The organism is Wolbachia endosymbiont (group A) of Rhinocyllus conicus (assembly GCF_947250775.1).
In the GTDB taxonomy this organism is placed as follows: Bacteria; Pseudomonadota; Alphaproteobacteria; order Rickettsiales; family Anaplasmataceae; genus Wolbachia.
Genome location: NZ_OX366349.1, coordinates 115,343 through 346,028 on the forward strand (window position 1 = coordinate 115,343; position 230,686 = coordinate 346,028).

The following is a 230,686-nucleotide window of genomic DNA, read 5'->3' on the forward strand; positions in this document are numbered from 1 at the left end:
GGGATTTCTTTTGCCTTTTTTTCTGCTTAGTAAATTTCTTAAACATTTGAGATAAGGTGAGTTGCATTTAAAAGCAGCTAAATTGCAGTGTTTAAGGCTTAAAAAACGCCAATGTTTTTAAATAGATATTAATCGGGGCTTCTTTTGCCTTTTTTTTATTTGGTAAATTTCTTAATATTTGTGGCTAAACGACAATCGTCATCCCGCTACTTGTTAGCGGCTAAGAGATACCGCGGCGGTATGGCGGTGTAGATGATGGTTAAGTAATTCGTCATCCCGCTGCTTGTTAGCGGGATCTAGAGATACCGTGACGGTATGACGAGGGAGAACAGTTAGCGGCTGAGATACCGCGAATGAATCGCGGTATGACGTAGGACTGCTGTCATTCCAGTGCTCCTTTTTTTGTCATCCCAGTGCGTGACACTGGGATGGCTTTGTTGCATAGCAACCGAAAAAATCTGGTGGCTACTGACAAAATTCATTATAAATAACCATTTAACTGTTGAAGAAAAAATATGCCACAGAAAATGAAAGTCAGTAACCAAAACGAATATAACAAATTCCTTGAAAAAAGGGGAAATATTTTTCGTTACATCGATGAAGCTATCGAAAATTGGTATGAAAATAGTCCAAAAATGCAGGGCGGCAACTATATTTACAGTGATAAAGTCGTAATTTTGGTGCATATAATTGTCAATCTTTTTAGAATTGGGTTAAGACAAACGGTGGGGTTTATAAAAGGATATCTGCAACAAATAGGAAAAAATTTGGCAGTTATCAGCTATTCACAAGCATCAAGAAGGTTTAAAAAACTTAATATTAAGATAAATGATTGCAGGGTTGATAAAAGCAACATGGAAAATATTGAAATTATCATAGATAGCACAAGTATCAGCATTTACAGTAACACTCCTGGCCACAGTAAGGAAAACAGTGCAGATAGAAAGTACCGAAGCTACGAGCAAGTAAGAAAGTTACATGTTATGTTAAGTGTGAATAGTAAAAAAGCTATAGCTGCAAGATACAGTAATGGCGTCTACTCTGACCACTATGGAGCTTGCGATTTGCTTGAAGAAGTTAATTTTCAGCACAAAATAAAAGCATTATATGCAGATAGGGCATACGATAGGCACAAACTTTATAAATTGTGTAAGAAATACGATATAAAGACAAAAGTTCTACCAAAAAAGGATGCAGCAGAACATTCAAAAATAGATTATATGTCTGACAGGAATGCTGCTATTAGGTTAATAAAATTATATGGACAAGATGGTGTAAAAGAGTGGAAAAAGGAAGCAATTTATGGAAAGAGATCTTACATAGAAGGATTTTTCTCAAGGTTGAAGCAAGTATTTGGATTTAGCTTTAGGAATAAATCTGAAGTAAATCGTGAAAAAGAATTACTAATTAAGTGCTATTTGCTCAACAAATTCACTGATATTGGTATGGCTAAATTTGAAATCATTACATAAATTTGTCGTAAACCATCACTGCTTAAGGTGCTATGCAACAAAGCCCACTGGGATCTAGCCTTTATTATTTGGTTGAAATTAAGTCTTCTGGATCCCAATGGGCTTTGTTGCATCGCTACTTATGAAAGGCTAACTATAGCTAGGATTATAAGCAACCTATTGAAAATCTTGTTTTTTTGCAATCAATCTGATCAAATTTAAGAATAGTAATTTATTATTTATATTAATAAACTTAATTCTATTGAAAATAGCTAAAGCATTGAAATTCTTGAATTTTAGCCGGATTAGTGAGTGGTAGTGAAATTTCTTTTACTCAAATTTAGGTATTCACTGACCGTTCTTGTTATAAATACCAGAATAATAAGCTACTGATATTCTCCATCTTTTTTATCTTTAATCCATCATAGCTAGCGATGCAACAAAGCCATCCCAGTGTCACGCACTGGGATGACAGCTAGCCTGACAACCGTCATTCCGCTACGTGTTAGCGGAATCTATGCTAAGAGATACCGCGGCGGTATGACGGTTCGCGGTGGTATAGTAACTCGTCATCCCGCTACTTGTTAGCGGCTAAGAGATACCGCGGCGGTATGACGGTGTAGATGATGGTTAAGTAATTCGTCATCCCGCTGCTTGTTAGCGGGATCTATGCCGAGATACCGCGAATGAATCGCGGTATGACGGTTCGCGGTGGTATAGTAACTCGTCATCCCGCTACTTGTTAGCGGGATCTATGCTAAAAGATACCGCGAATGAATCGCGGTATGACGGTTCGCGGTGGTATAATTACCCCGCCAACAATGTTGCAAAAAACGTAAAATTAGAGAAAAGCATTTCTCGAAAACTTCTATGTCCAAAAACAAGAGTGCCATTTATTTATAGTGCCAACAATCAATTAACCATCAGTTTCAATGAATGATATGAACATATTATTTCAAGGAAAGTTCATGGGAAATAAGAGATTAGCTATACGGATTAGCTGTAGCTATGAAACTAACCGGTTGGCAGAAAAGTATTTGTTAGATGCTTATGAAAAAGCCGTGTCAAAGCAAGTAAGCCAAAAAAATTTAAAACATAAAAATGGGATTCAAGGAGGATCAAATGGTAACAGTGAGTTTATATGCAAGAGTTTCTTCGGGGAAACAAGCACAAGAAAATACAATAGCAAGTCAAGTTGCAGCTTTAGAGAAGCAAATTAGTACGGATGGATACAAATTATTAAGTGAGTATAAATTTATTGATAATGGCTACAGTGGATCTAATCTAGTCCGTCCTGATCTAGAAAAGTTACGTGATAAAGTAACAGAAGGTAAAATTGATAGAATTTACATTCATTCACCTGATCGCTTATCTAGAAAATATGCATATCAAATGGTATTACTTGAAGAATTTGAGAAAGCAGGAGCAGAAACGGTTTTCTTAAATTATGAGATTAACGATAATCCAGAATCTCAATTGCTGTTACAAATGCAAGGTATGATAGCAGAATATGAACGAGCGAAAATTATGGAACGAAGTCGTCGCGGAAAGATTTATGCAGCTAATAAAGGTTGTGTAAGCGTAATGGGAGGAGCTCCTTATGGTTATCGTTATATAGATAAATATATGGGAGGAGGACAAGCTTTATTTGAAATAAACGAAGAAGAAGCTAATGTTGTTAGGAAAGTATTTTTGTGGATAGGAAGAGAAAGGACAAGTATTGGGGAAGTGTGTCGTCGGCTAAACACTATGTCTATTATAACACGAACAGGAAAAAAGTACTGGGATAGAAGTGTGATTTGGGGTATGTTAAAAAATCCTGCTTACAAAGGACAAGCGGCTTTTGGTAAAACAAAAGTAGGTATAAAGTTACAACATATCAGACCACAGAAACATTCTTGTGAACAACCGAAAGATAATTACTCTACCTATTCTGTTGAAAAAGCAAATTGGATTTATGTTAAAGTGCCAAATATAGTGGACGAAGATGTATTTGATATAGTTCAAGAACAATTAGCTGAGAATAGAAAAATAGCAAGGACAAGAGAAAGAGGAGCAAAATATTTACTACAAGGTTTAATCGTATGTAAGCGTTGTCGTTATGCATATTACGGAAGTCCTGTAAGAAATAAGCGAGGAGAAAAAATTGATCATTATGCTTATTATCGTTGTATTGGTAGAGATTCTTACCGTTTTGGTGGTAATAAAATTTGTGATAATAAACACATTCGTACAGATGCATTAGAAACAGCCGTTTGGGAAGAGGTTAAGCATTTATTGAAAAATCCAAATAGGGTTTTAGAAGAATACAGGCGTAGACTTTCAGAGCTTAAAAAATCATCATGGGATCAAAAAAGCGATTTACTAGAGAAACAAGAAAATAAATTAAAACGTGGTATTGCTAGACTTATTGATAGTTATGCTCAAGAATATATTAATCAAGAAGAATTTGAACCACGAATTAAAGCAATGAAACAAAGTTTAAAAACAATTGAAGAGGAGAAGAAAAGGATATTCGATCAAAAGAAATTAAAACAGGAATTAACTTTGGTTGTAACCAATTTAGAAGACTTTTCTTCCAATATTACATCAAACCTTGATAACGCAGACTGGCTAACTAAACGTGATATTATTAGAACGTTAGTCAAGAGAATTGAAATTAACCTTGAGGACGTAAATGTGGTATTTCGTGTAAAAGAGCTACCAAACTCTCCTGGAAATAATCGAGAAGAAAAGAAAAATTTGCAACATTGTTGGCGGGGTAATCTCACCGTTGCTAGCTTGTGTTGCATTACACGGATTAGAGCAACATGTCAAAAAAGCATTAACAAACGAACTCTTTCAATGCATGAAAAGAAAATATGGTAGGATATCGCATAGAAACGCGCAAAAGTCTATTAGTGTAATTTTCTACTGTGATGATTTTGTCATCATACATGAAAACGAAGAGATTATTCTTAAAGCAAAAATTTTAGTTGAAGAATGGTTAGAAACCATTGGACTAAAATTAAAGCCCTCTAAAACAAGAGTTTCTCATACATTAAGAACCATTGACGAAACAAAACCAGGATTTGATTTTCTTGGATTTTCAATAAGACAATATCCAATAAAAGAAAGTAAGAAAGGTTACAAGTTATTAATCAAACCAAGTCGTAATTCTATAAAACAGCATACACTAGCTATTAAACATAAACTCAGAGAAATGCGTGGAGCACCACAAGAACGGGTGATAAAGGATCTCAATCCAATAAACAGAGGATGGAGTCAATATTACTCCTCGGTAGTTTCATGTAAAATCTTTAGCTCATTGGATAATATTATGCATAGAAAACTCTGGAAGTGGGCAGTTTTTAGGCACCCAAACAAAGGGAGATGCTGGATAAAAAGAAAGTACTTTAAGAAGTATAATAACGAAAACTGGCGCTTTATGACAAGTAACAAGGTACGTCTTACTATACACAGCGATCATGTTATTAAACGACATATCAAAGTGCAAAAAACCAGATCCCCATATGATGGTGATTGGGTATATTGGGGTAAACGTCTGAGAAAAATACCAGATAAGCCACTAGGAGTAATAAAATTATTGAGGTTGCAACAAAGTAAATGCGATAATTGTAGACTATGGTTTAAAAGTGATGATACAATAGAAATACATCACAAAGACCGGAATAGACGAAACAATATGATCACAAACTTATCTTTGTTACATGGACATTGTCACGATGAATTACACAGGAGGTGTGCATGAAAAGCACCAAATTAGAGAGAAGCCGTATGAGGCGCAAAGTCTCACGTACGGTTTTGCAGTCGAGTGAGGAAGGGCGACCTTCTTCACTTAGACAACAATACGCAGAAGAAACAACAGAAGAGGACTTAAAAGAGATAGCAGAAAAAGCGCCAATAATAAAGCTAGCATATGATGAATTAGACAAGTTTCGTTGGAACGAAAAAGATTTAGTAGCTTACGAAGAAAGAATAATGGATCTACGGAAAGAAGAAGCCATTCTTGAATACAGACTTGATCTTGCTGAAGAGAAAGGTATACAAAAAGGTATAGAGAAAGGAAAAATTGAAGTCGCAAAAGCAATGCTGGCTAATAATGTTGATGTCAACACTATTGTCAAGTTTACAGGCCTTTCTATTAGTGAGATTGAAGAATTAAGTGGAAATCTGTGAACGGTTACGGATTGATTGGATTACCACAAAAAAACTCCTTTCTTTCTCTCCATTTTTTCTGGGTAAGGTCATGGTGCTGGTACAGGTCCTATAGCTGACCCAAGCAACACGTCATACCGCGATTCATTCGCGGTATCTCGGCATAGATTCCGCTAACAAGTAGTGGAATGACGAATTTTTGTTTTTCAAATTATCGGTAAACCTAATCCACTTTAGCTATAGATCTGGCATGTCTTATAGCTTAAGATATTAAAATTGTATAGACTGAAGTACGTTGAAAGTCAATTACAAACTTCTCAAAGAATTACATAAGAAGTATATTGACTATATGAGCTAAAAATGTTAGTATTATAATTATTAATTTTAAGTGGGAGTAAATATTATGGGCTATACAAGGACACAACTAAAACAGGTAATGCAAGCAGAAAGGGACCTGGTAAAAAAAAATTTTAAATTAAACCCAGTAGCGGTGATATTAGGAGGGATAGCAATCCTAGGAGTAGCAGTAGGCATCTCGGCTGTTATAGGGGCTCTTGCAGGTTTGGCTCTAAGTGCTATTAGCTTACCACCTCTTATTGCAGGTGGAATTATTGGTTCTGCTATACTGTTAGTATCCATTATAAACAAGGCTTGTTGTGGTTTCCAAATAACCACTGAAACGGACATGTCCGAAGAACATAAACGAGTTTTGAGAGAATATAATAATAGCACTGAGTGTAAAGTTAAGAATTATGTAAATATTATTACTAATATTGGTGTTTTTTTTGGAATTGGAGCAGGTTTAGTTGCTCTTGGTTTCACATCACCTGCAGCTATAGGTGCTTTAACCTTTATAGCAGGTGCAGTTGCTTGTATTCCTTTAACATTATTGACTGATAAAGTAATTGAGTGCTTTTTTCCAGAAGGAAGTAAGCAGCCAGGTAGCTCGTTTGATGGTGTGAAAGCTGATGGTGCTGATAAAGGTTGTAATCCTTGTCCTACTAATTAGTCAGTTCTTTCCATCCAAGAATCATTTTATTGGCTTGCCTCAATTTTTCAACAGAAGGCAAGTCTTCTGTGCTGAGTGGTAGGCGGACAGTTTGATGTTCTATAAGACCAATATCATGCAAAAGTGCTTTAGTGGGTATTGGGTTGCTGGCAATAAATAGAGCTTTGCAAGCTTGTTGCCAGATATCTGTTGAACTTTTCATGTCATTTCCTGTCATTTGAGGAGTTGTTTTTTTTCTAGTTACGTGCTGGAATGACAGTAGGCATTGCTTAACATATTCATGTGCTACATGTGGCCAAACATTGGAAGCAACGGAAACCAGACCAGCTACGCCATAAGCGGCCATATCGGATATCATATTATCATCTCCGCAAAAGACCTCAATATTTGGAGCAACTTTCTTATACTGAGCTAAAGTATCAACGGTGCCACTTGAATCTTTGATAGCCCAAAGTTTTTCATGGTCAGATAAGTTATGTACAGTTTCAGGATGAAGATTTATTCCCGCTCTTGATGGAATATTGTAAAGCATAGCCGGTACATGTGCTTTTTCAAGCAGCTTTTCAAACCATAAAGTTTGCCCCATGATTCCAGGCTTTGCATAAATGGGAGTTGTCATTAGATAGCCGTGAATAGGCATACCCTTGCAAAAATCAAGCCATTCAAGAGTTTGATATAGATTCACTCCTGGTACACCAATTATAATTTTCGTATTTAATTTTAGCTTACATACAAATTCAACTAATGTACGCTTTTCAGAATCAGTAAGCGATAGGCCTTCACCTGTGCTACCCAGTAACACTACGCCATTTTCAGCTTCAGCTTGTATTGTAAGTAAACGCTGCAAACTGCGGTAATCTATGTCATCCCCATTGCAATTAAAAGGAGTAACACAAGCAGTCCATAAAAATGTAAATTTCAATTTAAATTGTTAAAATGGTATTTCATCGTCGATTAGTTCATCTTTTATATCGTTGTCAAAACTTTCGTGCTTATTTTTTTGTTCTGTTTCATTTTGCTTGTATTCACTTGGCTTGTAATCGGAATTTGGTCGCGAATCCAAGAGAGTAAGAGCGCTATTAAAATTATATAGAACCACCTCTGTTGTGTATCTTTCACTACCGTTTTGGTCAGTCCATTTTCTAGTTCTCAAAGAACCTTCAACATAAACTTTACTGCCTTTGCGTGCAAAATCTTTGACGATTTTTACTAATCCTTCACTAAAAATTACAATATTATGCCATTCTGTCTTTTCAGAGCGCATACCGGAAAGTTTGTCAGTCCAACTTTCAGACGTGGCTATTGAAAAACTTGCCATCTCTTTTCCATTTTGTGTAGTCCTAATTTCAGGATCTTTTCCTAAATTACCAACTAATATGACTTTGTTTATGGTACCACCAGACATAATTATGCTCTAAATAAATCCCTTTATTATCTTATGTGAAAGTACTATTGTCAAATTTAATTAAAAGTGCGCTTGGAGGGATTCGAACCCACGGCCTTTGCCTCCGGAGGGCAACGCTCTATCCAACTGAGCTACAAGCGCATATATAGCTACCCACCCGCGGTATCTATGTTGAGATCCCGCTAACGAGCAGCGGGATGACGGTTTTTCAAATTGTCGGTAAACCTAAGCCACTTTGGCTATATACTAAATTATTTAATAGATAAGCTATCCAAGTCAAATTTTTGTTTTGGATAAAGCGTAAACATAACACTCCCATGTCCAAGATATACATTTTGAGAATCATTCGCATGCTTTTTTATTGCTTTTTGATCTACGGCCCATACAAAAGTCACACAATTTTCAGTGACTGAGTGCACCTTTAAGTCCTTAGTATTTATAAACAGCTTTCCATTTACCCATATTTTCCATGTATCGGAAGAAAGATATAAAATTGAGTCTAAACTCACTACCTTACAGTTGAAATTATCTGATACCTCCTCTTTTGCAGCTCTTGAAGACCGTAAATTGAACTTTTCCATTTCATTGACCATTCTATTAACTGGCTCTTCATCAAAAAAAATGCTTTTTACGTTACTATATTGTGACAAAACGTCAAAGTCACTTTCCACTGCTTCTCTTATTATATCGTCCCGATCTGTATAGCTTAGTTTTTGATTGTTAATAAAGAAACACTCTTTTGCACGCAAATTTGCTATATCAATAAAATCATCGATTTCTTGATTGCCAACTTTAAGAATACTTTCAAAATATCTTTTTTCTATCATCATTCCATACTGAGAATGATGACAAACCATTTCATCATCACCTTGTTTTTCTATATATACGCATAAATTTCCACTATTTAATCCTAATATTTTATGCTCAATAAAATCTTCATTGCCAATATATTGTCGGCAAGAATACTCCTTACAATTTCTATGCTTTCTATGATATCTTCACAACTGCAATATGCATTAACATTGGAAATGAGTAGCGTAAAAATAAAAAACAGCTTTATGTTCATCACCTTATCTACTTAATATAGTATACCAATCAAAGACTATATTAACTCTCACTATCTCTATCATATTACCATTCAAAATTTGATTCATAGTTGCAGCATCAATATTTCTCTGCTTGTTTAAAATAAGAGATTTGATCATAACATAACCGGGCAGATTTGGAATAGACTGTAGAAATAAAAAAATATGCTTATCGCTGATTGAACTTAAATTTAGGACCACTTCACTTTTTATTACTTTTGTGCGTTCACTTTTGTTGTGGAGCTCAACTTCTTCGGGTATAGAAATTGATATTTCAGGTTCTAATATATAGTACTTTTTATATAACCTGCTAAGCTCGAAATTTAAATTTGCAATGTATCTGCTACTGTGTAAATTTGAAGAAGAAATTTTTTTCCATAAATCTAGGTTTTTATTTAGAACAACTTCCTTTTTTTGAATTCCAGTAATCTGTAAATTAATAGAACGTATTTTATCAATCGCAATTTGGTTTTTATTATAAACCTTTTCGTTATAGATAACAACATATGTTAATAACCCTATTAATCCAACAGATAATAACAAACACGATATAAACTGAATTGTAGCTTTTCTTTTTAATTGAGAGATAGTCATTAATCTACATTGCCTCTCCTATTTCAACATCAATAGATAGATTTTGCCCTTTAGCAGCAGGTAAGTTAGAAATATTAATGTCATAGGTACGAAAATTATCGTTTAAATTTTTTCGTAGTTTCTCGTATTGATAGGAAATATTTTTACCGGATCGAAAATTAAACCTTAAAGTTGTGGTAATATAACTTTTTGCCTCATTATAATTCCATTCAAATGATCGAAGCTCTATACCTGGTACTTTTAACTTTTCTACATACTTAACTTGTGTAAGAGGAGAGTATTCTATTTTTGATAAAATATTATTGATATTAATAAAATCATAAATTTCATCTATTTTTTTTACATTATAGCTTTGGCTAAGTTTTGTTAATTGGTTATTTAAGGTGCTCTGCTTTGCGGATAAATTATCAGCGACACTGAAGTTTGAATACAAATTTAGCAAACAAAGGGCGTTAATTACAACTAAAACCAAAGCGAAGTATAGAAAAATTTGAGGAGAGTTTAAATAAAGATAATTGAATAGATAAAATTCTTTAGTTTCCTTTGTATTAAAAATAGCTGCTAATTTATTCTTAAAGCTGTGAAACAAAATTATGGTATCGCAAAAGTTATCTTTTTCACTTATAGCTAGTTCTGCTCCTAATAGTTTGCCTAACTCATATGGAGTTAATATGTTCACACTGTTCTCTGAAAAATTTATGACTGATAAACTAGCTTTAATATCTTCTGACACTATGATGCAAAGGTCGATAGGGTTATTTTTTTCAAACCCAAACTTAGTTAAGGATCGAATAGTATCTTGCACTTCCTGATATATTCCACCAGCAATAATTCCTGGTAAATTATCATTAGTAAATGGTACTAAACGCGTAAATATCATTTTATTCTCTTTAAGAACCACTTGTCTATAGCCTCCCGTTTTAGTTGCAGCAACTATAATTTTCCAATTATTAGGATCTTTATGTAGAATCTTTTTTGTTATATTACTTATTTCTATAGGAAACATTAATATTCCCTTAAAGTTGGAGCCTATCTCAATAAACACATTCAACCAATATTCTACTAAATGCTTTGCTTTTGATGAAACAAGAAGATAGCACCAGTTTTGATTGAATTTGTTTGGCTTCTCAACCAAAAAAACTGAACTTATGTCATTATTACGAGAAAAATGCTCCATCTTTGTTTTTGCTGATAGATAGGCACTAATCTTGTTTGCCCTTGTAATAAACTGTAGCGAGTAATTTTGATCTGCATGATTAAGCACCAGGTATAAAGGTGCTTTTTTGTCTGATGAAAGACATGAAATTAAATCGGAAACTGCTTTATCGTTTTTGCCCTTAACAAAATACCTTTTATTTAAAGTATTATTTTTAAAATATAGTAACATTATGCCTTCTTCTCCAATAGAAAGCATAAACTTACTTTTGGATTTTGAACTAAACATATTAACAAAGCATATACTTATCTAGAATTAAAAAGGCAATTTATTGAAATTCATTAAACGTTAGAGGGAAATATTGTTATAAATTTTCGCAGCAACATTATTTATATTATAATTTTTTTATAAAATCACTACTAATATTAAGCTATTTAATTAATAAATTAAGAAAACTCATTAATTAGAAATATACACTATCTGCCGATTAACTTTAATTAATAGGAGTTATTAATCTATTTACTATTCTTGTAATATTATTTCTAATGGTAAACATTTCTAGTAATACTGGAACAGTTGTTATTTCAGATACAGAATTTAGTGTAAGTAAACTAACCATTTGCTGAAGAGCGCTCATCTTCTTTGGTATTTGATGATGGAGCAACTAATTTGCTCAAAATCTCATCTTTTGGTCCCATAGCGTAAATGACACCATCTGACATGAGGATCACCTTATCAACTACGGACAATAACGGTAGCTTGTGAGTGATGATAACAGTAGTAGTATTTTGCTTTCTTGCAATGCCAATTGCATTAATTAAGCATGCCTCTCCATTGCTATCTAAGTTAGCGTTTGGTTCATCAAGTACTAAAAGTTTTGTGTGACCATAAAAAGCTCTGGCAAGTCCAAGAAGCTGTTTTTGGCCGCCAGAGAGCGTTACTCCTCCAGGACCTCCTATTGTTGTATCATATCCATTTGGTAAGCTTAGTATTAGTTCATGTATTCCTGCAATTTTTGCTGCTTTGATTATTTCTTCAGGATTTGGATCTGGTCTCATGCGAGCAATATTAGCTTTGACACTAGTGTTAAATAACTCAATATCTTGAGGTAAGTAGCCAACATAATTACCAAAATTTTCTCGATTCCAAGTATATACATCAGCGCCATCTAGTCTGACTACACCAGATATTGGCTTCCATACACCAACAGTTAATTTTGCGATAGTGGATTTACCAGAAGCACTTGCACCAATCACACCTACTACGTCCCCTGGTTCTATAATAAATGATATTCCTTTTACTGTTGGCTTATTGCTTCCATAAGGAGTAAAAAATACTCTATCAAATTCCAATTTTCCTTCAGGTTCTGGTAGAGCCATCGTTTGCTCTCTTTTTGGCGATGTTAATATAAGTCTTTGTAGCCTTCCATATGACATTCTAGCCTGATTTAAAAACTTCCAAGTATGAACCGCAGCGTCAAATGGTGCTAATACTCTACCCATTAAAATTGAAGCAGCGATGATGCTACCAGCAGTTTTATGAGCTGTAATTGCAAGTAATGCACCTGTTCCAATTACTGATATTTGCAGAGTTGAGCGCAAAAACTTAGTGATTCCAGTAATTACATTAGAGCGATTTTGTGCTTTAATTTGCATTGCTCGATTCTGATCATTTCGTTTACACCAATCAGAGACTATGAATTCTGACATGCCCATAGCTTCAACTACTTCTGCATTTCTTGTTGCAACATCTATAGCATTGATATTCCGTATAGTTTCTTCGTTGGTTTCTTGTAATATTCGTTTAGTGGCAAGTTCATTCCATATTGCCATAGAGACTAATATAATGATTCCAGCAATAGCTATAAACCCCGTGGAGGTGTGTATCATGAAAATCACAACAAGGTAAATTAACGACCATGGAGTATCAAACAGTGAGAATATACCATTTCCTGTAATGAAATTTTTTATTACCCCGAGATCTCGTATTGCTTCACCACTTGAAGTTGAGCTCTGCACTGACGTTAGCCTGATTGACCTTACTATCAGATCTGGTGTTGCAGTTTTATCGATCCAATCACCTATTTTTGCCATGGCTAAATATCGACAAGTTTCAAGCATTGCAGAACATGCAAATGCAGATAAAGTGATAATTGTCAGCATAGTTAGTGTTGATACACTTTCGCTTGATATCACCCGATCAAGCACTTGAGAGGTATAAAGTGGTAGAAATAACATTAATAAATTGATTCCCGCACTAAACCAAAAGATAAACCAAAATGCACTTTTGCATTTTTCTAGGCAAATATATAGAGTACTTTGCTTCAATTCTTTTTTTATTGATGGCGTAATTTCCACAATCTTCCTCTTAATTTAATTACATGCACCATATACAATTTTTATTACAAAAATATTAATAACGGCAGTTAGCTTACTTTAAGTGAATAAAATATTAATATATGTAAATAGGAAATATAAACAATGGTAAAAAGAAGTATAGTTAATATTTCCTTCATTGCCTATAGCTAAGGTTTTCCCTACGTCATACCGCGATTCATTCGCGGTATCTCGGCATAGATTCCGCTAACGAGTAGCGGAATGACGAGGTATAAACCATCGTCATGCAGCCGCAAACCGTCATACCGCGATTTATTCGCGGTATCTCATCCGCTAACAAGCAGCGGAATGACAGCAATCCTACGTCATACCGCCACGGCGCTAACAAGAGATCCCGCTAACACGTAGCGGGATGACGGTTGTCAGGGTAGCTGTCATCCCTTGTGGAAATTGTTCTCAAATCACAATGTTCGTACAGCTATAGATTCATTCGCGGCGTAGATTCCGCTAACACGTAGCGGAATGACGGTTTTTCAAATCGTCGGTAAACCTAAGTCACTTTAGCTATAATTCAGAATTGAGAGTTTTTAATAACTTTCTAACTCCCACTTAGGTCTTGGTGCAAAATTAAGTGGATCTATATAATTCTTCTGTAACCTTTCAATTCCTGCCCATCCAACCATTACTGCATTGTCTGTACATAGATTATTAGGGGGGAAAAATATGTTTAAGTTTATGTGTTCTTTCAGTTTTTCTCTCAAAAAATTATTTGCTGCAACTCCGCCGGTAATCACAAAGTCATTGATTTTGATATTTAAAGATTCGGCCATAATAATCGCATTACTAACCCTGTCCAGCAGTATGTCACTAATACACTCTTGAAACGAAGCACACACATCACACACATCTTGCTCGCTCATTTCGAGTTTCTGCACTAAGTTTTTTACTGCTGTCTTGATTCCAGAAAACGAAAAGTTACATCCAGAACGTTTTATCATCGCCCTTGGCAGTTTAAATCTTGCACCATTGCCTTTTTTAGCTAACTTTTCAATTAATGGCCCTCCGGGATAGCTTAAACCCAGCATCTTAGCAACTTTATCAAATGCTTCTCCTAACGAGTCATCAAGTGTCTCCCCGAGTTTAATATATTTACCTACATCCTGTGCAATTAAAAATTGACAGTGACCACCTGATATTAATAGAACTAAAAACGGAAATTTCACCTCATGCAGTAACCTAATAACTAATGCATGCGCTTCTAAGTGATTCACTGCAATGAACGGTTTTTGTGCTACATGTGCAATTGCTTTAGCCATCATTGTACCAACTATTAATCCACCTATGAGTCCTGGTCCTGATGTTGCTGCAATTGCATTGAGATCACAAAAGTTAAGGTTAGATTTTTCCACGGCGCTTTTTATTAGACCACTTAAATGCTCCATATGAGCACGTGACGCTATTTCAGGGATCACCCCACCGCGTTTTTTGTGTTCTGCTTGGGAGAGAATTTCGTGAGCAAGGACTTGCTTGTCACTATTTACAATCGCTACTGCAGTTTCATCGCAGCTTGTTTCAACAGCTAAAATGGTTTTCATGTATATTCGAGCACTTTATTATAAAAACTATACCTTGAAACGCTGTAGAAGTTAACTGCAAAGTTAACTTCTATAGCTAAAAGATTTACCGACAACCGTCATTCCGCTGCTTGTTAGCTGATGAGATACCGCGAATGAATCTACGATCGTATGAACATTGCGCTATTGAGATGGAGCACTTTCTTGTTATTCCAGGTCTCCTCTCTCGTCATCCCAGTGCGTGACACTGGGATGGCTTTGTTGCATAGCACCTTAAGCAGTGATGGTTTACGACAAATTTATGTAATGATTTCAAATTTAGCCATACCAATATCAGTGAATTTGTTGAGCAAATAGCACTTAATTAGTAATTCTTTTTCACGATTTACTTCAGATTTATTCCTAAAGCTAAATCCAAATACTTGCTTCAACCTTGAGAAAAATCCTTCTATGTAAGATCTCTTTCCATAAATTGCTTCCTTTTTCCACTCTTTTACACCATCTTGTCCATATAATTTTATTAACCTAATAGCAGCATTCCTGTCAGACATATAATCTATTTTTGAATGTTCTGCTGCATCCTTTTTTGGTAGAACTTTTGTCTTTATATCGTATTTCTTACACAATTTATAAAGTTTGTGCCTATCGTATGCCCTATCTGCATATAATGCTTTTATTTTGTGCTGAAAATTAACTTCTTCAAGCAAATCGCAAGCTCCATAGTGGTCAGAGTAGACGCCATTACTGTATCTTGCAGCTATAGCTTTTTTACTATTCACACTTAACATAACATGTAACTTTCTTACTTGCTCGTAGCTTCGGTACTTTCTATCTGCACTGTTTTCCTTACTGTGGCCAGGAGTGTTACTGTAAATGCTGATACTTGTGCTATCTATGATAATTTCAATATTTTCCATGTTGCTTTTATCAACCCTGCAATCATTTATCTTAATATTAAGTTTTTTAAACCTTCTTGATGCTTGTGAATAGCTGATAACTGCCAAATTTTTTCCTATTTGTTGCAGATATCCTTTTATAAACCCCACCGTTTGTCTTAACCCAATTCTAAAAAGATTGACAATTATATGCACCAAAATTACGACTTTATCACTGTAAATATAGTTGCCGCCCTGCATTTTTGGACTATTTTCATACCAATTTTCGATAGCTTCATCGATGTAACGAAAAATATTTCCCCTTTTTTCAAGGAATTTGTTATATTCGTTTTGGTTACTGACTTTCATTTTCTGTGGCATATTTTTTCTTCAACAGTTAAATGGTTATTTATAATGAATTTTGTCAGTAGCCACCAGATTTTTTCGGTTGCTATGCAACAAAGCCCACTGGGATCTCACTTAGTAATTTCGTAATATAAATCATACCAATTTGGGTTTTTTCTTGCAACTAAATTGATTTTCCATTCCCTTCTCCAACTTTTTAGAAGTTTTTCTCTATTAAGAGCCGAATCTACGTCTTGAAATTCTTCAAAATAAACTAATTTTTGTACATTATATTTCGACGTAAAACCGGGAATAACCTTGTTCTTATGCTCCCAAATTCGTTTAATTAAATTCGACGTAACACCTATATATAGAGCCTTATTGTGTCTACTTGCAAGTATATAAATATAATAGTTTTTCATAAAATTTAGATCCCAGTGTCACGCACTGGGATGACAGGAAGAGGAGACTGAGATGACAGGAAGAGGAGACTGAGATGACAAATGTGAGTGCTGACGTAACAAATGTAAATGCTTGAATGACATCAATAATTATATACATTTTATCACTAAACTAGACGTTCGTACAGTCGTGGAATGAATTGCGGTATGACGTAGGAAAACCTGCACTATAAGCTAATCATCATCTCCAAATATGGAGCTAATTTTTTTGCCCCCAGGAGAAAATTTATTAGTCCAACTGCTTTGCACTTTGGTTACGTCTTTAGTGGCGGTTTTATTGCTGTATTCCTTGATTTCCTTATCTATTCTATCCATCATTTGTGGATCCAGGCAGCTCTTTTTCCATTGATCAGTAGCAAGGAACACTTTGTTTAAATCTTGAGTGCGAATTAAGTATTCTTTATCCTTAGGATAAACCTCTTGTGCCCAAGCAAATAGCTCAAAATAGCGTGCAAACAATTCAGATGCGCGTGACTTTGCAGTTTGATAAGCTTGTATCTCCTTAAATATAACTTGGCTAATAATTTTCTGCACAAGAACATTTGCTTGCCTTAAATTCTGCTCAATATCCTGGTAAACCTTATGGAGAAATTCCTGCTCTAGGCTCAAGTTAAGCTCATTTTCAACCATATGTGAAAGTTCATGCACTATAATGTATGGATTTGACCTTCTCAGCACAATAACATACCTATTTACACCGGAAGACCTGATTGTCTTACACACCCCTTCTTCCATATCCACTAATCCCTCTTGGTATATTTCAAACGAAAGCTTATTTTGCTTTATTAGTGATAAAGTGAGGTTTAATGTGTTTCTAAACTTCTCAAATTGATAGAGATACTCAATATATCGTATTGCATTTTCACTGCTTCCTACTTTAGTCGCTTGTTTGATTAAATTCCTGATTAGCATGCCTTATTATTAAAGGAATTTTTTTTTATACTCAAGAGCTATAAAGTGTTTTTTAGGAAATCTCATTGCATAGCTAAAGTAATTCAGGTTTACTGACAACCGTCATACCGCTAACACGTAGCGGGATGACGAGATGCCACCGCGAACCGTCATACCGTCACGAACCGTCATACCGCGATTCATTCGCGGTATCTCTTAGCATAGATCCCGCTAACACGTAGCGGGATGACGATTGTCGATGAACCTAAGTTACTTTAGCTACAAACATTAAGAAATTTACCAAATAAAAAAAAGGCAAAAGAAGCCCTGGTCATTATCTATTTTCAGTATTTGGCGTTTTTTAAGTCTTAAACACTGCAATTTAGCTGCTTTTAAGTGCAACTAACCTTAGCTAAAATGTTTAAGAAATTTACTAAGCAGAAAAAAAGGCAAAAGAAACCCCGCGTTAGCTAGTTGTCACTCTCTAATCCTGCAAATTGGCGTACTATACTGTCTTAAACGACTTATAAGCGCGTTTCAGCTTGTGTAGGTAAAAACCTAGAAATATTGTGAAGACATAAGGTGCACATAGTGCGAAAAATTAAAAATAAGACGCCAACTACGTTGTTTTCTTGCTGTTTAATCTGCACAGATGAAGATAACTGAATACCTTCAGTACCATGATAAGAGGGCTGGCGGAGTTTGTCAAGGAATTTTTAGGGCCTAGCGTCACACGCTGCCATGTGGTATACAAATTTCCTTCGAATTACAACGTACGTGCACTCTATATGCACTTAATACTCTCTTATCAAAATCTCAAGAATCTGCACTATATTTAATGCTGCGCCTTTGCGCAGGTTATCAGCCACTATCCACATATTTAATCCGTGTTCAACAGTATTGTCTCTTCTAATACGCGATACATATACAGCATTCTCCTGTACAACATCAATTTGAGTGATGTATTCACCGTCTTCACGCCTGTTGTACACTAAAACTCCACTATCTTCGGCTTCACTTAGCACTTCACGAGCTTGTTCTTCAGTGATATGTTGATCAAATTCTACATTTACTGCCATAGCGTGACCGATAAAGACGGGTACTCTTACACAAGTTGCAGTAACTTTTATATCTTCCTCTAAAATTTTTTTTGTCTCCTCTTGCATTTTCCATTCCTCTTCTGTAGAACCATTCTCCATGAATTTCCCTACATGGGGAATGCAATTAAACGCTATTTGCTTGGGGAAGATCTCGGGCTTTTTAGTCTCATTCATGAAGATTTTTTTTGTCTGGTCATAGAGTTCATCCATTGCTGCTTTGCCTGCGCCAGAAGTTGATTGATAAGTTGAAGCAACGATTCTCTTTATTTTTGCTTTCTGGTGTAATAGATGTAGTACTAGCAGCATCTGTATTGTAGTACAGTTTGGGTTGGATATTATGTTGTGGTTTTTATATTCCATAATTTTTTCTTTATTAATCTCCGGAATAATGAGTGGCACACCTTCTTTCATTCTAAAATGGGAACTGTTATCTATCACGATGCACCCAGCCTCAATTGCAGTCGGTACGTGTTTCTCAGAAACATGAGATCCAGCACAGAAAATGGCTACATTAGTTCCAACGAAGTCATAATTCTCAAGGCACAAGACAGTTAATTCTTCATTACCGAAACTCACCTTCTTCCCTTCTGATTTTTTCGACGCAAGTGCAATAACAGAATCTATTGCCTCATCTTGAAACTCAGCAAGCGTGCTTAATACCTCACGCCCTACTCTTCCGGTTGCTCCAATAACAGCAATTTTGTATCCCATATAGATGAACCTCTAACTTTAAAGTTCTATTATATTTTTACTGACAAAATTTACAATTGTTTTAATATTTTTACCTTGCAATTAATTGTAATTTAGCTATTATTATGCAATATTAGTAATATTACATAATAAAGTGAAAGATGAATAAAGAATACAATGAAACTAAGGTTAAACCTGCAATGTCTACACCTCAAGAGCCTGAAAGAACCAATGGATTAAAGGCTCAAAATGTTCTTTCGAAAAAAAGAAAGCCTGCAATAAATTTTGATGATAAAAAATATGGTGTAAGAAACCTTAAAATAGACCAACAGTTCCTAAATAAAAGACAAGAATCTTCAAAGCTAAGAGATTTCTTAAGATCAATACCAATAATAGGGAGATTTTTAGCAAGGATTTTCACACCTGAAAAAATAGAAATCATCAGTAACCCTATATATGACAACATGGAAGCATATGAAAAATCGCAAGCAGGTCACTCCAGTAAGATAAAAGATGAGACTAGTGTAGATGATGAACAAGCAAAAGTAGATAGTAAACTTAAGAAGGGTAATGTTGAACAAGTGGACAATAAGAAAAGTCGTTAAACTCTATTTTATTGTGCAGGAGCTCTGCAGTACCAAAATAAATAAATGGGTATGCCACTTGCGGTGAATAAGCTTGCGATCAGCAAGGTATTCACAGAAGTTTCAAATATTACCCAGCAGCAAAAGGTTGTTGCTATACTGCCAATTAAAAATTTGTAATAGTTTTTCTCCTTTATAATAACCTTGAGAAAAGCAAGACTGCATGCAAGGTAAACAAATAAAAATGAAACTACAGAAAAGTCGATAATTGATGTGATCTGTTTAGCAAAATTGTTGCTTGAAGTGAGAATTAGTAGAACTGAAGTGCCAACGGAGCTGATTGTTATGCCCCAGAAAGGAGAACCGTGCTTGTTTCTTTTAGCAAAGAACTGTGGCATCAGTTTATCTTCTGCAAGGCCAAGGGCCACTTGTCCACTAGCTAGTACCCAAGCATTTAAACTGCCAACACAAACAATAAAAGCAACAATAGAAATGATCAAATGCCAATTACCAGGAAACATAATTTTTATTGCGTCAACATACGGCGCTTTTGAATTAACTAGATCATTGCCGTTTATCAATCCCATGATTGCAAGGCTATTAATGAAATATATAACTGCAACAGAGATTGTGCCAAGCACTATGGCTCTTGGTATAGTCTTGGCTGGATCGTTGACTGATCCTGCAGGTGCTGTTGCTGATTCAAGTCCAATAAAACACCATAGAGTGAGTAGTGTAGAGCGAGCAAGGACTTGAGACATCGTGAGGGTTGATATTTCCTCACTTATGATAAAATTATTCCTATCAAAGAAAAACAACGCTGTTACTGGTATAGCAAGCAGTGCGGTAATTTTGACAGTCATCAATAAAAGCTCAACACATCCAGCAGCAGTGACACCTCTTAAATTTATTAGTGTAATGATCGTAAATAATAGTATTTCTAAAAATAAGCGTATATTTTGAATATCTCCATGAAAAAGCGAAGTAAGATAGCCAATACTTGCAACGATTACTGCTGTCGTGCTAACCCATGAGATCACCCAATACGTCCAACCAACAAAGAAAGCTGCAGCAGGGCCAAAAGCATGCTTTACATAAACGTGAGGACCACCCGTTTCTGGAAATTTTGCGCAGAGTAAGGCAAAAACCAAAGCAAGAGATATAGCACCAAGCCCTGATATCACCCAGCTTATAAGGCTATAAGCGCCATATGGAGCAAGGCTAATTGGAAGCATAAAAATTCCAGAGCCAATTTGACTACTAATCACTAAGGCAAAAATAGCCCAAAAACCTATTTTATTTGACACAATAATTTTTATCTAAATAGACTAACGATATAACTGAAGCTCAGAAATTTCAATCGATCTTTATAAAAACTTGCATTTTTCTCAATTTATTTCTAAAATAGATTATGTTAACAGATTATTAAGAGGGGGTTATGAATCCAGGGTTAAAAGCATTTTTGGTTGTTTGTGGTTTTATTTTACTCTTATGTGGTTCTATTTTATTCTTATTTTTTACTTATTACTATTTAAGTCTTCTCGTCAACTATATCCTTGACCCGATTCTAGTTCGCCCTTGTAAGGACTTAATTAGTAATTTTTATACCTATTTATCTACAAGCACCTCTAGCCCTGCACTAGCATTTTTGGCTACAGGTTTTATTGTTATCGCTGCATTTATTTGTCTGAATAAAGTGCTCCTTCCTTTGCAAGAAAAAATCATAAACAACTATAATTCCTTTAAAAACGACAACATTGATAGTAATAGCAAGTTATTTGAGGTTTATAAAGATCCAACAATAAAATTAAAGGACAAAATCTTATTCTTCAATATACACTTGATATATTACCTACAGCTTCCGTTTTTGTACGTTGCATCAAAGGTATCAGCTCTACGTGGGTTTCTTATATTTAATTTTGGTTTATTATTGTTAAATTATGCACTGCTAATTCCAGTAGCACTCCTCGAGTTAATAAAGTATCCATTGATAAAGCTCTTCTCACCTTTGGGTTTGAATGTAAAGCAGCTAAGCTTTTTGTTTAATGTAAGTGACGTGGGCACTAGTAGTCAAAGTGTTCACACGAGTAGTTTTGAACATAGTATTCTCCAATGCGCTCAAGAGTTAAAACAGAAATTTGGAGCTCAACCAAATGTACTGGATAAAGAATTTGAGGATTACATAAATGGTTCAGATGAGTTGACAAGGGATCAAAAAGAGCAATTAAAACTTTATCTTAACTTTAATAACTCTAACAGAGCGGCTTGGCAAGAATCAAGAACTAGCCTTACTCTCACGCAAGCTGCAAATTTAGTTTTGACTGCAGCTAAGGATCAAAAGTCAGATATAGATTTTCTAAAGTGCATGTTACTGATACGTTTCAAAGAGGGAAATGGTAAGTGCAATCTAGGAATGTTCAATCGTATTATTTATTCACTCAGTTGTCTTGAAGCTAAAAATAACTTTACAGTTGAGGTAAACGCTCAAGTGTATGAGAGAATGCCAAGCATTACAGAAAAATTCCTGAGAAGCTGTAACAATAAAAAAATTACAGTTTTAAAGGACAATTTTGATAATTTTTATTCTGATGGTGATATGGATCCTCAAATAAAAAGCAACATCAGTAAACTGATAGAAGAAGCAAAACAATCTGTCTTTAATGAATTATATGTGGATTATTACAATAGGTATGGGCAAGATGTTGGAAGAGGCCCTATAAAGCATAAATTAAAAGAGTTAATTACAAGCGATGATGTAAAAGAAGCAATAAGCGCTGTTATAGATGGTATAGAAATTCCTCCAGTACTACCTACTTATCTTGAAAGAGTAAAAGCATTTTTTGGAGGTCATGCAAGGTCTTCTGCTGCTTAGTAGTGCTATAGCAGAAAACTTTTTTATTTTAACTAAAAAAATTACTTCTGCATATTCAAAGCCTTATTATAATGACAATTAGAGATATTTAGAGAGCTCAAAATCTATCTCCGTCTGCAGACTTTTCATCTAAATTTCAGTTAAAAATGTGGCGTATCTTCTTCAGCGTGTATACATTACTTAATCTCTGCCCAATGTACGTTGCATTTTTTCTGAATCTTGTTCATATGGGGGATTCTATGTTTAAAATTCCAGACACTTGACTTTAGCTAAAAACCATCTGGCGCCTATGGTTTTTTATAGTTTTGTCTTCCCTTTTCTGAATGGTTTGCAAGCTGCTGTAGCTAACCAAGAAAGGTTTCCCTACGTCATACCGCCGCGGTATCTCTTAGCCGCTAACAAGCAGTGGGATGACGAAGTTATCGTCATGCCACCGCGAACCGTCATATCGCCGCAGACCGTCATACCGCCGCGGTATCTCTTAGCATAGATCCCGCTAACAAGTAGCGGGATGACGAAGTTATCGTCATGCCACCGCGAACCGTCATATCGCCGCAGACCGTCATACCGCCGCGGTATCTCTTAGCCGCTAACAAGCAGCGGGATGACGAAGTTATCGTCATGCCACCGCGAACCGTCACACTGCCGCGGTATCTCACATAGATCCCGCTAACAAGCAGCGGGATGACAGCAATCCTACGTCATACCGCGATTCATTCGCGGTATCTCTTAGCATAGATCCCGCTAACACGTAGCGGGATGACGATTCTTCAAATCGTCAAGGTGTCATCCGAGTAGCTTGACTACTTGGATCCAGAAAACTTAACTTTAAATAAGTGGCTGCATAATAAAGACTAGATTCCAGACGGCTTTGTTGCATCGCTACTTATGAAAGGCTAACTATAGCTAGGATTATAAGCAACCTATTGAAAATCTTGTTTTTTTGCAATCAATCTGATCAAATTTAAGAATAGTAATTTATTATTTATATTAATAAACTTAATTCTATTGAAAATAGCTAAAGCATTGAAATTCTTGAATTTTAGCCGGATTAGTGAGTGGTAGTGAAATTTCTTTTACTCAAATTTAGGTATTCACTGACCGTTCTTGTTATAAATACCAGAATAATAAGCTACTGATATTCTCCATCTTTTTTATCTTTAATCCATCATAGCTAGCGATGCAACAAAGCCATTCCAGACTGGAATGACACCCTACTTAACCGTCATACCGCGATTCATTCGCGGTATCTCTTAGCATAGATCCCGCTAACACGTAGCGGGATGACGGTTGTCGTTTAGTTACAAACATTAAGAAATTTACCAAATAAAAAAAAGGCAAAAGAAGCCCTGGTCATTGTCTATTTTCAGTATTGGCGTTTTTTAAGTCTTAAACACTGCAATTTAGCTGCTTTTAAACGCAACTCACCTTAGTTTAAATGTTTAAGAAATTTACTAAGCAGAAAAAAAGGCAAAAGAAATCCCGTGTTAGCTAGTTGTCACTCTCTAATCCTGCAAATCGGCGTTCTATACTGTCTTAAACGACTTATAAGCGCGTTTCAGCTTGTGTAGGTAAAAACCCAGAAATGTTGTGAAGACATAAGGTGCACATAGTGCAAAAAATTAAAAATAAGACGCCAACCACGTTGTTTTTTTGCTGTTTAATCTGCACAGATGAAGATAACTGAATACCTTCAGTCTCATGATAAGGGGGCTGGCGGAGCTTGTCAAGGAAGTTTTTTCGTTTCTGTGAGCTACCTGGATAAGAAGTCTATTGATTTCATTAGAGCCAAAACTCTTGGGACCTAGGTGATAATTCTATCTAAAAGGATGCCAAAAAAGAGAAGCAACCCTACGTAGGAATTATTTTTAAATATGGACATGCATTGACTGGGATCGTCAGGATTGAAATTTTTGTATTGGCGGTGAAATATGAACCCTACAGCAAGTAGAGCAATATAAAAGATGTTATTTAATGATGATAAGATACCAGCATATAGCCACGTCATAAGAGATATTAAATAAAATCTTTTCAACCAAGATTTTGTTGTATCACCAAAATATAATGCGGTAGATTTCATTCCGAGTTTTTCATCATCTTTTTTATCTTGATGAGCGTATATGGTGTCATAGCTAAGTGTCCAAAAGACGCATCCTATATAAAACAGCAAGGATTCTATACTGATCTGGTTTATTATTGCTGCTGAGCCCATGAGCGATCCCATATTGAAGGTAAACCCTAAGAACAATTGTGGCCACCAAACATACCGCTTTAATAAAGGGTAAGTAGCTATCATACACATTGAGATTATTCCAAGTATGAGTGTGGTTTTATTAGTTAACAATAAAATTACCAAGGCGATAGATAGTAGCAGTGAGAGTAAAACCAAAGCCTGCTTTATGTTTAATGCACCACTTGCAAGTGGCCTATATTTTGTTCGTTCAACGTGCGCATCTATTTCCCTATCGAAAATGTCATTGATTATGCACCCTGCAGGTCTCATTAAAAATGCACCTATAGTAAATAAAACAAGGAGAAAAAGAGCCTGATACGATAGAGAAGTTGAGGCTAAAAGAATACCGCTCAAACTGGGAAATAGCACAAGCCACAAACCTGTTAAACTGTGCAGTCTCATTAATGAAAAGTAACGGTTGAAATACATTAATTAAGTGTGATTATGTAATATTTTGCTTACATTAACAAAATTATCGAACGCTAAATCAGGCTTGAAAACTAACTCAGGTATAAATCGCAAATCAACATAACACAATATAGATTTACGTATTGACCATGCAGATTGGTTCATTTCATTAACAACAGTGTTAATATCACAATTATCCTCAGAAGGATCTCCAGTGCGTGATGCTGAAATCCATGTACTTTTTTCTGAATCTGAGTAGTCAGCTACTTGGATATTCAATGAAGATAACACAATATATACATCTGCTTTTTTCAAATCTTTACTTAATTTTACGTCAGATACCGCTACATTTTTATTGAACACCTTACCTTCCATTAGGACTCTTGATATTGCTCTATGCAATACCGATGCTATTTTTAGGTTTCTAATTTCCTTTTTCATATCCATCTACTATAACACCCTTTCTTCTTGCACTAATTGATAAGCTTCCAAAATATCTCCAACTTTAATATCGATATTACCCTCTAGTGATACTCCGCATTCAAAGTTTACACCTACTTCTTTAACATCATCTTTAAATCTACGTAGTGCTTTTAACTTTCCTTCATGCACCAATTTGCCACCACGCACTACCTTAATTAAAGAATCTTTTCTTATGACTCCATCACTTACGTAACATCCAATGATATTACCAGCTTTAGATACGTTAAATATTTGCCTCACAGATGCAGAACCAACACGAACCTCTCGTGTAACAGGCTTTAACATTTTAGTTAAATACATTCTCATGTCGTCAATGAGCTCGTATATTATGTTATAAGTATGTATTTCTACACCTTTTTGTTTTGCCAAGTCCCTTATTTTTGAGTCCACTTTTACATTAAAAGCTAAAATTACTGCACTTGATGCTTCTGCAAGCAGCACATCTGAATCTGTTATCCCTCCTACTGCTTTGTGTAGGATATTTAATTTCACTTGGTCTTTACCGAGTTTATCAATTGAACTTGATATTGCTTCAATAGAACCAGTTACATCGCACTTTAAAACTACAGATAGTTCTTCTGTTTCACTGTTATTACGACTGAATATATCTAAATTATTGTCGTCTAAATCTTCTTTCTTTTTCTTGATCAACTCTAGCCTGCATTCAACAATTTCACGCGCCTGCTTTTCAGAATTTACAACAACAAATTTATCTCCAGCATTTGGCACACCATTTAGACCAGTAATTTCAATTGGAGCGGAGGGTAGTGCTGCTTTTTCTCTTTGACCAAGGTGATTAACCATACTACGTACTTTGCTGTATGTTGTACCAACTACCAATATATCACCAACCTTTAACGTTCCTTCCTCAACTATCAATGTAGCTGATATTCCTTTCGCTTTATCTATTTTGGATTCTATTACCCATCCAAGTGCTCGACAATCTTCTATTGCTTCTAGCTTCATTAATTCAGCGATTAACAAAATCGCCTCTTCTAGTTTATCTAAATTAGTTTTCTTTTTTGCTGATACTGGCACAATCATAATATCACCACCAAGCTCTTCAGGGATGAGATCATATTGAGGCAAACTATTAATTATTTTTTCTACATCACCAGGTTCAGATTTATCAATTTTATTAATAGCAACTATAATAGAAACATTTGCTGCTTTTGCATGATTTATTGCTTCAACTGTTTGTTTCATGATTCCATCGTCAGCTGCAACTACTATTACAACTATATTAGTAATATTGGCACCACATGCACGCATCGCAGTGAACGCTTCATGTCCTGGTGTATCAATGAAAGTAATTTTTTGCTTATCTTTTGTCGTTATTTGATAAGCACCTATGTGTTGAGTTATGCCACCTGACTCTCTTTCTGCAACATTAGATTCACGAAATGCATCGAGCAATGAGGTTTTACCATGATCCACGTGGCCCATAAAAGTGACGATTGGTGGTTTAAGTTTTTTAAGCAGGCTTTCTCTGCCTTCTATAAAAAATAAATCCTTTTCTCTGTTGGTATCGCTCACTCGTTTAGCCGTATGATTAAATTTTTCCACTATTTCAGATGCTATATCTGGATCCACCAGATCATCTACTCTATAACTCTCACCGACTTCTTCTTTGAACATTTTTAGCACACTCTTGCTATCTTCTGCCATACGAACAGATAACTCCCTGATAGTTATTTTGTCTGGTATAATAACTTCTCTTGATATATTTTTACCCTTAGTAAACTTTGACTTTCTACTTCTTATACCAAATCTTTGCTTAAATACAGGGGGTTGTTCAGTTTTTTCATCTATTGCCTGTGCAATTACCAGTTTAGAATGCTTAGAATATATATCTTTGTTGACTTTAGAAGACTTTTTATCGTCGCTCTCATAGTCAATATTATCTTCTCTTAGTTCAACTAAGTGAGTATTACTTAAAACTTTCTTATTTATTTCTTTAGATAAAGTGTCCGCTTCATTTTTCTCGTCAATCTCTTTATTGCTGTCTTCTTTTGCTGTTTTCTCTTTTTCTTCTCTCTGATTTCTTTCTTTCAGCAAAGCAGCATTCTGCACAGCATTAATGCGGAAAATTTGTTCTTTCTCTGTTAAAGAACCTAATTTACTCTCGTCAAATAAATTATGTTCTTCTGCATCATGAGATTTTTTTCTTCTTTTTTTTACTATTGTAGCTCCAGTACTTGGGCTAGCTGAAGAGTTTAAATTGAGGTCTAATTTAAGCTTGCTTAAGCCTTGGAGCGTTAATTTTTTATTACTGATATCTTCATTATTCATATTATTTTATTATATTAACCCAAGCTTTTTACGTGCTTCTATGATTATTGAGTCTACTGTATCTTTTAGATTTTCTTTACTATCAGCTGAGGAAGAGAGTATGCTGCAAAACTCATAACTTGATAAATCTGCTATGTCCTCTAAAGTCTTAATATCATGTTTACTAAGAGCAATTTTATTGTCTATTGATAAAGTTAAATTGATTACATCATCTTCCATACCTAGACTTTTTAGCTCTTCTATTTTTCTATCATTTTCTGCTTTCAGGTGCTTGTTTGCTCTGTTATGAAGTTCGTTTGCAATATCCTCATTAAAGCCCTCTATTGAAGAAAGCTCTTTAATTGAAGCGTTGGATATATCTTCTACGCTTGAAAAACCTTCTGTTACCAATAGCTGACCCATAATCTCTTCTAAGTTTAAAGCTTCAGCAAATAAAGCTGAACATTGACTAAGTTCTTTACTTCGCCTTTCTGATTCTTGCTGAGTGCTTAATATCTCAATTTTCCATCCAACAAGCTCTGAAGCTAATCTTACATTCTGGCCCTTTTTTCCTATAGCTAAACTCAATTGATCTTCAGCAACTATTAACTCTATGCAATTTTCATTTTCATCAATAATAACCTTCGATACTTCTGCAGGAGTAATGGCTTTAATAACAAATTGACCCAAGTCTGAGGAGTAATTTATAACGTCAATTTTTTCACCATTTAATTCGTGTATAATAGTTTTTATTCTATCTCCCTTAACTCCAACACAAGCACCTACTGGATCAATGTTCTTGTCAGGAGAGAAAACAGCAACCTTAGACCTTGAGCCGGCGTCTCTAGCTATACCTTTAATTGTTACTAACCCGTCAGCAATTTCTGGTATTTCTTGATTTAATAATGCCTCTAAAAAGCCTTCATGAGTCCTAGAAAGAATAATTTGACGTCCATCATCAGAGCGCTTAACGGTCTGTATGTAAGTTTTAACCTTATCGCCTTCACGAAATGATTCACCACCGGTCAAATTTCGCAATGGAAGATATGCCCTAGTGCCATTTATGTCTATAATAAGATCTGAATATTCTACTTGTTTAACAATACCATACCTTATTTCTCCCACCTTATCTTTAAATTCCTCATATTGCTTTTTTGACTCTTCATCTTTAATTATTTGAGCAATCTTTTGCTGGGCAATCCTTGCTGAAGCAAGATCAGTGTTAAGAGAGAGCAATTCACTAACAGTATCTCCAACTTTTGCATCTCCTTTTATTAATTTAGCTTGTGTCAGCGTAATTGATTCATACTCAGTGTTCTCTTCTTCATTTGATTCGTCATCAATAACTTTTAGTTTTCTGTATGAAGTAACTTTGCCTGTATTTCTATCTATATTAACTACAATTTTACTTTTGCTACCACATTTTTGATAAGCCACTGCTTCTATAGCACTTTCTAGTGCCTTTATTACAACATTAAAATCTAAACCTTTTTGAAGTGAAAGTTCTCCTGCTGTTTTTATTACATCAAGGCTTCCAACTATGTTATTCTTGTTACTTTTCTGCTTAACACTGCTTTTACGATTAGCAATCATAATAAATAAATCCAATGTAATTAGTTATAATTATAGCTTCAACGGGCAAAGAACGCCATCCTAAATGTTAAATGATTGCTAATTTAAGTCAAGTTTTTTCATGTCTTTGTATGACAAGCAACGCCGGAGTAAAGAATAAAGTTAAGACCGTTGCAGCCAATATTCCACTTGCTATGGTTGTTGAAATGTCAACCCACCACTGGCTTGATGGAGCATCATATGTGATTTGTAGCGTAAAAAAATTGATATTTAACCTGGTAATCATCGGTATTAAACCAAGAACTGTGGTTGCAACGGTAAGCAATATTGGCCTAATGCGAGAAATTGCAGCGTTTATTACACATCGCTTGATGTCATTTTTGTGTACCTTAATTTGGTGATGAAAGGCATCAAGCAATAGTATGTTATTATTCACTATAATTCCTGCCAAAGCAATTATCCCCACTCCACACATAACAACTACGAAAACTTGTTGGATAAGAAAGAAAACAAAAAACACACATGTTGTGGATAAAAACACTGCTGTCATTACGATAAATGTATGGTATACATTATTAAACTGTGTCACTAATACCAATATCATTAGTGTAATTGCTAATATAAAAGCCTTTAACAAAAATGTTCCTGATTTTTGTTGATCTTCTTTGTCGCCTTTAAAATCAATTTTTACTCCCTTGTCCCAATCCTGGGCAATAGAATTCTGAATAAACTTTACTCTTTCATTAACAAGATAGCCAGTATCCACATCAGCGGAAATTGTCACTGTACGTAATCCATCAATCCTATTTAGTTTGTTTACCTTTTTTTCGGGAGCATATTTTACTATGTTGCTCATAGGATGCGGGCCATTAACTGTATTGATAAAAAGATTATCTATAGTCTTCATGTTGCGGTCCCTTCTGGGGAAACGGAGTACAATATCGATTTCTTCATCCGTGTTATTTGGTCTATATTTTCCAATCAACACTCCATTTGTAACCATCTTTATAAAATCGCCAATGGTTGCAACACTTACTCCAGAACTTGTAGCCTTACTCTTATTAACACTCATATTCCACTCTATTTCAGGTGCTGATCTGCTATCTTGAATATTTATAAACCCGGATGAAGGTTGGTCCACAATTTTTAGAATTTTCTCTGCTGCTAAATTCAGATTGGATGCACTTCCGCTGAGGTTAATTTGTATTGGCTTGTCAGCCGACGGTCCTGACTTTTCCTCTTGAACATTAATTATTATTCCTTTCATGTCTTGCACACTGCTCCTTATATCGTTTAATATGTGCTTAGCTTTGCGCCTGAAGCGCCAATCCATAAGTTCTAGTTGAATTCTGGCGATAACGTTGTCTGAAAATGCTCCTGATCTAGCATAAGAAACATGAATTTCTTTTTCAACGCTCAAAATGCGTTCTTCCACTTCTTTGAGTATCAGATCTCGTTCTTTGGCTGATAAGCTTTCTTTTGCTTTAACACTGATTAAAATATTATCTGAATCCACTTTCGGAAAAAACTTCACTCCAGGACCAAAGGTAAAGTACAGCACACTAAATGAAAACAGGACGAATACAGTAGCACATATGAATTTTTTAGGATGATCTAAAACCTTCTCTAGCATGCGTATGTAAGCTCTTATTATAGGCCCAGCATTTTTTATCTCACCACTTTCTATAGCACTCATTTTTTTTATTTCTTTTTTTGAAGTTATTGAAGGCTTACCAAATATTGCACCAAGTGTTGGTATAAAAACCAAAGCCATAATGAGCGATCCAGTCAAAGTTAGAATTATTGTAATTGGTATGTACTGCATGAATTTACCAACAGTATCAGGCCAGAATAATAGAGGAAAAAACACTGCTAATTTAGTTAACGTCGATGATAGAACCGGATAAAACATATCACGAACTGAAGTGTGAAAGGCTTCTACTTTGTCCATTCCGCAGATCATCTTTCTATCGGCATATTCGCTGATCACAATTGCATCATCAACCAGCATGCCAACAGCCATGATTAAACTGAAGAGCACAACGATATTTAAGGTTATGCCCATAAAGTAAAGAGCTATTATCCCAATGAGAAAGGAACCGGGTATCGAGAGTGCCACAAGAATAGCAATCCTTGTTCCCATAGAAAGCATCATTATGATCAATATTAACAACACAGCGAATATTATGCCGTTTTCCAAGTCATCAAGCACATCGCGGACGTTTTTTGACTGGTCATTTAAGTACACCACTTTTAAATTTTCAGGTAATTGATCTTTTGCCTTATCCATTAAGTATTTTACTTGATTTACTGTGTCTATTATGTTTTTTCCGTTACGTTTTGAAATTTCTAGCACGACACTAGGTAATCCATTAATGCGAGCAAACCCTTGGTGATCCTCAAACCTAGGGTATACTTTTGCTATATCTTTGATTCTCAAAACTGCATCGCCTTGAGATCTAATAGGAATATTCATAATATCTTCTATATCTTTTAATAACCCTGATATTTTAATCGAATATTTACCGGTATCATTTTCCAGTGACCCAGCTCCCACTAGTCTATTATTGCTTGATATAGCTTGGAATATTTCGTTTGATTGAATGTTATATTTTGTTAGAACTGTGGGCTCAATTATAACTTCCACTGTTTCTTTACGCATACCTGCCACTTCAACTTTGAGAACATTTGGCAGAGATTCTATTTCTTTCTTTAGCTTGCGTGCTATTTCAGTTAAGGCTCTTTCTGGCAAATTACCAATTAAGCCGACATTGAGTATCGGAAATAAGCTCAAGTTTATTTCATTGATTATCGGAGATTCCGCTTCAACAGGTAACTTCGATTTTATGTTTGAAAGCTTTGAACGGACATTATCGAGCACTTCTTTATTATCATACTCTGTTCCAAATTCGAGTATCATGTGAGCACCATCATTAGTTGCAAAAGCTCTCAATTCTCTTACACCTTCGATGGATCTTAGTTCATTTTCTATAGGCAGCACTAATAGCTTTTCACTATCTTGAGCAGAAATCCCAGGAAGTCCAACAAACACGCTGATTATAGGAATCTGTATATCAGGGTTACTTTCCCTTGGCATTTTTACATAAACGTATGAACCGAAGATAAAAATTACTATAAGTAATAATACCACCGCCCTGTTTCGCTCTATGAGTAAGCTCTGCATGTTGAATGTTAACTAAATATGTGTGTTTGTACAATATTATAGTCGAGATACGTTGCATATTAATTAATCCTTGTATAGCTTTAAAACTTTACGCAAATAATTAAAATTTTCGCAAAATTGCAAGTATAAGAAAATTTCTGTATAATAATTCTAGAACAGTATTTGAGAGGTTATTATGGTGGCAATTTTAAATGTAACAAAAGGCAAGAGAAAAGTTATTGTGTCTGGATTAGCTGGAGCTTTATCAGCTTTAATATTTTTAACAGCAATCCACATTGCCGCAAAGATAGCCATTATCGTTTCTGCTGCTGCAGTTACTTACTTATTACTTTTGCTGATTCATAAAATAAGAACTAAAAAAGAACAGCCTGCTGAAATTACTGGTGTTTCAGGAGATAAAGTTTCAGAAGATGAAGGGTATAGCAGTGTTGATGAAGGTGAAGAAAAAGATACCGTAAAAGAACCAAAAAGAACTGAAACTGAGCTAGCAGAAGAATTAAAAAATAAAAGAGCACAAGAAGAAATGAAAAATGGACTACCTGAACATATGGATTTCAAAGGTAATTCACTTTCTAAAAGCGCTGATACTAAAGATAGTCATTCCGTTTCTAGTGCTACAAATATTGTTATGGAACCTTTACCTAAACACATGGATGCGCTTGGTAATCCACTTCCTGAAAGACCAAGTGCAAATATTAGTATAGAATCTAAACCTGAGAGAAAACTATCTCCTGCAGAGTGGCTATTACAGCATGGGGTAAATAATGATGTGAGGGAAGTGCTAGAACGGCCAGCAAAGGGGTTTAACGGGTTAGGGTTTAACATGTAGTTGTTGTATTAAGCTCTCCATCTTATATTGAGAATCAGATGCAATGCCGTAGACCCTATTTGGCGGAGCAATTTTGTTCTCTATACCAAAAACTATACCTTCAATTATTGCTGTGAGTACTTTTTCAAGGTTACAGTCTGCTCCAGGAACACGGTGCTCTAGGCGGCATCTTTTGGAATCGTTGCCAAAATAGGGAATTCTTATCGCAGCAGTTCTGTTATTTACTCCCCAACTAATCGTAGTTGGAGTGTGAATATCCGGGTACTGAAATCTTAAATATGAATCATCATTTGGAGCAAAAAACAACATATGTTTTTTCATCATTGCACATAATCCGCCAATACTATGAATCAAATAATCACTATACTTTTGCTCATTGATATAAAATAAGTTATCGTTATTTGAATTCACGAGATTAACATGCACATTTAATGCACTGCCTGCTCTATCCAAATAAGGCTTTGCTTTAAAAGAAACGTTCCCACCAAGTTTTTGTACTACTTCAGTAAGTAATTGTTTTGCTAACTCAAAATGCTTAATTAAATTGTCGGAGTTCGTATAACAACCACTTTTTATCTCATATTGATGTGTAGAATTCTCCTTCTCGCAAGAAAATTCAAGAAATGCTATTTTATTTTTGATGCTATTCAGAAATAAATATTCTTTTTCTATTCCTTCAATGTAAAACTCTAGTTCAATACCGAATACAGCATGACAACTCAAATTACTTAATATAATCATAAATTTGCTTCAGTAAATCTATATTAGGTTAGCTATATTTATATGAATACTTTACTTATTTGCCAGTAAATTTAACATCTTATTTATACATAATGTATTACTATTTTTAATAGCATGCTTCTAATCCTCGATACAAGCGACATTTACAAATTTTTCATTTTTTTGAAATAAAAATGATCAATTTTAGTGTTTTTATACCCTTTACAACTCATCAAAAAATCACCATAATTTTTAGTATGTATTAAGTAGTATTAGCTTTTCATTTTGCAGTAAGCTATTGATTATCTTATATTTTTCTAATTGTTGCTTTTTTCTTGGTATGGTATATGAACTTAACTAGCCCTAGGGTTTCTACTATGTTTTTTGATCAGATTATTACAGTAACGGATCACAATGTTACTTGGGAAAAAATCCAAAATTGTCTTTATAATCTTTATGGAGAAGCAACATATAACAGCTGGCTGAGTTCGCTAAAATTTGTCAGTAGCAGAAATGGGGAAGTTCTTTTATCCGTGTCAACAAGGTTTATAAAAGAGTGGATTACAGTTCATTACATGAAAAAAATATTATCATTATGGCAAAGCGAAGATAAAAGCATACGTTCTATTGATATTCAAGTAATTGAGGAAAGGAATTCAAATTTTAATGTTATACTAAAAAACAGAGAGGAAAGTAATCATAATCTTGGTTCGCCGCTGGATCCAAGGTTCACCTTTGATAATTTTGTAGTGGGAAAGCCAAATGAATTAGCATTTACGGCGGCAAAGCGTGTGGCAGAATCTATAGATCCAATATTAGGCAGCAATCCTTTGTTTCTATATGGTGGAGTGGGACTTGGTAAAACACATCTAATGCATGCTATAGCTTGGCACATAGTCAATTCCCCATCAGAAAAAAGAAAAGTAGTATATTTATCAGCAGAGAAATTCATGTACCAATATATTACAGCGCTGCGAAGCAAAGATATTATGTTATTTAAAGAGCAATTTAGATCAGTAGATGTATTGATGGTAGATGATGTGCAATTTATCAGTGGTAAAGATAGTACACAAGAAGAATTTTTTCACACTTTCAATGCATTGATAGACCAAAATAAGCAATTGGTTATATCAGCTGATAGGTCTCCTAGTGATCTTGATGGAGTGGAAGAAAGAATAAGATCACGACTCGGTTGGGGGTTGGTGGCAGATATTAATGAAACAACTTTTGAATTAAGGCTTGGTATATTGCAGGCAAAAGTGGAGCAGATGAATATGTATGTTCCGAAAGATGTCCTAGAGTTTTTAGCAAGGAACATAAAATCTAATATAAGAGAATTAGAAGGAGCATTAAATAAGGTTACCCATACCTCATTAATTGGAAGAAGTATGACGGTAGAATCAGCTAGTGAAACCCTAATCGATCTTCTTAGGTCAAATCATAGGTCAATCACAATAGAAGAAATACAAAAGAAAGTAGCTGAATTTTTCAATATAAAGGTTGCAGATATGCAATCCAATAGAAGACTTCGCAGTCTTGCAAGGCCAAGACAAATAGCTATGTATTTTGCCAAAAAATTTACGCAAAAAAGCCTACCAGATATTGGGAGAAACTTTGGTGGCAGAGACCATGCTACCGTTATACATGCAGTAAAACAAGTAGAAAATTTTATAAAGACCGACTCAAAATTTGCTGATGAAATCAATCGATTAAAAAAAATGTTTAAGTAGCGTTGTTAAAATAGCTAATAACAAGTCCTAAAATGAATCGACTATAGTTTTAATCCGTTTAAGTTTAAAATCTTCTGTTAGCTTCGCAGAATACATTTCCTTATTGTGTTGATTATAGAAGGTAAATTTGTGATCATCTAAGTTTAGTATTGCAAAGCCAAAACCGAAAAAGTTTCTAACCTCGTGTGCTAAGTAGTTTCTACCATTTGAATAGTCAAATTCTACATTTTGATAAACAGGCTCTTGATCTTGAGCGTGTAATAATGCACCACCGTTTCCAACTATAATCTGGTCTGGAACATTATCCATTAATAAAATCTGGGCTATATGAATGTGGCCAGAAACTATGGTAGTGACATTGCTTGGAAATTTATCTCCAAAAGCTTCAATTTGTGTAAGATTACCATGGCTTTTTAATGTCAAAAATTCTTTTTTTGGAGATCTCCAAAGCGGTTTATGAGTTAAAAACCACGTGGGCTTATCTTGTATCAATTTATCAAATTGCCTTTCAAAAGCATCAATTGTGCTTTGGGTTGTAAAAATATCCTCACCGGATGAAGAGTCGAAGATAAAAAATTTCATCGATCCAGCATCTAAGGACCAACTAGAAACAAGATTTTCACATTTTTCAGGCGAAAAAGGGTATGAATCTAGATATCTGAGCCATCCTTCATAAGCTCTATCACAACTCTCATGGTTTCCACGAACAAAAAGGAAAGGGAATTGTAATGAAATATCCTTTGCAGGCTCAAACCAATCAGCGTACCAAGCTTTTTTATTATATCCATAAATATCGCCACACTTTTTTGTATTTCTACATTTTGTTTGTCTATAATGATAATCACCAACATGGATAATTAAATCTGGTTTATGAAGGGCGATTGAATCTAAATTTTTTTTTAAAGGCCAGCTATCTACCGAATTACATTCCTGCTGAAATAACATATTTATTCTACAACCCGTGTCACCAATAAAAGCAATTTTATTAACCTTTTCTGGTAATATAGGAACTCGTAGATCCTCAATACTAATGTTTTTGGCACTTGTTTGTACTGTCAGTTCACAAACTGTTTCGTTATGATCACCATTGTTAATTGAGCTGCGATTCAGCATTTCTATTTCCTCGCCATCGACATAAACAATGGGACACATGTCATTGTCTGTAATTGCACGTATGCTTAATTTATTTTCTGGGATAACTTGAGACCATGTGTATAATATTTGTGCATGGACAGAATGAAAGCTGGTTATAAGAGATAGAGCTAAAAAAATAAAGATATTAGCTACATTCATTTGTATAAAAACCTAAGTTAAAAATTAGTAGTAAGGTTGTCTTAAATGATTAAAATTTATAATCACAAAATTCATAATCAAATTATACAAGTAATTTCTAAATTATTCTAGTATCAGATTGACACTCTAGATGAAAAATTCTAAAATGATTAAATAATTTAAAATAATTATATAAAAACTAGAATATAGTGCGGCCGTGGTGGAATTGGTAGACACGCAGCGTTGAGGTCGCTGTGGCTCATAAGGCCTTGGAAGTTCAAGTCTTCTCGGCCGCACCAGTTTTTTCATAGCTGCTTAATATGGGTAAAAATGTTTATAGGAAATCAGAGTAGCAATAAGGTAGAAAGAGCTATCAGCGAAATCAGGCGCGGCCGGCCAATTGTAATATATGATAAAAGTAATTACCTATTGTTCGCTGCTGCTGAGGCTTTAGAAAGAGATTTATTTAATCAATACAAGCTTATATCAAGTAATGTATATGTTACTTTAACTTCAAGTAAGGTAAAATACATATCTCAGAATAAAGAACATAACAGCAAACGTCTGTTGGTGAATAATTTTGATGAACTGCTCCATTTAATAAACTGTTCAAAGGAAGATTGCATAAGAGAGTTGCAATGCTCAAAGACAATAGATGAATGTGCTATTGCCTTGCTTAAGTTCTCAGAATTATTGCCATACGCGTTAGTGGCTGATATGACTTTTGAGAATAACCATGAAATGCGAAATTGGTGCGAGAAAAATGACGTTATTGCACTGGACACGTCATTCATAAATAATTTTCAAGAAAATCAGGATGTATATGAAGTGTGCAAAACATCATTATTTTTAAAACAGACTCAAGAAGTAAATATCATATCTTATAGAACAGAAAGTGGTGGAAGAGAACATCATGCAATTATCATTGGCAATCCAGATAAAGATGGCGAACCATTAGTAAGAATTCATTCTTCGTGCTATACGGGTGACTTGTTAGATAGCTTATCATGCGATTGCAGAAGTCAGTTACATCAAGCAATTCAAATGATAGCTGACTCTGGAAGTGGTATTATATTGTATTTGATGCAAGATGGAAGAGGCATTGGTTTAACTAATAAGTTAAGAGCGTACAGTGTGCAAAGAGGACATAATCTTGATACTGTTGATGCAAACAGAATATTAGGTTTTGAAGATGATGAAAGGAGTTTTGCTGTTGCAGCTAAAATGCTTAATAAATTGAACATTAACAAAATCCAATTACTTACAAACAATGATAGGAAATTGTCAGAATTGGAAAGTAGTGGTATAGGAGTTACAAAGTGTCTGCCACTTATTGTGGAACGTAATAAATATAACGATTCATATATGGAGACAAAGTTTGGTAAGCTAGGCCATAGATTAAGAGTTTTTTAGCTTTTTTGTTGTAACTACTTTGTTAATTTGCTATGTTTATTAACATAAGTTAAGATTTTTAGGAATACTAAAATGCTAAGATTTTTTAAGCGAGAAAAAAATACTGAATCCTTAGATAAGGATATAGATTGGAATTCAAACCGCTACAGCACAGTTATTGCTCAAAGGAATATTCTACTTTTATTTGCATTAATATTATTAGCAACGATCTCTATCAGCATATTAGTCATATTTAAAATTAGCACAAGTAGCACTATTGAGCCATTTGTTATAGAAATTGACAAGAAATCAGGAATAGTGCAATTGGTTGATCCTGTCACAGTAAAACAATATTCTGCAAATGAAGCGCTAAACGATTATTTTATTTCAGAGTATATAAAAGCAAGGGAGGTTTTTGATCCATATCATTATAACTATAACTATTATACAAAGGTGAGGTTGTTTTCCTCACCTAATGTGTATAATGAATTTAGAAATTATGTAGGATCACAGAATATGGATGATCTTTTTAATTTGTACTCAGATACCAAAAGTGAATTTAAAATTCGCTCAATTCAAAAATTGGGTAACGATGCTCTTCAGGTGAGGTTTTTTGTGGAATTTATACGGAAAGATGGAAGTTCCACAAGAAAAAATAAGATAGTTATTATGTCATATAGATATGCATCGCTTGAAATGGATGATCAGCAAAGATATATTAACCCATTAGGATTTCAAGTTATTTCATATAGAGTAGATGATGAATATGTATAGGATATTATTAGTTTTAGCTTTACTTGTAAGTGGCAATTTAAACGCATCCATTAATTATAATGAGCCTATTTCTGTAGATAGTAGAATAAAGACTTTTGTGTATAGCCCTAATGAAGTATTTACGGTGGTTTTTAGTCAGGGTTACTATTCTTATATTGAATTTGCGGAAGGAGAAAAAGTTAAAAATATCGCTGTTGGTGATGCATCAAGTTGGAAAATTAATCCTTATGACAATAAATTGCTTATCATGCCATTTGAAGTTAGTAGTCGCACTAACATGATTATTACAACAACTAAAAAAAGAAATTACATTTTTGATTTAATCTCAAGGCCAAACTACGATAAATACCCAGATACTGATGCTAAGAAAGTGGGTCACGATTATTCTGCTGAAAAGGATATATCTTACGTAGTACGTTTTTATTATCCTCAAGAAGAAGGTGAATTTGATGTTGATTTAGATGAGGTTTCTTTACCTACTCAAATGCAATATACTACAGACAAGCCAGAAAAAATAATACAAGAAAATGATACGAAGTACAATTATACATATATTGATGAAGGTGGTAATGCGGATATAGTTCCGATTGAGCTATTTGATGATGGTTATTTAACCTATTTAAAATTTAGAAATAATAATAAAATACCTCAGATTTTTGTAGAAGAGGAGGATAAACCTTGTAAAAGGCTGTTATTTGATGATTATGTTATAATAAAAGGAGTACATAAAAAGCTATTTATGCGTTATGAAGATGGTGAAGTTGAAATTATAAATAGGTCACTTTAGCTGTGGTATATGCAATATGAATAAAGAAAGGCGTAACAATTCAGAAGATGAATCAGAAATAGAGAACAAGGTAGTAACAGTTGGCTCTAATCAAGGTCATAGGGCATTGATGGTCATTATTTTAGTGCTTCTGGTTGGTGGAGTGTATTATCTCTATTTTAGTCCTTCTCATAAAGAGGGTTCAGAAGTTATTAAAAAAGAGGAAACAAAGCAAAATGTTCAAGAATTGAAGGGAAAGTTGGAACAAGTTCCAGATAATGTAATGGTTCCTGAAAGAATAATAACTGATCCCTTACCACCCTTACCTCCTCTTCCTACACTACCAATCATACCAGAAATAAAACAAATTAGAAAAGAAGAAGAGAAACCAAAAGAAACTCCTGTGTCAAATATACCTATTTTGCCAAAGCAAAATTTTCCTTCTAGTAATGTTATGGGCAATTTACCTACCTCGTTTCCTACAATAGGGGGTAGCGGTTATCCTAGAGACAGACGTAGTGCACAAATGTTAACAATTTCAAGTGATGGTGGAGAGAATAAGGCTGCTGATGCTATTTTATCTGACACTTCAGCACAATCGAGCAAAGCTACCAGAGTAGGAAAGCTTGGTTTAATGGTTACTCAAGGTAAAATTATTGATGCTGTTCTTGAAACTGCAATAAACTCTGATCTGCAAGGAATGCTGCGTGCTATGGTGAGTAGAGATGTTTATGCAGAAACTGGTGATACAGTTTTAATACCTAAAGGCTCAAGATTGATAGGTAGTTATTCATTTGACTCGAATGTTGCAAGAGCTCGTGTAAATATAAACTGGAGTAGGGTCATTCTTCCTCATGGAATAGATATTGCTATCTCATCACTTGGTACGGATGAACTTGGCAGAGCAGGAATAGCTGGAATAGTTGATAATAAAATAGTAAGTGCATTATTCTCTTCAGTGGCACTTGCTGGTGTTTCAATTGGTTCGGCTGTTATAGGGCAAAAGGCCTCTAATCTTATTGATACGCTAACTGCTATGGATGCGGTGAGATCCATCACTGCAACTGAAATAGATATCTCTTCTCTCAAAGGGGCTATTGTTGAGAGATTGGAGGATGCTATAAAAACTGAAGTTGGGAGGGTAGGAGACGAAAAATGGAAATTGGGTCTTAGGGCTATTGAAAAAATTCGGAATGCTAAAAGTGATCAGGATTTACTGAGAATAATAAAGGAAGAAATAGTAAGTGTGATAAAAAGTTCTGGAGCTAGTGGAGTTGATGCAATTACTAGTGACAATATCGGTATAACTTTAGACGATGTACGTCAACTGTTGAGGCAAACTCAGAAAAGAAGCAAGTCTGTTTATGATAAAGCAATCGGGAAATCAATCGAGGATTTTTCTAAAGATATGCGGGATATAGTAGGCAGATACACAGATAAAAAACCAACTATTTATGTTGATCAAGGCACCGCGTTGAAAGTATTTGTTAACCAAGATATAGTATTTCCTCCACAGGCAATATTAAATCAATGAAATGAATTATGCTGCACTTGATACATATTTGGAGCCATTACAAGGCATATTTCAAGAAGAAGGCGTAAATGAAATATCAATAAATAAGCCAAAGGAAGTATGGATTGAAAATCGCGGTGAAATAAGGTGTGAAAAATTAGAAGTATTCGATCTTAACCATTTGAAATCTCTTGGCAGACTGATTGCTCAAGCTACAGAACAAAAACTTAGCGAAGAAGCACCTTTACTTTCGGCAACATTACCAAATGGTTATCGTATACAGATAGTATTTCCACCAGCATGTGAACCTGATAAAGTAGTCATGTCGATTCGTAAGCCTTCTAGCATGCAATTAGCACTCGATGATTACGAAAAAATGGGGGCTTTTTCTGAAACTGTTACAGAAGCAGCTGATAATCCAGTTGACCGTCATTTGGATTTACTGTTAAGGCAAAAAAAAATAAAAGAGTTTTTAGAATACGCTGTAATAAGTAAGAAAAATATTATAATTAGCGGTGGAACTTCCACTGGTAAGACTACTTTTACTAATGCTACTTTGCGTGCTATTCCAACTGAGGAAAGAATTATTACTGTTGAGGATGCAAGGGAAATCGTTTTGAACGATCATCCAAATAGAGTGCATCTGATTGCCTCCAAAGGAGGGCAGGGCAGAGCAAAAGTAACCACTCAAGATTTGATAGAGGCGTGCTTACGTTTAAGGCCAGACAGAATAATAGTTGGTGAGCTCCGTGGAGCGGAAGCTTTTAGTTTTCTTAGGGCGATAAATACTGGTCACCCTGGATCAATATCAACCCTTCATGCGGATAGTCCAACAATGGCCCTTGAGCAAATAAAATTGATGGTTATGCAGGCAAATCTTGGCATTCCTCCAGACCAAATTATACCATACATTAGAAATGTGATTGATATTGTTATTCAGCTAAAAAGAACCGGTGGGGGCAAAAGAAGCATTTCTGAGATATTATTTACTAGATCTGCAAGCGAAAATGCTTAAATTTATACATAAGTTAAAAAAGAGTAGTTTATGAGTAATGGAAATCACCTACGTAATATTCTCATAGGAGGTGTAGTAGCTTTTAGCGTACTTGAGTTTTGCTTCTATCTATCTGGTATATTGTTCTTTCTATTAGTTGACGGTCCGGATGCTGTGGATTTTAAGGCAATTAATCCTAGTTTGACGCCTTTCCCTCAAGCTCTTTGGCCAACGATTTTTGATCATATACAATATTGTTGGCACCACCCAGAGTTATATAGCCTTGAGCTCAAATTTAAATTAATTCTATCTTCTACAATGCCTATTGTTGTTTTAATGATTATCTTATGGAATTTAAGAGAAAGGATAATTGAGTGGCGACCATTTAAAAAGAAAGAATCACTTCATGGAGACTCGCAGTGGGCATCAGAGAAAGACATACGAAAAGCAGGATTAAGAAGCAAAAAGGGATTATTGCTTGGTAAAGATAAAAGAGGATACTTTATTGCTGATGGGTTTCAGCATGCATTGTTATTTGCACCTACAGGTTCTGGTAAGGGTGTTGGCTTTGTAATTCCTAATTTATTATTTTGGACTGACTCGGTAATTGTACACGACATAAAATTAGAAAACTATGAAATAACAAGTGGTTGGCGAGAACAACAAGGACAAAAAGTATACGTATGGAATCCAGCGCAGCCAGATGGAATAAGTCACTGTTACAATCCATTACAATGGATTAGTAAAAAACCTGGGCAGATGGTTGACGATGTGCAAAAAATAGCTAACCTCATCATGCCTGAACAAGACTTTTGGCAAAATGAAGCAAGAAGCTTATTTGTTGGAGTGGTATTATACTTACTTGCTGCACCAGAGAAAGTTAAATCTTTTGGTGAAGTTGTGCGTACGATGCGTAGTGATGACGTAGTTTATAATCTTGCTGTTGCTCTTGATACAATGGGTAAAATACTACACCCTGTAGCATATATGAATATTGCAGCTTTTTTACAAAAAGCTGATAAAGAAAGGTCGGGTGTTGTATCAACTATGAACTCATCGCTTGAATTGTGGGCAAACCCATTGATTGATACTGCAACTGCGTCAAGTGATTTTAATATTTTAGATTTTAAAAAGAAGAAAACTACAGTTTATGTTGGTTTAACTCCTGACAACTTGACTAGGCTCAGGCCTTTAATGCAGGTTTTTTACCAACAGGCAACTGAGTTTTTATGTAGAAAATTGCCATCGGATGACGAGCCTTATGGCGTATTGTTTTTAATGGATGAGTTTCCTACACTTGGAAAAATGGAGCAATTTCAAACAGGTATTGCATATTTTCGTGGTTATCGAGTTAGGTTATTCTTAATTGTTCAAGATACTGAGCAGCTCAAAGGAATATACGAAGAAGCAGGAATGAACTCCTTTTTGTCAAACTCGACTTACAGAATAACTTTTGCAGCCAATAATATTGAAACAGCTAATTTAATATCGCAACTTATAGGAAACAAAACTGTACAACAAGAATCGTTGAATAAGCCTAAATTTTTAGATTTAAATCCTGCTTCAAGGTCGTTGCATATCTCTGAAACACAGAGGGCATTGCTATTGCCTCAAGAAGTTATTATGTTGCCACGCGACGATCAGATAATTTTAATAGAGTCAACTTACCCAATTAAATCAAAGAAAATTTTGTACTATAGTGATAGCACCTTCACAAAAAGACTGCTCAAGCAAACTCGTGTGCCTACACAAGAACCATATGACCCAAACAAAGTTCTTTCTGCTGCTGCGAGCAAAGATAAGGTTAATAACGAGGGGAATAATGCTCTTGAGGGGCCTAATTCAGTTGATTATCCTGCTGAAACTAAAACAGAGGATGCAGTGTATGATGAATCAGATGAATTTGCAGACGAAGATATTGATGATGAAGATATTGACGATAAGTTTGAAGATGATGATGACGGGTTTGATGACGAGAGGAGCGATGATGGGTTTGATGACGAAGAAGAGGAGGATGAATTTGAAGATGAGGATATTGACGATAAATTAAAAAATGATCAAAAATAAAGGTTAACTTTGCCTATTTTTAGCTCAGAAAAGTGCAAGTTATGCAAATAATTAGGTTTTTCATATTAAGCCATTTTTAATTAATTAGTATTAGATTAGCTATTTTAACTAGGGGAGTAGTAATGATTAGTAAAAAAACATTAGCGGTTACAGCACTTGCTTTGCTGTTGTCACAACAATCTTTTGCAAGTGAAACAGAAGGGTTTTACTTTGGCAGTGGGTATTACGGTCAATATTTAAATTACATGGGTGAGTTGAAAGCAAAAATTGGAGATACTGCTGCTACATCTGCCAATAAGGTATCTGTAAATGACAGGGATGCTCAGAATACAGAAGGTCAATTACTAAGTAAGTATAAAGGAGATTATAACCCGCCTTTTGCTGCAAATGTAGCATTTGGTTACACAGGAGAATTGGGTAATAACAGCTACAGAGTTGAATTAGAAGGAATGTATTCTTCCGTAAAAGTGGATAATATTGATTTAACAAGTGGCCAGATGACAATATCCTACACAAAGGATAAAAATGACCCAAAAGAGAGTTATGGAGCAATAGTCAATCATGACCAGATAGAAAACGCGTCTTTAATGGCAAATGTTTATCATCATTGGAAAAGTGACCGTTTCTCTTTTTCTCCTTACGTTGGTATTGGAATCGGTGCAACAAGAATGAAAATGTTTGAAAAACCGTCAATAAGACCTGCAGGTCAATTAAAAGCTGGCCTTGATTATCGCATAAACGAAGATGTAAATATGCATATTGGATATAGAGGTTTTGGTGCTATTGGTAGCAGTGAGTTCAAACTAGAAACCTCAAAGTGGGATGGCTTTGTTGCATCGCTAGCTATGATGGATTAAAGATAAAAAAGATGGAGAATATCAGTAGCTTATTATTCTGGTATTTATAACAAGAACGGTCAGTGAATACCTAAATTTGAGTAAAAGAAATTTCACTACCACTCACTAATCCGGCTAAAATTCAAGAATTTCAATGCTTTAGCTATTTTCAATAGAATTAAGTTTATTAATATAAATAATAAATTACTATTCTTAAATTTGATCAGATTGATTGCAAAAAAACAAGATTTTCAATAGGTTGCTTATAATCCTAGCTATAGTTAGCCTTTCATAAGTAGCGATGCAACAAAGCCAAGTGGGATCCCAATTTTAATAATGGCGCAGGTAAGCCAAAAGGTAAAATGGTTGAACAAACAGGTGATAATCAAGTATCTACTACCATACAGAATGGCTTTTTTCATACACACGGCATAGAGGCTGGCCTTACTTTCCACTTTGCCAGCAAAGCTTAAACATGTTGCCCTTTTAAAAAATGCATAAAACCGTTCCTGTCATCCTATGGCTTGACCATAGGATCTAGTTAAATATAGATCCCAGTGGGCTTTGTTGCATAGCAACCGAAAAAATCTGGTGGCTACTGACAAAATTCATTATAAATAACCATTTAACTGTTGAAGAAAAAATATGCCACAGAAAATGAAAGTCAGTAACCAAAACGAATATAACAAATTCCTTGAAAAAAGGGGAAATATTTTTCGTTACATCGATGAAGCTATCGAAAATTGGTATGAAAATAGTCCAAAAATGCAGGGCGGCAACTATATTTACAGTGATAAAGTCGTAATTTTGGTGCATATAATTGTCAATCTTTTTAGAATTGGGTTAAGACAAACGGTGGGGTTTATAAAAGGATATCTGCAACAAATAGGAAAAAATTTGGCAGTTATCAGCTATTCACAAGCATCAAGAAGGTTTAAAAAACTTAATATTAAGATAAATGATTGCAGGGTTGATAAAAGCAACATGGAAAATATTGAAATTATCATAGATAGCACAAGTATCAGCATTTACAGTAACACTCCTGGCCACAGTAAGGAAAACAGTGCAGATAGAAAGTACCGAAGCTACGAGCAAGTAAGAAAGTTACATGTTATGTTAAGTGTGAATAGTAAAAAAGCTATAGCTGCAAGATACAGTAATGGCGTCTACTCTGACCACTATGGAGCTTGCGATTTGCTTGAAGAAGTTAATTTTCAGCACAAAATAAAAGCATTATATGCAGATAGGGCATACGATAGGCACAAACTTTATAAATTGTGTAAGAAATACGATATAAAGACAAAAGTTCTACCAAAAAAGGATGCAGCAGAACATTCAAAAATAGATTATATGTCTGACAGGAATGCTGCTATTAGGTTAATAAAATTATATGGACAAGATGGTGTAAAAGAGCGGAAAAAGGAAGCAATTTATGGAAAGAGATCTTACATAGAAGGATTTTTCTCAAGGTTGAAGCAAGTATTTGGATTTAGCTTTAGGAATAAATCTGAAGTAAATCGTGAAAAAGAATTACTAATTAAGTGCTATTTGCTCAACAAATTCACTGATATTGGTATGGCTAAATTTGAAATCATTACATAAATTTGTCGTAAACCATCACTGCTTAAGGTGCTATGCAACAAAGCCATCCCAGTGTCACGCACTGGGATGACGAGGTAGAGGGTATTGGGATGACGAGGTAGAGGGTACTGGGATGACGAGGTAGAGGGTACTGGGATGACGAGGTAGAGGGTACTGGGATGACGAGGTAGAGGGTACTGGAATGACATAGGATAATATGGGATGAAGGAGATAATACAAGAAAACATTAGCTATGTTTTTTGCACAACAATGCACCTCTTCATTCCTGCCAAATCATGTACATATTCCTGAAAAGCTAATTTGTATGAGGGTATTATTTTGTCAATATCATTTTGATCTTCACCTATCTCCAATATTGCAAACCCATTTTTTTTAAGGCACTTTTTCAATATTGGAAAAATACTCAAGTAACAGTTTAAACCATCAATTCCACCATCAAGAGCAATTCTTGGTTCCTTTTGCACTTCGGCTTGCAGGTCTTTCAATTTGCTTCTTTTAATATATGGAGGATTACTGATTATAAGATCGAATGAACCTCTGCACTCTGTCCATGAGCTTGGAAATATTTTGGCTCTGCTGAGAAGATTATGTTTCTTTGTGTTCTGATAGGCAACTTTGTATGCTTCCAAGCTTTTTTCAAAACCGATACCAACGGCATATTCATACTCACTAAGTACGGATATCAATAAACAACCTGTGCCTGTACCAAAATCTGCAATTTTTAGTCTCTGCTTTTTATTTGGGTAATATTTTAACACTGTTGAGATTAATGTTTCACTATCTGGTCTTGGATCCAAAACATGCTGGTTAACTATAAAATTTTTACTCCAGAATTCACGATTACCTATTATTTGCGATATTGGATATCTTTCCGCTCTTTTTTTTGTTAATTTCCAAAATAAAAGTTCTTTCTCCATCGGCACTTGATCAGCATGGTTCATAATTATGAATGATCTTTCCACTCCAAGTACGTGCTGCATGATGATTTCACAATCTAAATGTGGTGATTCAACTTTATGTGACGATAATAACTCCGATCCTTCTTGAATTAAAGTGCTGATTGTTTTCATTATTCTAAAAATGTGTTCCTTTCAGCCAAGAATAGCAATTCCAATTTAGGGTAGCTGCACTAAATCCAAGTGTCAAGCATGGGTTCTTGCATAACCTAAACAGAAAAAAGGTATTATTTTAGTATAAGCTATAAATATTTAAGAAATTTACCAAATGAAAAAAAAGGCAAAAGAAGCCCTAGTCATTGTCTATTTTCAGTATTGGCGTTTTTTAAGTCTTAAACACTGCAATTTAGCTGCTTTTAAATGCAACTCACCTTAGTTTAAATGTTTAAGAAATTTACTAAGCAGAAAAAAAGGCAAAAGAAATCCCGTGTTAGCTAGTTGTCACTCTCTAATCCTGCAAATTGGCGTACTATACTGTCTTAAACGACTTATAAGCGCGTTTCAGCTTATATAGGTAAAAACCCAGAAATGTTGTGAAGACATAAGGTGCACATAGTGCAAAAAATTAAAAATAAGACGCCAACTACGTTGTTTTCTTGCTGTTTAATCTGCACAGATGAAGATAACTGAATACCTTCAGTTTCATGATAAGGGGGCTGGCGAAGGGTGTCAAGTAAGTTTTTTCGTTTCTATTTCCAATAAAAGTTTGTATGCAATAACACAGAAGCATATGCTGCTATTCCTTCATTTCTTCCAAGAGAACCTAATTTTTCTGCAGTGGTTGCTTTGACATTTACGAATTCATCATCAATCTCTAATGCTTTTGATATGAATTTCTTCATTTCTACTTTGTAAGGCGATATTTTAGGCTCCTCACAAACTATAGTAATATCTAAATTAGACACGCTGTACCCTTTTTCCTTTGCTTTTTTAGCAGCAAAGTCAAGAAAGTGAGATGAATTGCAATCTTTCCATTCAGAGGAACTAGGAGGAAAGTGCTCTCCTATGTCGCCACATCCCAGTGCTCCGAGTATTGCATCAACGATTGCATGTATTGCAACATCACCATCAGAGTGCGCTTCTATTGCCATGTTGTGTTCAATTTTCACACCGCAAATTTTTATAAAGCTCTCAGCACCATTTTGAACTTTAATGAACTTATGTATATCATAACCAGTTCCGACACGAAATTTTGGCTCTTCAAAGAGAAGCTTTGCCATATTGATATCCTCTTTTGTGGTTAACTTAAAATTGCTTTTCTCACCTTTAATAATCGCAACATGTTTTTTGTGCTCTACCATTAGTGATGAATCGTCAGTAAATTCTTTGTCTGATTGATGGCACGATAATAATTCTTTGAAATTAAAAATTTGAGGAGTTTGTATGGCTCTGAGTTTTCCTCTTGAAATCGTAGATTCAACGAAATTATTACCCACCAATGACATAGTGTCTTCGACTTCTATTGCTGGTACTACTCCTGTATATTGATCATTAATCATGGACTGAGCCAAGTTATCTATCAGAACATCTGACACAAAAGGCCTACAAGCATCGTGTATAACTACAAAATCTGGGTTAATTTTTTGTAAGCTTTCAAGCCCTAGTTTAACTGAATTTTGCCTGTTTTCTCCTCCATATATTGGACTTAGTAATTTAGTATCTACACCTCCTGTCATCCAAGTAGCTTGACTACTTGGATCCATACTTTCTTTTTTTCTAGATTCCAGCGTCACGCGCTGGAAGGAGTGTACTGCTGATTTTTCACTTAAATAATGGTTGGATAAGAGATCCATTGCTTCCCTATAAAAACTTTCATGGTCTCTATTAATTGCTATTCTTATGTAATCTATATATTGGTTAGCCAGAAATCTTTTAATTGCATGAAATAAAACAGATTTACCTGCAAGTTTTGTATACTGCTTAGGAATTGTGTTACTGCATCTACTGCCTACTCCTGCTGCAACTATTAATGCTGCTATTTTGTATTTCTTAAGTCTGTTAGTGTGCATATTTATCATTTTCAGCGTAAGTGTATAGTAACAAGTTATTTACAGTTTTAAAAAAAGAGTGTATTATCTTATAAGATATAATACGATGCTAGAATGCACATTACTAAGTGTAATAAAGAAAATGAGATACACCTTATATTCTTTCATGGAATAGGGGATAATCATAAAAATGCTCAACAATGCTTACAGCATTTATGTGGCAGAAATAGGCTAAAAGCTATTGCTCATACACATAAATATCCGGCTATATTCCAAAACTACATAACTTATGCTGCAGTTAGCTTTTTGTTCCTCGTGGCATCTGTATCAGCGCCCATTGCAATATTACTACTTATAAGCCCCATAACAGCTGGAGTAGTTGGTTTAGCAAGCTTAGCTGCTCTAACTTGCATTTTTTTATCCGTAATGCTTATTATTATTCCCTTTATAAATAGAGATCAAAGTTTGCTTAAGCCCTCGATAGAAGAAATCAATGAATTAATGGACAAGGGTGTGAGGCCTGAAAACATTATACTTTTTGGCCATTCCTTTGGAGGAGCAGTTGCATCGGCAGTTTTGAAGCACTTTGCAGACAAAAACGTTAAACTTGGAAGTGTTATTTTTACTAGCACTTTCAGCTCTTTTCATACAGCAATAGGGCATTTTCCGATCCCTCAAGCAAAAATTTTAAGTATGTTGCCCTCATCCATTTTTAAAAAATTGCTAAAGGCTTTAGATCTAGATTTTGATTTAGTGAACGATATACGAAAGTTGCGAGATGAGGGAAAATTGAATATGCCAATAATAGTTATTAATAGCAAAAGAGATTACTTAATACCACAACCTGCACAATTGGCGCACGCAATAGAAAATGATGTATTGCTACGTGGAAAATTGATCAAGATTGTTAATTCGAAAAGGTATGAAGATGATCCACATAACGGAGTTTTATCTAGTCAAGAATTGGGTGAAAATTTGATTGACCTAATACTTAATAAAATTGATAAAACAATGAATAGATAGTATTTACAATAAACTGTATATTTTTCAGTAAATTGACTATGCTAAACGCATGCAAAAACGTCATATAACTATTTGTTTTATACTCCTTTTTATAATAGGGATGTTATTCCTGATGCGTCCTATGATTTTTCCATGTTTAATGTCTATTGTTATTGCATATTTGTTTAATCCGCTAGTAGTCAAGTTTGAAAAGTATAGAATACCGCGTTCATGTTCTGTAATTTTTATAATACTTGTTTTATTAATAGCTTTTATACTAGTTATAACATTTGTTTTACCTATTATATATGTTCAAATTACTTCAATATTAAATTTCTTAGTGAGTAAAGTGCCTTCATTAAAACTTAAAGTAATCCCCTCTGTATTAGAATTTCTTAATATAAAAATCGAGGATAGCTTATTTGATCACTTATCTAAAAATCTAGCAGAAAATTACAGCGACTATGTATCTTATTTCATAAATGCTCTTGATATTGCTAGTAACTTTATAATCCAAGTGTTAAGTTCAAGCTTTAGCTTGATTCACACGGTATCATTAATGGTGATTACTCCTGTAGTGTTTTTCTATATATTACGTGATTGGCCTTTAATTATAGAAAAAGCTAATAAATTAATTCCTGTTTCTTATAGAGAAAAAGTTGCAAATTATTTTTCCAAAGTGGATTTCATCATATCTAATTATCTAAAGGGGCAGGTAAATGTATGTATTGTCATGATGGTCTTTTACTCTGTGAGCCTGAGCATAATCGGATTGAAACACTCTATTGTTATTGGAATTTTATCAGGAATATTAACGTTCATACCTTACGTAGGACCATTATTATATACCATTATTGGGTTTTTGAGCGCTATTACTCAATTTAGTGAATGGTTTGAAAGTGCTGCCGTTTTGCTATTATTTGGTGTTGGACAATTAATAGATTCAAACATATTAGTTCCTTTATTAATAGGAAAAAAAGTTCATATACATCCAACTGTAATTATTCTGGGAATTACTATATGCGCTTCATATTTTGGATTTACAGGTATATTACTTTTTATTCCAATAATAGCAATGTTCAATGTATCAGTAGAATATGCAATCAATAAATATTTTAAAAGTGAGCTTTATAAAAACGGCTAACAGACCTTTTGCATAATCAATTTATGGTAAGAGGAGAAATGAGCCCAGAATACCTGAGATATTTGAGGAGCGTAAGTAAATTTCTGCGCAAAAATTACTACCAGAAAGAGGTTACGTAAGAGGTTTAATGTGCAATTAAATTTATTTAACAACAATCAAGCTGATTATAGTCGGCAAAATTACATCATCTTAGATGAAAATAAGCACATATATAATTCAGTAATTGAGGATTTATCTTGGAAATCTCTCATTCTTTTTGGACCTAAAAGCTCTGGTAAAACTCATCTTGCTCATATTTGGCAGTCAATAAACGATGCAATTTTTATCAATGTGAATAACTTTGTAAGCGAGATTAGGTATAGCGATGCTTTTATTTTAGAAGACGTACAAAACATTAAAGATGAAGAAATGTTATTACATTGTTACAATTACATGAAAGAAAATGATAAGAAGCTGCTAATCACTTCTTCAATTTCACCAAAAAAACTTAACTTCAAACTAAGAGATTTAAGTTCTCGAATATTATCAACTATCAGCGTAAAAATTTTGCCTGCAAGCGAAGAATTATTAAGAATCATGCTAATAAAACGATTTTCAGATAAACAGTTAAAAATTGATTTAAAAGTGATTAATTATATTTTAGCAAGAATAGAACGTTCTTTCTATAGCATTGATAAAATTATAGAGAAGATAGATAATGAATCTATAGGGTCAAATGTGACCGTTCCTTTTATTAGCACTTTATTTAAAAAAGATGCCATTTGATTTCTTCTTTTGTAAAGGTATATATTAAAAATTTATTAACACCCATAACACTAACGTAATTGAAATCTCTATCTGTCCATGTTAGAATTATAATAAATGTTATGTTATAATAAATATAGATAGATACAGCTAAGAAGTATTCTATATTTATAGTAGAGCTCACTTTATAAGGTGTTTTTTATAGATTTGACGTTATAATTTAACTATGATAAGAGTAAGATTAAATTTAAAAAAAAGGTTAAAGCAAAGGTTTGTGATGTTCACTCTATTGATAAATGCCTTATTTGTCTCATATTTTCTCATAAGACACATAGGAAACACTTCCAATCAAATTATAGCCAAAGAAATAAATATAGGAGCTGATAATGAAAAATAAACAGTCGCAAAATAAAAAAGAAAATCTTTACATAACATATTACATAGATGCTTTGGCTTCAGAGAGGTCCGCTACACAAAATACTCTGGAAAGTTATCGTTCGGATTTACACCAGTTTGAAGAATTTTTATTAGAAAGCGGCACTACCTTGGTTGGCGTAAACAAAACCAATATTAAAGATTATGTGAAATATCTATGTACACAAAAAAAATATAAAAGTAGCTCTATATCAAGAAAAATATCCGCTATGAAAAATTTCTATAAGTGTCTATTTAATGACGGAATAATAGATTTTAATCCAGCACCGGCTAATGATGCTGAATTAAAGAATCCAAAAGTTTCTCGTCCTTTGCCTAAGTATTTAAGTGTCGAAGAAATATTTTTGCTAATGGACGCAGTGAGAAAATCAGCAAGCGAATCGAATAAAGAGATAAGCAGTAAAAGGCTATGTGCGATTTTAGATATCCTTTACTCTTCTGGAATGCGTGTTTCTGAACTAATTGATATGAAGTTATGTGAAGTGTCACATTTAATAAACAGTAATAACAAAGAATGCTATATAATAATAAAAGGAAAAAGTGGTAGAGAGAGGCAAATTCTTTTTAATGAACAAGCATTGCAGAGCCTTAGAAATTATTTATCAGTTCGTGACAATCTGATCCCTAACGAAAAGGAATCCGATTGGCTATTCCCAGGTGATAAACCTAATAAACCAATTACAAGGCAGAGGGTCGGTCAATTAATGAAGGAGTTAGCAAGAAAATGCAATATTGATGAAAATAAGATCTCTCCACACGTGATTAGGCATTCTTTTGCTACCCATCTACTGGATAGCGGAGCAAATATTGTGTTGATACAGAAAGTTCTTGGCCATACTAACCTTTCTACAACACAAATATATACTCATATTGCTAACGAAAAGTTAAAGGACAAATTAGCTGATTCGCATCCTATTACTCAGATGATCAATAATTAAACTTATTGCTTTTAATTTGTAGTAAAGTTAAATTCAAATAAGTTTATGTGAGTTTGTGATTTCAAGTTTATTGTTTAATTTCTTCCTTATATTATGGGAAGTATTCTATACTTTAATTGCTCTCCCTGTAATTTTCTTTCCTGAGTATGTAATAACCATTTTCCTCGTCTGTTCGGTGAGAGTTGTATTATTCATGCTGCGTTTATTATGTGGCATTAAATATGAAGTGAGGGGAATGGAAAACATTCCTAAGCAACCTTTTATCATTGCATCTAAACACCAATCTCCATTTGAAACATTTATTTTTATACTACTATTTAGAAAAGCGGTTTTTATTTTAAAACGTGAATTGAAATGGATTCCATTCATTGGTTTACATCTTATAGCGCTGAAAATGATTTTTATTAACCGTTCAGATGGTATCAGTTCTATACGCCATATAATTAAACTAGCAAAAATGCGTATAAAAGAAAATAGAAGCATAATAATATTTCCTGAAGGTACAAGAACGACTATAAACCAAAATATAAAATATCAACCAGGTATTGCTGCTTTATATAGCGTATTATCTGTTCCTGTGTTACCGGTTGCTTTAAACACTGGTTTGTTTTGGCCAAAAAGCATACTTTCTCTGAGAAAGAATCCCGGAAAGGCAGTAATAGAAATATTGCCCCCAATATATCCTGGGTTAAACAAAAATGAATTCTTGCAAAGTTTAGAAAAAATTATTGAAGAGAGAAGCAGTAGATTAACCATAGAAAAAACTGATATTGCAAATTAACAAAAAAACTTTATAATTAAAAAAAAAGTACAGTATTTTAGGTATTAATATATGGCAAATCATAAGAGTGCTAAAAAAATGATAAAGGTAATAGCAAAGCGCACTTTAATAAATAAGATGCGGAAAAGTAAAACTCGCACCGCTATTAGAAAATTGGTTGATATAATCAAGTCTGGCGACAAAGAAAATGTTGTTCTGGCATTTCGGAATGCTGAATCTAATTTACACAAGTGTGTGAATAAAGGTGTTATTCATAGGAATACTGCTGCGCGTAAAATAAGTCGCTTAAATGCAAAAGTAAAAGCATTGATGACCGCTTAATACGGTTAATGTAAAGTTAACTGTATTAATATATACTCTTCAGTTTGTATATTCTGTATAAAATTTAAGTAGCTTAAGTGATGGATAAAAAAGTGCTATTAGAACTAAGTAATGGATTAAAAATTGAGCTACCCATATTAAGTGGAACAATAGGTCCTGACGTGTTAAATATCAAGGATTTATATAAGACGACAGGATTATTCACTTATGATCCGGGGTTTGTTTCCACAGCTTCATGTTCTTCTTCGATTACATTTATTGATGGAGATGAAGGAGTTCTTAAATATAGGGGACATGATATAGCTGATTTGGCAGAGAATAATAGTTTTACTGCTGTGATTTATTTATTACTCTATGGTGAACTACCCAGTTCAGAGCAACACAAAAAATTTCTTCTCAAAATACAAGAATCATCCAAAGTATCAGAGCAAGTTACAAATGTAATCAAAGCATTTCCAAAAACTGCTCACCCTATGTCGATTTTAGTTGCATGTTTTGCAAATTTGTCAGCATCTTACCATGAAACACATGGCAACAATGTCAATGGTGAAGATTTAGATTTTGGAATTTCTGCAATAGCACAAGTTCCTGCAATTGTTGCAATGATTTATAGGCATATCAACAATCAGGAATTCATAAATGCTAACAATGAATTAAGTTACAGTGAAAATTTCTTAAAGATGATATTTGGCGATGCTGTTGATAATGATAAAAGCGCCCTTTTTGCAAAAGCTCTGGATAAAATATTTACTCTCCATGCTGATCATGAACAGAATGCTTCTACGGCGGCTGTCAGATTGGTGGGATCGGCTGGCTCTAATCTGTTTGCAAGCCTCTCTGCAGGAGTTGCTACACTTTGGGGACCAGCACATGGTGGAGCTAATGAAGCAGTTATAAATATGCTAAAAGAGATAGAGCAAAGTGAAGATATAGATAAATTCATCGAAAAAGCTAAAGATGATAAAGATCCATTTAAATTGATGGGATTTGGACATCGTGTTTATAAAAATTATGATCCGCGCGCGCGGATATTGAAAGACGCTTGTCATGAGGTTCTAAGTAAACTAGAACAAAATAATGAATTGCTCAAAATTGCAAAAAAACTTGAAGAAATAGCTTTAAAGGATGAATATTTTATCGTGCGTAAGTTATATCCAAATGTTGATTTTTACTCAGGTATAATAATGAATGCTATCGATATTCCCTCAAATATGTTCACGCCTATTTTTGCACTTGCAAGAACCACTGGTTGGGTTACTCAGTGGTATGAAATGATAAATGATAAAGAAACTAAGATCTGTAGACCAAGGCAACTCTATTTTGGTAAATAAATTTATTTTCACTTCATTAGACTTCTTGTATAACCCAAGCTAAGTAGAAAAAAGGTATAGCTAACACGTCATACCGTGATTTATTCACGGTATCTCTAGATCCCGCTAACAAGTAGCGGGATGACGAGATGCCACCGCGAACCGTCATACTGCCGCAGACCGTCATACCGCGAATGAATCGCGGTATCTCATCCGCTAACACGTAGCAGGATGACGAGGTTATCGTCATACCGCCGCGAACCGTCATACCGCCGCGGTATCTCACCCGCTAACACGTAGCGGGATGACGAGTTACTATACCACCGCGAACCGTCATACCGCGATTCATTCGCGGTATCTTTTAGCATAGATCCCGCTAATAAGTAGCGGGATGACGAGTTACTACCCCGCCAACAATGTTGCAAAAAACGTAAAATTAGAGAAAAGCATTTCTCGAAAACTTCTATGTCCAAAAACAAGAGTGCCATTTATTTATAGTGCCAACAATCAATTAACCATCAGTTTCAATGAATGATATGAACATATTATTTCAAGGAAAGTTCATGGGAAATAAGAGATTAGCTATACGGATTAGCTGTAGCTATGAAACTAACCGGTTGGCAGAAAAGTATTTGTTAGATGCTTATGAAAAAGCCGTGTCAAAGCAAGTAAGCCAAAAAAATTTAAAACATAAAAATGGGATTCAAGGAGGATCAAATGGTAACAGTGAGTTTATATGCAAGAGTTTCTTCGGGGAAACAAGCACAAGAAAATACAATAGCAAGTCAAGTTGCAGCTTTAGAGAAGCAAATTAGTACGGATGGATACAAATTATTAAGTGAGTATAAATTTATTGATAATGGCTACAGTGGATCTAATCTAGTCCGTCCTGATCTAGAAAAGTTACGTGATAAAGTAACAGAAGGTAAAATTGATAGAATTTACATTCATTCACCTGATCGCTTATCTAGAAAATATGCATATCAAATGGTATTACTTGAAGAATTTGAGAAAGCAGGAGCAGAAACGGTTTTCTTAAATTATGAGATTAACGATAATCCAGAATCTCAATTGCTGTTACAAATGCAAGGTATGATAGCAGAATATGAACGAGCGAAAATTATGGAACGAAGTCGTCGCGGAAAGATTTATGCAGCTAATAAAGGTTGTGTAAGCGTAATGGGAGGAGCTCCTTATGGTTATCGTTATATAGATAAATATATGGGAGGAGGACAAGCTTTATTTGAAATAAACGAAGAAGAAGCTAATGTTGTTAGGAAAGTATTTTTGTGGATAGGAAGAGAAAGGACAAGTATTGGGGAAGTGTGTCGTCGGCTAAACACTATGTCTATTATAACACGAACAGGAAAAAAGTACTGGGATAGAAGTGTGATTTGGGGTATGTTAAAAAATCCTGCTTACAAAGGACAAGCGGCTTTTGGTAAAACAAAAGTAGGTATAAAGTTACAACATATCAGACCACAGAAACATTCTTGTGAACAACCGAAAGATAATTACTCTACCTATTCTGTTGAAAAAGCAAATTGGATTTATGTTAAAGTGCCAAATATAGTGGACGAAGATGTATTTGATATAGTTCAAGAACAATTAGCTGAGAATAGAAAAATAGCAAGGACAAGAGAAAGAGGAGCAAAATATTTACTACAAGGTTTAATCGTATGTAAGCGTTGTCGTTATGCATATTACGGAAGTCCTGTAAGAAATAAGCGAGGAGAAAAAATTGATCATTATGCTTATTATCGTTGTATTGGTAGAGATTCTTACCGTTTTGGTGGTAATAAAATTTGTGATAATAAACACATTCGTACAGATGCATTAGAAACAGCCGTTTGGGAAGAGGTTAAGCATTTATTGAAAAATCCAAATAGGGTTTTAGAAGAATACAGGCGTAGACTTTCAGAGCTTAAAAAATCATCATGGGATCAAAAAAGCGATTTACTAGAGAAACAAGAAAATAAATTAAAACGTGGTATTGCTAGACTTATTGATAGTTATGCTCAAGAATATATTAATCAAGAAGAATTTGAACCACGAATTAAAGCAATGAAACAAAGTTTAAAAACAATTGAAGAGGAGAAGAAAAGGATATTCGATCAAAAGAAATTAAAACAGGAATTAACTTTGGTTGTAACCAATTTAGAAGACTTTTCTTCCAATATTACATCAAACCTTGATAACGCAGACTGGCTAACTAAACGTGATATTATTAGAACGTTAGTCAAGAGAATTGAAATTAACCTTGAGGACGTAAATGTGGTATTTCGTGTAAAAGAGCTACCAAACTCTCCTGGAAATAATCGAGAAGAAAAGAAAAATTTGCAACATTGTTGGCGGGGTAATCTCACCGTTGCTAGCTTGTGTTGCATTACACGGATTAGAGCAACATGTCAAAAAAGCATTAACAAACGAACTCTTTCAATGCATGAAAAGAAAATATGGTAGGATATCGCATAGAAACGCGCAAAAGTCTATTAGTGTAATTTTCTACTGTGATGATTTTGTCATCATACATGAAAACGAAGAGATTATTCTTAAAGCAAAAATTTTAGTTGAAGAATGGTTAGAAACCATTGGACTAAAATTAAAGCCCTCTAAAACAAGAGTTTCTCATACATTAAGAACCATTGACGAAACAAAACCAGGATTTGATTTTCTTGGATTTTCAATAAGACAATATCCAATAAAAGAAAGTAAGAAAGGTTACAAGTTATTAATCAAACCAAGTCGTAATTCTATAAAACAGCATACACTAGCTATTAAACATAAACTCAGAGAAATGCGTGGAGCACCACAAGAACGGGTGATAAAGGATCTCAATCCAATAAACAGAGGATGGAGTCAATATTACTCCTCGGTAGTTTCATGTAAAATCTTTAGCTCATTGGATAATATTATGCATAGAAAACTCTGGAAGTGGGCAGTTTTTAGGCACCCAAACAAAGGGAGATGCTGGATAAAAAGAAAGTACTTTAAGAAGTATAATAACGAAAACTGGCGCTTTATGACAAGTAACAAGGTACGTCTTACTATACACAGCGATCATGTTATTAAACGACATATCAAAGTGCAAAAAACCAGATCCCCATATGATGGTGATTGGGTATATTGGGGTAAACGTCTGAGAAAAATACCAGATAAGCCACTAGGAGTAATAAAATTATTGAGGTTGCAACAAAGTAAATGCGATAATTGTAGACTATGGTTTAAAAGTGATGATACAATAGAAATACATCACAAAGACCGGAATAGACGAAACAATATGATCACAAACTTATCTTTGTTACATGGACATTGTCACGATGAATTACACAGGAGGTGTGCATGAAAAGCACCAAATTAGAGAGAAGCCGTATGAGGCGCAAAGTCTCACGTACGGTTTTGCAGTCGAGTGAGGAAGGGCGACCTTCTTCACTTAGACAACAATATGCAGATGAGACTAGTGAAGAAGAGCTGGAAAAAATAATAGGTAGTGATGTAATAATTAAAAAGGCCTATGAAGAGCTAAATAGATTCAACTGGTCTGAAAAAGAATTTATTGCCTATGAACAAGAGATCAAGCGTATTCTTGATGAACAGGCTGTCCTCGCTCAAAAACTCGATGATGCTAAACAAGAAGGTAGACAAGAAGGCATCCAAATCGGTCATGAAAAAGGCAGAAAAGAGGGTGAAAAGCAAGCTAAAATAGCAGTTGCAAAGAATCTACTTAAAGCAGGGGTTTCTATTGATATTATAGCTCAAACTACTGGTCTTACAGTTAACGAAGTCAAAGACTTAAGCTAATTCTATCTTTGGGTGTATAGATGAACATCTTTATACTAGATGAAAACCCAGCAATTGCGGCTCAAATGTTATGTGATAAGCATATAGTAAAAATGCCATTAGAAACTGCTCAATTATTGAGTAATGTTTTTTCAACAGCATTGAAAGTGCCAAATCCTTTTGTCAGTATCATAAATCAGAATATAGAAGTCCCATATAAACTGACTCACAACAATCATCCTTGTTCTTTGTGGGCTAGGCAATCGAAAGGGAATTTTTGTTGGTTGATAGAGTACGGAAGAGAATTATGTAAAGAGTACACTTGGCGATACAAAAGAAAGCATAAATCAGAGGAAGTAATAAATTGGTGTGATAGTAATAAGGATTTACTCATTTTTCGATCAACTGATATGCAAGCTTTTATACAAGCACTGCCGGATCAGTATAAATGCAGCAGTTCTGTGGAAGCTTATAGGAGATATTATCTCAAGGAAAAGATGAGATTTGCTAAGTGGGAAAATGGCAGAGGAGCACCAGGTTGGATAATCTGCTACGTAATACCACAGCTAATACAGCTCATAAATAGAGAAGCCATCCAAATCGGACATGAAAAAGGCATCCTAATCGGCGAAGAAAAAGCTAAAATAGCAGTGGCAAAAAATTCACTTAAGGCCGTTGTCTCTATAGATGTTATAGCTGAAATCACCGGACTTTCCCTTGACGAAATCAAACAGACTTTCTGATCAATCAACATTAGTTAGAGAAACAGTAGGAGCAAGTAGCCACAAAAAATGCAAACACCTGCTCCTTCCGTCACTCAGGCTCTATCTGATCAATTCAGTAGAATTAGTTGTAATTGATACGTTATTTAAATTGGTTCTAGGACCAGATAGAGCTACAGCTTTATTAGTACTTACTGATGAAGGATCAACATTTGCTTTGTCCAGTAAAGGCATCATTTCTTTCTGCAACATTTGCTCGATTTTACCTTTAAAAGACATTGAGAATTTCTCCTTTTGCTCTAATGCTGGACAAGCTTTTTCTGCATATGAGTACAGCATACCTGAGATTTCATGATAGTTTCCCGCTATGACTTTCTTAAGTACACTTAATTGTACTTCTTGAAAATTAATTTTTAATTGTTGTACCGATATACCACAACGAAAAGCTGCTTGTTTTAGTTCTGCTTCAAACTTATCTACGATATTTAATGAATAGCCTTGTGCCTCTTGTAAAGAAATCTGTTTATCTGCTGAAGAAGTATACATTTGTCTTTTACCTCTCTTGGCCAGCAACATATCAGCTAATAGTATTCTTCCATTTATATCAGATTGTGCTGAAATGCTTCTAATGTCTGGCACCACTTTAGTTTTATCGTCAATTCCTTTTACAAATTCTTTATTTACTAAAGGCGCTGATAATAGAGTCTGCTTGTTGGAAACGCTTTGAAAAGATAATCGACTCATTATGTTTACAAACCAACCTCGGATCTGGAACAAAAGTGGTTTTAAATAAGGTTGATTGATAGAACGACGGCTACGGTTCCCATTCTCTACTTCCATCGAAGAGTTTGCTACTTGAATTGTTTTGTAGTTTCTTTCCTCTACCAAATGATACATACGAACTTTTTAATATAATAATTTCACTGTACGCTAAAACCAGCTATATTAGCCTATTTTTACAAAATTTATATATGAACTAATTTACCTAGATTTGTTGTAAAATTTTCCATTTTTATTTTTACAGCCCTATTTTTACACAACGCATTCTCACAAATATACGTAGTTTTTTATGATTTTAGGAGGTAATACCAATTCCCACTATACAAAGAACAGATAGAAGATAATGGAAAAAAAGCTATACTAAAGTAAGTGAAATAGCGAGGTTTAAATGGCATTAAGGTCAAAACTATTAGACGAAAAAGTTGTAAATTTGGCGAAAGAAATGTTAAAAAAGGTCAGAAATAATGCATATGTTTCAAAAAAGTTACAAGCGGTAATAGCAGGAAAAGAAAGTAGTATAAGCGCTGTAGCAAGAATATGTAAAATTTCAAGGACTGCTTTGACTGAATGGATAAAGCATCTAAAATTTGGTAGAGTAGAAAAACTATTTGCCCCGTCTCAGCGGCGAAGAAAAAGCAAATTAAACAAAAATCAACGTAAGCAAATTGAAATATGGGTAGAAAAAAATCCAAATATTACTATTAAGGAAGTGCGAATAAAAATCTCAGAGGAATTTGACCTAAACATCGGTAAATCAACAGTGCACCGTGAGATACAAAGGATGAAATTTTCTTACATAACACCAAGGCCAATGCACCATAAACAAGATAAAAACAAGCAAGAAGAGTTTAAAAAATACTTCAATAAAATAGTCAATTCCCACCCTGAAAAGGAGGTATTTTTTTGATGAATCACGATTTGGAACTCATTCAAAAATCGGACACGGATGGTTCAAAAAAGGGATCAGAACGCAGGTTAAAATAAAAATCGGTAGACAAAATTTCTATATCTACAGTGCGGTAAATCCAAGAAGTGGTAAGGAAATTAGCCTACTTGCTCCATATGTAAACACTGATTGTATGAATATATTTCTGGAGCAGATGTCGAAAGATTTAGGCACGAAAGAAGCCTTTCTTGTAATGGATTGTGCAAGTTGGCATAGATCAAAAAGTTTGAAATTTCAGGAAAACATTACCATTATATACTTGCCTCCTTATTCACCTGAACTGAATCCTGTTGAGAGGTTGTGGCAATATATCAAACACAATACTTTACGCAACAGAGTCTACGATACCATAGGCTTACTTGAAGATGTTGTGTGTAATTTTATTGTCAGTATTTCCAGCACTACTATTAAACGAGTTTGTAATGTTTCTTATTTGTTCGATTAGTAATGGAATTTGGTATAACACGGGGTTTCTTTTGCCTTTTTTTCTGCTTAGTAAATTTCTTAAACATTTGAACTAAGGTGAGCTGCACTTAAAAGCAGCTAAATTGCAGTGTTTAAGACTTAAAAAAACGCCAATACAGAAAATAGACAATGACCAGGGCCTCTTTTGCCTTTTTTTTCGTTTGGTAAATTTCTTAATGTTTGTAGTTAAAAGAGCCCAAGAGAGGTGTCATCCCGCTGCTTGTTAGCGGGATCTATGTTAAGAGATACCGCGAATGAATCGCGGTATGACGGTTAAGTATCCCGCTACGTGTTAGCGGCTAAGAGATACCGCGGCGGTATGACGATACCCCTAGTTCATATCTTCGCAGCGTATGATAGTTTATGCCTGTTTTGCCTACTAAATCTTTCAGAGTATATTTTCTTTTTAACCTCCAGCTTCTTACTTTTTGTGCTATTTGATACCTTATCGAGATATTTGCCATAAATATTATACAAGTTAATACTACCAAATAAAGATATACAAAATGTTTGCATTTTAGTTGAATATTTCTTCACAATTGTGTATAATTATTAATGCTTTTTATCTTACTTTCTCATGGCTCTTTCTAAGTTTCTCGATCCAAAATTAGATTTAACATTTAAGAAAATCTTCGGTACTGAAAAAAATAAGAATATCCTTATCCATTTTTTGAATGATATCTTAGGCTTTACTGGAGTCAATGCTATTCAGGATGTTGAGTTCCTAAGCACCATTATGAATCCTGAGATTGCTTCTGATAAACAAAGCATCGTTGATGTCCTCTGTAAGGATTCTCTCGGAAATAGGTATATTGCGGAAATGCAGCTCGCTCGTGATAAAGGCTTCGAAAAACGTTCTCTAATTGCACATAAGTCAACAATAATTTTTATATAAACCAAAATAACATATTTCCTACATAATCTTTAATAATTTTACATACAAGAGCAGTGTGCTTCCATGGTTCTCTCCGCGGTCTGATATGACAACAAACTTGTCAAGCCGCACTATACTTGTTAGGTGGAAGTGGACGGCAACATGTGCCCAACGAAGTCTAGGCTTCAAGGTTTTTTCTTGCTTATCCCTTCCATCGGCATTACTACCTCGAGTAAAATTATTGTTTATGCTCCTCTTAATTGTAATAACAAAATTCTGTTTTATTGACCAACATCCTGTGCATAATTACAGCCAATTTTCTTGCTACTGCTACAATTGCTTTCTTCATCCCTTTTTTCCTTGCAAGTTTTAACCCCCAGCTTTTCAACTTAAAATTTTTCTTACTAACTGTAAGTAAGACTTGTGCAGCTTCATATAACATACTTCGACATTCCATGGGCCCCATTTTTGATATACTACCATGCCGATCAATTTCTCCAGAAGCATATTGTCTTGGTGTTAACCCCATATACGCTCCAACTGTACTAGATCTTTCAAATCTATTTGGGTTATCCACTGTTGCTTTATATGTCATTGCTACTATAGTACCAACACCTGGAGCAGTAGTTAATAATTTACAATCCTCATCTTTTTTGCCTTGTTCTAAGAGCATCTTGTCAAGTTTTTCCAATGACTTCTCTATTGCCTCTAAACTACAAACTAACGCTCCAATTGAAGCCTTACTTATTTCATCCAAATCTTTAATTGCTTTTTCTATTCTTAAAGACAAGCTTTCAAATTTTGACCCTTGACCGAGCTTTATCCCGTATATTTTTAATAACCCTCTTATTGTCCCAACAATCTGCTGGTAGCTGCATGTTAACTGTCTTCTACTTCCAAGTGCTATTTTAATTTGACAAGATTCATCCGATTTTACTAGTACTTCTTTATATAGCCCAGCCCTCATCATTTGAGCTATACCTCTTGCATCATTCTTATCGTTTTTATTGATTCTTGCAGACAAAGCTGCTGCCATATGTCTTGCATCTACACAAACTACTGGCAAGCCAAAACTCCTTAATTTTTTGCACATTGATATTGAAAGTTGTCCACTTTCTACTCCTATAGTTTCGTAATTTTTGCCTTGTTCAAGCAAGTACTCTGCTATTGCCTTGCTTTCGCTTGCAACAACTCCTTCTTTAACAATCTTTCCTTTCTCATCAACGATACTAATGAAAGTTTCTTTGAGTGAGACATCTAATCCGCTATAATATTTCATGAGACTACTCCTACTGTAAAAGTTTAAATTGTTTTTGAAGAACTTATTCTACTGAATTCGTTACTTCGTGTTAAAATAATGGAGTATGTCTCTCCATCATTCAACAGCAATTACAGTATGTGCCCAATATTACGCTGCTAAAGCCTATTCAAGACAAGCAGATAAAGGTGATCAATACCATGACCTTAAGGAAATTATCTTTATTGCTATAGCAGATTGTATACTGTTTCCTGATAAGTACGAGTACAAATCGAAGCATACTATTCGCGATGAAGATACTAATGAACATGATCTAAAAGATTTTTATTTTGTATTTATTGAATTGCCTAAATTTTCCAAAACTAAAGAAGATCAGCTTTCAAATATAGTTGAGAAGTGGGTGTATTTTTTTAAGTACGCTGACGAAACAGGTGAAGAAGAGTTGGAAAGGATAATAGGAAGTGATGTAATAATCAAAAAAGCGTATGAAGAGCTAAATAGGTTCAACTGGTCAGAAAAAGAATTTATAGCCTACGAACAAGAGGTCAAGCGTATTCGTGATGAACAGGCTGTCCTTGCTCAAAAACTCGATGATGCCAAAAAAGAAGGAAAGATTGAAGGAAAGATTGAAGTTGCAAAAGCGATGTTGACTAATAATGTTGATATTAGCACTATTGTCAAGTGTACAGGTCTTTCTGTCGATGAAGTTCAAGAATTAATTCAAGTTGAGGAAAAATAAACCCTACTATCATCTTTATATTGAGAAATTTAGTATGAAGGATCGTTAATCAAACACAAAAACTATAGTAAAAAAAATTAGTTATATAAAAGCCGATATAGACTTTTATTTAATTAACTTTTTCAGGAGAAGTATGCAAGCTATAACACTTAATAACCCAATAACAGTTGATGGAATTTCTGTCTCAGAACTTACCGTTAGACGTCCAAAAGTTAGAGATTATCTTGTATCTTGAAAAAAGCATCTGGTGTTTTAAGCTTAAGCATTAGGTGGAGAAGGGAATAACTTTGAAGATTATCTTAGATATAAAATCTGTTAGCAAGACAAGAGTTCCCTTCTCAAAAGTACAGGCTGGACGGTATCATAGAAAGACCTAAATGGTTCTAATTCTGTATTCACAAGGTAAGCCTTACTTTTCATTTTTAATAGTAGTATATGGAGTTACATATGATCAACAACTTTTTAGGTATAGATGTTTCAAAAGAACACTTTGATGTTTCTCTCTCATTTATAAGTAAAAAAGGAAAACGTGAAACTAGAAAACGGAAGTTTAAAAACGATGATACAGGGTTTCAAGGTTTGCTGAACTTTCTACAAAAACATAATGTAGAAGAAGTAAAAGCTTGCATGGAATTCACGGGTTGTTATAGCGAGGCTTTAGCTGAATTTCTATACAATGCTGGACATTTTGTTAGTGTTGTAAACCCAGCTTGCATAAGATTTTATGCAAAAAGTAAGCTTACACGACAAAAAAATGATCAGATTGATGCAGAGATTATTGCAGATTATTGTCAAAAACAGGAACCTTCCCGTTGGATGCCACCATCTCCTAAAAAGAAAAAATTAAAACATCTTTATCGTTGCTCAGATGCGTTAAAAAATGAGTTAACATTAGTAAATAATCATTTAGAAAAAAAAGAGAGACTATCTGAAGAAGTTGTAAATGCTTGGGAAAGCCTTGCAATGCACATAGAACAATCAATAGAAACAATAAAAAACTCCATACGTGAACTATTAAAACAACACAAAGATTTGTTGGAGGACTTTCAACTCCTATTAACTATTCCAGGAATAGGAGAAGAATCAGCAATAGCTATTTTAGCTGAAATTCCTGATATAAAAGCCTTTATAAATGCCAGGCAATTGGCAGCATACGCTGGAACTATACCACGAAATATAACATCAGGCTCATCTGTACATGCCAAGCCCAGATTAAGTAAAACCGGTTTACAAACATTACGTAAGGCAATGTATTTTCCTGCTATAGTAGCTAAGAATCACAATCCTATTGTTATGACTTTTTGCGAAAAATTAAAAGAAAAAGGCAAGCATGCTATGTCTATAGTTGGTGCTGCAATGCGTAAGTTACTTCATATAGTCTTTGGTGTTTTAAGTTCAAGAAAGGCTTTTGACCCAGATCATATCAAGAACTACAGAGCTAGAAGGTTGAATAAAGGTTTAGTACTTTAAAATTAAAAAATGCTTCCAATCTATATTAATTACAAAAGACTTTAGAATTTTATTTTTTAGGAGTGTAAACTTATGCAAACAATAATACTCAATAATCCAATAACAGTTGATGGGGTTTCTGTTGCAGAGCTAACTATTAGGCGTCCAAAAGTTAGGGATTATTTGGCAATTGAACGCTTAAATGGTAGTGACTTGAGTAAGGAAATCACCCTAACTGCAAATTTAACATCGGTTACGAAGGAAACTGTAGAAGAGTTGGATATTGCAGACTATGCTAAAGTACAAGAAGTGCTAAAGGATTTTTTTTCACCGATTATACAAAAAACTTGAGATCGAAAGTACTTGCACTCAGCTCTGTCACGGGTGGTGGAATTGAGCAAATACTCAATATGGAGATGGATGAGTTTATTCTATGGTGTAAAGCAACAAAGGAAGTTAAATGTTAATCTTGAATTTTCTTGCTGATTAACAAAATGGTATCTGAAGTTTAAAATCAAAAAATGCTCTTATCGCATCTTATGTGGAATAGTACCTTACACAAATTTATTAAATGTTGTTGGTTAGTGTATAACGCTATACAGGATGTGGGTTGGAAGTATTTTTTGATTACGGTACAGTTTGAATAATTTTTTTATTGACTCACAAGACGGTATCTAGCTATTGAGAGACTTAATGGTAGTGATCTAAGTAAGGAAGTAACTTTGACTGCCAATTTGACATCAGTTGCAAAAGAAGCAATTGAAGAGTTAGATATTGCTGATTATGTGAAAATTCAAGAGGTATTAAAGGATTTTTTTTCACCGATTATCCAAAAAACTTGAGATTAGAAATACTAGTGCTTGGCTCTATCATAGGTGGTGGAGTTGAGCACATTCTTGATATGGAGATTAGTGAGTTTATTTTATGGAGCAAATTAGCTAGGAAGTTCAAATGTCAGTATTATCGATAAAAATAGGTGCGGTACTTGATGGCAGTTTTAATACTGTAATAAAAGGAAGTAGTAGTCAACTCTCTAATCTTGGTGAGAATATAAGAAAGCTTGATTCATCTTTAAAGTCAGTATCAAAGTTTAAACAGTTAGGTCATGATGTTTTGACCAGCAGGAGGTCGTGGAAGGGCTTTGAAGATCAAGTAAAATCTTTAGCTAAACAAATGAAAGCGGTGGAGAAACCAAGCAAAACTTTAAAAGCAGAGTTTGACAAGGCCAAAACCTCCGCAACAAAAGCAAAAGAAGCATACTTAAAAAAGAGAGATGCTTTACATTCATTTAATGAAGAAGTAAGAAAAAGTGGAAGAAATATTAAGTCATTAGTAAGTGACCAATATAAACTTGGCTCGTCCATTGAAGCGCTGAAAGGCAAGTATGGTAAGCTTGGGTCTGCAATACGTAGTCACCAAAGTTTTTTAGCAAGTAAAGCACATTTTAAGTCACAAATTATAGAAACTGTTGGACTAGGTCTTTCGCTTGCAGCACCAATCAAAGTTGCAATTGACTTTGAAAGTGCTATGGCTGATGTTACAAAAGTGGTAGATTTTAAAAAAGGAACGGATGAAGCAACTAAATTTGCAAAGAAGTTAAAAGAGATGTCACGTACTATACCATTATCAGCCGCAGAACTGGCACAAATAGCTGCAAGTGGTAGTCAACTTGGTATCAAGAAAGAAGATCTTTTTATGTTTACAGAAACAGTGGCAAAAATGTCTACAGCATTTGATATGTCTGCAGAGCAAGCAGGTGATTCTATAGCTAAACTCTCTAACGTTTATGGAATTGATGTTAGTAAAATGGAATACGTTGGTAATGTAATCAATCACTTATCAGATAACACTGCTGCCAAAGCAAAAGATATGGTTGAAGCTCTAGCAATAGTTGGTGGTACTGCAAAACAATTTGGTCTTGACATCAAGGAAACAAGTAGTTTAGTAAATGCCTTCGTTAGTTTAGGTAAACAACCAGCAAAAGCTGCAACTGCTATAAATGCTCTACTTAGTAAACTTCAGACTGCTGAAGAACAAGGAGGGGATTTTAAAGCAGCATTAGAGCAAATGGGCATAACTGCAGAAGAAATAGTACAAAGAATAAGCGAAAACGGCGAAGAAGCATTACTCTACTTTTTTCAAGCTCTAAAGAAAATGGATAACCAGGAACGTTCTACAATCCTTATGAAACTTTTCGGTCAGGAATATCAAGATGATATTGCATTATTAGCTGGAAGTTTTAACAAATACGAAAATGCTATAAGGTTACTAGCTGACACAGAAGAGTACAAGAGCTCGTTGCAGAAAGAATTTCAAAACCGTGTAGACACCACAGCCAGTAAATTACGACTTCTTCGCAACGCAATAGCTGAAGTTGGTATGAACCTGGGTTCAGTGATGCTGCCTACTTTAAAATCTATAGCTGAATTTTTACAAGAAAAAACTAGAAGCATAGCGTTATTTGCAGAAAAATATCCAACTTTAACCAAAGCAATCATGGGTACTGTAGCAGCCTTGATAAGTTTAAAAGTTGTAGCAGTGGGACTAGGATACGGATTTACATTGCTAGGAAGTACGATTTTTAGTCTGAAAGCAAACCTACTTGGAGTATTTTCATTTTTATCAGCTACAGTTTTTCCTGCAGTAGTAACAGGACTAAGAGCAGTAACACTCGCTATAATGAGTAACCCTATAGGACTTTTAATTACTGGACTTGTCACTGGCGCAGCACTTGTTATAACTAACTGGCAAAAGGTAAAAGACTTTTTCTCTAGCTTTTGGAAATCGATAATAAAACCCATAGAAGAAGCTTTTTCATGGATAGGTGAAAGTATATTTGGAAAAGTATTGGGAAATAGCCCACTGAAAGAGTTTGAAAAAAGAAAAACTGAAGTAAAAGCAGTGCACACTCCCCTAAAAAGTAATATTCTCAACAGTGGAAATCCTGTGCTAGGTAACAGTATAATTAAAGAATTTTCAAAGAGAAATAAAAATAGCTTCAGAGTCAAAAGCCTTATTGAGGAGACAGAGAGCGATAAGATATTTGCAAGGAGTAAGTTTGAAAATAAAGAACAAAATAAAACTCAGAACATCACTAATAATTACACTATCAGCATTAAAGCAGAACCTAACCAAGATGTTCGTAGTCTTGCAGATGAAGTAATAAAAAGGATAAGAGAAAAGTCACGTGATGTTTTATTTGATACGGTAGAGACATTTTATTGATGCTATCTCTTGGTCCGTATAAGTTTGCTTCCACAAGTTTAAAGTATAGCAGAGAAAATCGTTGGAGCACGATTGAGTGTATTGAAAATATGCCACTATTACAAAATATCGGTCAAGGTGTAGAAAATATAGATTTAGAAGGAATGATTTATCTGCATAATCTCAACGTGCTAAATCAATTAAAGAGTGTGAAAGAAACTGAAAAACCACATATTTTAGTAGATAGTTTAGGTAATATTTTAGGACAATTCGTAATTACTAGGTTAGAAGAAAAGCAGATGTATTTTTTACCTAATGGACTACCAAGAAAAGTTGAATTTAGTTTGAGTTTAAAAAGCTATAGATGACTATATACTATGTGAGTAAAGAAAATGAGATGTTAGATCTGATTTGCTGGAAACATTACGGATTTACTGATGGAGTAGTGGAATTAGTACTAGCAGAGAACTTGGGTTTGGCAGAATATGGAAGCTTTTTGCCCGCAGGATTAAAGATAAAGCTTCCTACCATTAAGAAAATAGTACAAAAGTCAAAATTAAAGGTCTGGGAATAAATGCAGCCAGATTTTATAATAGATAAATGTGAATCAATTAAAGATAGAGTTATATCATTGCACCTTACAGATGAATCAGGAATAATAGATGATGTAGTTGAAGTGTGTGTTGATTACAGGGATGAAGGCATAGATATTCCGAATGAATTGAACATAGCACTAGGTTATAAGGAAATTGGAATCTTTCCAATGGGTATATATACAGTCAACGAAGTGACTATACAGGGTCCACCTAAGACTCTACTAATCAAAGCTCATGCAACAAATTTAAGAATATCTTTGAAGGCAAAAGTATCAAAAGAATGGCGCAAAATTACCATAGAAAACTTAGTAAAAGAAATAGCCCAAAAACATGGATATGGATACAAAGTCGCTGAGGAATTTAAGAATGTATTGATACCCCATATTAATCAGGCAGATGAAAGTGATATAAGTCTGTTAACAAAGATCGCAACAGAGCGTGAAGCAATGGCAAAATTAGCTGGTGGGTATATATTGTTTATTTCAAAGAATATGGCAAAATCAGCCACAGGAAAAGCTTTAGGAACAACGACTATTAGACCTCAAGATACAATTAACTGGAAAGTGCATTTTACCGTACGTGATAAGTATAATTCAGTAGTGGCAAAATGGCATAGCTATGAAAAGGGTGAAACTATTAAAGAAACAGTTGGTAGCGGCGAGCCAAGTTATATTATGTTAGAAATGTACTCAAATGCAGAATCAGCACTAAGTGCAGCAAATGCTAAGTTAAAACAACTAAAGCGAAATAATGCAGTATTGGATATCACTATACCTGGTAATCCAGAGTTATTTGCAGAAGCTAAACTTAATCTTATAGCTTTTAATCAAGCGGTAGATGGTGAATGGATAGTTAACAGAGCGGAGCATACTTTAAATAGCTCAGGTTACCTTACTATGTTGTCAGCATCTTTGAGTAAGTAATGTTAATAAAAAATGAGTAAATGATCTATTTAATATTAAAAAGATGTTGAATATGGATAAATTGGGTCAAGATACAAAAAACAAGCTGCATTTTTGGTGGCTTATAACAGTAATAGTATGTATTATTGCTACCTATTCCTACATGAAGGCAAGAGCTGCAGATAATTATAAAACGATGTTACGCATTGCTTCTCAAAATTGTAACTTAGAGACTGTAAAATTCTTAGTAGAAAATCTATTAGATATTAATGTGCAGATCCCTAAATTAACAGCACTACATTATGCTGCAGAAGAGGGATGTGCAGAGGTTGTAAAATTCCTAGTAGAAAAAGGAGTTGATATAAATGCTACGAAATATGAAAGATGGACACCTTTACATGCAGCTACATATGAAGGCAAATTGGAGATAATTAGATTTTTATTAGACAAAGGTTCAGACCCTACCATTAGAGACACAGATGGAAAAAATCCAAGAGATGTAGCTGTATTAAGGTCAAGGCACAATAAAGATAAACCTTACAAGGAAATCATAAAGCTACTTGCTAAAGCAGAAGATCAATACGAATCAACAAAAAGTAATCACTAAAGCTGTAAGTTTTCTATAATCTGCATATAAATTTCCAAAACTATCCATAACAAGTTAATATTTTCACATGAAAAAGCAAAAAATCCCAATAGCGGTAATAATAACAATAGTTGTACAGACTGTAGGGTTAATCTGGTGGTTGGCAAAACTCGACCTACGTGTACATATCCATGATAAATTTGTAGAAAAAAACCAAGAACTAATCGAAATAGTCTATCGACTTGAAGAGAGAGTGAAAAATCTCACTGAAGAAGTCAACGAACTTGAAGCTATTCACAAACACAAATAAATTTTACAGTGACAAAGTACATTTTATCTGTAGATGGAGGTGGCATTAGAGGGATAATACCTGCCATTATTCTAGCAGAAATTGAATCTAGGACAAAAAAGCCAATTTCCCAGATTTTTGATTTAATGGCAGGAACCTCAACCGGTGGGATTATTGTTGCTGGACTTTGTAAAAGCAATAAACTTCAATACTCTGCCAATGATTTGGTTGAACTTTACCAAGAGTATGGAGCATATATCTTTCAATCATCATTTTGGAGAAAATCAATTGCTTCTTGGCTGAGTGGTTCTCAGTACTCATATAGAAATATGGAATTTATTCTCAACAAATACTTTGGTGAAAGTACTATGGCCGATGTTGCGAGTAATCTACTACTCACCAGTTATGACATTCACAATAGTTGTGAATTTTTCTTCAAAAGTTGGAAAGAAAAAAACATTAAGTTGAAAGATGCACTCAGAGCTACAACAGCTGCTCCAACGTACTTCACACCAAAACGTCTGAAAATTAGCCAAACAGAGAGAGTATTGATAGATGGTGGAGTGTTCGCAAATAATCCAGCGGCTTGTGCATATGCAAGTGGTAAGAGGTTATTTCCAAATGATGAGATTATACTGCTATCAATAGGCACTGGTGGAACAGATAGAAGTATAAAGTATGCTAACTCAAGGAAATTTGGCAAAATAGGGTGGATCAAGCCACTACTGAATGTGATGTTTGCCTCTGGATTGGATTGCGTTGATTATCAACTAGAACAAGTAATAGACGATAAATATATAAGGGGTAATCTCTCTTATTTTTTCTCCTCCCTCATACCTTATAGACCATGCTTCCTTTGCTCCACTTGCCTTAGACGATAATTTCATTCTGCTTACTGCTGCAATTGAAGGTAAAGCTTCTCCCCTAAACCCAAGGTGCTTGATTTCTATTAACTCACTATCGCTTAATTTTGAAGTGGCATGCCTCATAAATGCTAGTTCTAACTCGTCCTTTTCTATTCCATTTCCATCATCTGTCACAGTTATAAGGTTACGTCCACCACTTTCTATTTTGATCTCTATCTCTGAACTTCCAGCATCTATTGCATTTTCTACTAATTCCTTTACTACACTCGCTGGCCTTTCTATTACCTCTCCCGCTGCTATACGATTTATAGTTTTTGTGTCTAAAAGAATTATTGCCATATTTTCAACTCTCAGTCTGATCAGTTTAATATCAATTAAAATCAGATTGTCTATTAAATTCTATTCTAAGCCCTTTCATGAAGATCATTAGAATTATGTATAATTATTAATGCTTTTTAAGTGGATTTCCTATTGTTCTTTCTAAGTTCCTTGGTGCACGTAACGATTATTCTTTAAAAAGAATATTGGCTACTGAGAAGAATGAAGACATCTTCATCAGAAAAAAAAGGGGCAAAAACAGAGAAAATTGATGTAACTACTTAAGGAAGGTGTCTCTATTGCAGATGAGACACCTAATCTATCCATGATCAAATAAAAAAGTTATAAGCATACAGGTTGGATTACAGTATCTTTTTTAAGAAGAAGATTTATCTTGCTTAAAAACTTGTAGATACTATATTTTACACAAATTCTTCATGCGAGGCCTTTATGTTTACTAATAGAATATCTAATAATCTGGATCAGCTGCAATTTTTTGTAGAGTTTTTAAATGAAAATTATGAAATTCAGAAACATCTTAGTCTTACACCACTACATTTAGCAGCAGGAAATGGTCAGTTGGATTTAGTCAACACTTTAATTAGGAGAGGGTTTAGATATTAACTCAGAGATTAAGTACGATGCCTTTACGCCACTGTATTTTTCAATTGCAAAAAATCGCTTAGAGATGGTTAACTTTCTTATTGCTCATGGAGCAGATGTAAACCATAAGACCATTCTAGGCTTTACACCTTTAAGTTTTGCATCCCAGCAAGGATATTTAGATATAGTCAACACCTTGATTGCAAATGGAGCAGATCTTAGTACTAAAACAGATAAACTTAATACACCTTTACACCTAGCAGCAGAGAATGGTCATCTAGATATAGTAAATGTTTTTATTGAAAAGGGATTAGATGTTAATGCTGTAAATAATGATCGAGCAAGACCTTTGCATTCTGCAGTACAAAATGGTAACCTCGAAGTAGTTAAAGCTCTTATTTCACAAGGGTCTAATATTAACGCTGGATCTTCAGGCATAGGTAATCATAAAGTTGATGCAAACATTACACCCTTACATCTGGGAACACAAACTGGTAGGTTAGATATAGTTAAAGTTCTGCTTGAAGCGGGAGCAAACGTTAATGCAAAAACAGATGATAAGATTACACCTCTACATTTAGCGTCTCAAAATGGCTTTTTAGAGTTAGTAGACATTTTACTAAAAGCAAAATCTAATGTTAATGCTAAGGATTATGAGAATCTTACACCTCTACATTTAGCAGCAGAACGTAATCACTTTGGAGTAGTTAAGTCTCTTCTTCTCGTAAGGGGAATTGATGTTAATACTAAGGACCACGATAATTCCACAGCTTTACATATAGGATCTCAGAATGGTCACTTAGAAGTAGTGAAGCTACTAATAGAGAAAAAAGCCAATGTTAATGCTAAAAAAAACGAAGGTTTTACACCTTTGCATCTAGCAATTCAGCAAAGTCATTTCGAGGTGAGTGATTTTTTAATTAAAAATGGAGCAAACATTAACACCGTGGATGATCAGAATTGGACTCCTTTACATAATGCAGCATATAATGGTTTTTCTTTAAAAATAGTAGAGAGCTTAATTGCAAAAGGAGCAAATATAAATGCAAAGATGGATGATGGTAGAAGAGCTCTACATTTGGCAGCAGAACATAATCACTTGGAAATAATGAATTTCTTGATTGAAAATGGAGCAGATATTAATGCTCTAGATAACAGAAGTTGGACTCCTCTACATTGTGCAGCATATGATGGTAGTTTAGAAGTTGCTAAATCTTTGCTTGATAAAGGAGCAGACATTAATGCTAAAACAGTTAAAAGTACTACACCTCTACACTTTGCAGTAGACCATGATCATTTAGAGGTGGTTGAATTGCTCTTAGAAAAGGAAGCAGATATTAATGCTTTAGATCACACAAATTGGACTCCTTTACATTTTGCAGCAGAAAAAGGTTATGATCAGATAGCAACCGTTCTATTGAAACATGGTGCTGATGTAAATGTAAAAGAAAATCAAAATAAAGGCACAGCCCTACATCTTGCAGCTCAATATGGTCATTCTAAGGTAGTTAAAACTCTTATTATAAATGGAGCGGATGTTAATGCAAAAATGGATAAAAATGCTACGCCTTTACACTTAGGGGCACAAATTGGTAATTTAGGTATAGTTAGGTCTCTACTTATGAGCGGAGCATACTTTAATGCTAGAGCTGAAGGAGGTAGATATGTTTTACCATTACACTTTGCGGAAAGAAGAGGAAACCCAGAAGTTATAAAATTACTAAAATTGACTGAGAAGTTATTTAAGGCTATAGAAGATAATAATTATTTAGGAATTGAGAGTTCCATTAGAGATGGAGCAATCATTGATTCGAAAAACGTGGATGGAAGAACGCCATTACATTATGCTGTTAATAATGGGCACATAAAAGTTGTAAATATCTTGCTAGCAAATGGAGCTGACGCTACTAAAGTTACTAACAAAGGTAATACACCATTACACACTGCTGCTTCCAAAGGTCATAAAGAAATTATTGAAGCTTTGTTACAACGTGTAAGCCACAATAAATTGAGTGATTTTATTAATGCTAAAACAATAGTTAAAGGCACTACATCGTTGCATGTTGCTACTGAAAATAGCTTTTTCGAAGCTGTAAAATCTTTGTTGAAACATGGTGCAATTTATAACATCAAGAATAAAGAAGGTAAAGCACCACTTGATCTTTCTCGAGACCAAAATATTACTAACCTATTGAAATTAGTAGAAGAGCTGTTTGAGAATGCAAAAAATGGTAATGTTGAAATTATCAGTAAGCTGAAAGCAATAAAACCTGATGAGCGCGTAGCTGTAACAAATGCTCGTAATGATCAAGACAAGTCATTAGTCCAGGTTGCAGTAATCAATAAACACTCAAACCTTGCAAGTAGATTATTAGAAATATTAAAAAGTCCAGATCAGAGTTTACAAGATGTCAGCGTAGAAAATAGAGTAAAGAGTTTAAAGTTATAGCTCTCTTAAATGAAACTCTAATGAGGGTGCCAAGATCTAGAAAATATACAAAAATTACAGTGGGATTTACATCTTACTAATTATGAATTAACTTACTACCTAATCAATTCCTGAGTTATGTATGAGTAACATTTTGATAATATTAGCAGCAGGAAAGAGCAGTAGAATGAATTCTGAATATTCAAAAGCGTTGCACCAAGTGGGAAATCTTACTCTTTTAGAACATGTAATTTCTAATGCAAAATTGCTGAGTCTAAAAAGCTTATCAATTGTTGTTAACAACTCCCTTCTAAAAGATTTAGAAAAGTTTGATACCCTAAAAAGTATAATCGATCAATACAATATAAAACTAATAATTCAAGAAAATATTACAGGTACTGGCACTGCAGTTAAAATTGCTCTAGAAAATCTGGAGGAGTTATCTGATCAAGACATAGTTTTAATACAGTATGGAGACACTCCCTTTATATCTAGTGATACAGTTATGAAAATGACTGATTGTTTAAAGTATAATAATTTAGTTCTTCTTGGATTCAATAGTCAAGATGAACAATATGGAAGATTAGTAATTGATAATTACGGCAATGTTCAAAAAATCCTAAAAAATGGAGATAAAATGCTTCTTGCAAACTCTGGAATAATAGCTTCATATGCTAAAGATCTCTTTACCTTAGTAAAAGAAATAAAATTTAATAATTCGACCAATGAATATTGTCTTAATGATATAGTGCCCATTGCAGCAAACAATAACTTGAGTGTAGGTTATGTAGTTTCTGATGAAAGAGAAGCAATGGGAGTAAATAATAAGGAGGATTTGATTAAAGCCGAACACTATTTTCAAGAAAGAAGGCAGCCAACTTTTCTTTCATAACTACATTTTTTTATTACTAATTTAAGTTGACATTTATTTTATACTGGTTTTATAATACCTTTTGATTCTTACTTGTAAGATAATTGGTACGACAAATTTTCCTAGTTGTAGTGAGAGGGTATACATGGGGATATTAATAACAGGTGCTGCAGGTTTGATAGGGTCAACCTTGGTGAAAAAGTTAGAAAACCAGGGCCATGAAGTAATAAGCTGTGATATTAGGTTTCACAACAATCCACTCAGTTTTTTTTCAGAAGATATAGTACCACTACTTGCTCAGTGTACAGGAATCATTCATCTGGCTGCAATTTCTAGAGTTATACATGGTGAACTTTATCCTACACTGTGTCAAAAAATTAATGTTGATGGTACAATGCGGTTTTTAGGGTTATGTAAGTCACTTCCAAATAAACCATGGTTTATATATGCAAGTAGTAGGGAAGTCTATGGAGAGCAGAAGGAACTGCCAGTTACAGAATCTGCTAGTATCGATCCAATAAATAATTATGCAAAAGGTAAAGCATTTATTGAGGAACAAATAACAAGTTCAAAAGATTTTAATGTAGCAATATTACGCTTTTCAAATGTATACGGTGGTTTACTAGATCATAACAGTAGAGTAATTCCTGCACTCTGTATTAATGCATTAAGAGGTGATCCAATTAAAATAGAAGGTAAAGAATGTGTTTTTGATTTTACCTATTTGGATGATGTTATAGAGGGTATATGCTTAACTGTTAAATATTTACAAAGCGAAAAATCTTCTCTTCCTGCTATTCATCTTACTACTAATAGCCCATGTACTTTAGAAAACTTAGCAAAAACAATATTAAAAGTCACGAAAAGTGATTCTAGAATTGATTTTTATCCTCCAAGAAATTTTGATGTAACTAAGTTTCATGGTGATTTTACTAGAGCTAAAGAGCTACTTGGTTGGTCTCCAAAACATTCATTAGAAGTAGGATTAAGTAAATTTATAAAAAGTCTACAAAACAATACACAAGAATATCCTAACAATATAGATATGGTAATATATGAAAATATTAAAAGTTATTCATGGTTACCCTCCTTATTATAGTGCTGGTTCAGAGGTTTATAGCCAAACTCTTGCTCATGAACTAGCAAATAACAATGAGGTACAAGTATTTACTAGGTATGAAAATAGCTTTTTACCTGATTTTTATTACACTACAGTCCTAGATAGTAGTGACTCTCGAATCTTACTGCATTTAATTAATATACCCACAGCTAAATATCGTTACAAATTTATCAATGAAGAAGTAGATATACAATTTAAAAGAGTAATAGATAACTTTCAGCCAGATCTTATACATTTTGGTCATCTTAATCATCTATCAATTACTTTACCAGAAATTGCTTTTAAAGACAATATACCTACAATTTTTACGCTACATGACTTTTGGTTAATGTGTCCAAGAGGAAGGTTTATTCAACGCAATTCTGAAGATTTGTTACGGCTTTGTGATGGACAAAAGGATCAAAAATGTGCAACCCAATGTTACAAAGGATATTTTACAGGAGATAAAGAATTCCTGAATTTAGACATAAATTATTGGGAACAATGGGTTGCAACTAGAATGAAGCACACAAGGAAAATAATAGACTATATAGATTACTTTATTTCCCCATCGAAATTCTTGATGGATAAATTTACTCAGGATTTTTATGTTCCGATAAACAAAATTTCTTATCTTGATTATGGTTTTGATCTCAATCGTCTTAAGAATAGAAATAGAGCACAAGAAAAAGAGTTTATTTTCGGTTATATTGGTACTCATACTCCCGAAAAAGGTGTTAATCTATTATTGAAAGCTTTTTCTCACTTATCATCTAAAGCAAAACTTAGAATTTGGGGAGCAGCAAGAGAAGAAACTAAAGCTTTAAAAGCGATTGCCGATCAGTTTTCACCTGTTGTTAAAGAAAGAATAGAATGGATGGGAAGTTATGATAATAAGAATATAGTTACTGACGTATTTAATAAAGTCGATGCAATAGTCATTCCTTCAATTTGGGGTGAAAATTCACCGTTAGTAATACATGAAGCACAGCAACTTAGAATACCAGTTATAACAGCCGATTATGGTGGCATGGCAGAATATGTAAGAGATGGACTATTATTTAAGCACAGAGATGCAAGTAGTTTGTCAGAAAAAATGCAAGTCCTATCTACAAATCAGGAGTTATACAATAAACTTACCCAAAAAGGCTATCCTTATACTGAAAATGGAAATATACCTTCTATAAGTGAGCATACTGAAAAACTTAACAAGATTTACCGTAATGCTATTGAAAAGAAAGGCAAATCAGTAGCTGTTAAACCCGGTCCTTGGAGAATTACTTTTGATACTAATCCAGATTACTGCAATTTTGCTTGTATAATGTGCGAATGTTTTTCACCATACAGCAAAGTTAAAGAAGAAAAGAAAGCTAAAGGAATAAAACCTAAGATACTGTCGATAGAAACTATCAGAAAAGTAATTAAGGAAGCAGCTGGCACACCTTTAAGGGAAATCATTCCTTCTACTATGGGTGAGCCTTTAATGTATAAAAGCTTTGATGAAATAATCAATTTGTGCCATGAGTTCGGCCTTAAGCTTAACCTCACAACCAATGGTTCTTTTCCTATTAAAGGAGCTAGAAAATGGGCTGAACTATTGGTACCAATTTTATCTGATGTTAAGATTTCCTGGAATGGGGCAACTAAAGAAACTCATGAAAGAATCATGAAAGGTTCAAAATGGGAAGTAGTGACAGAAAATTTAAAAACTTTCCTTGAAGTTAGAGATAAATACTTTAGCGATACAGGTGAAAGGTGTACCGTTACTTTACAATTAACATTTTTGGAAAGTAATTTACATGAACTCTATGACATAGTTAAGATGGCCATAAAAAACGGCATAGATAGAGTTAAAGGACATCATCTTTGGGCACATTTTGAGGAAATTAAGGATCTATCTATGAGAAGAGATGAGTTAGCAATTAGTAGATGGAACACGGAGGTGAGAAGGTTATACGAACTTAGAGATAATATTCTATTGCCAAATGGTAAAAAGATAAAATTGGAAAATTTCACAATCCTTTCTCAAGAAGGTATTAAGGATTTGGCTCCAGGTGGTCAATGCCCATTTTTAGGTAAAGAAGCATGGATAAACAATGAAGGAAAGTTTAGTCCTTGCTGTGCTCCAGATGAACTCCGTAAGACATTAGGAAATTTTGGTAATGTTAATGAGGTTAAACTCGAGGAAATATGGCAGAGTAGTGAGTACCTAAGCTTACAAAAGAATTATTTAAATTACAAATTATGCAAAACATGCAACATGAGAAAACCTTTGATCAATTAATCAAAGATAATTTTAAATCTATTAAAATTTCACCGTGTGAGAGCTTTCACGAGTTGCTAGGAAATCCTTTATATGAAAATAGGTTTATAAAGGTTGGTAAATTTCATGAGCCCGGTCTTGCACCGGTTTATGATCAGACAGGTGCTTATCATATCAATGTAAGAGGAGAAGCAGTTTATCATAATAGATTTCTGAAAACTTTTGGATTCTACTTTAATAGAGCAGCCGTAGAAGATGATACAGGGTGTTACCATATTGATCCATCTGGATGTAGAGTATACAAACAGTCTTATCAATGGATTGGAAATTATCAGGAAGATGCTTGTGTAGTTAGAAGACATGATAAATGTTTTCATATTAATTTAAATGGCAACAGAATTTATCAGGAGGAATATGATTATGTTGGAGATTTTAAGGATGGTATCGCTGTAGTCTATAAGGATAGTAAAGCTACACATATTAATCATCATGGAAAGTTAGTACATAATAAATGGTATAAAAAACTTAATGTTTTTCATAAAGGGTATTCTATTGCAGAAGATCAACATGGTTGGTTTCATATAGATATTAATGGTGATCCTGTTTACCAGCAGAGATTTAAAATGGTAGAAGCATTTTATAATGGGATGGCAAAAGTTGAAACTTTTGAAGGTGTGTTAGGACAAATCGATATTACCGGAAATGTAAAGTTTAGTATTTTTGATTTAGGTAAAGAATCTCAAGTGCATAGGATTTCTGCAGAACTTTCAGCCTTTTGGAAAACTTACCTAACAAGCGTTGCTATTGAACTTGATTTGTTAAATATTTTACCTGCAACTACGCCAGTTTTATCTAAAAAGTTAAACATTATCGTACCAAATCTAGAAAGGCTGTTAAGGGCGTTGTGGGAAATAGGGTTTATTGATTACGATAAGGACAAGGACTTATGGCAACTATCATCAAAAGGTAAGTGTTTTAAGGGAATACCATTTTTGCCAAAAGCAGCAACGATGTGGGCAAGAGTTGCCGCTGAAAAGAATTGGTTAAATATTGCCGATATACTAAAACAGAAGTCAATCTCTTCATTTGAATCTTTTAAGGAAAGAGAAGCATCAGAAAATAAGAAAATAGCGTTTTACCAAGCATTGCTAGGATATTCTAGGTTTGATACTAAAGAGTTTAATTCTAGAATTAATATAGATGATGCTAAGAATATATTGCTATTTGGTGTACACTCTTTATTTCTTGCTTATTCTGATATACACAATAAAGGTTCTATAGGCCTATATAACGAACATAAAGTACCAAGACAGTTAGTAGAAAATTTAAAAGTCAAACTTATAACTCAGGAAGAACTATCAGTTACAAATTATGAATTAGGTGTCTTTTGCCGCTTTCTACAGCACTATGATGATGATAAAGTATTGTCTTATTTAAAATTGGTCAAAGGAATATCTCGTATTTTATTGATAGAAACTATTTTAGATTACCGCTCTCCAACTGGAGGCTCTGTAGATATTAATGTAATGGTTGAAACAGGAGGTAAACTAAGAACATTAAGCGATTGGGAAAAAATATTAAAACAAGTAAAAGGATTCAAAATTTTTGCTGTTGTGCCTTTAACAGATTACTTATCAGTCATTGATGTCAGGTATTAATCATATGGAAATACTACAAAAAAATGGTTTTTTTATTATCAAAAATCTGGTTCCTTTAAAGCTAATAACTCAGTCTTTAAGTGATATAACAAATAAGATATCAGAGCTATCCCAAGAACTAAGTGTTTCAACTTCTGACTACTTAAACTGTACCGGCAGATGGGGCACGTCATCTCAAGTAACTAGAATTATCTCTCAAGCATTAGATGAAATTATTAAAAATTACCTTGAAAAGTCACTTCAGTGTCAGATACTGCAGAAAAAATCAAATGTTATATGTAAAACTGCTGATTTAATAGATGCAGTTCCCTTCCACCAAGACATCTCCTATAGTTTCAATGATCCTTACCACTTTTCTGTTTGGTTAGCTTTGAATAATGTAAGTGAAACTTCAGGTGCACTGCAAATTATAGAAAACAGTCATAAATGGGAAATACAGCCTTTAGTTGATTTTTGGTACCCATATTTTTTTGATCAGTACTCAAACAATCGGGAAAATTACAAAATTAAGTCACTACCTATTTCAGCAGGAGATGGGATAGTTTTTGATTCACGGTTATGGCATGGTAGTGATAAGAATACAGATGCTAAAGATAGATTTGCTTATGTAACAAGGTGGATTGTAAAAGATCAAGATCTTCCCTATGTGCCAAAACCTCAGCCTTCAGTTTTTGGTATACTCAATTGTGGTGAGTTAACAGAATCTGTACTGAGAGAATGCTTGTCATTGTTTGGCTACCAGGAAAGTGTAAAAGCAAAAAACATGGAAGAACTTATCAAGAGCTGGTTAGCCTTTATTACAGACACAACTACAAATATTTCTGAGATCGACACTACTGAGGCTAAGCGAGATTTATATAAGCTACTTATTCTGAATCGAGCATCAGCACTACATGATGCTGGAGACATCTCAGGAAAAATATACAAAAATTTATGGTTTTCACTACTTGTATTTCTCAATAAAAAAGTCAACGTAGTGGAGCTAGCATTATAAATGAACAGAAGTAGAGTTGATAGCTTCAAATGTGTATTGATGTTCATCTTGAATATAGTATCTAAATTCAAACTTAATGTACTTATAATGTCTTTAGTTGCCCTGGTGGTAGCTGTTGATTTGTCTTTTAGAAAGTATTTAGTAAAAAATATTCTAGATACAGCTGTAAAATATCAGGAAGGTAATGTAATTGAGAATCTTTTATTACCTGTAAGCGCTTATCTTGGTATGGCATTACTTATCACTACTGCTTTTAGATTCTATGGCTATTTTGTTGACATTCGAATGTTTACCTTAATGCGTCAAAAGATAGCTGATATATCTTTTTGTAGACTACTCCAACAAGACCATTCCTATTATCAGAACAATTTATCTGGAAGCTTAGTACATAAGGTCAGTAGCTTAATGGATAGTGTGATAGAGTTAATAAGATTGCTTATAGATTGTTTTTTCGGTTACAGCATAGCATTAGTCTTAGCTATTTATACCTTATCATTAGTAAACATAAAATTTGCAATCGCTACATTCACTTGGGTAAGCATTTTTATTTTAGTATCGATTTTCAGCTTTCGTGTACTTACTGAACTAGCTGATAATTACTCTAAACAAAATTCACAAGTAATAGCTAGTATAGCAGATAGTATTTTAAATGTTATATCAGTAAGGCTATTTTCTCAGCAAGCACATGAGAGACACAAATTTTTTCAAATATGCAAGAAAAGAACTATTGCAGAGAGAAAATTACAATGGGCATACTTTTGTCTTTGGTTTATATATGGCTATTCATTTGATATACTCCAAGCAGTAAACTTGTACTTTTTAATTTATGACTATCAATTGAACAAGATCGCAATAGGAGATATAGCTCTTGTACTTGGAATTAATATATCGATTATAGAGTTTCTTAACCATCTAACTAGGAATCTTACGCAATTTTCTACTCATTTCGGCAAAGTTTCAGATGCATTGCCAATCTTAACTACCGTACCAGAAATTCAAGATAAGAAAAATGCTAAAGAATTAAATTTATTAAGTGGAAAAATAACGTTTAATAATGTTTCTTTTTCTTATGAAGGTCAGGAGTCATTATTTCAAGATTTCTCAGTTACCATTAATCCTTGCGAAAAAGTAGGTCTAGTTGGTTGTTCTGGAGGTGGTAAATCTACTTTTATAAACTTAATCCTAAGGCTATTTGATGTTAAAAAAGGTAATATACAGATTGATAATCAAATAGTATCAGAAGTTACACAGAGTTCTTTGAGGCAACAAATATCTGTAATACCTCAAGACCCATTGTTATTTCATGATACTATTTTAGCAAACATCATATATGGTAGACTTCAATCTACTATCGAAGAAATAATGAGAGCTGCAAAGCTGGCTGGTATTCACGATTTCATTATGACTCTACCAGATCAATATGGAACTACAGTCGGAGAAAAAGGCATCAAGCTATCTGGAGGAGAAAGACAAAGAATAATAATAGCCAGGGCATTTTTAAAAAACGCTCCAATATTATTTCTCGATGAACCAACTAGTCAGTTAGATTCTATAACAGAAAAAACAATTCAAATGAGTTTATTCAAATTGATGAAAAATAAAACTACGATTACTATAGCACACCGTATTTCTACACTTTTACACATGGACCGAATTCTAGTATTTAACAAAGGAAAAATTGTCCAAGATGGTAAACACGCTGAATTAGTTTCTAAGCAAGGTCTTTACAAGGAACTTTGGAATGCTCAAATTGGTTGTTTGAATGGCAAAAAATAAGATGGAAAAAATTATTGATCTGAGAAGTGACACTACAACTCTGCAGAGCTCCAACGTTATACATGCAATAAGTAATGCAACTGTTGGAGATTTTGCTTATGGTGAAGACAAAAGCTGTAATGACTTATCAGAATATTGCAAACAATTATTCAAAGTAGAAGAAGCATTATTTGCAACCAGCGGTATGCTTGCAAATAGATTAGCCATTGCCAGTCAAACAAGTCCTGGTGATGAACTAATAACTCATTATAATTATCACGTTAATTTTTTCGATAGCGCAGGCAATGCAAAAGTAAATAATATCGTATTTAATTGTATTAGAAATAATAGCGGAATCTTAGATGTTGATGAAGTAGAATATGCTATTAATTCTAAGCCGAGGTATAAAATTTTTGCTCAGGTGAGTCTTGTTTCTATAGAAAATAGTATAAATGGGTTTAATGGTAAAATTTATCCTTTTGAAAAACAAGTCGAGTTATATCACTTTTTAAAAGCTCACAATGTAAATCTTCATTTAGACGGTGCAAGAATATTGTAAGTTGAAAATGTGATATAAAAGAGGATAAGAGGGAAAGATAGCCCTACTCACTATAGGAATAGGACTATCATGGGCGTGTGCGACCGGAAGAATATTGGTACTACAACCGTTTAAATCAAGGTACACTAGCCCATCTCTCGATACGTTTGAATAGTTGCTTGGGACATATATATGCACCCGTTTACAATCTTAAATTAACTAAAACTATCGAGGTTTATTATGGTTACATCTTATCAAAATTTTATTGGCATTGACATCGGAAAATTTAAAAATGTCGTTGCAATTCACAAACAGAAGAACGCTGTCAAATTTGACAATGATTCTGATGGTTGGCAACAATTATTTCAAAAGTTTTCAGATATTCTACCTAATTCTTTAGTAACTTTGGAAAACACAGGAAAATATGAGCTTGGTTTGTCACATTTTCTTATTGACAAGAATATTGCAGTACATCGAGCTAATACTCGTAAAGTAAAAAGCTTTATCTTGTCTCACGGAACTGTAGCAAAGTCTGATAAATCAGATGCGAGGGCTCTTGCTCAATATGGATTTGAACGCCATAGAACTCTCTCTCTATTTGTACCTACATCAAAAGAACAATCAACCCTGGTTGCACTTTGTCAACGTCGTGATGACATTACGCAAATGAGAGCTCAGGAAAAGTGTAGACTGGAAGCTCCTGAAAATGATCATATAAAGAAAAGTTGTCAGAAGACCATTGAATTTTTCGATAGTCAAATAAACGAACTCAATGATACTATACAAAAAATTATTGATGGAAGCCATGAACTACAACAACGTCAAAAAATCCTTAAAACAGTTTCTGGAATAGGTAAAAAGTTATCACAAGATTTTCTGTGTTTAATGCCAGAGCTTGGTTACTTAAGTAGAAAAGAAGTAGCAAGTCTTGCCGGAGTTGCACCTCATCCTAGGGAAAGTGGTAAAACTGTTGGTTACCGAAGGATTATAGGAGGTAGAAGTAATGTTCGTTCAAAGCTCTTTACATCTGCCATGTCTGCTGCAAGGTCCAAATCTGCACTTGGCACCTTTTATTCCAAGCTTGTTGAAAGTGGTAAGAAGAAGATGGTAGCTATAACAGCTCTAATGCGTAAAATTATAGTAATTGCTAATGCAAGGCTTAAAGAGGCAATTAATTTGAATGTTTAAAAATTTACATAGCAGTAATTGAAATGAATATTGTGCGTCCACACAAACTTAAAGTGCTTGTTCACATAGCTTAAACGGAAATTGTTGCAGTAGCTGTTTGATATAGAATTCTGTTCCTATGACAAACGGGTTTTTATTATCTATATGGTTGGGTAAAGTTGCAAAATTATACAAATGAAAAATTAAAAAAAAACATAGTTGATATAAGGTTAGTGCAATTTGTTTTGTTATAATAATGCACGCCAAAACATACAACTAATAATGCAAGTACACCTGAGCCTATAAGCAATGATAACCCTATGTTATTAGTCAAAGGGTTTTGGTAAAATTTTTGTATATTATTAACACCGCCTTCCGCATACAGCAATAAAGGAAGTGCTATATTTGCAGCAACTACACCGGTCAGTAATGCAGTAAATAGTGGCCTATTGTTAATTACTGATTCTATTTTATTAGTTCTACTAATTACTTTTTCATCAATGTTAATGAAGTCGTTTTTAGCTTCCCAAGCATTAAATATAAAATTTGAATGAGTGTTGTTGTTATACTCTAATCTTACAGATTTTATAGCTTTATTTTCTGGCTGATGCTTTAACACCTCATCTAAAATTCCATCCGCATTTTTTTCTTGAGTTTTATGCTCTGCAGTATCTCTAAATTGCCTTATTGCAAAAAGTATTGGACTAATTGCAAGCAACGCAGCAAGTGCGATAACTGGTATAGTGATATATTTTGGGCTGTTTGTAAAAAATGCAATAAATTTTGCTTTATCTTGTAAATATACTAAAGCTGCAGATGTGCTGAGTATAATAGCAGTGGCAGTAAAAATTATAAAGCCCTTCTGCTGCATGGCATACTTTGCTCTTGGCCAGGATCTGTTTGCTTTCTTTTGTGAATTGATTAAGGAAGTTTTTGAATTCATTTCACCTGTACTATATTCTGTACTGAACTCTTCTTTTAGGTTTTCGAGAGTTTTATCAGAATCCCAAGGGTCACTAAATTCCGTTCCTTGTGAAACTGATCTTTTCATTCCATAGCTTATTCCACTACCCCAACTCTCTTTGGGAGTTTTATTACTCGGATTTATAACTGCATAAATAGGTTCTCCTGATCCACCGTGGACTGATTCTTCTGAAAGAGGTAAATTCAACTCTGCATAGGCATGTTCTTCTGATCCATTATCAGATGATCCTCCTAAACCTAAACTTGCTGTTGGTGATAGTGTATCTGAGGTAAAATTTTCTGCTCCTTCAAGCGATGCTTGTTTGGGAGTACTTGTCCTAAGTGCTGGTATTGGTGGAATTCCTGGCTTCGTCCCGTCATCTTTACCTATTGGTGTATAAGAAAGTGGTTTTACTGTATCTTGATCTTGTGTTCCTGGCATATTTACTCCAAAATTAATTACTATGTTGTGTTGATTACGCTATAGTTATTAAGATGTAGTAAATACCAGTTTACGGATAATTATTAGTATAGAAATTGCCTATCAAAGATTCTTTCATTGAGTGAGTCGTCTTTGTCAAAGAGCAAAGTTATTGTGTTCTCATGGTCTTTTTGTATTTTTATCTGTGATATATTATGAAACTCTTTGTAATCTGATACTACAAGCGCTGGACGATTTTTTGTGTCGTTAATGTCAATTTGTACGATCGTATCATTTGAGATTAGTGCTCCATTCCAATGCCTTGGGTAATAGCTATTTATGGAGGTCAGTGCAAGTAAGTTTGAATTGAGTGGTAAAATTGGACCGCCGGCAGAGAAGTTATATGCAGTGCTGCCTGTGGGAGTAGATAATATTACTCCATCCCCTCTAAATTTTTCTACTTTTAGTTTATCATTAATAGTAATATTCATCTCTACTATTTGGTTTGCTTTCCTAAAAACATATACTTCGTTTACCGCTATATAGTGGTATTTCTTGCCACTTGTGTCTGTTGCTTCCATTTTTAGTAAAGTTAACTGAGTTGAAGTTGCGTGCTCTATATGATCAATTAAATCTTCACTGCGGCTAAAGCATTTATTCATCAAAAACCCAACATTGCCAGTGTTTACTCCGTATACGTGTGTGTTTTTGTTTTCTATAACGTAATTATGCAAGGTGCGTAGCATAAAGCCATCACCGCCAACAACTATCAATAGATCGATTTCGGACTTATTTTCTTCTGTTATATTGATAAAATTAAGTTTCTTTAATAGTTTAGATACTTCCTGCGATTTTGGTGACTCAGAAGCGATATAGCCTATATTTTTGTATTTATGCATGCTTCACTCTGAAAAAGAAGCGAAAAACTAGAAAATATCCCCATATTTATCGTTAAACTTAGCTAATTTGCTAGTTTTACTTGCTGACCCGCTTGTCAAACTTCCAGTCCATGCAGGGTGAGTGAGAGGATCCCTATCAAGTTTTATCTTATCACCTTCCTTTCCATAAGTGGAACGAGTTTCAAACTCTTGACCATCTGTCATGACTATAGTAACCTTATGATAATCAATTTCTGCCATTGTTGCTTATAAACTTTTAGTCAGTTAATATTCTAGTGAACTTAATTCACTAAGTCAATCATTATTCTAAAATATTGACAAAAAATAAATAAAATGTTATACTTAATAAGGAATAAATAATAGTTATCATGATTTTTGCTTTCCCTGGTCAGGGCTCTCAGTTTGTAGGAATGGGAAAGAGCTTATATAGTGAGTTTTCCGTTGCAAGACAAGTATTTAATGAAGTGGATAGCATATTGGGTAGAAAGCTGTCTCATTTAATCTTCAACGGTCCTATTGAAGAATTAACCATTACAGAAAACGCTCAGCCAGCTATAATGGCAGTGTCAATCGCGACGCTACGTGTTATCGAGCATGTGTTTGGTGAATCTCTTTTTTCTGGTCATAATGTTAAATATGTTTGTGGGCATTCAGTCGGTGAATATACAGCGCTATGTGCTGCAGGGGCATTGACTCTTGAGTCTGCAATCAAGCTGCTGAAAGTTCGCAGCGAAGCAATGCATGAAGCTTCTTTGAAATGTGAAGGGGGAATGGTTGCGTTGCTTGGAGCAGAGATAAATGAAGTGGAAGATATATTGAAATCAGTTCAAATTGACGGAATTTGTGAAATTGCAAACGATAACGGTGGCGGACAAGTGGTTATAAGTGGTACTAGAGAGGGTCTTGAAATATTACCCGATTTGCTCAAGAACTTGAACATCAAGAGATTAGTTAAGTTACAGGTTAGTGGACCTTTTCACTCATCTCTTATGAAACCTGCTGATGAAAAAGTTTTGGAATTTTTGGAGGGTATTAAAATAACCCGTCCTATAGTTCCTTTGATATCAAATGTTACAGCTAAAGAGGAGAGTGATCCCAAAGTTATAAAAGCTTTACTTGCTAAACAAGTCATAAGCAGAGTGAAATGGAGAGAAATGGTTTTGTATATGGCAAGCCGTGGCATTAACAAATTTGTTGAAATTGGCCCTAATAAAGTTTTATCTAATTTAGTCAAAAGGATTGACCAATCTATCAGTACAAAAAGTATAGGTAATATTGGTGATATAGACAGCTTCTTTAATGAATCATTAGTACTAACAGCGAAAAATTTAAAAGTTGGGTTAAGTTAAAACACATCTATTTGCCAGCGCATGACGCTGCCTAGCTGGAATGACAGAGGGTAATGCAAGAAATCAACGAACTGCCTGTCATTTCATCCGGTTTCTTAATTCCAAGTAGCTGTAAAATAGTAGGGGCAATATCAGATAACCTTCCGTCTCTTAGTTTTAGATTATCGCAAGACACAATAAATGGCACTTTATTTAGAGTGTGCGCTGTATGAGGTGTATTATTTTCTTCATCGAACATACATTCCACATTACCATGGTCTGCAGTAACAATTAATGCAGTGTTGCTTGACTTTTTAACAGCACTCAGCACTTTCGCAAGACAATCATCTACAGCTAGCACAGCTTTCTCGGCTGCTTTTATATTACCTGTATGCCCTACCATATCAGGATTAGCGTAATTTACAACTATCAGTGCGAATTCTTGGGAGTGAATTTTTTCTACAAGCTTTTCTGTGAGCTTGAAGGCTGACATTTCGGGCTGCAAATCATAAGTTTGAACTTTTGGTGAGGGAATGAGTATTCTTTCTTCACCAGAGAAAGGTTCTTCTTTTCCACAATTGAAAAAGAAAGTCACATGAGCGTATTTTTCGGTTTCGGCGATGCGTAATTGTTGCAATTTATTGTCTTCTATTGTTTGTCCTAAAGTGTTAGCAAAAGATATAGGAGGAAAAATATAAGGAATTTTGAGATCTTCTTTATACTTCATCATACTTAGAATTGAAGAAAATGGTTTTCGTTTACGACCTTCTGTCGTACGAGTAGTTTGACCATAGATTCCAGCGTCACGCGCTGGAATGACACCTGATTGGTTTAGTAAAATACTTGCTAATTGTATCATTCGATCAGCACGAAAGTTAGCCAACAGCACTCCATCTTCTGGTTTTATACCTTGATAGTCACCTATTACTGCGGGCCTGACAAACTCATCAGTTATGTTATTTTGATAATTTTCATCAATCAACGATACTGCATTATCATGACGAGGTGCCTTTGCAAATGCGATAGCCTCATAAGCTTCAATTGTTCTCTCCCACCTGTTATCACGGTCCATAGCATAGTAACGCCCAGAAACAGTAGCAATTCTTATGTCATTTCCCTTTATACTCTTTATAAATTCTTGAATGCATTTTTTTCCTGAATTTGGTAATGTGTCTCTGCCATCTAAAAATGCATGTATCACCACTTTGATTCCATGCTGTGATATTTTATTTGCTAAAGTCGAAATATGCTTTTGATGCGAATGAACACCGCCATCTGACACTAATCCCATTATATGGCATACTCCGTTCTTACTTTTTAGATTACTAATAAAACTTTGTAGATTTACATTGTTTTCTATTGTTCCAATCTCTTGATTAATGCGCTGAAGGCTTTGCATTACTACTCTACCACTGCCAATATTCATATGGCCAACTTCTGAATTACCTATTTGACCACCAGGTAACCCAACATCAGTTCCACAGGCGGACAAACTGCATTTTGGATAATTAGAGCTAATATATTGCCAACAGGGTGGATTTGCGTTGCTAATAGCATTATATTTACTGCTTTCTACTCCATTTCCCCAGCCATCTAGTATACATAAAACAACTGATTTAATGCCCATATAAGATTAACACTAGAATTTCACAGAGAAGAGCTCCCCGGGCCGGATTCGAACCAGCGACCAATTGGTTAACAGCCAACTGCTCTACCACTGAGCTACCGAGGAATAAACCGTCTTTAATTTATCACGTTGAACGTTGATTGTAAACGTTTTTTGTATACTTTGTAAGAGCCTGTTCAAATTCACTTCGCTTTATTACTTCAACAGTTGCACCAATAATATCTTTTATTTGAGTTGCAAAATTCTCTCCTGTATAGCCCGCATCAACCAGTATATTTTTAACTCCAGAAAGGTTTTCTTTTGCATTGTTGACCATTCTCACAGCACTAGTTGTTCCTGCAGTTGCTACATAAATTGCATGTCTTGAGTATCAACTGCGATATGGCCCTGAGATTTTTTTACCAGCGTCATAGCCTTTTTCTTCAGCAGTATCTGCGTTCTTTACACTCTGAGCATCAATTATGTACAGGTTCTTAGCTATATTTCTAGCTGTAACTATAAATGTATGGATTTTTTATCGTGCCATGTTATAATTAACGTCTTGCTAAAAATTAAATATTGATGAATGAACTAAAAAAGTTAAGTATTACACAAATGCATGACGGGCTCAAAAAAAGGAGTTTTTCCGCTGTTGAACTCGTGGAGGCGCACATCAGTGCGGTTGAAAATGAGAAATTAAATGCATTTATAACAAAAACCCCAGAGATAGCAATGAAAGCTGCTAAAGCTGCAGATGAACATTTCTCTAGGCAAAAGGATGATTTAATCTCGCCGCTCATGGGTATACCAGTTGGCATCAAAGATCTATTCTGTACAAAAGGAATAAAAACAACAGCATGCTCAAAAATGCTGGAAAATTTCGTTCCGACTTACGAATCTACGGTGTCTGACTTGCTTTTAAAAAGTGGAGCAGCCATGCTCGGTAAGCTTAATATGGATGAATTTGCTATGGGTTCTGCGAACACAAACAGCTATTTTGGCCCTGTTGAAAATGTGTGGATTAGAAAAAGTGATGGGGAAAAAGTTGTTCCTGGTGGATCATCTGGTGGATCTGCAGCATCGGTTGCTGGATTTTTATGCGCTGGAGCGTTAGGAAGCGACACCGGTGGATCTGTACGCCAACCAGCAGCTTATTGTGGAGTAGTTGGAATAAAGCCAACTTATGGAAGATGCTCGCGTTTTGGTATGATTGCATTTGCGAGTTCTCTGGATCAAGCAGGAGTCATTACTCGTTCTGTCTCTGATTCAGCATTAATGCTGGAAGCAATTTGTGGCTATGATAAAAAAGATTCAATATCGAGCGAAAAGCCAGTGCCTAAATTTTCTAGCTTTATAAATGGTGATGTCAAGGGTAAGTGTATTGGTATACCAAAAGAATATAGGATGGATGGAATTTCAGAGGAAATAGTTCATAATTGGGAAAGAGTTGCTTCCTATTTAAAAGAAAATGGCGCTGAAGTTGTTGACATTACTCTGCCACATACTAAATATGCAATACCGGTCTATTATTTAATCTGTTCTGCTGAAACTTCATCCAATCTTGCTCGTTACGATGGTGTGCGTTATGGATTAAGGGTTGATGCTGATACCCTTGAAGAAATGTATTCACTAACAAGAGCAGAAGGTTTTGGTAAAGAGGTGAAAAGAAGAATTTTAATTGGCGCTTATGCGCTTTCTTCAGGTCATTATAATGAATATTACGAAAAAGCGCAGTGCATTAGAGCATTAATCAGAAATGATTTTATAAAAGCGTTTGAAAAAATAGATTACATACTTGTGCCATCTGCTCCAACAGAAGCTTTTGGCTTAAATGAAAAGCCAGATCCGCTAATTATGTGCATCAATGATGTGTTTACCGTGCCAGCAAGCCTTGCAGGATTGCCTGCTATTTCTGTTCCTGTTGGGCTTTCCAATGAGGGTTTACCACTTGCCTTGCAAGTGATTGGAAATTATTATGACGAAGCTGGAATATTAAATGTGGCAAGTTTGATAGAGCAAAATTGCGGCAGAACAATTAGACCTCTTGCATAATCTATTTTCTGATAGTAATTTTTGCATTAAAATTTGCTTATGCTCATCAACGTACTCTATGGCTCCATTTTTAGATGAATAGCAAAAACAGGGCATATTAATCTGTTTACAAAATTTTCGTGTAACAGTTCACACTTAATTAAACAGACTAAATTCTGTAATTTTGGGATGTTGAAAAATTTACCTTACGTTGTCATTCCAGCGCATAACGCATAACTGTACGAACATTGTGATTTGGGCCTACCAGAAGGGCAATGCCTCTTATCCAAGTACCCTCTTCTTGTCATTCCAGTGCTTGACACTGGAATGGCTTTGTTGCATAGCAACCGAAAAAATCTGGTGGCTACTGACAAAATTCATTATAAATAACCATTTAACTGTTGAAGAAAAAATATGCCACAGAAAATGAAAGTCAGTAACCAAAACGAATATAACAAATTCCTTGAAAAAAGGGGAAATATTTTTCGTTACATCGATGAAGCTATCGAAAATTGGTATGAAAATAGTCCAAAAATGCAGGGCGGCAACTATATTTACAGTGATAAAGTCGTAATTTTGGTGCATATAATTGTCAATCTTTTTAGAATTGGGTTAAGACAAACGGTGGGGTTTATAAAAGGATATCTGCAACAAATAGGAAAAAATTTGGCAGTTATCAGCTATTCACAAGCATCAAGAAGGTTTAAAAAACTTAATATTAAGATAAATGATTGCAGGGTTGATAAAAGCAACATGGAAAATATTGAAATTATCATAGATAGCACAAGTATCAGCATTTACAGTAACACTCCTGGCCACAGTAAGGAAAACAGTGCAGATAGAAAGTACCGAAGCTACGAGCAAGTAAGAAAGTTACATGTTATGTTAAGTGTGAATAGTAAAAAAGCTATAGCTGCAAGATACAGTAATGGCGTCTACTCTGACCACTATGGAGCTTGCGATTTGCTTGAAGAAGTTAATTTTCAGCACAAAATAAAAGCATTATATGCAGATAGGGCATACGATAGGCACAAACTTTATAAATTGTGTAAGAAATACGATATAAAGACAAAAGTTCTACCAAAAAAGGATGCAGCAGAACATTCAAAAATAGATTATATGTCTGACAGGAATGCTGCTATTAGGTTAATAAAATTATATGGACAAGATGGTGTAAAAGAGTGGAAAAAGGAAGCAATTTATGGAAAGAGATCTTACATAGAAGGATTTTTCTCAAGGTTGAAGCAAGTATTTGGATTTAGCTTTAGGAATAAATCTGAAGTAAATCGTGAAAAAGAATTACTAATTAAGTGCTATTTGCTCAACAAATTCACTGATATTGGTATGGCTAAATTTGAAATCATTACATAAATTTGTCGTAAACCATCACTGCTTAAGGTGCTATGCAACAAAGCCATTCCAGTGTCAGCTACTTTAATGACACCCTTTTTTGTCATCTAAGTACTAGCTATCCCTTCGATGGTGCCTTCCCTACTGACTGACCTTCCACACATTTCTCAACTTTTATATCATCAGTTAATCCTTTTGGTGGTTGAACATCACTTGCAGCACTAGCATTAGACTTACCACTAGTGCCTAATGAAGCTTGCTCTTGCCAATCACCAATTGGATAATTGTGTGCAGGAAAGCTATCCCGATTGATTTTTCTTGATTGCTTATCACCAAGTTTAAATTTTCCACCTCTTTTTCGCTGATCTTGTTTTGTCTCCTCCTTCTCCGGAGCTTTCGGTGGACACACCTCTTTCTTCGGTTCCTCAGGCTTCGCTTTTTTCTCTTCTTCCACTTTCACTTTTGTTTCTTTTACCTCGCGATTCTCATTAACCTCTTTAAATATAGGAGGCATTATAGGTTTTGGTAAAAGATCAAGTTCTGGTTTGCTCAGAGGAATTGGCCTTACAAATCCTGGTGAAACTTCAAAAAGGGAAACTGGCACTTTAGGTTTTTCTCTTTTATCTACCTTCATTTCTACGTTTTCACGAACTTCTTTATTTGCTTCTTCCTTTAATGATGTTTTTTCTGCTTTTTTATCTTCTTTTTCTGTAGATGCCTCTACTATAGCTGCTAGTTCGACTCCAAAAATCTCAGCAAAAGCTGTGATAGCCCATCCAACCAGGAACATCTGAAGTTTCAATTTTAGATCCGTCAAGGCTTGTAGACGTTCGAGCACCCTTGCAAGCTCCTCTTCTGATAACTCACCACTGCCCAATTTCTCCTGCAATTCTTTTATCTCTTTGTCCAACCTCTTGTCCCAACTCAAATCTAAATTACTTTTGAAGATCTTCTTGATTAACTCCTTAAGCTTATCACGCAAAAACTTAATTATCGCAGCAATCAGGTTTTTTTCCTTCTTCTCCTTGAGCATTTGGTAGATTTTCGGATCATCTACATCTACTTCAAAGAGGTTGAAGAGAGGTTCAAAGAAACTCCAGGAATCTCCCAGTGATTTTTCACAATCGAAGTAGCCCCCGTCACCATCTTCGATATGTAGCTCTGCTTGAGATGATATTTCATCGATACAACTAGAAGCCTGACGCTCACACTCGAGCCTTCTGAGCAAATCTTGTCTGTCAAGCTTCTCTATGGCTGCTTTCAGTTCATTTAACTTCTGCTCCGCAGAGAAATCTTGCTCCCTGATTTTTCCTTGGAAGATTGAGCTACCGTTTTCGTTATTATCTGAAAAATTTTCCATTATTTTTGTCCCCTCAATAAAATTACTGTCTTTATTGTTACCTGAAAAGCTTTCCATCATTTTTACTCCCTTCATAAAACTTAATAATTTAATTCTACAGTACTAAACATTTAAGAAGTGTTAACGTAAAGATGTCAATAAAATTATTTATATTTTTACACTATGTATATTATATCATACGCCATTTAACCTTTCAATAATATTTTTTATTCTTGCTGCTTTTTCAAGCTCTAGCATGCGCTTTCCTTCTTATTAATGTTCACTTTTGCCTCTACCACCACTTTTTCTTGTAAAGTATTTGATATAAGTTTTATTATACTCTTTGGTATAACATTGTGCAAAGTTATTATATTCAGAGTGTAATGATATAAAATTACCATCATCAAAGAGCAGCTATCAGAGCAACAGAGGCAGAGCAATACAAATAGTAAAAAACTCTCTAAACCTCGATCCGGAAACTTGAAAATGGAGGAAATGCTTATTCACTAAAGATGCTCCAAAACATCCAAGATCTTAACTCTTGACCAACACATTCCCAACAAAATTGTTCTCACGCTTGCTGGAAATGGTTATATTATTTAAGTTATTAGTAACATATATTGCTAAATTAACAATAATCCATTAAAAACTTTCATCAAAAATTATTTCAAAAAAATTTCTAAATGATGGTTGACAAGTTTTAATGATGGAATATCATGCTCAAAATGTAGTTGCTAGCATGGATAGGAAAGCGGTTTTTTCTATTCATTTCAAGAGGTAGCTATGTTGCGTGAGAAGGTGTTTCAGGGGTTTTGTCTTCCATTAGGGAGGGCGTTCTCTACGTGGTGTCCGAGCTTTTTCAAATTAGGCGTTGATGTTATTCAGAGATTTTCTTAATAGGGAAAGATGAGGCACAGTAATTAGCATAAGTTTTGTAGTAAAGACATGGGGTTTTATGGATTATGACGAACTAAAAGAAGCAGTTTTTTCTATCATTAAGGACGATGATCCTTACAAGGCATCTACCGTCTTAAACATCAAGATAAAAATTATTGTTTTTTATCATAGCATTTAAACAAATGATGATTTTTCTCATTACAGCAACTAAAGCGACTTTAGCGGCTTTGCCAGAGTCAACTAAACGCTGGTAAAATACTTTCATTTTTTTATTATGACGCATTGCAACCACAGCAGACATGTATAATGCTTTTCGGGCATAAAATCTGCCACCTATGACTTGGGCCTTGCTCACTTTCCTTCCGCTTTCACTAGTTTTTGGTGCAACTCCAACTAGACAAGCTATTTCCTTATTATCTAACCTACCAAGTTCAGATACCTCTATGAGTAGGATACTTGCGGTTTTCCGTCCAACACCTTTATAGCTAGTTAGCAGTTTGCTTTTTTCCTTCAAATCAGGTTTATTATATCTTCTATGTCTTGCCTAATTTGCTCTAATTGTTTTTTTGCAAATTCTATCTGTTTTTCTATATATTCCCTGGCTTTTCCTGTAACCTTATGCAAACGACACTTATTTGCGTATCGTTTAGATTGCGCTCAACTGCTCTTAGCTCTTTTAGTTCTTCTTGCTTTTGTGAAACTATGTATTCTATTACCTCGTCATTTTTTGTGATAAATTCAGCATATTTTTCTAGTAATTTTGCATCTAATTTATCTGTTTTTGCAAAGTGGTTGCAGGCTTTTGCAAATGCATATACCCGATTTGGGTGAGCTCTGTGAACAGCTATGTTATGTTCCCTTAACAACTTTATGACAAGTTTTTCATAACCACCTGTTTACACATAACCTAACAAATACGTTAACTATTTTTGACTTTATAAACTCAGATATAGCTGTCTCTACATTTTCTATACGCTGATGTTTATTGTTGATTGAGATATCAAGTGTTTCTTTTGAAACATCAATACCCATAAAAACTGTTCTAGCCATTTTTGTACCTATAAATATAATCAAATAATAATGCAAATGCTGTACAGGATTGTGATTCGATCTTTTAGATCCCCCTACCGTTCGTACTACATTTTTTCTAGCTAGGAGTGTACTAAGATCCCTACGATTTCTACCAATCAATCCAGTTAACAGTATCACTCCTTGCTCATTATAGCCTTGCGGCTTTGATTTAATATACAATCCACTTCGATCTTTAGCAGGGTATCCCCAGGAATTAATCGTCTGACAGACAAATGAACGTACCTCTGTGCCATCATCTTTCTTGATTCCAACCATGCTGATTACTTCATCAACAATTCCAGGAATTTCACTGGCAGTTTTAGCCCCTTCACATTGAGGCAGCCAGGTTGGACGATTGCAATCATCAAGATACTGACCTAAAGTGCCAACTATGATGATGTCTTTATCCCGAATATGTTGAAACTGATTGAGCCAAGCCATCATCTCCTGAGCAAGTGTGCCGTAAGCAGCTCTTTTATCTTCTCTTCCCGATCTATCAGAAAAAGCTTCAGGTTGCATCCTTGCCCATAAAAAGCATAAACGTGATGCAACAGTGATACTATCGATAAAAATGCAATGATATTTAAAAAACTCCGAAGAAAGATCTTTGTACTTGCCAGATACATGCTCATAGTGCCTTTGACTATATGCTTGATCAGACTTCAGTGCAGGATTTGGCCCACCAATAAGACAAGCTATATCTCTTGCCTCATTCCAAGTACGAACGCTGATTGAATCTCCTTTCCAGTCTTGCACGGCTAAAAGCCCTGCTTCAAAATCAAGACAGAGTGTTGTCGACTCATCGAGAGTTTTAAGTAGACTAGTTTTGCCGATTCCATAAGGTCCAAAGATTACCATTTTTACACCTGTTACTGTTTTTACTCTTTCTTCGTTACTTATTATTTTTAGAGTCATAATCTCCCCCTATGTTTTATATACCGGAATGGTTCTCTGTTGTCGGAGGTTCTAGAAAACTTTTTTTGTATGTCGTCTTATTCTTCTGAGAATGTCATAGACTGTTGTCCTTGCTATTCCACGTATTTCAGCTACTTCTGGAACACTGAAGATTTCTAGCTGTCTGCATAGAACTTGCCATTCTTGAGGTAGTGTTGAGACAATGTAATCAAGATCACTACGGTCTGCTATTTCATCTTCAAAACGGCACCTTTCATCAGCAATGTTATCTAAAATAGTATGATCTATGTATAATATACCTTGTTTGCCACCACGCTTTTCGCATGATTGCCTATACACTAAGTTAATGGCACGGCACTTAACGAGTTGTTTAACAAAAGCGACAAAACAACTTTTACTCTCGTCATATTGAATAATTGTTGGCCAAACAAGTAAAAAAAGTTCTTGTTCAATATCTTCAATACTTTCATCGGCAAAACATTTAAGGCGTTTAAGACATTTTGCATAATACTTTACGTACTTAACAACTATAGGATTAATTCCCGAGTAAGAGTTCTGCGATTTCATAATTTTTCTTGAATAATTAACTTCTTCAAGAGTGATCGTTTTCGGAGACTGATTGTAATTGCGGAGCAAAATTAAATAATTGCGATGCGATTTTTAACCTACTGATATTCTGTGCTTTTTTTCTGAGAATAATGGCGATAGCAATTTAAATAATGGTGATGGCGCACAACAAGCAGCAATTACGGTATAGAGCATATAGGGAGCATTTAAAGGTTTTGAACTATGAATTTCGGTTTAAGCAGTGAAGAATTAAAAGCAGAACTATTGTTGCAGATAAGATCGTGTCTTCCGTACTTACTACCTAATGGCACTTTTTGCAGAAATGAGTTTCAAGTAGGTGATATCTGGGGTAATAAAGGAAAAAGTTTAAGAGTAGAGCTAAGTGGCAGTAAAGCCGGGTTATGGAATGATTTCGCAACCGGGGACGGTGGTGACATTATCGATCTTTGGGCGGCTGTGCATAGAAAAAACGCCAGGACAGAGTTTCCTGAAGTAATGGCTTCTATAAGTGAATGGCTTGGCAAACAACACACTAGAGAAAAAAAGAGTATCAAAGATCTAGAACAGTACCTGACTTGTAGCTGGAATTATTACGATGAAAACAACCAAGTTATTGTTATAGTTTACCGATATGATCCACCTGAAGGAAAAGAATATCGTCCATTTGATGTTAAAACGTTGAATTATGCTTCACCAGAAATAAGGCCTCTATACAATATTCCAGGCATTTTGAAGTCTGATAAAGTTATTCTGGTTGAAGGAGAAAAATGTGCTGAAGTGCTGATAGAACAAGGGATTGCAGCTACAACAACAATGTCTGGAGCAAACGCACCAATTGATAAAACAGACTGGTCACCACTTAAAGGTAAGCATATTATCATTTGGCCAGATAATGATGAAGCAGGTAAAAAATATGCTAAAAATGTTGAAAAAAAGCTTTTAGAGATCGGAGTTGCATCACTTGCTGTTCTTGAGATTCCGCAAGGTAAACCTGAGAAATGGGATGCTGCTGATTGTGTAGAGAAAGGTATAGATGTCAAAGAGTTTTTAGCTTCAACTCTGTTACTTACTATTGATACTCCAGCTACTGATACTTCAAATATGAAAAGTTTAGAAAGATCCACAAAACAGCCACTTAACATTTTAGATTGGAGTGCAGAGCGCTTTGTAGGTCCGGTACCAGAGCAAAAGTTTCTTGTTGAAGGTCTATTTCCTTTAGGTGTTACTTCAATAATAGCAGCAATGGGAGATACCGGCAAAGGTATGCTTCTTCTTGACCTAGCGCTTAAGGTTGCAAGTGATACAGATCAAGTATGTGGTTTTGGTTCACTTGTTGTTGAACATGGATCAGTAGTGATTTTTTCAGCAGAAGATGATGCGGGTGAGATACACCGCCGCTTAGAACGACTCGACCCTAAGTGTGAAAGGTTGAAACATAAAGATAAATTATTTATTGTACCACTGCCAAACGTTAGAGGATCACTTACAATACTCAGAAATGTTCGTGGTAAAATCGTCGAAGTTTCTCCTGAATTCGAATCCGTAATGAAACAGCTCGAGGAAATTAAAGATCTGAAATTGATAGTATTTGATCCACTTGCTTCATTTATCCATGCAGATATAAATGCTGATCCTGCTGTAGGGGATTATCTAATGTGCTTATTATCTGATTTAGCATGTAGTACTGGAGCTTCGATAATTACTGCTCATCACATGAGAAAGCCAAAAGGAGAAAAACCAATATTAACTGCTGAACAAGCACGCGATGCAATTAGAGGTACCTCTGCTCTTGTTAATGGTGTTAGATGCTCATACGCTTTTTGGCCAATAGAAAATACAGCTAGGCTAGAAATCTTTAAAGCAGTAGGAGAAACACCAAGACAGAATGCTTTGTTTCATGGGGCAGTTGTGAAGGCCAATGGTTTAGCTGATCGCACTGTAAGAACTTACCTAAGAAATCAGGAAACAGGGCTACTAGAAGATATAACAATACAACTAACAGTTAAAAATGCTAGTGAAAAAGACCTTAAAATATGTCTTACTGATGCAATTACACGATCTGCTGTTGCAGTACACCCATTTACTCACACAGGAAGCACAGGAGTATATAAGCAACGGCATAGACTACCTGAAGTTTTTCACAGCATGGGAAGGGATAGACTAGAGCGTATGGTACAGGAACTTTTACAGGTAAAGCAGTTAGTTAAAGTGATGTCTACAGGTTCAAAAGAGGATAAGTGGCTTGACATTCCAACTGGACCATTTGCTAAGGGTAAAGGTGATTTTAATTTAGGTGCAGGAAAGTTTGAAATAGCTAACTCCTAAACTTTTGAAAATTGTGAGCTTTTTTGTCTCTAGAAAGTACAGCAAAAATGATTTCCGGACCTACCCAATTTCCAACGTTTCCGGAGAATTTACCAAGTTTTGGAAATGAGAGTGTATTGCAGCTAACCTATTGAAATTCGGCAACTTCCAGCTACTAAATATAAACAATGTTACGTTTCCATTTTAAAAAAATTTAGTCAATTTGGTAACACTCAAACCTGCCAGACTAGCTGCTTTCCAATTTCCGAAAACCTATATATTATATAATATATGTAAATAATACATACGTAGATATATAAAGTAATATAAATAAATATTAGAATAGAAAATATAAGTATATAAAACACATACTGCTAGTGTCATTAAAGCTAAAAAGGGGAAAAGAATGAAAGGAAAAGAAAAATGCCCGTAATTGCGTTTTAAAACGATTCTATGATCTGAGGATAGGAGTATACCACCCTGACCTAACTAACGCTTGTAACACCCTTTAAAAGGCAAATAAAAGGTATTCCTAATGATTCTATTGGTACAAATGAACTTACATGTAAGTTTGACGTCATTTTTATTCATTGTAAAGAAAAAATTTGTATGAAGGTCTTATTTAGAAAACTCACTTGATATTTTTCAGCTCATATACACCTCTTTCAAGCTATCTGGCAAAAGATAAACGCTCAGAAGAAACAATATAAAGCGATTCTATATTTTTACCTCTTCCTGATTTCTTTACTTTTATGAGATTTAGCCCTAAGCTTTTACACTTTTTTGATCAAGACTTTTCTTTTCTTCTATCAATTTATCAAAGTCTGACTTGTATGACTTGTCCTGTGTTTTTCTAAATATCTCATATTCTTTTGTAGCTAAGGTAATTGCTACTTCATGAGAGACTTTGCCATAACTCTGCAATATATCTTGCTCATTAAATTTTAAAAATGCATCAAGTTTCTCTTTCCAATCCTTCATATACATTATTTTACCTCTGGCAGCTTGAAACTCTGCATAATCTATATACATATTTACTATTCTGTTTAGCTGAGCAATTTCATTTTTATCTAAATAGTTTTTTGCTACTTGCGTGTCGGAAGGAAAGATTTTTCCCTTAGGTGCCTTACGCCAATTTGTTAAGCCCATATTAGGTTTACTTCCATCCACTCTATTTGCAATAATTTCTGCTGCTGTATTTCCAGTAATAGCAAAATGCAATTTATTCTGTACTACAGCAAAGAAATTTTTCGTTTCAGATGAACAACTTGCATAGTCTACTGAAGTTGCATAAATGTCTGTGATTTTCTGATAAGCCATACGCTCACTTGCACGAATTTCTCTAATTTCTTCAAGTAACTCATCAAAAAATCGAGTGTCAAATTTAGAGCCATTTTTAAATCTATTGCTATCAATCACAAAACCTTTGAAAATATACTTCTTTAGTTTATCAGTTGCCCATGTACGAAAAGCAGTACCACGCTCTGAATTAACACGATAACCAACTGATATCACAGCCTCTAAATTGTAGAAAACTACATCACGTTTTACCTCTCTTTCTCCCTCTTTTTGAACTATCGAGGATTCCTCGGTAGTTGAATTTTTGTCTAGTTCTTTACATAGATAAATGTTCTTTAGGTGCAATGAAATATTATCAATTGAACAGTCAAATAACTCTGCCATATGTTTCTGAGTAAGCCATAGATTTTCATTTTCAAATCTAACTTCAATACATACCTTTCCGTCATCTGTTTCATAGAACAAAATTTCATTATAATCTAGTGATTTGTTGTTCATATACTTCCTTAGCCATGTACTGCATATATAATACCTTCTGCTTTAAGTGACAAATTTTTAGACGCAGAGCCAGTCAATTGATACATAGAAAAAGTTGTATACAATATCTCTGTTCGTTTCCCTCTTACTACAACCTATAATAAAAATATAAAGTTATCCGATAAAGGAGGTGAAAACCAAAAGGTCCATAATTGCGTTTTAAAACGATTTTGTAACTCTGGGATAGCTTTAACGCTTGTAACACCCTTTAAAAGACAAATAAAAAGTGTTTCTAATGATTCCATTGGTGCAAATAAACTTACGAGTAAGTTTAGCGTCATTTTTATTCATTGTAAAGAAAAAATTTGTATGAAGGTCTTATTTATAAAACTCACTTGATGTTTTTGCAATAGCCAACTCATGTTACTTCTACCATAAGGAGGGTGACAAAATGTCCCTACCCTTTAAAACGCTTTAGGAGGTCCTTATAACACTATTTGTAATTTAGGTAGGAAAGAAATCCTTCTTTTTTAAATTAATGCGTGTAGACCCCTTTAAAACGCAAATAAAAGGCATCTTTAGTAATCTTACTGTTACAAAACAAACTTGCTTGCAAGTTTATCACGGTTTTTATGCTTTGTAAAGAAAAATTTGAAAAAATTGTAAAAACACAGCTATGTAGCCGACAATCAACTTTGCAATTTAAAATTATTTTAACTTTTTTTCAAATTCATCATAAAAAACCATGAGAAACACGGTAATACATTAGTATAGGGGCAATGAAACAGATTACCTTGTAGGATGATTCTTGGATTTCCGTTGTTGGTCAGCAAAAAACTATAAATTGCTAGTGTATTTTGAAGGAACCAAACGATATTTAGTGCTGCTCGTAGTCAATGTTTTGGTAATTTTATGATAAATGCAATAGATTGTTCAAGAGTAAAAGTGGGTTGGTTCACCTCCTGAAAAAGAATTCACAGTACAAAATTGGCTCTCTGTAGGGATATCTCAGTGGTGATTATGAAGTTGGTAAGTCCCTTCTCGTTCAGCAATTAATGACAGCAGTTGCTACCGGAAAACCTTGGCTCAGTATAGATGTTAAACAAGTTAAGACATATGCTTTATTTTGTGAGGACGAAAAAAAAGATCTTATACGCAAGCAATGTGCAATAAATGAGTTATACCAACTGAATCCTGATCTTGTCAACAATATTCGTTTATTATCTCGAGTAGGTGAAAATAATTCACTTATAGTTTTCAATGACAGCTATACAGGTCCCTTATTTTCACGATTTGCTTGAAGACATAAAATCTTTTCAACCAAAACTTGTGATATTGGATGCAGCTTCAGATTTATTTGGAGGAGATGAAAATATCTGTACTCACCGTAATGCAGCTTTGTTGTGCCAATATAGCAAGGACAGTAAATTGCGCTGTTTTGCTGTGTAAACACGATACAAATATAGATATGTGGCATAATAGGGCATTTTACTTATCTAGATCAGAAGAAGCAAGTGATGAACGTGTTCTACAGTTCAGAGAATTTAGTCATTTTTTGCGTTATCAAGATGGGGTCTTTGTAATTTAGGATGTCTATTTTAACACTCGACCTCGGCAAACAAACAGGTTGGGCTATTCTTACAGATGGAGTAATTCAAAGCGGAAGTGAGAGTTTTCATGGTAGCCGTTTCAGCGGAGGTGGCATGTGCTTTTTAAGTTTTAGTAATTGGCTTAATTCCTTGAAAGACATTTCTGTAGTGTATTTTGAAGAAGTAAGAAGACACCTTGGAACTGATGCTGCGCATTGTTATGGTGGTTTCTTTGCCGTTTTAGCTACTTGGTGTGAAAAGCATCATATACCTTATCAAGGTGTACCTGTCAAGACGATAAAACGTTTTATCACCGGTAAAGGCAATGCAAGTGTGGCAAAGTAGTGTTAACGGCAGGGGTTGATGTACAAAAAGATCGTTTAGAGGCAGAAATTGTAGCATGGGGAAGAAATCGAGAAAGTTGGTCAATAGACTACCAAGTATTTGAAGGAGATCCGGGAGGAGAAGAAGTATGGGGAAAACTTTCGGAGTTATTAAATCATCATTTTATCGGTGAAAATGGGCTTGAATACATGATAAGTATGATGGCGGTTGATGCTGGGTATGCAACACAAGAGGTATACAACTGGGTAAGGAGTCATCAAGGATCTGGGAGAGTAATGGCAGTGAAAGGAGCAAACAAAGCGCTAGTGCCACTTAGCAGCCCAAGTAGAGTAGATGTAACAGTTAGCGGACAAAAGCTAAAGAAAGGAATGAAGCTGTGGCCAGTTGGGGTATCGATATTAAAGTCAGAGCTTTTTCAGCTACTTAATGTTTTAAAAAACGGGCCGGGGTATTGTCATTTTCCAGAGTATCCACCTGAATATTTTAAGCAGCTAACCGCAGAGCAACTAATTACCAAAGTAGTAAAAGGGTATACCAAGCAAGAATGGCAAAAGATAAGAGATCGAAATGAAGTACTAGATTGCAGAGTTTATGCAAGAGCAGCATCGATAGCACTGGGAGTAGACAGATGGCCAGAGAGTAAATGGGAGAGTTTAGTAGGTGAAAAAACTAAAAAGCCTAAAAAGGTAAGAAAGAGTAGATGGCTGGGTGAGAAGAATGTACAGCAGTGAATATTTAGCCCAAGTTGAAGAAGCGATAAAGAAGCTGCAAAGCGGGGAAAGGGTTGTCTCAATTGCATATGGTGACCATGTAGTTCGGTACGGGGAAGTTCAAATAAAGGATTTATTGGAGCTCAGGCAACGAATCAAAGCAGAGTTAAAAGTTGCAGGTGTGAAGCCGAAGAGAAAGATTGTTATTGCAACGAATAAAGGGATCATATAATGATAAAAATCGTTGAAAGGAACACTATGACAAAAATTATAGGAAAAGAATATACAGAATTTTTAGAGCAGTTGAAAGATCGTATTGCAACAAGCCGTTATAAGGCAGCAAGAACAGTAAATAAGGAACTGCTACTGCTTTATCATTATATTGGAACGCGGATTCTAGAAAAACAAAAGAGTCAGAGTTGGGGATCTAAAGTAATTGAGCAGTTAAGTAGAGACTTAAAGGCTGAATTCCCGGAAATGAAAGGTTTTAGCACGAGAAACTTGAAATATATGCGTCAATTTGCAGTGGAGTATCAAGATATTGAATTTGTGCAACAACTTGTTGCCCAATTGCCGTGGGGACATAATGTATTTCTAATGGACTTAGTTCAGGACAAAGAAGCGAGGCTATTCTACATAAAAGAAGCTATTGAACATGGCTGGTCACGTAACATTATGGTGATGCAGATAGAGCTTGGTCTACATAAACGTCAAGGGAAAGCTATTACTAACTTGTTGTCTAAGTGAAGAAGGTCGCCCTTCCTCACTCGACTGCAAAACCGTACGTGAGACTTTGCGCCTCATACGGCTTCTCTCTAATTTGGTGCTTTTCATGCACACCTCCTGTGTAATTCATCGTGACAATGTCCATGTAACAAAGATAAGTTTGTGATCATATTGTTTCGTCTATTCCGGTCTTTGTGATGTATTTCTATTGTATCATCACTTTTAAACCATAGTCTACAATTATCGCATTTACTTTGTTGCAACCTCAATAATTTTATTACTCCTAGTGGCTTATCTGGTATTTTTCTCAGACGTTTACCCCAATATACCCAATCACCATCATATGGGGATCTGGTTTTTTGCACTTTGATATGTCATTTAATAACATGATCGCTGTGTATAGTAAGACGTACCTTGTTACTTGTCATAAAGCGCCAGTTTTCGTTATTATACTTCTTAAAGTACTTTCTTTTTATCCAGCATCTCCCTTTGTTTGGGTGCCTAAAAACTGCCCACTTCCAGAGTTTTCTATGCATAATATTATCCAATGAGCTAAAGATTTTACATGAAACTACCGAGGAGTAATATTGACTCCATCCTCTGTTTATTGGATTGAGATCCTTTATCACCCGTTCTTGTGGTGCTCCACGCATTTCTCTGAGTTTATGTTTAATAGCTAGTGTATGCTGTTTTATAGAATTACGACTTGGTTCGATTAATAACTTGTAACCTTTCTTACTTTCTTTTATTGGATATTGTCTTATTGAAAATCCAAGAAAATCAAATCCTGGTTTTGTTTCGTCAATGGTTCTTAATGTATGAGAAACTCTTGTTTTAGAGGGCTTTAATTTTAGTCCAATGGTTTCTAACCATTCTTCAACTAAAATTTTTGCTTTAAGAATAATCTCTTCGTTTTCATGTATGATGACAAAATCATCACAGTAGAAAATTACACTAATAGACTTTTGCGCGTTTCTATGCGATATCCTACCATATTTTCTTTTCATGCATTGAAAGAGTTCGTTTGTTAATGCTTTTTTGACATGTTGCTCTAATCCGTGTAATGCAACACAAGCTAGCAACGGTGAGATTACCCCGCCAACAATGTTGCAAAAAACGTAAAATTAGAGAAAAGCATTTCTCGAAAACTTCTATGTCCAAAAACAAGAGTGCCATTTATTTATAGTGCCAACAATCAATTAACCATCAGTTTCAATGAATGATATGAACATATTATTTCAAGGAAAGTTCATGGGAAATAAGAGATTAGCTATACGGATTAGCTGTAGCTATGAAACTAACCGGTTGGCAGAAAAGTATTTGTTAGATGCTTATGAAAAAGCCGTGTCAAAGCAAGTAAGCCAAAAAAATTTAAAACATAAAAATGGGATTCAAGGAGGATCAAATGGTAACAGTGAGTTTATATGCAAGAGTTTCTTCGGGGAAACAAGCACAAGAAAATACAATAGCAAGTCAAGTTGCAGCTTTAGAGAAGCAAATTAGTACGGATGGATACAAATTATTAAGTGAGTATAAATTTATTGATAATGGCTACAGTGGATCTAATCTAGTCCGTCCTGATCTAGAAAAGTTACGTGATAAAGTAACAGAAGGTAAAATTGATAGAATTTACATTCATTCACCTGATCGCTTATCTAGAAAATATGCATATCAAATGGTATTACTTGAAGAATTTGAGAAAGCAGGAGCAGAAACGGTTTTCTTAAATTATGAGATTAACGATAATCCAGAATCTCAATTGCTGTTACAAATGCAAGGTATGATAGCAGAATATGAACGAGCGAAAATTATGGAACGAAGTCGTCGCGGAAAGATTTATGCAGCTAATAAAGGTTGTGTAAGCGTAATGGGAGGAGCTCCTTATGGTTATCGTTATATAGATAAATATATGGGAGGAGGACAAGCTTTATTTGAAATAAACGAAGAAGAAGCTAATGTTGTTAGGAAAGTATTTTTGTGGATAGGAAGAGAAAGGACAAGTATTGGGGAAGTGTGTCGTCGGCTAAACACTATGTCTATTATAACACGAACAGGAAAAAAGTACTGGGATAGAAGTGTGATTTGGGGTATGTTAAAAAATCCTGCTTACAAAGGACAAGCGGCTTTTGGTAAAACAAAAGTAGGTATAAAGTTACAACATATCAGACCACAGAAACATTCTTGTGAACAACCGAAAGATAATTACTCTACCTATTCTGTTGAAAAAGCAAATTGGATTTATGTTAAAGTGCCAAATATAGTGGACGAAGATGTATTTGATATAGTTCAAGAACAATTAGCTGAGAATAGAAAAATAGCAAGGACAAGAGAAAGAGGAGCAAAATATTTACTACAAGGTTTAATCGTATGTAAGCGTTGTCGTTATGCATATTACGGAAGTCCTGTAAGAAATAAGCGAGGAGAAAAAATTGATCATTATGCTTATTATCGTTGTATTGGTAGAGATTCTTACCGTTTTGGTGGTAATAAAATTTGTGATAATAAACACATTCGTACAGATGCATTAGAAACAGCCGTTTGGGAAGAGGTTAAGCATTTATTGAAAAATCCAAATAGGGTTTTAGAAGAATACAGGCGTAGACTTTCAGAGCTTAAAAAATCATCATGGGATCAAAAAAGCGATTTACTAGAGAAACAAGAAAATAAATTAAAACGTGGTATTGCTAGACTTATTGATAGTTATGCTCAAGAATATATTAATCAAGAAGAATTTGAACCACGAATTAAAGCAATGAAACAAAGTTTAAAAACAATTGAAGAGGAGAAGAAAAGGATATTCGATCAAAAGAAATTAAAACAGGAATTAACTTTGGTTGTAACCAATTTAGAAGACTTTTCTTCCAATATTACATCAAACCTTGATAACGCAGACTGGCTAACTAAACGTGATATTATTAGAACGTTAGTCAAGAGAATTGAAATTAACCTTGAGGACGTAAATGTGGTATTTCGTGTAAAAGAGCTACCAAACTCTCCTGGAAATAATCGAGAAGAAAAGAAAAATTTGCAACATTGTTGGCGGGGTAATCCCGCTACGTGTTAGCGGGATCTATGTTAAGGTATGACGGTAAGTATTCCGCTACTTGTTAGCGCCGCGGCGGTATAGATCCCGCTACGTGTTAGCGGGATCTATGCTAAGAGATACCGCGAATGAATCGCGGTATGACGGTTCACGGTGGTATGACGATAAGCCTCGTCATCCCGCTACGTGTTAGCGGGATCTATGCTAAGAGATACCGCGAATGAATCGCGGTATGACGGTCTGCGGCGATATGACGGTTCGTGGCGGCATGACGATAAGCTCGTCATCCCGCTACGTGTTAGCGGGATCTATGCTAAGAGATACCGCGAATGAATCGCGGTATGACGGTTCACGGTGGTATGACGATAAGCCTCGTCATCCCGCTACGTGTTAGCGGGATCTATGTTAAGGTATGACGGTTAAGTATTCCGCTACTTGTTAGCGCCGCGGCGGTATAGATCCCGCTACGTGTTAGCGGCTAAGAGATACCGTGACGGTATGACGGTTCGCGGCGGCATGACGAGAAAGGGGCTACTCGGATGACAACAAAGGGCTACTTGGATGACACCCTCTTGGATGGAAGCCAGTGTCAGCTACTTTCATGACACCATTCTTTTTTCTGGATTCAAGTAGTCAGGGCACTGCCGTCTTGGATGGAAAGGCTGGATCCAAGTAGTCATACCAATGTCTCCTATTTGACTGGTCAACAATGAGAATTGGTATTAGTTTGGGTTATGCAAGAAGTCTATTCCTTCATAAGGAGAAATAGTTAAAGGAATTTACTCTATTTCTCCCTCTTTTTTTATTATTTTTAATCTATAGTTAACGTAAAAGAGATATGCAAAAACTCTATTGATCCATAGTCTGCAAATTATTAATAACACTTACTTTAAAGAACCTTACTTTACGCTGATCTTTGAGCGCTCTTTTGTGGTATTTTGTAAGAGTATAACTTGTGAAATCGTCTTCCCTATAGATTAAAGAGTTACACTGCTTTATATGTGATGCTATCCACTCTGCATAGTCCTGATGATCGGTTGCAATGAATATTTCCCCTGTTATAAGTATTTTTTTTGCTAATAAATTTAAAAATTCCGTATTAATTAATCGTCTTTTATTGTGACTTCTTTTTGGCCATGGATCTGGAAAGAGGATAAAGAATCTTTCAACACTGTTGTCAGGAAAATTTGCAATCAATTCTCTTGCATCTTCTGTCCATATTAAAATGTTTTTTATGTTTTGTATTTCTATGTTTGTTAGCAAGCGAGAAACCCCCTTTAAGTAGGGCTCACATCCTATAAATAATAGATCAGGTTCATTGAGCACCTGGTAAAGCATATTTTCACCGTTGCCAAAGCCTATTTCTACCCATATTCTTTTTCGTGAATTTACAATCTTCTCTATAGATTCCTTGCTGTTTTGAATAGAATATTTTTCCAATATTTCATCAACATCCGGTTTTAACCTGGACCTTCTGGAGAACGATCTAATCCACTTGCTATTCTTAAATAGCATATTCTTGATACATATATAATTTTCTCACTATATTTTATATAGCTTAAACAATTCTCGAAATGAATTAACGAAAAATTACTTGTCAATAATTATTAATATTATATAATATATGAGTTCTAATAAAGTTTAAATTAAAGGTCACATTGCATGAATAATAATGATCCAGTTGTAAATCTACCGGTTACTATCAGAAAGCTATCATCAAACAAGTTTATAGAAGAGATATGTCAAGGCCAATTTGAGGATCAAGATAATGCCTTGTTTGAAGATTCTTTTGTTAACAAAATTAAAGAAGGAGATGTGGTAGAAGGTGTAATTACAAGAATAAACCCTAACGACGTTGTGGTTGATATTGGTTTAAAGTCTGACGGGAGAATTCTGATCAAGGAACTCGGTTGTAATGATGAGATCATTATTGGCTCGAAAATTAGAGTTTATGTGGAAAGAATTGAAGATTATCATGGTAATGTTGTTCTTAGCCGTGAAAAAGCAATTAGAGACGAGAAATGGAATAAGTTGGAAGAAGATACAGTTACAAGAGCTGAAGTAAGCGGAGTTATTAAACGCTCAATTAAATGTGGTTTTATTGTTGATCTTGGTGACGGAATAAGCGCTTTTTTACCGCTGAGTCATGTGGATTTGAAGCAAGTAAAAGACGCGAAGCACCTTATTGAAACTGAACAAAAGTTCATCGTGCTTAAAATGGATAAGAAGCAAGGTAATATTGTAGTATCAAGAAAGCTGGTGTTAGAAAAATTGCACGCTGGTGAAAAAATTAAATTTTTAGAATCTTTAAATGAAGGCGATATAATAGAAGGAAAAATAAAAAGCATCACTCATTACGGTGTATTTGTCGGTATTCATGAATCAGATGTAGTGGGAGTTATAGATGGATTGCTACATATTACAGATATCTCTTGGAGTAGAGTGAGTCATCCATCTGCAGTTTTTGCTTGTGGCCAGACTATAAAAGTTAAAATTATAAAAATAGATAAGGAAAATGCTAAAATTTCCTTGGGTGTGAAGCAGCTAGAAGATAGCCCTTGGCAAGATGCAGAGTCAAAATATCCAGTTGATAGTGTGCATAAGGGTTATGTAACAAGCATAGAAGATTATGGATTGTTTGTTGAGCTTAGACCTGGAATTGAAGGTTTAGTGCACTCGTCAGAAATAACTTGGGTTAAGAGTAGTTTACCAGTTAGTAGTCTCGTAACAAGGGGACAAGAAGTATATGTAAAAATTCTCAGTATTGACATTGCTAAGAGTAGGATGAGTTTAAGCATGAAAAGGTGTGTAGACAACCCTTGGCAAGTATTTATCAAGAAATATCCTCCTGGTTCTATTGTTTCTGGTGAAGTGAAGAATAATACCGGCTCATATGTATCTGTCGCTTTCAATGATTCTGAAATAGATGAGAACGTAGAAGGGACAATATATGTGAAAGATTTAAGTTGGTCTAAAAATAGCTCAGATGAGATAAAGAAGTATAATGTAGGTGATAAAATAGAAGCAAAAGTAATAAGGGCTAACGTGAATCGGGCAAGAATTTATCTTGGAATAAAACAAATAGAGTATGATCCTCTTGAAGAACTGATAAAGAAAGTTAAGGTAGGCGATAAAATACAGGTTGTTGTAGGTAAGAGAGAAGATAATGGACTAGTCGTTGAAGTTGAGAACGATGTAACCCTTCTAATAGATCAAGAGCATTTACCGGAAAATAAAAAGTTCTCTATATCAGAAAAAATAGAAGTTGAAGTATTGGGTGTTGAAGAATATAACATAGTATTATCTGCTAAGTGATAAGGTTTACTTATTTTGGCTTCATATAAATGGCAACAAAGTCTGATATAATAGCGAGGGTAGCAAAAAGACATCCTTTTTTAGATAAGATTGTTATAGCAGCTATAGTTGATAGATTTTTTGGGATACTTTCAAGCACATTGAAGCATCATAATAGAGTTGAAATTAGGGGATTTGGTTCTTTTTCAGTTAGAAGTTATCACTTGAAAGAAACAAGCCATTTAATGTTACAGAAGTTTACAAAGAATCAATACTTTAAAACATATTTTCGTAGCAGTAAAAAATTATCTGATTTGATAAATGAATAAAAATTTATACCATAAATAAGATGAAAGTAGGGGTTTGAGTTTATACTGTACGATAGAAATTTTTAGCACCATATGCAAGTAGTAGAAATAGTTATACGTAATAACACATACAAAATATCTTGCGAAAGTGGGAAAAAGAGCCATTTATTACGTCTTGCTAATAGTTTTGACAAGCTAGTTGGTTCTGTATCTCAAAAAACTGGAGGTAAGGGTTCGGATGCATTAAATTTCTTACTTGCAGCGCTAATTCTTGAGGATAAAATTTTAGAATTAACAAAGCGGTTGGATGAAGCAAATCAAGAGCGCGAAAAGTATAGAAACGAGAAAAGAATAGAATATATTGAGGTACTAGATAAGGTAAATAAGATTATCACTAATCTTGAGTGCATAAAGGATTAGCTTCAATAAAGCAAGCAATTAAATTGACTATCTGACTATTTAAGCCAGGAGGGAGGTTTGTCTTACGAGTTATGTAACAATATAATTCGTAATCATCAAGATCAACTATTTTTTCGTATTCGATTAGTTCGCTCAAGGAAAATTTATCAAGATATTTCAATGCGAAATGCCCTAAAAGTATATCGGTTTCTTTGCAACCCCTATGCCAGCTTCTATACATCAATTTTCTTCTGAGTAGTGAGGTATCTGTCATTACAATTAAACTTTTTTTTAATTTAAAAGTTAAACTAAATACTTGTCAAGCGAGGCGTATTTTAATATACTTAAGATTTGGTTAAGATCTAAATATACAGGTGGAATTAATTTCTAATCTTATTCATCAATTTAGCGATGGAATATATTGTTTTTTGTCATTTGCCTTAATCATTTCTGTTATAGTGTTTGTGCATGAATATGGGCATTATGTTGTTGCCAAAGCATGCAAAGTTAAAGTTGAATCTTTTTCTATAGGTTTTGGTCCTGAAATTTTTGGTTTTAACGATAAGTCTGGAACTAGATGGAAACTAAGCGCTGTTCCATTGGGTGGTTATGTTAAAATGTTAGGGGATACTAATGCAGCGAGTGTCCCAGCTGATCAAAAAGAATTAACTGAAGAAGAAAAGTTGTATTCATTTCATACAAAACCGCGGTATAAAAAAGCAGCAGTGGTTTTTGCAGGACCTTTTGCAAATATGATACTTGCTGTTATAGCTTTTACAATATTTTTTAGCACGGCAGGTTATTACCGCACTCCACCGGTGATTAGGGATGTAATTGAAGGAAGTGCAGCCAAACAAGCTGGCCTATTACCAGGTGACACTATTACACAAATCAATGAACATAAAATAAAATACTTTGAAGATATTTCACGTGTGATAATGTCGAACCCCAAGACGAGAATGGAAATTAAATATAGCAGAAATAATGAGGAGCGTAGAACTAGCCTGACTCCATTGACAATTGAGAGTAGAGATGTTTTTGGCAACATAATAGAAAGAGAAACTATAGGGATTATTTCAGTCAATACATTAAAGCAGTCATCTTTTCTTGGGGCTGTGAGCTTATCAGTAAGTGAAACTTACCACACTATGTGCTTAACGATCAAAGCTATCTTTCAAATTATCGTTGGTAAGAGAAGTGCAAGTGAAATAGGTGGACCAATAAAAATTGCAAAATATTCAGGGCAATCAGCCAAAAAAGGATTTATTATGGTTGTGTATCTCATGGCAATTATTTCAGCTAATTTAGCTGCGATTAACTTGCTACCAATTTCGCTACTGGATGGTGGGCATTTATTTCGTTATATTATAGAAGCAGTTATACGTAGAGATTTAAGTTTGAAATATCAAAAATATGAGGCTACCTTTGGTGCTTTCATTTTGTTCTTGCTGATGGCAATTGCAATTTCGAATGATATTAGGAGTCTTTTTTAAAATAAATATGAAAAAGCTATTTTACATACTAATAGTAATTTTTATCTCCTTTCCCGCTCTACTTGTTGCTTTAGAAAATAAGGAAAAAGTACAGATAAAAGATATCAAATGCATTGGCAATGAGCGAGTAAGCAATCAAACAATAGGGTTTTATATAAAGTTAGAACCTGGTAGCTATGTAGACGACGATGATATAGATTCGATTATAAAAGGTTTATATAAAACAAAGTTGTTTGCTAGTGTTAACGCTTATATCGATGATAAAAAAAGTTTAGTAGTAAAAATTCAAGAAAATCCACTAATTAACAAGATAATATTAAAGGGTAATAAATTATTTAACAGCAAAGAGCTGCTAAATAATGTAATTCAATCAAAATCGCTAACTATTTTCACTGAAACAAAATTGCAAAACGATTTAATGAATTTAATCACTACTTATAGAAATAACGGTAAGGTTGGTGTTAACGTTGCATATGAGCTGAATAAGCTTGATAGTAATAGGGTCAATCTAATTTTTAAAATAAAAGAAGGTAAAACCTCTAAAATTAAGGATATAAGATTTATAGGTAACAAAAACTTTTCTGAAAACGAGCTAGAGCAAGCTATTAAAGTGCATAGTAATGACATATTTAGTAAGTTATTTAGAGCCATGTTTAAGGGCGGAACTCGTTATTCACCACAATATTTATTGATTAACACAGAATTGCTCGATCGTTTTTATTCGTCTAAGGGATATATTCAAAATAATATTCAACCGATTGTTGAGATTGATAATAACAATAAGATAGAATTGACTTTTTTGATTGACGAAGGACAGCAATATTTGTTTGGAAATAATGAGGTTAATATTGAAACTGAAATTCAGGATTTAAGCCTAAAAGAAGAAATATTGGACTTTATAACAGAGGAAAACGATAAGATATTTAATAGAGTTAAAATTAATAATACAGTAGAAAAAATAAACAAGTATTTAAATGAGAAAGGATATATATTTGCAAAAGTTAATCCAGAGTATGCACAACGTGACAATGTTGTAGATGTGACCTACAGAGTGCTGCCGGGTAAAAAGATTTATATAAATCAAATTACAATTGATGGTAACGATCGCACTTTAGATAAAGTGATCAGAAGTAAGCTAAGTGTAGCAGAAGGTGATGCGTACAATATATCTGAGATTCAAAAATCACGTAAAAAACTAATGAGTAGTGATTTTTTTGAAACAGTAAAAGTAAATAGTTACGCAGTTAATGACAATGCAGTAAATCTTGACTTAAATGTTAAAGAAAAAAGAACTGCTTCATTATCTTTAGCAGGAGGTATGTCCTTTCCTGGTGGAGCATTTGTAAAAACTGATTTCACAGATCGTAATTTATTTGGTAGTGGTAAAGAGCTCTCTTTTGCTCTTGAGAAAAATCAATATTCACTTTCTACTAATGTAGAGGTTGTTGAAAATAATTTTAACGATTCTGATACATCACTAGGTGTGGGCGTATTTTATGAAAAACAAGATAAACCACACACTAGCTTCGACAGTTGTGACATGGGATTTTCAACAAAATTATCATACAAAGTTATAGAAAACTTAACTAATTCCATTCGCTACTCTTACAAGTATAACCGTATACATATGGATAATAAGGATGGAAAAGACAATGACATCTCTGATATAATAAAGGGGCAAGAAGGTGAACATCAGATTTCATCAGTAGGATACACATTGGCATATAATAAACTGGATAATCTTTATGCTCCAAAAGAAGGATATTTATTGCGTATAAGTCAGGATATTTCAGGATTGGGAGGGAATGTAAACTTCCTAAAATCTGAGTTCTTGTCTTTTTACACGCATCCTATATTAAGTAAAATTGACGATAGCATAATACTACGCTTTAAGATGGCAGCAGGTCATATTTTTTCTTATACCGATGAAGATCTAAACATTGGCCAGCACTTTTTTAAAGGGGGTAATGAGATTAGAGGGTTTGACCTTTCCGGCATTGGACCAAGAGCAGAAGACAAAAATAAAAGCTCATTGGGAGGCAAAACTTATTTTAATTTAACACAGCAAGTAGATTTCCCACTACCAAAACTATATGACTATGCTGGTATCAAAGGCTCATTATTTGTTGACTATGCAACACTTTTTGGCTTAGATGATAAAAATGAGAAATATAAAGATCCATATAATGATAGTAAGCTTATAAGAGTGTCACCAGGTTTTGGCTTTTCAATGCCTTCTCCTTTTGGTAGACTTAGATTAGATTTTGGGTTTCCTTTAGTAAAGGAATCTTATGATATAATACCATCACCAAATGTTAAATTTTCTATTGAAGCGGGGATTTGAATGAAATATATACAGTTATTTATATCAGTTATTGCCTTAATTATTTCCTTATTTGTGGGGTATAAGTTTGCAGGATATCAACCTCAGAACACAAAGGCTGCCATTATTGATAGTGATAAAGTTATCAATGAATCTCTTGCTCTGCGAAACATACAACAACAAATAAAGGAGCAGAATTCTAGATTACAACAAGAATTTGAAAGTGAGTTAGAAAAACTTAAGCCATCAAAAGAAGAATTTGAACTTTTGTCAGAAGAAGCAAAAAAGGAAAAGACAGAACAGTTTAATAAGCATACTGTAAATGCTAGAGATGCTTACGCTGAAAAAATGTTGTATTTAGAAGAAAGTTATAGAGATGCAGTAGAGAGTGTTTTTAACAAGATAAAAGAAGTTGCTAAAAAAACGGCAGAAAAAAACAACATAGATTTGGTACTATTTATTTCAAAAAAGAACCAAGTTTTATACTCTATGGATGAAGTTGATTTATCGGATATGGTATTAAACAATATAAACAAGGAAATACCTGAATTTGCTTTAAAAGGCATTGAGTAGGCTTATGCAATTTAATATCAGTGATATTATAAAAATACTACCACATTCTTATCCGTTTCTCTTAGTAGATAGGGTTATAGAGTGTGATCCTGGTAAAAGTATAAAAGCAATCAAAAATGTGACTTTTAATGAGCCATTTTTTATTGGTCATTTCCCTGGTCATCCAATAATGCCAGGAGTCTTGATAATTGAATCGCTAGCTCAAGCATCTGCTATATGTGTTCTTGGTAAAGAAAGCCAAGGTACAATAGAAAACAAAGCTATTTACTTTATGTCTATTGAAAATGCAAAATTCAGAAAGCCAGTCACTCCAGGGGACACACTGATTCTGCAAGCTAATGTTAAAAACGCACGTTTAAGTGCATGTAAATTTGAGTGTATTGCGTGTGTTGGTGAAGAAAAGGTTGCAGAAGCAACGATTTTAGCTATGCTACAAAATACGTAATATACAAAAGACAGTGTGCATACTGTATAATGCAGCTTAATATCTCATTTTCAAATTTATATACTCGCAGTGGATTAATAAAATTGGATGAGACATTTTTGAATTATATTAAATCATGTGATGAAAGCTTGTTTTGTTCATTAATTGAAGCAAGGGAAAATCAGATTGGTAATAGCCAGTTAATAGTAGACCTCTCATATTTATTTGACGAGTTCATTGCAAAACTTTTCAACATTGAAAAAGAAATAGAAGAGCTAAAGAAAAAACATAATGACTTTGCTGTGATATATAAATGCAAAAGGTTATTTGTCCAACGCTACGCATTGAAGAAATACATTAATGTGGCGAATATAGATATTACTAACAAACTAAGTCATTTTCTCACTTTGCCAACAACAGAAAAAAATTTTGCCGAGCAGGTGATGCATTGGTTTGAAGATAAAGAAAATCACAAAGAAGAAATAGAACTTGCGGCACAATATGCAGTGTGGAGAGTAAAAAATAAACGGAGTATACTCTTTAGTATCCATAGGAAAATTGACCATGAAAATCTCATACCATTTTCTAAAAAAGAAGTGGACAAAGTTGAAGTGCTGTATTCAAATGAAGTAAAAAGACGATATGGTTTTGATCTAACAAGCAAAAAGGTGAGTTTGAACAAAGCATTAGATAACGCTCACTACTGCATATTCTGTCATAAGCAAAATAAGGACAGCTGCTCAAAGGGGCTAATTAATAACGACAATACTTTTAAACAGTCCCCACTAAAAGTTGAGCTGCATGGCTGTCCACTAGAACAGAAAATATCAGAAATGAATCTGGTGAAAAGCGAAGGCTACAGCATAGCAAGCCTTGCAATTGTGATGATAGATAACCCATTATGTGCGGCTACTGGGCACAGAATATGCAATGACTGCATGAACTCGTGCATATATCAGAAACAAGAACCCGTGAATGTGCCAATGATTGAAACAAGGATTTTGGATGATGTGCTTAATTTACCGTACGGATTTGAAATATATTCTCTGCTCAGCCGTTGGAATCCTTTAAATTTTCAGCGTTCATTGCCAAGAGAAAACACCGGAAAAAACGTTCTAGTTGCAGGCCTTGGTCCTGCTGGTTTTAATTTAGCTCATCATTTGTTGAATGATGGGCATAACGTTATCGCTATTGATGGATTAAAAATTGAGCCTTTGATCGATAATTTCCAGCTAATTAAAGATTTCAAACACGAAAAATTGAGTGAACGCACGGCAGGTGGGTTTGGTGGGGTGGCAGAATATGGCATTACTTCTCGGTGGGATAAAAATTACTTAAAAATTATCAGGTTATTACTAGAAAGACGTGAAAATTTTGCAATTTATGGCGGCATTCGTTTTGGTGGCACAATTACCGTGAAAGATAGCTTCAATCTAGGTTTTGATCACATCGCCTTGGCGCTTGGCTCTGGCAAGCAACGAATGATCAAAATAAAGAATATACTAGCTCGTGGAGTGCGTATGGCATCTGACTTTCTTATGTCGTTACAACTGACTGGCGCTCTTAAATTTGATTCTATAGCAAATCTGCAAGTTCGTATGCCGATAGTTGTCATAGGTGCGGGGCTTACTGCGATTGACACTGCCACTGAAGCTTTAGCGTATTATCCAATTCAAGCAGAAAAATTTCTTCTTCGTTATGAGATATTAGTTGATAAGTATGGAAAGGACTGTGTTGAAAAGGATTGGACAGAGGAAGAGCGCGAAATTGCGAATGAGTTTATATCGCACGCACAATTGATCCGAGAAAAGCAAAAGTTAGCGAAAAAAGAGAGTAGAGAAATAAAAATATTAGAGTTAATGCAGAGTCTTGGGGGAGTGAAAGTTGTATATAGAAAAGAGCTAAAAGATTCGCCAAGTTATCGATTAAATAGCGAAGAGGTGCAAAATGCACTGTCAGAAGGGATTTACTTTATTGAAAACTTAGAGCCAGTTGAAGTTGTGACGGATAAATATAATCATGCTGAATCAATAAAACTAATAGACACAAAATCCGGCGAAATCAAATGCATGAAAGCACGTTCTATTTTTATAGCAGCAGGTACTGAGCCAAATACGGTTATTGCAACAGAAGATAAAAAGCATTTTAAATTAAGCAATGGGTATTTTACTCATTTGAATTCATCAGGAAAAGAAATAGATCCAATATTTTCTCCTAAGATGCAGAATAAAGACAGAATATTAGTATATAAGCAAGGCAATAAAACAATTAGCTTTTTTGGTGATCTTCATCCTTCGTATAGCGGCAGCGTCGTGAAAGCTATGGCAAGTGCTAAGAACGGCTACCCTATTATTTCCCAGCTTTTGAATAGAGTTAATAGCTTCGTTTCTGTCACTCCAGCTAGAATCTCGGAGTCATATGCACAATTGTATGAATGTTGTAATGTAAGAGTAACTTTCACCAAAAAAGATGTCATCCAAGTAGCTGACACTGAGATCCAGAAAAAAAATGCGTGGTCAAGCGTTGAAGATCTGGCTAACAAAGAATTTTTCAATAAAATCAAAGAGCAATTCACTGCAAAGGTTATAAAAGTTCAATATTTAACAGACAAAGTTGTGGAAATAGTGATCAAAGCACCACTTGCGGCAAAGAATTTTAAACCTGGACAATTCTTTAGGTTGCAAAATTTTGAAACCAATAGCAGAAAAGCCAATAATACAAACCTTGCTATGGAAGGTATAGCCGTAACCGGCACTGAAGTAGACAAAAAAAAAGGAATTATTTCCACTATTGTGCTTGAAACTGGCGGTTCCACTAATTTATGTAAATGTTTTAAAGAAGGTGAACAAGTAATTCTTATGGGTCCAACTGGCAGCCCTACTGAGGTTTACTAAGTCTCAATATTAAAGTGATGCCAAATTTTATTTCAAAAAGTAAATAATTTACTAACGCTCGTGCACAAATTAAAAATAAATTATGCACGAGTGTAGCATTGTGAATTAAGAATGCTATATTAAAGCTTACCTCACTATTAAAGCTATCGGTCAGATTAGATTAAAAACCTAATCTGACCGGTTTCTCTATAACCCTCTAAACTCTGATATAATTATATGATAATTAGTTTAATTAGTGGTTAATATGCAAATTGATTTTATTCATATATTGAGATAGCATAAACCATATTGGTTTAAATTATTGTGCAACTTTGTAAATCGTCACTGTTACTCCTACTGACTATATTAATAGTTATAGTCCTAAAATTACCTGAAAATTTGAGCATTGCAGTAAATTGGTCTCTCCCAATTCTAGATTTTGATTTATCTTTTCGTATCATACTAATATCTTTTTTATCAGTTGCATTTTTAGCTGTTCTACCAGCACAAAATTTGACTTTTTCAGAGATGCTATCTTTTGCTGCTTACACTATTAGTTCACTTTATGCAGTTTTATCTGAACATATGATATTGGTTATAATATTCTGTGAATTAATGACCGTCAGTGCATTTTTTACTATCGCAGCTGGCTGTAGAGATAGTGGACCTGCAATAAGGTACGCTTGTGTACACTTTTTCGTTGGAGTGATATTAATAGCAGGATTGGCACTTCAAAGCACTAACCTGATAATTTTGGGTTTATTGATAAATTGCGCTTGTTTCCCTTTTTCGTTTTGGGTTGTTGATGCATATCCTGCTGCATCGCTACATGGCACTACATATCTCTCTTTATTTACCACTAAAGTCTCTTTTTTAGTGATGCTTTTACACACTTATAACCTATGGCAAGATTGTACTGAAATATTAGCGCTTGTAGGCGCCATCACTGCAATTTACAGCATTATATTTGCTTCTCTTGAGCAAAATATTCGTAGATTTTTATGCTATAATATTGTAGGACAAATGGGCTTGCTGATTATTGCAGGAGGTTTACTCAGCCCTTCGGAAAAGGCAATACCAATTTTGATACTGCATATAATCTTCTCTCTTGTTTATCAATCATTATTGTTTGTGGTCAGCAATTCGATTATTTCACGAACAAAAACAATTAGTTTTAATGGAGTAGGTAAACTGATGTCAGTGGAAGGCATGTGTGCTATAATCGCAATACTTACAATGGCTGCATTTCCTGGAACCGCTGGATTTATCAGTAAATCATATATCACAGCTGAAATTGAAATGAACACTGTTGCCTTAAAAGGGTATAAAAATTTATATAAGGTTCTAAATTTGCTGCTTCATTTAAGCGTGGGGCTAAAGTTTCTTTATTACTTATTTATTGCAAAAAGTAAGTCAAAACCTTTAGCAGAGAGGGGGAGCAAAATGACTATGATTATTTTAGCATTTATATGCGTAATCGCTGGCAATCCTTACTTACCTATTTACAATAAACCTTCGATTTTCGATTTTGTGTACAACACAAAAAATGTTTTGTCGCAATTTAATTTGTTACTATGTACCACTTTATTGTTTATTCCTTTACGCAAGTTATTTTACCCGAGAATAAATTTTAAAATGGATGTTGATTGGACTTTTAGAGCTTTCATACCCTATATTGTCTTGCTGTTCAATCAGTTAGTCTCTAAAACTAGAGAAATGTTTGCCAGCATAGTGCAAAACTTGACTAATTCACTTGCTGGTTTATACTTTAATAATATTACTAAACTTAAAGAAGTGCTGGGTTATAACTCAGTGAGTTTTGTTTCAGCTTCTTCTCTCTTTTTAATGAGTATTCTACTAACGCTATTATGTTTAAATCGTTAACTGAAAGTTTAAATTCTGTATTTAGTAAACTAAGAGGAAAGTCGATCATTTCTGAAGATGATTTTAATCTTGCCATGCGTGAAATACGCATAGCCTTAATTGAAGCTGACGTTTCACTTGAAGTTGTAAAAAAATTCATCAACGACATTAAAGATAAAGTGATTGGGGAAAAAGTCATAAAAAGTGTTTCTCCAGCACAAATGATAATTAAAATTGTGCAGGATAATTTAGTTGCAGTTCTCGGATCAGAGAAAAGTGACTTAAATCTAGCAGTTAAACCCCCTACTGTGATTATGATGGTGGGCTTACAAGGTGCAGGTAAAACAACTACCTCAGGAAAGCTTGCTTTAAAGCTAAAAAAGCAAAAGAAAAAAGTGATGCTTGCCTCTTTAGACATTTATAGGCCGGCTGCCCAGAAACAACTTGAGGTGCTGGGTAAACAAATAGACGTACAAACTTTATCTACAGTAATAAATGAGGGGCCTATTGCAATTACAAAAAGGGCGCTGGCAACAGCAAAGAACGATAATTGTGATGTATTAATACTAGATACCGCAGGCAGGCTTCATATTGACAATAATATGATGAATGAGTTGAAAGCCGTAAAGGAAATAGCTTCACCTGCAGAAGTTATTTTAGTAGCCGACGCAATGATAGGCCAGGATGCGGTCAACATTGCCAAATCATTCAATGAGGCAATAGGTGTAACCGGCATTATTCTTACCCGTGTTGATGGTGATGCACGTGGTGGTGCTGCTCTTTCTATGAAAATGATCACCGATTGTCCAATTAAATTTATTGCTTGTGGTGAAAAATTAAGTGACCTCGATGATTTTTATCCCGATAGAATTGCAAAAAGGATACTTAGCATGGGTGATGTTGTATCATTGGTTGAAAAAGCTGCTGAGATTGTTGGTCAGGAAGAAATCGATAAACTGCAAAAGAAAGTAAAAAAAGGTAAATTCGATCTAAACGACCTAGTGGGAATGTTAAAAACTCTGAGTAAAATGGATGGTATTAGCAACATAATGAAATTCATTCCTAGTTCATTCACAAAAAAGCTAAGCAGCGGTGTGCCAGATGACAATAAAGTGAAAAAATATATAGCTATCATAAACTCAATGACTGAAAAAGAAAGGCAAAATCCAGATATTTTAAATGGCAAAAGAAGACTTAGAATTTCTAAGGGGTCCGGAACAAGTGTAACTGAAGTTAATCTTCTGATTAAGCAGTATAATCAAATGAGCTCTGTGGTAAATAAGTTCAGTAAAGTTGACCATAGTAAACTCAAAGAATCTGATTTGATGGATATGCTAAGCAGAAAGTAAGTCAGCAGGTAGTGGAATGAGACGATTGTCAGTAAACCTTTAGCTATATCAAAAGCGGCTTAGGTCTCGCAAAAAAATTTACAGCTTCTTGCTAGCCAAGAAATTTATTATTAATTTTAAGAAATACTATAGCTGATCCAAGCAACATGTCATACCGCGATTCATTCGCGGTATCTCAGCCGCTAACAAGAGATCCCGCTAACAAGCAGCGGGATGACGAAGTTATCGTCATGCCACCGCGAACCGTCATATCGCCGCAGACCGTCATACCGCGATTCATTCGCGGTATCTCTTAGCATAGATCCCGCTAACACGTAGCGGGATGACGATTGTCAAGGTGTCATCCGAGTAGCCTCCTTCCCCTGTCATCCCAGTGCTTGACACTGGGATGGCTTTGTTGCATCGCTACTTATGAAAGGCTAACTATAGCTAGGATTATAAGCAACCTATTGAAAATCTTGTTTTTTTGCAATCAATCTGATCAAATTTAAGAATAGTAATTTATTATTTATATTAGTAAACTTAATTCTATTGAAAATAGCTAAAGCATTGAAATTCTTGAATTTTAGCCGGATTAGTGAGTGGTAGTGAAATTTCTTTTACTCAAATTTAGGTATTCACTGACCGTTCTTGTTATAAATACCAGAATAATAAGCTACTGATATTCTCCATCTTTTTTATCTTTAATCCATCATAGCTAGCGATGCAACAAAGCCCACTGGGATCCAGGAATTTTATTAAGTTGATAAGCATAAAAGTAGCCGTTTTATGTTAAAATACAACGTTTTGATGATTATGAAAAGGCTGGATCCCAGTGTCTGGGCACTGGGATGACAGCAGTCCTACGTCATACCGCGATTCATTCGCGGTATCTCAGCCGCTAACAAGAGATCCCGCTAACACGTAGCGGGATGACGAAGTTATCGTCATGCCACCGCGAACCGTCATATCGCCGCAGACCGTCATACCGCGATTCATTCGCGGTATCTCAGCCGCTAACAAGAGATCCCGCTAACACGTAGCGGGATGGCGGTTGTCGTTTAGCCATAAATATTTAAGAAATTTACCAAACAAAAAAAAGGCAAAAGAAGCCCTAGTCATTGTCTATTTTCAGTATTGGCGTTTTTTTATGTTTTAAACGTTTAATAACCGCGACTCAGCTGCTTTTTAATGCAACTAACCTTTAGTCATAAATGTTTAAGAAATTTACTAAGCAGAAAAAAAGGCAAAAGAAACCCCGTGGTAATTAGTGTTCACTCTCTAATCCTGCAAATTGGCGTACTATACTGTCTTAAACGACTTATAAGCGCGTTTCAGCTTATATAGGTAAAAACCTAGAAATATTGTGAAGACATAAGGTGCACATAGTGCAAAAAATTAAAAATAAGACGCCAACTACGTTGTTTTCTTGCTGTTTAATCTGCACAGATGAAGATAACTGAATACCTTCAGTACCATGATAAGGGGGCTGGCGGAGTTTGTCAAGTAGGTTTTTTCGTTTCTATTGTAATGACAGTTATGGCCTGTGCAAGAAATCTATTGATTTACAGCAGGTTCTTTGTTACAGTTCATAGTTATGCAAAGAAACTTAAAGCCTCATGAGTTTATTTACAGCCAGTGATTTACATAATTTGGAACTGTATAGCTGAGTATTATATATGATAATATTGATAACAAACGATGATGGCTTTGGAAGTGAAGGAATAAAATTACTCAAAGAGATTGCACGGAATTTTGCGTCAGAAATATGGATAGTGGCACCAGATACTGATAGAAGCGGGGCTGCAAGATCTCTTGATTATCCAGTGAAACAATCTATTGGAATAAACCAACATAGTGAAAGGGAATTTAGTGTGTCTGGTACTCCTGCAGATTGTGTCATTATTGCGCTAAATAAAGTTATGAATAAAAAACCAGACTTAATATTGTCCGGAGTAAATATTGGATCAAATGTCGGGGACGATATTTGTTATTCAGGAACAATTGGTGCTGTAATGGAAGGTGCTGCAAGGTCTATACCTTCTATTGCGCTGAGCCAAGTTTATCATGATAAAATAGACTGGCACAATACAAAGGTTTTTGCACCAAAGGTTATTGCCAAGCTAGTTAAGGTTGGTTGGCCTAAAAACATAGTGATGAGTGTAAATTTTCCTGCTACGGAAAAAGTAAAAGGAGTAGAATTTGCTGAACAAGGTGAATATAACATTGATGGGGATTTAACTTTTACTGAAAATTCGAATGGCTTTTTTAGCTTAAATTGGTCTCGAGAGCACTCAGGCAGTGGTAGTGTAAATAAAATAAAAGAAGGATTTATTACTATCACACCAGTAAAATTAGATTTTACAGATTATGATACATTGAATGCTATGAAAAATTCTTGTGCAGACGAATTTTCTTCTATAGCTGACTAAGAAAAACATTTGCATTGCTCCTAATTGATGTTTTCTATTGTGTTATCGCGAGCCATTATTTTTTCTTCACCTGTATCCATGTTTTTAATCTTTAAAGTTTTACTACTCAATTCTTCATCGCCAAAGATTAAAGCAGCTTTAGCATTTGCTTGATTTGCTTTTTTCATTCGGTTTTTAAGTGCTCCGCTATATTCGTAGACTACATATAAACCATTTCTGCGCAATTCATTCGCAAGTGTTAGAGCATGTTCATCAGCCTCTCTGCCGATCGGAATTAGGTAAATAGGTCGCTCTTCTTTCGGAGAATAATTGATTAACTCCATTATGCGTTCAATACCTCCTGCAAATCCTATCGCTGGAGTGTGTTTTCCACCTACTGAAGATACTAAATTATCGTATCTTCCACCGGCAAAAACTGCCCCTTGTGCACCTAAATCTTCTGTGACAAATTCAAATACTGTGTGACAATAATAGTCTAGACCTCGAACTAATTTGCTATTTACAGTGTAAGGTATGCCAAGAGCTTGCAGTCCATTTAACACCTGGTCAAAGAAATATGAAGATTCTTTTGTATAGTGATCACTGATTTTAGGCGCATCAGAAATTATTAATCTATCTTTCTCATCCTTAGAATCCAGTATTCTGAGTGGATTTTTGATCAACCTATTTTTGCTATCTTCTGATAGATCGTTTTGATACTTTGTAAAGTATAAGATCAAAGCTTCTCTATACTTAGTTATTGTTTCACTATCACCTAAAGAGTTGATTTCCAGCTTTACATTTTTATTGATGCTAAATTCAGTTAGTAAGTGCTGAGCGAGTGATATCAATTCAACATCGGCTTTTGAATCTTCTACACCAAAAACCTCAAAATTTATCTGATGAAATTGCCTCTGTCTTCCCTTTTGCGGTCTTTCGTAACGAAATGCAGGCCCTGTTGAAAATAATTTTATCGGCGTTTGCAGTTTTTTTTCAATTAATAGCCTAACAACCGCTGCAGTGAACTCAGGACGTAAAGTTATGCTCTTTCCCCCTTTATCATTAAAGGTGTACATCTCTTTAGTGATGATGTCTGAGCTATCACCTAAAGTCTTTGTGAAAACTTCCGTATATTCAAATATCGGAGTTTGAGCAGGCAAAAAGCCATATAGACTTGAGATTCTGCTTGTTGTTTGCTCTATGTGTTTAAACTTGTACCATTCATCAAACAGGAGATCTTTTGTTCCTCTAACCGTTTGATTAGTCATAGTGTGGTCTCTATACCTGCAACCTCTGGTATGTGGTAGCTCAGCATATTCTGCACTCCTTGCTTTAAAGTAATTGCAGCACTTGGGCATCCAGAGCAAGCTCCTTGTAACTCAACATAAACTATCCCGTCTTTATAGCCACGAAATTTGATATCGCCACCATCTTGAGCAACTGCAGGTTTGATATAACTTTCCATCAATTCTTTTATTCTATTTACAATTTCTATATCATTTTTATCAAAAAATTCTTCATCCGGTATATTATTATCATTTACTCCTTCTTTATCTAGTGCTTTTCCACCTGAAGTAAAGTGATCCATGATTGTAGTTAAAATTTCTACTTTTAATGTATCCCAATTAATTCCACCCAATTTTGTTACTGAAATAAAATCATGACCAAAAAACACTCTTACCACATGTTCTATTTGAAAAAGATTTGCTGCTAACTTGGAGTTTTTTATTTCATCTGCATTTGAAAAATCAGCCGTTTCTCCTTCGTTTAGAATTGCAAATCCAGGGAGAAATTTCAGTGTGTTTGGATTTGGTGTTTCTTCAATCTGGATGAACATGTTATTTACCATGACAATTATAATTGTTACTATTTAATCATAAAATGATAAAAAAATATACATGTCATTCATCTTTTTTCTTTTTTTAGTATTCATAGTAGTTACATTTGTTTTGCCTAGCATTGTTGTATTTTTTCTTTTCCTGACAAAAAAAAATAACATAAGTTTCATGATGAACTCTATATTGAGTAAGTTTTTGAACGAATTTAATAGCAGTAGAAGTTATACTGAAAATTACACTGGTGATAACATGTCCAAAGATGAGGCATTAAAGATACTGGGGCTGAATCCTGAGGCAAGTCAAAATGAAATTAATAAAGCATATCAAAATTTAATGAAATTAGTTCATCCAGATAAAGGAGGCTCAGAGTATTTTGCACAGAAATTAAATGCGGCACGTGATAGGTTGCTGAAGAGGTAGTAATTAATATCGCTTTAAACTTTTTATTTGTGTGTAAAGGATAAGTTGCTACAATAAAACGAGTTAAAGGTAGAGAAAGCTTTAAGTTATGCAGAAAAAAAAAACAACGATAGAAGAAGAAAAAGGCATATTAGGGTGGATAGAATATAGATTGCCTATATTTTCTTTTTTGAAACACACTGCTTCTTACCAAGTGCCAAAAAACTTAAATTATGCTTGGAACTTTGGCTCTTTGGCTGGTATAGCGCTAATTTTACAAATAATAACAGGTATATTTCTTGCTATGCACTACACTCCGCATGTTGATTATGCGTTTAATAGTGTAGAGCGCATAATGCGAGATGTGAATTATGGGTGGTTAATACGCTACACTCACGCTGTTGGAGCATCGCTCTTCTTTATGGTAGTCTATGTTCATATAATGCGTGGATTATATTACGGATCTTACAAGAGGCCACGAGAGGTGGTGTGGTTTGTTGGTATATTTATATTTTTTGCAATGATGGCAACTGCCTTTATGGGATATGTATTGCCTTGGGGACAAATGAGTTTCTGGGGTGCAACAGTTATAACCAATTTATTTTCTGCTATACCTTTAGTTGGAAATAAAATAGTTATATGGTTATGGGGTGGTTTTTCAGTGGATAACCCAACACTTAACCGTTTTTTCGCTCTGCATTATCTTCTGCCTTTTGTTATTATTGCTTTAGCTATGCTTCATGTGATAGCTCTGCATAGGTTTGGCTCTGGTAACCCAAGTGGAGTGGAGGTAAAATCAGATAAGGATACCATTCCTCTCTATCCTTATTATATAGTCAAGGATTGCATAACTTTTGGTCTGTTTTTTGTAGTTTTGTTTGCATTTGTTTTCTATGCTCCTAATTATCTTGGACATCCAGACAATTATATAGAAGCTGATTCTATGGTCACTCCGGTACATATAGTGCCAGAGTGGTACTTTTTACCTTTTTATGCAATGCTACGTTCAATTCCAGATAAACTTACTGGTGTGCTTACCATGTTTGCGTCTATTTTAGTTTGGTTTTTGTTACCTTGGCTTGATAAATCAAAAGTTAAAAGTGGTGCTTATCGCCCAGTGTTCAAAAAATTTTTTTGGGTTTTCGCAATAAATTTTGCACTTCTTGCCTGGCTTGGAGGACAAGAGGTGAAAGAGCCTTACATCACTATGAGTAGGCTATCCACTCTTTATTATTTTGCATATTTTGTAATAATTTTACCACTGCTTAGTAAATATGAAAAGCCAAAAGAACCACCAAAAACCTTAAGTGATTCTGTGCCGGAGATGAAGTAATGCTGATGAGAAGTATGTTAGCTATACTTTGCATATTGTTTTTTGCTAATTTTGTGTATGCAGAAGAATTCAAGCCATCACCAAATAAAAAAATGGACTGGAAATTTGATGGAATTACCGGATCTTTCGATAGAGAGTCAATTCAACGAGGCTATAAAGTGTATAAAGAAGTCTGTGCTGCTTGTCATTCAATGAATAGGATAGCATTTCGTAATTTGCAAGATGTTGGTTTTTCTGAAGAAGATATAAAACAGATTGCAGCTTCTTATCAAGTTAAAGATGGTCCGAATGATTTGGGTGAAATGTTCGATAGACCTGGAGTACCTTCGGATTATTTTATTGCACCTTTTGATACAAAAGAAGCAGCTGCAGCAAGCAATAATGGTGCAGTTCCACCAGACTTATCGTTAATTATTAAAGCAAGGCATGATGGTGCAAATTATGTCTATTCACTGTTAACAGGCTATCAAAACGGCGAGCACGATGAAAATGATTTATACTTCAACCCTTACTTTTCAACAGGCAGGTTAGCTATGGCGCCACCACTTTCTGAAGGAATGGTGGAATATGATGGTGCAAGACAAGCCACAGTTGAAAATATGGCGTATGATGTGATAAATTTTTTACAATGGGCAGCAGAGCCAGAATTAGAGCGCCGGCATAAACTTGGATTAAAAGTAGTGGCGTATTTTATAATTTTAACAGTGTTTTTTGTATTAACTAACAATAGAATTTGGAGCAAACTCTATAAAAAGAAGTGATAGTCAATTTTGCCTCAAATACAATGGTTGTCATCCAAGTAGCTAACACTGGTTCCTTTATGACGGCAGTGCCCAGAGGTGTCATGCAAGTAGCTGACAACATAGAAACGAAAAACTTACTTGACAAACTCCGCCAGCCCCCTTATCATGGTACTGAAGGTATTCAGTTATCTTCATCTGTGCAGATTAAACAGCAAAAAAAACAACGTACTTGGCGTCTTATTTTTAATTTTTCGCACTATGTGCACCTTATGTCTTCACAACATTTCTGGGTTTTTACCTACACAAGCTGAAACGCGCTTATAAGTCGTTTAAGACAGTATAGTACGCCAATTTGCAGGATTAGAGAGTGACAACTAGCTAACACGGGGTTTCTTTTGCCTTTTTTTCTGCTTAGTAAATTTCTTAAACATTTAAACTAAGGTGAGTTGCATTTAAAAGCAGCTAAATTGCAGTGTTTAAGACTTAAAAAACGCCAATACTGAAAATAGACAATGACTAGGGCTTCTTTTGCCTTTTTTTCCGTTTGGTAAATTTCTTAACGTTTGTAGCTAAAAGAGCCCAAGAGAGGTGTCATTACCCCGCCAACAATGTTGCAAAAAACGTAAAATTAGAGAAAAGCATTTCTCGAAAACTTCTATGTCCAAAAACAAGAGTGCCATTTATTTATAGTGCCAACAATCAATTAACCATCAGTTTCAATGAATGATATGAACATATTATTTCAAGGAAAGTTCATGGGAAATAAGAGATTAGCTATACGGATTAGCTGTAGCTATGAAACTAACCGGTTGGCAGAAAAGTATTTGTTAGATGCTTATGAAAAAGCCGTGTCAAAGCAAGTAAGCCAAAAAAATTTAAAACATAAAAATGGGATTCAAGGAGGATCAAATGGTAACAGTGAGTTTATATGCAAGAGTTTCTTCGGGGAAACAAGCACAAGAAAATACAATAGCAAGTCAAGTTGCAGCTTTAGAGAAGCAAATTAGTACGGATGGATACAAATTATTAAGTGAGTATAAATTTATTGATAATGGCTACAGTGGATCTAATCTAGTCCGTCCTGATCTAGAAAAGTTACGTGATAAAGTAACAGAAGGTAAAATTGATAGAATTTACATTCATTCACCTGATCGCTTATCTAGAAAATATGCATATCAAATGGTATTACTTGAAGAATTTGAGAAAGCAGGAGCAGAAACGGTTTTCTTAAATTATGAGATTAACGATAATCCAGAATCTCAATTGCTGTTACAAATGCAAGGTATGATAGCAGAATATGAACGAGCGAAAATTATGGAACGAAGTCGTCGCGGAAAGATTTATGCAGCTAATAAAGGTTGTGTAAGCGTAATGGGAGGAGCTCCTTATGGTTATCGTTATATAGATAAATATATGGGAGGAGGACAAGCTTTATTTGAAATAAACGAAGAAGAAGCTAATGTTGTTAGGAAAGTATTTTTGTGGATAGGAAGAGAAAGGACAAGTATTGGGGAAGTGTGTCGTCGGCTAAACACTATGTCTATTATAACACGAACAGGAAAAAAGTACTGGGATAGAAGTGTGATTTGGGGTATGTTAAAAAATCCTGCTTACAAAGGACAAGCGGCTTTTGGTAAAACAAAAGTAGGTATAAAGTTACAACATATCAGACCACAGAAACATTCTTGTGAACAACCGAAAGATAATTACTCTACCTATTCTGTTGAAAAAGCAAATTGGATTTATGTTAAAGTGCCAAATATAGTGGACGAAGATGTATTTGATATAGTTCAAGAACAATTAGCTGAGAATAGAAAAATAGCAAGGACAAGAGAAAGAGGAGCAAAATATTTACTACAAGGTTTAATCGTATGTAAGCGTTGTCGTTATGCATATTACGGAAGTCCTGTAAGAAATAAGCGAGGAGAAAAAATTGATCATTATGCTTATTATCGTTGTATTGGTAGAGATTCTTACCGTTTTGGTGGTAATAAAATTTGTGATAATAAACACATTCGTACAGATGCATTAGAAACAGCCGTTTGGGAAGAGGTTAAGCATTTATTGAAAAATCCAAATAGGGTTTTAGAAGAATACAGGCGTAGACTTTCAGAGCTTAAAAAATCATCATGGGATCAAAAAAGCGATTTACTAGAGAAACAAGAAAATAAATTAAAACGTGGTATTGCTAGACTTATTGATAGTTATGCTCAAGAATATATTAATCAAGAAGAATTTGAACCACGAATTAAAGCAATGAAACAAAGTTTAAAAACAATTGAAGAGGAGAAGAAAAGGATATTCGATCAAAAGAAATTAAAACAGGAATTAACTTTGGTTGTAACCAATTTAGAAGACTTTTCTTCCAATATTACATCAAACCTTGATAACGCAGACTGGCTAACTAAACGTGATATTATTAGAACGTTAGTCAAGAGAATTGAAATTAACCTTGAGGACGTAAATGTGGTATTTCGTGTAAAAGAGCTACCAAACTCTCCTGGAAATAATCGAGAAGAAAAGAAAAATTTGCAACATTGTTGGCGGGGTAATTAATCCCTTGCTTGGTACCCCACCATTCATATTCTATAACCATTACTCACTAATTCTTTAGTGATTACCGTAATACATAGGTAAGTCAATAAAAAAATACACCTTTCCTTCTTCAGTTCTAAGAAATTGTCAAAAGTCTCAAAAAGATGAGTTAAAATAAAAAGAAGAATAGTGGAAGTTTAGTTGTTTACACTTTCATGCTATGCCCATAGCATCATATATTACTTAACCTTGCAATAATTTTTTTATTCTTGCTGCTTCTTCAAACTCTAAATTTTCAGCATGCTCTATCATTTGCTTTCTCAAGTCATCCTTATTAGTATTTACTTTTGGTTCTGCTATTGCCCTCTCCTGTAAGGTGTTTGATATAGGTTTTATTATAGTCTTCGGGACAATATTGTGCAATATATTATGTTCTTCTTGTTTTTTTCTTCTTCTTTCAGTCTCTCTTAATGCACGATCTAAAGAACCAGTGATTTTATCTGCATATAAAATTACTCTACCTTCAGCATTACGTGCAGCACGACCGATCGTTTGAATGAGCGATGTTTCTGATCGCAAAAATCCTTCTTTATCAGCATCTAAAATTGCAACCAAACCACACTCTGGAATATCAAGACCTTCCCTAAGCAAGTTAACACCTACTAAAACGTCAATTTCTTTAGATCTTAATTTACATATAATTTCTATTCTCTCCAGCGCACCAATATCAGAATGCAAATAACTCACTCTCATATTTAATTCACTCATATATTCAGCTAAATTTTCAGCCATTTTTTTTGTCAGTGTAGTGATTAAAACACAAAATCCCTTTCCTATTGTCACTTGTGCCTCATGAATTACATCATCAATTTGACTCTCTATTGGTTTCACAATGCAGATTGGGTCTGTAAGCCCTGTTGGACGGATAACTTGCTCTATAAATACATTATTGGTCTTTGCCAACTCATACTTTCCAGAAGTAGCTGAAATGTAAATAGTCTGCGGCCTAACTTTCTCCCATTCTTCAAATTTTAATGGACGATTATCAAAAGCGGAAGGGAGCCTGAAGCCATAGTCAATCAATTTCTTTTTACGTGCCTCATTACCACTGTACATCGCACCAATCTGAGGAACGGTGACATGACTTTCATCAACAAACAAAATTACATCTTTGGGTAAATATTCAAACAAAGTAGGCGGTGGATCCCCAGCTTCCATTCCATAGAGATAACGCGAATAATTTTCAATACCTTTACATATTCCTGTTGTTCTCATCATTTCAATATCAAAATTAGTGCGTTGCTCGAGGCGCTTTGCTTCAACAATCTTGTTTTGCAAGTAGTAATAATCCAAGCATTCATGCAGCTCTTTTTTGATTAGCTCAACTGTCTGCAACAGAGTCTCACGTGATGTAATGTGATAGCTGTTTGGAAAAATGGTGATTGTATTTAGGCTTTTGGTAATATTACTCGTTATAGCATCAATTTCAGAAATTTCTTCTATTTCATCACCAAGCAGCGATAAACGCCAAGCTTTATTTTCATAATAGGCAGGAAATATATCGATAATATCGCCACGCACTCTGAAATATCCTCTCTCAAACCTGGTATCAGAGCGCTTGTATTGGAGATCAGCTAAGTTACTCAAGAAATCATTAACATGAATTTTATCTCCAACACTTAAAGATATAGTCATGCTGCGGTAGCTTTCAGGCGAACCAAGACCGTATATGCAAGAAACACTGGCAACTACGATCGTGTCCCTGCGCTCCAAGAGGGAGCAGACGGCAGAATAACGCAGCATGTCAATTCTGTCGTTGATTGCAGAGTCTTTTTCGATATAAGTATCAGTTTGCGGCAAATAAGCTTCGGGCTGATAGTAATCATAATAAGAAATGAAATATCCAACAGCATTATTGGGAAATAATCCTTTCATTTCCTCATAAAGTTGTGCTGCTAAGGTTTTATTGTGTGCCATGATCAGCGCAGGTCTGTTTGTCCTTGCTATAACATTTGCCATAGTGAAAGTTTTCCCAGAACCAGTAACCCCAAGTAAAACTTGGTCTCTTTTATTGCTATTTAGCCCCGCAATTAAACTATCGATTGCCTGCGGTTGATCTCCAGCGGGTTGAAAATGTGTAGTGATTTGAAATTTCATAGACTTTACTTACTATCTTTGATTCATTGCATAGTGAACACTATATTGCTTTTAAGATAAGTTGTATAGCTATAAACTTTCCGTAAAGCCATAAAACATTAACCAACAATAGACTTCTTGCATAACCATATAACAAACTTTTATTGGGAATAGAAACGAAAAACTTCCTTGACAAACTCCGCCAGCCCCCTTATCATGAAACTGAAGCTATTTCATTTAACTTCGCAATCTGTGCAGATTAAAACGACAAGAAAACTTGTATTTGTCGTACTATGCTTAATTTTTTGCACGATGACACTCTCGCATATAAACTCACTACTTTCATTTGTTTCTTTCTCTCTATTTTCTTTTTTTCTCTTTATCAATCTCTCTATCAGTTGCCCGTATACATCCGATAAGCGTTTATCTGCTAACTCATCAGGCTCATATCGACAAGTTACAGTTAATACCTTTTTTCTCATTGTTTCTCCTGTAAATATTTTTATAGTTCGGGCACTCCTTTTTTCCATAAATCCATTACTCTTGCGAAAAAGACGCAACTGTTAACCTTCGTTTTGTTTTACTTTTATGCACAATTTTGGAAACACATAGCGCTATCTTTCATCAATTGAGCACTCTCCCAAATCATCAAGCTTCTTTTTTCCCTCTAATGATAAAATTTCCCTTTTTCCATAATCACCTCTTTCTTAGCCACAGCCCTTCTAAATTTTCACAAGCTCTTCTTTTGCCACTATCACACCTGCTGCTGATACGACCCTTATTTTTCTATGAACTCTCTCTGCTTATTTGCGATTTTTACGTTCTCTAACACTTCTTTTATCTCTTTATTATTTCTCGCATAATCCATTGCCGTTTTGCCAGATTTATCCTTTTGCTCTATATTTGCTCCGGCTTTTACTAGCTCTTCTACTATTTTTATTTCACTTACCATGCAGGCAAGGTGCAACGGAGCAAATTTGCTACTTCGTTCCACTGCGTTTATATCTGCTCCTGCCTTTATCAGCTCCTTTGTATTTTCTAGACGTTGTCCCATTACTGCTAAGTGCAATGGTCTATATTGTCCTGCATCCGCCACATTTACATCTGCTCCCTTTTTGATTAATAATTTCACTTTTTTTGGATCTGGCATTCCCACCGCATAATGCAACATCGTCCTCCCTTTTGTGTCTTTTTTATTAATATTTTCTATTGAGTTATCTAATACTTCTTTCCACGACTTATTAAACTCTTCTCTTTCTTTCTTACTAAATTTTACCATAATGTTCCTCAGCTATTAATGCAATTTAAAGTGCCTCCAATTTGGCTCACTTTAGCGCTTAGCAAATCTTGTTTGTTTACTAGCTACTTTTTCACTTAGGGCTGTTTTGGCATGGAAAAGCAACTTCTTTTTTTCAAAAAACACACATTTTTACCGAATGTTAATGTAGTGTATGAAGATATAAATATATGTATTTAATTCATTAAGCATATAGGTTGTTTTTCTTCCCAGGACCTGTTCAAATGTCGATGTTCGTGCCAAGTTAAAACGCCTCCGTAAAATACTAAAATGTAGTTTTCTAGCTCGTATGTTGCATTTTTTTGCTTTGAATCCAATTCGTTTTCAAAATGAATGTAGTGTTCTGCTACGCTAAATCTTATTATTTTGGGGGTAGAGAAATTCTTTACTTGATAGTGGTGAACGGCAAAAAATCTTTCTAAAATTGGCTTGTATTTTAAATTCCACACTTGTTCAGATAGCTTATCACTTCCTAGTAAAAACCTTTTTCCCCTCTCTTCTATACTACTTACTGGAAAACATGCGTTTATTTCTCCTAAACTCCAACTGTCCGATAATACTATCTGCGCTTTCGCAAACTTAATCTCAGGTAATAAGCTCTGTGGTAGCGGATATAACGTTTTTAAATTATTCCACTGATGACTTCTTTCATAAATACCGTTATAATTCTTTGTGTGAGGCTCGGTTTCTCCAAGTATTGCTACATCTAGCCTATACAGATCATTACTTAATGCCTGCTCATAATGAATCCGAAAAGTACCAAACTTAAAAGTTGGATTTAAGATTTTTAGCTCAAATGTGTTCTTCCGACCAAATGATAACACTGGTCCATCTTTTTCTATTTTTACCCCCGAATAGTCAGAAAGAAGATCTCCAAATAAACTCTCATCCAATATAAATCTCTGCGCATTATAATAATCGTTAAAAATCCTCATTAGCCGTGATCTTGCAGGTAATGATAGTTTTGCTAGTTCTACTACTGCATCAACAAAGAAGTCTTTCGGAACATCTTTTATCCCTATCTGTAATTCAAAAAAGTGTTCTCCGGGTGGCTCTTCAATAATTGTAATATCTTCTATATTTGCCCATTTTAATGCTATTTTTAGTGACGCTGGTGTTCCTCTTAAACGCTGAAATTTTATTCCTTCTTTTATCGCCTTTCTTTTGTCTTTTACCCAGCGTAGAATTTCCCCCAATCCATATTCTTCAACCAACCACGGCAATATTTTTTCCCCTAGGCTAAATTTAAATCCTTTTACACAGCTTGGGTCTACTTTGTAATCGATTGCATCAATCAGCGCTTTTTCTTGCTTTGTTGCGTTTGGTGGTAATAGCATTAATTCAACTCAACATTTAAACTTCTTAAGGCAGCACACTCATTCCCCAGTACCACAACATCCTCTCTTGGCTCGATTAATTCTACGTTTTCTACCCCATCCACAAACAGGTTGGCTATAATCCATGATTTCGTTACTTTCCATCCTAATCTTTTCGTTGTTTCAAATTTTTCGATAAATTGCTTCTTCACCGTTTCAATAATATCTGGTCTTTTAATGCTAATTTTACTGTGGATATCTATTTCTATAATATTGCAACTTACCACTTCTATTGTATCTGTTAAAATCCTCACATCCTCCCTGTTTAGCTGATTTCTGACAATTTCTAGTAATTCTTCTGGCAGTGTGGATAATTCTGTTGATAAGATTGAAACTTGTACTTTTCCTGGTACAGGTGATTCTACTAATGCATCTTTTACTCTCGTATCTGCTGATAATGCATAATACCGATAATTTCCTCCTGTGCTTGAGCCAACTATTCTTGCCTTGATTCTTTTTCTAAATCGTTCATCCTTTTCCCCGTTCTCCCTTTCCACTCCGTAAAATTCAGCTAAATCATCAAGTTCTTCTCCCCTTGCAAACTTAAGTAAGTTGCCCCTTGCTGCTTCGTTTATTCTTTCTCTGAGCAAAAGTTCTCGCCATGCTGCTACCTCTAAAATCTTTATTGCTGGGTCACTTTCTACTAATGCTGTAAAACTTGAGTCTCGACGTATCAACTCCTCCTTCATACGTGAAAAGATTTCTTCGAAGTTCAGTGGCTCAATAATGTTAGGCTGCTCCATCTTTATACCACAACTCCATCAAAGCGAATCTTTTCCCCCATTGGTAAGTACAATCCTTCTAGGTCAAGCGTTACTTTTCCTTCTTTCACTTCTGTTATTTTTACTTTTTCTAACTTAAATCTCTTTTCCCACTTTTGTAGTGCTTCTGCTGTTGCTGCGTAAATTTCTAATGTAAAATCACGATTTACTGGCTTATCTACTAATTCAAATAATCTTGAACCGTAATCTCTTCTCATGATTCTACTACCAATTGGTGTGGTCAAAATATCAACTATTGACTGTTTCAGATGGTCCAAATCTTCTAATTCCTTACCTGTTTCAGCACTCATTCCCTTCATATCTTTATCCAGAAAAAACGCTGCTACTTCCACTTACTACCTTAAAACCACATGAGGCTAAATCACCAACTCGTGCAATACCAATATCATTAACAAATACGCTGTTTGACCCCTGCGTTAGTTTCTCACCTAGAGTTAAGATATCTCCTTTTCGACAAACAGATCTACCGTTTACAAAAACGTCGTTACTTCCACTCATACAAACATGAACCGGTATCCCCATGCAATGATCTCCTATACAAACTATAGCTCTTCTCATGTCAATTGAGATCAACTCTCCTTCCCTTAAGTTTTATTCCTTCTTTTGTCATCTCTATACTCGATTTTCCAACTTTTAGCGTTATTTTATCTACTACTTCAATCTCAAGATGATGATTCTCCTTATCGTACGATAATTTCGTTCCATCCTTAAATTCTAAAATATGCGCGTCTTTTCGGCATTCCGAGGGAAAATACTTCTGCTGATAAATTGCCGGTAACACCACCCCTAATGACAACTCTCCATATGGCGATAATACCATCACCTGCTCATCAATATCTGGGGAAAACCAACTTCTATCTTCTCCCGCTCTTGTTGTTATCCACGGTAACCAATCGGTTAAAAATTCTCCTACCTTTACCCGCACTCTTGCTTTTTCATAGTCTACTTCTTTAACTAGACCTATACGAATAATGTTCGCTAGCCTTCTATTTAGCTCTGCAATCGCAAAATTATGGTCTAACATTTTCCCCCACACTAATAATATGCGCCAGTTTCTAACCACATTGATTGACCTGTATGTAGCTCGTGAACCCATTCTACCAGCCACACTAAATATGCATCCAACTCTGGTTTAAAATTGTCTACTTCCGCTGATAAAAATTCACCTGCTGAAACATTTTCCACGTCCCAAGTATTTTTATTCACTACTCTTGCAACTTCTGTTGCTAATTCTCTCACAACTATCGAGGAATCCTCGACTGTTCCATCAACTACTACTCTTGCCTCAAATCTAGCCCTCAACGCTAATTCCTCAGTCCCAGGGTCTTTTCCTGGTTCTAAACTTGCAAGCTCTACAAATACTGCTGGGGCTATTATTTCCCGACGCTCTGCTCTATACACTTCGCACGTTTGTATTGCTGGGATTTCTTCTTTTAGCGTTTTACAAATTGCCTCATGTAAACCTTTCCAAAATTCTTTCATTGCTTCTTTAAAAGAACATTCAACTCATGCTCAAAATATTCCTCAAACACTTTTCCTGTTTTATAACTAGCCATTTCTTTTACTATCTTTTGTACATTTTCTCCGATCGGTACAGTAACTTCATGAATCGGCAAGGCTGTCCTTCCTCTTCGTCTAAAAATACCTCTATGTCCGGTTGGCATCTTAGCAATAAATGCTCCTTCAAACATATGTTTTCCTGCTTTTGCTCCTTTTGCCATTTGTTTCATATTGCCAAGCTTTGAAGATTTTACTCCGTATAACCCTATCTTTACTAGAGCCCTCTGATAATTTCTTGTTGCTCTGGTTATCCATAATCTTTTTCTGATTAATTGCCGTTTTATTTGCACATCTTTACTTAGTTCTTTCGTAGCTTGCTCTTTTGTCCACAATGCCGTTTTGTTTAATGCTCTTACTGTTGCTCGTGTTATCTTAGCTTGGCTAGCTTCAATACTTTGAATTATTTTCTCAATGCTGCCGCTTATTCCAATTTCAACACGCATTTACACCCCTGACGCTTGAATTTTCCAGATCATTCCAGAGTTATCTCTGAGTGGCGGTGAGTGTACTCTGTATCTACAACTACCTATGGAAAAAGTATCTCCCACCATTGGCTTTAATACATCAAACACACTTACTTCTAAAGTCAAAATTTCTCCTACAAATTGTCCTTCACCAATTCCATATAATTTATCTGGCTGTTGCTTTAATATCTGCACCATGTACGACTTATCCCTTGACTCATACAACGCTTGCTCTCCTAAATGTGCAAAACAATCTTTCAATAATCTTTTTATTTTTTCTTGCATACTTTACCTTTATGCACTAATCTCTACATGCACGCTAAGAAGGGGCATACTGGTAGAGCACTTTCATGCCTCACCACTTTTGTAGTTGCTCTACCAGTATTGTTATGCTGCAACGACTTTGATTAATATTCCTGGGCGATGGCACATTGGTAAAGGATTTGACTGAGTATGTAAATCGGTCCCTCTATCAAACCTTCTTGGCTCTTGTTTTGCATATAATGGCTGCCCAAGGGTATTCACTGTTTCATTAAAGTCTGCTGGTGCAAAGTAAGTAGTAAATGTGTTGGCTGTACCAAGTGGAAAACAGTTCTCTAATTGCACATAAGTCAACAATAATTTTTATATAAACCAAAATAACATATTTCCTACATAATCTTTAATAATTTTACATACAAGAGCAGTGTGCTTCCATGGTTCTCTCCGCGGTCTGATATGACAACAAACTTGTCAAGCCGCACTATACTTGTTAGGTGGAAGTGGACGGCAACATGTGCCCAACGAAGTCTAGGCTTCAAGGTTTTTTCTTGCTTATCCCTTCCATCGGCATTACTACCTCGAGTAAAATTATTGTTTATGCTCCTCTTAATTGTAATAACAAAATTCTGTTTTATTGACCAACATCCTGTGCATAATTACAGCCAATTTTCTTGCTACTGCTACAATTGCTTTCTTCATCCCTTTTTTCCTTGCAAGTTTTAACCCCCAGCTTTTCAACTTAAAATTTTTCTTACTAACTGTAAGTAAGACTTGTGCAGCTTCATATAACATACTTCGACATTCCATGGGCCCCATTTTTGATATACTACCATGCCGATCAATTTCTCCAGAAGCATATTGTCTTGGTGTTAACCCCATATACGCTCCAACTGTACTAGATCTTTCAAATCTATTTGGGTTATCCACTGTTGCTTTATATGTCATTGCTACTATAGTACCAACACCTGGAGCAGTAGTTAATAATTTACAATCCTCATCTTTTTTGCCTTGTTCTAAGAGCATCTTGTCAAGTTTTTCCAATGACTTCTCTATTGCCTCTAAACTACAAACTAACGCTCCAATTGAAGCCTTACTTATTTCATCCAAATCTTTAATTGCTTTTTCTATTCTTAAAGACAAGCTTTCAAATTTTGACCCTTGACCGAGCTTTATCCCGTATATTTTTAATAACCCTCTTATTGTCCCAACAATCTGCTGGTAGCTGCATGTTAACTGTCTTCTACTTCCAAGTGCTATTTTAATTTGACAAGATTCATCCGATTTTACTAGTACTTCTTTATATAGCCCAGCCCTCATCATTTGAGCTATACCTCTTGCATCATTCTTATCGTTTTTATTGATTCTTGCAGACAAAGCTGCTGCCATATGTCTTGCATCTACACAAACTACTGGCAAGCCAAAACTCCTTAATTTTTTGCACATTGATATTGAAAGTTGTCCACTTTCTACTCCTATAGTTTCGTAATTTTTGCCTTGTTCAAGCAAGTACTCTGCTATTGCCTTGCTTTCGCTTGCAACAACTCCTTCTTTAACAATCTTTCCTTTCTCATCAACGATACTAATGAAAGTTTCTTTGAGTGAGACATCTAATCCGCTATAATATTTCATGAGACTACTCCTACTGTAAAAGTTTAAATTGTTTTTGAAGAACTTATTCTACTGAATTCGTTACTTCGTGTTAAAATAATGGAGTATGTCTCTCCATCATTCAACAGCAATTACAGTATGTGCCCCGTATCTTTTTCTATAAACCTTCTCACATTTCCTTCAGGGTCAGTTGCTTGTCCTCTGTACTCCTCAAATGTTATTCCACAGAACGTAAATCCTGATCTCATATCGTTCCTTAGCGCTGCTCCTTCTTGCCATCTCTCGTATGCTTCTTTTACTTTGGCATGAGAAGTTAAAGCGTCAAAAAACTCTGGGCTTACCAGCGCATGAATCCCCGTCATATATTCACCACTTAAGTTGTCCTCAACATGCCTCAATACTTCCAGACACTTACGCTTTACATCGGTGGTTGCTGTTCCCAGTGCAAAATTTACTACTTTCGGTGTAATTTCAAATTCGTTATACAGATTTAATAACTCTGACCCATCTGCGTCTAAAATTATTCCTTTGAGCGCCCCCATTCGCAAATGTTCTAACGTTATTGCGTGTTTGTTTCTCATCAATTGCAAATGATCGGTTATTACATCTGCAAGTGCTTTTAGTTCACTCTCTGACCCAAATGCCCTTATTCCTTGTACTTCTTCAGGCAATACTACGTCATCATGTGGAATATGTGGAATCGTAAACGTCCTTATTTTCCTTTTTCCTCTTTTCCCTACTGTTGCTGGTGCTCCCGGAACTTGCGTTGGTAATAAACTCAATACCCCGTTTTGCTCTTCTATCGTAATATGTCGAAATCTTACCGATCTACTTGGAAATAAATTTAAGCTTTCCGCACGACCATAATTTATCGGCAATATGTTTATTGCTTTAGTTAATTCCGTCATACTAAATGCTGGATTTGTAAATGGATTTTGCATTCTTTCCCCCTTTCCCTTTAATGCTGTGTGTTTTAAGTTGTTTCTATGTAAGTTGCTGAGTCTGGTAGCTCGTTAAACTCCCTTGCGGATGATAACGCCTCGTGCTTCAAGTTGTTTTATTGCTGCAGCTTTTTGCTCTTCTGTTATATTTGCTGGCCACACCACTGCATGATCTGCTAGCATTGCTATACGAGTAATGATTACTGCTTTGGTGGTTTCCGTTGCGTTTATATCACTTGTTATTACACCTATTGCTGTTTGCGTCCCATCCGTGGCTGTCGGATTTATTATCTTAATCATGTTATCTTTATCATAGCCAACAACTGTTCCAAGTTTGAGGTTTTGTCCTTTGGCTACGGTTATTTCCTCTCTTGTATAATCTCTATATACTTCATATTTCAGAAGATCACCTAAATTGTTTGTTTCAGTTATACTTGTCATGTTTTTTCTCCTATATTTGTTACTTAAAAAAACTGCTTAAGTTTTTCTAAAATTTTGATGTTAAGTTAAAATAAATCTTCTAACGTAATCACTTTGTTGATTATATCTTTCAAGTGCTGGTTTTCAGTCGCTCCGTTTGCAGCAATAAGTACCCAAAATATTTGTTTCTTTGACCTAGTTTTCTCTTTATAAATTGCCTCTTTTTTTCTTAACTGTTCTATATATTCTTTTGTTATCGTATAAGGCTTATCACTGTATTTTATTTCACAAAGTGTCGTACATCCATCCTCTCGATCAAACACCAAGTCTATCTGAGCACCACTTTCTTCGCTGTCTTTCTCTGGGTGATATTGCCACTCACCACATACAGTTAGTATATGTTCCATCTCTAGTTTTCTTTTAATCGTATTGGCATGTTTAAAACACACTGCTTCAAATGCTTGTCCTGTCCATGTTAGCCAAGCTGGTTTTTTTATTGCTAACTCCCAATAATGAACATCACTTGTTATTGCCTTTTTCATTACTTCTCTGAATGGTTCAATCCACGTTAGATAAAATAACACATATTCGTCCATTACCCTGTAATATACTCCTCTCTTTGCCTTATTCAGTGGTAAAAAACCTCCAATAAATCCTGCTGCTTCTAAGCTCCTTAGTTTAGTAGTTAAGTACCCACCTTCAGTGATTTTAGTTGCTTTTATAAGTTCTTTCCTGCTGATCCCTTTTGGCTTTCTTGCAATCGCACGAATAATATTTATATATATTTCTGGTTCTTCATACAACGAGTGGAACAACATATCAAATTCATCAAATAACAAACCTTCCTTCTGAAAACAGATCGCATTAATATTTTGTGCTGCTGATAATCCTTGACTTACTTCCTTAAGGTAGTGTGGTATCCCTCCCATAGCCATATAGATCTGTAATATCTGCTGGTGATTAAGATTGACTCCTGAATACCTTAGATACTCTTTAGTTTCACTTAAGTTAAAAGGCTGCAAAGGTATTCTTGCAGTAATACGGTTATGTAATCCTCCTTTATTATAGATTAAATTTTCTAACATCCATGATGCTGCTGAACCACACACGATCAATATAAGCCTTTTTCGATATGTCCAATATACATTCCAGTAGTGTTCCAGTGCTACTAAAAATCCAGATTTTCTTGCAGCAAGCCATGGCAACTCATCAAAAAATAAAACAACCTGCTCATTTCTATGAATATCAATCGAAAGAGTTAATTGATGCAATGCATCCATCCAGTTTTTAGGCAAAGCCATTCTTACACCATTGTAAAAAGATCTAGATAATGATTCTGCAAAGATCTCAAGCTGCTCCTTCAAAGCACCTTTGTTGAGACCTGTCTGCTCAAATAGGATTACATCACGTTTGTTGAAAAATTGTTTTATTAAATATGTTTTTCCTACACGACGTCGACCATACACTGCGATAAACTCGGCTGATTGGGAAAGAAGCTTATTTTCTAGGATGACTATTTCTTTTTCTCTACCAATTATTGGTTCACTCATACAATTTACCGCGGCGTATGTTAGCATTATATACCGCGGTTATAAGATGATCAACTTTATTTTACCGCGGCGTATGTTAGCATTATATACCGCGGTTAAGAGTAGACCACCATCAAATGCCCGATTTTGCTCGACTTTTCGCTACCTGCATCATCAAATCTTCCGGTGTACTTTGCGGTATTGTACTCAAAATCTCTGTCTTCTTCGTTCTCTCCGCCAGTATCGACATTAATATTTCTTGGGCTTGTTTTGCATTTACACCTTGCTCAATAAATTCTCCTATTTTCTCTGGCATCTTTGATAAATTACATAATCTTATCACCTCTAATACTTCCGTGCGGCAGCTCTCGTACCCTAAACATCTTCCTTGCTCAATTAGATCATCAATATCTATTGCTTGTTCTTTTATCTCAGTTTTAGTCATATTTCTCCTATAATTATCTATAAATTCAGAAAACGTTGTGATTCCATCCGCAAGTCCAATCTCTATTGCTTTCTCACCAAAATATAGCCCTGCTTCCGTTGATTTGATTCTTTCCGTGGACAAATTTCTGTTTCTTGCTATAAGCTGCAAAAACATTTCATATAGGCGGTCTACTTCCTCTTGTAAGCTTTCCAGACTTTCTGATGTTATTGGCTCATGCGGGTTTAAATCGTTTTTTCGACTTCCTGCAAATACTGTGGTATATTTTATCCCTTGTTTTTCATCGAACCCACTTTGATCTATATGACTTGCTATTACTCCTATACTTCCCACTCCTGAAGTTCTCGTTACCAATACTTTTTCGGCACTTGACGCTATTGCATACGCCGCAGAATACGCATCATCATTTGCTATTGCTATGATCTTTTTTAATGCCCTTGCTTCGTAAATAAAGTCAGAAAGGTCGAATAAACCGTTTACTTCTCCTCCGGGGCTGTCTATGTCCAAAATTATTGTTTCTACTTCTTTATCTATTAAAGCTTCTTCTATCTCTTCACGTATCTTCTCATATGATGTCATTCCTAAAATATCGTCAAAAACCTCTGACTTTTTCGTCAAGATTCCATGTATTGGTATTACTTTTATTCCCCTTTCACTATTTCTTACTGCATGTTTTATGTTTTTAAAAATCGGCTGCTTTCCTGCTTGTAATGACAGTAACTCAAAACTTCTTGGCTCTACCATCATCGGCTTATTCAGCCATATCGCTTGGTTTTTCATATTATCTCTTGATTGGTAGTAACGTCAGAATCAAAACTTAATCCCAAGGAACTAGCACGTCTTTGATCTTCGGCAATTTCTTGGTCTATTTCCTCTACATCATAACCAAGTTCTGATACCACTTCTGACCTGCTCTTAAATCCATTTCTTACTGCCATTTGCTGTGCTTGCTGGTCTTTTAGTGGATCTACGTAAGCACACCCTTGCGGTATCCATTTTACCTCTTTTGCTGTTTCTTTTGCCCAATTTTCACCTATGTCCAGTTCTCCAGAGAGTAGTGCTAATTCTAGCCACCTATTCCATACTGGTCGGCAAAGCTGATATACTACCACGTTATGCTGTAACATTCCGCACCTCCGACGAAACTCTATTAACCCAGCTCGGATTGATGAATAATTGACACCACTTAGATCTCCTGTTAGCTGCTCGTAAGTTATTCCCATGCCTACTGCTATTGCTCTGAGCTGCTGTTTCATGAATGCTTCATAACTTCCTCCAACATCTGATGGTTCTGAAAATTTGATATCTTCCCCTGGGTCTAAAAGTTGCATCGTTCCAGGTTCTAAACCCGATAATGCTACCCCTTGTTCATTACTTTCTCCTTCTCCCATGATGTTCGCTTCAGGATCAAGTCTGGTAATAAATCCCGCAAACATCGCTGCAGTCTTTTTTCTCACTAATTCCGCATCGTCATATTGATCAAGTTCGTAGAGCTTTAACAGTACACTGGACAACCACGGTACTCCTCGAATCTGCCCAGGTCTTAGTGGCCTGTAGATATGTAAAACATCATTTGCTGGCACTCTCACCGATTCACCAAACGAGCCTTCACCTGGATGTTCTCGAAAAAGGTAATACGCTTCCCTCTGCCCAAGCCTATTGAACTCAATCCCGTTTCTAATTACATTACCGTTGGCAAGGGTTTGATTGCTCTTATTGTCTAAATGCTCTGATTCCAGTACTTGCAGTTGCAACGGCACACAAAGACCATCTTCTCGTTTTCTTGTTCGGAGTCTTACAAAACATTCCCCTCCCTCTATCATGCTCCTACAAACCAAAGCTTGTAATCCATAAAAATCACTCACTCCGCTACTGTCTGCTTCATCTGTCCATCTCAGCCATAATTCTTGGATTTTTTTCCTAAACTCTCCATCTTTAGCTTTTGATTGCGGTTTTATCCCTGTTCCAACGCAATTACTCACTATCGTATCGATTATGTTTGCCGCATAGGAGTTCTTTCTTACCATATCTCGAGAGCGGCTACGTAAGTGCTCAAGGCTCTGAGAGAGTAAGCTATTTATACTTCCTGACTCTGGTTGAAAGTGCAATAATCTCCTTCCTGAACCTCCATGCTGAACCTTTAGACTTTGGTGGTTTGCGGAATAATTGCTTGAATGATTTTAGTAGCATTACTTTTCCTTATCTGAAACTTTCGATAATTCAGCTTCTAACTCTTCTATTGTTGGCAAAGCTGTTTTGATGTTTTCTGGTAGATTTTCAGTTATTCGATATTCCGCTAATCCTATTGGTTTATTTATGTCTTTGAGTGTATATTTAGCAAGTACATCGTCTTTAGATTTACATAAGATTAACCCTATAGAGGGTTGATCTGTCGAGTGCTTCAGTAAATCGTCAACTGCGGAAAGATAAAAATTCATTTTACCTGCATACTCTGGTTTAAAATCTTTATCTTTTAGTTCAATTACTATGAAGCAACGTAACTTTAAATGATAGAATAATAAATCAATATAAAAGTCTTTATTACCAACATCTAAATGAAATTGTCTACCAACAAATGCAAATCCCTCACCGAGTTCTAACAGAAATTTTTCCATATGCCCTACAAGTCCCTTTTCTACTTCTCTTTCGTGAGCATCCTTACCTATACTTAAAAAATCAAAAATATATGGATCTTTTAATGTGTAATGTGCTAGATCGGATTGTGGAGATGGTAATTTTTCTTCAGTGCGACCTGGAAGGTCATGGTTTTGTGGTGGTTAAATTCCATCTTCCCAGACATCAGGGATAATGTATATCTCACATTTCAAAGAGTGGCAACCTCTGGGATGCAAGCATGAGATAAAAGCAGGTAACACTAAATCTCGTGGTGAATCCCTGCAAACAGAGTTAGATATGATTACGAGAGAAACCTATGTTTGAATTGTCGTCAAAGCATAATATGCGAAAAGAGATTGAACTACGCATAGACCAAAATGGTACGAAGCAAAAAGGGAACTAAAGATTGAAGACTTTAGTTATTGATGTTCCAAGCTTCCGGCAAATAGTAGGAATCTAAGTTTAACGTGAAACGAAGCCATGGAACAGAGTAACCACATAGAAGCTCTTATATTCATTAAAATATAAGTAAGTAGCCAGCCACAAGCTACTATGTGGAAGGATTGTTTAAGAAGCTAATGCCCAAAGTAATATCTGGGATATGCAGACGTAAACACTTTAATTTGGAAGGTAAAGTGGTGAATAGTAGTGAATATGTTATGGACCAGCAAAAAGTTAGATATGAATGGAATGGAATTCCTTGGCGCAAGCTAAAGAAATCTTCATTTAAGCTACAAAAACGAATTTACCAAGCTTCTAAATGTAATGATATCAAAAAGATGCATAATCTTCAGAGATTATTACTCAAATCAACAAGTGCAAAAACACTCGCTGTTAAGAAAGTAACACAGGACAATAGGGGGAAGAAGACTGCAGGTATTGATGGAAAAGCTAACCTTAATCAAAAAGAAAGATTACAACTATCATATTTTTTAGATATAAAAGAAAAAGCAAAGCCATCAAGACGTGTCTGGATTCCAAAATCTGGTAAGCCATCGGAGCATCGCCCACTTGGTATACCCACTATATCGTGTCGAGCAAAACAAACACTTGTAAAAATGGCTTTAGAACCAGAATGGGAGGCAAAACTTGAGCCAAACACTTATGGTTTTAGACCTGGTAGATCATGTCATGATGCAATTGAAGCCATATTTGATGTGCTAAAACAGAAAACAGCATATGTATTAGATGCTGATATTTCTGGATGCTTTGACAATATTAACCATAATAAATTGCTTGAAAAGCTCAATACCACACCAACATTAAAGAAAATCATAAAAGGATGGTTAGGAGCTGGTGTTATGGAAGATGGAAAGCTTCAATCCACAAAACGTGGTACAATTCAAGGAGGGACGATTACCCCGCCAACAATGTTGCAAAAAACGTAAAATTAGAGAAAAGCATTTCTCGAAAACTTCTATGTCCAAAAACAAGAGTGCCATTTATTTATAGTGCCAACAATCAATTAACCATCAGTTTCAATGAATGATATGAACATATTATTTCAAGGAAAGTTCATGGGAAATAAGAGATTAGCTATACGGATTAGCTGTAGCTATGAAACTAACCGGTTGGCAGAAAAGTATTTGTTAGATGCTTATGAAAAAGCCGTGTCAAAGCAAGTAAGCCAAAAAAATTTAAAACATAAAAATGGGATTCAAGGAGGATCAAATGGTAACAGTGAGTTTATATGCAAGAGTTTCTTCGGGGAAACAAGCACAAGAAAATACAATAGCAAGTCAAGTTGCAGCTTTAGAGAAGCAAATTAGTACGGATGGATACAAATTATTAAGTGAGTATAAATTTATTGATAATGGCTACAGTGGATCTAATCTAGTCCGTCCTGATCTAGAAAAGTTACGTGATAAAGTAACAGAAGGTAAAATTGATAGAATTTACATTCATTCACCTGATCGCTTATCTAGAAAATATGCATATCAAATGGTATTACTTGAAGAATTTGAGAAAGCAGGAGCAGAAACGGTTTTCTTAAATTATGAGATTAACGATAATCCAGAATCTCAATTGCTGTTACAAATGCAAGGTATGATAGCAGAATATGAACGAGCGAAAATTATGGAACGAAGTCGTCGCGGAAAGATTTATGCAGCTAATAAAGGTTGTGTAAGCGTAATGGGAGGAGCTCCTTATGGTTATCGTTATATAGATAAATATATGGGAGGAGGACAAGCTTTATTTGAAATAAACGAAGAAGAAGCTAATGTTGTTAGGAAAGTATTTTTGTGGATAGGAAGAGAAAGGACAAGTATTGGGGAAGTGTGTCGTCGGCTAAACACTATGTCTATTATAACACGAACAGGAAAAAAGTACTGGGATAGAAGTGTGATTTGGGGTATGTTAAAAAATCCTGCTTACAAAGGACAAGCGGCTTTTGGTAAAACAAAAGTAGGTATAAAGTTACAACATATCAGACCACAGAAACATTCTTGTGAACAACCGAAAGATAATTACTCTACCTATTCTGTTGAAAAAGCAAATTGGATTTATGTTAAAGTGCCAAATATAGTGGACGAAGATGTATTTGATATAGTTCAAGAACAATTAGCTGAGAATAGAAAAATAGCAAGGACAAGAGAAAGAGGAGCAAAATATTTACTACAAGGTTTAATCGTATGTAAGCGTTGTCGTTATGCATATTACGGAAGTCCTGTAAGAAATAAGCGAGGAGAAAAAATTGATCATTATGCTTATTATCGTTGTATTGGTAGAGATTCTTACCGTTTTGGTGGTAATAAAATTTGTGATAATAAACACATTCGTACAGATGCATTAGAAACAGCCGTTTGGGAAGAGGTTAAGCATTTATTGAAAAATCCAAATAGGGTTTTAGAAGAATACAGGCGTAGACTTTCAGAGCTTAAAAAATCATCATGGGATCAAAAAAGCGATTTACTAGAGAAACAAGAAAATAAATTAAAACGTGGTATTGCTAGACTTATTGATAGTTATGCTCAAGAATATATTAATCAAGAAGAATTTGAACCACGAATTAAAGCAATGAAACAAAGTTTAAAAACAATTGAAGAGGAGAAGAAAAGGATATTCGATCAAAAGAAATTAAAACAGGAATTAACTTTGGTTGTAACCAATTTAGAAGACTTTTCTTCCAATATTACATCAAACCTTGATAACGCAGACTGGCTAACTAAACGTGATATTATTAGAACGTTAGTCAAGAGAATTGAAATTAACCTTGAGGACGTAAATGTGGTATTTCGTGTAAAAGAGCTACCAAACTCTCCTGGAAATAATCGAGAAGAAAAGAAAAATTTGCAACATTGTTGGCGGGGTAATGACGAGGCTTATCGTCATACCACCGTGAACCGTCATACCGCGATTCATTCGCGGTATCTCTTAGCATAGATCCCGCTAACACGTAGCGGGATGACGAGCTTATCGTCATGCCGCCACGAACCGTCATACCGCGATTCATTCGCGGTATCTCGGCATAGATTCCGCTAACACGTAGCGGTATGACGGTTGTCGTTTAACTATAAATATTAAGAAATTTACCAAACAAAAAAAAGGCAAAAGAAGCCCTAGTCATTGTCTACTTTCAGTATTGGCGTTTTTTAAGTCTTAAACACTGCAATTTAGCTGCTTTTAAATGCAACTCACCTTTGTTTAAATGTTTAAGAAATTTACTAAGCAGAAAAAAAGGCAAAAGAAACCCCGTGGTAATTAGTGTTCACTCCCTAATCCTGCAAATTGGCGTACTATACTGTCTTAAACGACTTATAAGCGCGTTTCAGCTTATATAGGTAAAAACCTAGAAATGTTGTGAAGACATAAGGTGCACATAGTGCAAAAAATTAAAAATAAGACGCCAACTACGTTGTTTTCTTGCTGTTTAATCTGCACAGATGAAGATAACTGAATACCTTCAGTTTCATGATAAAGGGGCTGGCGAAGGGTGTCAAGTAAGTTTTTTCGTTTCTATTCCCAATAAAAGTTCGTTATATGGTTATGCAAGAAGTCTAATAGCAGATTTTTAAGTTTCTCTTTAACTCTTTAACCAGCGGGCTCCCATGAGGAGAGGAGAGTAAAGATCTTTTTTCATAGATATCTTAACACTTTTTTCTTCTTTTGTAGTTGGCGGACGAGTAAGAAAGTGAACCTTTGGTGCACCACTAATTATTGCCATTGGTGTTTGCTCTGCCCCTTCTCCCATAACTAAAACAGCAGATGTTGCCAGTGCATCAAGAAGATTGACTTGTGTTACTTGCAGTGATTGATTATAAAGATCTGGCTTGCCTATATAGGAATAAAGTGGTTCAAATCCACACCAACCAAGAGCAACGCCCGTAACCCCAAGGCGCATAGGTGTTACATTACTATCTGTAATCAAAATACCAAGATGTTTTATGCAGTGTTTTGTCTTGAGATAGTTCCATATTGATAGAGCTGTTTTCTGAACATCTTTTGGATATAGAATATACACCTCATTACCATTTGATTCATCAATACCAGCAGATGGAATTAAGATATTATCTTTAATCGTTAAACAGATACTGTGAGCCATATCAACAATTGCATCAGCTTCTCTTTTGATTAGCTCTTCTTTAGAACAAGCAGTTTTGCAAACTACTTGTTTTTGACAAACGGAAATGATTTTTGATGTGATAGCAAGAACAACTTCCTCTCTTAGCAACTCTGAAACATAGCGATCAAGAACTTGCTCTAATACTTCTCCACATTCAATGCGGTGGGTATAAATTGCTTCAATATGCATATTAACGTGTTAGCTTGCATATAGTATAGTCTTTTGTTTTGGTAAGAATAGTTTTATACCATCCATCAAGAAGTGTTAAGTTGAAATATACATCACCTTTATAAAGTCTGTGAATTTCTGTTATGATAAACTCTGAAATTAGATCATACTCCAAAAAAAGGTGCGCTATTTGTGCTCCACCAATCATGAAGATTTGAGGGTAACTCCAATTACCTTGGATTGACAAGAACTCTTGCATAGAAGAAACAATAGTGCATTCTATGCCTTTATTAAAACAAGGACTTAATTTGTTACGAGAAAAAACAATAGGCTTTAATATGTTTTGTGGTATTGTTTCAAATGTTTTTCTTCCCATAACAATAACTTGTTTGTCAGTCACCTGACGAAAATGATCTAACTCACTTGGATAATGCCAGGGCAATCCATTATTTATTCCAATTACCCCCTTGGGATCAACAGCCATAATTCCGATAATCTTCATTCCTGTAAAGCAGCTTGAGCTACAAAAAATCGCATGTGATCACGCACATTATGCACTCGAAGGAAATCAACCTTGTTGTGCAATGCAGATGATAAAGCAATTGTTTCTAAATCTCGGTTAAAGACAGGTTCTGTAGAAAAAGAAGAAATAAATGACTTTCTAGAATGACCAACCAGAACTTTGCAGCCAAAACTTTGCAATGCTTCTATATTGCGTAAAAGCCAGATATTCTGATATAGAGATTTTCCAAAACCAATACCAGGATCAATAATTATCGAGCTTTGATCAAAACCTAGGGTAAGTAACCTGCTAATGCTCTTCTCTGCCCAATTATTTATGATATCAATTGGGTCAGTGTCGTCTGGAATAATGTTGTCTCTATGTGGTGGTATTGAAAGTGAATGCATAATAACGATGCTACATCCACTGCTAGCAATTGCTTTTAAGGTATTATTATCTAGAGCTTCCTTCTGATCGTTTACCCAGGCAATGTTGTAGTGTTCCAAAACATTTAAAATAACGTCTGGCCAGAAGCTATCAATGCTGACTTTAATATCACCAACTTTCATATACTGATTGAGATTATCAAGTACTGGCTTTAGACGTGCATACTCTTCCTCTGGGATCTGCATTAAAGATCCAGGTCTTGTTGATTGAGCACCAAGTTCAACTATGCTTGCACCATCTGATAACAGCCGCAGTGCCTGCTTGGTTGCTTGATCTGAATCATAATAAAGACCACCATCTGAAAATGAATCAGGAGTAATATTGACAATACCTACAAGCTCTGGTGAAAGCGTAAAACTCTTTAAAAAACAATCTTGAATGTTAGGGATATCATAAGCAACAGTACCGAACGTCTTGTTGATTATTGGAGTATTATCCATAGGGCTCAGCATTGCCATCAAGTGAAGCAAAAATGGTCTGTTTATCAATTCTGGGTGAGGAATTCTAAGGTAGGGTGTATCGAGCGTTAGATCATCCCATAACAAAATATCCAAATCAATAACGCGAGGTGCCCACTTTTCATAGACCTGCAGGCGGCCAATATCACACTCAATTTGTTTTAGACCTTTTAATAGCTCTTCGGGAGAAGAAGAACAACTTCCATAGACAATCATGTTGAGAAATGGCTTATCCCACTCAGGTGGAGCACCGTTTGGTAAAATGGCCTTAGTTTCCAGAATGATCGAAGACTTTAAATCTTTAAAATAGCGTTCCTTTAGTAACTGAGCAGCCCTTTGTAAATGGGAAAAGCGATTTCCTATATTTGAGCCAATAGAAATATAGATCATTAGTTATCTTCCTGTTCTTGTAATGTATTACAATAAGTAAAGAGAACACCTCCATGCACAACGGGAACGGGTGGTGCAACTTTGTGAGTAGTCACTCTTATGGAAGAAATAATATGTTTTTTTTGCACCAAAAGATTATTAATGGCTCTGTATATATCATGGGTTAAGTGCTCGATTAAATTGAATTGCTTGCTTTGAACGAGAGATTGAATACTCTGAACTACCTCCAAGTAGCATATAGTATCCTCAAGCCGGTCAGTTGTAAGTCCTAAAGGGGGGGATTTAAAGGTAAAATCAATATTAACACTAACTAATTGAGAATGAAACTTCTCTTCTGCACTACATCCTAAATGAACCCAAAGCCGCAGGTCAGATATAAGAAGATTACATTGCATTTTAATATCACTGAGTTTAATCTACTTACAATTAATGACACACACTAGCGTTCATCATCCCGTCAAGAAAACCCCACAAGAGTTTTGCTCCTTTTTTAGCGCCTTGCATAGCTTTCTCTTGCTCTTCTTCGCTTAAGTCTGCAATAAGATTTGCACATTCCTCAGAATGCCATTCATCAGCATGCATATGAACCGTAAAAAATTGAAGAGAACGCTCATCACTTATTGAATAGTGTCTTTTTAAACCTTCAATTTTAGACTTAGAAACCTCTGGAGTTTGACGTTCATAAGCATAAAGTGCACCCAAACCGGAAGCAAAGTCTGATCGTACAATATCAAAGTAACCATCAACTAACTCCTGTGCCTCTTTAATCTGTGCATCCTTATGGAGATCAGACCGTGTTACACCAAGCCCTTCAGCAAAACGTTTCCATAACTCTGGGTGATTTTCATCACCTTGTTCTTCTTCTATCAAATTACCAAGCAAAACCTGTCGCATTTTTAGATCTGGGCACAAAAAATGTATACCACTGATATAACGAGGAAACGCAGCAACGTGGTGATAATATTCTTTAGCATAGGTTTGTAAAGCTTGCAAGCTTAAGCTTCCTGTATTCCATGATTGGTAGAATGGATGATTTAGTAAGTGCAACTCATCTAACTTATTATTCAAAGATTTAGTAAATTCCATTATTTCCTCTATTATATCAACATATAATTCATATACTATAGTTTTCTCATTGTTACGATCATGCTAAGATCAACACAATGGTGGGACTGGTAGGACTCGAACCTACGACCAATTCGTTATGAGCGAACTGCTCTAACCGACTGAGCTACAATCCCTTTTATCAATATTTATAATACACACAAAAGCAAATTTGTCTATTAGCTTATTTCACTATCAACCCAACTTAGCAAATCATTTGTTGCACCAATTTTGCGTGCAATTTCCTTACCATCTTGAAATATGATTAAAGTGGGTATAGATTGCACTCCATACTTACTTGGCACTTCAGTCCCTTCATCTATGTCGAACTTGCAGATCTTAATCTTGCCTTTTCTGTCTTTAGCCAACTGTTCAATACGCGGCATTAGACTTTTACATGGCCCACACCATTCTGCCCAAAAGTCTATCAGAACAAACCCTTTATAGTCAGTGACTTCAGATTTGAAATTTTGATCATTTACTGATATAATGTCATCACTCATAAGATACCTAAACTTAGAACGATTGCTTGTAAAATATAGCGCATCAATCAACAGTTAATCAACTAAATTCTTCTGAAAAATTGCCCTAAAGTGTCTTGCACAAACAAAAAACTTCTCACAAATGGTTATATCTGATGATTAAAGATATCCACGTTTTCCCAACCCATTAAGTCTAACTCAATGCGAGTAGGAAGAAATTCAAAGCACTTTTGGGCCAATTCTTTTCTATTTTCACGTTCCAACATTAAATCTAGCTTTTCCTTTATCTTATGGAGATACAAAACATCAGATGCAGCATAATTTTTTTGTTTGTCTGTCAAATTTTCATTTCCCCAATCAGAAGATTGCTGTTGCTTATTTAATTTGGTATCAAGTAGTTCTAAGCACAATTCTTTTAAGCTATGATTATCTGTGTAAGTGCGAACTAACCGTGAAGCTATTTTTGTGCAATAGCACGGAAGTGCCCAAGTTTTCAAGTAATAATGTATTATGCTCAGATCAAATCGCGCGAAGTGAAATATTTTAGTTATATTTTTATCCTCTAATATTTTTCTCAAATTTGGCGCTGTGTAATCGTTCTTGAGTTGAACTAAGTGAACGTTGCCATCATTAAAAGAGAGCTGCACAAGGCATAATCTATCTCTGCTATGAAGTAGCCCCATTGCCTCGGTATCAACAGCTATAGACCTTATATCATCTGGTATTGAACTAGCTGGCAAGTCGTCTTTATATAAAAATATTCCCATAAAATTAATACATTTTTTGGCACAATTGAAAACCTATGATAATCAAAAATGAGCCTTAAGTATACGAAAAGATCATAGAAGGAACCACGCAAATTTATGGGCTCTCACATTTTTCGTGTACACGGGGTGGCTTTGTTGCATCGCTACTTATGAAAGGCTAACTATAGCTAGGATTATAAGCAACCTATTGAAAATCTTGTTTTTTTGCAATCAATCTGATCAAATTTAAGAATAGTAATTTATTATTTATATTAATAAACTTAATTCTATTGAAAATAGCTAAAGCATTGAAATTCTTGAATTTTAGCCGGATTAGTGAGTGGTAGTGAAATTTCTTTTACTCAAATTTAGGTATTCACTGACCGTTCTTGTTATAAATACCAGAATAATAAGCTACTGATATTCTCCATCTTTTTTATCTTTAATCCATCATAGCTAGCGATGCAACAAAGCCACACGGGGTTTACAAATCGCTGTATATGCCTATAATTAAGTAAATTTAGGTTAATTTAATTGCGGGAGTAGCTCAGTTGGTAGAGCGCAACCTTGCCAAGGTTGAGGTCGAGGGTTCGAACCCCTTCTCCCGCTCTTTACTTTCAAAATCATTTCGTCAAAAATCCCTTGACACATTTCGCCAGCGCCCTTATTATGACAATAAGGGTATTTATGACTCAAAACTTGTTTTTGACCTGCAGGCTCAATGACAAAATTCAGTAAAAAACTTAGGGTATTTATTGGCGGATTACATAAAATTATAGCGGCTGCATGTCTTTTAAATTTTTTCTACATTCAGCCAAACCGCGCTTAAACTAAGCGTCAGCACATTATTACAGCGCCACTTACAGCAATATAGAGTCAAAACTCGCTACTCGGGGCTTCTTTTGCCTTTTTTTTCATTTGGTAAATTTCTTAATGTTTATAGCTCAAAGAGAGGTGTCATTCCAGCACTTGATGCTGGAATCCAGGAATTTTATCAAGTATAAAAGTTATGTTAAAATGCACCATTTATGGAAAACTAGATCCCAGTGTCTGGGCACTGGGATGACATCATAGGGGCGCTGGAATGACACCCTTTCCTAGATGGAGATAAATTACAATGTTTGTACAGTTATGGGATTGCGCAGTGGATGCAGTTTAACATAAAAAGCTTTGCTTTTTGAAATTTTGGGTTATACTTAGCTTAAGATATTCCAGTGGGAGGTTTATTGTTAATAGAAAGGAAGCTTTAAAAATATTAGGCTTTAGTCCAAGTGATAATCCAAGTGAATACGAAATTAGAAAAGCATATAGAAAATTAGCTCTTGAATATCATCCTGATAAACATTCAGGTGAGAGTAAGGATGTGCAAAAACAAAACGAGGAGAAATTTAAAGAATTAGGTGTTGCATATAACCTTTTCACTGGAAAAGATACGGAAGAAGTTACAAAACTGACTGATGAAAATTTAGATGAAATTAATTCTCCTGAAGATTTAAAGTTTTATCTATATGAGGCTATCTCAGAGGGAAATACAGCATTTCTGAAAAAACTTTTTTCCAAGTTCAAGAGCAGTAAAGATGGAAAATTTGGTGATTATATTAATGATAATATATATGCCTATCCAGCACTGATGCTTTCTGTGCTTAAAGGGGGGGGGAACATTAAAATTATAAAGCTACTCTTGGAAAATGGTGCTAATTGTAACGTACAAGACGAATACGGTGACACTGCGTTACATCAGGCTTGTAGTGGCTGTTATGATGAAGTTGTAGAATTACTCCTGAAACATGGTGTTAACCCTAATATACAAAGAAAAAATGGTGACACTGCATTATTTGCCCATATTATGTTTGGGTTACCCCGTAATGCGGATAGTAAAATTACGGAACTACTTCTGAAACATGGTGCTGATCCGAACATAAAAAACGATAACGGTGATTCTACATTATACTGGGCGTGTTATCGCAGGAATAGCAAGGTTGTAGAGTTGCTATTAAAGTACGGTGCTGACCCTCTTGCCAACAGTAATTCTGCACTATACTCAGCATTTCTAAAGGGGTACAACGAAATTATAGAGTTATTACTGCAATATCGTGCAGACCCTAACGTTATATTAGGTAGTGCTTGCAGAGGAGGTGACGTTGATCTTGTAGAACTGCTTTTAAAATATGGTGCAGATCCTAAAGGAAAGGTTTATGACCGTGATACGGGTGGCCTAATAGAGCTAACTTCTGCATCTTTCGGAAACAGTAAAGTTAAAGTGCTACTAGCACAATATAGTGGTGTTGAGAAGCACTACCTGCGTAATCGAGCAATAGAAACTCTGGTCTTTTGCTGTTTTGCAGCAGGTTTTACTGCCTTGGGTGTTATGTATTCCCCTTGGTGCTTTATACCAGCAGTAATTTGTACAATCTTTACATGTCTTGCTGTAAGAGGTATTGTGAAGGCAGCATTTCTCACAGAAACAAAAGAACCTTCTCCTGAATTTGCTGAAGTTATTACTGAAAAAGTAGTAACTAATGTTGGGCTAAATGCCGAGGACAATTCTAAAAGAATTGACAATGCATTAGCTTAATCACAACTGTACGAGAATTGTGATTTAAGAGCAATCTCCACCAAGAAGGGTGTCATTCAAGTAGCTGACACTGGAATAACGTCCTCCTTTGTCATCCAAGTACCCTCTTCTTGTCATTCCAGTGCTTGGCACTGGAATGGCTTTGTTGCATCGCTAGCTATGATGGATTAAAGATAAAAAAGATGGAGAATATCAGTAGCTTATTATTCTGGTATTTATAACAAGAACGGTCAGTGAATACCTAAATTTGAGTAAAAGAAATTTCACTACCACTCACTAATCCGGCTAAAATTCAAGAATTTCAATGCTTTAGCTATTTTCAATAGAATTAAGTTTATTAATATAAATAATAAATTACTATTCTTAAATTTGATCAGATTGATTGCAAAAAAACAAGATTTTCAATAGGTTGCTTATAATCCTAGCTATAGTTAGCCTTTCATAAGTAGCGATGCAACAAAGCCCACTGGAATCCAGGAATTTTATCAAGTATAAAAGTTATGTTAAAATGCACCATTTATGGAAAACTAGATCCCAGTGTCTGGGCACTGGGATGACATCATAGGGGCACTGGGATGACATCATAGGGGCGCTGGGATGACACCCTGACAATCGTCATCCCGCTACGTGTTAGCGGGATCTATGCTAAGAGATACCACGGCGGTATGACGGTTCGCGGCGGTATGACGTAGGATTGCTGTCATTCCGCTACGTGTTAGCGGGATCTAGAGATACCGTGACGGTATGACGTAGGGGTTGCCGAGAACTTGTCATTCCAGTGCTTGACACTGGCATCCAGTTTTCTTTATAATTTCCTTTGTGAAAGAACAAAAGTGCTTATTTGTAACCATAGCTGGCTTACCAAATGCTGGGAAGTCTACATTAATTAACAGCATCATAGGCAAGAAAATTGCAATTGTTACACCCAAAGTGCAAACAACAAGGACGCAAATAAGGGGTATTGCAACATGCAACAACACACAAATTGTCTTTACTGACTCCCCAGGAATTTTCTCAGCAGAAACAAAACTTGAAAAAGCTTTAGTCAAATCTGCATGGTCAGCAATCAAGGGTGATGACATCACTTTGTTACTTGTTGATGTAAGCAATTATTTGAAAAATATAGAAAGAATTAAGACTATATTTACGCGGCTGCAGCGCACAAAAGGCAGATGCATTTTGGTTATCAATAAAACTGATTTGGTAAAAAGGCCAGAACTCAAGATGGCGCATGAGCATCTGAATTTGCTTTATAAATTTGAAAAAGTTTTTACGATATCAGCATTAAAGAATGATGGACTTTCTGATTTGATGAATTACTTGTCTGAAGTTGCACCGGTGAGCCCTTGGTTTTATGAAGAAGATCAAATAACCGATTCCTCGACAAATTTTTTATCAGCAGAAATTACGAGAGAAAAATTATTCTTGAACTTGCGTGAAGAATTGCCATACTCTACAGCTGTTATAACTGAACAATTTGAGGAAAAAAAAGATAAGAGTTTAGTCATCAAGCAGATCATATTCGTGTTGAAAGATAGTCATAAAAAAATAGTGCTAGGGAAAGATGGCAGTAATATTAAAAAAATTAATATCGAAGCACGTGCTGAACTAGAAAAATTATTTGAGTGCAAGGTTCACCTCTTTTTGTTCGTAAAAGTGCGACCTTGGATCGACCGTCCTGAGGAGTATATAGGCAATGCTTAATTCTTTGTTAGTATTTGATATTGAAACTATACCAGATGTAAATTCCTACAAAAATTTACTCAATATTAGTGATGATAGTAGTGTAGAAGAGAAAAGGGATGCATTAACAAAATACCACCTGGAAATAACAAACGGGCAAAACTCTTTTCTGCGTCAGCCCTTCCACCAAATTGTAGTTATCAGTTTTTTACTTTGCAATATAAGCCACCAGAGCGGTTATGAGGTGTTCACACTGCAAGAAATAAGATCTGGAGGCACACTAAATTCCAGTGAAAAGGAGCTAGTGAAAGGATTTTTTAACTACATATCAGAGAAAAAGCCAAGATTAGTTTCGTTCAACGGACGCACTTTTGATATACCAGTACTGAAGTATCGTGCTATGATCCATGGCATTCAAGCAGAATACTTTCATAAAGCTGGTGATAAGTGGAATAGTTACAATCAGAGATATAGTAGTGATTGGCATTGTGACTTACTTGAAACCCTCTCTGATTTTGGAGCCTCTGCAAGAGTAAAAATGAACGAAGTTTGTGCAGCATTTAACCTTCCTGGCAAGATTGGAGTTGATGGGTCACAAGTTATGGGCTTATACGATAGCGGCAAGATACAAGAGATTCGAGATTATTGTGAAACAGATGTGGTTAATACTTATTTGATTTACTTAAGGTTCATGCATCATCAGGGAAGGATCACTACTGAAAGCTACAACAAAAGCGTGGAAGAGCTGCTTTTAGAGTGCGAAAAAAAAGAACATCTAAAAAAATTTAAAGAGGAATGGTTGTGGTGGAAATTTTTATATTGAATTTAAATGAATAGATGTTATGGAGCAATCTAATAATTGCTCCATAGTAATAGTTATAAACTCCTTGCAGTAGACAAGTAATTCTCATATGCTATCTTGCTTTGCACAACTTCTGCTTGTTCAATCTGAGAAGAATTTTTATTTTTTACTTCTTCGAAAAAATTTGACCCACCAAAAATATAATTTACTGCATTGGCAGCGTAATATTGAGCATTACCTAAAACTGCAGAGTTAATTTGACTTAATGCCCTAACGGGATAGTAAAAGAGAGATACGTTATTATTTGACTTGAAATCACTTTCATCCATTACTTTAACAGCTTCATGATAACCATCTATTTTATGAAAAGAATATCCTTCCGGTGCTGATATTCTTAATTGTGCACCTACATGAGCATAACCAAAAAGACCAGGTGATACTGCTGGAACTGGATCTTGTCTATGTTGAGTTACTCTAATGGTTTTTTCTTGAAGAACGTCATTATAAAATTTACTAGCAGTAAGGTCAAAAACTCTTGGATCACCAAAAGTTGCAACATGAATATCTTCAGCTCTTTCTGTTTTATTAAGACATAAAGCAGCTATCTTAGCAATCGCCCCTCCCATGCTGTGACCTGTGAGATTGATTTTAAAATCTTTGATTTCTGATCCTTGTTTTTCAGCATGAGATTTCAAAATGCCATAAAGATTAGGCCATGAATCCGTAAATGAGTTATAAAAACCACGATGAATTCTTCCACCGTCAGGTAAAAGTTCTGAAGTAGTAAAAGATGCATTTAGATCAGTAATTACATCGTTTAAACCATGGTTCAGACGAGTACCATGGTAAGCTATTGTTATTTCTTTACCTTTTATGAAAACGTGACCAGCATCTTCCTCAAAACTATTACCAAATGGAATAATTTCATAACCTTCGCTAATAAGTTCAGCTCTGGTTTTATACATTTTTTCAGGTAATGGAATAATTTCATAACCTTCCGTAGTAACTTCAAATCCAGTTTTGTATACTTCTTCAGCTAAGGTGTTGCATCTTTTTTCACTTAACTTATTGTCGTCATCACCATAGCTTATTTTAGAGAAATTACTCATTTCTAATAATTTCTCTTTATTAAACCCTGCAATTTCTACAATACTTTCATCTATCTTGTGAGAAGAAGGTAAAGAATGTGGTTCATTTGGGTCAGCAGGATTTATAAACTCATAATCTTCAATGATCTCAAACTCATCATCCACCTTATATTTGCCGTTATCTGCTAAGATGGAGCTTGATTGTTCAACATCACCTAATTGTGAATCTATACTACTTGCACTAGTACCTGTGGTGCTAAACCAATTGCGTAAAAAACTAAAATCCATAACTACCTCAATCTACTATCAGCTAAACAATTTATTTAACTATAATGTAGATTGATATTATTGTCAATAGTATTTTCTATAATCTTTCTATTGCTAGAATAAAAAAATTTTACTTCCATAGAATAAATAGTAGAGTTATAATGCACCAGCAGGCAAAAAATATTAACCTTTGTGCTAAATTTTGGTTAATATAAACGTTAGGCATATTAAAAAAGTTGTTTTTAAGGTGTTGCACTTTACTTTTGTTTTCGCTATAAGATTGCTTTAAGTTGAATTTTCAACATTTTTATATATTTACATTTAAGACAATGATTTCGAAATTTTTTGGGGGCACTTCATGAAAAAATCTATTTATACTAGAACTGCTCTAGTTTCTTTATTAACTTTATGTTCTTTCAGCAGTTTTGCAGCTGACTTTCCTGATGAGAGTATGAAGGAAATAAAAAAGCAAGAGAGCACAAAAACTTCTGGAAAAACAGAAGTTATGAAAACATCAAATAAAAAACTGAAAGAAAAGATGGACAGAATATGTAATGCTGATCCAAGAAAAAAAGCTGAAGAGCTTAAGAAAAAAGAGGAGCTAAGATTAGCAGCCGAGCAGAAGAAAAAAGAGGAGATCAGGCTAGCAAATGAGAAAAAAGCAAAGCTTATAGAGGATTCAAAAGCGAAAGCTCTAAATGCTAAGAATTCTAATATAGAAAAAGGTAAAGTTTCAAAAACTAAGGCTTCTAAAACTAAGAATGCTAAAATTAAAGCTAAAGATGTAAAGAAGGATGTAAAAGTTGTTAACAAAAATACAGAGGAAAAAGGTAAGGCAAGTCCTGTTGTTTCAGTTGGTGGAGTTGATATTATCGACACCAACCAAGGAAAAGATGGCTTAAGAATAACTTTTGGTGGTGTTGTTGATGCTCAAAGCTATGGCAAAGCAGGGCCAAGTGGTGAAGAGTATAAACGTTACAACGTTATGCTAAACAGATCTATAGAGTATTATACTGCCCCTCAGGATAAGATACAAGGAGCAAATCCCGTATTCCCTAGTGGAATAGGAAATATTGGTGATTACAGCAACGATATGGGTATGACTGCTGATGCGATATTACACCTCAGAGCAGAAAATAAAAATGAAGATTTAGGTCTTCTTTATGGTGCTGACGTGCAATTTCACGTCCCAGTTACAGAAGGCAAAGGGGCTTCACAGGGTGTTTACGCTGCAAGGAGCAGGAGTGCACATGTATTTTTAAATTCAAAACATGGTGATCTAAAGCTTGGTTATCAATTTGGTCCTGAGGCTCTGATGAGACTTGATGCAACAAGAATTGCAACTGTTGACGGAGCTGCAGATAGTGACTGGTTCAGAAAAGTGAACTTAGAAGGAAGCGCTGCGAGCTTTCCATTTTATGTAACACCACGTCTTTACACTGAAAGTTTTTCGAGTGAAAGTGAAAAATTCTCTTTCCGCATGGCAGGGAAATACAACAAAGATGTTATGACTACACTGCCATTTAGAGTTGCTTACTACTCACCAAATTATATGGGCGCAAGATTTGGTATCAGCTACTCACCTCGTTATGATAGTAGCTTGTTTACTGTAAAAGAAACAGTTCCTTTCAAGGATAGTACAGATAATGATAAAATAAAACATAAGGAAGAGATAAAACATGTCGGTCCAGACTATGAGCACATAATAAGTGCTGGTGCATCATATGAATATGACTTTGATAAATATAAGGTGAAAGTTAAAACTTCTGCAGTTGGTGAGTATGGTCAAGCGAAAAAACCAAGTAAAGATAAGCATCTTTATAAGGAATTTGTAGAGTACAATGACCTTATGGGTGTTAATTTGGGTGTAAGCGCTGATTATAAGATTAATGAGGATCAAGGCATAAAATTTGCTGCCTCTTTTGCATATCTGGGCAAATCTGGTCAACCAAAAGGTATTGAAATACTGACAAAAGATGCTAATAATAAAATTGAAAAATATGAACTGCTTCCTGATGCTAACAAAAGAATGGAAGGGCTGAAAGCTCAATTTGGTGAAGATAGTATGGACACCATGTATTGGACTGTAGGAGCTGGCTATCAATATGAGAATATCTACACAAGTTTGACGTACTTTGGTAGCAGAATGAATGATGGAGATATGCTTCACGATGGCGCACTTGGCGTTCAATATGATCTATCTCCTGCATGCAGTAAGAGCAAATTTGTTCCTTACGCAGCTCTCCATTATTTTATGACTAACGAGAAACAAAACGCAAATCATAAGATTACAAAAGCAGGTAGTACCACAGAAGAGGCACCTTCTAACCAAGGAATTCTCCTTCTTACTGGTGTGAAGTTTTCTTTCTAACCAGCTAGTACACACCACAATTTAATGTGGTGTGTATCTTATTTGTTAGTGTTTATTTGTCAATCAAATAAACATATAGTGTCCTCTCTCCTGTCATCCCAGTGCGTGACACTGGGATGGCTTTGTTGCATCGCTAGCTATGATGGATTAAAGATAAAAAAGATGGAGAATATCAGTAGCTTATTATTCTGGTATTTATAACAAGAACGGTCAGTGAATACCTAAATTTGAGTAAAAGAAATTTCACTACCACTCACTAATCCGGCTAAAATTCAAGAATTTCAATGCTTTAGCTATTTTCAATAGAATTAAGTTTATTAATATAAATAATAAATTACTATTCTTAAATTTGATCAGATTGATTGCAAAAAAACAAGATTTTCAATAGGTTGCTTATAATCCTAGCTATAGTTAGCCTTTCATAAGTAGCGATGCAACAAAGCCCACTGGGATCTAAGTTATATGCAAAATTATTACGTTTACATACTTGCAAGCAAGAATAATCGAACTTTATATACAGGTATAACATCAAATCTGATTAAACGAATCTGGGAACATAAGAGTAAAGTTATTTCTGGCTTTACATCAAAATACAATGTACATAAATTAGTTCATTTTGAAGAATTTCAAGATATAAATTCAGCTCTTAATAGAGAAAGACTGTTAAAAAGTTGGAAAAGAAAATGGAAGACTGATTTGATCGAAAAAGAAAATCCAAATTGGGTAGATTTATATGATAACATAGTCAGGTAAAATTAGATCCCAGTGGGCTTTGTTGCATAGCACCTTAAGCAGTGATGGTTTACGACAAATTTATGTAATGATTTCAAATTTAGCCATACCAATATCAGTGAATTTGTTGAGCAAATAGCACTTAATTAGTAATTCTTTTTCACGATTTACTTCAGATTTATTCCTAAAGCTAAATCCAAATACTTGCTTCAACCTTGAGAAAAATCCTTCTATGTAAGATCTCTTTCCATAAATTGCTTCCTTTTTCCACTCTTTTACACCATCTTGTCCATATAATTTTATTAACCTAATAGCAGCATTCCTGTCAGACATATAATCTATTTTTGAATGTTCTGCTGCATCCTTTTTTGGTAGAACTTTTGTCTTTATATCGTATTTCTTACACAATTTATAAAGTTTGTGCCTATCGTATGCCCTATCTGCATATAATGCTTTTATTTTGTGCTGAAAATTAACTTCTTCAAGCAAATCGCAAGCTCCATAGTGGTCAGAGTAGACGCCATTACTGTATCTTGCAGCTATAGCTTTTTTACTATTCACACTTAACATAACATGTAACTTTCTTACTTGCTCGTAGCTTCGGTACTTTCTATCTGCACTGTTTTCCTTACTGTGGCCAGGAGTGTTACTGTAAATGCTGATACTTGTGCTATCTATGATAATTTCAATATTTTCCATGTTGCTTTTATCAACCCTGCAATCATTTATCTTAATATTAAGTTTTTTAAACCTTCTTGATGCTTGTGAATAGCTGATAACTGCCAAATTTTTTCCTATTTGTTGCAGATATCCTTTTATAAACCCCACCGTTTGTCTTAACCCAATTCTAAAAAGATTGACAATTATATGCACCAAAATTACGACTTTATCACTGTAAATATAGTTGCCGCCCTGCATTTTTGGACTATTTTCATACCAATTTTCGATAGCTTCATCGATGTAACGAAAAATATTTCCCCTTTTTTCAAGGAATTTGTTATATTCGTTTTGGTTACTGACTTTCATTTTCTGTGGCATATTTTTTCTTCAACAGTTAAATGGTTATTTATAATGAATTTTGTCAGTAGCCACCAGATTTTTTCGGTTGCTATGCAACAAAGCCATCCCAGTGTCACGCACTGGGATGACACCCTATGGTTACTGGGATGACACCCTATGGTTACTGGAATGACACCCTATGGTTACTGGAATGACACCCTATGGTTACTGGAATGACACCCTATGGTTACTGGAATGACACTCTATAGCTACTCAGATGACGGGAAAAGAACACACTGGCTTATCTACTAGCCGTATAGCTACTTTCAAATTCAATCAATTAAACAGGAGGCCCCTATGCAAACCACACTAAAAAATCATTTAGCTGGAGAATTACTTACCACCGCTACGTGCTGGAAATTAAAGCTCGCAGGTGGAGAAGTAATGGGATTCACTGACTATGATGAAGATTTAAATATTAATAATATACTCTATAAATCTTCAAGTGGATTTACAGCAAGTAGTATAATATTAAACAGCGATTTAAAAACTGATAATCTAGAAATTGAAGGGATATTAAATAGTGGTGATATTAAAGAAGAAGATGTTTTATCAGGAAAGTACGACTTTGCAAATATTGAAATATTTCTTGTGAATTATAAAGACTTGACCCAGGGAACAATGAATCTACATTCAGGAACTTTTGGTAAAGTGACATTAAGTAGTGGAAGATTTATTGTTGAAATTAGAGGGCTCTCAGCAAAGCTTGAGAGAAGCATAGCAGAATTATACTCTCCTGCATGCAGAGCACAATTTTGCGATGATAAATGCAAAGCCGATACTAAAAAATTTAGTAAAATAAGTACAATCACTAAAGTAATAGACGAAAGAAGATTTGAAGACACGAATTTAACTGAGAGTGATGAATATTATAAGCACGGAGTAGTGAAATTCTTTGGCTCAACAGCATTTGAAGGTATAGTAAAAGAATATAAAAATAAAGTAGTTACATTGTTTACTTCGCCTTCATACCAAATTTTTGCTGGAGATAAATATTCAATACTCGCAGGTTGCGATAAAACATTTCCAACTTGCAGAAGCAAGTTTAACAATACTGTAAATTTTCGTGGTGAACCCTATATACCAGGTTTTTATATTGTTTAGCAGCACAATTTTCAATATTATGAATATGCATGGAAAGGTGGCTGAGTGGTCTAAAGCACACGCTTGGAAAGCGTGCACATATGAAAATATGTCGGGGGTTCGAATCCCCCCTTTTCCGCATATTACTTCTAGAATAGTATAAAACCCGCTATGTCAGCCTCCTTTTACCCCACTTAGGTATGTACCAATATACCTAATTTTGTTACAACATTCCCAACAACATAAATTATTTTAGCAATGCTATCAATAGCATTGCTTTAAAAAGAGTGCCCATATTTTCAGTCAACCTTAAGAATTCACTAAAGATCCTATTCTTTTGTTCATCACTTGCGCTTTTCATTAAAGCCTGGGTTCTTTCTTTTATGCCAAAAAGATATAAAAATTCTCTTTGAGTTAAAATCTCGCAATCTACGTGTTTTAATGAATCTTTTAATGCTTGAAAGTTCACAAGTGCAGTAATATCACTATTACCAACATTCTCAAGAAAATTAGCATACTTATGTTGTTTTATCGATTGCAAAGTGCTCTTATATGCGGGGTATACATAACCGTAATCTATAATCAAAGCAGCTCCTTTATTATTATGTATCTTCTTCTCAAGTTTTTTTAATATTTCAACCCCAGTTGAACATATTTCCACCACTGCACCATCGAAACCCCCTGTCATGCAAGTAGCTGACACTGGAATCCATGATTCTTTTTTTCTGGATGCCAGTGTCACGCACTGGCATGACACCAAGAGACTGCCATCATCTTGTTTTGTCACCATATTTTCATACCACCCCTCATCACGATATACAAACTGATCTATCGGAAGAGCGTCAAAGAACTCATTTGCTAAAAAAATGGTTGGTTGTTCTGGTAGGTTGTCAATATCTTTGTGCCAATTAACACCTAAGCCTTTTAATTTTTCCTTTTGTATCTTCCGTAAAGTAGGGCTTATTTCAACTAAGTGGATCAACATTGAATTAAAAAAGCTGCTGTATTTTTTAGTGACTCTTATTATATCGTGAATGAGTGTTCCTTTGCCTGGCCCAAGTTCAACTAGAGAAAATTTTGATGGCTTTCCTAATTTTTCCCATGTATGCATTATCCAAACTGCAATTACTTCACCAAATAATTGGCTGATCTCAGGTGCAGTAGTAAAATCACCATCCTTACCAAGTGGTAATCTACTCGTATAATAGCCGTATTTTTCATGGTACAAAACGGCATTCATGAAATCACTGATGGATATTGATCCTTGACTTTTGTCAATTAATTCGTGTATATAAGTGAGCATGTTATTAATAAATGTTTAACTATAGCGTGCCATAATGTAAAATAGTAGAGTATTTATATATATAGTATAAACTTAAGTTTGTGAGTAATAGTGCTTCAGTTATGGACGACAAAAACACCGATTATGTTGCCCTTATACCTCAAGATGATAGTATTGAATACAAATTTGAAGAAGCTGTCAATTTTATAGAAAACAAGGTTATAAATGCTGATGGACTAACTTTAGCGGAAGTGTTTCAAGTGCTAGTTCAAATGCTAGATGGTGATCTAGAATTGGTAAAAAAAGTACTAGCATATGCTAATATTATGGCAAAGCATGGAATGAAGGTAGCAAAAGAGTCGCAATTAAGCAGAGCTGATGTTCGCCGAGCTTTGGAAGGTAAAGAAAGTGTTGTCAATAGACAAGATTTTATAAAGAAACCACCTCTTCCACCTGCTATAAAATCGACCAAAAAGAAAAGTAGAGGTCTTTAGATGGCTGAATCTATAAAAAAATTTACTGTACAATGTGACTTCAAAGGACAAAGTTCACCTTTTGCAATATATATAGGAAATCCAAAAAGTGATGCTCATCCAATTCATCATCAAGATTCCTGGCTTGTAAAAGAACGTGGAGGGAATATCCCTAATAAAGTAAAAGAAAGTCTACAAAAATTATATAAACTATCTCAAGAAAATGGAGTCTCTTTCTCAGAGTTATGTGCGTATGCCATTACTGTGGTTAGTAATAATGATAAAAAAAGTGACGACAAGCAGTGAGATAGTTTAATCCCTCAATATTTCATTTATAGAGGTTTTCGATCTCGTCTTTTCATCCACTTTTTTTACTATAACTGCACAATAGGTTGAAATGTTATTTTTAGATGGAATAGACCCTGGTACCACTACAGAATAAGGTGGCACTTCGCCATAAAATACCTCGCTAGTTTCTCTATCAATAATCTTTGTTGATGCTCCAATAAACACACCCATGCCAAGGACTGATCCTTCTCTCACTACCACACCCTCGGCTACCTCGCTACGTGCTCCAATAAAGCAATTATCTTCTATAATGACAGGTGAAGCTTGAATAGGCTCAAGGACTCCACCTATTCCCACTCCACCGGAAATATGGCAGTTTTTTCCTATTTGCGCACAGCTACCAATCGTTGACCAGGTATCTATCATTGTTCCTGAATCAACATATGCACCAACGTTGATAAAACTTGGCATTAGAACAACATTTGTACCTATATAAGCAGATCGGCGGACAAAACACCCAGGAACTGCTCTAATTTTTAACTGGCGAAATTTCTCCTCATTCCATTCACTAAATTTGTTACCGATCTTGTCAAACCAGCAATTGGTATTGTCTATTATTTTGTTTTCTTCAGTGAGAAAATGTAATAATATTGCCTGCTTTATCCACTTATGTACTACCCATTCTCCACTTGATAGCTTTTCTGCTACTCTAATTTTGCCACTATCAAGGAGCTCAATTACCTCTTTAATTGCTATTCTTGCTGTTTCCTTTAGGTTACAGTCATTAAATTTTTCTCTATTTTTCCAAATATTTTCTATCTCACTTTGTGTTTTTTTTAGTTGCAAACCTTCCATTTGTTATATATATTAATATTAAATTTATAGCTCTGTATCATTTGAGCTTGTTACCACCTTATATGTAAGTGCTATGAAAATACAATGTAATAGTTGTACTAAAACTTACTTAGTATCTTCTGAGCAAATTGGTGCATTTGGAAGAAAGGTAAAGTGTACGAACTGCAATCATATATGGCATGAACATCTAGAAGAAGCGTCAAACAAATCGCACTCTGCTAATATACAGGAAAAAAAAATTAGTGGAAGGAATTTTTTACAAAATCTAGCATTTACCACTCTAGCTTTTGCAACAGCTACAGGGTTATGCGTCGTAATTGCTAATGGCATCTTTCCTAGAGAGATGAACAAAGCATACAAAACGATCAGTTCATATAAGGATTCAATAAGCTATAAATTAGGGTACAAAAAAGAACAAACAGAAAATCCAAATGTAAAAAAACTTGTTGTAAATAAGTTTTATCAAGACTACCTTTTTTTATCTAATTTAAGATCTAGTTAAATAGGCATAAACCATCGCCGATATCGGTATCCAGTTCCTATAGCTACTCAGATGATGCAAATAGTATTAGGGTGACAGAGTCTTAAAAATAAGTTATTTTTTAGTAAAAAACAGCTCATGAGTATTAAAATTGCACCTTCTATACTTTCAGCAGACTTTGCAAAATTAGGAGAAGAAGTAAGAAAAATTAGCGATTTAGGTGTAGATTACATACACATAGACGTTATGGATGGGAATTTCGTTCCAAATATTACAATTGGTCCTAGCGTTGTCTCTGCAATACGTAAATATAGCAATCTTCCTTTTGATGTGCATTTAATGGTCAAATCTCCTGGTAACCACATTGAAAGCTTTATAAATGCTGGTGCTGATATTATCACTGTACATGCAGAAGCAGAGATACACCTTGAGAGGTTGATAAGAAAGATAAAGTCATACAAAAATGTAAACGACGCAAAAAAAACGATTCAAGCTGGAGTCTCAATTGTTCCTTCAACTTCCCCAAGTGTGCTTGAATACATAATACATGAGCTAGATATTGTGCTGATTATGACAGTCAACCCTGGCTTTGGAGGGCAGGAATTTATTCATTCACAGTTGAACAAGATATCTACTATAAAAAAAATGATACAGGAGCGTAATCTTAAAACACAAATTTCAGTAGATGGTGGAATTAACTTTTCTAACGCAACTGATATAATAAAAGCAGGTGCTGATATTTTAGTTGCGGGATCGGCGATATTCAAGGCTGAAGATATTAAGAAGGCCGTAAATGATCTTAAAAATCCATCGTGGTAATCCTATATAGCTAGTGCAGCCCTACGTCATACCGCGATTCATTCGCGGTATCTCAGCCGCTAACACGTAGCGGAATGTTGGCAAACCTAAGATCTTTAGCTAGTTAACACAAATTATTTCTATTATCTACCAATTTGAAAAAGTCTCTGGTCCAAGTAGTCAAGCTACTTGGATGACAAGAGGTAACGCAAGAAGTTTACTTTTAATAAAAGCCTGATGATGAATCATTATTACCAAATTTCGGCTTATTTCTGTTGCTGAAACCAGAACGAGGACGAGAAGGCTTCTTATGGTAACTTCCTCCAGGTTTTCTATTAAATGAATTATTGTAATAATTATCCCTGTCATTTGGACCATCTTTCCTTTTCTCGTTGTAAAGCTCACCTTCAAAAAACTCTCCCGTCTCTTGATCAACTCGACGTCTTGACAACTTTGGACATCCACCTTTTTCGAAGTCAATTACTAGTGCTTTGAAAGTATCATCTTGTTTAAGTATGCTCTCTATAGAATCTATGTGTTCATTAGCTACTTCACTTATGTGCATTTTTCCTTTTCTGCCATTAAGAAATTCAAGCTCTACAATAGACTTCTCTATTTTTACAACTTTGACATCAACTATAGAACCTTGTTCTAGTTCTGTTATTGAATCAATCATCATACTCTTTGCAATTTCAGCTTCAGTGCCACTCGTGGCAAAAACAGAAACTTTACCATCATCTCCTATTTCAATTTTTGCATTACTTCTTTCACACACACTGCGTATATTTTTTCCTTTAGCACCAATAGCTGCAGAAATTTTGTCTTTATCTATGTAAAATGATAACATCCTTGGTGCATGGTCTTTGACGTCATCACTGTGTTCTGAAATCACTGCATTCATTTTTTCTAAAATATGTAATCTTCCAGCTTTTGCCTGTTCTAAAGATTTTTCAACAATTTCAAAGCTTATACCAGAAATTTTCATATCCATTTGTAGTGCCGTAACCCCTTCACTAGTTCCTGCTACTTTAAAGTCCATATCACCAAGATAATCTTCATCACCCAATATATCGGAAAGTATCACATACTCGTCTTTATCTTTAATAAGGCCCATAGCAACTCCAGCAACAGGGGCCTTTATTGGCACACCCGTATCCATTAAAGCAAGAGAAGTCCCACAAACTGTTGCCATAGAAGAAGAACCATCAGACTCCAAAATTTCGGATACTACTCTTATTGTATAAGGAAATTCAGATTTATCGGGTAAAACAGGATGAATTGCTTTCCAAGCAAGTTTGCCATGACCGACTTCTCTTCTTCCTGGTGCACGTGCAGCAGAAGTTTCTCCAACAGCAAATGAGGGAAAGTTATAATGCAACATGAAATGCTCACGTCTATCCCCTTCAATATCATCCACAATTTGCTCATCTTGAGTAGTACCAAGAGCAGTAACAACCAATGCCTGAGTGTTGCCTCTTGTAAACAGCGCAGAACCGTGAGTTCTGGACAGAATATCAACTTCAACTTCTATCTGACGTATCTCATCATGCTTACGACCGTCTATCCTTACACCTTTCTTCCTAATTATTTCACGTACTAAAGATCTTTCAAAGTTTTTTACTGCATACGTAATTAACTTTTCATCTTTTCCAGTCTCTTTAAGAGTATTCAATATATTCTCTCTGACCGCTTCTAGAGCTTGAACTCGCTCTTGTTTTACTGTTTGCGAATATGCTTTTTCAAAATCTTTACCGTATTTTTCGAGCTCTTGTGTTATATCTGATGTATCAACAGGAGCAAAGCTTTCAGGCTTATTGCCAACTGTATCAGCAAACTCTTTTATGAGCTTAATGACAGGTTTAAGGTGTTCATGGCCAAATTTTATTGCATTAAAAACATTTTCTTCAGAGAGCTCTTTCACTTCTGACTCAACCATTAAAATCGAATTTTCATCACCAGACAAAAACAGATCCAAGCTGCTTGCTTTCATCTCTTGAACAGAAGGGTTGAGTATATAGTTATTATTTTCATCACAACCAACTATCACTCCAGCTATAGTAAAGTGAAAAGGAACACCAGAAACCGCAAGAGCTGCAACAGCACCAATCAATGCTGGCACTTCAGGAGGATTGACTGTATCATAAGTTAATAGATTACACACCACACTAATTTCATCATGAAATCCTTCTGGAAAGAGTGGCCTTACACTCCTATCTATTACTCTTGAGATTAAAGTTTCTCTATCAGATGGCTTGCCTTCCCTTTTAAAAAAACCACCAGGGATCTTACCCATGGCATAGCTTTTTGCGATAAACTGCACATTTAAAGGTAGGAAATCAACGCTTTCTTCCTTCTTTTTACGTACAACAGTTACTAAAACAGAAGTATCACCGTAATTTACAACTACTGAACCATGAGCTTGGCGTGCTATTTTTCCTGTTTCTAAAGATAAGGCACGACCACCCCACTCTATAGATTTTTTTATAATTTTAAACATACTAAATTCCTCGATTATTTTCTAATGCCTAACTTCTCTATTAATTCCTGGTAGGCTTCATTACCAAATTTACGCTTTATATAATTTAAGTGCTTGCGTCTTCTACCTATCAATATAAGTAAACCACGCTTAGAGTGATGGTCATGCTTGTGCACTTTAAAATGCTCAGTTAAGTTACTGATCCTCTCGGTCAAAATTGCACATTGTACAAAAGATGAACCTGTATCATCCTCTTTAATCGCATATATATTTATCAAACTCTTTTTCTTTTCGGATGTTATCGACATCTAAACCTCATTTTAAATATTAAAAACACGAATAGGTTTCACACAACCATAAATAAAACTGCAGATTGCAATAGGTACACTACCCACTATCGTACAACAAATATCATAATTCTTTAAATTACGCAAGTTATTTAATACAACTTCCTGACCTTTTCTGATTTTCCCCGCATCTTCTGGGGAAATTTCAATTTTGAACATCGATTTTAAAGCCGATTCAATGGGAATGATGAAACTTTTTGCATTACTCCCTGTACCTTCTATTACTCCAGTATCACCTTTTGTTATCGGAGAGTAAGTTATTGTGTTTCTTTCAGCGAGCTGTTCAATTGTCACTGATTCGTTTTCTCTAAAGTCACCTACCATAGTTCTTCTTAATTTCGTAATGTGTCCAAAACAATTTAATGCAATGCCAAGATCCCGAGCAATTGATCTCACATATACACCACTACCGCACATCATAGAAAAATTTGCACTATTATTTATGGTGTCCACAGATATCAATTTCAGCTCATGTATTTTGACTTGTCGGGGTTTTATATTTACCTTTTGCCCACTTCTTGCCAATTTATACGCCCTTGCTCCTTTAATTTTTATTGCTGAAAATTGAGGAGGAGTCTGCTTGATCTCACCAATAAAATTTTTAATTGCACAATTTATTTGATTATATTCGGGTTTTATATCGCTAGTTCTAATGATATCACCACCCAAATCATCCGTTGTTCTTTGTTCGCCCCATTTTATTGTAAAATCGTATGCCTTTAAGTCACAAGATAAATACGGTATAGTTTTTGTTGCCTCGCCAAGAGCAATTGGCAACACACCTGAAGCTAAAGGATCAAGTGTTCCCAGATGACCAGCTTTTTTTATCCCAAAAATCCCTTTGACTCGGGCTACAGCCTGTGCAGAGCTAATTCCTATTAGTTTATTAAGATTCAGCCAGCCGTGTATCATACGTTTAATTATATACAACTGATAACAGTTTAGGAAGTAGCTTGAAATATATACTTTAAATGATAATGTAAAGGATGGCTTGACAAACATGCATTATTAACACATACTTAATCCTCTTATTAGGCTTATTTTAAGGGAACTGTTATGAGTAAGGATCAAACTATATTGAAGTGGGAAAACACTGCACATATAGCAAAAATGAGTATTGAAGGTACAGCTGCATTTGCATCTTTAGCGGGAGCAATAGCAGCAATATTAATTGCTACTAAAGTAATTGCTGGCCCTGCATCTTCAGCACTTGTTGCTAGCCCTGCTGGAATTGCAGTTCTATCTATTGCAGCTGTATATTTTTCCGCAGCAGCTTATGCTTCATATCAGCAAATGAATGCGATTGGTGAAAAAGGACCTCAAGGTGATAAAGGACCAGTTGGCGATAAAGGACCTCAAGGTGATAAAGGACCAGTTGGTGATAAAGGACCTGAAGGTGATAAAGATAACGTTGTAGAAACAAAAACATTACTTGATGTACTTAGTAATGATGCTGTTAAACAGCAATTTAAGACTGCGCTTAATATTTCAAACTAATTAAATAAATTAGCATAACCAGAGGTAGATTTTCTACCTCTTTCTTTTTCCTTTCATTTGAATATGTAAAGGTTAAGGCAATCTATCCCACACCTCAGCTACATCCTCACTAAACTCTATTATCTCTGTTTTTTTGAACTGATAGCACTTGTTAATAGATTGAATTCCTAAATTCCCTATAAAGGGGATGGCATCATTACCTAAAATTTTACCACTACGGCAGATTATCAGCCTGTCGATTAAACTATGCTTCAGTAGCTCTGTGATTAACACTCCTCCACCTTCAACTAATAACCTTGTTATGCCAATTTCTGAAACAAGTTTTGATGCCATGTCTTTTAGGCAGACTTTATCGATAATGTCAGGCTCCGATGTCATTCCAGCGCGTGACGCTGGAATCCAGTTTTCATTATGCAATTGCTTGAAGTTTTCTGGATCCCAGTGTCTGGGCACTGGGATGACAGGAGAAGGCGTTAGAATGACAGGAGAGTGTGTTGGGGTGACATCTGGAATAACAGGAGGTTTGTGATTTGAATTGACTATCAAATAATTAATGTTTTTTATTTTTCTCTCTATTTCTCTGTTTGTAATCACCCAAGTTATTACTTTATCTGCAGTCTTTGCAATATTATGCTCTTCCTGCAATTTTTCCTGGCTATCTATAATTAGCCTTATTGGCGATCTACTTCCGAGTTCTGGTAATCTGCAAGTTAAGAGTGGATTATCGTTAATAAGAGTATTGCTGCCAATCATAATTGCATCATATTTTGCTCTAAGCTCATGCACCCAATTTCTCGTATCTTCACTTGTTATCCATTTGCTATCGCCTGTAAATGTTGCAATTTTTCCGTCAAGAGTTGTTGCAATTTTGCAAGCTATAAATGGTCTATGAAATTCTTTAGTGGTGAAAAAACCGACATTCAGTTCTTCTGCCTCTTTTTGCATAATACCTTGCTCAACTTCAATTCCTGCTTCTTTCAGAGCTTTAATGCCTCCACCTGAAACTCTGCTATCTGGGTCAATAGTTGCAATTACTACCCTTTTTATTCCAGCTCTTATGATTTCCGCAGTACATGGTCCTGTAACTCCAAAGTGGCAACATGGCTCGAGCGTGATATACATAGTTGCACCATGGGTTAAACCTTCTGCACTTTGCAAAGCAACCACTTCTGCATGTGGGCGCCCACCTACTCCTGTATATCCCTCACCAATGATTATACCATCTTTTACAATAACACACCCGACAGTAGGATTTGACGCAACATTCCCAAGATTTTTTTCTGCAAGCCTTAATGCAATTGACATGAAATGATCATCAGTCATTAGAAAGAAGTCATTTCATATGAAGTGTCGAATATTCTCCTGTGCTCATGTATAGCAAATCTATCTGTCATTCCCGAGATATAGTCGCATATTACTATTGAACGCTGGGATTCACAAGCAAGTTTGCTCCACTCTGTAGGAAGTAATCTTGGATTTTCATAAAAACATTGAAAAAGTTCCTGTATTATGCGTTTCGCTTTGTTCATCGTTCTACTCAGTTTATAGCTTCTGTATATTTTCTCCATGTTGAATCTTTTCATTTCTTTTGTAGCATTCGCAACTTCTGGTGAAAATGTGACTAGCATTTTATTTAGACTTCTTACGTCTTCTACACTTTTTATTTTATGATCTTCAATATTTCTTTCAGTCTGAGAAACAACATCACTTATCATAGTTCCTATAGTTCCACTCAGTGATTCATGTATGAGTTTGCTCTGAGGCAATTCTGAATATCCGCTCCTTACGTCTTTAAACATTTTTCCAATTAAAGGGACATTCAGCAAATCTTCAATGGTTACTAAATTTGCTCTGAGTGCATCATCAAGATCGTGAACACTGTAAGCAATATCATCGGCAATTGAAGCAACTTGCGCTTCAATGCTTGAAAATTCCTCAAGTTTTAGATCATATTTTTCATTATATTCTAATAACAGCTGATTATTTGTAGAAGACTCCACGTTTTGACCAAGCAAGGGACCATTATGTTTTGCAACCCCTTCAATCACCTCCCAACTTAGATTCATACCATCAAAATCAGCATGTTTTTGTTCAAGATAAGTTAAAATCCTTATAGCTTGAACATTATGATCAAACTCATACTTCTCACTATCAACTTGAACTAGAGCATCCTCACCTGTGTGACCAAATGGGGGATGACCAAGGTCATGTGCAAGCGCTATGCATTCAGTGATGTCCTCATCTAAGCTGAGCCTGCGTGCGATGGATCTTGCAATTTGTGCAACTTCAAGGCTATGAGTCAGCCGAGTGCGATAGTAATCGTGCTCGTAATTGATAAAAACTTGTGTTTTGTACCCCAATTTCCTAAACGCATTAGAGTGAACAATGCGATCCCTATCACGCTGAAAGCAGCTGCGATTCTCATCTTCTGGCTCTTTGAAGTATCTCCCTTTTGTTTTGCTTGGAAAGCATGCATAACTTAATAGAAAATTATTGTTTGACATGTAAAATTTCTACTATAATAAATTATCAATAATAAACGGTGGTTACTATGTCAACAAATTACAACATCAACTTAACTGATAATGCACTAAAAAAAATCCACTTTCTTGCAGAGCAGGAAGGGGATAAGAGTTCCGTTTTGCGGGTTGCAGTTTCAGGCGGTGGATGTTCTGGCTTCAAATACAATTTTCTTATGGATCAAATGAATAAAAATCTATCTTTGGATGATGAAGATGATGATTACGATGATGAGTTTGATGACGAAGACGAAGATGATGACTATGAAGAAAGCGAGGACTATAGAAGCCACTCCAGTTTTAGCGAAAAAGGTAAAGATATAGTAATTAATGATGAAAATGGCAATCCTGTATTAATGGTTGATAATTGTTCAGCAAAATTTTTAAATAACTCAGTTATAGATTATACTGAGGATCTCAGTGGTTCTGGTTTTCAAATAAAGAATACCCTTGCTAAGTCTCAATGTGGTTGTGGTAACAGTTTTTCGGTTTAATTATTACCAAAATTTAGATGCCTTCTGGGTCTTTTAAACATGGGTGATAATGTAGCTCTAGAACTAACTTCTGTAGATAAAAGCTTCAAGGACAATTCTGCTGTTGTAAAAGACATCAACCTAAGTGTCACAAGAGGGCAAGTAGTAGCGCTGATTGGCAATTCAGGTGCAGGAAAAACAACTATATTGCAAATCGCAGGCTTGTTGGACAAGCCAACTTCAGGTATAGTTACGATAGATGGAATAAATTGCACACAAGCCAATAATAAGCATAAAACCCATGTAAGAAGAAATTTTCTTAGTTTTGTTTATCAATTTCACTATTTGTTACAAGAGTTATCGGTGTTGGAAAATATTATGCTTCCTCAACTTATTGCAGGAAAAAGCAAAGCTGAAGCAAAAAAAAATTCGCAAGCAATGTTGGAAAAATTTGGTCTGGAAAACAAAGCAAGTAGCATGGTATCTGAAGTTTCGGGTGGGGAAAGGCAGAGAGTTGCAATTGCAAGAAGCATTGTAAATTCTCCAAAGCTTTTACTTGCAGATGAGCCAACAGGAAATTTAGATCCAACAAATTCTTTTAACGTGTTTTTACTGCTACATTCATACGTAAAGGAAAATAACAGCTCTATGCTTATAGTAACGCACAATCATCTCCTTGCAGAAAAGGCAGACTGCATTTTCCAATTGAGAGATCGATCATTAGTGAAGTTGTGAATAGGAAAAATAGCACAATTTAAAACTACCTATGCCTTATACTTATCTAACCAATGATCATTAACAGAGTACAACTCGCATGAAACGCTTTCATTGCTTTTTATACACGGACTTTTTAACTTACGCTGTTTACTTAGGGAACACCCCGATAACATAAACACAGCTAAAACAAAAAATAATAGCTTTTTAAACATAACAAAACCTTTTCATTTATATTACTACACTCATTTCTCTTGTTTGTAAAGGTTAGGCATATTCTTTTACCCTTACCTCTTTTTTGACCTTTTGAGAAGAAATAGCTGCACTGTTTAAGCGCAGTTTTATATAACCATCTACGATTTGAGTCACTTCCTCTTCTTTATCCCTTAGAAAGTGATTAGTATCGTCTATTATATGGTATTTCATGTGATCACTTTTTACTGAATTTATTAACCTTTTTGCTAATTCTGTTACATCGCTTTCTTCTGAGATTGTATCGTTACTGCTTTGTATTATAAGCCCAGAAACTGGACAGGGAGAAAGAAAAGAAAAATCGTACTTAGTTACCGGAAGAGAAAGAGCAATAAAACCCACTATCTCAGGGCGACGCATTGTTAGCTGCATAGCCACCCATGCTCCAAAAGAAAAACCAGCGATCCAAATTGGAACGTTGCTAGGATTATGTTCCTGAAGCCAATCAATAGCTACCGCAGCGTCAGTTAATTCTCCTATACCCTTATCAAAAGTTCCGGTAGATTTTCCCACACCACGAAAGTTAATTTTCAATGCAGAAAAATTGTTATCGATAAAAGACGTATATATACCATGTACAATTTTACTACCCATATTACCACCATATTGAGGGTGATGATGTAAAACCAGCACAACCGGCGCGTTGGCATCTTTGCTTTGGTGGTATTCACCTTCTATCTTTCTTGTTGCATTATTCAAAAAAACTTCTACCACGGTAACTCCTAATAAAAACCTGCTTGACAGGTATTGATGACATGAATTATTAATTATGTATTAATTTCGCTGTTTTTGCAATAAATTTTTTATCGTGTTAAAGCTAACGTACATAGTTATGGCTATAGTTGATGGTAAACTTATTTAAGTGACAGATGAGTCCATTCTCTTTAGAAAATAGTGGTTACGTATATGCTGATTACAATGCAACTGCTCCAATTAGTGAGAATGTAAAAAAAAGTATATTTGAGGTCTTGTTAAAACAAACGCTCAATCCATCATCACTACATAAAAGAGGACAAGAAGCGAGGAAGATTCTTCAGGATGCAAGAGATAACATACGTGATGCTCTTGGTGTTCCAAGTGATAAAGAAATAGTTTTTACGTCTGGTGCGACTGAAGCGAATAACCTTGTTATGAGAGGAATAGCAGGCTATCTGCATGTAATTTCAGCTATAGAGCATCCTTCAATTCTTAATTCTGCATGTAATCCATATATAATACCCGTTAATCAGGAGGGCATTGTTGACTTTTTAGAGCTAGAAAAAATTCTAAGCGAACTTAAAGGAAACAAAGCAATAGTTTCAGTTATGATGGCAAATAACGAAACCGGAGTTATTCAGCCTGTTAAGGAAATAGCTGAAATAGCACACAAATTTGGAGCAATTTGCCACACTGACACTGCTCAAAGTGTTGGAAAAATTAAAGTTAATATGGAAGATTTAGGAGTGGATTTACTCACTTTATCCGCCCATAAATTTGGCGGTGTAGCAGGCAGTGGAGTTTTAATATTCAATAAAGAACTTGCGATAGAACCTATTATAATAGGTGGTGGACAAGAGAAGGGATTTCGTGGTGGTACGGAAAATATTGTTGCGATTGCAGGCCTTTCTGCTGCACTGCAAAATATTCCAGACCTTCTATCAAAAATGGATGAAGTAAAGGAGCTACGTGATCAATTAGAGTGTGAATTATTAAATCTTGCCAGTGATATAAGAATCTTCGGTAAAAACTCTAAGAGGCTGCCAAACACAAGTTTTATTTATATGCCAGAAGTAAAGAGTGATGTGCAGCTCATGCATTTTGACTTGAATCATATTGCAGTTAGTAATGGTTCTGCATGTTCTTCTGGAAAAGTTGAGCCTTCCCATGTTTTGCTTGCAATGGGGGCAACAAAAGAGCAAGCAGAGTGTTCAATTAGAATCAGTATAGGTCCAGAAACTAAACCACAAGACATAAAAAAAATAGTGGATTGTTGGTATAATATCTACAAGAAGAACACCTTGGTATAGATAATACGTGGTATCATGCAGGGAGCTATAAATTAAATGTAAAAAATTACTTTACAAACTCCGCCAGCCCCCTTATCATGAAACTGAAGGTATTCAGTTATCTTCATCTGTGCAGATTAAACAGCAAGAAAACAACGTAGTTGGCGTCTTATTTTTAATTTTTTGCACTATGTGCACCTTATGTCTTCACAGTATTTCTAGGTTTTTACCTACACAAGCTGAAACGCGCTTATAAGTCGTTTAAGACAGTATAGTACGCCAATTTGCAGGATTAGAGAGTGACAACTAGCTAACACGGGATTTCTTTTGCCTTTTTTTCTGCTTAGTAAATTTCTTAAACATTTAAACTAAGGTGAGTTGCAATTAAAAGCAGCTAAATTGCAGTGTTTAAGACTAAAAAAACGCCAATACTGAAAATAGACAATGACCAGGGTTTCTTTTGCCTTTTTTTTCGTTTGGTAAATTTCTTAATATTTATGGCTTAGGTTAGTTACAAATTAAGAGCAATATTCACGGAAATGGTGTCATTCCAGTGCTTGACACTGGGCACTTTAGACAATGTTACAAAAATAATATCATAGAATTCAATAGGATAATTCCTGGTGTACAGTCCCAGAGTGTGATGGTATGATAAAATATGAGAAAACAATACCATCAAAGGAGGAATTATGGGACCATACACCTAGAGGCTGTATTACAAGAATTTTGGGCGAACTTAGTTATGTGTAATATATTATCGCTTCATATGTGTGATGCACAAGGGCCTTGGAACCCAGATCAAATTACTGAGTATCGTTTAAATTTTTCAGTTTTATTTGGTGTAATGAGGCAGAAACTCTATCAAGTACTTATTGCACCAAAAAACTTTCAAGCCCTTTTTAAGCATGCGTGCTAAAGTTAAAATTCGACCAGGGCAGCCACAATAAGGTAGATAAGCCCAAACGCCATCATGTTTTTAGGAGAGTTTGCTAATGGAGGCTCTTAAGTTGACTCCATTGGCTGAACGGATACCTCTTAACTTGACGCGTATGGTTTATTTAACACTCCCAACGGTTACAAATAATTCACCATTTCTTCTGGTTTCACTATCCTTTCAAACTCCTCCTCAGTGAGCAGTTGAAGTTTTGCTGCTGCTTCTTTTAGAGTGATATTTTCTTTATAAGCAAGCTTCGCTATTTTTGCTGCATTGTCATACCCTATATGCGTATTTAATATAGTGACCAACATTAACGACTGATTCAGTAAATCTTTTATCCTCTCTTCATTTGCCTTAATACCAACTACACATTTTTCTGTAAAATTTAAACTTGCATCAGCTAAAAGTCTTATAGACTGCAAAACATTGTAAATTATCACTGGCTTAAACACATTCAATTCAAAATGACCGTTTGAACCACTAATGGTCACAGCAACATGATTTCCCATAACTTGAGTGCACACCATAGTTACTGCTTCACACTGAGTTGGATTCACTTTACCTGGCATAATTGAAGAACCAGGCTCATTTTCCGGTAACATTATTTCCCCAATTCCACATCTTGGACCAGAACCAAGCAACCTTATATCATTTGCAATTTTCATTAAACTGACTGCTACTGTATTGAGTGTTCCACTGAGCTCAACTAAAGCATCGTTTGCTGCTAGCGCTTCAAATTTATTGCCTGCTGAAGTAAATGGAAGATTAGTAATTCCTGCAACTTTGCTTGAAAAACCTTCAGCAAAACCCTTTTTAGTATTGAGTCCTGTGCCAACCGCAGTGCCACCTTGTGCAAGCTCGTATATACCACTTAAAGTTAATTTTACTCTCTCTATCCCCTTTTTAATCTGGGCTGCATAGCCAGAAAACTCCTGTCCCAGTGTTAGGGGCGTTGCATCTTGTAAGTGAGTACGTCCTACTTTTATTATATTTTTAAATTCCTGAACCTTATTATCCAGCACCTTATGCAATTTTTCAAGATTTGGAATAAGCAAGCAGTTTATTTGCTCTGCTGCTGCTATATGCATTGCTGTTGGAAAGGTGTCATTTGATGACTGACCATAATTCACATGGTCGTTTGGATGTATCGGAGATTTACTACCCAAATTACCACCTAAAATCTCTATTGCGCGATTGCTGATCACTTCATTCATATTCATATTAGTCTGCGTTCCGGATCCGGTTTGCCAAACAACAAGCGGAAATTCATTATTAAATTTGCCATCTATTACTTCCCTTGCGGCTGCGCAGATTGCGTCCCCTACCTTATTATCTATGCTACCCTGCTTCATGTTAACACGTGCTGCTGCAAGTTTTACTATTGCTAATGCTTTAATCAGAGGCTCTGGCATTTTTTCTGTGCCAATCTTAAAATTTTCTAAAGAACGTTGAGTCTGCGCTCCCCAGTAATGTTCACTTGGTACTTTTACTTCCCCTAAGCTGTCTGATTCTATTCTCGTTTTTCTATCCATATTTTCCTTCTTAGCGTCATGCAAACTGGTTCACTACATAATTTTTTCATGTCTACTTCTTGGTTAATTAAATCATACTAGATCCAAGTAGTCAAGTGTGACCTTACCCAGAAAAAGTAGAGAGAAAGTTAAGACGTTTTTGGAGTAAAATAAAACGTTTTTTCAAAATATGGCAAATAGTTTATTCTCTTTGTAAAAAACATTCCAAACTTTCTCTCCACTTTTTCTGGGTAAGGTCAGTTCAGCTATAGGCAGCAGTTTTCTGTATTTACTTTAAATTGAAGAAAGCTCAAATGAAAGATCGTGTTTTGCTAAAAATCACAGAATGCAGTCTGGTTACATCACTAGTGCCTAAAGTGATCTCCTTTATCCTCTCATCTGCTAGTATTTTTAATTCCTTACCGTATCTATAATAATTTCGCTTTATAACGTGTAACTCATCAGCAGAAGAAGAATCTAATTTAGGGTAATATTCGTAATCGCAATTTTCTTCGATGTCCTCAATGCTTATAGATGATGCTAAAAGTGGAAATAGAATTAATAGTAAAGTTAGTAGGATTCTTGTACAACTATTACACCACGTCCTGGGTAGCGCGTGACCAGAGAAAAAAAGATATGGATCCAAGTAGTCAGGGCACTGGGATGACAGAAGATAGTGCAAGAAATTTCGTAAAAAGCTTTTCATACCAACTATTTAAACTCAATTGTGTTATAAATATATTAATAGCGAAAAAAGAAAAACAAGGTTTAATTTTCTTTTTTATTTGCGATTTATCTATTAATTAACCGTGAAAGGTTACGTGTAATGCTCCTTCACATAATTATCAATAATTGCCTTAAATTCTTCAGAGACATTATCACCTTGTAAAGTTTTGAAATACTTGCCGTCTTTGTAGACTGCTGAAACAGGTTTTTCTCCATATCCAGGCAAGCTGATTCCCAAATTTGCGTGTTTGCTTTCTCCAGGACCATTTACTATGCATCCCATAACAGCAATGTTCATATGCTCTACACCTGGATTTTTTTTCTTCCACATCGGCATATGAGTTTTTATATAGCCATTCACTTCTTCAGTTAATATACGAAAACGATCGCTACTCGTGCGCCCACAACCAGGACATGAATTAACCTGAGGGTTAAAGTGTCGCAAGCCTATAGATTGCAATATTTCCTGACACACCACCACTTCATTAGTACGCAATTCACCAGGACGTTGAGTCAAAGAAGCCCGTATTGTATCTCCAATGCCATTTTGCAATAAATAAGTAAGCCCTGCTGCGGTATTTACCACACCTTTATTGCCCATACCAGCCTCAGTTAAACCCAAATGCAGCGCATAATTGGAAGATTTTGCAAGTGCCATATAAACTAAAATTAAATCTTGTACTTTGCTAACTTTACATGAAATGATTATTTTGTTTGAATTTAGACCAATTTCTTCAGCTTTTTTTGCACTATCAAGAGCAGACATTACAAGTGCTTTGCGCAGTATAACATCAGAAGGCCTTGCATTACTAAGCGAAGAGTTTTCATCCATCAGTTTTTGTAAAAGGTATTTATCAAGACTACCCCAATTTACCCCAATTCTAACAGGAAGATCGTGCATTATTGCATACTCTATCACCCTTTCAAATTTCTCATCACGTTTGTCGCCAAAGCCTATATTGCCTGGATTGATTCTAATTTTACCCAGCATTTTGATGTTGTCTGGATAATCTTGAACTAATTTATCTAGCTCATATTGACCGCAGCCTACCAATATTTTACCGTCAAAACCTTCTTTATTTATCTCTTCTACTATATAAGGTATTGCCCTTGCTACTTCCTCTGAATTCAAAGCAATCCGTACTAACTCTGAACCTGCGCGCGCTAGTTCTGTTATTTCTTTTGCATAATGTTTTGCGCTACTTTTTATATCATCAGAATCTATATGCACACCAAGCGCCATAGATTGTACGACTATAGGATTATTTCCACCTATCTTTACTTTTCCAACTTCTACAACATGAGTTTTGTGCCTGGAAATCGGCGATAATTCATATGCATCGTCATTCAATATCAGGTCTTTATCTAGCATATTATTAATGGCCAATATTGTGATACTATTTTACTGTGTCAGCTACGCTGCCAAATGAACTTGAACCATTCAAACTATAAGCATCTACGTTATCCAAATTAGCAATAGAATCATGTGAGCACGTTTTTCTTGATGGATTTTCTTTTATAGTGACATTTATAGGAGAAACTTTTTTTTCTCGTGTTGAAGTAACTTTCTTCCCTTCTTGTTGTTCACTTTCATGCTGCTCGCTTTCATACTGGGAAACTGGCTCTTGATCTATAAATACAGCACCCTTTAAACGTGCGATATTAATACCATGCTGATTTATCATAGCGCTCTCTTCATCGTCGACTATGCACGCTTCCATGTCATTTGGCTCATTATCAAGACTAGCAATTTTTTTCTCTTTTAATTTTTTGATTAGATCTTCTTTATTTATAGCTCGATCTTGTGACTTTTTTTTCTTGAGGAGCTCCCTACGCTTCTCATACAGTTTATATGACTCAGCAAAATCCTCATCTGTATGAAAGTTTGCACCACCAGGGTTACCAGGAGGTATGTATCTCTTACTGAGCTTAGATTTAGCTTCAGCACTATGCACAGTAAAAAAGCTAGAAACCAAAAACATTAATATAAATAAAACTTTAGAAAAAACCCTAAGCATATGGTGCTATAGTAAATATCGTGTTTTAAAAGATAGCAATTAACGAACTTTAAGTAAACCAGAATCTTTACTAACTTTACAATACAAATATTTTTCTAAAAAGTGATATGTTTACTATCAAAAAACCTACATAGGCTAAGAGAAGAGTAAGGTGCTACAAGTTGCGTAACACCTTCTCAAGAAGAGTGTTATGCAACTTAGTCTGGCATTTGCATATGCTTCTTTTCATTGCCATCGATAGCATCTACATTATTAAGTTTTGCGTCTGGTGTATCTTTAGACAAGTTCTTTTCTTTCTCCCTTTCACACTTAACTCCCTGATAGATACAGAATGCAACAAAAGAAGTTATCGCTATTGCGGCAACAGCACTGACTATGGCACAAATTAGTAGTGTTTTTTCTTGATCTGCTACTGCTTCTGTGAGTGTTTCCACTTTTTCTTCTAAACCTGTGAAGTTTTCTTGCAAGCCTGTAAACTTTTCTTGCAAACCATTGAATTTATCTGATAGATCTGTTGACAAACCGTCAAATTTACCTGACAACTCTGTAAATCTTTCTGATAAACCACCGAATTTATCTGACAGTTCTGTTACTTGTTCTGGCAAACCTTTGAAGTTTCCTAATAGCTTCTCTAGTTCTTCTACTTGTTCCTGCAATTTTGTTATGTCTGTTATGTCATTGCCAGACAAACTATACCAAGCATTACTCAAAATATTTGACATTTTTACCCCCTAATTAATTAATATATTACTATTGTACGTTCTTAGTACTTAAATTAGTATTAAATCAACTGTCATTATGTATTGACCTTTTAATAATTTTGTTTGACTTGCTTTTTGAAAGTGCAAAAACTTAAGTTAATGTATTACAAGGTTGCTATTCAACCAATATCTCTCTCTTTCCTGAGTAATTTGGAGAGCTGACAATTCCTTCTTTTTCCATTCTTTCAACAATATTTGCAGCTCTGTTATAGCCTATTCTAAGTTGTCGCTGAATGTAACTGGTTGAAACTTTTTGATCTCTTTGAATGATGGCCACTGCTTGATTGTAGAGGTCGTTTTCTTCATCCTCTGTTTCACCTTCTGATTCCACAGAAGAATTTTCATCTTCTTTGGTGATTTCCTCCATATAATTTGGCTCACCTTGCATTTTTAGATGATCAACTATATCTTGCACCTCATTATCACTTACAAATGGGCCGTGAACTCGAATGATCTTACCACCAGAGGCCATATAGAGCATATCACCCATACCGAGCAATTGTTCAGCTCCTTGTTCGCCAAGTATTGTACGGCTATCTATCTTAGAAGTAACAGCAAAACTGATTCTCGTTGGAAAGTTCGCCTTTATCACACCTGTGATCACATCCACAGATGGGCGTTGTGTTGCCATTATGATGTGTATTCCTGCAGCACGAGCCATCTGAGCTAAACGTTGAATAGAGCACTCTATCTCTTTGCCGGCAACAAGCATCAAATCTGCCATTTCATCCACGATCACTACAATATACGGAAATGTCTCCATCTTGATTGGTATTTTTTCAAACAAAGGTTTGCCTGTTGTTGAGTTAAAGCCAATCTGCACAACGCGCTCCAATTCTATTCCACTATTCATTGCTTCTGTGATTTTTTGGTTATAGTTTATTACATTGCGTACATTTAAATACGACATCATGCGATAGCGATTTTCCATTTCTTTCACTATCCACTTAAGAGCGATAACAGCCTTTTTTGGCTCTGTTACTACTGGCGCCATTAGGTGCGGTATTGCATCATATATTGAAAGCTCAAGCATTTTTGGGTCGATCATTATCATCTTACATTCATCAGGACTTAATCGATAAACGAGCGAAAGAATCATAGTGTTAATCGCAACTGATTTACCCGACCCTGTGGTTCCAGCAACGAGCAAGTGGGGCATTTTAGTCAGATCTGCAATAACTGGTTTTCCACTTATTTCTTTGCCAAGGGCAATTGGGAGATTTAAGTTTGCATTCTGGTATTCTGGTGATTCAAGCAAATCACGCAGCATTACAATTTCTCGTTCCTTGTTCGGCAACTCTATTCCCATAGCATTTTGCCCACGAATTATTGAAATACGTGCAGAGAGTGCACTCATCGAACGTGCAATGTCATCTGCAAGGCCAATTACTCTTGCAGATTTCGTACCAGCTTGTGGTTCAAGTTTGTATAAAGTCACAACCGGCCCATAGCATACACTGATAATTTTTCCTTGCACGCCAAAATCACTCAGGACTTGTTCCAGCAGAGATAAATTTTTATTGCTCTCCATTTCATTCAGCTGCTTTCTCTGCAAAGACTCCTCTGCTTTAGAAAGTAAATGAATGCTTGGAAACTCGAACTCACTGGAAGGTTTAAAAATTTCTTCGGTAGCTTTTTTCTGTCTTTCTTTTGGTTGTTGTTTAGTAGTGATTTTAGTTCTATGTTTTTCTTCTACTACTAATGGTGCAACTGAATATTCAGCAGTTTTATGTGATCTGAAGAATGGAACATTTACAAATAAGCAAGCTATTTTTTTACATAAGAAGAATAGAAAGTGAATTGTTCTCTTCCAACCAACCGATCCTACAAGACCTATTGATGTTACTATCACAAATACATAAAATGGGCAGTTATTAACGAGTGCATTCCCTATTATTCCACTGTGTCTGTACCTTGCTGTGATGCCTAGCGAAAGTTGTGGTAATATAGCACATACCCCTAAATTGATTAATATTAAATAGAGAATTTTCAGCAGTATTTTTGCTGGCCTGAAGATCAACAAGTAAACTATGGTTGTAGCTATTGTAACACTAGTTAATCCAAGAAATTGAACCAATATATCAGCTAAATATGAACCTACTATTCCACCTAAATTTGTCACTTCCTTATTTGTAGCCGTGTTTAAGGAAGGATCTTTATAGTTGTAGCTAAAAACTGATATATATACATATATTAAAAGGGATAGATATATTGCTGATTTTAGATATTTTTTTAACATCTACCTAAAGTAGTAAGCTACTGTATATTTTACAAAGTGAATTGTTATTAGCAATATCATTATAGATAAATCTAATCCGTTGAATGGTGGTATATACCTTCTGATAATTTTCAATGGTGGGTAAGTCAGCTGATTCAAGGTGCGCATTATGCGATTGACAGTATCATTATACACGTTCACTATATTAAGCCTAATCAATAAATCTAGGACAATCCAACATATTAGAATGAAGCTATAAAGATCAAGTAACGTGTTGAGTAGATATATAATTGGATGCATGCATATCTATTACACGAAAGTTATAATAAAGACAAGTATTTAGCCTTTTCAAACTCAAAATGTTGTTTTTGCTGAACCAAAAAAAACTTCATTTTTTGAGCTGCACCTAAGGTAGGAGGAAGGAGGGCTGTATAAAATATATTTAATGTTTCAGTAGGTCCAATATTGCCTGCTTGTAAATATTGTCCCTGTGTCCTATTGAAACAATAATTACTATACGTTTTGCAGTATTTACACGATAGACAATACGGTAATCATCAGCAACTTTTATTCTTCTATGTCCCTTTAATCTCTTGCGTAGCAACACACCGTTACCAATAGGATCAATCTCAAGATACTTTTTTATTGCGTCTTTAATACTTGGCTTTACATCTTTCGGCAAGAAAGGCAAATTTCTTTTAAGAACATGCTTTAGATATTTAATGGTGTATCGCTTATTTCCAGATGTCTTCACTATCCTCTACTTCTTCTGCATCATCAGCATTTAACTCCCTAATAATTTTGGAAAATGCAATATCTTCCGCTTCAAGTTCGATTGCTTCCTTGACTAGCTTTTCTGTTAATTTTTGAACAGACTGCTTAGTGGCTCTAGCTAGTCCAACAAGATGCTGCGAAGTTTTTGGGTCAAAAGTTATACTAATTCCTGAATCTGCCATATGTTTTACCAAAGTCTACTAACAATTATACAACATTTTTCTGAATTTTTCAATAAAGAAAGTTGATGATATGTAAGAAAAATTCTGCCACCTGCGTTAATAAACAATTAAAGATTTAGCATATTTGTCTACGATAGTATTCCTCTATTCTATTACTTAAGTTAGACCACTTTTTTCTATTAATATTTTTTGTTTACAAAGATGAGCAATTACTCATCACGCAGTTGATCTATGGATATAATACTACCGTTTGATAATTTTTCAGTACATTTTTCACTTTTGTATTCTTTATCAGAATCGATACTGATTTTGTCAAATATTAAAATATCTCCTGAAATTTTATCACGAAACTCACTAATAGCAAAAAACGGTATAGTAATTCGCTCTTGTTTTCCTTGAAAACTCAAACTGACGCTAAATTTATCCTCAGAAACTTTTAAATCATAGAATTGATGCTGTAATATAATAAGCATTTGAGTGGGGTATGACTTTTTCAAACGATCTGGCATGGTCACACCATTAAAATATGTGAAAAATAATATTTCTAAATGAGGGATAAAACCATTACCTGATATAACATCTAAAGTCTTTTTGATAACTTGAAACTTGGCAGAATTAAGCAATTTTTTGTAATCTGTTTGCTCCATATAACTTCCACATACGTAAATTTTTGGGGAACTTCTGTTACCCGGCGTTCCCTGAACCGTGCTTATAGCAATGAAGTTATAGTGCTTAAATTAAGCAGCTATTGCATCATTGTCTTCAGCAGCAAAATTATCGTTTGCATTTAAATTATGAACTCTTAGCGGTGGTGTCTAACCGAGCAAAACTACCATCTTTACTATGCATGTCGATCCTTATTCGCCCCCATATAAATTAAAAATATGGTGGAGGCGCCGAGTACTGCCCTCGGGTCCAATACACCTATTACAGGGTGATTTTATTGCTATAGTACACAAAATGTACATAGCTATTATATAGCAACATTAAATAAATGTCAAGATATTATGACCTTAAGTTGATTTATTGCTAAGACAAAATTAAGATTTCCAGTAAAAAATTCTGTGACCTTACCCAGAAAAAGTGGAGAGAAAGTTAAGAAAATTTTTTACAAAAAGAATGATGAATCACAATGTTCAGGAATGCAATAATTAATAGTAGAATGCCTACGCTGTTTTTTGTAAAAATTTCTATGTATTCAAATATAGCAGTTCTAGCTTGTTGAACGGAGTGCTTAGGTCCAAAGTGTGATGGTATGATATATAAGAAATTGCCATCGAAGGAGGAATTATGGTTACACCTTTACAACTTTGTTATATTACGCAAAAAGACTCAAAACTCTCAAAACCTTATGAATTTATATGTAACCAGTGGACACAAGCATCCTGAATTATTTATACTAAATCCATACCATCACACTTTGGACCTACTTCCTTATTCATTCTCACAATCCGTGAACGGTTACAAATACTGGAGTTTACCCTTTTTCTTGTTATTTTTTTAATCTATAGTTAGCATTCAAAACCATATTCGAAAAGTATCTCATATATTTCCAGATTTTTTCAATGCTGTTTATTTCATCCTCAACATTGTCTCTACCTTTATGAACTAAGTTACAATTTAGCAGCATTAAAAATTATAACGTATTCCTACCTCCAGAGTTGCATCTGGTATTTGTAATGCTTTTATACCACTTAGTTGCCCGCCTGCAGCAATACCAACTGCACCAACTATCTGTGGAGCAATTTCATAATCAACACCGACCTTCAGTTTATAGGAAATAGAACCCAGTATTTTGTCTACTACAGATGCCTCCTCTGCAGCAGCTCCATCCCCTTCTGAAGATCCACTTGCTTTACCAAAGCCAAAAGGTATTACTTGTAAGTATCCTCCTAAACCTCCACTGACATATAGTTTAACGGGATCAATATCAAGGTCAGGGTAATAACGATAATTTGCCAATAAGCTAGCCCCTATTTTCCTTGTATCCTTATTAGCAATATCACTCATGTTAGCAAGAACCTCAAGTTCAAACTTAGAGTTTTTGTCATGATGATAACCAAAAACAACGCTAGGTTTCATTACAAAGCCACCACCCCATCCAGCACCAAAGTTTAAACCTGCATAGTACTGATCTTCTGACTTACTTGCACTATTATTAGCTGCACCTGCTAGAGATGAAGTAAGCAACACAGCCAAAACGCATAATCTCTTCATTTTCATATAACTCCTCATACAAAAAAATATATAATGCATAAGTATATATCCTTTATATTAAAAAAGATATAACCACATGTCAAAAAAAGTATACCCACAAAGTAAAGGATGTGCTACTCGGATGTATCCGTTCAGCAGAATGGCAAAATAGGTAGACAAGCTAACGTATTTGTTAAGTTATGTGTAAACAGGAGGTTATGAGAAACTTGTAATAAAGTTGTATAACATAGCTGTTCATAGAGCTCACCCAAATCGGGCATATGCATTTGCAAAAGCCTGCAATCACTTTGCAAAAACCGATAAATTAGATGCAAAACTGTTGGAAAAATATGCTGAATTCATCGCAAAAAACGATGGGGTAAAAGACTTACTATTACCCACAAATAAAAACATAGTATTGTATTTACTCAAATAATTTAATTTTATTAACCTGAAAGCTTATTGGATTAAAATTATTAAACTAAGAGTTATAATTTTAGCAACTAAAAGCTGTAAATTGCACCATATAAACAGTTATTTCAAGCAAAAGTTATGCCATTAAGAGCTATGCAACAAACATTTATATTTGTGGGTAATAGTAAGATCTAAATCCGATAGAGCATTGTTGGCACACCATCAAAAGTCGCCTCAGACCTCTAATGCATCAATGTACAGACTTACACCTTTTAGTTGGTAATACCATTTTAGACGTTTATCATTCGTTTTAGAAAATACTATAGAATCCAGAAAAAAACATGCCTAGATGAGCTATTTGAATGACATTAGTTGTTAGTTACGCAACTTTCATAACAGCTTCGCTTATGACATTTGTTTACTGTTATGTCTGTAAGATACCCTACTATACCACCTAATGCTGCACCTGCAATTCCTAATAATACAGCAGTTGCAATTACTCCGATAGCAATAATCTCAGGTATAATTCCTATTGCAGCTAGTGTGGCTCCTACAGCACCAAATAATAATGCTAAGCCTATAACTCTTGGGGAAATTCCTGAAGCTTGTTTTTGTCGAGAATGATGATTCTTATTATCTGTTATAGGTGGCTGAGCACTTTGCTTTTCCACTGTATGTAAGTTATTGTTAGTTGCTTTTTCTTTGTGTTCATTAAATAATTTTACAAGCTTACTTTTCTTTTTAAAGTCGGCCCAACATGATGCACTGGCGTTTGACCCCCCCTTTTCTTCTTGACCACAAAATTTAGGGTCAGCGTCTGCCTTCAATAGTAATTTTGCAATTTCAATATCATGATCAGTTTCCACACTATCACTGTAAGCAATACATTGTAACATCTTACTTTTTTGCCTATTAGATGCATACGGTAAAAGCATTTCTACTGTACTCTGACTATATTTTGTAATATTGCCGATAATTAACTTTTCTTCTACATCTACACCAATTTCAGCACCGTGTTCAAACAGTACCTTAACAACATCATTTTTGCTTTCTTCTAGAGCATAATACAGCGGTGTATATTTAGATACACTACATGTATTAGGATCTGCTCCATGCTTTAGAAGCATACTTATGACATCAAGATTACCTAGATCACATGCAATATGTAAAGGGGTGCCAATACCTTCCATCAAAATATTAACATCTATTGCGTTAAGTTGTGAGCATAGCTCGACACTGCTATTATGAGCTGATATTGAATTGTTAGCGCTATACTTTGATAAAACTTCTTCAAGTAGCTCTATCCAACCTGATTCAAAATTGCTGCAGGAATTTTTTACAATGTAGTGCAATATTGACTCCCCAGTCCATGAACCAAAAGTTCTGGTTTGTGAATTGATATTTTTGACTTTTTCTAACAAAATTTTTGTCTTGGCTAGATCTTTATCATTAAGAGCCTTAAATAAATCAACCTCTTCTTCACTTAGATGTGAGCCGTAGCGTTTTCTAAGAAGTTCTTTTGCCCAGTTTTCAAAATATTCAGCCAAGTTGTTAATCCAATCATCATTAGGCTGTTGGCTAATGAATTCTTCAGCCATCTCGCCTATTGATATTTTATATGCTACTGATATTTCTTTAAACTTTTCTGTTGCTGTCTTTTGCTCTTCTTGGCTTTTATCTGACCATTTGTCGGGATGCCATTTCAATGCAAGCTCGTGATATGCCTTCTTAATCTCTTCTGTGCTTGCACTCTCTGACAATCCTAATACTTTGAATGCCTCTTTACGTGTTTTTGGAATCATACTCACTCCCCCAATCAAATTAATTTAGTATAATGCTATACCAGTTTAACCCACAAAAATCAAGCAAACAAATCCTTAAAACAATGCTAAACTCAATCACTATGGCAAGAACAGTTGACGTATTACTACCACTTCCAATTGATCAGTTATTTTCATATGCAGTTGAAGAAAATACTGAAGTTTCAGTTGGAGATTACGTAGTGGTGCCATTTGGCAAAAAACGCTTGATCGGAATAGTTTGGAAATATAGTGACAAGAGTGGTCGAGCATTAAAATTTATTGAGCAAAAAATCGATTTACCAAATATTAGACCAAAATTGATCACATTTGCAGAGTGGGTTGCACAATACAATGTAATGCCTATTGGTATGCTTGCCAAAGTGATAATGGGAGGAGTGTTAAAAGTAAACCAAATAGATAAATTGGTTTGTGCTAAGCAGAAGCAGGAAATAAGTGAAATAAGTTGCCAATTAAACCCTGAACAGCAGATAGCTAGCGATAAAATAATAAGCAGTTTAAATGAGTATTCAGTGACTTTGCTTGACGGTGAGACAGGATCTGGAAAAACGGAAGTTTACTTATCCGCAATTGCAAAATTGGTAGAAACTGTAAACAGTGCACAAATTTTAATCCTCTTGCCTGAAATTGTTTTAACTTCACAATTGGTAAATCGTGTTCGCGGTCAGATATCAAAAAACTTAGTTGAATGGCACTCAGGGCTCACTCCAAAAACTCGCCGGAATAATTGGCTCAATATAGCAAGTGGAAATGCGCAGATAATTATTGGTGCACGGTCAGCGCTTTTTTTGCCTTATAAAAACCTAAAATTGATTATCATTGATGAAGAGCACGACTCATCTTTTAAACAAGAACAGGGAATTATATATAATGCTCGAGATATGGCGATAATCTTAGCCAAATTTGAAAATATTCCGATTATTTTATCATCAGCAACTCCACTGCTTGAAACGATTCATCATGTTAAAAGCGGGAATTACAATCATGTAAAGCTAACCAAGCGATTCGGTGGTGCAGAATTGCCACTCATTAAAGTAGTAGATATGAGGAACAACAAGCAATGGATCTCCTCTGAGCTTTTTGAAAGCATCAAACAAACCATAGAGAAAAAACAGCAGGTTATGCTCTTTTTAAACCGCCGAGGGTATGCACAACTGGCAGTTTGTAAAAAGTGTGGATATAAAATTTCCTGCTTAAATTGTGCTGTTTGGCTTACATATCACAAGAAAAAAAATGCTCTTTTGTGCCATCATTGCTCTTATCAATTAAAACTCCCAGAAAAATGCTCTGATTGCCAGAGTGAACAGTCATTTTCCCTTTATGGCGTAGGAATTGAAAGGTTACTTGAAGAAATGGTGAAATTAATACCAAACGCAAAAACTGCGATGATAAGCAGCGATCAGAAGTCGGTTAGTAACGTAATTGACTTGGTACTGAAAGAAGAGGTGAACATTATAATCGGCACACAAATAATTGCTAAGGGGCACAATTTTCCTAAATTAACTTTGGTTGGAGTAATGAATGCAGATTTGAGTCTCGAAAATTCTGATTTAAGAGCAGCAGAAAAGACGTATCAATTGTTGCACCAAGTTGCAGGCAGGTCAGGAAGGTTCAATGAAAAAGGAATGGTAATAGTGCAAACCAATAATCCTGAAAGTTCAATAATAAAAGCATTGCTACATCAAAAAAGGGACTCATTTTATGAAATTGAACTTAAGTCAAGACGCGAAGCCAAAATGCCACCATTTAGCAGATTAATAGCGCTTATAATTTGTGGTAAGAATCAGATTGCGACACAAAAAGCAGCGAATGAAATAGTAAAATCTCTTCTCTGTCATACAAGTAGCTCAACTACTTGTATTCAGGAAAAAAATGTAAGTGCAGACAAAAAGGAATTTGAAATTCTTGGTCCATCACCAGCAGCAATAAATTTCTTAAATAATAAGTATCGGTATAGGGTGTTGCTAAAAATACACAATAAGCACAGTCTATCTATACAAAAGAAGCTGAAATGTTGGATTAAAAATTGTAACTTGAATTCGAGTATTGCAGTGATAATAGATGTTGATCCTGTGAGTTTTTTTTAACGAGTTCCGTTAAGCCTTCTTGCCAATTACCACAACATTCTCACTGGGAAAAAAATAATCAGGTACAACCATATTTTTTGGTGCAGGTCCCCCAATTACTCGGCCTGATGTGTCATAATATGAACCGTGGCAAGGGCAGAACCAACCGTTACCATCTTTTGTAGCGTGATCAATCGGCACACACCCAAGATGTGTACATATTCCGATCATGATTAACCATTCATCTTTTCCTTCGTATACTCTCTGCTCATCTAATTGAGGATCCCTCAAGCTCTTCACATTCACAGCTCTTGCAGCCTCAATTTCTTGCTTTGTGCGTCTACGAATGAATACTGGTTTACCTTGCCACTTTACTTTTACTCCGTGTCCTTCCTGAATTCCAGACAAATTCACCTCCACTGTGGAAGTTGCTAAAACTTCAGCAGAAGGATTCATAGACTTAACCAGTGGCCAAAGTCCACTTGCAGCTCCTATACCTGCCATAGCGCATGTAGTTAATGTTATAAAATCTCTCCTACTCTTATTTTTAGTAAGATCTTTAACATGAGGTGTTTTTTTATCCTCTTTGTTTGCCAGTGGTTTTTTATTTTTAGTTAAATTTTTGTCCATTGATCTCTACTTAGCCATAAGTATATATTTTAAATTAAATACTGCGTATTAATCAACAAAAACTTGCGCTTTTTGTTTAACCTGTACTACAGTTGAGAAGAGATAGAGTTTTCAACTTCAGAAATACTATCTTCAGTGGAATCAGGATCTTCAATTTTCGCTACTGACACCACCTTTTCTCTACTCTCTGTTTTAAACAGAGTGACTCCTTGAGTGCTACGTCCTGCAATTCTGATATCATTTACTGAAATACGAATTAACTTTCCTTTATCTGTAATAAGCATGATATTATCACCCTGCTCAACTGGAAAACTAGCAACAACATTACCGTTTCTGTTGGTAGTAAGAATATTGGTGATACCAACACCACCCCTGTTAGTTATTCTATACTCATACGCAGAAGTTCTTTTACCAAAGCCATTTTCGGTAATAGTTAATATAAACTCCTCATTCACTGCAAGTTTTAAGAACAATTCGTTATCTATTCCTAAATCATTCAAAGTCTTTTCCAATTTAGAATCAATGGAGTTATTAATTGCAGTCCCCAGTCTTTTTGCAAGTGGAACTTTTAAGTAAAGTTCTTTTGTTTCTGTTGCTACACCTATCCCATTTAATATGGTCATGGATATCACGCTGTCATTCTTTGCAAGTTTGATACCTCTTACGCCATCTGAATTGCGACTTTTAAATTGACGCACATCACTTACAACAAATCTGATACTTTTGCCGAATCTTGTTGAAAGAAAAACATGATCAATTTCATTGCATACTTTAACTGATATTAACTTATCTCCTTCATCGAGTTTGATTGCTATTTTTCCATTGCTTGGAATATAGTGAAAATCCGCTAAAGAGTTGCGCCTTATGTTCCCATGAGCAGTAGCAAAAACTATGTTTTGATTTTCGTCATTTTCACTTGGTAATGGCATTATATTAGTTATAGTTTCACCATCGCTAAGCGGGAATATATTAACAAGTGCTCTTCCACGTGCAGTTGGCTCTGCAAGAGGTAACTTATAAACTTTTAATCTATAAACTCGGCCAATATTAGAAAAGAATAAAAGGCTAGTGTGGGTATTCCCAACAAATAATTTTGTGGTTACATCCTCTTCTTTTAATCCTTGTCCTAGCTTTCCTTTTCCACCACGACGCTGAGTTCTATAATGAGAAAGCTTCACACGCTTGATATAACCATTCATAGTTACGGTTATCACCATATCCTCTTGTGGAATTAGATCTTCAGCTTCAATGTCCGTATCTGATTCCTCTATTGAAGTTTTTCGCGGCACAGCAAATCTGTTCTTTATTTCTTGTAGATTGTTTTTTATTTCTTTCATCAACTTCTCTCCTGAGCCAAGAAAAGCGATATATTCTTTTATCAGGTTGATCATTGAACTTAGCTCAGCTTCTAATTTGTCTTTTTCAAGGCCTGTTAAGCGTTGCAATTTCATGTCAAGAATAGCTTTCGTTTGCAGCTCAGTTAATCTATACACTCCGTCTTTCAAAAAGCTTGTGCTGTCTGAGATTAATCCAATAATTGTGTTTATCTCAGCTGAAGTTTTCCATTCTTTATTTAAAAGTTCTCTACTTGCTTCCGCAGGATCTTTTGCACCACGGATGATTTTTATCACTTCATCTATGCTCAAGACCGCAATGTAGAGCCCTATATATATATGAGCTTTTTCCCTCGTTTTTCTTAGACGAAATTCTGTTCTCCTGATTAATACTTCTTTTCTAAAATCAACAAAAGCAGCTATGATTTCTTTTAATGACATCAAAGCAGGCCTGTTGTTGTTGAGGACTAAAGTGTTAACACTAAAACTACTTCTTAGTGGAGTTAGTCCCAATATTTGATTAAGTATAAAACTTGCTTCAGCATTTCTTCTGAGGTCAATTACTACTCTAATACCAGACTTATCGGACTCATCCCTAATTTCTGTTATGCCATCAATTCTTTTTTCTTTTACAAGCTCACCTATTTTCTCAATTAATTTTACTTTATTTACCTGGTAAGGTATTTCATCAATCACTATTGCTTGCCTATCTTGTGGCAGGTCTTCCATGTGAGTCTTGCCTTGCACAACAATTGATCCACGACCCGTTGCAAATGCTGATCTTATTCCAGACCTTCCAAGAATCGTTCCCCCAGTTGGGAAATCCGGCCCTGGCATCACTTCAAGTAACTCATCCAAAGTAACTTCAGGATTATCTATATATAACATACAAGCATCTATTATTTCTCCAAGGTTGTGAGAAGGAATATTGGTTGCCATACCAACTGCAACACCGCTTGCACCATTTACCAATAGATTCGGAAATTCTGCAGGCAGTACAACAGGCTCTGTTTCATTTCCATCATAGTTTGGCCTAAAATCAACTGTATCTTCGTCAATATCATTTAGTAAGAAGTGCGACACTTTGTGAAGCCTTGCTTCTGTATATCGCATCGAAGCGGGTGGATCTCCGTCTATCGAACCAAAGTTACCTTGTCCATCAACAAGTGGTAAAAGAAGAGAGAAATCTTGGGCCATTCTAACCAAGGAATCGTAAATAGCTGCATCACCATGTGGGTGATATTTCCCCATTACATCCCCTACTATACGAGCCGCCTTTTTATATGGCTTACCAGCATCGTATCCAGCCCTTGACATTGCATATAATATGCGCCTATGAACAGGTTTAAATCCATCTCGCACGTCAGGTATAGCCCGGCTTATGATAACGCTCATTGCGTAGGAAAGATAAGAATCTTCCAGCTCTTTTACTATTGAGATTGGTACTATATTATCCTGCATTTTCTATATTTTGATTGAAGTAATTAATAATATTAACATTCAGTTAAGCAAATGGGCAATGACAGACTTGAACTGCCGACCTCCTCGGTGTAAACGAGATGCTCTACCAGCTGAGCTAATTGCCCCTTTAGATGTAATTCTATAGCTCAATATTATTATTGTAAACAAAAATAGCGATAAATTAGATTTAGGTAAGCTATAAGCTTTTATGAAATCTTTGGGTGCGTGCTGTGGAGTTTTATAAATTTTAGTCTTGCTGTCACTTTGTATAAAGGTATTTTTTCACTCACATCTTTCGAAGTTGTAGCCATGTTCAACAACTTTAAGTAGAATATTGTAGCATTTTTAAAATCTGAAAGTTTATCTAGAATAACAGCTAAATTATAGGTATAAAAAATATTGTTTTCATCAAGGGAAATAGCAGTTGTCATATACTCTTTACCTTTTACATAATCCTCCTTTTTCATATAAATCAGACCTAAATTTGCTAATAAAGGAGCATAATTTTTATGTATATCATACAATTTCAACATTTCACTCAACGCCAGATCAGGATCATATTGTGAGATTATCGTCAGAAAGTTTTTTAATATGTAAGGGTTACTAGGGTATTCTTTTAACAGTCTTGTGTAAATCTCTACAGCTTTTTTGTATTCTTTATTAGCGTAATAAATATTTCCCAATCCAATTAAAGCATTTTTATGATAAGGAAACTTTGTGATGATCTGATTAAGGAGAGAAATAGCTGTTTCATTATCTCCTGACTCAAAGGAATCTTTTGCTTTTTTTAAAGTAGAGTATATGTCAAAACTCTTGCCAGAATTCTGCGCAATTTTGATATTAAATTTGTCACTTTTTCTCTCAATAACATCAAGATCTTTATACTTTTTATCAGCTTTTATATGCTTGACAACACTATCAAAAGCCTTCTGTATCTCCAAATTTTCACTAGCATATGTAACAGAAGACCTCCATAAAATCACAACGCAAATTAACATGCAGACAAACATAGATCCTAGTGTTGTGGCATTGGCTGCAGCGTGTAACCAGTAAACCTTATTTCTTTGAGCTATGCGTAACACATTACAAATTCATAAATGCTAAATTACCTATCTCATACAATAATAAAGATATTATTAATTAGCGATGCTGCGTAGAATGCACTTATCTTTTGTCTTCCATATTTCGCTCTATTAGACTTCTTGCATAACCCAAACTTAAGTAGAAAAAAGGCAAATAGTTATTATAGCTCTAAGTTTACCGACGATAAGAACCGTCATTCAAGTAGCTCCTCCCTGCCATCTAAGTAGCCTTCTTCTTGTATCTTGTCAAAAGCATCTAATGTTTTAAGCTTAAGCATTAGGTGGAGAAGGGAGGAACTCTGTGCTTCTTCTTAGATATAAAATCTGTAGAGGAGATAAGAATTCCCTTCTCAAAAGTATAGGCTGGACGGTATCGTAGAAAGACCTGAATGGTTCTAATTCTGTATTCACAAGACTAGCCTTACTTTTCATTTTTAATGGTAACGTATGGGGTTATATATGATCAACAACTTTTTGGGCATAGATATATCAAAAGATCGCTTTGATGTTTTTCTCTCATTTATAAGCAAAAAAGGAAAGCGTGAAACTAGAAAAAGAAGCTTTAAGAACGATGGTTTCAAAGTCTACTGAATTTTCTACACAAACATAATGTAGAAAAAGTAAAAACCTGCATGGAATCTACTGGTTGTTATAGCGAAGCACTGGCTGAATTTCTACACAATGCTGGACATTTTGTAAGTGTTGTAAATCCTTATTGCATAAAATCTTATGCAAGGAGTAAGCTGATACGACAAAAGAATGATCAGACCGATGCAGAAGTTATTGCTGATTATTGCCAAAGACAGGAACCTTCTAGTTGGACACCACCTTCTCCTGAAATGAAAAAATTAAAACATCTTTATCGTTGCTCAGTTGCGTTAAAAGATGAGTTAACATTAGTAAATAACCACTTAGAAAAAAAAGAGAGACTGCCTAAAGAAGTTGCAAATGCTTGGGAAGACCTTGCAATGAATATAGCTCAAAAAATAGAAACAATAAAAAACTCCGTACGTGAACTATTAAATCAACACAAAGAATTGTTGGAAAATTTTCAACTTCTATTGACTATTCCAGGCATAGGAGAAGAATCAGCAATAGCTATTTTAGCTGAAGTTTCTGATATAGAGGTTTTTAGAGATGCCAGGCAATTGGCAGCATATACAGGAGTTATACCACGAAATATGACGTCAGGTTCCTCTGTATATGCCAAACCCAGATTAAGTAAATCCGGTTCACAAACATTACGTAAGGCACTTTTCTTTCCTGCCATAGTAGCTAAGAATCACAATCCTATCATTATGAGCTTTTGCCAAAGATTAAAGGAAAAGGGTAAGCATAATATGGCCATCGTTGGTGCTGCAATGCGTAAGCTACTCCATATCATTTTCGGTATTCTGACATCCAAAAGTGCTTTTGATCCTAACCATATCAAAAACTACAGGGCTAGGAGGTTGACTGAAGGTTTAGTACTTTAAAATCAAAAATGCTTCCTATCTATCTTATGTAAAGTGGTATCTTACACAAATTTATTGAATGTTGTTGGTTAGTGGATATGTTGATAAGTAAACTTCATCTGTTTTGTGCGTATAAAACTAATTTACTTATCAACATATCCACTAACTATAATCTGTGTACTGTTACACAATTGGAAGTATTTTTTGATTTTATGATGCAACTTGGGAAATTTTTATAATTTTTTTGTTGACTAACAAGACGGTATCTCCTGTCATCCCAGTGCCCAGACACTGGGATCCATTTTGCATGTAATTCCGCTATAGTATTATGTTTTAGTGTAAAGTTTGGTATTTATCCATTAAGTTCGTTTGCGAGCAAAGTTCGCTAGATTCCAGTGTCAAGCACTGGGATGACAAAAAAAGGAGCACTGGGATGACAGCAGTCCTACGTCATACCGCGATTCATTCCTACGTCATACCGCGATTCATTCGCGGTATCTCTTAACATAGATCCCGCTAACAAGCAGCGGGATGACACCTCTCTTGGGCTCTTTTAGCTACAAACATTAAGAAATTTACCAAATAAAAAAAAGGCAAAAGAAGCCCCGTGGTGCGAGTTTTGACTCTATATTACTGTAAGTGGCGCTGTAATAATGTGCTGACGCTTAGTTTAAGCGCGGTTTGGCTGAATGTAGAAAAAATAAAAAAGACATGCAGCCGCTATAATTTTATGTAATCCGCCAAAAAATACCCTAAGTTTTTTACTGAATTTTGTCATTGAGCCTGCAGGTCAAAAACAAGTTTTGAGTCATAAATACCCTTAATACTACAATAAGGGGCTGGCGGAGTTTGTCAAGTAAGTTTTTTTTCTACTGAATGACAGTTGTGGCTTGGGAGGTAGTGCAAGAAGTCTATTTCCACAAAAATGCTTCAATTTATCTTAACATTTTGTCAACTACCTTTATAGGAATGACAATTTAAAAGGGCATTTTTACATATTCCATATGGCTGCCAGTTGCACCCCTCACATGCGTAATCAAATTTCTTTAAAGACATTTTCTCTCTAATCTTTTTTACCGCCTCATTCCAAGTTAAAGTCTCGCCAATTTTAATTCCTAAAATTTCCATATGCCTTCTATCTAGCTCTAAAACTTTAGCTTGTGTGGTGCATTTACCTTGTTTAATCTGGTTTGGGCAAGCACTACAAATACTATCAAGATTGCCAACTACTTTGATTTGAGTGTTAGGATCACTCATTACTTTGCTTGCTATCTTTTTATAATTTTCTACAAAACCCTGAGAATACCCATATCCCTGAAATGCAAGAGTGCACATGAAATGATGAGGACGAAACTTTATCACTTTTTCAAATACTGCAAAGCCGCTACGAGTAGAAAAATTTTTACCAAACCAGGAAGGATAAATGGTAAAACACCCACCATTATTGCTTCTCCCAGACCCAAGTAAACAGCAAGCCAACTAACACCACAAATAAAGATTACAACTGTACCAGCCAGACAACTTAAAGAATTACACACAAATGATTTATATTTAGAGTTCAGTAATTCATTTACTTTGCTCATTACCATAACAGCAGCTAAACAGCCAATTAAATATCCACCTGTTGGTCCGAGAAAAATGTGATAACCACCAGAAAAATTCGCAAAAACAGGAAATCCTGCTGCACCAAGTGATAGATATGTAAGCACAGAATAGAATGCTGTTCTGCGGTTAAATTTAAGCCCAATAAGCATTACTCCTAAAGTTTGCAATGTGATAGGCACAGGCTGCAATGGTACGCTTATTTGAGCCATCAAGAATAAAAGTAAAACGCAAGACAATATTTCAGCCAGTGTTGATCTGCTGCTAGATTGTGTTATAAACATACCTTCCCAATAAAAATAACTTATAAAATGTAATATATATAAGAGGTTTTGCAATTTAAATTTTGCTTATATTGTGCTACAATGAATTATTTATGCACTATTAAATTAAAAATGATAAGTAAACAAGATCTATTATCGTTGATGAAAGCAAGACACAGCGGACGTTCATACGATACTACAAGAGCAATATCTCAGGAAGACATGGATATTTTAATGGAAGCTGTAAGGCTGACTCCCTCATGTTTTGGTGATGAACCTTGGAGATATGTGATATGCAACAAACAGAACAATCAAAGCGCATGGGAAAAGCTGCTAAATTGTCTTGATGAATCTAATCAAAAATGGGCAAAAGATGCACAAGTGTTAATCATATCTCTAAGCGCTAAGAATTTCCGTAAATCTGACAAAGGTGAAAATTTTTGGGCTAATCACGATACTGGTGCAGCAAATTATGCACTTATGCTACAGGCTGCAGCTATGAACTTAATGGCTCATCAAATGGGTGGATTTGATAGAGATAAAATAGTAGAAAGATTCAACATATCCGATGATTTTAATGTAATGTCAGTGATAGCGGTTGGTTACGAAGAAGAGGGCGCTGAAACAAGTAAGAAAAAAAGGAGACCAATAGAAGAAATATTTTTTTATGATGAGTGGCCAAGGTCCTGAAAATTTTATCAAAATGCACGGCACTGGTAACAACTTCGTTATCATAGACTCACGTTCAACAAACAATTTAGACTGGAACTATAGACAAATTGCTGATCAAAGCAGTTGTGATCAAGTGATAATTATAACAATGTCTAATGCTGCAGACTGCTTTATACATATCTATAATGCTGATGGTAGTCGAGCTGAAATGTGCGGAAACGCAGCACGCTGTGTTGGATATTTGATAATGTCAGAAAAAGGTACTGAGTATATCACTATTGAGCTGGTAAACAAACGCATTTTAGAGTGTTTTAAAGTTGGTGATAAATCCATAAAGGTTAACATGGGTAAACCTTTGCTAAAATGGCATGAAATTCCCTTGTCTACTGAGTGTGACACTCTTCACTTACCTATAGAGCTTGAAATGCTAAAAGATCCTGTTGCAGTAAATATTGGTAACCCTCATATAGTTTTTTTTGTTGATAACATAAGTGAAATACCATTGCGAAATTTAGGACCAAAGCTAGAAAATCACGTACTATTTCCTCAGAAAATTAATATTAGTATTGCACAAGTTGAAAAGTCTGGAGAAATAGCTTTAAGAGTTTGGGAAAGAGGTACAGGCATTACTGCATCATGCGGTAGTGCAGCCTGTGCAGCACTTGTTGCATCCACACTACGTGGATATCTGACTGCCCAACAGACTTCAGTAGATTTACCAGGAGGTAAGTTATTAATCGAATGGGCAAATAACGTATTCATGACCGGTGATATAGGATTTTTGTGATAATTGTTTTCACAATGCAAAACTTACTTGACAAACTCCGTCAGCCCCCTTATCATGAAACTGAAGGTATTCAGTTATCTTCATCTGTGCAGATTAAACAGCAAAAAAACAACGTAGTTGGCGTCTTATTTTTAATTTTTTGCACTATGTGCACCTTATGTCTTCACAATATTTCTAGGTTTTTACCTACACAAGCTGAAACGCGCTTATAAGTCGTTTAAGACAGTATAGTACGCCAATTTGCAGGATTAGAGAGTGACAACTAGCTAACACGGGATTTCTTTTGCCTTTTTTTCTGCTTAGTAAATTTCTTAAACATTTGAACTAAGGTGAGCTGCACTTAAAAGCAGCTAAATTGCAGTGTTTAAGACTTAAAAAACGCCAAATACTGAAAATAGACAATGACTAGGGCTTCTTTTGCCTTTTTTTTCGTTTGGTAAATTTCTTAACGTTTGTAGCTAAAAGAGCCCAAGAGAGGTGTCATCCCGCTACTTGTTAGCGGGATCTATGTTAAGAGGTACCGCGAATGAATCGCGGTATGACGTAGGAATGAATCGCGGTATGACGTAGGACTGCTGTCATCCCAGTGCCCAGACACTGGGATGGCTTTGTTGCATCGCTCAAGTGAAAAGAACTGGCAGTTACTGACAAAATTCATTATAAATAGCCATTTAACCGTTGAAGAAAAAATATGCCACAAAAAATGAGAGTCAGTAACCATAGAGAATATAACAAATTTCTAGAAAAAAGGGGAAATATTTTTCATTATATCAACGAAGCCATAGAAAATTGGTATGAAATTGGGCCAAAAATGTAGGGTGGCAACAATATTTACAGCAACAAAGTGGTAATTTTGATACATATAATAACCCATCTATTCAGAATAGGTTTGAGTGGGATTTTTAGAGGGATACATTGAACAAATAGGAAAAAATTTGCAGCTATTCACAAGCATCAAAAGAAACTTGATATTAAGATCAATGATTGCAGAGTTGATAAAAATAACATGGAAGATATCGAAATTGCTATAGACAGTACAGGAATTAGTATATACAACAACACACAGCAAAGAGAATAGCAAAGATAGAGAGTACCGCGGCTATAAACAAGTAAGAAAATTGCACATAATGTTGAGCAAACAACATAATGTTGAGCAAACAAGTCATAGCTACAAAATACAGTAATGGCGTTTACTCTGATCACTATGGAGCATTGGGGAAATTTGATGTTAAATATGCTATAAAAGCTCTATAAGCTGTGTAATCAATATGGCATAAAAACGAAAATTCCTCCGAAAAACAACTCAGCAGAGCATCCAAAATTGGATTATATGCTTGATAGAAATGCCGCTATTCAGTTAATGAAATTACATGGTGAGAATGGTATAAAAAGATGGAAAGAAGAAGTAAATTACGGAAAAAGATCGTATATTGAAGGATTTTTCTCAAGGTTGAAGCGAATATTTGGGTTTAGTTTTAAGAATAAATCTGAGACAAATAGAGAGAAGGAACTGCTTATTAAATTCTACTTAATGAACAAATTTACTGCAATTGGTATGCCTAAATTTGAAATAGTCGCATAAAATTATTTACTCTGGAAAAAACTTACGTTGCTATGCAACAAAGCCCACCGGGATCTAGAAAAAGAAATGTGGATTCCAGTGGGCTTTGTTGCATCGCTAGCTATGATGGATTAAAGATAAAAAAGATGGAGAATATCAGTAGCTTATTATTCTGGTATTTATAACAAGAACGGTCAGTGAATACCTAAATTTGAGTAAAAGAAATTTCACTACCACTCACTAATCCGGCTAAAATTCAAGAATTTCAATGCTTTAGCTATTTTCAACAGAATTAAGTTTATTAATATAAATAATAAATTACTATTCTTAAATTTGATCAGATTGATTGCAAAAAAACAAGATTTTCAATAGGTTGCTTATAATCCTAGCTATAGTTAGCCTTTCATAAGTAGCGATGCAACAAAGCCATTCCAGTGTCAAGGCACTGGAATAACACCACTTACTACGTATTTAAACTATAATGTTCATCATTACACGCTGGCAGGATGTCATATATAGTGTTACCCAGGTAGCTGTGTTGGGGCTTATCGTCTTTAAGATCCCAATTAGATAGAAGGTTTGTACTTTTTTCAAATCAAAGCTTGAATTTTTGCTTGAAAATCAATACATTATATATATAAAGTTTTAATTTAAGTTGTTATGTTGACCCCAATGGCAAGCTTATGTGTTGATAGCAGAACCAATCTCATGCAATATATTGCTAGAGTGCAAAAATTTCCTATGCTGTCTCAAGAGGAAGAGGTACGATTAGCAAAAAATTGGAACCAATATAAGGATATTTCTTCTGCTCATAAATTGATTACCAGCCATTTGAATTTGGTAGTGAAAATTGCAATGAAATTCAAAAATTATGGACTATTGTTGATGGACCTGGTCATGGAAGGGAATATGGGTTTAATGCATGCAGTAAAAAAGTTTAATCCTGATTTAGGGTTTCGTTTTTCAACTTATGCAGTGTGGTGGATTGAAGCTTCAATAAAAGACTTTATATTGAAATCTTGGTCGTTCGTGAAAATAGGCACAACGCAAGCACAAAGAAGATTATTTTTTAGTTTACGTAAAATAAAAAAAAGAATTTTACAGTATACAAACAGAGAGACTTTAAGCAATGAAGAAATAAAAGCAATATCTAATGAGCTTTCTGTATCCGAAGGAGATGTTCTGCAGATGAATTACCGTTTGGCTTGTAAGGATCAGTCGCTAAACGATTGCATAAAAATAGGTGATGACTCTAAAAGGGAGTTGCAAGATATGATCCCATGTAACTTGGTCAGTCAAGAAGTAACCTATCAGAATCATGAAGAAAAAGAATTAAAAGAAACAATTTTAAACAATGCACTAGCGAGCCTCAATGAAAGGGCAAGAGACATTTTTATCAGTAGATATTTGTCTGAAAACACTCAAACTCTAGATGAACTTAGTAAAAAATATTGTGTTTCAAGAGAAAGAATAAGACAGTTGGCTGAGCAGGCGATGGCTAAGGTAAAACAATATATACAATCAGAAAGTTTGAAATTTGGTTTGCATGCGTAGTTTTTTTATATTTCTAATATTTTTTTCAATAGGCGCTTTTGCATCGGTTAGTGATGTGCAATTGAAGGAAAAATACAAAGACTGGCTTGTATATACTGCATCAGAAGATGGAGAGAAAGTGTGTTACATTGTATCTTACCCTAAGACAAAAAGCGAGCATTATACAACCAATCGCAAGCCGTATGTAATGGTCAGTTATGTTGATAAAAAAGCAGATGAGGTAAGCGTTACCTCTGGTTTTCAGTATGATAAGGAGCCTGTAGCTCTCAATATCGACAAAAAAATTAAATATACACTGCCTATAATACAGGGAAGTTTTGCGTGGGCAGAGCATACAAAAATAGATCAAGATCTCATTCTAAAAATGAAGCAGGGATTATCAATGGTAGTTAATGGAAAAACAAAAACAGTGACCATTGATGATACTTATTCCCTACTTGGTTTTCAAAAAGCGTATCAAAAAATGCATGATTTATGTCATACAAAGTAAATCATTGTAACAAAATACCCAGCTATAGTATAAACTGGACTACTCTTTCAATGGAAATATAAATAGCACTTTACTTTATATAGGATGTGGATATCATTTAAAATATATTTTTGAGAGTTAGCAATGTCAGAGGTTGCAGGTGTAGATACAGAAATCAAAAAGCAAAATTCTGTGTGCGAGCAGATGCGTTTTAGCGTGAGCCGTACAAGTCTTTTAAATACATTATCCAGAGTAAGTGGAGTGGTTGAAAGGCGTAATGCAATAGATGTTTTGGCATGTATAAATATCAAAGCACAACACGGCAGCATAAAATTAATGGCAACTGATCTTGACATTTCAATGTTTGCCTCACTTGCTGCAACCGTATTAACAGAAGGAGAAGTAAAAATTTCAGCGCATACTTTACATGACATAGTGAAGAAGTTACCCGCTGATTTGGATGTCAATTTTGAAGTAAACAACCAAAGAAAATTATTGATGTCTTGCGGAAATGCAAACTTTTCTTTACCGAATGTAGTTTCAAGCAGCTTTCCTGCTCTTGAAGAAGACAATTATAAACATGATTTTATTCTACTAAATACGGACCTGATAGACTTATTAACTAAAACAAAATTTGCTGTATCACTAGATGATACAAGGTATAATTTAAATGGAATATATCTACATACAGACGAGCAGTTTCTGTACTGCGTTGCAACTGATGGTCACCGTTTATCATGTATAAAGAGACCAAAGCCTGGGAACATCAATGGCGAATTTGGTGTGATCATTCCACGTAAAACTGTTATGGAGCTGTTAAAAATATTGGACGACTGTAATGAAATTAATGTAAAACTCTCAGACAGAAAAATCAAGTTTACATGCGGTGAATATATTCTAATATCAAAATTAATAGATGGGACTTTTCCAAATTATAAAGCAGTTATTCCAGCATCTCAAGATAAGCATATGATTATTGAAAGTAAAAAACTTTCAGATGTTATAGATCGAGTTTCCGTTGTTGTATCTGATAAAGTAAAATCCATTAAATTCTCACTACAAGAAAAGCTGCTGACTCTGCATTCAAACTCTCAAGAGTGCAATGATGCAACTGAATCCATAGAAGTGGACTACAATGAAGCCCCTATAGAAATAGGGTTTAACTCGCGTTATTTACTTGATGTTCTATCCTGCATAAAAAATAAATGTAAGTTTAGCTTAGCCGATGGTAATAGTGCTACAATTATCACTGATGAAGACGATTCAAGTGTATTATATGTAGTGATGCCAATGAGAACTTAAACTTGTCATCCCGCTTCTTGTTAGCAGGATCTGGAGATACCGTGGCGGTATGACACTTATTTCACTAAGAACGTTACTTTTTATTAAATTAGTAATCTATCTTTACCAAATATAAGCCAAAAGGTGGTGCAGTAACTCCAGCTGCATTTCTTTTGCATTGGTTTAATATATTTAGCATTTCTTGTGGATTAGTTCTATTTTTTCCAAATTCAACTAAAGTACCCACAATGATCCTCACTTGGTTATGTAAAAAGGAAATAGCAGATATTTTGATGTGTATATGATTCCCATTTTGTATTATATCGATATCATCAATTGTTCTCATCGGATTTGCGGCTTGACAATCTTTTGAACGAAAACTTGAAAAGTCATGTTTTCCAAGTAGATGTTTAGCAGCTTCACGCATAATATTTACATCAAGTGGGTTAAACACTTGCCATACATAACCTGTCTCCAGAGCGGCAGGAGCATAGCGATTAACTATTCTGTATTCGTAATATCTTTTTTTTGCTGAAAACCGTGCGTGAAACGCATCATCTACAACTTCTGCATTCAGTACAACTATGGGAATTGATTTTAAATGATAATTTATTGCGTTTCTTATTCTATAAAGCTCAAATTCCTTTTCCATATCAAAATGAGCAATTTGTCCTAAAGCATGAACCCCTGCATCAGTCCTGCCACCGCAGTACAAAGTAACTTTCTCACCACTAAAATTAAATATAGCATTTTCTATGGCTTCCTGGATTGAATTAGCAGAATGTTGCTGCTTCTGCCAGCCAGAGAAACTACTACCATTGTATTCTATCGTTATTTTGTATCGCACTGCAGAGTCTATCTAACTTTCTATCTTAATATAATTTAGGTAGCTAATTTTTCTACGATAACGTTCTTCGTTATTAAAAAACCCTTGGCAGGTTGTTCACGTTTGATTATCATGGAAGTTATACAAGTTAATAAATGATCCATGGCAAACAACTCAGAAGAAAGAAATAATGATAAGCAAAAAGCATTAGATAACGCAATAAGCCAGATTGAAAAAGCATTTGGTAAAGGTGCAATAATGAAGTTGAAGCAAAACCCTGTAGAGAAAATAGACACAATATCCACAGGATCAATTGCGCTTGATTCGGCTCTAGGTGTTGGAGGTCTGCCAAAAGGACGTATAATTGAAATATTTGGTCCCGAGAGTTCTGGTAAAACCACTCTTGCCTTGCACGTGATTGCTGAAGCACAAAAAAAAGGAGGATCATGCGCATTTATCGATGCAGAACATGCATTGGATGTCTTATATGCTCGTAAACTTGGGGTAAGCACTGATGATTTAGTAATTTCGCAACCAGACACTGGGGAACAAGCATTACACATTGTTGAGTACTTAGTGTGTTCTGGTGCGGTTGATGTGATAGTTATTGACTCTGTTGCAGCGTTAACTCCAAGAGCTGAAATTGAAGGTGATATGGGTGATCAACATATGGGGCTGCAAGCAAGGCTTCTAAGTCACGGGCTACGAAAGCTAACCTCTGCCGTTTCAAAAGCGAACTGTATATTGATATTTATTAATCAAATTCGTATGAAAATAGGAGTAGTGTATGGAAATCCTGAAACTACCACGGGTGGAAATGCATTAAAATTCTATACTTCTGTAAGGCTTGACATAAGAAAAGTTGGTGTAATAAAAGACAAAGAAAATATTACAGGCAATGAAACAAGAGTTAAAGTTGTAAAAAATAAAGTTGCTCCTCCATTTAGAGAAGCGAAATTTGATATAATGTACAATGAAGGTATATCAAAACTCGGAGAAATAATAGATATGGGAGCAAAGCTTGGTGTGCTTGAAAAAGCAGGTGCTTACTATTCATATAACAATACACGTCTTGGACAAGGAAGAGAGAATGTAAAAACTTACCTAAAAACAAACAAAGAAGTCGCAAATGAAATAGAAATGAAAATCAGAGATTTACTCAGAAATCATGATAATTCTATTATAATAGACGAGGATAGTGAGCAACTTTTAGAAGAATCAGTGTTCTGATCTAAACTTAGTTTGTGTTGGATGGGTTGTTACAGTATGACGGTGTGTGCTAATCTGTAATGTTACCTTGTATCAAGAGGACTTTGCTGAAGCAGTTAAAAAAAGCTTTTCATGAGAAATTATAAATGATAAATTGTTAACAATAGGTTATTGTGAATAAGATTATGTGTTTTAGTTTACCTAATATAAACAGGGAAGGTTATTTATTTATAGTCGTTGCCTTTATAGTAACGTGTATAGCATTCTCTATATCTTGGGGGTTTGGTGTTACGTGCTTGTTTCCGACATTATTGTGTACTTATTTCTTTCGCGATCCAACAAGAGCTGTGCCAAACAATAAGGATCTTATATTAAGTCCTGCTGATGGTGTGATTTCAAAAATTGAAGAAGTTAATTATCCTTTATCGGCAGAAAATGGAGAAGAGAAGAAGTTCACGCTTGTTAGCATATTTTTAAGTGTTTTGAACGTCCATGTGAACCGTATACCAATATCTGGTACGATAAAGGAAATGAATTATAAAAAAGGCAAGTTTGTATCCGCAATGAGCAATAGGTCTAGTAATGAAAATGAAAAGCAGGTTATTGTGATTGAATACGAAAAGGGAAAAGAAATTATTGTGGAGCAAATAGCTGGATTAATTGCACGTCGTATCGTTTGTAATTTAGGAGTATCCCAGAATGTGAAAGCAGGTGAAAGGTTTGGAATTATAAGATTTGGTAGTAGAGTGAATATTTATGTTCCTGCTGATATAGAAGTCAGAGTTTCAGAAGGGCAAACTGTTATTGGTGGTGAAACAATTATAGCAAACTTAAATAAGGAAAACGTTCAAGAGAAGCTTACTTTTGACGTTATATGAATAACGATGGAAGTAACAGTAGATTCTTACCTATTACTAAATTATTCCCAAACTTTATAACTTTATTGGGTTTATGTTCTGGTCTCACTTCACTTAAATTTACATTTAATGAACAATGGGAATTCTCAGTAATTTTTATCATCATTGCAGCAATAGTAGATGGAATGGATGGCAGAATAGCTAGAATTCTAAAATCAACTAGCGATTTTGGAGCCCAGCTTGATTCTTTTGCAGATTTTCTAAATTTTGGTGCAGCGCCTGCATTTCTTCTGTATTTTTGGAAGCTAAACGAAATCAAAGTCATAGGTTGGATTTTAGTAATGATATACGTAATCTGCATATCAATGAGACTTGCAAGATTTAATGTTTCGCTACACTCAGAACAATCACACTGGGGAAAATTTTTCTTTTCTGGTGTTCCAGCTCCAGTGTGTGCTTTACTTTCTTTGTTACCAATAATTATTACCTTTCAATCTCATGAGAGTGAATACTTACTTCTCATAGAGCGATTTTTTAACACAAGAAACGTAGCTTGTTACTTTCTGGCCATTTCATTTTTTTCGATAAGTCACATTCCAACTTTCTCTGCAAAATATATTTATGTTCCCAAAAGCCTATCCTATATATTTGTGTCATTTTTTGGAGTACTTATTATATTTTTCATCAGTAAGCCCTGGATGACGCTACCAATTTTAGGTGTAGTGTATGTACTTACTATTCCAGTAAGCACTGGGCTTTATATATATTACTCGTATAAAGCTCGTTAGCTATAAGTTGTAATAAAAAGTAGTGAGCAGCATGATTGTAAAAATAAGTGAACTGTTAAATTCATTTCTGTACATAAAGATATTTAACATTCCATTTATAATTATTTGGGTAATTGCAACTGGGGTTTTTTGTACCATCCAATTCAAATTCACTAACTTTAGATTGTTCAAGCATGGAATACAGACGCTATTCAATCTAAAGTGTAATAACAATAACAATGGCATAATCACTCATATTCAAGCGTTTGCAACAGTAATTTCAGGAACAGTTGGTCTTGGAACAATATCAGGAGTTGCAATAGCTATCACAATAGGGGGCCCAAGTGCAGTTTTTTGGATGGTAATTACCGGAATACTTGGTATGTCGATAAAGTTTGCCGAGGTGGTGCTTGCATTCACCTATCGCTCTGAAAATGCAACTGGCGGGGCTTTTTATTACATGAAGTACGGGCTTGCAAAAATTGGATTTGCAAAAACTGGTAGATTTCTTGCCTTTACTTATGCGATTATGCTACTTATTGCAATGATTTTGGGCGGTATACCATTTCAAGCGAATCAGATAGCAGCATTGTCAAATAACCTCTTCGAATACAACGCATCTATTATTATATCCCTGCTTGTCTTTATTGTAATATTGGGAGGAATAAAGCGCATTGCTTTCGTTTCAACGAGCTTAGCACCAATTATGATAGTGCTATATATGGGTATGTGTATATATTTAATTTATGTAAACAGAAGTAATTTGCTGAATGCTCTATCCATAATATTCCAAGACATCTTCAATAAATCAGCTATAGGAGGCGGAGTATTGAGCGGATTAATAGCAGGAGTGAGAAGATCAGTGTTTGCTAACGAAGCAGGTACCGGAACAGCAGCTATAGCACATTCAGCTGTAAAAGAAGAAGATCCAATTAAAGTTGGATGCGTTGCAATGATTGCACCACTTATAGACACAATATTAATCTCATTTTTGACTGGTATCGTGATAATTATTACTGGTATGCATAGCACTGATAACGTGGGTGATATTACACTAATTAGTTCGGTATTTTCAACAGTTTTGCCCTTGTTCAGCAAGTTAGTTTTTCCGCTAATGATGTTTTCCTTTGCATTTTCTACAATAATAGCTTATTGTTACTACTGTGAAGTTGCTCTGCTGTATTTATTTGGTAATAAAAAAATACTGATACCGTTCCAAATTCTTATAGTGGTTTCAGTGTATATCAGTTGTATGTCAAAAAATATAGAATTTATATCTTACCTAGGCGACAGTTTGTTCATGTGCCTTATGATTCCAAATGCTGTTGCAATATATCTACTAAGAAGGGAAGTTTTGAATACAATAGATTCTTATTACAATTCTAAAGGGTATTAACATGATTTATAGATTACTTTGTATGGTGTTATTTTGCCTATTGTTTAATGATGTGTACGCTGCTTCAGGTTTTTATGAAAGTTATGGTGCTGTGTTGAATGGAATAAATAACTTCATGAATGAAGTGCTGTTTTTCAAAATCCTTTACGTGCCATTTATAATCTTTCTACTAGCTTTTGGTTATGTGTTTCTAACATTACGTTTTGGATTTCTCAACATAAGAATGTTTAAGCATGCGTTTGCTATTTTATGTGGAAAATATGATACGAATCACCATGATGGTCATATTACGCATTTTCAGGCATTTATGACTGCACTTTCAAGCACAGTAGGCCTTGGAACTGTTGCTGGAGTCGCAATTGCAGTTTCAATGGGAGGGCCAGGAGCGGTGCCTTGGATGATGATTACAGGTTTTTTTGGTATGTCAGCAAAATTTGCCGAAGTGACTTTAGCATTTAGACATAGAACAGAAGATCAGGAGCAATTGTTTAGTGGTCCCTTTCAGTATATAAGGAATGGTCTGGAGGAATTTGGATTTAAAAAACTTGGTATTGTTTTAGCTGCAATATATGCAGTATTCTTTGTATTATCAGGTCTTGGTGGAAGTGTAGCGTTTCAAACCAACCAAATGGTTTCAATATTATCTGGCTATTCAAGTTGGGTAGATGGTCACTCTTGGTTTCTTTCTTCCATAATCTCTGCGCTGCTTGCTCTAGTGATTATTGGCGGAATTAAAAGGATAGCTAGAGTATCTTCTGCACTAGTGCCTATTATGTCACTCATATATATATGTAGCTGCCTTATTATTATTGGATTTAATATCCACAATCTTGGTCACACATTTAAGATATTATTTTCCAGCATGATAGATTTTAATGCTGTTGGCGGAGGGATGGTAGGAGCATTTGTTGCTGGAATTCAAAGAGCAATTTTTGCCAGCGAAGCTGGTGTCGGCTCTGCTGCAATTACTCATGCAACAACTAAAGATGAAGAACCAGTAAGAACTGGGCTTGTTGCTATGATAGAACCGTGTTTTGATACAATGCTCACTTGCTGTTTAACTGGAATAACGATAGTAATAACAGGTGCATACCAGACTAGTGTTGGTGAAGGGATATTAATCACTCAAAAGGCATTTGAAACTGTTTCTTCATGGTTTCCTATACTTTTAACCATAGCTGCACCTTTGTTTGCATTTTCTTCAGTAATTTCGTTTGTATATTGTTGTGAAATGGGGTGGCTATATTTATTCGGTGCAAAAAGTATAGTGATATATCGCATAGCAGTAATAATTGTAGCGTTTTTTTCTGCTCTTTCTAAAGATATAATGGCTATTGCCAATATCGGTGGAACTTTGTTCTCTTGTTTAGCTCTCATCAACATGACAGCGCTTATACTGTTTAGTAATCAGATTAACGATGAAGTTCAGTGCTACCTAAAAAGGCTGAGGAATAACAAAATTAATTGAATCTTCGACATATGCGGAGAGGTATAGCTATAATAAGTAAGACTTCCCTACGTCATACCGCGATTTATTCGCGGTATCTCAGCATAGATCCCGCTAACAAGCAGCGGGATGACGAAGTTTTGCGATTATTAATCAGTAAATTTTACCTGTGTTAGTTATAGTCCTTATACTATCCTACGTACTCGGTTCAATACCGTTTAGTTTAATTATTACAAAAGCTCAAGGTATAGATTTAAGGAAAATAGGATCAGGAAACATTGGCGCTACAAACGTTGCAAGAACAGGAAATAAATGTCTTGCTGCTCTGGCATTATTTCTGGATTCCTTGAAAGGATTCATCGCCGTTTATATAGCACAACAATTTTGTGATAATAACGATTTTTATATATATGTATCTGCAATTTTAGCAGTTTTAGGGCACATGTTTCCTATTTGGCTAAAATTTAAAGGAGGTAAAGGAGTTGCAACAACTCTGGGAGTGTTGATAGCGTTTAACATACCTGTGGCATTAGTGTTTATATTTGTTTGGCTAGCAGTGTTTTTTACCTTTCGATATTCTTCCCTTGCTTCCTTGACGGCTACTATAGTGGCTGTAGCATGGTCCTTTTTTTTTCAGAGGAATTTGTTTTTAACATTACTAGTTATAGGAACACTAGTTTTCCTAAAACACCATAGAAATATTGCGAATCTTTTACAAGGTAAAGAGTATAAATTTTATAGATAATGTGCTGCCAAATTATTGACACTTAAACTACGAGACAAATTGCTTGACGGTATGATTTTGTCCTTTTCGTTTAAGTCTATGATTTTTGCTTTTGTTATATTCTCTACTTCTTGAGGTGTTAAAAGTCCGTCTTCAATAAATCCTTGCTTCGCTTCCTTTATTTTTTCATAAAGTTGAGTAACGTGATCTTTATTTCCTTCATATACACTTTCAATTTCTAACTCTAGCTTATGTGAAGCTCCTTCTTTTAACATTTCATCCATTGCTGCTTTTGTTACTTCTAACCTTTCTTGCAAAATTTTCTTTATTTTTTCCTTATCATTTTCGTTATTTCGACTGAGTTCTGAATATACTCTATAGAGTTTTTTTTCTTGTGGTAGAAACCTTAATCCATCTAACATCCTAACCACTTGACCCTCAATAGTCCCCTCAGCTTTTAATTTAAATTCCTTCACTTCTTCCACTATTATTGTGTCAGCTATTTTCTTAGCTTCATCCAAAGACGAACCCTTGAGGAAAAAATCTGTCTTGAGTAAATTTTGGTTTAAAAGCTCTAGAAAGACTTTTTCTCCGATGTTTTCGAGTAAACTTTCTTGGTCACCTAAACCATGCTCCTGCAGTTTATTCCTCATGTGCTGAACCAGCTCAAAACGTTGTAATTTATTTAACCCTATAGAGCTAATATTTTTCATCAACGTCAGCACAATTTGTTCACTATATTGAGAAAAAAAACTCAATAATTTTCTCATTAAAGGAATACTTACTTCTGAGATGAAATCATCAACTATTTTTTGATTTTCATTATCACCAGGGTTATCTTGAGCCTTATACCAAGCGTTAAAGATTTCTTTGTTATTTTTCTTATTCTTTAACCTGTCTAACATAAACTTACGTGCTTCATTTTCTGCCTCTGAAATTGATATTTGCTGTGGAATAGTAAATCTAATTTCTGGGTCAGGATGAATTCCCTCTAGCGTGCTTAACATTCTGTAGACAATACCGGTAAAACAAGTGTTAGGAATTCGCTCTTTTCTAGAGAAAGTTTGACTATCAAGCAAATTTGTAATTAATGCGTCTTTTTTATCTTTTACAGCTTCTCTCTTTCCATCATTGCAGGCTCTCAGAACTAGAAGTAAAATCTGTCCACCTGTAAAGCCGGAACTATGCTTTTGATCATCTTTGCAAAAGTCATTTAAAAATGCAATTACTCTTCCTTTATCTTCACCACTAAGCTCATATGAATTGTTTATATATCCAATGAATTGAATATATTCATCATTTTTGATTACGTCTTCAGGTACTTGTTCGCCATACTTATCTTTTAATTTATCAACATTTTCAATGATATCATCATTTAATTGATGGGGCAGTAAATGTTCGAGCTTAATATCAAAGCTATTGACTAGCCCACGTAAGTTCTCTTTCATGCCTTCCCGAAAGAAATTCATGGAAGCTTTAAGCAGTGTAAATGGGTTAAAATCTTTTGGCCTTAGTTCACTCTGCAATAAAATTAATAGCATTGTAAGTGGTATAGTTCCCAGCAACGAAATTAGTAAGAAAGTGGAGGTGAAAGTGAGATATGTTATGAAAGCAGAAAACAAGAGGAAGGCTGCTACCTTGATTGCATTGTTCTTAAAAAATATTTCCCAATATTCCCTTTTGCTCATTTTTTGCTGTTTTGCCGCTTTTATTTCTTTGTAGATATAAAGAGTTTTAATTTCAGACCTGAAGAATATAGTACCAAGAGAAAAAAGAACATTAACAGGGTTAGTGATAATGCTTAAAGAAACAAAAGTTGCAAAGTAACTAACAAACTTTAGCCTGCTAGATTCCTTTGAAGGAAATTGTAATTGAGAAATACCTATCATAGCTTATCTTCAACATCATTACACTCTAGTGATAGCATAGTAATTTAAAACGTCAATGTTTAAGTATCTTATTATCCGCACACTCATCGTATTCGATCTCGACTGTAGAGTGTGCTATCTCGAACCTATTTAGTAGTATTTTTTTTATCTCATACAAAATATCAGTGTGTTGTGCATCTTGCTTTACTTTGGCATGCATGGTAATTATAAAATAATTATCAGACAGTGACCATGCATGTATGTGGTGCACATCTATCACTTCAGGTAATTCTGATGTGATCTTACTTTTTATTTCCTCAGTAGATATCCCTTCAGGTGTGCCTTCAAGAAGTATGTGGCAAGAATTCTTTAGAATTTTGTAGCCACTATTCAAAATGATTACACTGACAAATACCGATAAAATCGGATCCACCATTTGCCATCCAGTAAACATGATAATTATGGATGCAAGTATAGCAGCTACAGAACCTAAAATATCTCCTATAACGTGTAGTACAGCACTTTTTATGTTTATATTGCTCTCGCATTTACTATGTAATATAAAAAAGACTATAATATTAGAGATCAGGCCAAGTGTAGCAATTACTAACATTACTTTCCACTCAACATTTACCGGAAAAATAAATCTTTTTATTGACTCAATTATAATGATTACTGCAATGAAGAATAAAGTTAAACCATTAACAAATGCTGCAATTATCTGCAACCGATGATACCCGTATGATCTTTGCAAATCAGATTTCTTAGCTGAAAATTTGTGTGCTAACCAGCTTAAAACTAAGGCAAAGAGGTCAGTGAGCATATGCCCTGCATCTGATAGTAGAGCAAGCGAATGTGAAATTATTCCACCTACTATTTCCATAAACATTGTTATCGCAACTATTATTATGGAATAGATTAAGCGCTTGGACTGTGCTGCTGAGTGTTTGCCGTTATGCACTGCTGTCATATAAAATCTTTTCATGAACAAAAACGTGGGTAACACTGGGTTCGAACCAGCGACCGCTTGCACGTCAAGCAAGTGCTCTACCAACTGAGCTAATTACCCATCGTGGTTTTAGTATAGTGCTTTGGTGGAATGAAAGTCAATTTGCTTTTAAATTCTTACCCTATCCTAATGTAACGTTAGAACCTAGATTTTTTTTGTGGTCAAGCTATAGAGCCTATAGCTAGTGCAGGTCAGGTTTTCCTACGTCATACCGCGATTCATTCGCGGTATCTCAGCATAGATTCCGCTAACACGTAGCGGAATGACGAGTTCATAGCTTACCAAATTATCGGTAAATCTAAATTGCTTTAGTTATAGCTATATCTTATATTGTTCATATTAAATTAATTACTTATATTTCTTCACTAAGATATAGATTATACCAATATGAAAATTCACACTTTTTTAGTAGAGATCACCTTATATTTGAAGAGTTAATAAATTAGAGGTTAGAATTATGACAATCAATCAACAAATAAATAAAAATATAACTAAAGAAGAATACTTTAACAATAACGGCAAAGGGTTTAATTCGCCACATGTTGTAGAAGTTAAAGATTTAAATATTAAAGTAGAAGTTTATTCTCATAATTTAAGAGCAAGTAAAATTGCAACAATTGAAAGTGAGATAAAAGAAACAGCTACTAGTTTTAAAGATACATTCAAGTTAGAACACAGCAACTCAGAACAAACATTTAAAATTTATATGTTTGATGACAAGGATGATTACACTCACCTTGGCGGAAGCGAGCGTTTCGGTTCTTACCTTGGAGATGAGGGTGGTAAATGTTACTACAAAGGGGAAGCTGATGTTTTTGCTGAAATGTATGTCTATCAGCAAGGTGGCGTTCATAACCTTCAGCATGAATTTGCACATGGTTTAACTTACTTGGCTACAGGAGGTAAGCACCTACCTACAGTATTAATGGAAGGAATTGCAGATTACTTTGAGCATCATTCAGATCATAAATTCAATTCTCAAGGATCAAGTATCGACAAAACTGAAGCTGAAAATTTGGATTTAGATAAAATTTTAAGTTTAGAATATTGTAAGTTGAAAATGTGATATAAAAGAGGATAAGAGGGAAAGATAGCCCTACTCACTATAGGAATAGGACTATCATGGGCGTGTGCGACCGGAAGAATATTGGTACTACAACCGTTTAAATCAAGGTACACTAGCCCATCTCTCGATACGTTTGAATAGTTGCTTGGGACATATATATGCACCCGTTTACAATCTTAAATTAACTAAAACTATCGAGGTTTATTATGGTTACATCTTATCAAAATTTTATTGGCATTGACATCGGAAAATTTAAAAATGTCGTTGCAATTCACAAACAGAAGAACGCTGTCAAATTTGACAATGATTCTGATGGTTGGCAACAATTATTTCAAAAGTTTTCAGATATTCTACCTAATTCTTTAGTAACTTTGGAAAACACAGGAAAATATGAGCTTGGTTTGTCACATTTTCTTATTGACAAGAATATTGCAGTACATCGAGCTAATACTCGTAAAGTAAAAAGCTTTATCTTGTCTCACGGAACTGTAGCAAAGTCTGATAAATCAGATGCGAGGGCTCTTGCTCAATATGGATTTGAACGCCATAGAACTCTCTCTCTATTTGTACCTACATCAAAAGAACAATCAACCCTGGTTGCACTTTGTCAACGTCGTGATGACATTACGCAAATGAGAGCTCAGGAAAAGTGTAGACTGGAAGCTCCTGAAAATGATCATATAAAGAAAAGTTGTCAGAAGACCATTGAATTTTTCGATAGTCAAATAAACGAACTCAATGATACTATACAAAAAATTATTGATGGAAGCCATGAACTACAACAACGTCAAAAAATCCTTAAAACAGTTTCTGGAATAGGTAAAAAGTTATCACAAGATTTTCTGTGTTTAATGCCAGAGCTTGGTTACTTAAGTAGAAAAGAAGTAGCAAGTCTTGCCGGAGTTGCACCTCATCCTAGGGAAAGTGGTAAAACTGTTGGTTACCGAAGGATTATAGGAGGTAGAAGTAATGTTCGTTCAAAGCTCTTTACATCTGCCATGTCTGCTGCAAGGTCCAAATCTGCACTTGGCACCTTTTATTCCAAGCTTGTTGAAAGTGGTAAGAAGAAGATGGTAGCTATAACAGCTCTAATGCGTAAAATTATAGTAATTGCTAATGCAAGGCTTAAAGAGGCAATTAATTTGAATGTTTAAAAATTTACATAGCAGTAATTGAAATGAATATTGTGCGTCCACACAAACTTAAAGTGCTTGTTCACATAGCTTAAACGGAAATTGTTGCAGTAGCTGTTTGATATAGAATTCTGTTCCTATGACAAACGGGTTTTTATTATCTATATGGTTGGGTAAAGTTGCAAAATTATACAAATGAAAAATTAAAAAAAAACATAGTTGATTTAATAAAGAATAATGCAAATATTGATATTCGAGATAGTGAAGGCTGGACACCACTTATTCATGCAGTAAGGCATGGACAATTGGACAAAGTAAAGTACCTGATAAAGAATGGAGCTGATGTTGATATTCGTGGTAATGAAGGATGGACGCTATTTGAGCATGCTGAACAATGGATAGATGATAGAAGAATATTAAAGGATGTAATCAATAATGATAGAAAATATGCAGATGCTGCAAGTTGGGAAAAGACTGGAAAAGATATGCTTGATTACCTTAAGGGAGTTACAAAAAATACTATACAGGAAGAAGAATCTAACTATATAGATCAAATGCAAGCAGATGATAGCAGCAGTTATGTTGAAGATCAACCAGCTTTGCAAAGCAATCGTGACGGTTATGCTGACATGGAAAAAGCTCTGCAGGAGAAATTGCATGGAGATGAAATACGCAAGCAAAGTAATGAGAAAGCTCAAAAAGATATGGAAACAAGAAAAGTCACTGTGGAAACTGACAGTAGCAATAATAAAATTGAAAAACAAGCAAAACCAATAGAAGACGAACAAGAAACTGTTATGGCAAGTGTGATAGAAAATATGGATAAAAATTCTGATAGTGAAGCAGAAGATTCTAACAGTATTGCAAATGCACAACATCCCTTTAAAATAAGGACAGGAAGTCCTCTTGAAGTAGGAAAGTATGAGGTGGAGCTGCAAGTGACATATGATGATATAAAGAATTTTTATGATACCGTACGTGGTAAATATCATGCTGGTGATGGATATAACTACGAGCAAGTAATGGTTTTATATAATGAAATTGTTAGGCCAGCATCGCAGCATTATGATAAACCATTTACCCTGCCTAAGGCATACATAACAGATGGTCATCTATTTGTTCAAAATAAAGATTTTGGAACTTTGGATGATTTTAATGAGATGTTCTATAAAAGTGATGAGTTAATGTGATGTAAAAAGCAAGATTCAATTTGGTGAACGAGAGTTAACTGACAGAGGAGATTGATACGTATGCCTTTATCTTTAAGATTGTTTATCAAGTATAGACATCAGCTCGTCCCATTCTCTTTTACCAATATTACTTTCTTCTCTAGTAACGTTTTCCCCTTTAATTAATTTGCGAATTGTTTCTAAACCAGCTCTTGAAATACAAGCTGATTCTAGGCAATATTCAACAAAGGCATTGTAGGCCAATGGGACCCATTTTTTTATTATATCCAGCATAACTTCTGCATAAACTCTGATTTCATATTGGGCATGCTTATCAGCTCTAAGCTTCAAAAAATGAAGGAGGTTATGCAGATCTATTTTCCAATAAAATTGCGTGTAGTAATTAAGCGTTAGGTTAGTTCGGGCAATTTCTCTTGCAAGCCCCTGCTCAATAAATTTTTCATAATGAGAATGTACTAAATTAGAGTCGTTTGTTAGAGAATCTATTATTTCCTTTGAGGTATCCGGATCAAAAGCTTCACCGCTACCTTGTTTATTATTATCAGATTGTTTTGCAATCTGTTCTGGTTTTGGTATATAAAATTCATTGTCAAGTATTGAATATCTTGCCGAATATTCATTCACATTTGCAGTTCTATGCCTTATCCATTGCCTTGCAACAAAAATTGGAAGTTTCACGTGAAACTTAATTTCACACATTTCAAATGGAGTTGTATGATGATGTCTCATTAAATACTTTATAAGTGCTTCATCCTGACTTATCTGTTTTGTTCCCTTGCCATAAGAAACACGAGCAGCTTGAACTATTGCGCTATCAGAACCCATATAATCTATTACTCGAATAAATCCATGATCTAACACCTTATATTCCTCATATAGAATTTCATCTATCTCTTTTACTGTGATTCGTTTGGTTATTTCATTCATAGCATATCCTCAAGATGAAATAGAGATATCAGCTCCACATGAATTGAGTTTTTCGTGCATTGCTTCATATCCTCTCCATA

General features: G+C 35.0%; 206 protein-coding genes, 8 tRNA genes, 1 other RNA gene and 25 pseudogenes (1 of these 240 only partly in view). 126 read left to right on the forward strand and 114 right to left on the reverse strand.

From position 1 onward, the window contains the following. Positions 1-390 precede the first annotated feature (390 nt). The 3 genes from OOK92_RS00550 to OOK92_RS00560 all read left to right on the forward strand — a co-directional run bounded on the left by OOK92_RS00550 (position 391) and on the right by OOK92_RS00560 (position 1,673). Positions 391-531, forward strand: a complete 141-nt coding sequence (locus OOK92_RS00550; protein WP_264735918.1) for a hypothetical protein — start codon at positions 391-393, stop codon at positions 529-531. Further along, complete coding sequence (locus tag OOK92_RS00555; protein WP_264735368.1) at positions 516-1,472, forward strand: IS5 family transposase; 957 nt, start codon at positions 516-518, stop codon at positions 1,470-1,472. Before OOK92_RS00550 ends, OOK92_RS00555 begins: the two co-directional genes overlap by 16 nt. A 72-nt stretch (positions 1,473-1,544) precedes the next feature. Beyond that, positions 1,545-1,673 (forward strand): hypothetical protein, encoded by a 129-nt coding sequence (locus OOK92_RS00560; RefSeq protein WP_264735919.1) that lies wholly within the window; start codon positions 1,545-1,547, stop codon positions 1,671-1,673. A 530-nt stretch (positions 1,674-2,203) separates the two neighbouring features. On the opposite strand, the gene OOK92_RS00565 is transcribed toward OOK92_RS00560, so the two are convergent. Further along, the gene (locus OOK92_RS00565; RefSeq protein ID WP_264735920.1) at positions 2,204-2,344 is read right to left on the reverse strand and encodes a hypothetical protein; all 141 of its coding nucleotides are present in this window, start codon (positions 2,342-2,344) and stop codon (positions 2,204-2,206) included. Between the two features lie 208 nt (positions 2,345-2,552). Here OOK92_RS00565 and OOK92_RS00570 point away from each other — a divergent pair, with 208 nt between their 5' ends. From OOK92_RS00570 to OOK92_RS00585, 4 genes and pseudogenes are all read left to right on the forward strand, one after another. Next, positions 2,553-4,319 carry a recombinase family protein gene (locus OOK92_RS00570; RefSeq protein WP_264735921.1) on the forward strand — a complete coding sequence of 589 codons (1,767 nt, stop codon included), beginning with the start codon at positions 2,553-2,555 and terminating at the stop codon, positions 4,317-4,319. Next, positions 4,225-5,202 carry a group II intron maturase-specific domain-containing protein gene (locus tag OOK92_RS00575; protein ID WP_264735523.1) on the forward strand — a complete coding sequence of 326 codons (978 nt, stop codon included), beginning with the start codon at positions 4,225-4,227 and terminating at the stop codon, positions 5,200-5,202. Before OOK92_RS00570 ends, OOK92_RS00575 begins: the two co-directional genes overlap by 95 nt. 95 nt (positions 5,203-5,297) lie before the next feature. Continuing rightward, positions 5,298-5,630: pseudogene (locus OOK92_RS00580) on the forward strand (Rpn family recombination-promoting nuclease/putative transposase); the annotation flags it as partial. Positions 5,631-6,012: 382 nt separating this feature from the next. After that, complete coding sequence (locus tag OOK92_RS00585) at positions 6,013-6,618, forward strand: hypothetical protein (protein WP_264735922.1); 606 nt, start codon at positions 6,013-6,015, stop codon at positions 6,616-6,618. On the opposite strand, the gene dapA is transcribed toward OOK92_RS00585, so the two are convergent. The 12 genes and pseudogenes from dapA to OOK92_RS00645 all read right to left on the reverse strand — a co-directional run bounded on the left by dapA (position 6,611) and on the right by OOK92_RS00645 (position 19,151). Further along, positions 6,611-7,540, reverse strand: a complete 930-nt coding sequence (gene dapA, locus OOK92_RS00590) for a 4-hydroxy-tetrahydrodipicolinate synthase (RefSeq protein ID WP_264735923.1) — start codon at positions 7,538-7,540, stop codon at positions 6,611-6,613. The two genes, OOK92_RS00585 and dapA, sit on opposite strands and share 8 nt — an antisense overlap. Before the next feature lie 9 nt (positions 7,541-7,549). Then, entirely contained in the window at positions 7,550-8,023 is a 474-nt protein-coding gene (gene ssb, locus OOK92_RS00595; protein WP_096616007.1) for a single-stranded DNA-binding protein, read from the reverse strand. A 67-nt stretch (positions 8,024-8,090) separates the two neighbouring features. Continuing rightward, a tRNA-Arg gene (locus OOK92_RS00600) sits at positions 8,091-8,164 on the reverse strand. A gap of 110 nt (positions 8,165-8,274) precedes the next feature. Continuing rightward, positions 8,275-9,089, reverse strand: a pseudogene (locus tag OOK92_RS00605) (hypothetical protein). 4 nt (positions 9,090-9,093) lie between these two features. Further along, entirely contained in the window at positions 9,094-9,702 is a 609-nt protein-coding gene (locus OOK92_RS00610) for a hypothetical protein (protein WP_253309205.1), read from the reverse strand. Between the two features lie 4 nt (positions 9,703-9,706). After that, positions 9,707-11,146 carry a hypothetical protein gene (locus OOK92_RS00615; protein ID WP_253309206.1) on the reverse strand — a complete coding sequence of 480 codons (1,440 nt, stop codon included), beginning with the start codon at positions 11,144-11,146 and terminating at the stop codon, positions 9,707-9,709. A gap of 323 nt (positions 11,147-11,469) precedes the next feature. Continuing rightward, positions 11,470-13,215: a type I secretion system permease/ATPase gene (locus OOK92_RS00620; protein ID WP_264735926.1), complete on the reverse strand. Its 1,746-nt coding sequence runs from the start codon at positions 13,213-13,215 to the stop codon at positions 11,470-11,472. Between the two features lie 566 nt (positions 13,216-13,781). Further along, positions 13,782-14,789: a tRNA (adenosine(37)-N6)-threonylcarbamoyltransferase complex transferase subunit TsaD gene (gene tsaD, locus OOK92_RS00625; RefSeq protein ID WP_253309209.1), complete on the reverse strand. Its 1,008-nt coding sequence runs from the start codon at positions 14,787-14,789 to the stop codon at positions 13,782-13,784. Between the two features lie 278 nt (positions 14,790-15,067). Further along, positions 15,068-16,024 carry an IS5 family transposase gene (locus tag OOK92_RS00630; RefSeq protein WP_264735368.1) on the reverse strand — a complete coding sequence of 319 codons (957 nt, stop codon included), beginning with the start codon at positions 16,022-16,024 and terminating at the stop codon, positions 15,068-15,070. A gap of 95 nt (positions 16,025-16,119) precedes the next feature. Continuing rightward, the gene (locus tag OOK92_RS00635; RefSeq protein ID WP_182159650.1) at positions 16,120-16,410 is read right to left on the reverse strand and encodes a GIY-YIG nuclease family protein; all 291 of its coding nucleotides are present in this window, start codon (positions 16,408-16,410) and stop codon (positions 16,120-16,122) included. A 213-nt stretch (positions 16,411-16,623) separates the two neighbouring features. Beyond that, positions 16,624-17,361 (reverse strand): WD_0702 family putative metalloprotease, encoded by a 738-nt coding sequence (locus OOK92_RS00640; RefSeq protein WP_264735927.1) that lies wholly within the window; start codon positions 17,359-17,361, stop codon positions 16,624-16,626. Positions 17,362-18,134: 773 nt separating this feature from the next. After that, a complete protein-coding gene (locus tag OOK92_RS00645) occupies positions 18,135-19,151 on the reverse strand; it encodes an aspartate-semialdehyde dehydrogenase (RefSeq protein ID WP_264735929.1) in 1,017 nt (338 codons plus the stop codon). A 140-nt stretch (positions 19,152-19,291) separates the two neighbouring features. Between OOK92_RS00645 and OOK92_RS00650 the strand changes: the two genes are divergently transcribed. Further along, the gene (locus OOK92_RS00650) at positions 19,292-19,735 is read left to right on the forward strand and encodes a hypothetical protein (RefSeq protein ID WP_264731498.1); all 444 of its coding nucleotides are present in this window, start codon (positions 19,292-19,294) and stop codon (positions 19,733-19,735) included. 8 nt (positions 19,736-19,743) lie between these two features. On the opposite strand, the gene OOK92_RS00655 is transcribed toward OOK92_RS00650, so the two are convergent. Continuing rightward, positions 19,744-21,021, reverse strand: coding sequence for an APC family permease (locus OOK92_RS00655; protein WP_264328823.1), 1,278 nt, complete (start codon positions 21,019-21,021; stop codon positions 19,744-19,746). Between the two features lie 131 nt (positions 21,022-21,152). On the opposite strand from OOK92_RS00655, the gene OOK92_RS00660 reads away from it, so the two are divergent. Continuing rightward, entirely contained in the window at positions 21,153-22,586 is a 1,434-nt protein-coding gene (locus OOK92_RS00660) for a hypothetical protein (protein ID WP_264735930.1), read from the forward strand. A 461-nt stretch (positions 22,587-23,047) separates the two neighbouring features. Here the strand turns inward: OOK92_RS00660 and OOK92_RS00665 are convergent, their stop codons facing one another. From OOK92_RS00665 to OOK92_RS00690, 6 genes are all read right to left on the reverse strand, one after another. Next, complete coding sequence (locus OOK92_RS00665) at positions 23,048-23,245, reverse strand: hypothetical protein (protein ID WP_264735931.1); 198 nt, start codon at positions 23,243-23,245, stop codon at positions 23,048-23,050. 1,145 nt (positions 23,246-24,390) lie between these two features. Further along, positions 24,391-25,248 carry a 4-hydroxybenzoate octaprenyltransferase gene (gene ubiA / locus OOK92_RS00670; RefSeq protein ID WP_253307364.1) on the reverse strand — a complete coding sequence of 286 codons (858 nt, stop codon included), beginning with the start codon at positions 25,246-25,248 and terminating at the stop codon, positions 24,391-24,393. Positions 25,249-25,251: 3 nt separating this feature from the next. Beyond that, complete coding sequence (locus OOK92_RS00675; RefSeq protein WP_164225054.1) at positions 25,252-25,668, reverse strand: ribosome-binding factor A; 417 nt, start codon at positions 25,666-25,668, stop codon at positions 25,252-25,254. Between the two features lie 9 nt (positions 25,669-25,677). Further along, positions 25,678-28,002 carry a translation initiation factor IF-2 gene (gene infB / locus OOK92_RS00680; RefSeq protein ID WP_264735932.1) on the reverse strand — a complete coding sequence of 775 codons (2,325 nt, stop codon included), beginning with the start codon at positions 28,000-28,002 and terminating at the stop codon, positions 25,678-25,680. A gap of 9 nt (positions 28,003-28,011) precedes the next feature. Continuing rightward, positions 28,012-29,574 (reverse strand): transcription termination factor NusA, encoded by a 1,563-nt coding sequence (gene nusA / locus OOK92_RS00685; RefSeq protein WP_264735933.1) that lies wholly within the window; start codon positions 29,572-29,574, stop codon positions 28,012-28,014. A gap of 88 nt (positions 29,575-29,662) precedes the next feature. Continuing rightward, entirely contained in the window at positions 29,663-32,737 is a 3,075-nt protein-coding gene (locus tag OOK92_RS00690) for an efflux RND transporter permease subunit (RefSeq protein ID WP_319803910.1), read from the reverse strand. 175 nt (positions 32,738-32,912) lie between these two features. Between OOK92_RS00690 and OOK92_RS00695 the strand changes: the two genes are divergently transcribed. Further along, the gene (locus OOK92_RS00695) at positions 32,913-33,566 is read left to right on the forward strand and encodes a hypothetical protein (RefSeq protein ID WP_264735935.1); all 654 of its coding nucleotides are present in this window, start codon (positions 32,913-32,915) and stop codon (positions 33,564-33,566) included. Here the strand turns inward: OOK92_RS00695 and OOK92_RS00700 are convergent. After that, positions 33,549-34,307 carry a type I glutamate--ammonia ligase gene (locus OOK92_RS00700; protein ID WP_264735936.1) on the reverse strand — a complete coding sequence of 253 codons (759 nt, stop codon included), beginning with the start codon at positions 34,305-34,307 and terminating at the stop codon, positions 33,549-33,551. The genes OOK92_RS00695 and OOK92_RS00700 overlap by 18 nt on opposite strands. Before the next feature lie 326 nt (positions 34,308-34,633). Here OOK92_RS00700 and dnaA point away from each other — a divergent pair, with 326 nt between their 5' ends. Further along, positions 34,634-36,016, forward strand: coding sequence for a chromosomal replication initiator protein DnaA (gene dnaA, locus OOK92_RS00705; RefSeq protein WP_264735937.1), 1,383 nt, complete (start codon positions 34,634-34,636; stop codon positions 36,014-36,016). Between the two features lie 27 nt (positions 36,017-36,043). Here dnaA and OOK92_RS00710 read toward each other — a convergent pair whose 3' ends face one another. Continuing rightward, entirely contained in the window at positions 36,044-37,309 is a 1,266-nt protein-coding gene (locus tag OOK92_RS00710) for a metallophosphoesterase family protein (protein ID WP_264735938.1), read from the reverse strand. 190 nt (positions 37,310-37,499) lie between these two features. Between OOK92_RS00710 and OOK92_RS00715 the strand changes: the two genes are divergently transcribed. From OOK92_RS00715 to OOK92_RS00755, 9 genes are all read left to right on the forward strand, one after another. Next, positions 37,500-37,587, forward strand: a tRNA-Leu gene (locus OOK92_RS00715). A 31-nt stretch (positions 37,588-37,618) separates the two neighbouring features. Then, positions 37,619-38,701 (forward strand): GTP cyclohydrolase II, encoded by a 1,083-nt coding sequence (locus OOK92_RS00720; RefSeq protein ID WP_253309361.1) that lies wholly within the window; start codon positions 37,619-37,621, stop codon positions 38,699-38,701. 72 nt (positions 38,702-38,773) lie between these two features. Continuing rightward, on the forward strand, positions 38,774-39,454 hold the full coding sequence (locus OOK92_RS00725) for a VirB8 family type IV secretion system protein (RefSeq protein WP_264731475.1): 681 nt from the start codon (positions 38,774-38,776) through the stop codon (positions 39,452-39,454). Continuing rightward, positions 39,441-40,241, forward strand: coding sequence for a P-type conjugative transfer protein VirB9 (virB9, locus tag OOK92_RS00730; RefSeq protein ID WP_250295789.1), 801 nt, complete (start codon positions 39,441-39,443; stop codon positions 40,239-40,241). The genes OOK92_RS00725 and virB9 overlap by 14 nt, the downstream gene beginning before the upstream one ends. A 16-nt stretch (positions 40,242-40,257) precedes the next feature. Further along, positions 40,258-41,754, forward strand: a complete 1,497-nt coding sequence (locus OOK92_RS00735; RefSeq protein ID WP_264735939.1) for a TraB/TrbI/VirB10 family type IV secretion system protein — start codon at positions 40,258-40,260, stop codon at positions 41,752-41,754. A gap of 1 nt (position 41,755) precedes the next feature. Further along, the gene (gene virB11, locus OOK92_RS00740) at positions 41,756-42,748 is read left to right on the forward strand and encodes a P-type DNA transfer ATPase VirB11 (protein ID WP_264735940.1); all 993 of its coding nucleotides are present in this window, start codon (positions 41,756-41,758) and stop codon (positions 42,746-42,748) included. 30 nt (positions 42,749-42,778) lie between these two features. Beyond that, a complete protein-coding gene (locus OOK92_RS00745) occupies positions 42,779-44,794 on the forward strand; it encodes a type IV secretory system conjugative DNA transfer family protein (RefSeq protein ID WP_264735941.1) in 2,016 nt (671 codons plus the stop codon). A gap of 122 nt (positions 44,795-44,916) precedes the next feature. Further along, positions 44,917-45,651 (forward strand): P44/Msp2 family outer membrane protein, encoded by a 735-nt coding sequence (locus OOK92_RS00750; RefSeq protein WP_264735942.1) that lies wholly within the window; start codon positions 44,917-44,919, stop codon positions 45,649-45,651. Positions 45,652-46,275: 624 nt separating this feature from the next. After that, positions 46,276-47,232 (forward strand): IS5 family transposase, encoded by a 957-nt coding sequence (locus OOK92_RS00755; RefSeq protein WP_264735792.1) that lies wholly within the window; start codon positions 46,276-46,278, stop codon positions 47,230-47,232. Positions 47,233-47,286: 54 nt separating this feature from the next. Here the strand turns inward: OOK92_RS00755 and OOK92_RS00760 are convergent, their stop codons facing one another. From OOK92_RS00760 to ispF, 3 genes are all read right to left on the reverse strand, one after another. Then, on the reverse strand, positions 47,287-47,487 hold the full coding sequence (locus OOK92_RS00760) for a hypothetical protein (RefSeq protein WP_264735943.1): 201 nt from the start codon (positions 47,485-47,487) through the stop codon (positions 47,287-47,289). After that, positions 47,463-48,302 carry a peptide chain release factor N(5)-glutamine methyltransferase gene (gene prmC / locus OOK92_RS00765; RefSeq protein ID WP_264735945.1) on the reverse strand — a complete coding sequence of 280 codons (840 nt, stop codon included), beginning with the start codon at positions 48,300-48,302 and terminating at the stop codon, positions 47,463-47,465. Before prmC ends, OOK92_RS00760 begins: the two co-directional genes overlap by 25 nt. A gap of 575 nt (positions 48,303-48,877) precedes the next feature. Then, entirely contained in the window at positions 48,878-50,206 is a 1,329-nt protein-coding gene (gene ispF, locus OOK92_RS00770) for a 2-C-methyl-D-erythritol 2,4-cyclodiphosphate synthase (RefSeq protein WP_264735946.1), read from the reverse strand. An 84-nt stretch (positions 50,207-50,290) separates the two neighbouring features. Here ispF and OOK92_RS00775 point away from each other — a divergent pair, with 84 nt between their 5' ends. The 7 genes from OOK92_RS00775 (at position 50,291) to OOK92_RS00805 (ending at position 56,872) form a co-directional block, all read left to right on the forward strand. Beyond that, entirely contained in the window at positions 50,291-51,199 is a 909-nt protein-coding gene (locus OOK92_RS00775; protein WP_264735947.1) for a PGAP1-like alpha/beta domain-containing protein, read from the forward strand. A 49-nt stretch (positions 51,200-51,248) separates the two neighbouring features. Continuing rightward, a complete protein-coding gene (locus OOK92_RS00780) occupies positions 51,249-52,322 on the forward strand; it encodes an AI-2E family transporter (RefSeq protein ID WP_264735948.1) in 1,074 nt (357 codons plus the stop codon). A 129-nt stretch (positions 52,323-52,451) separates the two neighbouring features. Next, the gene (locus OOK92_RS00785) at positions 52,452-53,087 is read left to right on the forward strand and encodes a DnaA ATPase domain-containing protein (protein ID WP_253309351.1); all 636 of its coding nucleotides are present in this window, start codon (positions 52,452-52,454) and stop codon (positions 53,085-53,087) included. Between the two features lie 365 nt (positions 53,088-53,452). Next, the gene (locus OOK92_RS00790) at positions 53,453-54,439 is read left to right on the forward strand and encodes a tyrosine recombinase (protein WP_253309350.1); all 987 of its coding nucleotides are present in this window, start codon (positions 53,453-53,455) and stop codon (positions 54,437-54,439) included. Between the two features lie 193 nt (positions 54,440-54,632). Then, positions 54,633-55,220 carry a lysophospholipid acyltransferase family protein gene (locus OOK92_RS00795; protein ID WP_220468068.1) on the forward strand — a complete coding sequence of 196 codons (588 nt, stop codon included), beginning with the start codon at positions 54,633-54,635 and terminating at the stop codon, positions 55,218-55,220. A 51-nt stretch (positions 55,221-55,271) separates the two neighbouring features. Further along, the gene (rpsT, locus tag OOK92_RS00800) at positions 55,272-55,541 is read left to right on the forward strand and encodes a 30S ribosomal protein S20 (RefSeq protein ID WP_006279236.1); all 270 of its coding nucleotides are present in this window, start codon (positions 55,272-55,274) and stop codon (positions 55,539-55,541) included. Between the two features lie 80 nt (positions 55,542-55,621). Next, the gene (locus OOK92_RS00805) at positions 55,622-56,872 is read left to right on the forward strand and encodes a citrate synthase (protein WP_253309349.1); all 1,251 of its coding nucleotides are present in this window, start codon (positions 55,622-55,624) and stop codon (positions 56,870-56,872) included. A 16-nt stretch (positions 56,873-56,888) separates the two neighbouring features. Here OOK92_RS00805 and OOK92_RS00810 read toward each other — a convergent pair whose 3' ends face one another. Together OOK92_RS00810 and OOK92_RS00815 are read right to left on the reverse strand one after the other, a co-directional pair. Further along, positions 56,889-57,074 carry a hypothetical protein gene (locus OOK92_RS00810; RefSeq protein ID WP_264735949.1) on the reverse strand — a complete coding sequence of 62 codons (186 nt, stop codon included), beginning with the start codon at positions 57,072-57,074 and terminating at the stop codon, positions 56,889-56,891. After that, positions 57,061-57,339: a hypothetical protein gene (locus OOK92_RS00815; protein WP_264735950.1), complete on the reverse strand. Its 279-nt coding sequence runs from the start codon at positions 57,337-57,339 to the stop codon at positions 57,061-57,063. The genes OOK92_RS00810 and OOK92_RS00815 overlap by 14 nt, the downstream gene beginning before the upstream one ends. 208 nt (positions 57,340-57,547) lie before the next feature. On the opposite strand from OOK92_RS00815, the gene OOK92_RS00820 reads away from it, so the two are divergent. From OOK92_RS00820 to OOK92_RS00835, 4 genes and pseudogenes are all read left to right on the forward strand, one after another. After that, positions 57,548-59,314 carry a recombinase family protein gene (locus OOK92_RS00820; RefSeq protein WP_264735921.1) on the forward strand — a complete coding sequence of 589 codons (1,767 nt, stop codon included), beginning with the start codon at positions 57,548-57,550 and terminating at the stop codon, positions 59,312-59,314. Next, a complete protein-coding gene (locus tag OOK92_RS00825; RefSeq protein ID WP_264735523.1) occupies positions 59,220-60,197 on the forward strand; it encodes a group II intron maturase-specific domain-containing protein in 978 nt (325 codons plus the stop codon). The genes OOK92_RS00820 and OOK92_RS00825 overlap by 95 nt, the downstream gene beginning before the upstream one ends. Positions 60,198-60,292: 95 nt before the next feature. Then, positions 60,293-60,652 (forward strand): annotated as a pseudogene (locus OOK92_RS00830) (Rpn family recombination-promoting nuclease/putative transposase); the annotation flags it as partial. Positions 60,653-60,672: 20 nt separating this feature from the next. Further along, positions 60,673-61,374, forward strand: a complete 702-nt coding sequence (locus tag OOK92_RS00835; RefSeq protein ID WP_264735951.1) for a pyrimidine dimer DNA glycosylase/endonuclease V — start codon at positions 60,673-60,675, stop codon at positions 61,372-61,374. 81 nt (positions 61,375-61,455) lie between these two features. Here the strand turns inward: OOK92_RS00835 and OOK92_RS00840 are convergent, their stop codons facing one another. Further along, the gene (locus tag OOK92_RS00840) at positions 61,456-62,193 is read right to left on the reverse strand and encodes a latrotoxin-related protein (RefSeq protein WP_264688116.1); all 738 of its coding nucleotides are present in this window, start codon (positions 62,191-62,193) and stop codon (positions 61,456-61,458) included. Positions 62,194-62,521: 328 nt separating this feature from the next. Here OOK92_RS00840 and OOK92_RS00845 point away from each other — a divergent pair. Further along, a protein-coding gene (locus tag OOK92_RS00845) for an IS630 family transposase (RefSeq protein ID WP_264735405.1) occupies positions 62,522-63,524 on the forward strand; the annotation gives its coding sequence in 2 pieces (ribosomal slippage) (positions 62,522-63,031 and positions 63,033-63,524; 1,002 coding nt in all). Between the two features lie 349 nt (positions 63,525-63,873). Here OOK92_RS00845 and OOK92_RS00850 read toward each other — a convergent pair. Then, positions 63,874-64,008, reverse strand: a pseudogene (locus OOK92_RS00850) (XRE family transcriptional regulator); the annotation flags it as partial. Between the two features lie 113 nt (positions 64,009-64,121). On the opposite strand from OOK92_RS00850, the pseudogene OOK92_RS00855 reads away from it, so the two are divergent. Then, a pseudogene (locus OOK92_RS00855) lies at positions 64,122-64,403 on the forward strand (Rpn family recombination-promoting nuclease/putative transposase); the annotation flags it as partial. Positions 64,404-64,674: 271 nt separating this feature from the next. On the opposite strand, the gene OOK92_RS00860 reads toward OOK92_RS00855, so the two are convergent. Beyond that, positions 64,675-65,697 (reverse strand): IS110 family RNA-guided transposase, encoded by a 1,023-nt coding sequence (locus OOK92_RS00860; RefSeq protein WP_264735342.1) that lies wholly within the window; start codon positions 65,695-65,697, stop codon positions 64,675-64,677. Between the two features lie 121 nt (positions 65,698-65,818). On the opposite strand from OOK92_RS00860, the pseudogene OOK92_RS00865 reads away from it, so the two are divergent. The 12 genes and pseudogenes from OOK92_RS00865 to OOK92_RS00920 all read left to right on the forward strand — a co-directional run. Next, positions 65,819-66,415 (forward strand): annotated as a pseudogene (locus tag OOK92_RS00865) (Rpn family recombination-promoting nuclease/putative transposase); the annotation flags it as partial. Positions 66,416-66,548: 133 nt separating this feature from the next. Further along, positions 66,549-66,641, forward strand: a pseudogene (locus OOK92_RS00870) (phage tail assembly protein); the annotation flags it as partial. A 221-nt stretch (positions 66,642-66,862) separates the two neighbouring features. Further along, on the forward strand, positions 66,863-67,885 hold the full coding sequence (locus OOK92_RS00875; RefSeq protein ID WP_264735356.1) for an IS110 family RNA-guided transposase: 1,023 nt from the start codon (positions 66,863-66,865) through the stop codon (positions 67,883-67,885). Positions 67,886-67,957: 72 nt separating this feature from the next. Next, entirely contained in the window at positions 67,958-68,215 is a 258-nt protein-coding gene (locus tag OOK92_RS00880; RefSeq protein WP_264735355.1) for a phage tail assembly protein, read from the forward strand. 371 nt (positions 68,216-68,586) lie between these two features. Continuing rightward, entirely contained in the window at positions 68,587-68,706 is a 120-nt protein-coding gene (locus tag OOK92_RS00885; RefSeq protein ID WP_406722595.1) for a phage tail assembly protein, read from the forward strand. A gap of 109 nt (positions 68,707-68,815) precedes the next feature. Continuing rightward, positions 68,816-71,089 carry a phage tail tape measure protein gene (locus tag OOK92_RS00890; protein ID WP_264735952.1) on the forward strand — a complete coding sequence of 758 codons (2,274 nt, stop codon included), beginning with the start codon at positions 68,816-68,818 and terminating at the stop codon, positions 71,087-71,089. Next, complete coding sequence (locus tag OOK92_RS00895; RefSeq protein ID WP_264736384.1) at positions 71,089-71,436, forward strand: phage tail protein; 348 nt, start codon at positions 71,089-71,091, stop codon at positions 71,434-71,436. The genes OOK92_RS00890 and OOK92_RS00895 overlap by 1 nt, the downstream gene beginning before the upstream one ends. Continuing rightward, positions 71,433-71,642, forward strand: coding sequence for a tail protein X (locus OOK92_RS00900; protein ID WP_010081876.1), 210 nt, complete (start codon positions 71,433-71,435; stop codon positions 71,640-71,642). The genes OOK92_RS00895 and OOK92_RS00900 overlap by 4 nt, the downstream gene beginning before the upstream one ends. Continuing rightward, positions 71,643-72,587, forward strand: a complete 945-nt coding sequence (locus tag OOK92_RS00905; RefSeq protein ID WP_264735953.1) for a contractile injection system protein, VgrG/Pvc8 family — start codon at positions 71,643-71,645, stop codon at positions 72,585-72,587. It begins immediately after the preceding gene. Positions 72,588-72,639: 52 nt separating this feature from the next. Further along, positions 72,640-73,173, forward strand: a complete 534-nt coding sequence (locus OOK92_RS00910) for an ankyrin repeat domain-containing protein (protein ID WP_264686996.1) — start codon at positions 72,640-72,642, stop codon at positions 73,171-73,173. Between the two features lie 67 nt (positions 73,174-73,240). After that, positions 73,241-73,462 (forward strand): hypothetical protein, encoded by a 222-nt coding sequence (locus tag OOK92_RS00915; protein ID WP_108783956.1) that lies wholly within the window; start codon positions 73,241-73,243, stop codon positions 73,460-73,462. Positions 73,463-73,470: 8 nt separating this feature from the next. Continuing rightward, positions 73,471-74,322, forward strand: coding sequence for a patatin-like phospholipase family protein (locus tag OOK92_RS00920; protein ID WP_264735954.1), 852 nt, complete (start codon positions 73,471-73,473; stop codon positions 74,320-74,322). Here the strand turns inward: OOK92_RS00920 and mutL are convergent. Further along, positions 74,239-74,646 (reverse strand): annotated as a pseudogene (gene mutL, locus OOK92_RS00925) (DNA mismatch repair endonuclease MutL); the annotation flags it as partial. The gene OOK92_RS00920 and the pseudogene mutL overlap by 84 nt on opposite strands. 429 nt (positions 74,647-75,075) lie before the next feature. Here mutL and OOK92_RS00930 point away from each other — a divergent pair. From OOK92_RS00930 to OOK92_RS00975, 10 genes and pseudogenes are all read left to right on the forward strand, one after another. After that, positions 75,076-75,249, forward strand: coding sequence for an ankyrin repeat domain-containing protein (locus OOK92_RS00930; protein ID WP_264735955.1), 174 nt, complete (start codon positions 75,076-75,078; stop codon positions 75,247-75,249). A gap of 43 nt (positions 75,250-75,292) precedes the next feature. Then, a complete protein-coding gene (locus tag OOK92_RS00935; protein ID WP_264736422.1) occupies positions 75,293-77,677 on the forward strand; it encodes an ankyrin repeat domain-containing protein in 2,385 nt (794 codons plus the stop codon). A 121-nt stretch (positions 77,678-77,798) separates the two neighbouring features. Further along, positions 77,799-78,548, forward strand: a complete 750-nt coding sequence (locus OOK92_RS00940; protein ID WP_264735957.1) for an NTP transferase domain-containing protein — start codon at positions 77,799-77,801, stop codon at positions 78,546-78,548. Positions 78,549-78,672: 124 nt separating this feature from the next. After that, entirely contained in the window at positions 78,673-79,626 is a 954-nt protein-coding gene (locus OOK92_RS00945) for an NAD-dependent epimerase/dehydratase family protein (protein ID WP_264735482.1), read from the forward strand. Beyond that, positions 79,583-81,910: a glycosyltransferase gene (locus tag OOK92_RS00950; RefSeq protein ID WP_264735481.1), complete on the forward strand. Its 2,328-nt coding sequence runs from the start codon at positions 79,583-79,585 to the stop codon at positions 81,908-81,910. The genes OOK92_RS00945 and OOK92_RS00950 overlap by 44 nt, the downstream gene beginning before the upstream one ends. Then, on the forward strand, positions 81,871-83,547 hold the full coding sequence (locus tag OOK92_RS00955; protein ID WP_264735480.1) for a WG repeat-containing protein: 1,677 nt from the start codon (positions 81,871-81,873) through the stop codon (positions 83,545-83,547). The genes OOK92_RS00950 and OOK92_RS00955 overlap by 40 nt, the downstream gene beginning before the upstream one ends. A 4-nt stretch (positions 83,548-83,551) precedes the next feature. Then, positions 83,552-84,541, forward strand: coding sequence for a phytanoyl-CoA dioxygenase family protein (locus OOK92_RS00960; RefSeq protein WP_319803921.1), 990 nt, complete (start codon positions 83,552-83,554; stop codon positions 84,539-84,541). Then, positions 84,542-86,317 carry an ABC transporter ATP-binding protein gene (locus OOK92_RS00965; protein WP_253303154.1) on the forward strand — a complete coding sequence of 592 codons (1,776 nt, stop codon included), beginning with the start codon at positions 84,542-84,544 and terminating at the stop codon, positions 86,315-86,317. 1 nt (position 86,318) lies between these two features. Continuing rightward, positions 86,319-86,849: pseudogene (locus tag OOK92_RS00970) on the forward strand (threonine aldolase family protein); the annotation flags it as partial. A 225-nt stretch (positions 86,850-87,074) separates the two neighbouring features. Next, positions 87,075-88,022, forward strand: coding sequence for an IS110 family RNA-guided transposase (locus tag OOK92_RS00975; protein WP_264711509.1), 948 nt, complete (start codon positions 87,075-87,077; stop codon positions 88,020-88,022). Positions 88,023-88,188: 166 nt separating this feature from the next. Here OOK92_RS00975 and OOK92_RS00980 read toward each other — a convergent pair whose 3' ends face one another. The 3 genes from OOK92_RS00980 to rpmE form a co-directional block, all read right to left on the reverse strand. Further along, positions 88,189-89,406: a hypothetical protein gene (locus OOK92_RS00980; protein ID WP_264735959.1), complete on the reverse strand. Its 1,218-nt coding sequence runs from the start codon at positions 89,404-89,406 to the stop codon at positions 88,189-88,191. An 83-nt stretch (positions 89,407-89,489) separates the two neighbouring features. After that, complete coding sequence (locus OOK92_RS00985; protein ID WP_264688435.1) at positions 89,490-90,284, reverse strand: NAD kinase; 795 nt, start codon at positions 90,282-90,284, stop codon at positions 89,490-89,492. Between the two features lie 27 nt (positions 90,285-90,311). Then, positions 90,312-90,524 carry a 50S ribosomal protein L31 gene (rpmE, locus tag OOK92_RS00990; RefSeq protein WP_253309449.1) on the reverse strand — a complete coding sequence of 71 codons (213 nt, stop codon included), beginning with the start codon at positions 90,522-90,524 and terminating at the stop codon, positions 90,312-90,314. Between the two features lie 128 nt (positions 90,525-90,652). On the opposite strand from rpmE, the gene fabD reads away from it, so the two are divergent. Continuing rightward, on the forward strand, positions 90,653-91,633 hold the full coding sequence (fabD, locus tag OOK92_RS00995; protein WP_264730980.1) for an ACP S-malonyltransferase: 981 nt from the start codon (positions 90,653-90,655) through the stop codon (positions 91,631-91,633). 31 nt (positions 91,634-91,664) lie between these two features. Here the strand turns inward: fabD and gpmI are convergent, their stop codons facing one another. From gpmI to OOK92_RS01015, 4 genes and pseudogenes are all read right to left on the reverse strand, one after another. Further along, entirely contained in the window at positions 91,665-93,239 is a 1,575-nt protein-coding gene (gene gpmI, locus OOK92_RS01000) for a 2,3-bisphosphoglycerate-independent phosphoglycerate mutase (RefSeq protein WP_264735961.1), read from the reverse strand. A 33-nt stretch (positions 93,240-93,272) separates the two neighbouring features. Continuing rightward, positions 93,273-93,344 (reverse strand) — tRNA-Asn (locus OOK92_RS01005). A 19-nt stretch (positions 93,345-93,363) separates the two neighbouring features. After that, positions 93,364-93,555 carry a hypothetical protein gene (locus tag OOK92_RS01010; protein WP_253309452.1) on the reverse strand — a complete coding sequence of 64 codons (192 nt, stop codon included), beginning with the start codon at positions 93,553-93,555 and terminating at the stop codon, positions 93,364-93,366. Positions 93,556-93,590: 35 nt separating this feature from the next. Further along, a pseudogene (locus tag OOK92_RS01015) lies at positions 93,591-93,702 on the reverse strand (IS5/IS1182 family transposase); the annotation flags it as partial. A 98-nt stretch (positions 93,703-93,800) separates the two neighbouring features. On the opposite strand from OOK92_RS01015, the gene gatA reads away from it, so the two are divergent. The 3 genes from gatA to OOK92_RS01030 all read left to right on the forward strand — a co-directional run bounded on the left by gatA (position 93,801) and on the right by OOK92_RS01030 (position 96,620). Continuing rightward, positions 93,801-95,270, forward strand: a complete 1,470-nt coding sequence (gene gatA, locus OOK92_RS01020; protein ID WP_264735962.1) for an Asp-tRNA(Asn)/Glu-tRNA(Gln) amidotransferase subunit GatA — start codon at positions 93,801-93,803, stop codon at positions 95,268-95,270. A 280-nt stretch (positions 95,271-95,550) separates the two neighbouring features. Then, positions 95,551-95,679, forward strand: a complete 129-nt coding sequence (locus OOK92_RS01025) for a hypothetical protein (protein ID WP_264735964.1) — start codon at positions 95,551-95,553, stop codon at positions 95,677-95,679. After that, positions 95,664-96,620 (forward strand): IS5 family transposase, encoded by a 957-nt coding sequence (locus tag OOK92_RS01030; protein ID WP_264735368.1) that lies wholly within the window; start codon positions 95,664-95,666, stop codon positions 96,618-96,620. Before OOK92_RS01025 ends, OOK92_RS01030 begins: the two co-directional genes overlap by 16 nt. A 97-nt stretch (positions 96,621-96,717) precedes the next feature. Here the strand turns inward: OOK92_RS01030 and OOK92_RS01035 are convergent, their stop codons facing one another. The 4 genes and pseudogenes from OOK92_RS01035 to OOK92_RS01055 form a co-directional block, all read right to left on the reverse strand. Then, a complete protein-coding gene (locus tag OOK92_RS01035; RefSeq protein ID WP_264735966.1) occupies positions 96,718-98,019 on the reverse strand; it encodes a hypothetical protein in 1,302 nt (433 codons plus the stop codon). A gap of 949 nt (positions 98,020-98,968) precedes the next feature. Next, positions 98,969-99,885, reverse strand: a pseudogene (locus tag OOK92_RS08525) (IS110 family transposase). Positions 99,886-100,086: 201 nt separating this feature from the next. Next, a pseudogene (locus OOK92_RS01050) lies at positions 100,087-100,821 on the reverse strand (ATP-binding protein); the annotation flags it as partial. A gap of 51 nt (positions 100,822-100,872) precedes the next feature. After that, positions 100,873-101,388, reverse strand: a complete 516-nt coding sequence (locus OOK92_RS01055) for an RNA polymerase sigma factor (RefSeq protein ID WP_264735969.1) — start codon at positions 101,386-101,388, stop codon at positions 100,873-100,875. A gap of 222 nt (positions 101,389-101,610) precedes the next feature. Between OOK92_RS01055 and OOK92_RS01060 the strand changes: the two genes are divergently transcribed. After that, positions 101,611-103,713, forward strand: a complete 2,103-nt coding sequence (locus tag OOK92_RS01060) for an AAA family ATPase (RefSeq protein WP_264735970.1) — start codon at positions 101,611-101,613, stop codon at positions 103,711-103,713. Positions 103,714-104,457: 744 nt separating this feature from the next. On the opposite strand, the gene OOK92_RS01065 is transcribed toward OOK92_RS01060, so the two are convergent. Further along, entirely contained in the window at positions 104,458-105,489 is a 1,032-nt protein-coding gene (locus tag OOK92_RS01065) for a virulence RhuM family protein (protein ID WP_264735971.1), read from the reverse strand. Positions 105,490-106,523: 1,034 nt separating this feature from the next. On the opposite strand from OOK92_RS01065, the gene OOK92_RS01070 reads away from it, so the two are divergent. The 6 genes and pseudogenes from OOK92_RS01070 to OOK92_RS01095 all read left to right on the forward strand — a co-directional run. Next, the gene (locus tag OOK92_RS01070) at positions 106,524-106,769 is read left to right on the forward strand and encodes a hypothetical protein (RefSeq protein ID WP_264735972.1); all 246 of its coding nucleotides are present in this window, start codon (positions 106,524-106,526) and stop codon (positions 106,767-106,769) included. Between the two features lie 65 nt (positions 106,770-106,834). After that, the gene (locus tag OOK92_RS01075) at positions 106,835-107,056 is read left to right on the forward strand and encodes a hypothetical protein (protein ID WP_264735974.1); all 222 of its coding nucleotides are present in this window, start codon (positions 106,835-106,837) and stop codon (positions 107,054-107,056) included. A gap of 1 nt (position 107,057) precedes the next feature. Beyond that, positions 107,058-107,390 (forward strand): annotated as a pseudogene (locus tag OOK92_RS01080) (Holliday junction resolvase); the annotation flags it as partial. Between the two features lie 5 nt (positions 107,391-107,395). Next, positions 107,396-108,133: pseudogene (locus tag OOK92_RS01085) on the forward strand (terminase gpA endonuclease subunit); the annotation flags it as partial. Further along, on the forward strand, positions 108,120-108,344 hold the full coding sequence (locus OOK92_RS01090; protein WP_253309098.1) for a gpW family protein: 225 nt from the start codon (positions 108,120-108,122) through the stop codon (positions 108,342-108,344). The pseudogene OOK92_RS01085 and the gene OOK92_RS01090, both read left to right, overlap by 14 nt. 26 nt (positions 108,345-108,370) lie before the next feature. Further along, positions 108,371-108,856 (forward strand): annotated as a pseudogene (locus OOK92_RS01095) (DUF1016 N-terminal domain-containing protein); the annotation flags it as partial. Positions 108,857-108,942: 86 nt separating this feature from the next. On the opposite strand, the gene OOK92_RS01100 reads toward OOK92_RS01095, so the two are convergent. Further along, on the reverse strand, positions 108,943-109,203 hold the full coding sequence (locus OOK92_RS01100; RefSeq protein WP_264735976.1) for an HNH endonuclease signature motif containing protein: 261 nt from the start codon (positions 109,201-109,203) through the stop codon (positions 108,943-108,945). A 9-nt stretch (positions 109,204-109,212) separates the two neighbouring features. Then, positions 109,213-109,920, reverse strand: coding sequence for a group II intron maturase-specific domain-containing protein (locus OOK92_RS01105; protein WP_264735977.1), 708 nt, complete (start codon positions 109,918-109,920; stop codon positions 109,213-109,215). Positions 109,921-110,222: 302 nt separating this feature from the next. Here OOK92_RS01105 and OOK92_RS01110 point away from each other — a divergent pair, with 302 nt between their 5' ends. Beyond that, on the forward strand, positions 110,223-111,902 hold the full coding sequence (locus OOK92_RS01110) for a recombinase family protein (RefSeq protein WP_264735978.1): 1,680 nt from the start codon (positions 110,223-110,225) through the stop codon (positions 111,900-111,902). 199 nt (positions 111,903-112,101) lie between these two features. Continuing rightward, positions 112,102-112,275, forward strand: a complete 174-nt coding sequence (locus OOK92_RS01115; RefSeq protein ID WP_264735979.1) for a hypothetical protein — start codon at positions 112,102-112,104, stop codon at positions 112,273-112,275. A 455-nt stretch (positions 112,276-112,730) separates the two neighbouring features. Here OOK92_RS01115 and trmB read toward each other — a convergent pair whose 3' ends face one another. Beyond that, positions 112,731-113,396 (reverse strand): tRNA (guanosine(46)-N7)-methyltransferase TrmB, encoded by a 666-nt coding sequence (gene trmB, locus OOK92_RS01120; RefSeq protein WP_253309594.1) that lies wholly within the window; start codon positions 113,394-113,396, stop codon positions 112,731-112,733. Between the two features lie 147 nt (positions 113,397-113,543). On the opposite strand from trmB, the gene OOK92_RS01125 reads away from it, so the two are divergent. From OOK92_RS01125 to OOK92_RS01135, 3 genes are all read left to right on the forward strand, one after another. Then, positions 113,544-115,196, forward strand: coding sequence for a 30S ribosomal protein S1 (locus tag OOK92_RS01125; RefSeq protein WP_264735980.1), 1,653 nt, complete (start codon positions 113,544-113,546; stop codon positions 115,194-115,196). Positions 115,197-115,225: 29 nt separating this feature from the next. After that, the gene (locus OOK92_RS01130; protein ID WP_264735981.1) at positions 115,226-115,504 is read left to right on the forward strand and encodes an HU family DNA-binding protein; all 279 of its coding nucleotides are present in this window, start codon (positions 115,226-115,228) and stop codon (positions 115,502-115,504) included. Positions 115,505-115,576: 72 nt separating this feature from the next. Beyond that, a complete protein-coding gene (locus OOK92_RS01135; protein ID WP_182183710.1) occupies positions 115,577-115,903 on the forward strand; it encodes a cell division protein ZapA in 327 nt (108 codons plus the stop codon). Here the strand turns inward: OOK92_RS01135 and OOK92_RS01140 are convergent. After that, the gene (locus tag OOK92_RS01140) at positions 115,878-116,156 is read right to left on the reverse strand and encodes an FAD assembly factor SdhE (RefSeq protein WP_182158663.1); all 279 of its coding nucleotides are present in this window, start codon (positions 116,154-116,156) and stop codon (positions 115,878-115,880) included. The two genes, OOK92_RS01135 and OOK92_RS01140, sit on opposite strands and share 26 nt — an antisense overlap. 100 nt (positions 116,157-116,256) lie before the next feature. Here OOK92_RS01140 and rseP point away from each other — a divergent pair, with 100 nt between their 5' ends. The 9 genes from rseP to surE all read left to right on the forward strand — a co-directional run bounded on the left by rseP (position 116,257) and on the right by surE (position 129,191). After that, a complete protein-coding gene (gene rseP, locus OOK92_RS01145; protein ID WP_264731241.1) occupies positions 116,257-117,375 on the forward strand; it encodes an RIP metalloprotease RseP in 1,119 nt (372 codons plus the stop codon). A 7-nt stretch (positions 117,376-117,382) separates the two neighbouring features. Beyond that, positions 117,383-119,719: an outer membrane protein assembly factor BamA gene (gene bamA / locus OOK92_RS01150; protein WP_264736423.1), complete on the forward strand. Its 2,337-nt coding sequence runs from the start codon at positions 117,383-117,385 to the stop codon at positions 119,717-119,719. Beyond that, positions 119,720-120,271, forward strand: a complete 552-nt coding sequence (locus OOK92_RS01155) for an OmpH/Skp family outer membrane protein (RefSeq protein ID WP_264731237.1) — start codon at positions 119,720-119,722, stop codon at positions 120,269-120,271. 4 nt (positions 120,272-120,275) lie between these two features. Then, positions 120,276-120,716, forward strand: coding sequence for a 3-hydroxyacyl-ACP dehydratase FabZ (gene fabZ / locus OOK92_RS01160; RefSeq protein ID WP_253309601.1), 441 nt, complete (start codon positions 120,276-120,278; stop codon positions 120,714-120,716). 29 nt (positions 120,717-120,745) lie between these two features. After that, positions 120,746-123,589: an FAD-dependent oxidoreductase gene (locus tag OOK92_RS01165; protein ID WP_264735982.1), complete on the forward strand. Its 2,844-nt coding sequence runs from the start codon at positions 120,746-120,748 to the stop codon at positions 123,587-123,589. A gap of 303 nt (positions 123,590-123,892) precedes the next feature. Next, on the forward strand, positions 123,893-125,452 hold the full coding sequence (locus tag OOK92_RS01170) for a proton-conducting transporter transmembrane domain-containing protein (protein WP_264735983.1): 1,560 nt from the start codon (positions 123,893-123,895) through the stop codon (positions 125,450-125,452). Then, complete coding sequence (gene ffh / locus OOK92_RS01175; protein WP_264735984.1) at positions 125,437-126,780, forward strand: signal recognition particle protein; 1,344 nt, start codon at positions 125,437-125,439, stop codon at positions 126,778-126,780. Before OOK92_RS01170 ends, ffh begins: the two co-directional genes overlap by 16 nt. Positions 126,781-127,109: 329 nt before the next feature. Next, entirely contained in the window at positions 127,110-127,271 is a 162-nt protein-coding gene (locus OOK92_RS01180) for a hypothetical protein (protein WP_264735985.1), read from the forward strand. Between the two features lie 1,167 nt (positions 127,272-128,438). Further along, the gene (gene surE / locus OOK92_RS01185; RefSeq protein ID WP_253309702.1) at positions 128,439-129,191 is read left to right on the forward strand and encodes a 5'/3'-nucleotidase SurE; all 753 of its coding nucleotides are present in this window, start codon (positions 128,439-128,441) and stop codon (positions 129,189-129,191) included. A 20-nt stretch (positions 129,192-129,211) separates the two neighbouring features. Here the strand turns inward: surE and hisS are convergent, their stop codons facing one another. Further along, positions 129,212-130,438, reverse strand: coding sequence for a histidine--tRNA ligase (hisS, locus tag OOK92_RS01190; protein WP_264735986.1), 1,227 nt, complete (start codon positions 130,436-130,438; stop codon positions 129,212-129,214). Further along, positions 130,435-131,007 (reverse strand): NifU family protein, encoded by a 573-nt coding sequence (locus OOK92_RS01195; protein WP_264731225.1) that lies wholly within the window; start codon positions 131,005-131,007, stop codon positions 130,435-130,437. The genes hisS and OOK92_RS01195 overlap by 4 nt, the downstream gene beginning before the upstream one ends. A 169-nt stretch (positions 131,008-131,176) precedes the next feature. On the opposite strand from OOK92_RS01195, the gene OOK92_RS01200 reads away from it, so the two are divergent. The 4 genes from OOK92_RS01200 to OOK92_RS01215 all read left to right on the forward strand — a co-directional run bounded on the left by OOK92_RS01200 (position 131,177) and on the right by OOK92_RS01215 (position 136,039). After that, complete coding sequence (locus tag OOK92_RS01200) at positions 131,177-131,428, forward strand: DnaJ domain-containing protein (RefSeq protein WP_264329184.1); 252 nt, start codon at positions 131,177-131,179, stop codon at positions 131,426-131,428. A gap of 88 nt (positions 131,429-131,516) precedes the next feature. Further along, positions 131,517-132,740 carry a cytochrome b gene (locus OOK92_RS01205; protein WP_264735987.1) on the forward strand — a complete coding sequence of 408 codons (1,224 nt, stop codon included), beginning with the start codon at positions 131,517-131,519 and terminating at the stop codon, positions 132,738-132,740. Positions 132,741-132,745: 5 nt separating this feature from the next. Then, a complete protein-coding gene (locus tag OOK92_RS01210) occupies positions 132,746-133,501 on the forward strand; it encodes a cytochrome c1 (RefSeq protein WP_373457563.1) in 756 nt (251 codons plus the stop codon). A gap of 870 nt (positions 133,502-134,371) precedes the next feature. Beyond that, entirely contained in the window at positions 134,372-136,039 is a 1,668-nt protein-coding gene (locus tag OOK92_RS01215) for a recombinase family protein (protein WP_264735988.1), read from the forward strand. Positions 136,040-136,261: 222 nt separating this feature from the next. Here the strand turns inward: OOK92_RS01215 and uvrB are convergent, their stop codons facing one another. The 19 genes and pseudogenes from uvrB to OOK92_RS01310 form a co-directional block, all read right to left on the reverse strand. Then, on the reverse strand, positions 136,262-138,175 hold the full coding sequence (uvrB, locus tag OOK92_RS01220) for an excinuclease ABC subunit UvrB (protein ID WP_264735989.1): 1,914 nt from the start codon (positions 138,173-138,175) through the stop codon (positions 136,262-136,264). Positions 138,176-138,387: 212 nt separating this feature from the next. Further along, positions 138,388-138,684: a hypothetical protein gene (locus OOK92_RS01225; RefSeq protein WP_264735990.1), complete on the reverse strand. Its 297-nt coding sequence runs from the start codon at positions 138,682-138,684 to the stop codon at positions 138,388-138,390. A gap of 248 nt (positions 138,685-138,932) precedes the next feature. Beyond that, positions 138,933-139,433 carry an ankyrin repeat domain-containing protein gene (locus OOK92_RS01230; protein WP_264735991.1) on the reverse strand — a complete coding sequence of 167 codons (501 nt, stop codon included), beginning with the start codon at positions 139,431-139,433 and terminating at the stop codon, positions 138,933-138,935. Between the two features lie 194 nt (positions 139,434-139,627). Next, positions 139,628-140,788, reverse strand: a complete 1,161-nt coding sequence (locus tag OOK92_RS01235) for a phage tail protein (RefSeq protein ID WP_264735992.1) — start codon at positions 140,786-140,788, stop codon at positions 139,628-139,630. Next, positions 140,788-141,570 carry a baseplate assembly protein gene (locus tag OOK92_RS01240; RefSeq protein WP_253308960.1) on the reverse strand — a complete coding sequence of 261 codons (783 nt, stop codon included), beginning with the start codon at positions 141,568-141,570 and terminating at the stop codon, positions 140,788-140,790. Before OOK92_RS01240 ends, OOK92_RS01235 begins: the two co-directional genes overlap by 1 nt. Positions 141,571-141,572: 2 nt before the next feature. Beyond that, a complete protein-coding gene (locus OOK92_RS01245) occupies positions 141,573-141,908 on the reverse strand; it encodes a GPW/gp25 family protein (protein ID WP_264736424.1) in 336 nt (111 codons plus the stop codon). A gap of 4 nt (positions 141,909-141,912) precedes the next feature. Then, entirely contained in the window at positions 141,913-142,167 is a 255-nt protein-coding gene (locus tag OOK92_RS01250; RefSeq protein ID WP_264688206.1) for a PAAR domain-containing protein, read from the reverse strand. Between the two features lies 1 nt (position 142,168). Then, complete coding sequence (locus OOK92_RS01255) at positions 142,169-142,633, reverse strand: phage baseplate assembly protein V (protein WP_264735495.1); 465 nt, start codon at positions 142,631-142,633, stop codon at positions 142,169-142,171. An 11-nt stretch (positions 142,634-142,644) separates the two neighbouring features. Then, positions 142,645-143,091, reverse strand: a complete 447-nt coding sequence (locus OOK92_RS01260; protein ID WP_264735993.1) for a hypothetical protein — start codon at positions 143,089-143,091, stop codon at positions 142,645-142,647. Then, entirely contained in the window at positions 143,088-143,612 is a 525-nt protein-coding gene (locus OOK92_RS01265) for a phage tail protein (protein ID WP_264731111.1), read from the reverse strand. The genes OOK92_RS01260 and OOK92_RS01265 overlap by 4 nt, the downstream gene beginning before the upstream one ends. After that, positions 143,613-143,918: a head-tail joining protein gene (locus OOK92_RS01270; protein WP_264735493.1), complete on the reverse strand. Its 306-nt coding sequence runs from the start codon at positions 143,916-143,918 to the stop codon at positions 143,613-143,615. It lies immediately after the preceding gene. 102 nt (positions 143,919-144,020) lie between these two features. Then, positions 144,021-144,227: pseudogene (locus OOK92_RS01275) on the reverse strand (major capsid protein); the annotation flags it as partial. A 273-nt stretch (positions 144,228-144,500) separates the two neighbouring features. Next, entirely contained in the window at positions 144,501-145,523 is a 1,023-nt protein-coding gene (locus tag OOK92_RS01280) for an IS110 family RNA-guided transposase (RefSeq protein ID WP_264735342.1), read from the reverse strand. A 119-nt stretch (positions 145,524-145,642) separates the two neighbouring features. Beyond that, a pseudogene (locus tag OOK92_RS01285) lies at positions 145,643-146,443 on the reverse strand (major capsid protein); the annotation flags it as partial. Positions 146,444-146,515: 72 nt separating this feature from the next. Beyond that, positions 146,516-146,884 (reverse strand): head decoration protein, encoded by a 369-nt coding sequence (locus OOK92_RS01290; protein ID WP_264735995.1) that lies wholly within the window; start codon positions 146,882-146,884, stop codon positions 146,516-146,518. A 65-nt stretch (positions 146,885-146,949) separates the two neighbouring features. Then, positions 146,950-148,413, reverse strand: a complete 1,464-nt coding sequence (locus OOK92_RS01295; RefSeq protein WP_264735996.1) for an AAA family ATPase — start codon at positions 148,411-148,413, stop codon at positions 146,950-146,952. A gap of 112 nt (positions 148,414-148,525) precedes the next feature. Next, positions 148,526-149,617 (reverse strand): S49 family peptidase, encoded by a 1,092-nt coding sequence (locus tag OOK92_RS01300; RefSeq protein ID WP_264735997.1) that lies wholly within the window; start codon positions 149,615-149,617, stop codon positions 148,526-148,528. Next, positions 149,614-151,027 (reverse strand): annotated as a pseudogene (locus OOK92_RS01305) (phage portal protein). Before OOK92_RS01305 ends, OOK92_RS01300 begins: the two are co-directional and overlap by 4 nt. After that, positions 151,027-151,581 (reverse strand): annotated as a pseudogene (locus OOK92_RS01310) (PDDEXK nuclease domain-containing protein); the annotation flags it as partial. The pseudogenes OOK92_RS01310 and OOK92_RS01305, both read right to left, overlap by 1 nt. Before the next feature lie 64 nt (positions 151,582-151,645). Between OOK92_RS01310 and OOK92_RS01315 the strand changes: the two are divergent. The 3 genes from OOK92_RS01315 (at position 151,646) to OOK92_RS01325 (ending at position 154,837) form a co-directional block, all read left to right on the forward strand. After that, positions 151,646-151,777 carry a hypothetical protein gene (locus tag OOK92_RS01315; RefSeq protein WP_256469361.1) on the forward strand — a complete coding sequence of 44 codons (132 nt, stop codon included), beginning with the start codon at positions 151,646-151,648 and terminating at the stop codon, positions 151,775-151,777. 254 nt (positions 151,778-152,031) lie between these two features. Continuing rightward, positions 152,032-152,841, forward strand: a complete 810-nt coding sequence (locus OOK92_RS01320) for a reverse transcriptase N-terminal domain-containing protein (protein ID WP_264735826.1) — start codon at positions 152,032-152,034, stop codon at positions 152,839-152,841. 262 nt (positions 152,842-153,103) lie between these two features. Further along, the gene (locus tag OOK92_RS01325) at positions 153,104-154,837 is read left to right on the forward strand and encodes a recombinase family protein (protein WP_264735999.1); all 1,734 of its coding nucleotides are present in this window, start codon (positions 153,104-153,106) and stop codon (positions 154,835-154,837) included. Positions 154,838-155,477: 640 nt separating this feature from the next. Here the strand turns inward: OOK92_RS01325 and OOK92_RS01330 are convergent. The 8 genes from OOK92_RS01330 to OOK92_RS01365 form a co-directional block, all read right to left on the reverse strand. Next, positions 155,478-156,206, reverse strand: coding sequence for a putative folate metabolism gamma-glutamate ligase (locus OOK92_RS01330; protein WP_264736000.1), 729 nt, complete (start codon positions 156,204-156,206; stop codon positions 155,478-155,480). Between the two features lies 1 nt (position 156,207). After that, complete coding sequence (locus OOK92_RS01335; protein WP_264736001.1) at positions 156,208-156,687, reverse strand: dihydrofolate reductase; 480 nt, start codon at positions 156,685-156,687, stop codon at positions 156,208-156,210. Further along, on the reverse strand, positions 156,684-157,982 hold the full coding sequence (gene folP, locus OOK92_RS01340) for a dihydropteroate synthase (protein ID WP_264736002.1): 1,299 nt from the start codon (positions 157,980-157,982) through the stop codon (positions 156,684-156,686). Before folP ends, OOK92_RS01335 begins: the two co-directional genes overlap by 4 nt. Continuing rightward, positions 157,982-158,377, reverse strand: a complete 396-nt coding sequence (locus tag OOK92_RS01345; RefSeq protein WP_264736003.1) for a dihydroneopterin aldolase — start codon at positions 158,375-158,377, stop codon at positions 157,982-157,984. Before OOK92_RS01345 ends, folP begins: the two co-directional genes overlap by 1 nt. A 31-nt stretch (positions 158,378-158,408) precedes the next feature. Then, positions 158,409-159,068 (reverse strand): CADD family putative folate metabolism protein, encoded by a 660-nt coding sequence (locus OOK92_RS01350; protein ID WP_264736004.1) that lies wholly within the window; start codon positions 159,066-159,068, stop codon positions 158,409-158,411. 78 nt (positions 159,069-159,146) lie between these two features. Further along, a tRNA-Ile gene (locus tag OOK92_RS01355) sits at positions 159,147-159,223 on the reverse strand. 42 nt (positions 159,224-159,265) lie between these two features. Further along, positions 159,266-159,589 (reverse strand): thioredoxin, encoded by a 324-nt coding sequence (gene trxA / locus OOK92_RS01360; protein WP_253309585.1) that lies wholly within the window; start codon positions 159,587-159,589, stop codon positions 159,266-159,268. Positions 159,590-159,714: 125 nt separating this feature from the next. After that, positions 159,715-160,335, reverse strand: coding sequence for a ribonuclease D (locus OOK92_RS01365; RefSeq protein WP_264736005.1), 621 nt, complete (start codon positions 160,333-160,335; stop codon positions 159,715-159,717). A 515-nt stretch (positions 160,336-160,850) separates the two neighbouring features. Between OOK92_RS01365 and OOK92_RS01370 the strand changes: the two genes are divergently transcribed. The 5 genes from OOK92_RS01370 to OOK92_RS01390 all read left to right on the forward strand — a co-directional run bounded on the left by OOK92_RS01370 (position 160,851) and on the right by OOK92_RS01390 (position 165,395). Further along, a tRNA-Gly gene (locus OOK92_RS01370) sits at positions 160,851-160,923 on the forward strand. A 324-nt stretch (positions 160,924-161,247) separates the two neighbouring features. Further along, complete coding sequence (locus tag OOK92_RS01375) at positions 161,248-161,388, forward strand: hypothetical protein (protein ID WP_264736007.1); 141 nt, start codon at positions 161,248-161,250, stop codon at positions 161,386-161,388. A gap of 103 nt (positions 161,389-161,491) precedes the next feature. After that, positions 161,492-162,889 carry an ankyrin repeat domain-containing protein gene (locus OOK92_RS01380; protein ID WP_264736008.1) on the forward strand — a complete coding sequence of 466 codons (1,398 nt, stop codon included), beginning with the start codon at positions 161,492-161,494 and terminating at the stop codon, positions 162,887-162,889. Between the two features lie 819 nt (positions 162,890-163,708). Further along, on the forward strand, positions 163,709-164,593 hold the full coding sequence (gene era / locus OOK92_RS01385; RefSeq protein ID WP_253309588.1) for a GTPase Era: 885 nt from the start codon (positions 163,709-163,711) through the stop codon (positions 164,591-164,593). Continuing rightward, a complete protein-coding gene (locus OOK92_RS01390) occupies positions 164,586-165,395 on the forward strand; it encodes a 3'-5' exonuclease (RefSeq protein ID WP_406722605.1) in 810 nt (269 codons plus the stop codon). Before era ends, OOK92_RS01390 begins: the two co-directional genes overlap by 8 nt. 53 nt (positions 165,396-165,448) lie before the next feature. On the opposite strand, the gene OOK92_RS01395 is transcribed toward OOK92_RS01390, so the two are convergent. Next, entirely contained in the window at positions 165,449-166,750 is a 1,302-nt protein-coding gene (locus OOK92_RS01395) for a lipase family protein (protein ID WP_264736009.1), read from the reverse strand. Positions 166,751-167,087: 337 nt separating this feature from the next. On the opposite strand from OOK92_RS01395, the gene OOK92_RS01400 reads away from it, so the two are divergent. Next, entirely contained in the window at positions 167,088-169,100 is a 2,013-nt protein-coding gene (locus tag OOK92_RS01400; RefSeq protein WP_264736011.1) for a WD0745 family porin, read from the forward strand. 24 nt (positions 169,101-169,124) lie between these two features. Beyond that, entirely contained in the window at positions 169,125-169,301 is a 177-nt protein-coding gene (locus OOK92_RS01405; protein ID WP_264736012.1) for a hypothetical protein, read from the forward strand. 142 nt (positions 169,302-169,443) lie between these two features. Here OOK92_RS01405 and OOK92_RS01410 read toward each other — a convergent pair whose 3' ends face one another. Further along, positions 169,444-169,593 carry a hypothetical protein gene (locus OOK92_RS01410; protein ID WP_264736014.1) on the reverse strand — a complete coding sequence of 50 codons (150 nt, stop codon included), beginning with the start codon at positions 169,591-169,593 and terminating at the stop codon, positions 169,444-169,446. Here OOK92_RS01410 and OOK92_RS01415 point away from each other — a divergent pair. Beyond that, entirely contained in the window at positions 169,563-169,853 is a 291-nt protein-coding gene (locus tag OOK92_RS01415) for a GIY-YIG nuclease family protein (protein ID WP_253309591.1), read from the forward strand. The genes OOK92_RS01410 and OOK92_RS01415 overlap by 31 nt on opposite strands. A 60-nt stretch (positions 169,854-169,913) precedes the next feature. On the opposite strand, the gene OOK92_RS01420 is transcribed toward OOK92_RS01415, so the two are convergent. Continuing rightward, positions 169,914-170,870: an IS5 family transposase gene (locus OOK92_RS01420; protein WP_264735368.1), complete on the reverse strand. Its 957-nt coding sequence runs from the start codon at positions 170,868-170,870 to the stop codon at positions 169,914-169,916. Continuing rightward, positions 170,855-170,983: a hypothetical protein gene (locus tag OOK92_RS01425; protein WP_264735543.1), complete on the reverse strand. Its 129-nt coding sequence runs from the start codon at positions 170,981-170,983 to the stop codon at positions 170,855-170,857. Before OOK92_RS01425 ends, OOK92_RS01420 begins: the two co-directional genes overlap by 16 nt. A 205-nt stretch (positions 170,984-171,188) precedes the next feature. Here OOK92_RS01425 and OOK92_RS01430 point away from each other — a divergent pair, with 205 nt between their 5' ends. Together OOK92_RS01430 and OOK92_RS01435 are read left to right on the forward strand one after the other, a co-directional pair. Then, positions 171,189-171,995: a DUF2163 domain-containing protein gene (locus OOK92_RS01430; RefSeq protein WP_264731267.1), complete on the forward strand. Its 807-nt coding sequence runs from the start codon at positions 171,189-171,191 to the stop codon at positions 171,993-171,995. Positions 171,996-172,026: 31 nt separating this feature from the next. Continuing rightward, positions 172,027-172,113, forward strand: a tRNA-Ser gene (locus tag OOK92_RS01435). 108 nt (positions 172,114-172,221) lie between these two features. Here OOK92_RS01435 and OOK92_RS01440 read toward each other — a convergent pair. Further along, positions 172,222-173,277 (reverse strand): class I SAM-dependent methyltransferase, encoded by a 1,056-nt coding sequence (locus OOK92_RS01440; RefSeq protein WP_264736015.1) that lies wholly within the window; start codon positions 173,275-173,277, stop codon positions 172,222-172,224. Positions 173,278-173,378: 101 nt separating this feature from the next. Here OOK92_RS01440 and OOK92_RS01445 point away from each other — a divergent pair, with 101 nt between their 5' ends. Beyond that, entirely contained in the window at positions 173,379-173,750 is a 372-nt protein-coding gene (locus OOK92_RS01445) for a hypothetical protein (RefSeq protein WP_353273101.1), read from the forward strand. After that, positions 173,751-174,035 carry a DUF2610 domain-containing protein gene (locus OOK92_RS01450; RefSeq protein ID WP_007549418.1) on the forward strand — a complete coding sequence of 95 codons (285 nt, stop codon included), beginning with the start codon at positions 173,751-173,753 and terminating at the stop codon, positions 174,033-174,035. 6 nt (positions 174,036-174,041) lie between these two features. On the opposite strand, the gene dapD is transcribed toward OOK92_RS01450, so the two are convergent. Then, the gene (gene dapD / locus OOK92_RS01455; RefSeq protein ID WP_253309923.1) at positions 174,042-174,872 is read right to left on the reverse strand and encodes a 2,3,4,5-tetrahydropyridine-2,6-dicarboxylate N-succinyltransferase; all 831 of its coding nucleotides are present in this window, start codon (positions 174,870-174,872) and stop codon (positions 174,042-174,044) included. 73 nt (positions 174,873-174,945) lie between these two features. Between dapD and OOK92_RS01460 the strand changes: the two genes are divergently transcribed. Next, on the forward strand, positions 174,946-175,374 hold the full coding sequence (locus OOK92_RS01460) for a zinc-ribbon domain-containing protein (RefSeq protein ID WP_264731275.1): 429 nt from the start codon (positions 174,946-174,948) through the stop codon (positions 175,372-175,374). 117 nt (positions 175,375-175,491) lie between these two features. Further along, entirely contained in the window at positions 175,492-176,172 is a 681-nt protein-coding gene (gene rpe / locus OOK92_RS01465; RefSeq protein WP_253309921.1) for a ribulose-phosphate 3-epimerase, read from the forward strand. A gap of 202 nt (positions 176,173-176,374) precedes the next feature. On the opposite strand, the gene pnp is transcribed toward rpe, so the two are convergent. Genes pnp through truB form a run of 3 tightly spaced genes read right to left on the reverse strand, consistent with a single transcriptional unit; the run spans position 176,375 to position 179,886 of the window. Further along, the gene (pnp, locus tag OOK92_RS01470; protein ID WP_264736016.1) at positions 176,375-178,648 is read right to left on the reverse strand and encodes a polyribonucleotide nucleotidyltransferase; all 2,274 of its coding nucleotides are present in this window, start codon (positions 178,646-178,648) and stop codon (positions 176,375-176,377) included. Positions 178,649-178,662: 14 nt separating this feature from the next. Further along, positions 178,663-178,935 carry a 30S ribosomal protein S15 gene (gene rpsO, locus OOK92_RS01475; protein WP_006279944.1) on the reverse strand — a complete coding sequence of 91 codons (273 nt, stop codon included), beginning with the start codon at positions 178,933-178,935 and terminating at the stop codon, positions 178,663-178,665. 12 nt (positions 178,936-178,947) lie between these two features. Continuing rightward, the gene (gene truB, locus OOK92_RS01480; RefSeq protein ID WP_264736017.1) at positions 178,948-179,886 is read right to left on the reverse strand and encodes a tRNA pseudouridine(55) synthase TruB; all 939 of its coding nucleotides are present in this window, start codon (positions 179,884-179,886) and stop codon (positions 178,948-178,950) included. A 144-nt stretch (positions 179,887-180,030) separates the two neighbouring features. Between truB and OOK92_RS01485 the strand changes: the two genes are divergently transcribed. After that, on the forward strand, positions 180,031-180,471 hold the full coding sequence (locus OOK92_RS01485) for a collagen-like triple helix repeat-containing protein (protein ID WP_264736018.1): 441 nt from the start codon (positions 180,031-180,033) through the stop codon (positions 180,469-180,471). Between the two features lie 72 nt (positions 180,472-180,543). On the opposite strand, the gene ribD is transcribed toward OOK92_RS01485, so the two are convergent. Continuing rightward, complete coding sequence (gene ribD / locus OOK92_RS01490; RefSeq protein WP_264736019.1) at positions 180,544-181,794, reverse strand: bifunctional diaminohydroxyphosphoribosylaminopyrimidine deaminase/5-amino-6-(5-phosphoribosylamino)uracil reductase RibD; 1,251 nt, start codon at positions 181,792-181,794, stop codon at positions 180,544-180,546. Continuing rightward, positions 181,794-182,975: a deoxyguanosinetriphosphate triphosphohydrolase gene (locus OOK92_RS01495; protein WP_264736020.1), complete on the reverse strand. Its 1,182-nt coding sequence runs from the start codon at positions 182,973-182,975 to the stop codon at positions 181,794-181,796. Before OOK92_RS01495 ends, ribD begins: the two co-directional genes overlap by 1 nt. 47 nt (positions 182,976-183,022) lie before the next feature. Between OOK92_RS01495 and OOK92_RS01500 the strand changes: the two genes are divergently transcribed. Next, entirely contained in the window at positions 183,023-183,484 is a 462-nt protein-coding gene (locus tag OOK92_RS01500) for a HesB/IscA family protein (protein WP_253309780.1), read from the forward strand. Between the two features lie 39 nt (positions 183,485-183,523). After that, positions 183,524-184,198: an ABC transporter ATP-binding protein gene (locus OOK92_RS01505; protein ID WP_253309781.1), complete on the forward strand. Its 675-nt coding sequence runs from the start codon at positions 183,524-183,526 to the stop codon at positions 184,196-184,198. Positions 184,199-184,444: 246 nt separating this feature from the next. On the opposite strand, the gene OOK92_RS01510 is transcribed toward OOK92_RS01505, so the two are convergent. After that, positions 184,445-185,143, reverse strand: coding sequence for an alpha/beta hydrolase (locus tag OOK92_RS01510; RefSeq protein WP_264687881.1), 699 nt, complete (start codon positions 185,141-185,143; stop codon positions 184,445-184,447). 155 nt (positions 185,144-185,298) lie between these two features. Here OOK92_RS01510 and OOK92_RS01515 point away from each other — a divergent pair, with 155 nt between their 5' ends. Together OOK92_RS01515 and OOK92_RS01520 are read left to right on the forward strand one after the other, a co-directional pair. Next, entirely contained in the window at positions 185,299-186,435 is a 1,137-nt protein-coding gene (locus OOK92_RS01515; protein ID WP_264736021.1) for a cysteine desulfurase family protein, read from the forward strand. A 679-nt stretch (positions 186,436-187,114) separates the two neighbouring features. Next, positions 187,115-187,407, forward strand: a pseudogene (locus OOK92_RS01520) (IS4-like element ISWosp8 family transposase); the annotation flags it as partial. Positions 187,408-187,488: 81 nt separating this feature from the next. Here OOK92_RS01520 and fumC read toward each other — a convergent pair. The 12 genes and pseudogenes from fumC to OOK92_RS08530 all read right to left on the reverse strand — a co-directional run. Then, complete coding sequence (gene fumC / locus OOK92_RS01525) at positions 187,489-188,883, reverse strand: class II fumarate hydratase (protein ID WP_264736022.1); 1,395 nt, start codon at positions 188,881-188,883, stop codon at positions 187,489-187,491. Positions 188,884-189,172: 289 nt separating this feature from the next. Further along, positions 189,173-189,568, reverse strand: coding sequence for a hypothetical protein (locus OOK92_RS01530; RefSeq protein WP_264736023.1), 396 nt, complete (start codon positions 189,566-189,568; stop codon positions 189,173-189,175). A 111-nt stretch (positions 189,569-189,679) separates the two neighbouring features. After that, positions 189,680-190,960, reverse strand: a complete 1,281-nt coding sequence (gene ispG / locus OOK92_RS01535) for a flavodoxin-dependent (E)-4-hydroxy-3-methylbut-2-enyl-diphosphate synthase (protein ID WP_264736024.1) — start codon at positions 190,958-190,960, stop codon at positions 189,680-189,682. A 25-nt stretch (positions 190,961-190,985) separates the two neighbouring features. Continuing rightward, the gene (locus OOK92_RS01540) at positions 190,986-191,606 is read right to left on the reverse strand and encodes a TRP75-related protein (protein WP_253309909.1); all 621 of its coding nucleotides are present in this window, start codon (positions 191,604-191,606) and stop codon (positions 190,986-190,988) included. Positions 191,607-191,803: 197 nt separating this feature from the next. Then, a complete protein-coding gene (locus OOK92_RS01545; RefSeq protein WP_253309908.1) occupies positions 191,804-192,328 on the reverse strand; it encodes a GAS domain-containing protein in 525 nt (174 codons plus the stop codon). Between the two features lie 154 nt (positions 192,329-192,482). Further along, on the reverse strand, positions 192,483-194,606 hold the full coding sequence (locus OOK92_RS01550; protein WP_264736026.1) for an FtsK/SpoIIIE family DNA translocase: 2,124 nt from the start codon (positions 194,604-194,606) through the stop codon (positions 192,483-192,485). Continuing rightward, the gene (locus OOK92_RS01555; RefSeq protein WP_253309879.1) at positions 194,607-194,885 is read right to left on the reverse strand and encodes a YggT family protein; all 279 of its coding nucleotides are present in this window, start codon (positions 194,883-194,885) and stop codon (positions 194,607-194,609) included. It abuts the gene before it with no gap. Positions 194,886-195,027: 142 nt separating this feature from the next. Further along, positions 195,028-195,339: a type II toxin-antitoxin system RelE family toxin gene (locus OOK92_RS01560; protein WP_264687877.1), complete on the reverse strand. Its 312-nt coding sequence runs from the start codon at positions 195,337-195,339 to the stop codon at positions 195,028-195,030. Next, positions 195,320-195,541 (reverse strand): hypothetical protein, encoded by a 222-nt coding sequence (locus tag OOK92_RS01565; protein WP_264736027.1) that lies wholly within the window; start codon positions 195,539-195,541, stop codon positions 195,320-195,322. Before OOK92_RS01565 ends, OOK92_RS01560 begins: the two co-directional genes overlap by 20 nt. Positions 195,542-195,750: 209 nt before the next feature. After that, complete coding sequence (locus OOK92_RS01570; protein WP_264736028.1) at positions 195,751-196,188, reverse strand: ClpXP protease specificity-enhancing factor SspB; 438 nt, start codon at positions 196,186-196,188, stop codon at positions 195,751-195,753. Positions 196,189-196,210: 22 nt separating this feature from the next. Next, positions 196,211-196,546, reverse strand: a transfer-messenger RNA (tmRNA) gene (gene ssrA / locus OOK92_RS01575). Positions 196,547-196,649: 103 nt separating this feature from the next. After that, a pseudogene (locus OOK92_RS08530) lies at positions 196,650-196,777 on the reverse strand (IS3 family transposase); the annotation flags it as partial. Positions 196,778-196,857: 80 nt separating this feature from the next. On the opposite strand from OOK92_RS08530, the pseudogene OOK92_RS08435 reads away from it, so the two are divergent. Beyond that, positions 196,858-197,045: pseudogene (locus tag OOK92_RS08435) on the forward strand (hypothetical protein); the annotation flags it as partial. 125 nt (positions 197,046-197,170) lie between these two features. Here the strand turns inward: OOK92_RS08435 and OOK92_RS01580 are convergent. Next, entirely contained in the window at positions 197,171-197,764 is a 594-nt protein-coding gene (locus tag OOK92_RS01580) for a hypothetical protein (protein ID WP_264736029.1), read from the reverse strand. Between the two features lie 156 nt (positions 197,765-197,920). Here OOK92_RS01580 and OOK92_RS08535 point away from each other — a divergent pair. Next, positions 197,921-198,134, forward strand: a pseudogene (locus OOK92_RS08535) (IS110 family transposase); the annotation flags it as partial. A 385-nt stretch (positions 198,135-198,519) separates the two neighbouring features. Here OOK92_RS08535 and OOK92_RS01585 read toward each other — a convergent pair. Further along, entirely contained in the window at positions 198,520-199,953 is a 1,434-nt protein-coding gene (locus OOK92_RS01585) for an ankyrin repeat domain-containing protein (RefSeq protein ID WP_264736030.1), read from the reverse strand. Between the two features lie 83 nt (positions 199,954-200,036). Here OOK92_RS01585 and priA point away from each other — a divergent pair, with 83 nt between their 5' ends. After that, positions 200,037-202,058, forward strand: a complete 2,022-nt coding sequence (gene priA, locus OOK92_RS01590) for a replication restart helicase PriA (RefSeq protein WP_264736032.1) — start codon at positions 200,037-200,039, stop codon at positions 202,056-202,058. 9 nt (positions 202,059-202,067) lie between these two features. Here the strand turns inward: priA and petA are convergent, their stop codons facing one another. The 4 genes from petA to OOK92_RS01610 all read right to left on the reverse strand — a co-directional run bounded on the left by petA (position 202,068) and on the right by OOK92_RS01610 (position 206,544). Continuing rightward, a complete protein-coding gene (petA, locus tag OOK92_RS01595; RefSeq protein WP_264736033.1) occupies positions 202,068-202,667 on the reverse strand; it encodes a ubiquinol-cytochrome c reductase iron-sulfur subunit in 600 nt (199 codons plus the stop codon). 86 nt (positions 202,668-202,753) lie between these two features. Next, a complete protein-coding gene (gyrA, locus tag OOK92_RS01600; protein WP_253309899.1) occupies positions 202,754-205,462 on the reverse strand; it encodes a DNA gyrase subunit A in 2,709 nt (902 codons plus the stop codon). Between the two features lie 52 nt (positions 205,463-205,514). Further along, positions 205,515-205,587, reverse strand: a tRNA-Val gene (locus OOK92_RS01605). 81 nt (positions 205,588-205,668) lie between these two features. Beyond that, positions 205,669-206,544, reverse strand: coding sequence for a tetratricopeptide repeat protein (locus tag OOK92_RS01610; protein WP_253309898.1), 876 nt, complete (start codon positions 206,542-206,544; stop codon positions 205,669-205,671). Between the two features lie 459 nt (positions 206,545-207,003). Between OOK92_RS01610 and OOK92_RS01615 the strand changes: the two are divergent. After that, positions 207,004-208,019, forward strand: a pseudogene (locus OOK92_RS01615) (IS110 family RNA-guided transposase). A 930-nt stretch (positions 208,020-208,949) separates the two neighbouring features. On the opposite strand, the gene OOK92_RS01620 reads toward OOK92_RS01615, so the two are convergent. Both OOK92_RS01620 and OOK92_RS01625 read right to left on the reverse strand, forming a co-directional pair. After that, the gene (locus OOK92_RS01620; RefSeq protein WP_319803911.1) at positions 208,950-209,360 is read right to left on the reverse strand and encodes a DUF1284 domain-containing protein; all 411 of its coding nucleotides are present in this window, start codon (positions 209,358-209,360) and stop codon (positions 208,950-208,952) included. Further along, a complete protein-coding gene (locus OOK92_RS01625) occupies positions 209,357-209,884 on the reverse strand; it encodes a biotin transporter BioY (protein ID WP_264736035.1) in 528 nt (175 codons plus the stop codon). Before OOK92_RS01625 ends, OOK92_RS01620 begins: the two co-directional genes overlap by 4 nt. An 81-nt stretch (positions 209,885-209,965) precedes the next feature. On the opposite strand from OOK92_RS01625, the gene OOK92_RS01630 reads away from it, so the two are divergent. The 7 genes and pseudogenes from OOK92_RS01630 to dnaN all read left to right on the forward strand — a co-directional run bounded on the left by OOK92_RS01630 (position 209,966) and on the right by dnaN (position 216,208). Continuing rightward, positions 209,966-210,553, forward strand: a complete 588-nt coding sequence (locus OOK92_RS01630) for a nitroreductase family protein (protein WP_264736036.1) — start codon at positions 209,966-209,968, stop codon at positions 210,551-210,553. Further along, complete coding sequence (gene dapF, locus OOK92_RS01635; protein ID WP_264736359.1) at positions 210,534-211,322, forward strand: diaminopimelate epimerase; 789 nt, start codon at positions 210,534-210,536, stop codon at positions 211,320-211,322. Before OOK92_RS01630 ends, dapF begins: the two co-directional genes overlap by 20 nt. Positions 211,323-212,013: 691 nt before the next feature. Next, positions 212,014-212,904 (forward strand): annotated as a pseudogene (locus tag OOK92_RS08540) (transposase). Between the two features lie 32 nt (positions 212,905-212,936). After that, on the forward strand, positions 212,937-213,068 hold the full coding sequence (locus tag OOK92_RS01650) for a hypothetical protein (RefSeq protein WP_264736039.1): 132 nt from the start codon (positions 212,937-212,939) through the stop codon (positions 213,066-213,068). Positions 213,069-213,543: 475 nt separating this feature from the next. Next, entirely contained in the window at positions 213,544-214,437 is an 894-nt protein-coding gene (locus OOK92_RS01655) for an RNA polymerase factor sigma-32 (RefSeq protein ID WP_253309418.1), read from the forward strand. Next, the gene (locus tag OOK92_RS01660) at positions 214,430-214,927 is read left to right on the forward strand and encodes an invasion associated locus B family protein (RefSeq protein ID WP_164225010.1); all 498 of its coding nucleotides are present in this window, start codon (positions 214,430-214,432) and stop codon (positions 214,925-214,927) included. Before OOK92_RS01655 ends, OOK92_RS01660 begins: the two co-directional genes overlap by 8 nt. A 123-nt stretch (positions 214,928-215,050) precedes the next feature. Then, positions 215,051-216,208, forward strand: a complete 1,158-nt coding sequence (gene dnaN, locus OOK92_RS01665; RefSeq protein ID WP_253309419.1) for a DNA polymerase III subunit beta — start codon at positions 215,051-215,053, stop codon at positions 216,206-216,208. A gap of 88 nt (positions 216,209-216,296) precedes the next feature. On the opposite strand, the gene truA is transcribed toward dnaN, so the two are convergent. Then, positions 216,297-217,034: a tRNA pseudouridine(38-40) synthase TruA gene (truA, locus tag OOK92_RS01670; protein WP_096617503.1), complete on the reverse strand. Its 738-nt coding sequence runs from the start codon at positions 217,032-217,034 to the stop codon at positions 216,297-216,299. Between the two features lie 141 nt (positions 217,035-217,175). Between truA and recA the strand changes: the two genes are divergently transcribed. The 6 genes from recA (at position 217,176) to plsY (ending at position 223,434) form a co-directional block, all read left to right on the forward strand. After that, on the forward strand, positions 217,176-218,243 hold the full coding sequence (gene recA / locus OOK92_RS01675; RefSeq protein WP_264687864.1) for a recombinase RecA: 1,068 nt from the start codon (positions 217,176-217,178) through the stop codon (positions 218,241-218,243). A 164-nt stretch (positions 218,244-218,407) separates the two neighbouring features. Then, a complete protein-coding gene (locus tag OOK92_RS01680) occupies positions 218,408-219,100 on the forward strand; it encodes a phosphatidylserine decarboxylase (protein ID WP_253309960.1) in 693 nt (230 codons plus the stop codon). Beyond that, positions 219,097-219,867, forward strand: a complete 771-nt coding sequence (locus OOK92_RS01685) for a CDP-alcohol phosphatidyltransferase family protein (protein WP_264736041.1) — start codon at positions 219,097-219,099, stop codon at positions 219,865-219,867. The genes OOK92_RS01680 and OOK92_RS01685 overlap by 4 nt, the downstream gene beginning before the upstream one ends. A gap of 31 nt (positions 219,868-219,898) precedes the next feature. Next, complete coding sequence (locus OOK92_RS01690) at positions 219,899-221,242, forward strand: alanine/glycine:cation symporter family protein (RefSeq protein ID WP_253309421.1); 1,344 nt, start codon at positions 219,899-219,901, stop codon at positions 221,240-221,242. 1 nt (position 221,243) lies between these two features. Continuing rightward, positions 221,244-222,710, forward strand: a complete 1,467-nt coding sequence (locus OOK92_RS01695; protein ID WP_319803912.1) for an alanine/glycine:cation symporter family protein — start codon at positions 221,244-221,246, stop codon at positions 222,708-222,710. A 148-nt stretch (positions 222,711-222,858) separates the two neighbouring features. Next, a complete protein-coding gene (gene plsY / locus OOK92_RS01700) occupies positions 222,859-223,434 on the forward strand; it encodes a glycerol-3-phosphate 1-O-acyltransferase PlsY (RefSeq protein ID WP_264736044.1) in 576 nt (191 codons plus the stop codon). Here the strand turns inward: plsY and OOK92_RS01705 are convergent. The 3 genes from OOK92_RS01705 to OOK92_RS01715 form a co-directional block, all read right to left on the reverse strand. Further along, the gene (locus OOK92_RS01705) at positions 223,425-225,302 is read right to left on the reverse strand and encodes a hypothetical protein (protein ID WP_264736045.1); all 1,878 of its coding nucleotides are present in this window, start codon (positions 225,300-225,302) and stop codon (positions 223,425-223,427) included. The two genes, plsY and OOK92_RS01705, sit on opposite strands and share 10 nt — an antisense overlap. Positions 225,303-225,354: 52 nt before the next feature. After that, complete coding sequence (locus OOK92_RS01710) at positions 225,355-226,266, reverse strand: cation diffusion facilitator family transporter (protein WP_264736046.1); 912 nt, start codon at positions 226,264-226,266, stop codon at positions 225,355-225,357. A gap of 11 nt (positions 226,267-226,277) precedes the next feature. Next, positions 226,278-226,350 (reverse strand) — tRNA-Val (locus OOK92_RS01715). Positions 226,351-226,747: 397 nt separating this feature from the next. On the opposite strand from OOK92_RS01715, the gene OOK92_RS01720 reads away from it, so the two are divergent. From OOK92_RS01720 to OOK92_RS01730, 3 genes are all read left to right on the forward strand, one after another. Further along, positions 226,748-227,356 carry a collagenase gene (locus tag OOK92_RS01720; protein ID WP_264736047.1) on the forward strand — a complete coding sequence of 203 codons (609 nt, stop codon included), beginning with the start codon at positions 226,748-226,750 and terminating at the stop codon, positions 227,354-227,356. Positions 227,357-227,562: 206 nt separating this feature from the next. Continuing rightward, complete coding sequence (locus OOK92_RS01725; RefSeq protein ID WP_264711509.1) at positions 227,563-228,510, forward strand: IS110 family RNA-guided transposase; 948 nt, start codon at positions 227,563-227,565, stop codon at positions 228,508-228,510. A gap of 158 nt (positions 228,511-228,668) precedes the next feature. Next, positions 228,669-229,679: an ankyrin repeat domain-containing protein gene (locus tag OOK92_RS01730; protein WP_264736048.1), complete on the forward strand. Its 1,011-nt coding sequence runs from the start codon at positions 228,669-228,671 to the stop codon at positions 229,677-229,679. Positions 229,680-229,751: 72 nt separating this feature from the next. Here the strand turns inward: OOK92_RS01730 and thyX are convergent, their stop codons facing one another. Together thyX and murA are read right to left on the reverse strand one after the other, a co-directional pair. After that, positions 229,752-230,606, reverse strand: coding sequence for an FAD-dependent thymidylate synthase (gene thyX, locus OOK92_RS01735; protein WP_264736049.1), 855 nt, complete (start codon positions 230,604-230,606; stop codon positions 229,752-229,754). 9 nt (positions 230,607-230,615) lie between these two features. Further along, positions 230,616-230,686: the 3' portion of a UDP-N-acetylglucosamine 1-carboxyvinyltransferase gene (gene murA, locus OOK92_RS01740; RefSeq protein ID WP_264687745.1), read on the reverse strand. 1,207 nt of this gene lie beyond the right edge of the window; 71 of the gene's 1,278 nt are visible here — the last part of the coding sequence; its start codon lies beyond the right edge, outside the window; its stop codon occupies positions 230,616-230,618.

Excerpts from the sequence above, each read along its gene's own strand:
- OOK92_RS00555 (WP_264735368.1), top strand. The coding sequence starts at position 516 with ATGCCACAGAAAATGAAAGTCAGTAACCAAAACGAATATAACAAATTC.
- OOK92_RS00565 (WP_264735920.1), bottom strand. The coding sequence starts at position 2,344 with ATGGCACTCTTGTTTTTGGACATAGAAGTTTTCGAGAAATGCTTTTCT.
- OOK92_RS00570 (WP_264735921.1), top strand. The coding sequence starts at position 2,553 with ATGGGATTCAAGGAGGATCAAATGGTAACAGTGAGTTTATATGCAAGA.
- OOK92_RS00585 (WP_264735922.1), top strand. The coding sequence starts at position 6,013 with ATGGGCTATACAAGGACACAACTAAAACAGGTAATGCAAGCAGAAAGG.
- ssb (WP_096616007.1), bottom strand. The coding sequence starts at position 8,023 with ATGTCTGGTGGTACCATAAACAAAGTCATATTAGTTGGTAATTTAGGA.
- OOK92_RS00610 (WP_253309205.1), bottom strand. The coding sequence starts at position 9,702 with ATGACTATCTCTCAATTAAAAAGAAAAGCTACAATTCAGTTTATATCG.
- OOK92_RS00615 (WP_253309206.1), bottom strand. The coding sequence starts at position 11,146 with ATGTTTAGTTCAAAATCCAAAAGTAAGTTTATGCTTTCTATTGGAGAA.
- tsaD (WP_253309209.1), bottom strand. The coding sequence starts at position 14,789 with ATGAAAACCATTTTAGCTGTTGAAACAAGCTGCGATGAAACTGCAGTA.
- OOK92_RS00630 (WP_264735368.1), bottom strand. The coding sequence starts at position 16,024 with ATGCCACAGAAAATGAAAGTCAGTAACCAAAACGAATATAACAAATTC.
- OOK92_RS00635 (WP_182159650.1), bottom strand. The coding sequence starts at position 16,410 with ATGAAAAACTATTATATTTATATACTTGCAAGTAGACACAATAAGGCT.
- OOK92_RS00640 (WP_264735927.1), bottom strand. The coding sequence starts at position 17,361 with ATGCTAATCAGGAATTTAATCAAACAAGCGACTAAAGTAGGAAGCAGT.
- OOK92_RS00645 (WP_264735929.1), bottom strand. The coding sequence starts at position 19,151 with ATGGGATACAAAATTGCTGTTATTGGAGCAACCGGAAGAGTAGGGCGT.
- OOK92_RS00650 (WP_264731498.1), top strand. The coding sequence starts at position 19,292 with ATGAATAAAGAATACAATGAAACTAAGGTTAAACCTGCAATGTCTACA.
- OOK92_RS00660 (WP_264735930.1), top strand. The coding sequence starts at position 21,153 with ATGAATCCAGGGTTAAAAGCATTTTTGGTTGTTTGTGGTTTTATTTTA.
- ubiA (WP_253307364.1), bottom strand. The coding sequence starts at position 25,248 with ATGTATTTCAACCGTTACTTTTCATTAATGAGACTGCACAGTTTAACA.
- OOK92_RS00675 (WP_164225054.1), bottom strand. The coding sequence starts at position 25,668 with ATGAAAAAGGAAATTAGAAACCTAAAAATAGCATCGGTATTGCATAGA.
- infB (WP_264735932.1), bottom strand. The coding sequence starts at position 28,002 with ATGAATAATGAAGATATCAGTAATAAAAAATTAACGCTCCAAGGCTTA.
- nusA (WP_264735933.1), bottom strand. The coding sequence starts at position 29,574 with ATGATTGCTAATCGTAAAAGCAGTGTTAAGCAGAAAAGTAACAAGAAT.
- OOK92_RS00690 (WP_319803910.1), bottom strand. The coding sequence starts at position 32,737 with ATGCAGAGCTTACTCATAGAGCGAAACAGGGCGGTGGTATTATTACTT.
- OOK92_RS00695 (WP_264735935.1), top strand. The coding sequence starts at position 32,913 with ATGGTGGCAATTTTAAATGTAACAAAAGGCAAGAGAAAAGTTATTGTG.
- OOK92_RS00700 (WP_264735936.1), bottom strand. The coding sequence starts at position 34,307 with ATGATTATATTAAGTAATTTGAGTTGTCATGCTGTATTCGGTATTGAA.
- dnaA (WP_264735937.1), top strand. The coding sequence starts at position 34,634 with ATGAACTTAACTAGCCCTAGGGTTTCTACTATGTTTTTTGATCAGATT.
- OOK92_RS00710 (WP_264735938.1), bottom strand. The coding sequence starts at position 37,309 with ATGAATGTAGCTAATATCTTTATTTTTTTAGCTCTATCTCTTATAACC.
- OOK92_RS00720 (WP_253309361.1), top strand. The coding sequence starts at position 37,619 with ATGTTTATAGGAAATCAGAGTAGCAATAAGGTAGAAAGAGCTATCAGC.
- OOK92_RS00725 (WP_264731475.1), top strand. The coding sequence starts at position 38,774 with ATGCTAAGATTTTTTAAGCGAGAAAAAAATACTGAATCCTTAGATAAG.
- virB9 (WP_250295789.1), top strand. The coding sequence starts at position 39,441 with ATGAATATGTATAGGATATTATTAGTTTTAGCTTTACTTGTAAGTGGC.
- OOK92_RS00735 (WP_264735939.1), top strand. The coding sequence starts at position 40,258 with ATGAATAAAGAAAGGCGTAACAATTCAGAAGATGAATCAGAAATAGAG.
- virB11 (WP_264735940.1), top strand. The coding sequence starts at position 41,756 with ATGAATTATGCTGCACTTGATACATATTTGGAGCCATTACAAGGCATA.
- OOK92_RS00745 (WP_264735941.1), top strand. The coding sequence starts at position 42,779 with ATGAGTAATGGAAATCACCTACGTAATATTCTCATAGGAGGTGTAGTA.
- OOK92_RS00750 (WP_264735942.1), top strand. The coding sequence starts at position 44,917 with ATGATTAGTAAAAAAACATTAGCGGTTACAGCACTTGCTTTGCTGTTG.
- OOK92_RS00755 (WP_264735792.1), top strand. The coding sequence starts at position 46,276 with ATGCCACAGAAAATGAAAGTCAGTAACCAAAACGAATATAACAAATTC.
- prmC (WP_264735945.1), bottom strand. The coding sequence starts at position 48,302 with ATGAAAACAATCAGCACTTTAATTCAAGAAGGATCGGAGTTATTATCG.
- ispF (WP_264735946.1), bottom strand. The coding sequence starts at position 50,206 with ATGATAAATATGCACACTAACAGACTTAAGAAATACAAAATAGCAGCA.
- OOK92_RS00775 (WP_264735947.1), top strand. The coding sequence starts at position 50,291 with ATGCACATTACTAAGTGTAATAAAGAAAATGAGATACACCTTATATTC.
- OOK92_RS00780 (WP_264735948.1), top strand. The coding sequence starts at position 51,249 with ATGCAAAAACGTCATATAACTATTTGTTTTATACTCCTTTTTATAATA.
- OOK92_RS00790 (WP_253309350.1), top strand. The coding sequence starts at position 53,453 with ATGAAAAATAAACAGTCGCAAAATAAAAAAGAAAATCTTTACATAACA.
- OOK92_RS00795 (WP_220468068.1), top strand. The coding sequence starts at position 54,633 with ATGCTGCGTTTATTATGTGGCATTAAATATGAAGTGAGGGGAATGGAA.
- rpsT (WP_006279236.1), top strand. The coding sequence starts at position 55,272 with ATGGCAAATCATAAGAGTGCTAAAAAAATGATAAAGGTAATAGCAAAG.
- OOK92_RS00805 (WP_253309349.1), top strand. The coding sequence starts at position 55,622 with ATGGATAAAAAAGTGCTATTAGAACTAAGTAATGGATTAAAAATTGAG.
- OOK92_RS00815 (WP_264735950.1), bottom strand. The coding sequence starts at position 57,339 with ATGGCACTCTTGTTTTTGGACATAGAAGTTTTCGAGAAATGCTTTTCT.
- OOK92_RS00820 (WP_264735921.1), top strand. The coding sequence starts at position 57,548 with ATGGGATTCAAGGAGGATCAAATGGTAACAGTGAGTTTATATGCAAGA.
- OOK92_RS00835 (WP_264735951.1), top strand. The coding sequence starts at position 60,673 with ATGAACATCTTTATACTAGATGAAAACCCAGCAATTGCGGCTCAAATG.
- OOK92_RS00840 (WP_264688116.1), bottom strand. The coding sequence starts at position 62,193 with ATGGAAGTAGAGAATGGGAACCGTAGCCGTCGTTCTATCAATCAACCT.
- OOK92_RS00860 (WP_264735342.1), bottom strand. The coding sequence starts at position 65,697 with ATGAAATATTATAGCGGATTAGATGTCTCACTCAAAGAAACTTTCATT.
- OOK92_RS00875 (WP_264735356.1), top strand. The coding sequence starts at position 66,863 with ATGATCAACAACTTTTTAGGTATAGATGTTTCAAAAGAACACTTTGAT.
- OOK92_RS00880 (WP_264735355.1), top strand. The coding sequence starts at position 67,958 with ATGCAAACAATAATACTCAATAATCCAATAACAGTTGATGGGGTTTCT.
- OOK92_RS00890 (WP_264735952.1), top strand. The coding sequence starts at position 68,816 with ATGTCAGTATTATCGATAAAAATAGGTGCGGTACTTGATGGCAGTTTT.
- OOK92_RS00895 (WP_264736384.1), top strand. The coding sequence starts at position 71,089 with ATGCTATCTCTTGGTCCGTATAAGTTTGCTTCCACAAGTTTAAAGTAT.
- OOK92_RS00900 (WP_010081876.1), top strand. The coding sequence starts at position 71,433 with ATGACTATATACTATGTGAGTAAAGAAAATGAGATGTTAGATCTGATT.
- OOK92_RS00905 (WP_264735953.1), top strand. The coding sequence starts at position 71,643 with ATGCAGCCAGATTTTATAATAGATAAATGTGAATCAATTAAAGATAGA.
- OOK92_RS00910 (WP_264686996.1), top strand. The coding sequence starts at position 72,640 with ATGGATAAATTGGGTCAAGATACAAAAAACAAGCTGCATTTTTGGTGG.
- OOK92_RS00915 (WP_108783956.1), top strand. The coding sequence starts at position 73,241 with ATGAAAAAGCAAAAAATCCCAATAGCGGTAATAATAACAATAGTTGTA.
- OOK92_RS00930 (WP_264735955.1), top strand. The coding sequence starts at position 75,076 with ATGTTTACTAATAGAATATCTAATAATCTGGATCAGCTGCAATTTTTT.
- OOK92_RS00940 (WP_264735957.1), top strand. The coding sequence starts at position 77,799 with ATGAGTAACATTTTGATAATATTAGCAGCAGGAAAGAGCAGTAGAATG.
- OOK92_RS00945 (WP_264735482.1), top strand. The coding sequence starts at position 78,673 with ATGGGGATATTAATAACAGGTGCTGCAGGTTTGATAGGGTCAACCTTG.
- OOK92_RS00950 (WP_264735481.1), top strand. The coding sequence starts at position 79,583 with ATGAAAATATTAAAAGTTATTCATGGTTACCCTCCTTATTATAGTGCT.
- OOK92_RS00955 (WP_264735480.1), top strand. The coding sequence starts at position 81,871 with ATGCAAAACATGCAACATGAGAAAACCTTTGATCAATTAATCAAAGAT.
- OOK92_RS00960 (WP_319803921.1), top strand. The coding sequence starts at position 83,552 with ATGGAAATACTACAAAAAAATGGTTTTTTTATTATCAAAAATCTGGTT.
- OOK92_RS00965 (WP_253303154.1), top strand. The coding sequence starts at position 84,542 with ATGAACAGAAGTAGAGTTGATAGCTTCAAATGTGTATTGATGTTCATC.
- OOK92_RS00975 (WP_264711509.1), top strand. The coding sequence starts at position 87,075 with ATGGTTACATCTTATCAAAATTTTATTGGCATTGACATCGGAAAATTT.
- OOK92_RS00980 (WP_264735959.1), bottom strand. The coding sequence starts at position 89,406 with ATGCCAGGAACACAAGATCAAGATACAGTAAAACCACTTTCTTATACA.
- OOK92_RS00985 (WP_264688435.1), bottom strand. The coding sequence starts at position 90,284 with ATGCATAAATACAAAAATATAGGCTATATCGCTTCTGAGTCACCAAAA.
- rpmE (WP_253309449.1), bottom strand. The coding sequence starts at position 90,524 with ATGGCAGAAATTGATTATCATAAGGTTACTATAGTCATGACAGATGGT.
- fabD (WP_264730980.1), top strand. The coding sequence starts at position 90,653 with ATGATTTTTGCTTTCCCTGGTCAGGGCTCTCAGTTTGTAGGAATGGGA.
- gpmI (WP_264735961.1), bottom strand. The coding sequence starts at position 93,239 with ATGGGCATTAAATCAGTTGTTTTATGTATACTAGATGGCTGGGGAAAT.
- OOK92_RS01010 (WP_253309452.1), bottom strand. The coding sequence starts at position 93,555 with ATGGTCAACAATGCAAAAGAAAACCTTTCTGGAGTTAAAAATATACTG.
- gatA (WP_264735962.1), top strand. The coding sequence starts at position 93,801 with ATGAATGAACTAAAAAAGTTAAGTATTACACAAATGCATGACGGGCTC.
- OOK92_RS01030 (WP_264735368.1), top strand. The coding sequence starts at position 95,664 with ATGCCACAGAAAATGAAAGTCAGTAACCAAAACGAATATAACAAATTC.
- OOK92_RS01035 (WP_264735966.1), bottom strand. The coding sequence starts at position 98,019 with ATGATGGAAAGCTTTTCAGGTAACAATAAAGACAGTAATTTTATTGAG.
- OOK92_RS01055 (WP_264735969.1), bottom strand. The coding sequence starts at position 101,388 with ATGAAATCGCAGAACTCTTACTCGGGAATTAATCCTATAGTTGTTAAG.
- OOK92_RS01060 (WP_264735970.1), top strand. The coding sequence starts at position 101,611 with ATGAATTTCGGTTTAAGCAGTGAAGAATTAAAAGCAGAACTATTGTTG.
- OOK92_RS01065 (WP_264735971.1), bottom strand. The coding sequence starts at position 105,489 with ATGAACAACAAATCACTAGATTATAATGAAATTTTGTTCTATGAAACA.
- OOK92_RS01070 (WP_264735972.1), top strand. The coding sequence starts at position 106,524 with ATGACAGCAGTTGCTACCGGAAAACCTTGGCTCAGTATAGATGTTAAA.
- OOK92_RS01075 (WP_264735974.1), top strand. The coding sequence starts at position 106,835 with ATGAAAATATCTGTACTCACCGTAATGCAGCTTTGTTGTGCCAATATA.
- OOK92_RS01090 (WP_253309098.1), top strand. The coding sequence starts at position 108,120 with ATGTACAGCAGTGAATATTTAGCCCAAGTTGAAGAAGCGATAAAGAAG.
- OOK92_RS01110 (WP_264735978.1), top strand. The coding sequence starts at position 110,223 with ATGGGATTCAAGGAGGATCAAATGGTAACAGTGAGTTTATATGCAAGA.
- OOK92_RS01115 (WP_264735979.1), top strand. The coding sequence starts at position 112,102 with ATGAATCGCGGTATGACGGTCTGCGGCGATATGACGGTTCGTGGCGGC.
- trmB (WP_253309594.1), bottom strand. The coding sequence starts at position 113,396 with ATGCTATTTAAGAATAGCAAGTGGATTAGATCGTTCTCCAGAAGGTCC.
- OOK92_RS01125 (WP_264735980.1), top strand. The coding sequence starts at position 113,544 with ATGAATAATAATGATCCAGTTGTAAATCTACCGGTTACTATCAGAAAG.
- OOK92_RS01130 (WP_264735981.1), top strand. The coding sequence starts at position 115,226 with ATGGCAACAAAGTCTGATATAATAGCGAGGGTAGCAAAAAGACATCCT.
- OOK92_RS01135 (WP_182183710.1), top strand. The coding sequence starts at position 115,577 with ATGCAAGTAGTAGAAATAGTTATACGTAATAACACATACAAAATATCT.
- OOK92_RS01140 (WP_182158663.1), bottom strand. The coding sequence starts at position 116,156 with ATGACAGATACCTCACTACTCAGAAGAAAATTGATGTATAGAAGCTGG.
- bamA (WP_264736423.1), top strand. The coding sequence starts at position 117,383 with ATGAAAAAGCTATTTTACATACTAATAGTAATTTTTATCTCCTTTCCC.
- OOK92_RS01155 (WP_264731237.1), top strand. The coding sequence starts at position 119,720 with ATGAAATATATACAGTTATTTATATCAGTTATTGCCTTAATTATTTCC.
- fabZ (WP_253309601.1), top strand. The coding sequence starts at position 120,276 with ATGCAATTTAATATCAGTGATATTATAAAAATACTACCACATTCTTAT.
- OOK92_RS01165 (WP_264735982.1), top strand. The coding sequence starts at position 120,746 with ATGCAGCTTAATATCTCATTTTCAAATTTATATACTCGCAGTGGATTA.
- ffh (WP_264735984.1), top strand. The coding sequence starts at position 125,437 with ATGTTTAAATCGTTAACTGAAAGTTTAAATTCTGTATTTAGTAAACTA.
- surE (WP_253309702.1), top strand. The coding sequence starts at position 128,439 with ATGATAATATTGATAACAAACGATGATGGCTTTGGAAGTGAAGGAATA.
- hisS (WP_264735986.1), bottom strand. The coding sequence starts at position 130,438 with ATGACTAATCAAACGGTTAGAGGAACAAAAGATCTCCTGTTTGATGAA.
- OOK92_RS01195 (WP_264731225.1), bottom strand. The coding sequence starts at position 131,007 with ATGTTCATCCAGATTGAAGAAACACCAAATCCAAACACACTGAAATTT.
- OOK92_RS01200 (WP_264329184.1), top strand. The coding sequence starts at position 131,177 with ATGATGAACTCTATATTGAGTAAGTTTTTGAACGAATTTAATAGCAGT.
- OOK92_RS01205 (WP_264735987.1), top strand. The coding sequence starts at position 131,517 with ATGCAGAAAAAAAAAACAACGATAGAAGAAGAAAAAGGCATATTAGGG.
- OOK92_RS01210 (WP_373457563.1), top strand. The coding sequence starts at position 132,746 with ATGAGAAGTATGTTAGCTATACTTTGCATATTGTTTTTTGCTAATTTT.
- OOK92_RS01215 (WP_264735988.1), top strand. The coding sequence starts at position 134,372 with ATGGGATTCAAGGAGGATCAAATGGTAACAGTGAGTTTATATGCAAGA.
- uvrB (WP_264735989.1), bottom strand. The coding sequence starts at position 138,175 with ATGAAATTTCAAATCACTACACATTTTCAACCCGCTGGAGATCAACCG.
- OOK92_RS01225 (WP_264735990.1), bottom strand. The coding sequence starts at position 138,684 with ATGGAAAAAAGGAGTGCCCGAACTATAAAAATATTTACAGGAGAAACA.
- OOK92_RS01230 (WP_264735991.1), bottom strand. The coding sequence starts at position 139,433 with ATGGTAAAATTTAGTAAGAAAGAAAGAGAAGAGTTTAATAAGTCGTGG.
- OOK92_RS01235 (WP_264735992.1), bottom strand. The coding sequence starts at position 140,788 with ATGCTATTACCACCAAACGCAACAAAGCAAGAAAAAGCGCTGATTGAT.
- OOK92_RS01240 (WP_253308960.1), bottom strand. The coding sequence starts at position 141,570 with ATGGAGCAGCCTAACATTATTGAGCCACTGAACTTCGAAGAAATCTTT.
- OOK92_RS01245 (WP_264736424.1), bottom strand. The coding sequence starts at position 141,908 with ATGAAGGGAATGAGTGCTGAAACAGGTAAGGAATTAGAAGATTTGGAC.
- OOK92_RS01250 (WP_264688206.1), bottom strand. The coding sequence starts at position 142,167 with ATGAGAAGAGCTATAGTTTGTATAGGAGATCATTGCATGGGGATACCG.
- OOK92_RS01255 (WP_264735495.1), bottom strand. The coding sequence starts at position 142,633 with ATGTTAGACCATAATTTTGCGATTGCAGAGCTAAATAGAAGGCTAGCG.
- OOK92_RS01260 (WP_264735993.1), bottom strand. The coding sequence starts at position 143,091 with ATGAAAGAATTTTGGAAAGGTTTACATGAGGCAATTTGTAAAACGCTA.
- OOK92_RS01265 (WP_264731111.1), bottom strand. The coding sequence starts at position 143,612 with ATGCGTGTTGAAATTGGAATAAGCGGCAGCATTGAGAAAATAATTCAA.
- OOK92_RS01270 (WP_264735493.1), bottom strand. The coding sequence starts at position 143,918 with ATGCAAGAAAAAATAAAAAGATTATTGAAAGATTGTTTTGCACATTTA.
- OOK92_RS01280 (WP_264735342.1), bottom strand. The coding sequence starts at position 145,523 with ATGAAATATTATAGCGGATTAGATGTCTCACTCAAAGAAACTTTCATT.
- OOK92_RS01290 (WP_264735995.1), bottom strand. The coding sequence starts at position 146,884 with ATGACAAGTATAACTGAAACAAACAATTTAGGTGATCTTCTGAAATAT.
- OOK92_RS01295 (WP_264735996.1), bottom strand. The coding sequence starts at position 148,413 with ATGAGTGAACCAATAATTGGTAGAGAAAAAGAAATAGTCATCCTAGAA.
- OOK92_RS01300 (WP_264735997.1), bottom strand. The coding sequence starts at position 149,617 with ATGAAAAACCAAGCGATATGGCTGAATAAGCCGATGATGGTAGAGCCA.
- OOK92_RS01315 (WP_256469361.1), top strand. The coding sequence starts at position 151,646 with ATGTATATCTCACATTTCAAAGAGTGGCAACCTCTGGGATGCAAGCAT.
- OOK92_RS01320 (WP_264735826.1), top strand. The coding sequence starts at position 152,032 with ATGCCCAAAGTAATATCTGGGATATGCAGACGTAAACACTTTAATTTG.
- OOK92_RS01325 (WP_264735999.1), top strand. The coding sequence starts at position 153,104 with ATGGGATTCAAGGAGGATCAAATGGTAACAGTGAGTTTATATGCAAGA.
- OOK92_RS01330 (WP_264736000.1), bottom strand. The coding sequence starts at position 156,206 with ATGCATATTGAAGCAATTTATACCCACCGCATTGAATGTGGAGAAGTA.
- OOK92_RS01335 (WP_264736001.1), bottom strand. The coding sequence starts at position 156,687 with ATGAAGATTATCGGAATTATGGCTGTTGATCCCAAGGGGGTAATTGGA.
- folP (WP_264736002.1), bottom strand. The coding sequence starts at position 157,982 with ATGATCTATATTTCTATTGGCTCAAATATAGGAAATCGCTTTTCCCAT.
- OOK92_RS01345 (WP_264736003.1), bottom strand. The coding sequence starts at position 158,377 with ATGCAATGTAATCTTCTTATATCTGACCTGCGGCTTTGGGTTCATTTA.
- OOK92_RS01350 (WP_264736004.1), bottom strand. The coding sequence starts at position 159,068 with ATGGAATTTACTAAATCTTTGAATAATAAGTTAGATGAGTTGCACTTA.
- trxA (WP_253309585.1), bottom strand. The coding sequence starts at position 159,589 with ATGAGTGATGACATTATATCAGTAAATGATCAAAATTTCAAATCTGAA.
- OOK92_RS01365 (WP_264736005.1), bottom strand. The coding sequence starts at position 160,335 with ATGGGAATATTTTTATATAAAGACGACTTGCCAGCTAGTTCAATACCA.
- OOK92_RS01375 (WP_264736007.1), top strand. The coding sequence starts at position 161,248 with ATGTTTATAGCTCAAAGAGAGGTGTCATTCCAGCACTTGATGCTGGAA.
- OOK92_RS01390 (WP_406722605.1), top strand. The coding sequence starts at position 164,586 with ATGCTTAATTCTTTGTTAGTATTTGATATTGAAACTATACCAGATGTA.
- OOK92_RS01395 (WP_264736009.1), bottom strand. The coding sequence starts at position 166,750 with ATGGATTTTAGTTTTTTACGCAATTGGTTTAGCACCACAGGTACTAGT.
- OOK92_RS01400 (WP_264736011.1), top strand. The coding sequence starts at position 167,088 with ATGAAAAAATCTATTTATACTAGAACTGCTCTAGTTTCTTTATTAACT.
- OOK92_RS01405 (WP_264736012.1), top strand. The coding sequence starts at position 169,125 with ATGTGGTGTGTATCTTATTTGTTAGTGTTTATTTGTCAATCAAATAAA.
- OOK92_RS01415 (WP_253309591.1), top strand. The coding sequence starts at position 169,563 with ATGCAAAATTATTACGTTTACATACTTGCAAGCAAGAATAATCGAACT.
- OOK92_RS01420 (WP_264735368.1), bottom strand. The coding sequence starts at position 170,870 with ATGCCACAGAAAATGAAAGTCAGTAACCAAAACGAATATAACAAATTC.
- OOK92_RS01430 (WP_264731267.1), top strand. The coding sequence starts at position 171,189 with ATGCAAACCACACTAAAAAATCATTTAGCTGGAGAATTACTTACCACC.
- OOK92_RS01440 (WP_264736015.1), bottom strand. The coding sequence starts at position 173,277 with ATGCTCACTTATATACACGAATTAATTGACAAAAGTCAAGGATCAATA.
- OOK92_RS01445 (WP_353273101.1), top strand. The coding sequence starts at position 173,379 with ATGGACGACAAAAACACCGATTATGTTGCCCTTATACCTCAAGATGAT.
- OOK92_RS01450 (WP_007549418.1), top strand. The coding sequence starts at position 173,751 with ATGGCTGAATCTATAAAAAAATTTACTGTACAATGTGACTTCAAAGGA.
- dapD (WP_253309923.1), bottom strand. The coding sequence starts at position 174,872 with ATGGAAGGTTTGCAACTAAAAAAAACACAAAGTGAGATAGAAAATATT.
- OOK92_RS01460 (WP_264731275.1), top strand. The coding sequence starts at position 174,946 with ATGAAAATACAATGTAATAGTTGTACTAAAACTTACTTAGTATCTTCT.
- rpe (WP_253309921.1), top strand. The coding sequence starts at position 175,492 with ATGAGTATTAAAATTGCACCTTCTATACTTTCAGCAGACTTTGCAAAA.
- pnp (WP_264736016.1), bottom strand. The coding sequence starts at position 178,648 with ATGTTTAAAATTATAAAAAAATCTATAGAGTGGGGTGGTCGTGCCTTA.
- rpsO (WP_006279944.1), bottom strand. The coding sequence starts at position 178,935 with ATGTCGATAACATCCGAAAAGAAAAAGAGTTTGATAAATATATATGCG.
- truB (WP_264736017.1), bottom strand. The coding sequence starts at position 179,886 with ATGATACACGGCTGGCTGAATCTTAATAAACTAATAGGAATTAGCTCT.
- OOK92_RS01485 (WP_264736018.1), top strand. The coding sequence starts at position 180,031 with ATGAGTAAGGATCAAACTATATTGAAGTGGGAAAACACTGCACATATA.
- ribD (WP_264736019.1), bottom strand. The coding sequence starts at position 181,794 with ATGACTGATGATCATTTCATGTCAATTGCATTAAGGCTTGCAGAAAAA.
- OOK92_RS01495 (WP_264736020.1), bottom strand. The coding sequence starts at position 182,975 with ATGTCAAACAATAATTTTCTATTAAGTTATGCATGCTTTCCAAGCAAA.
- OOK92_RS01500 (WP_253309780.1), top strand. The coding sequence starts at position 183,023 with ATGTCAACAAATTACAACATCAACTTAACTGATAATGCACTAAAAAAA.
- OOK92_RS01505 (WP_253309781.1), top strand. The coding sequence starts at position 183,524 with ATGGGTGATAATGTAGCTCTAGAACTAACTTCTGTAGATAAAAGCTTC.
- OOK92_RS01515 (WP_264736021.1), top strand. The coding sequence starts at position 185,299 with ATGAGTCCATTCTCTTTAGAAAATAGTGGTTACGTATATGCTGATTAC.
- fumC (WP_264736022.1), bottom strand. The coding sequence starts at position 188,883 with ATGGATAGAAAAACGAGAATAGAATCAGACAGCTTAGGGGAAGTAAAA.
- OOK92_RS01530 (WP_264736023.1), bottom strand. The coding sequence starts at position 189,568 with ATGAAAAGCTTTTTACGAAATTTCTTGCACTATCTTCTGTCATCCCAG.
- ispG (WP_264736024.1), bottom strand. The coding sequence starts at position 190,960 with ATGCTAGATAAAGACCTGATATTGAATGACGATGCATATGAATTATCG.
- OOK92_RS01540 (WP_253309909.1), bottom strand. The coding sequence starts at position 191,606 with ATGCTTAGGGTTTTTTCTAAAGTTTTATTTATATTAATGTTTTTGGTT.
- OOK92_RS01545 (WP_253309908.1), bottom strand. The coding sequence starts at position 192,328 with ATGTCAAATATTTTGAGTAATGCTTGGTATAGTTTGTCTGGCAATGAC.
- OOK92_RS01550 (WP_264736026.1), bottom strand. The coding sequence starts at position 194,606 with ATGTTAAAAAAATATCTAAAATCAGCAATATATCTATCCCTTTTAATA.
- OOK92_RS01555 (WP_253309879.1), bottom strand. The coding sequence starts at position 194,885 with ATGCATCCAATTATATATCTACTCAACACGTTACTTGATCTTTATAGC.
- OOK92_RS01565 (WP_264736027.1), bottom strand. The coding sequence starts at position 195,541 with ATGGCAGATTCAGGAATTAGTATAACTTTTGACCCAAAAACTTCGCAG.
- OOK92_RS01570 (WP_264736028.1), bottom strand. The coding sequence starts at position 196,188 with ATGGAGCAAACAGATTACAAAAAATTGCTTAATTCTGCCAAGTTTCAA.
- OOK92_RS01580 (WP_264736029.1), bottom strand. The coding sequence starts at position 197,764 with ATGAAAATGAAGAGATTATGCGTTTTGGCTGTGTTGCTTACTTCATCT.
- OOK92_RS01585 (WP_264736030.1), bottom strand. The coding sequence starts at position 199,953 with ATGATTCCAAAAACACGTAAAGAGGCATTCAAAGTATTAGGATTGTCA.
- priA (WP_264736032.1), top strand. The coding sequence starts at position 200,037 with ATGCTAAACTCAATCACTATGGCAAGAACAGTTGACGTATTACTACCA.
- petA (WP_264736033.1), bottom strand. The coding sequence starts at position 202,667 with ATGGACAAAAATTTAACTAAAAATAAAAAACCACTGGCAAACAAAGAG.
- gyrA (WP_253309899.1), bottom strand. The coding sequence starts at position 205,462 with ATGCAGGATAATATAGTACCAATCTCAATAGTAAAAGAGCTGGAAGAT.
- OOK92_RS01625 (WP_264736035.1), bottom strand. The coding sequence starts at position 209,884 with ATGTTTATAACACAATCTAGCAGCAGATCAACACTGGCTGAAATATTG.
- OOK92_RS01630 (WP_264736036.1), top strand. The coding sequence starts at position 209,966 with ATGAATTATTTATGCACTATTAAATTAAAAATGATAAGTAAACAAGAT.
- dapF (WP_264736359.1), top strand. The coding sequence starts at position 210,534 with ATGAGTGGCCAAGGTCCTGAAAATTTTATCAAAATGCACGGCACTGGT.
- OOK92_RS01650 (WP_264736039.1), top strand. The coding sequence starts at position 212,937 with ATGCAACAAAGCCCACCGGGATCTAGAAAAAGAAATGTGGATTCCAGT.
- OOK92_RS01655 (WP_253309418.1), top strand. The coding sequence starts at position 213,544 with ATGTTGACCCCAATGGCAAGCTTATGTGTTGATAGCAGAACCAATCTC.
- OOK92_RS01660 (WP_164225010.1), top strand. The coding sequence starts at position 214,430 with ATGCGTAGTTTTTTTATATTTCTAATATTTTTTTCAATAGGCGCTTTT.
- dnaN (WP_253309419.1), top strand. The coding sequence starts at position 215,051 with ATGTCAGAGGTTGCAGGTGTAGATACAGAAATCAAAAAGCAAAATTCT.
- recA (WP_264687864.1), top strand. The coding sequence starts at position 217,176 with ATGGCAAACAACTCAGAAGAAAGAAATAATGATAAGCAAAAAGCATTA.
- OOK92_RS01680 (WP_253309960.1), top strand. The coding sequence starts at position 218,408 with ATGTGTTTTAGTTTACCTAATATAAACAGGGAAGGTTATTTATTTATA.
- OOK92_RS01685 (WP_264736041.1), top strand. The coding sequence starts at position 219,097 with ATGAATAACGATGGAAGTAACAGTAGATTCTTACCTATTACTAAATTA.
- OOK92_RS01690 (WP_253309421.1), top strand. The coding sequence starts at position 219,899 with ATGATTGTAAAAATAAGTGAACTGTTAAATTCATTTCTGTACATAAAG.
- OOK92_RS01695 (WP_319803912.1), top strand. The coding sequence starts at position 221,244 with ATGATTTATAGATTACTTTGTATGGTGTTATTTTGCCTATTGTTTAAT.
- OOK92_RS01705 (WP_264736045.1), bottom strand. The coding sequence starts at position 225,302 with ATGATAGGTATTTCTCAATTACAATTTCCTTCAAAGGAATCTAGCAGG.
- OOK92_RS01710 (WP_264736046.1), bottom strand. The coding sequence starts at position 226,266 with ATGAAAAGATTTTATATGACAGCAGTGCATAACGGCAAACACTCAGCA.
- OOK92_RS01720 (WP_264736047.1), top strand. The coding sequence starts at position 226,748 with ATGACAATCAATCAACAAATAAATAAAAATATAACTAAAGAAGAATAC.
- OOK92_RS01725 (WP_264711509.1), top strand. The coding sequence starts at position 227,563 with ATGGTTACATCTTATCAAAATTTTATTGGCATTGACATCGGAAAATTT.
- thyX (WP_264736049.1), bottom strand. The coding sequence starts at position 230,606 with ATGAATGAAATAACCAAACGAATCACAGTAAAAGAGATAGATGAAATT.